We start from the raw sequence: 230,686 nt of genomic DNA, 5'->3' as shown, positions 1-230,686 counted from the left end.
TCCTGACGGCGGGAAGGCTGAGCGGCCATTTGCGTGCCTGTTGCGCTCTGCACGCGTTGGGCGCGGCCTTCGCTGTTGCGCAGCTGGAACAGATCCGCCACTTGCTGAGCCAGTGCAACGGGTTGATCGATGCGTTCAGCACCCAGCAAGGTGCCGCCTTTGGCTTGCCAGCTCTGACGGAACGCCTCCAGCACACGGTCACCCCATTCACCCTTCGGCACCATGGCAACCGCACTGCGCTTGCCATCGGCCCAGGCGCGACGTGCCACTTCACGGGCTTCGTCTTCGGCTGCCAGACCAAACTGGAACAGCTCCGCAGGCCCTTGGGCGCCGGAATCACTGTAATTCAGTGCCAGGGTAGTGATCGGCAACTGGGGGCGAGCACTCAGTTGTTTGACCAGGGGCTTCTCCAGTGGGCCGACCACCAGTTGCACGCCAGCGGCTTTGGCTTGCTCGTAGAAAGCATCCATCGACGTCACGCGGGAACTGTCGAACACCTCAATGGCCGGCGGCTTTTCGCCTGCTTGCTGGGCCTGATAGTTGGCGGCCATGAAGCCGTCTCGCAGTGCGCGCGACACCGACGCGAGAGGCCCGTCCTGCGGCAGCAGCAAGGCGATCTTGGTCAGCGGCTGGCTTTTCAGTTCACGCAGCTGGGCAAGAGCAGTCGGTAACTGACGCGCTGCCGGGTGTTGCGGGTTTTGCGCTTTCCAGTTGTCGATTGCTGCTTGCTGTTGTTCCAGTGTGCCAGCGCCTTTGACCGCGCGTGCCAGACTCAGCCAGCCACCCATGTCATCGTTTGCCGCGCTTTGCAGCTGCTCGGGCGGGAGCGCCGCCACCAGGGTCCAGACAGCATCGTTGTTGGCGGTCAGGGCGTCGCCTTGCAGCAGCGGGCCCATGAACACGCGCTCACTGGCTGCCGCGAGGGTCTGGCCGTCCGCTTCAAAGGCACGGGCCCGTACGGTGTGTGCGCGGGTTTGCAGGTCAACCGGCATCTCGCCCAGATGTTGGAGGCTTGGGTGGTTGAGGGCGGTCAGCGCGGCTTTGGGCTGGCTGCGACCCAGTGCAAGCTCGGCAGACAGGACGTTGGCGTAGATTTGTTTATCGGTTTTGAGCAGGTCCATCTGCACTTGTTCGAGAATGCTCGCGGCGCGGCTGGGGTTGTTCTGACGGGCTGCAAGATCTGCCGCCGTCAGTTTCAGCAACGCTGCCTGATCTGGCGATTTCGCCGCGGCAGCTTGTTCGAGCAGTTGTTCGATGCTGGCATCGGGGGTGCGTGGCAGTTCGCCAAGGCTGGAGGAGGGCGAACCGGCACAGGCAGCCAGAAGGGCAGCCAGGCAGAGGGCAGAGAACAGCCGCAGGCAAGCGATCATGTGTATGTTCCTGATACTCGAGCAAATTAGCGTGGAAGTGTACCCAAGCACTGGCCAGGGCGCGACGTTGAAGGCGTAAAAGCGGCGATATTGCTCGTCTCCCTGGTGCGTCAGATGACGATAGTCGAGCTGTCGCGGAGTCGCTGCCGTGGTGCTGGGCTTCGCATTGCATTTCCGGCTCACGGCGTGCGGCTTCCTGTTTTGTCGGCCGCAGCCTGTACAATGCGGGCTTTTACACAACATGAGGTGTGCGCTTTGACTGCTCCAGGTGCTTCGAATTCCACTACAGGCGCGCTTTATGTGGTGGCCACACCGATTGGCAACCTGGACGACATGAGTGCGCGCGCCTTGAAGGTGCTGCGCGACGTCTCCCTGATCGCCGCCGAAGATACCCGCCACTCGTTACGACTGATGCAGCACTTCGGCATCCCGACGCCGCTTGCCGCTTGTCACGAACATAACGAGCGCGAGGAGGGCAGCCGGTTTATCACTCGTCTGCTGGCCGGTGATGACGTGGCGCTGATTTCCGATGCCGGGACGCCGCTGATCTCCGACCCCGGTTACCACCTGGTCCGGCAGGCACGTGCTGCGGGTATACAGGTCATTCCTGTCCCGGGCGCCTGCGCGTTGATCGCGGCGCTGTCTGCAGCCGGGTTGCCCTCGGACCGTTTCATTTTTGAAGGTTTTTTGCCGGCCAAGTCGGTGGGCCGCAAGGCGCGTCTGGAGCTCGTCAAGGAAGAACCCCGCACGCTGATTTTTTACGAGGCGCCCCATCGCATCCTTGAATGCCTCCAGGACATGGAAGAAATCTTCGGGCCGGAGCGTCCCGCAGTGCTTGGGCGTGAATTGACGAAAACGTTCGAAACCCTCAAAGGGCTGCCGCTGTCGGAGCTACGTGCTTTCGTAGAAGGCGACAGTAATCAGCAGCGCGGCGAGTGCGTGGTGCTGGTGGCCGGCTGGAGCGAGCCCGAGGGCGAGGATGTAATCGGCGCAGAGGCGCGGCGGGTGCTCGACTTGCTGCTCGAAGAAATGCCGCTTAAACGCGCCGCAGCGCTGGCGGCGGAAATCACCGGCGTACGCAAAAACCTTCTCTATCAGGTCGCCCTGGATAAACAGAAAGGCATGTGACGAGATGTCGCGATCGGCTCGGTAAATGGCCTGGAGGCTGATTAATGCTTGTTCTTGCGCTGCCCTCCCATTAACCTTGGCGGCGGAGAGTCGATTGGACAGTCGCTGCCTTTCATTGTTCTGCAATGGAGGGGGGAGGAAAGTCCGGGCTCCATAGGGCGGAGTGCCAGGTAACGCCTGGGGGGCGTGAGCCTACGGAAAGTGCCACAGAAAATAACCGCCTAAGCACTTCGGTGCCGGTAAGGGTGAAAAGGTGCGGTAAGAGCGCACCGCACGTCTGGCAACAGTTCGTGGCTAGGTAAACCCCACTCGGAGCAAGACCAAATAGGGTTCCAAGGCGTGGCCCGCGCTGGAACCGGGTAGGTTGCTAAAGATGTCCAGTGATGGCCATCGTAGAGGAATGACTGTCCTCGACAGAACCCGGCTTACAGATCGACTCTCCACCTCCTTTTCTTCCCCTCGTTTGTACGATTTTTCCCTCCTTGTAATGCCAAAAAAATCTTAAACCTCACAAATCACATTAACTTGTGTACCCATCTGTCTGTTTGTCCTAGGAAATATCCGTAGGACCGTTCCGAAATCCACCATATCTCCTGCGTAAGTGCTCCTAAATATCCGTCCTGTAAGGGTTTTCCTAGTGAAGTCGCCTTGACGGTGTGGTGGGCGCATTCCTATAGTGTGCGCGAGTGGCGGAAAGTGGCGTGAAGTGGGTTTTTTTGGCCCAAAAAGATAATATTTGGAGATCGCGCCTGTGTTCCGTGGTGCAAACGCAATCAATCTCGATGCAAAGGGCCGTCTCGCTATGCCGAGCCGGTACCGCGACGAGTTGGATTCGCGTAGCGCCGGCCAGTTGATTGTCACCATCGATACCGTCGACCCGTGCTTGTGCATCTATCCGCTGCCCGAATGGGAGCTGATCGAAGCCAAGCTGCGCGAGCTCGCCACGTTCCGTGAAGAAAATCGTCGTCTGCAGCGCCTGTTGATTGGCAATGCTGTGGATCTGGAGCTGGACGGCAGCGGGCGTTTCCTGGTGCCGCCACGTTTGCGTGAATACGCCAAGCTCGACAAGCGAGTGATGCTGGTAGGCCAGCTCAACAAGTTTCAACTGTGGGATGAGGACGCCTGGAACGCACTTGCTGATGCGGACCTTGCGGCCATTCAAAAACCGGGCGCGATGCCCGATGAACTGCGTGATTTGATCCTGTGACTACGAATAGCGGCTTTACCCACATCACCGTACTGCTCGAAGAAGCCGTCGAGGCTCTCGCAGTGCGCGCCGATGGCTGCTATCTGGATGGCACCTTCGGACGTGGCGGACACAGCCGCCTTATCCTGCAGAACCTGGGCACGGAGGGTCGGCTGCTCGGATTCGATAAAGACCCCCAGGCGATTGCCACTGGGCAAACGCTGGCGGCCGAAGACGGCCGCTTTGTCATTGTGCAGCGCAGCTTTGCTGAACTCGGCGCAGAAGCTCAAGCGCGCGGGTTGGCGGGAAACGTCAGCGGCATTTTGCTCGACCTCGGCGTCTCATCGCCTCAACTCGACGACCCCGAGCGCGGCTTCAGTTTCATGAACGATGGCCCGCTGGACATGCGCATGGACCCGTCTCGCGGGGTGAGCGCTGCCGAATTCGTTAACGCCGCCTCCGCAGAAGAAATCGCCCGTGTCTTCAAGGAGTACGGCGAAGAGCGGTTTGCCCGGCGCATGGCCGGCGCGGTCGTGGCCCGTCGCGAAACCCAGCCTTTCGAGCGCACCGGCGATCTCGCCGAAGTGTTGAAGGTCGCCAACCCTGCGTGGGAAAAGGGCAAGAACCCGGCGACCCGCGCGTTCCAGGGGCTGCGCATTCACGTCAATAATGAACTGGGCGACCTGGAAGCCGGCCTGGAAGCCGCGCTGGACGTCCTCGAAGTCGGTGGTCGTCTGGTGGTCATCAGCTTTCATTCGCTGGAAGACCGCATCGTCAAGCTGTTCATGCGCAAGTTGGTCAAGGGTGAAGCCGACAACTTGCCGCGCAATCTGCCGATCCGTCATCAGGCGTTCGAACCGCGCATCAAGCTGATCGGCAAGGCGCAGTTTGCTTCTGAGGAAGAGACTCGCGGCAATCCGCGTTCGCGCAGCGCCGTCATGCGCGTTGCGGAGAAGCTTCAATGAGCCGGGGTTTCTTCAAGCCGTTGCCAGGCGGCAGCTTCTTCATGCTGATGCTGTTTATCGCCGTGCTGGTCTCGGCGATTGGCGTTGCCTACAGCGCGCACTGGAACCGGCAGTTGCTCAACTCCCTTTATGGTGAGCTCAGCGTCCGCGACAAGGCTCAGGCCGAGTGGGGCCGTCTGATTCTTGAGCAAAGCACCTGGACCGCCCATAGCCGTATCGAAGCCTTGGCCACCGATCAGCTGAAAATGCGCATCCCCAACGCCGCGGACATCCGGATGGTGTCGCCATGATGAAGCTTGAAGGCGCACTGTATCCGTGGCGGTTCCGCGTCGTGGTCGGCTTGCTGTCGGTCATGGTTATCGCGATCTGCTATCGCATTGTCGATCTGCAGGTTATTGACCATCGTTTTCTCATCGAGCAGGGCGATGCGCGCAGCCTGCGCACCGTCTCGATCCCTGCTCACCGTGGTTTGATCACTGACCGCAACGGTGAGCCGCTGGCTGTCAGTACCCCGGTGACCACCATTTGGGCAAACCCGTCCGAGATGCAGGCTGACAAAACCAAATGGACCCAGTTGGCGCAGGCACTTGGGCAAGACCCGAAAGCGCTGACAGACCGTCTCAACGAACAGGCAAGCAAAGAGTTTATCTATCTGGTCCGTGGCTTGACCCCGGAGCAGGGCCAGTCCGTACTTGATCTGAAAGTGCCAGGCGTTTACGGCAAGGAAGAGTTTCGACGTTTTTATCCTGCCGGTGACGTTACCGCGCACATGGTCGGCTTCACCGACCTCGATGATCATGGTCGCGAAGGCGTAGAGCTGGCTTATGAAGACTGGCTCGCTGGCGTGCCCGGCAAACGGCAGGTCATCAAGGACCGGCGCGGCAGGATGATCAAAGACCTGCAAGTGAAGAAAAACGCCAAGGCCGGCAAGACCTTGGCTTTGTCTATTGACCTGCGCCTGCAGTACCTCGCGACCCGCGAGCTGCGCAACGCCATTCAGGAAAACGACGCCAAGGCCGGCAGCCTGGTGATCATGGACGTGAAGACCGGCGAAGTACTGGCGATGGTCAATCAGCCGACCTACAACCCCAACAACCGCCGCACCATGGTGCCGGCCGCGATGCGTAACCGTGCGATCATTGACGTGTTCGAGCCGGGTTCGACCATGAAGCCGATTTCCATGACCGCAGCACTGGACAGCGGCCGCTGGAAGCCGAGTGACAAAGTCGAGGTTTACCCGGGCACTTTGCAGATCGGCAAATACACGATTCGCGACGTGACCAAGACAGAAGGCCCGATCCTCGACCTGACCGGAATCCTGATCAACTCCAGTAACGTCGGCATGAGTAAAGTGGCGTTCGACGTCGGCGGCGAAGCCATCTTCCGCGCCATGCAGCGTGTGGGGCTGGGCCAGTACACCGGCCTCGGCTTCCCCGGCGAGCGTGTGGGCAACCTGCCGAACTACCGCGAGTGGCGCAAAGCTGAAACTGCCACGCTGTCGTATGGCTACGGCCTGTCAGTGACGGCACTGCAGCTGGTGCATGCCTACGCGGCGCTGGCCAACAACGGCAAGATCGTGCCGCTGACCATTTTGAAGACCGACACGCCCGCCGATTCGGTGCAGGCCATTCCGGAAGCAACAGCCAAGACGTTGCAAGGCATGTTGCAGCAAGTCATCGAAGACCCGCGCGGCGTTTACCGTGCCCGTGTGCCGTCTTATCACGTGGCGGGCAAGTCCGGTACGGCGCGTAAGACCTCCGTAGGCACCAAGGGCTACGCCGAGAATTCCTACCGTTCGCTGTTTGCCGGTTTCGGGCCCATGAGCAACCCGCGTTACGCCGTGGTTGTAGTAATCGATGAACCGAGCAAGGGCGGCTACTTCGGTGGCCTGGTTTCCGCACCGGTGTTCAGCAAGGTGATGTCGGGCACGCTGCGTTTGATGAACGTGCGCCCGGACAACCTCGCGCCCGTGCCGCCAGAGCAACAAGCCAACGCGGCCCCCGCCGTCGCTCCAGTCAAGGGAGGACGCGGCTGATGTCCCTGAACCTGAGCAAGATATTCGCGCAGTGCAACCGTGATCTGTTGATTCGCGAACTGACCCTGGACAGCCGCAAGGTGCGTCCCGGCGATCTCTTTCTGGCGATCCCGGGCCTGAGGGTTGACGGTCGCGATCACATCACCGACGCCATTGCCCATGGCGCGGCGGCAATTGCCTATGAAGTCGAAGGCGCCAAGGTGCTGCCGATTACCGACATTCCGATGATTCCGGTCAAAGGGCTCGCGGCGCAGCTGTCTGACATCGCCGGACGTTTTTATGGCGATCCGAGCCGCAACCTGAACCTGATAGGCGTAACCGGCACCAACGGCAAAACCAGCGTAACCCAGTTAGTCGCGCAGGCCCTGGATAAGCTGGGGCAGCACTGCGGCATTATTGGCACGCTGGGCACCGGCTTTTATAGCGACCTTAAAAGCGGCATCCACACCACACCTGACCCGATCTCGGTGCAGTCGACGCTTTACGACCTGAAAAGGGCCGGAGCCAAGGCCATTGCCATGGAAGTGTCGTCCCACGGGCTCGACCAAGGGCGGGTCACCGCGCTGGCGTTCGACGTGGCCGTGATGACCAATCTGTCGCGTGATCATCTGGATTACCATGGCACGATGGAGGCCTACGCCGAAGCCAAGGCCAAGCTGTTCGCCTGGAGCGATCTGCGTTGCCGCGTGGTTAATCTGGATGACGATTTCGGTCGCCAGCTCGCTGCTTCGCCGCACGCGTCGCGTCTGATTACTTACAGCCAGGAAGACAGCGGCGCCTACCTGTTTTGCCGCGATGCTCGCTTCGACGACGATGGCGTGCGCGCAACATTGGTGACGCCACAGGGCAGTCATGCATTGCGCAGCAGCCTCCTCGGGCGCTTCAACCTGAGCAATGTGCTGGCCGCTGTCGGCGCATTGATGGGCCTGGATTACCCGCTGGATGACATTCTTAAAGTGCTGCCGACGCTGGAAGGTCCTGAGGGCCGGATGCAGCGTCTGGGCGGCGGCTCGCGCCCGTTGGTGGTGGTCGATTATGCGCACACGCCCGACGCACTGGATAAAGTCCTTGGCGCTTTGCGCCCGCACGCTAAAGGTCAGCTGACTTGCCTGTTCGGTTGCGGCGGAGATCGCGACAGCGGCAAGCGCCCGCTGATGGCTGAAGTGGTCGAGCGTCTGGCGGACAACGTGTGGGTGACCGACGACAATCCGCGCAGCGAAGACCCGACGCGTATTTTCGATGACATCCGCAAAGGGTTCTCATCGCCCGACGCCGTTCATTTTGTCGCCGGTCGCGGCCAGGCCATCGCCCAAGTGATCGCTCAGGCGTCGGCAGCCGACGTGATCGTGCTGGCCGGCAAGGGCCATGAGGATTACCAGGAGATCAACGGGCAGCGTCAGCCGTTTTCCGATCTGCATGAAGCCACCAAGGCGCTCGACGCCTGGGAGGCCGCACATGCTTAAGCCGCTTTCGTTCAGCGAATTGCTCGTGACGCTCGACGCGCGCCGGGTCGGTCATGACTGCAGTTTCTCCGGCGTCAGCATCGACAGCCGAGCGATCACGCCCGGCCAATTGTTCGTAGCGCTGACCGGGCCGCGTTTTGACGGCCACGATTACCTTGATCAGGTCGCTGCAAAGGGCGCGGTTGGCGCGCTCGTCGAACGCGAGATTCCCGGCAGTTCGTTGCCCCAGTTGATCGTCGGCGACACCCGCAAGGCCTTGGCCCAGCTCGGTGCGCTGAACCGTAACGCCTTTCTCGACAAGCCGGTCGCTGCAATCACCGGTTCCAGCGGCAAGACCACCGTCAAGGAGATGCTCGCGAGCATTCTTCGTACCCGTGGTCCGGTGCTGGCCACGCGGGGCAACCTCAATAATGAGCTGGGCGTCCCTTTGACGTTGCTGGAGCTCGGACCTGAAGTTGACGCGGCCGTCATTGAGCTGGGCGCTTCGCGAGTGGGCGAGATCGCATTCACCGTCAGCCTGACCAAGCCTCACGTCTCGGTGTTGACCAACGCGGGTACGGCTCACGTGGGCGAGTTCGGCGGTCCGGACAAGATCGTTGAAGCCAAAGGCGAAATCATTGAAGGCCTGGATGCGCGCGGGGTCGCCGTGTTGAACCTGGACGACACCGCTTTCGAAATCTGGAAAGCCCGTGCCGGTTCGCGCAAGGTGCTGAGTTTCGCGCGCAATAACAGCCGCGCCGATTTCTATGCCAGTGACCTGGGTATAGACGCACGCGGGTGCCCGACATTTACGCTGAACAGCCCAAGCGGATCGGCGCCTGTTCAATTGAATCTGCTGGGCGCGCACAACGTCGCCAACGCATTGGCCGCCGCCGCTGCTGCTTACGCCCTGGACGTGTCACTGCCAGGCATCGTCGCCGGGCTCGACAGCGTGCAGCCGGTCAAGGGCCGTACCGTCGCGCAACTTGCGCCAAACGGCATGCGCGTCATTGACGACACCTACAACGCCAACCCCACATCGGTGGCTGCCGCGACCGATATCCTCACTGGTTTTCCGGGCCGCAAGGTACTGGTGCTGGGTGATATCGGCGAGTTGGGCGCCTGGGCCGAGCAGGGCCATCGCGACGTTGGCGATTATGCGGTCGGCAAGGTCGACGCGCTGTATGCCGTCGGTCCGTTGATGGCCCATGCGGTCAAGGCTTTCGGGCAGGATGCCCGCCATTTTGAAACTCAGGCCGAGCTGATCGAAGCCCTCGGCGCCGAGCACGATAAAAACACCACCATTTTGATTAAAGGTTCACGCAGCGCTGCGATGGAAAACGTCGTAGCGGCCTTATGCGGAACACGCCTGGAGAAACATTAATGCTGCTGCTGCTGGCCGAGTATCTGCAACAGTTCTACAAAGGCTTTGCGGTCTTTCAGTACCTGACCCTGCGCGGGATCCTTGGCGTGCTCACCGCACTGTCGCTGTCCCTGTGCCTGGGCCCGTGGATGATCCGCGCCCTGCAGAGCAAACAGATCGGCCAATCCGTGCGTAACGACGGTCCTCAGTCACACCTGTCCAAGTCGGGCACGCCGACCATGGGCGGCGCGCTGATTCTGTCGGCGATCGGTATCGCCACACTTCTCTGGGCTGACCTGAGCAACCGCTATGTGTGGGTTGTGCTGATCGTCACGCTGCTGTTTGGCGCGATCGGCTGGGTAGACGACTACCGCAAAGTGATCGAGAAGAACTCGCGAGGTCTGCCGAGCCGCTGGAAGTATTTCTGGCAATCGGTGTTCGGTCTGGGTGCAGCCATCTTCCTTTATATGACTGCGCAATCGCCGGTGGAAACCACGCTGCTGATCCCGATGCTCAAGGACTTCAGCATCCCGCTGGGGATTGGTTTCGTCGTGCTGACCTACTTCGTGATCGTCGGCTCAAGCAATGCCGTGAACCTCACGGATGGCCTGGACGGTCTGGCGATCATGCCAACCGTGATGGTCGGCGGGGCGCTGGGGATCTTCTGCTACCTGTCGGGCAACGTGAAATTCGCCGAATACCTGCTGATTCCCTATGTGCCAGGGGCGGGCGAGCTGATTGTCTTCTGTGGCGCGTTGATTGGTGCGGGGCTGGGCTTTCTCTGGTTCAACACCTATCCGGCGCAAGTCTTCATGGGCGATGTCGGCGCGCTGGCGCTGGGCGCGGCGCTGGGCACCATCGCAGTCATCGTTCGCCAGGAAATCGTGCTGTTCATCATGGGTGGGGTCTTTGTAATGGAGACCCTGTCAGTCGTCATTCAGGTCGCATCGTTTAAGTTGACCGGCCGCCGCGTTTTTCGCATGGCACCGATCCATCACCACTTTGAACTCAAGGGCTGGCCCGAGCCGCGTGTGATCGTCCGTTTCTGGATCATCACCGTGATTCTGGTGTTGGTCGGCCTTGCTACGTTGAAACTGAGGTAAGCGCCTTGTCACTGATCGCTTCTGACCACTTCCGCATCGTTGTCGGCCTCGGCAAGAGCGGCATGTCCCTGGTTCGCTTTCTGGCGAACCGGGGCGTGTCGTTTGCTGTCGCCGATACGCGGGAGCATCCGCCAGAGCTTGAGACATTGCGCCGCGATTACCCGCAGCTCGAAGTGCGTTGTGGTGAGCTGGACGTTGAATTTCTGTGCCGTGCCGACGAGCTGTATGTCAGCCCCGGCCTGGCGCTGGCGACCCCGGCATTGCAGCAAGCCGCCATGCGCGGCGTGAAGCTTTCCGGTGATATCGAACTGTTCGCTCGCAACGCCAAGGCCCCGATTGTGGCCATTAGCGGTTCGAACGCAAAAAGCACCGTCACTACACTGGTGGGCGAGATGGCGGCAGCAGCCGGCAAGCGCGTGGCGGTCGGCGGCAATCTCGGTACCCCGGCGCTGGACCTGCTCAGCGACGATGTGGACCTGTATGTCATGGAGCTGTCGAGCTTCCAGCTGGAGACCACCGATCAACTGGGCGCCGAAGTTGCCACTGTGCTCAACATCAGCGAAGACCACATGGACCGCTATAGCGGGCTGCCGGCTTATCACCTGGCCAAGCACCGGATCTTCCGGGGTGCGCGTCAGGTGGTGGTCAACCGTCAGGACGCGCTGACCCGTCCGTTGATTGGCGAAGGCGTGCCGTGCTGGACGTTTGGTTTGAACAAGCCCGACCGTAACGGCTTCGGTTTGCGCGAAGAGAACGGCGAGAAGTATCTGGCCTTCCAGTTCGACAACCTGATGCCGGTCCGTGAATTGAAGATTCGTGGCGGCCATAACCAGGCCAATGCCCTGGCCGCTTTGGCGCTGGGCCATGCGGTGGGTCTTCCGTTTGACGCGATGCTGTCCAGCCTCAAGACATTCGCCGGTCTGGTTCATCGCTGCCAATGGCTGCGGGAGCGTAACGGCGTGAATTACTACGACGACTCGAAAGCGACCAACGTCGGTGCCGCGCTGGCAGCCATTGAAGGGCTGGGTGCGGACATCGACGGCAAGCTGGTGCTGATTGCCGGCGGCGATGGCAAGGGCGCGGATTTTACCCCGCTGAAAGCCCCGGTTGCTGCCCATTGCCGCGCGGTCGTTCTGCTGGGCCGCGATGCGGATTTGCTCGCCGCGACCTTCGGCGATTCGGTGCCATTGGTACGCGTCACTACATTGGAAGAAGCCGTGCAACGTGCTGCTGATATCGCTCGGGAAGGGGACGCTGTGTTGCTGTCGCCGGCCTGCGCAAGCCTGGACATGTTCAAGAATTTCGAAGAGCGCGGACAACTGTTCGCCCGGGCCGTGGGGGACTTGTCATGATTTTTGGCGTGATCAAGCCATACCCGTCTCCGATTATCAGCGGCCGTGGCGTTGACGTTGATTTCCCGATGCTCGCTGGGTGCCTCGCATTGCTGGGTCTGGGCCTGGTGATGATCACTTCCGCGTCGTCGGAAGTGGCCGCCGTTCAGTCGGGTAACGCGCTGTACATGATGACCCGTCACCTGATCTATCTGGTGTTGGGCCTGATCGCCTGCGTGGCGACGATGATGGTGCCGGTCGCTACCTGGCAGCGCCTGGGCTGGCTGATGCTGATAGGCGCGTTCGGCCTGCTGATCGCGGTGATCGTGCCCGGCATCGGGCGTGAGGTGAACGGTTCGATGCGCTGGATCGGCTTCGGCATGTTTAACGTACAGCCTTCGGAAATCGCGAAAGTATTCGTGGTGATTTTCCTGGCCGGTTACCTGATTCGTCGTCAGCAGGAAGTGCGTGAAAGCTGGATGGGCTTCTTCAAGCCTTTCATCGTCTTGCTGCCGATGGCCGGTCTGCTCCTGATGGAGCCGGACTTCGGTGCCACGGTCGTGATGATGGGCGCTGCTGCCGCCATGCTGTTCCTTGGCGGTGTCGGTCTGTTCCGTTTCAGCCTGATGGTCGCGCTGGCGGTTGGCGCAGTGTTCGTTCTGGTACAGGCGCAGCCTTACCGGATGGCGCGTCTGATCACCTTCACCGATCCATGGTCCGACCAGTTCGGCTCTGGCTACCAGTTGACCCAGGCACTGATCGCCTTTGGTCGTGGCGAGTGGTTCGGCGTAGGCTTGGGCAACAGCGTGCAAAAGCAGTTTTACCTGCCTGAAGCGCACACTGACTTCGTGTTCTCGGTACTGGCCGAAGAGCTGGGCGTGGTGGGTTCGCTGGCCACGGTCGGCCTGTTTGTGTTCGTCAGTATTCGCGCCATGTACATCGGCATGTGGGCCGAGCGCGCCAAGCAGTTCTTCGCCGCTTACACCGCCTACGGCCTGGCATTTTTGTGGATTGGTCAGTTTCTGATCAACATTGGCGTTAACGTCGGTCTGCTGCCGACCAAGGGCCTGACGCTGCCGTTCCTCAGCTACGGCGGCAGTTCGCTGATCATCTGCTGCGCCAGCCTGGGCCTGTTGCTGCGCATCGAGTGGGAATCGCGCAACAACATGGGCAGTGAAGAAGCCGAGTTCCAGGAAAGCGACTTTGCCGAGGAGCCCACTCATGGCCGTCGGTAACGTGCTCATCATGGCGGGCGGCACTGGCGGGCATGTGTTCCCGGCGCTGGCCTGTGCCCGTGAGTTCCAGGCGCGCGGCTACACGGTGCACTGGCTCGGGACACCGCGCGGGATCGAAAACGAACTGGTGCCTGCGGCAGGCCTCAAGCTGCACCTGATCAACGTCACCGGTTTGCGTGGCAAGGGGCGACTGTCGCTGCTGAAGGCGCCGTTCATGTTGGTCAAGGCGTTGTTGCAGGCGCGCAACGTCGTGCGCGAGCTGTCGCCTGTCTGTGCCGTCGGTTTCGGTGGCTACGTGACTGGCCCTGGCGGTCTGGCGGCAAAACTGGCGGGCGTGCCACTGATCATCCACGAACAAAATGCCGTAGCGGGCACCGCGAACCGCAGCCTGGCTTCGTTCGCCGCGCGGGTCTGCGAAGCGTTTCCGCAGACCTTCGCCGCATCGTCCAAGCGCCGTACCACGGGTAACCCGGTGCGTGCCGAACTGTTCTTCGAAACACCCCGCCAGACGCTGATCGGCCGCAGGCCTCGTTTGCTGGTACTGGGTGGCAGTCTGGGCGCTGAACCGCTGAACAAGCTGCTGCCGGAAGCGCTGGCGCAGGTGCCTGCCGAGATCCGCCCCGAGGTGTTTCATCAGGCCGGCAAGCATCACGATGAAGTGACCGCCGAGCGCTACCGCGCTGCCGGTGTCGAGGCGCAGGTCGCCCCGTTTATAAAAGACATGGCCCAGGCGTATGGCTGGGCGGATCTGGTGGTCTGCCGCGCAGGTGCGCTGACCGTCAGTGAACTGGCTGCTGCCGGGCTGCCGTCGTTGCTGGTGCCATTACCCCACGCGATCGACGATCACCAGTCGCGCAATGCCGAATATCTGGCTCGCGAAGGCGCTGCCTTCGTCATGCCGCAAGCGACAACTGGCGCCGCCGAGATGGCGGCTCGCCTGAAAGAGGTTTTGATGCAACCCGAACAATTGAACCGCATGGCCGTCACGGCTCGCCAACTGGCCAAGCCTGATGCCACCAACACCGTCGTCGACATCTGCCTGGAGGTGGCCCATGGTTGAGAACCAGCGCGCCATGCCTCAGCCGGAAATGCGCCGCATCCGTCGTATCCACTTCGTGGGCATCGGCGGCGTGGGGATGTGCGGTATCGCCGAGGTTTTGCTCAACCTGGGTTATGACGTCTCGGGTTCAGACCTGAAAGCATCGCCAGTGACCGAACGTCTCGAGTCGTTCGGCGCGCAGATCTTCATCGGCCACCGTGCGGAAAACGCCTCGGCAGCTGACGTGCTGGTGGTCTCCAGTGCTGTGAACACTTCCAACCCGGAAGTGGCGACCGCCCTTGAGCGTCGCATTCCTGTGGTGCCACGCGCCGAGATGCTGGCCGAGCTGATGCGTTATCGCCACGGCATCGCAGTTGCCGGCACCCACGGCAAAACTACGACCACCAGCCTGATCGCTTCGGTGTTCGCGGCCGGTGGTCTTGATCCGACATTCGTGATCGGCGGCCGCCTGAACGCAGCCGGCACCAACGCGCAGCTGGGCACCAGCCGTTACCTGATTGCCGAAGCCGATGAAAGCGATGCAAGCTTTCTGCACCTGCAGCCGCTGGTCGCCGTTGTCACCAACATCGACGCCGACCACATGGCGACCTACGAAGGCGACTTCAACAAACTGAAGAAGACCTTTGTCGAGTTCCTGCACAACTTGCCGTTCTACGGTCTGGCCGTGGTGTGCATCGACGATCCAGTGGTGCGCGACATCCTGCCTTCGGTCAAACGCCCGTTCATGACTTACGGCTTCGATGACGCCGCCGACGTGCGTGCGATCAATGTGCGTCAGGACGGCATGCGCACGCACTTCACCGTGCTGCGTCGCGACCGCGAGCCGCTGGACGTATCGGTCAACATGCCCGGCAGGCACAACGTGCTGAACTCGCTGGCGACCATTGCCATTGCCACGGACGAGGGCGTCTCTGACGAAGCCATCATTCAGGGCCTTTCGGGGTTCCAGGGCGTTGGCCGACGCTTCCAGGTCTACGGCGAATTGCCGGTCGAAGGCGGCAACGTGATGCTGGTCGACGACTACGGTCATCATCCGCGCGAAGTCGCCGCTGTCATCAATGCCGTACGCGGTGGCTGGCCGGACCGTCGTCTGGTCATGGTTTACCAGCCGCACCGTTACAGCCGAACACGCGATCTGTACGACGACTTCGTGCAGGTGCTCAACGAGGCCAATGTGTTGCTGTTGATGGAAGTCTATCCGGCCGGTGAAGAACCGATCCCGGGTGCCGACAGCCGCCAGCTGGCGCATAGCATTCGCCAGCGCGGTCAGCTTGATCCGATTTACATCGAGCGCGGCGTCGAGCTGGCGCCGTTGGTCAAGCCGCTGCTGCGCGCAGGGGACATCCTGCTGTGCCAGGGCGCCGGTGACATCGGTGGCCTTGCGCCGCAACTGCTGAAAAGCCCGCTGTTCACGGGCGCGATCGTGGCCCCAACCGAAGGTAAGCTGAAATGACAGCCGCCCTGCAGACCGCCCTGTTCTCGACGCTGGAGCCGCAACGCTTCGGTCGTGTCGCCGTGCTTCTCGGCGGCAAGAGTGCAGAGCGGGAGGTTTCCCTGAAATCCGGTAGCGCGGTGCTTGAAGCCCTGCTAAGCGCAGGCGTCGATGCATTCGGTATCGACGTGGGCGAGGATTTCCTGCAGCGGCTGGTCAGCGAAAAGATTGATCGTGCGTTTATCGTGCTGCACGGTCGCGGTGGCGAAGACGGCACCATGCAAGGCTTGCTGGAGTGCCTGGACATCCCCTACACCGGCAGCGGTGTATTGGCGTCGGCGCTGGCGATGGACAAGCTGCGTACCAAGCAAGTCTGGCAGAGCCTGGGCTTGCCGACGCCGCGTCACGCGGTGTTGAGCAGCGAGGCAGACTGTATTTCTGCGGCGACGGAACTGGGCTTGCCTTTAATCGTCAAACCGGCCCATGAAGGTTCCAGTATCGGTATGGCCAAGGTGACCGGCGTCGACGAATTGATCGCCGCCTGGAGCGCCGCCCGTACCTACGATTCGCAAGTGTTGGTCGAGCAATGGATCGAAGGTCCCGAGTTCACCATCGCCTCTCTGCGTGGGCAGGTATTGCCCCCTATCGGTTTGGGCACGCCCCACAGCTTTTACGATTACGACGCAAAATATCTGGCTTCCGATACCCAGTACCGGATTCCTTGCGGGCTCGATGCAGCTAAAGAACAGGAACTCAAGGCGCTTACGGCGCGGGCGTGTGAAGCGGTCGGTGTTGCCGGCTGGGCGCGCACCGATGTCATGCAGGATGCCGAGGGCAAATTCTGGCTCCTCGAAGTCAACACCGTTCCCGGCATGACCGATCACAGCCTGGTGCCCATGGCTGCTCGCGCGGCCGGGCTTGATTTTCAACAGCTGGTGCTGGCGATTCTGGCCGACAGCGTTCAGGTGCAGGGGTAGATCATGCACGGCGCATCGGTTCGTCATCAGCAATCCGCCGCCAGCCGCAAGCCGGTGCCACGTGGCGCCAGCCGGATGGTCGCCAGGGAGCCCATGTCGTCGCGCATGCCGCGGCCGAGCTTCGGTTTCCTGCGCAGCCTGATGTGGCCGGTACTGCTGGTGGTGTTTGGTTTCGGCACTTACGAAGCTGCGCAGCGGTTGCTGCCGTACGCCGATCGGCCGATTTCGCGGATCAACGTTCAGGGCGATTTGAGCTACATCAGCCAGCAAGCCGTGCAGCAGCGGATCGCGCCCTTCGTGGCGACCAGCTTCTTCAACATCGACCTGGCCGGCATGCGCACCGAGCTTGAGCAAATGCCATGGATCGCCCACGCCGAGGTCCGCCGCGTCTGGCCGGATCAGGTGGTGATCCGTCTGGAAGAACAATTACCGGTTGCGCGCTGGGGCGATCAATCCCTGCTGAACAACCAGGGTCAGGCGTTCACCCCGCGTGAGCTGGCCAATTACGAACACCTTCCGCAGTTGTTCGGGCCTCAACGGGCCCAACAGCAGGTGATGCAGCAGTACCAGGTCCTGAGCCAGATGTTGCGCCCGCTGGGGTTCTCCATCGCTCGCCTGGAACTGCGTGAGCGAGGCAGCTGGTTTCTGACCACCGGCGCAGGCAACGCAGGCCCAGGCCTGGAGCTGCTGCTGGGACGAGGCAATCTGCTTGAGAAGATGCGCCGCTTTATCGCCATCTACGACAAGACACTGAAAGACCAGATCACGAACATTGCGCGAGTCGACCTTCGTTACAACAACGGCCTGGCCGTTGGTTGGCGCGAACAGGCAGCAGCGCCAACGACGGACAAACCCGCCGTCGCGAAGAATTGATAAGAGGCAGGACCCATGGCAAACGTGCAAAGCGGCAAAATGATCGTCGGATTGGATATCGGCACCTCCAAGGTGGTGGCGCTGGTAGGCGAAGTCGCGGCTGATGGCACGCTGGAAATCGTCGGTATCGGCACTCACCCGTCCCGCGGCCTGAAGAAGGGCGTGGTGGTGAATATCGAATCCACCGTGCAGTCGATCCAGCGCGCAGTGGAAGAAGCGCAGCTAATGGCCGGTTGCCGCATCCACTCGGCGTTCGTCGGCGTCGCGGGCAATCACATTCGCAGCCTGAATTCCCACGGCATCGTGGCGATTCGTGACCGCGAAGTGAGCTCGGCCGACCTTGAACGCGTGCTTGACGCTGCCCAAGCCGTGGCGATCCCGGCTGACCAACGCGTGCTGCACACCTTGCCGCAGGACTACGTCATCGATAACCAGGAAGGCGTTCGCGAGCCACTGGGCATGTCGGGCGTGCGCCTGGAAGCCAAGGTCCACGTGGTGACCTGCGCCGTCAATGCGGCACAGAACATCGAGAAGTGCGTGCGCCGCTGCGGCCTCGAAGTCGATGACATCATTCTGGAGCAGTTGGCGTCCGCGTACTCGGTGCTGACCGATGACGAGAAAGAACTGGGCGTTTGTCTGGTGGACATCGGTGGCGGCACTACGGACATCGCCATCTTCACCGAAGGCGCGATTCGTCACACCGCGGTGATCCCGATCGCCGGTGATCAGGTCACCAATGACATCGCCATGGCGCTGCGTACGCCAACTCAGTACGCCGAAGAAATCAAGATTCGTTACGCCTGCGCACTGGCCAAGCTGGCCGGCGCCGGGGAGACCATCAAAGTGCCGAGCGTGGGCGACCGTCCACCGCGTGAACTGTCCCGTCAGGCCCTCGCCGAAGTGGTCGAGCCGCGTTATGACGAGCTGTTCACTCTGATCCAGGCCGAGCTGCGTCGCAGCGGCTACGAGGACCTTATCCCGGCCGGCATCGTGCTGACCGGTGGCACCTCGAAAATGGAAGGCGCAGTTGAACTGGCCGAAGAGATCTTCCACATGCCGGTACGCCTGGGTGTACCGCATAGCGTCAAAGGGCTCGCGGACGTCGTTCGCAACCCGATCTACTCAACCGGCGTCGGCCTGTTGCTGTACGGACTGCAAAAGCAGTCCGACGGCATCTCGCTGTCCGGCCTTTCCGGCTCCGGTAGCAGTTATAGCGATGAACCGAAGGCTCCAGTGTTAGAGCGTCTCAAGCGCTGGGTCCAGGGGAATTTCTAAGATTCAAAAAGCGGTAGGCAGGCAACAGGCGACATAAAACTAGAGAACTGAAGGAGAGGGAACATGTTCGAGCTCGTAGACAACATCCCACAAAGCCCGGTAATTAAAGTTATCGGCGTTGGTGGTGGCGGCGGCAACGCAGTCAATCACATGGTCAAGAGCAACATCGAAGGCGTCGAGTTCATCTGCGCCAACACCGATGCTCAGGCACTGAAAAACATTGGTGCACGTACCATTCTGCAACTGGGTACCGGCGTGACCAAGGGCCTGGGCGCAGGTGCAAACCCTGAAGTCGGCCGTCAAGCTGCCCTGGAAGACCGTGAGCGCATTGCTGAAGTGCTGCAAGGCACCAACATGGTTTTCATCACCACTGGCATGGGTGGCGGTACCGGCACCGGCGCGGCCCCGATCATTGCTGAAGTGGCCAAGGAAATGGGCATCCTGACCGTAGCAGTGGTCACCCGTCCGTTCCCGTTCGAAGGCCGCAAGCGTATGCAGATTGCCGATGAAGGCATTCGCGCGCTGTCGGAAAGCGTTGACTCGTTGATCACCATTCCCAACGAGAAGCTGCTGACCATCCTGGGGAAAGACGCCAGCCTGCTGTCGGCATTCGCCAAGGCTGACGATGTACTGGCCGGTGCCGTTCGCGGTATCTCCGACATCATCAAGCGTCCGGGCATGATCAACGTCGACTTCGCTGACGTACGCACTGTCATGTCCGAGATGGGCATGGCGATGATGGGCACTGGCTGCGCCAGCGGTCCGAACCGTGCGCGTGAAGCCACCGAAGCGGCCATCCGCAACCCGTTGCTGGAAGACGTGAACCTGCAAGGTGCTCGCGGCATTCTGGTCAACATCACTGCCGGTCCTGACCTGTCTCTGGGTGAGTATTCCGACGTGGGTAGCATCATCGAAGCGTTCGCCTCCGAGCACGCCATGGTCAAGGTCGGTACCGTTATCGATCCGGACATGCGCGACGAGCTGCACGTGACTGTGGTTGCAACCGGTCTTGGCGCGAAAATCGAGAAGCCTGTCAAGGTCATCGACAACACGCTGCAAACCGCCGCCCAAGCCGCACCTGCGCAGCAACATGCCGCTCGCCAGGAGTTGCCGTCGGTGAACTACCGCGACCTGGACCGTCCGACCGTGATGCGCAATCAAGCACACGCAGGCGCAACAGCCGCAGCGAAGATGAATCCGCAAGACGATCTGGATTACCTGGATATTCCAGCCTTCCTGCGTCGTCAGGCTGATTAATGGGTTCTATCAGGGGTATAAGGGTGATTGGTGTTCAGCAAAGGCGAGGTCTGCTATCATCGCCAGCCTTTGTTGATACTAATTCGCGATATGCGCTGAAGCGGCCAATGCCATGATTAAACAACGCACCCTGAAGAACATTATCCGTGCCACAGGTATCGGCCTGCACTCGGGGGAAAAGGTTTACCTGACCCTCAAACCTGCACCTGTGAACGCTGGCATTGTGTTTTTCCGTACCGACCTTGAGCCGGTAGTCCAGATCAACGCTCACGCGTTGAATGTTGGCGACACCACGCTCTCGACGACACTGTTCAACGGTGACGTGAAGGTCGATACGGTTGAGCACTTGCTGTCGGCCATGGCCGGCCTTGGCATCGATAACGCCTACGTTGAACTTTCTGCCTCCGAAGTTCCCATCATGGACGGCAGCGCAGGTCCCTTCGTATTCCTGATTCAATCGGCTGGCCTGGAGGAACAGGACGCACCGAAAAAATTCATCCGCATACTTAAAGAAGTGTGTGTTGAAGAAGACGGCAAGCACGCGAAATTTTTACCGTTTGAAGGTTTCAAGGTCGGGTTCGAGATCGATTTCGATCACCCCTATCTGAAGAACCGCACCCAAACGGCTTGTGTGGACTTTTCCAGCACTTCGTTCGTAAAAGAAGTGAGCCGTGCGCGAACATTCGGTTTCATGAAGGACATCGAATACTTGCGTAAACACAACCTTGCTCTGGGCGGCAGCGTCGAAAACGCAATCGTCGTGGACAAGGACGGCGTGTTGAACGAGGACGGTCTTCGTTACGAAGACGAATTCGTCAAACACAAGATTCTGGACGCCATCGGTGACCTGTATCTGTTGGGCAACAGCCTGATCGGCGAGTATCAGGGCTTCAAGTCGGGACACGGCCTGAACAATCGTTTGCTTCGTGCGTTGATCGCTCAGGAAGACGCTTGGGAAGTTGTGACCTTCGAAGATGCCAGCACCGCACCGATCTCCTACATGCGCCCTGTTGCGGCGGTGTAAACAGTCTCTTCTTCTCGTTCTGATGTTTTGAGGCCACCTTCGGGTGGCCTTTTTTGTGGGGCTGTGAAAAACACTGTGTCGCCGAAGCGCAGTGGCCGCTGGAAGGGTCATGTGTTGCCAAAGTCGGAATGCCGGTAACTATCTGGCCGGCGGAGGTGACGTCAGGAGTGACGCAATCTGTAGGAGCCGGCTTGCTGGCGAATCCGATTCAACATCCACTCTCGATGCGTCTGAAGGGACGCACTCGCCAGCAAGCCGGCTCCTACAGACCGGAAGGGCGCAGGGCTAGGGTCAGTCCGGCTTAATGGAGGGCGATATGAATGTTAGTCCCACTAATTGGCAGGGTCCTTCGGCGTCGCATGCGCTGCCAGCCGCTCCAATGCCGCGCGCAACTTGGGGTCGGTGATGCCCTCTGCCGTAGCGGTGATGGTTTCGGCTGCTGACACCGAGAGGTCTCGGGTCTGAGTGGCCGCGCTTCGGTGGGTTCGGGCAGGCTGCACCTTCAGTTGCAGCCGGGTGAGGTTGGCGAATTCCTTGAACGCGACCAACTGCCGCTGCAGACGCTTCTGCTGATACCGCAATCGGGTGGCCCAGTGACCGTCCGTGACGATCAGCAGCAAGGTGCCTTCGCGCCACGAGGCGACATGGCAGTGCTCGCGCGCAGCCGGTTGCAGCTGACTTTCCAGCAGTCGTTGAAGATGAGCCAGGCGTTGAGCATGGCTGAAAATGGCTTTTAGCGGCCGGGCTTCGCGAAGCAGGACGGATGGTGCGCGAGCCGGTAGAGGACGGAATGCCATAATGGTGAGCCTGATGTTGCCAGCGCGGGATGTTAGCAGAAAGTGCCAAAGCACCTTGGCCGCAGACGACTCAGGGCGAAAAAGCGACGCTCTATCATGAAAAAACATTAATCAAACTTCTGGCCTGCACGGGTTGAAGTCATGAGAAATGCCCCTATTGTACTTCTGCCCCGTAACATTGCTGTGCCAGCATCGTGGAATAACGCCACTTTCCTCACCACCATTTCCGGGTAGAATGCTCGTTCGCATGCGGCCATGAGGGCTGCTCGGGCGACTCACGGGGCCGCCCTCCATCCCTATGTGTGGAAGATCCTTTCGATATGTTTGCACCTTTGTTAAAAAAACTTTTCGGAAGCAAGAACGAGCGCGAAGTGAAGCGCATGCTCAAGACGGTCCAGGTCGTCAACAGCTTCGAAGAGCAAATGGTCGCCCTCTCGGACGAACAGCTGCGCGCCAAGACCGATGAGTTGAAGGCCCGCATAGCCAAAGGTGAGACCCTCGACCAGCTCTTGCCGGAAGCCTTCGCGGTGTGCCGCGAGGCGGGCAAGCGCGTCATGGGCATGCGTCACTTCGACGTACAGTTGATCGGCGGTATGACGCTGCACGAAGGCATGATCGCCGAGATGCGTACCGGTGAAGGTAAAACCCTCGTCGCGACCCTCGCGGTCTACCTCAACGCGCTGTCCGGCAAAGGCGTGCACGTGGTTACAGTCAACGACTACCTGGCCCGTCGTGACGCCAACTGGATGCGCCCGCTGTATGAATTCCTCGGTCTGACCGTAGGCGTCGTTACGCCTTTCCAGCCGCCGGAAGAAAAACGCGCCGCCTACGCGTCGGACATCACCTACGGCACCAACAACGAATTCGGCTTCGACTACCTGCGCGACAACATGGCGTTCAGCCTGGAAGACAAATTCCAGCGTGAACTGAACTTCGCCGTGATCGACGAAGTGGACTCGATCCTCATCGACGAAGCCCGTACGCCCCTGATCATCTCCGGTCAGGCGGAAGACAGCTCCAAGCTCTACACCGAAATCAACAAGCTGATCCCCAAGCTCGAGCAGCACATCGAGGAAGTGGAAGGCCAGGTGACCAAGCAAGGCCATTACTCCATCGACGAGAAATCCCGTCAGGTGGAGCTCAACGAATCCGGCCATCAGTTCATCGAAGAGATGCTGACCGAAGTCGGCTTGCTGGCTGAAGGCGAAAGCCTTTATTCGGCGCATAACCTGGGCCTGCTGACCCACGTTTATGCCGGTCTGCGCGCGCACAAGCTGTTCCATCGCAACGTCGAGTACATCGTCCAGGACGGTCAGATCCTGCTGGTCGACGAGCACACCGGTCGTACCATGCCGGGTCGTCGTCTGTCCGAGGGCCTGCACCAGGCCATCGAAGCGAAGGAAGGCCTGAACATTCAAGCCGAGAGCCAGACCCTGGCCTCGACCACGTTCCAGAACTACTTCCGTCTCTACAACAAGCTGTCCGGCATGACCGGTACGGCGGACACCGAAGCGTTCGAATTCCACCAGATCTACGCCCTGGCCGTAATGGTCATTCCGCCCAACAAGCCGTTGGCGCGTAAAGACTTCAACGATCTGGTGTACCTGACCGCGGAAGAGAAGTACGCAGCGATCATCACGGACATCAAGGCCTGTCTGGCCGAGCAGCGTCCTGTGCTCGTGGGTACTGCGACCATCGAGACCTCCGAGCACATGTCCCGACTGCTGGTGCAGGAAGGCATCGAGCACAAGGTTCTGAACGCCAAGTTCCACGAAAAAGAAGCCGAAATCATCGCCCAGGCCGGTCGTCCGGGTGCGTTGACCATCGCCACCAACATGGCCGGTCGCGGTACCGACATTCTGTTGGGCGGTAACTGGGAAGTCGAAGTCGCCAGCCTGGAAGACCCGACCCCTGAGCAGATCGCGCAAATCAAGGCCGATTGGCAGAAACGCCATCAGCAGGTGATCGAGGCGGGCGGCCTTCACGTGATTGCTTCCGAACGCCACGAATCCCGTCGTATCGACAACCAGCTGCGTGGTCGTGCCGGTCGTCAGGGTGACACCGGTTCGAGCCGTTTCTACCTGTCGCTGGAAGACAGCCTGATGCGCATCTTTGCCTCTGATCGGGTGAAGAATTTCATGAAGGCGCTGGGCATGCAGTCCGGCGAAGCGATCGAGCACCGCATGGTGACCAACGCCATCGAAAAAGCGCAGCGCAAGGTGGAAGGTCGCAACTTCGACATCCGCAAGCAGTTGCTCGAGTTCGACGACGTCTCCAACGAACAGCGTAAAGTGATCTACCACATGCGTAACAGCCTGCTGGCTGCGACCAACATTGGTGACACCATTGCCGAGTTCCGCGAAGAAGTCCTCGACGCCACCATCTCCGCGCACATTCCGCCGCAGTCGTTGCCTGAGCAGTGGAATGTGGCCGGTCTCGAATCCGCACTCAGCACCGATTTCGGCGTGAAGCTGCCGATCCAGCAGTGGCTCGACGAAGACGACCATCTCAACGAAGACACCCTGCGTCCGAAGTTGATGGAAGCCATTCTGGCGGCCTACAACGAGAAAGAAGACCAGGCCAGTGCCGAGGCGCTGCGCACGTTCGAGAAGCAGATTCTCCTGCGCGTGCTGGACGATTTGTGGAAAGACCACCTGTCGACCATGGACCACCTGCGTCACGGCATCCACTTGCGTGGCTACGCTCAAAAGAACCCGAAGCAGGAATACAAGCGCGAGTCGTTTGCCCTGTTCCAGGAGCTGCTCGATTCGATCAAGCGCGACGCCATTCGTGTGCTTTCCCACGTTCAGGTGCGTCGCGAAGACCCGGCCGAGGAAGAGGCGCGTCTGCGTCGCGAGGCCGAGGAGCTGGCGCAGCGCATGCAATTCCAGCATGCCGAAGCACCGGGCCTTGATCAGCCTGACTTGCTGGCCGAAAGCGGTGAAGAGGTAACGGTTGCCGCAGCCGAGGCACTCACGCCGGTTCGTAACGACCAGAAGCTGGGCCGTAACGAGCTGTGCTGGTGTGGTTCGGGCAAGAAGTACAAGCATTGCCACGGCCAGATCAACTGAGTCGCCAAGCGCGGCGGGCTGTAGCTGAACTGTAAGATCACGCCGCGACCGGCCTAGCCGTCGCGGCGTTTTTCAATCCATCGAGCCGTCCCGGCAATACCGCGCGGCATGATTGTCTTTCAAGGAGCGCATTACATGGCTGTTGGTCTTGGTCCGTTGCCGACGCTGCACCCGGTTCCCGGTTTTGAACTTGGCATCGCTTCTGCGGGCATCAAGCGCCCGGGGCGCAAGGATGTCGTGGTCATGCGTTGCGCCGAAGGCTCAAGCGTCGCCGGCGTGTTTACGTTGAACGCTTTTTGCGCTGCCCCCGTCATCCTGGCCAAACAGCGTGTACAAGGCACCGTGCGTTATCTGCTGACCAACACCGGCAACGCCAATGCCGGTACTGGCGAGCCGGGCCTGGCGGCTGCCGAGCGCACCTGCGCCAGACTCGCCGAGATCACCGGCGTGGAGGCCGGCGCCGTACTGCCATTCTCGACGGGCGTGATTGGCGAGCCGTTGCCGGTCGAGAAAATCGAAGGTGCGCTCCAGGCAGCCCTGGATGATTTGTCCGTCGACAACTGGGCCGCTGCCGCGACCGGCATCATGACCACCGACACCTTGCCCAAAGGTGCGAGCCGCCAGTTCGTGCTCGATGGCGTGACCGTGACCGTGACCGGCATCAGCAAGGGCGCGGGCATGATTCGTCCGAACATGGCGACCATGCTGGGCTACATCGCCACCGACGCTGCCGTGGCGCCGGGCGTGCTGCAGGACCTGATTCGCGACGGCGCCAACAAGTCGTTCAACCGCATCACCATCGACGGCGACACGTCGACCAACGACTGCTGCATGCTGATTGCCACCGGTCAGGCCGCGCTTCCAGCGGTGACCGAAGCCAAAGGCCCGCTGTTTGAGGCATTGAAAAAGGCGGTCTTCGAAGTGTGCATGGATGTCGCTCAGGCCATCGTCCGTGACGGCGAGGGCGCCACCAAGTTCGTGACGGTCGAAGTCAACGGCGGTGGCAATCATCAAGAGTGCCTGGACGTGGGTTACACCGTGGCCCACTCGCCGCTGATTAAAACGGCGCTCTTTGCTTCCGACCCGAACTGGGGGCGGATTCTTGCGGCCGTGGGTCGCGCGGGCGTGCCGGACCTCGACGTCAGCAAGATCGACGTGTTTCTGGGTGACGTGTGCATCGCCAGCAAAGGCGCCCGCGCCAGCACCTACACCGAAGAACAAGGCTCGCTGGTGATGGCGCAGGAAGAAATCACGATCCGCATCGAGTTGGGCCGTGGTGACTGCAGCGAAACCATCTGGACCACTGACCTGTCGCACGAGTATGTGAAGATCAATGCGGAATACCGCACCTGACAGACTTTTTTGGTCTGCGCCCAAACAACGTTTATTGCGGGGTTGAACTGTGATCTGTGGGAGCGCCACCCCGGTCGCTCCCGCAGAGACAGCCTCTGCCTCGAGAAGGGCGACTGTCATGAGCGCGGGGTAGCGCCCATGATGTTTCATGAGTCTTCAACGGAGCCAAGACATGAGCCTGCATTTGATCATCGGCGACAAGCGCTATTCCTCCTGGTCTATGCGCCCCTGGCTGGCGCTTGTGCTGACCGGCGAGGCGTTTACCGATCAGGTGATTCGCCTGAATCAGACCGACACCACCCGCCTTATTCTTGAGCATTCGCCGACGGGCAAAGTCCCTGCACTCAAATGCGACCACGGCACGATTGTCGATTCGCTGGCCATTTGTGAGTACCTTGCCGAGCGCTTTCCAGGCGCCGGCTTGTGGCCGGCAGATGTGGCAGCCCGTGCTCAGGCACGCTCGGCGTGCGCGCAGATGCACAGCGGTTTCGCCGGGTTGCGCTCGCGGCTGCCGATGGATGTGCAGCGCAACGAGGCACTGGAAGTCATCGAAGTCGAGGCTCAGGCGGACATCGACCGCATGGTGACATTGTGGCGCGAATGCCGTGCGGTGTCTGGGGCAGGAAAGGGCTTCCTGTTCGGCGCGCCGGGCATCGTCGACGCATTTTTCGCACCGGTCGCTGTGCGCTTTCGCACGTATCAGGTGCAATTGCCAGCGGACGCTGCGGCGTACGTCGAAACGCTGTATCAGTGGCCGGCGTTCAAGCGCTGGCTGCAGGCAGGATTGGAGGAAGGTCAAGCGTGAAACGAGTCCATGTAGCTGCGGCAGTCATCCGTGGCAGCGACGGCAAGGTGCTCATTGCCCGACGCGCCGACACCCAGCATCAAGGCGGCCTGTGGGAGTTTCCCGGGGGCAAGGTCGAGGCAGGTGAGTCGGTTGATGCCGCGCTTGCTCGCGAGCTGCACGAAGAACTGGGCATCAGCGTGACGTCGGCGCGTCCGTTGATCAAGATCAGCCACGACTACCCGGACAAGCAGGTGCTGCTGGATGTCTGGGAAGTGTCGTCCTTCACCGGCGAGCCCCACGGTGTTGAAGGCCAGCCGTTGGCCTGGGTTTCGCAGCGCGAGCTGGCCGAATACGATTTTCCGGCAGCGAATCGGCCGATCGTGGCGGCTGCGCGGCTGCCCGGTGAGTACCTGATAACCCCGGACGATCTGGAAACGCCGGACCTGTTGCGCGGCATTCGCACGGCGGTGGCTGCCGGCATCAAGCTGGTCCAGCTGCGTGCGCCGAACATGTACGACCCCAAATACCGTGACGTTGCCGTTGATGCGGTGGGGTTGTGTGCGGGCAAGGCGCAGTTGATGCTCAAGGGGCCGCTCGAATGGCTGGGCGACTTTCCCGCAGCAGGTTGGCACTTGACCAGCGAGCAGCTGCGCAAGTACGCCAGCAAGGGACGGCCTTTTCCCCAGGACCGCTGGCTTGCAGCTTCATGCCACAGCGCCGAGGAGCTGAGCCTCGCCGAACAGATGGGCGTGGATTTCGTCACGCTCTCGCCCGTGCTGCCGACCTTGAGCCATCCAGACGCTCAACCGCTCGGCTGGGAAAAGGCCCGTGACTTGATCGCCGGGTTTAGCAAGCCGGTGTATTTGCTCGGCGGGGTAGGGCCGACGGATCGTCCGCAGGCGTGGGATTGCGGTGCGCAAGGTGTGGCGGGGATCAGAGCGTTCTGGCCGCAGGGCTAAACGCGCCGGTGAAGTCTCGAACCGGCATGCTTGCTAGCGCTGCCGAGTTGCAGCCGGGTCGGCTGATGTACGCAATTCCCTGTAGGAGCCGGCTTGCTGGCGAACGCATTCGCTCAGTCACAACAGCGGTGCCGATGTGACGGGTTCGCCCGACCGCGGCCCGCAGCAAGCCGGCTCCTACAGAGTGAGTGACCATCCGATTATCGGGTGGCGACCGCGAGGTGACAATTCAGGGCCGTGTTGATCTTCAGCAGTTGATCCTCGCGCCGGCCTGCAACATCACTGCGGCTTCTTCGCGGGCTCCCACAAAATCTCCGCCACACCCTCGCGACGGGCAATGATTCGCGCCGCCACGAATAACAGATCCGACAGCCGATTGATGTACGCCAGCCCAACCCCGGACAGTGGCTCGACGGCGTTCAAGTGCTGGCAGCGACGCTCTGCCGTACGCGCCAGGCTTCGGCAAACGTGGGCTTGGGCAATCAATGCCGAACCGCCCGGCAAGATGAAGTTTTCCAGCGGCCCCAGCTCCTCGTTCCAGTGATCAATCGCCGCTTCCAGTCGCTCGACCTCCGCCGAGTTCAGCGCCTGATACTCCGGCATCGCCAACTCACCGCCCAAGTCAAACAGCCGATGCTGGCACGGGACCAGCACATCGATGACCTCCTGCAGTGCGGGGCGGCTCGCGACGCCGGCAGTCAGTCCCGCCAGCAGCACGCCGACGTGGCTGTTGAGCGTGTCGACCTCGCCGATCGCTTCGACCCGCGGATGATCCTTCGGCACACGACGGCCGTCGCCGAGACCTGTTTCACCGGTGTCACCCGTGCGTGTGTAGATTTTTGACAAGCGAAATCCCATGGCGCTACTCCCGGTCGTTTTGACCAATGACCTGTGGTGCAGGCATATCTACTGAATTGTCCACCAGGGGCAGGCGCAAGGTGAAGCAGGTGCCCTGGCCGGGGGTGGAGTGCACCTCCATTTGCCCCTTGTGGTTGTTGGTGATGATGAAGTACGACACGGAAAGGCCCAGCCCCGTGCCCTGTCCGATTTCCTTGGTGGTGAAAAACGGCTCGAAGGTTCGCTTGCGCACACTTTCCGGCATGCCGATGCCGTTGTCCTCGACCTGAATTTCCGCCCATGGCGGGTTCAGGCGCGTGCGCAGAATGATGCGCCCCGGCTCGCGGTCGTCCTCACGCTGATGAATCGCCTGAGCGGCATTCTTCAGCAGGTTGAGCAGCACTTGCTCCAGTTCGTTGGCCGTCGCAGGTACCGGGCCGAGCTGAGGATCAAACTGGCGAATAATGTTCTGGCCTTTGAAATCAAAGCCGATGGTCAAGTCGAAATCGTTGCTGGCAATCTCCACCGCCTGATCGATCAGCGCCGGCAAATCACATGGGGTCAGCTGGCGATTGCTGCGTCGGCTGAAACTGAGCATGTGGCTGACGATCTTTGCGGCCCGCGCGCCGGCTGACTGAATGCCATCGAGCAGCTGCGGCACTTCCCGAGCGATCAGGTATTGATTCACGGCAGCCAGCTCAATGCCTTCCTGCTCGGCCTGCTCCAGATTCTTTGGCAAATCCGGCGATAGCCTACGGCGGATGTTCTGCACGTTGTGCATGATCGCCCCGAGAGGGTTATTGATCTCATGGGCCATGCCAGCAGCCAGTCCGCCCACCGAGAGCATTTTTTCTGACTGAACCATCATTTCCTCCAGCGACAGGCGCTGGGTGATGTCGTCGATGCGGATCACCGCGCCCCGGCCAGCGTCGCCGGTTAGCGGGTAGAAGGTCAGGGCGTAGTGACGCGACTCTTCGCCCTTGACCCACGTTACGCGCTCGATCTTGGTCACGGTGTGACGTTCGACGGTCTGTTTGATCTGCGGCAAAAAAGCACGCATCGGCGGGAATGCCGAATAAATGGGTTGGTTCAGCGCTTCATCCAGCGGCGTTCCCGAAAGCGCTCCGGCCTCCTGATTCCACTGGGTAACGTACAGCTGCTCGTCGAGGGCGATCAACGCCGAAGGCATCGAATCGATGATGCTGTTGAGGTAGTTCTGGAAGCCGGTGAGCTTTTTCTCGATCTTGCTGCGCACCTGCACTTCCAGCTCCAGCTTGCGGTTGGTGTGTCGGGTTTCCTCAGCCAGCCCTTGTGCTTGATCGTAGGCTTCCTGGGATTCGTCACGCGCGCGTTTGAGCTGCTGTTCGCGCGCCTGCATGCGCGACAGCATGGTGTTGAATGCCTCGGCCAGCGATCCGATTTCGTCCTGATTGCCGGGGCTTGCCCTGAGCGCGTAGTTCTCCTCGCGGGTGACCTGACGCGAAAGGTCTTCCAACTGATAAATCGGTTCGGTGATGAAACGACGGATCTGCCGGGCCACCCCCGCCCAAAGCAGCACGCTGAAAATCAGAATGCCCAGGCTGGCGGTCAGCGTGCCGGTGTAGAACGCCGTCGGCAGCTCACTGCTGGCGACCAGCAGCAAATGCCCCGAGGCCTGCCCGGCTTTCGGAACCGGGATGACCTGGGTGTTGCGAAACTCGGTAACGCGCCAGCTTTCCAGGTCACGGTAGTGCTCGGGCATGTGCAGTTTGTCGCCCTGCTGCATCTGCGCCAGCCGCGTACCGCTGGCGTCGTACAAGGCTGCCGCCCGCAAGGGGCCGTAATTTTTCAGCTCCTTGAGCAGGTTTTGCGCGTTCGCCGTCGATGTCAGCGCCTGCTCCGACAGGCCGGGGTTGCTGATCAGCCGGCCGATGGTCTGCAAGGCCTGCGGGGCCATGGCTTCCTGGGAGATGTAATAGGCGGCGCTGATGAAGGTCAGGTTGGCCACCACCAGTACGGTGGTGAGCAACACCAACAGGGCGGCGAGCAGCTTTTGACCCACGGGCAGATTTTCGAGGCGCTGGCGCAATGGCATGGGGCAGTGTCACCGAAATGAGGAGAGGGCAGGTTAGCGCTGTTCAGCCCGCGAGCAAACCCGTCAGTCGCTGGGAAGGCCTCGCGCCTTGAGGTCTTCGATCAGGCGCAGGCGTAACCGGTTCAGACCGGGCGCAGGGCAATCAAGCGCGCGCGCCGTGGCGCAGACATGCCCGAGCAAATAGCTGATCTCGGTGCGGCGGCCTTGTGCGACGTCCTGATACATCGAGGAATAGTTGGCGGCGGTGGCGGTGATGACCTGCTGCACCTGCTCCAGCAGGCCTTCTGCAGCGCCGGCCTGGCCACAGCATCGCAATACGCTGCCAAGTTCGGCGCACAACGCTGTCACTTCCTCGGCGTGTGCCTGCAAGGCTCCGTTGCGGCACTGGTGCAGCACGGTCAACGGGTTGATGGCGCAATTGAGTGCCAGCTTGCGCCAGAGGCGTTCGAGAATGCTGGAGGTCCATTGATGTGCGATCCCGGCTTGCTCAAGCTCGTTCAGCCAGGACGGCGCCAGGCTTTGGGTCGCATCGCCGAGCCAGTTGAAACCTTGCCCGGCAAACACCACGCTCCAGTCTTGATCACGATAAGCACCCTCGGTGCTGGACACAAAGATGCAGCGCGCCTGGGGCAGCATCGCGGCGACCGCTTCCTGGCTTCCAAGGCCGTTTTGCAAAAGCAGCACGTCGGCCTTATCGGTGAGCCGATGGGCGATGGCGGCCACTGCGCGCTCTGCATCGTAGGCTTTGCAGGCCACCAGCAAACGCTCGATGGGCTGAGCCGCGCTGACCGCTTGCGCTGCTATAGCGAAGGTATGGCGCTCGCCATTTTCGCTGAGGGTCAACCCGCCCCGCGCGGTATAGGCTGCGAGTCGGGTTTCGTCGCGCAACAGCAGGCGCACCGGCAGACCTGCCCGCGCCAGCCGCGTTGCCCAGAGACTGCCCAGACTGCCCGCCCCCAGAATGTGCCAGCACACGGCGCTCAAGAGCAAAGACGCCCAGACGCGATAAAACCTGCAGGAAAGGAAAACGAAATCAACATTGCAGGCTCACATGAACGTGGGAAAAGTCTCGTTATAATGACCGGGCTTTCATACCGTCAAGTCAGGCGTGCTCCATTCACATGTCGAGCCGCGCCGCATCAATTGGAGAATCTAAATGCCCTCGTTCGACGTAGTGTCCGAACTGGATAAACACGAAGTCACGAATGCCGTCGACAACGCGATCAAGGAGCTGGACCGCCGCTACGACCTCAAAGGCAAAGGCAGCTTCGAGTTCACGGAAAAAGACCTGCTGATCAAGATGACTGCCGAGGAAGGGTTTCAGCTCGAAGCCATGATCGAGATCCTCAAGCTGGCTCTGGTCAAGCGCAAGATCGATGTGCAGTGCCTGGAACTCAAGGACCCCTATGCCTCCGGCAAGGTGATGAAGCAGGAAGCCACGCTCAAGGAAGGCATCGACAAAGAGTTGGCCAAGAAGATTGTCGCCCACATCAAAGAAGCCAAACTCAAGGTGCAGGCCGCCATCCAGGGTGAGCAAGTGCGCGTCACCGGCAAGAAGCGTGATGACCTGCAAGAGGCCATTGCCGCCCTGCGTGGTCATGAGTTCGGCATGCCGCTGCAGTTCAACAACTTCCGCGATTGATCCTGCGCTTTGGCCGGCAATTCAGATTGCGCAGGAACCCGCGAGGCTCCTGCGCGTCGGAATGCAGGTCAGGCTGAAATGACGGGCCGGCCCGGCGCCGTCAGTTCAGCATTCCACGTCGCGACCCCGAGGAGAAATTGATGGACTTGGATTTGAACAGCCAAGTGGACCATCTGGTGAAGGCGTCTCAGGCCTGGATCCCGATGGTCATGCAATACGGCAGCAAGGTGCTGCTGGCACTGATTGTGTTGGTGGTGGGTTGGTGGCTGATCAACAGGCTGACCTCCCGAGTGGGCGCGCTGCTGGCGCTGCGTCATGTCGACCTTGCGCTGCAAGGCTTCATCAGCAGCATCGCCAATATTATCCTGAAGATTCTGCTGATCGTCAGCGTCGCTTCGATGATAGGGGTTGAGACCACCTCGTTTGTGGCCGCCATTGGTGCGGCAGGTCTGGCCATCGGTCTGGCGTTGCAGGGCAGTCTGGCGAACTTCGCTGGCGGGGTTTTGATTCTGCTGTTCCGTCCGTTTCGCATCGGCGACTGGATCGAGGCGCAAGGCGTTTCGGGCACCGTCGACAGCATCCAGATTTTCCATACCGTGCTGCGTACAGGGGACAACAAGACCGTCATCCTGCCCAACGGCAATCTGTCCAACGGCATCATCACCAACACCAACCGTCAGCCGACGCGCAAAATCACCTTTGATGTAGGCATCGATTACGAAGCCGATCTCAAGCAAGCGCTGCAGGTGCTGATGGACATGGCGGATGATCCGCGTGTCCTGCAGGACCCTGCGCCGCAAGCGGTGGTGGCGGCGTTGGGCGACAGCTCGATCACGGTGTCGCTGCGCGTATGGACCAAGACCGGCGACTTCGGTGATGTCTCGAACCGCTTCAACGCGGAAATCCGCGACCGCTTGCGCGCCGCCAACATCGACATCCCGTTCCCGCAACGGGTAATTCGCGTGGTGCAGGAAGAGCAGCCCGCGAAGGCGTAACGCTGATCGTAGAAACCAAAAAGCCCCGACTTTCGAGAGTTCGGGGCTTTTTGTTGATGAGGGGCGGCAGTTTGCGCAAGCGTGAATGGCGATCCGGCTATTGGATTGGCATCTCGTTCTGTAAGACCGGCTTGCAGCGAACGTCGCGAGCGAATATCGGGGCGTAATTCACTTTGTAGGAGCCGGCTTGCTGGCGAAAGCAGTGGGTCAGGTGCCGGCAATTGTGGCGGATAAAACCGGTTCGCCAGCAAGCCGGCTCCTACGGACCTGGGTTAGCCGACGACCGTCTTATAGAACTGAATCCACAGGCTTCGCGGGCTCTTCGCCTTCTGCCGCTTCTTCGCGTGCTTCCCGGCGCGCTTCCTGGGCCCAGTGCAGGGCGATCATGAACAGCGTTGGAACGCCCATCAGAGCGGTTGCCAGGAAGAAGTTGTGATAACCCAGCTTTTCCACCATGACCCCGGAATAGCCGCCGATCAGGCGGGGCAGCAGCAACATGATCGAACTGAGCAGCGCGTATTGAGTGGCGGAGAACTTGAGGTTGGTCAGGCTCGACAGGTAAGCCACGAACGCTGATGTCGCCAGGCCCGAGCTGAAGTTGTCCAGCGAGATCGTGACGATGAGCATTTTCAGGTTCGGGCCCATGTCGGCCAGCATCAGGAACAGCAGATTGGTCGCTGCCGAAGTGATACCGCCAATGAACAGGATTGGCAGTATCCCGAAACGCACGATTGCCAGCCCGCCGAACGCCGCGCCGCCCAAGGTCATCACCAGGCCGAAAATCTTGCTGACGCTGGCGATCTGATCCTTCGTGAAGCCCTGGTCGATGTAGAACACGTTCGCCATCACGCCCATGACCGTGTCGGACATGCGATACGTGGCGATCAGCCCCAGCAACAGGAAAGCCTGCCAGCGATAACGCAGAATGAAATCGTTAATCGGCGTCAGCACGGGCGCGAGCCCGCGACGGCCCATGGACGACAGGCAGGCCACGGTCAGCAGGGTGTAGAGGATCGCGCGCAGAAAGGCGCGGTCCTCCATCAGCAGGTCTTTCCAGGTCGTGCCCTGAAACAGCACGCTGGCGAAGTCGGTGTTGTACAGCTGGGTGAACATCGCCGGTACCGACACCAACAGAATGATCAGCACGAACACCGACGCCAACTGGTGAGCAAAGCCGTAGCGGGCCGCTGACAACTGCGTACGCATGGGCACAGCAGGTTCGCGCATGATCAGACTGGTGATCAGCGCCGGAACCATGAGCAGGCCGAACAGGACGTATGTACCTGCCCACGCCGAGTGCTTGTAGGCAAAACCGGTGGAGCCAAAGCCTTCGGCAAAATACAACGCGCCGGCGGTGGCCAGCAGGGCGGCCACACGGTAGCCGGCCATGTAACTGGCAGCGAGAGTGGCCTGCTGGCTGTCGCTGGCGATTTCGAGCCGGTAGGCGTCGATGGCGATGTCTTGGGTCGCGGAGGAAAATGCTACCAGCACGGCGATCGCGATCAGCCAGGACAGATGCTGCTGTGGATCACAGAAGCCCATGCCGATCAGGCCCAGCGTCACCAGCGACTGAGAGAGCACCAGCCATGAGCGGCGTCGGCCCAGCCGGCCCAGCAAAGGCAGGCTCCATTGGTCAAGCAGCGGCGACCAGACCCACTTGAAGGCGTAGGCCAGGCCGATCAGGCTGGCGTAGCCGATGGTTTCCCGGGCAACGCCGGCTTCACGCAGCCAGACCGAGAGCGTGGAAAACACCAACATGTAGGGCATGCCCGCGGCGAAGCCGAGCAAAAGGAGCACAAGTGTAGAGGGGCTGGCATATGCGGCGAGCGCGGCGCGCCAGGTTTTGCGGGGCATGGGCTGGAATCTGCCTCAGGTTACGTAAACAAAGCGCGCACTCTAACCGTTGTGCTCCATCGGGCGCCAGCCATGGCGCACCATATCCACACGATTGTTACGGATGGTCACGCCTTCGGTTCGTAAACGCGCGCGTTGCTCCTCGCCAGACGGCGTTCCGGGCGCCAGGCTGATGCGCCCGCCCGCGCCCAGCACCCGATGCCACGGCAGGCTGCTGCCTTGGGGCAACTGACTCAACGTTCTGCCCACGTAGCGCGCCGCTCGTCCCAAACCGGCCAACTCGGCCAGCTGTCCATAACTGATCACTTTGCCTTCCGGCACTTGATGCAAGGTGAGGTAGAGCGCCGTGCGCCGCGCCTCTGCTGGAGTAAGGCCTGCAGGATCGGTGTCCGGCGGTGATTGTTCGATCAAGCATTCGTTCCTGTATAAAGGATGAACGGGAATTTTCGATAAGGAACTTGGGAAATTTCCTACTGTCAGTGATACCTGTGTCGGCGGTCCGCCGATTGCCTAGACGTTGTCCATCCGGATAATGCCCGATTTTCCCCGAACCAGAGCCTTGTCGTTGCTTATGTTGTCCAGAACCCTGTTGTGCGTTGCTATTGCCAGTGCTTCAACCCCATTGCTCGCTGACACCGTCTGGTTGAAAAACGGTGACAAGATGACGGGGACTATCAAGGTCTTCGACGGCGGCAAGCTGTTGCTCAATACCAAATATGCGGGCGACGTTCCGTTGGACTGGAAGGAAATCAAGACGCTGGAAAGTGACCAGCACCTTCTGGTCAAGCAGGACGCTACCACTGGCGAGATTTCCAAGTCGCTGCAGCCAGCCGAAGACGGCAAAGTTACACTGGCCAACGGCGATGCGCCGAAGACAGTCGAATTGGCGAGCATCCAGCAGATCATGAAGCCCAAGCCGGTGGTGACCGATCTGGTCTGGAAGGGCAACATCGATGCCGCGCTGGACTTCCAGCGCGCCGAGAACGACACCGACGATTACAACATCGCCTTCAAGACCTCCGCGACCCATGGCCAATGGCGCCATAACGCCAAGGGCGAATACAACCGCGAGTCGCAGGACAGCCTGACCACCACCAACAACTGGGACGCCGAATACTCGGTCGACCGGTTCCTGACAGAAAAATGGTTCTGGGACGGTCGCATCACCTACAAGCGCGACACCATTGAAGACCTCGCGCGTCAGCGCACGGTCGGTACCGGTCCTGGTTATCAGTTCTGGGACGACGAGTTGGGCGCATTCAAAGTCGGCGCGCTGCTTAACCGCACCGATTTCGAATATTCCAACGGCGAAAAAGACAACTTCTATTCCGTGTCCGGCACGTGGGATTACAACCGCTACTTGATCGGCAAGAAGGTGGAGTTCTTCACCAACGGTGAGGTGGGCAAACCCATCAGTGGCGTGGCCGATTACAGCCTCGAGACAGAAGTGGGTCTGCGTTACAAGGTGACCGAGTGGGCGTCGCTTAACCTCAAGGCCGAGAAAGACATCATCAGCGGTTCGGATAACGGGGACCTCGACAAGACCCGTTACACCGCTGGTTTCGGTGTGGCCTGGTAAGTTTTTTCTGCCGGGCAATCAGGCGCCTGCAGATCGAGTGATCTGCAGGGCCGGCTCGCAGCGTCTTTTACTCGAATTCCTCTGCAAATCGTCACTCTCCCTTAATCTGGCACGTTCGCGCGATAGCGATTATCGTGTGACGGGTTGGCGCGCTGTGCGCTTTGCGTTCGTCGATATTTCAAACAGATTCGTTCAGGAGCCCACATGAGCAACAGCGCCAACCGGCAGGCACGAGCCTTGCTGCTCAAGGAATACCGGGGCGTACTGTCGACCCATTCCAAGTCGATGCCCGGTTATCCGTTTGGCTCAGTGGTGCCTTACTGCCTGGACGATGAAGGCCGGCCGCTGATCCTGATCAGCCGCATCGCGCAGCACACCCACAACCTGCAGCTCGACGCTAAATGTTCGTTGCTGGTGGGCGAGCGGGGCGCTGAGGACGTCCAGGCAGTTGGGCGCGTTACGCTGATGGCCGAGGCCGAGAAAATCACCGACGGGGTTCGCATCGAGGCTGCGGCGCAGCGCTACTACCGCTATTTCCCGGAATCCGAGAGCTACCACAGCGCTCACGACTTCGACTTCTGGGTGCTCAAGCCCGTGCGCTATCGCTACATTGGCGGGTTTGGCGCCATCCACTGGCTGGACAATGTTGCCCTGTCCAATCCGTTCGCTGGCCCTGCCGAGATCGGCATGGTCGAGCACATGAACGATGATCACACCAAAGCCATCGCCCACTACGTCGAACTGGCCGGGTTGCCCGCCACGCTGCCCGCTGTCCTGGTGGGCATCGACAGCGAGGGCATGCACCTGCGCATCGGTCAAAGTTTGTACTGGCTGGCATTCGCCGAGCCCTGTAATACGCCGACACAAGTCCGCCAAGCCTTGGTCCAGCTGGCTCACGCTGAAAAATGGCCGGCTTTGGAACAGGTCGAGGCTTGAATTAACGACTTTGCGACGTCACGTTAGGTTTACTGGAAGCCTTCTTCCGTTCAGGAACTCATTTTGATGCGCGTTTTTCTTCTGCTTTTATTGCTTTTTCCGGTGCTTGAGCTGTTCGTACTGGTGAAAGTCGGGATGTCGATCGGCTTCCTGCCGACCTTCCTGCTGGTCGTGGGTGGGTCGATGCTGGGCATATTCGTGGTGCGGGTGGCCGGTTTGGCCACTGCAATGAGCGCCCGGCAAAGTCTGGCGCGTGGCGAGTTGCCTGCCCAGCAAATGCTGGATGGTCTGATGATGACCGTTGGCGGTGGTTTGCTTGTGCTGCCGGGGTTCATCAGCGACGTGCTGGGTCTGCTCTGCCTGATGCCTTTCACCCGTCGCCTGATCGTCGGCAAGGTTCGCCGCCGCGCCGAAGCCCAGGCATCGCGCCAGCGAGCGTTTACCGAGGACATGCATTCCGCAGGTTCCATGCATCCCGGTGGCGCCCGGCCCGAGGCCCGTCGTCCTGAAGTGATCGAGGGCGAGGTCATCGAAGGCGAGTACGAGCCCGTCGATAAAAAGTGACGCTCATGGCTTTAAAGCACGGCACCTGCGGGTGCCGTGCCCGTTTTCGCGTCTGTCATTTCTGCAAAAATTTTCTGTCCTCAGCCTTGTAATCGACCAGCACGCCCTTATGTATGGGTCACCGCAAGGTTTCTGGCGCATTTCGTCAGACCGTATTCTGCGGTTCGCTCGCGAACCGTAACCGGCAAGTCCGGATGTTTAACCCGCCGGTGTCTGCACCGGGCGTTTAAAAACCATAATTAGGAGATCGACAATGAAGCTTCGTCCTCTGCATGACCGCGTCGTAATCCGTCGCAGCGAAGAAGAAACAAAAACTGCTGGCGGTATCGTGCTGCCTGGTTCGGCTGCTGAAAAACCAAACCGTGGCGAAATTCTCGCCGTCGGCAACGGTCGCATCCTGGACAACGGTGAAGTACGTGCGCTGGCCGTGAAAGTGGGTGACAAAGTGGTGTTTGGCCCGTACTCCGGCAGCAACACTGTGAAAGTAGACGGCGAAGACCTGCTGGTGATGAGCGAGAACGAAATTCTCGCGGTCGTCGAAGGCTGAGTTGATTCCCCCTTTCCCGTTACTACAAAGTATTTAAGGAATAACGATCATGGCTGCTAAAGAAGTTAAGTTCGGCGACGCTGGCCGTAAAAAAATGCTGGCCGGTGTAAACGTCCTGGCCGACGCTGTAAAAGCAACTCTGGGCCCAAAAGGCCGTAACGTCATCATCGAAAAAAGCTTCGGCGCTCCGCTGATCACCAAAGACGGTGTGTCGGTTGCCAAAGAAATCGAGCTGAAAGACCGTTTCGAAAACATGGGCGCGCAGCTGGTCAAAGACGTTGCTTCCCGTGCCAACGATGACGCAGGCGACGGCACCACCACCGCTACCGTTCTGGCTCAGGCTATCGTCAACGAAGGCCTGAAAGCCGTCGCTGCCGGCATGAACCCGATGGACCTCAAGCGCGGTATCGACAAGGCAACCATCGCCATTGTTGCCGAGCTGAAGAAGCTGTCCAAGCCTTGCACCGACTCCAAGGCAATTGCCCAGGTGGGTACCATCTCGGCCAACTCCGACAACTCCATCGGCGACATCATTGCTGAAGCAATGGACCGCGTAACCAAAGACGGCGTTATCACCGTTGAAGAAGGTTCGGGTCTGGAAAACGAACTGTCGGTTGTTGAAGGCATGCAGTTCGACCGTGGTTACCTGTCTCCGTACTTCATCAACAAGCCGGACACCATGGTTGCCGAGCTGGACAGCCCGCTGCTGCTGTTGGTTGACAAGAAAATCTCCAACATCCGCGAAATGCTGCCAGTCCTGGAAGCTGTTGCAAAAGCCGGCCGTCCTCTGCTGATCGTTGCCGAAGACGTTGAAGGCGAAGCCCTGGCGACGCTGGTCGTGAACAACATGCGCGGCATCGTTAAAGTTGCAGCGGTCAAGGCCCCTGGCTTCGGCGACCGTCGCAAGGCCATGCTGCAGGACATCGCTGTCCTGACTGGCGGTACCGTTATCTCCGAAGAGATCGGCCTGAGCCTGGAAACCGCGACCCTGGAACACCTGGGTAACGCCAAGCGCGTTGTGCTGAACAAAGAAAACACCACGATCATCGACGGTGCTGGCGTTCGTGCCGACATCGACGGTCGCATCGCGCAGATCCGTCAGCAGATCGGCGACACCTCGTCGGACTACGACAAAGAGAAGCTGCAAGAGCGTCTGGCCAAGCTGTCGGGCGGCGTTGCAGTGATCAAGGTCGGCGCTGGTTCCGAAGTTGAAATGAAAGAGAAGAAAGCCCGCGTTGAAGACGCCCTGCACGCTACCCGTGCAGCCGTCGAAGAAGGCGTGGTGCCTGGCGGTGGTGTTGCTCTGGTTCGTTCGCTGCAGGCGATCTCCGAACTGCGTGGCGACAACGCTGACCAGAACGTCGGTATCGCTCTGCTGCGTCGTGCGGTTGAAGCGCCACTGCGTCAGATCGTGGCCAACTCGGGCGACGAGCCTAGTGTTGTGGTCGACAAGGTCAAGCAGGGCACCGGTAACTACGGCTACAACGCTGCGAGCGGCGAATACGGCGACATGATCGAGATGGGTATTCTGGACCCGGCGAAGGTGACCCGTTCTGCTCTGCAGGCGGCGTCTTCCATTGCCAGCTTGATGATCACCACTGAAGCGATGATTGCTGACGTGGCAGAAGACAAGCCAGCCGGTGGCGGCATGCCTGACATGGGCGGCATGGGTGGCATGGGCGGCATGATGTAAGCCAGCCGTACCCCGATGTAAAAAAACCCCGCTTCGGCGGGGTTTTTTATGAGCGCATTTTGAGTCCCTGTGCCTGCACCGAAGTAAACGATTTTATGCTGCACCTAATGCACCGATTCCAGGCTGCACGTAATGCACTGTAGGAGCCGGCTTGCTGGCGAATGCGATAGGTCAGCTACGCGGCCGTTGGCTGAAGAAACGCGTTCGCCAGCAAGCCGGCTCCTACCAACTGGCCTGTAACTCCAACGCTTCCGCCACGATCGTTCCCATGCGCTACGTGGGCGTGCATACCGTGACGCTCTGCGTCATCCTGAAATAGGCGATTACCCCGAAACCACTTCCCCACTCACCGCCAGGTCCTTCTTCTTTGCCGGTCGGTACAGCACGGCGTAATACGCCCCCAGACAAAGCAGCCAGCAAAACACTGCCGTCCAGATGTTGTGGGAGAAGAAGTGGGCGCCCTGCAGCATGCGGCCGATGGAAAACACGGTGCCCAGCCCCGCCGCGAAGATCAGTCCGGCTTTGGCGAGACGCGGCTTGCGGTCGCGGAATACGAAAAACAGAGCGAATAACGTGAAGCCGGTGGCGGCGTGACCTCCGGGCCAGCAGCGTCCGGGTTTGTCGGTTTGAGGGCGGGGGCTGAGCAATTCGCTGTAGGTTTCCTGACCGCCGAATTCTTTCAGGCTCCATGGGCACTGCACCGACGTCACGACTTTGACCGGCGTGACGAAGCTGGTCGACAACACCATGGACAGCACCATGCAGCCGAGTTCGCGTTTCCAGGGTTTCAGCACGCTGAAGAAGAACGATGCAATAAAACTGACGAAGGACAACACGCCGATGGCGATCACCGCTTCTTTAGCGCGGTCGTGCAGAACGTCTTCGAGGAAAAAGCTGTGCCTGCCGATGAACTCGCCCGCCGCCGGGTCATAGGCCAGCTTGGCAATGTCCATGTCCAGGGACGTCAATTCCAGCAGCACCAGGACGATCGCCGTCACGGCCGGGATGCCCAGGTAAATCCAGGGATTGATCGGTGGTGAGGCAGGCCGTTCGAGTGCGGATGACATGGCGAATCCCGTGTGTTGGGCGAGGGGAGAGGCTCGGGTGCATTGACCCGCAGCGGTGCGAAGTCTGAGCAGCGTGCTGTCGCGGCGTCGTGAACCCGCGGTGAAAAAAACGTTATGCACGGCGGTGCTGGCCCTTGAGCGCACATCGCCGTAAGCTGCCGCCAACTTCGACCTCGTTGAGCGGCGCCTCAAGCCGCATCCCGGGTCTCGCCACACCGCACAGGGAGACATGCGCCATGAGAATTCTGCTGGTTGAAGACAACCGCGACATCCTGGCAAACCTCGCCGATTACCTCGGCTTGAAGGGCTACACGGTTGATTGCGCGCAAGACGGTCTCTCTGGCCTGCACCTGGCGGCGACCGAGCATTACGATCTGATCGTGCTCGACATCATGCTGCCAGGCATTGACGGCTACACCCTCTGCAAACGCCTGCGTGAAGATGCGCGTCGCGACACGCCGGTGATCATGCTTACCGCCCGCGATCAGCTGGATGACCGCCTCCAGGGCTTCCGGTCCGGCGCCGACGACTACCTGCTCAAACCCTTCGCGCTGTCGGAACTCGCCGCCCGGATCGAGGCGGTATTGCGCCGTGCGCAGGGCGGTGGTCGGCGAACCTTGCAGGTCGCCGACCTGATTTACGACCTCGATACGCTGGAAGTGACCCGCGAAGGCCGGCTGCTCAAACTCAACCCGGTCGGGCTGAAGTTGCTGGCGGTGCTGATGCAGAAGAGCCCGCATGTCTTGCGTCGCGAGGTCCTCGAAGAAGCCCTGTGGGGCGATGACTGCCCCGACAGCGACAGTTTGCGCAGCCATGTCCACCAGCTGCGACAGGTCATCGACAAACCATTCGCCAAACCGCTGCTGCAGACCGTTCATGGTGTCGGCTACCGCCTCGCCGAGGGGCGTGATGGAGTTTAAGCAAAGCCTTGCCCAACGGATCATCATCGCCTTCGCGTTGATGAGCGCGCTGGTCGCCGGGTGCTTCGCGATGGGCATCGTCGCAACCGTGCACCTGGTGGAAGAGAAGTTGATTTCGGCCGGGCTGGGCGGCGATCTGACGCGTTTGCTGTTGATGGACAGCGTCAATGACTGGAGCCACCGGCCCGAGCCTGATCAGCTGTTTTACTTCAGCGGCGGGCCGGGGGACTTCGAGCTGCCGAAGGATCTGCGACATCTGGAGCCAGGCTTTCACGAGGTGTTTCGCGGCCCGCTTTCGTACCACGCCATGGTCGAAATCGTGGATGGTCGCCATTATGTTTTGCTGCAGGACCAGAGCGACTTTGAAGAGCGGGAGCGCGTACTGTTCGCGGTCGTGCTGGTGGGCTTCGTGTTGGCGCTGGCACTGGCGGTGTTCCTCGGCTGGATATTGGCGCGTCGGGTGATGGCCCCCGTCGTGCGCTTGGCGCGACAGGTCCGGCATCGCGATCAACTGCTCGGTCTTGCGCCACCGCTGGCCCCGGATTACGCGGCTGACGAGGTGGGGGAGCTGGCCGTGGCCTTCGACGCCACATTGGGCCGTCTGCGCGACGCCTTGACCCGTGAGCGGATGTTCACCAGCGACGTCAGCCACGAACTGCGCACACCGTTGATGGTGCTGGCGAGTTCCTGCGAGCTGTTGCTGGAGAACCCGGCGCTGGACCAGCGCGCCCGGGCTCAGGTCGAGCGTGTGGCGCGGGCGTGCGAAGAAATGCGCGACCTGGTGCAAACCTTCCTGATGCTTGCCCGTACTCAGCGCGATGATCTTGCCCTGCATCCGCAACTTACGTTGCAAGGCGCTGCTCAACAATTGATCAGCCTCTGGCGCGAACCTATCGAGCGCAAAGGGCTGTTGCTGGAATATCTGCCCGGCGAGCCCTCGGACACAGCCTACAACGCGACCTTCCTGTACGCAGTGATGGGCAACCTGCTGCGCAACGCTCTGCACTACACCGACACCGGCTTCATCCGGCTGACGCTGCGGGAGGGCGGATTCATGGTTGAAGATTCCGGTGTAGGCATCCCCGAAGAAAAACGCGCTGCGATGTTTCAGCCGTTCGTGCGCGGCACCGAACAGCGCGGGGAAGGACTCGGCCTCGGGTTGTCACTGGTCCAGCGAATCTGCGAAAACCAGGGCTGGACGGTTAGCCTGGACACGATGGAGCCCAATGGCTGCAGGTTCAGCGTGGACATGGGCAAACGCCCCGGCAAAGACCCGGCGCGGTTGTCACCGACAAATGTATCGTCTGTGTAAATCTGGTGAAAATCATCCGTATGTGGCCGTATGCTAGCCCTAAGTCCTTGAAAAATCTCGTAACATAACTTCACTTTTTCGAACGTTTTTTTCACATTTGACTGACCTGAGAATCACGCGCCGCTGCTTAGCGTGGTGTGTCATTTCAGGAGATGCAGTCATGAGCAAGCGGATCGAGCTGGATTTTTCACGCAAGTACGACGACGAACACGCGCAAAAATACCTGCGCAAACACAAGGACGGCCTGGCGAGACGCTTGTCTGATCGCCGTGACAAACAACTGGCGCGTCGCGCATTGGCGCTGGCGGGCGAACCGGGCCTGGTGCTGGACCTGCCATGCGGCGCGGGACGTTTCTGGCCCGTACTGGCTGAAAAGGCCAACCGGGTGATTATCGGGGCGGACAATTCGGCGGCGATGGTCAAGGTGGCGTGCGAGTCGCAGCCTGCGGAGATCGTCAAGCGGGTTCAGCCCTTACAGACCTCCGCGTTTGCCATCGAGATGCCGGACAACGCAGTGGACAGCATTTTTTGCATGCGGTTGATGCACCACATCGGCAAGGCTGAAGACCGCGCCGTACTGCTGAAAGAGTTTCACCGCGTGACGCGGGACAGTGTGATCGTGTCGCTGTGGGTAGATGGCAATTTCAAAGCCTGGAAGCGCAAGCGCGCCGAGGGTTCGCGGCCCAAGCATGATTATCAGAATCGCTTTGTGCTGCCGGTGGCCACCGTTGAGGCCGAATTTGAACAGGCAGGGTTTCGGATTCAGGAGCGCCTGGATTTCCTGCCGATGTACGCCATGTGGCGTGTGTATCTATTACGTAAGAGGTAACAGAATGGCCGTGGATTTCGCAACAGAGTTAACCGTCCCCGCCAAGGACCGCTTCGCCTACTTCTGGAACACGCGCGGTGAGTGGGTCGAAGAGCCCAACGTGCGCCGCGGTGGAGAAAGTGGCGTGCAGCGTGTCGTCTCGGAGAACGGTCGACTGTTGTATGTGAAGCGCCAGACAGGCCATATCTACCGCAGTTGGCTGCACCCGTTCGGTCGCCCGACCGTGCTGCGTGAGCGCGATGCGCTGGAGGGCCTGCGTCAGCTTGATGTGAACGTGCCGCGCATGGTGTTCTGTGGTGCCGAGCGCGACGAGAACAACGAATGGCGTGCATTGCTGGTCACGGCGTCGCTCGACGGTTTCGACGAATTCGAGAACTGGCTGCGTGCCGGCGGGCGCGAGCAGTACGGCGAAGCGGTCTACGAGCAGATGCTCAAAGAGCTGGCCAATAACCTTGCCCGCATGCACAAAGGCCGATGGCAGCACAGCTGCATCTACATCAAGCATGTATTCGTCCGGGTCGTGGGCGAGGGCTCCAACGCCAGGGCCGAGGTTGCGTTGCTGGACCTGGAGAAGTGCCGGCAGCGGCTGACGGCCTATGCCGCGGCACAGCACGATATGAAACAACTGCGTCGCCACTCGTCGTTTCAGCCTGCGGACTGGACCAAGCTGGTCTACTTTTACGAGACCGCGTTTGGCAGACCCATCAAAGGTTTACAGCGATGAAGTTAGAAATGGCACGAGGTTTGTTTTTGGTCGGGGCACTGGGCGTGACGTCCATTGCGATGGCTGCCTGGGAGCAACCCGGGCCACGGATTTTGAGTGCGGTGCATGGCGAAGGCCATTGCCCATTGCCTCGCGTGGCCAAGGTCAGTGATGCCGCCAGGCCTGACCATGATCTGCTGTTGTTGATGTTCGGGCTGGCCCAGGGAAGCGGCCCGCAAAGCTGACTTGCTTGCTGCACTGACGAAAAGGCTCCGAGGATCGGGGCCTTTTTTGTTGCAGCAGGTGGTTTCGGTGTACAGAGCGCCCAATGCAGAAACCGCACCGGGCTGGAGGCGATTTGTAGGAACCGGCTTGCTGGCGAACGCGGTTAATCAAACACATCGTGAGTGCCTGACCTGACCGGTTCGCCAGCAAGCCGGCTCCTACAGGTTCGGAGCAACGTCCGGCATTTGCGTTTGGGTTGCCATTGCCGCTGCCATTGCCACTGCCACTGCCACTGCCACTGCCATTGCCATTGCCACTGCCATTGCCATTGCCATTGCCATTGCCATTGCCATTGCCATTGCCATTGCCGCGGTCGCCATCGCCACTACCGTCGCTGGTATCGGCCACAACTGCGGTTGCCATTGGCCTGATACGGCGGTGCATCGGGGGGCTGATCACCGCAGACTCATCACATTTTCCTGAGGCTGCAGTTATCTGTAGGAGCCGGCTTGCTGGCGAACGCGGTTAATCAAACACATCGTGAGTGCCTGACCTGACCGGTTCGCCAGCAAGCCGGCTCCTACAGGTTCGGGGCAACGTCCGGCATTTGCGTTGGGGTTGCCATTGCCATTGCCCCGTCGTCGCCATCGCCATCCCCGCTGCCGCGGTCGCCATCGCCACTACCGTCGCTGGTATCGGCCACAACTGCGGTTGCCACAGGCCTGATTCGGCGGTGCCTCGGGCGGCTGATCGCCGCAAATTCATCACATTGTCCTGAGGCTGCGGTTATCTGTAGGAGCCGGCTTGCTGGCGAACGCGGTAAATCAAACACATCGTGGGTGTCTGACCTGACCGGTTCGCCAGCAAGCCGGCTCCTACAGGTTCGGGGCAACGTCCGGCATTTGCGTTGGGGTTGCCATCGCCATTGCCCCGTCGTCGCCATTGCCATTGCCATTGCCCAGTCGTCGCCGTCGCCATCGCCATCCCCGCTGCCGCGGTCGCCATCGCCACTACCGTCGCTGCTATCGGCCACCACTGCGGTTGCCGCAGGCCTGATACGGCGGTGCATCGGGCGGCTGATCGCCGCAGATACATCACATTGTCCTGACGCTGCGGTTATCTGTAGGAGCCGGCTTGCTGGCGAACGCGGTAAATCAAACACATCGTGGGTGTCTGACCTGACCGGTTCGCCAGCAAGCCGGCTCCTACAGGATTTGGGGTTGGCTTCCGGCATTTGCGTTCGTGTTGCCATCGCCGCTCTCAGTGCCAGTGCCAGTGCCAGTGCCAGTGCCGCTGCCACCGCCATCGCCGCTGCGACTTTGGTCGCGGCTGCCGTCGTCGTTGCCATCGCGGCGGTGGTTGCCATTGGCCTCAGGGGGCGGAGCATCGGGTCGCGCCAGTAGCGTGTAGAAGCATGGCAGCACGAACAGGGTGAACAACGTGCCCACCGACATGCCCGTGGCGATCACCAGCCCGATATCGAAGCGGCTGACGGCGCCCGCACCGGTCGCGAGAATCAGCGGCACCATGCCGAAGACCATTGCCGCCGTGGTCATGAGCACCGGACGCAGACGAATCGCTGCCGCTTCCTCGACCGCCTCGCGCGCTGTCAGGCCTTTCTCCCGACGCAGCTGGTTGGCGAATTCGACGATCAAAATCCCGTGCTTGCTGATCAAGCCGATCAGCGTGACCAGCCCCACCTGCGTGTAAATGTTCAGCGAGGAAATCCCGAGGAACAAAGGGATCAGCGCGCCACAGATCGACAGCGGCACGGTGACCAGAATCACCAGCGGATCGCGGAAGCTTTCGAACTGCGCCGCCAACACCAGAAAGATGATAGCGAGCGCCAGCCCGAACGTGACCCACAACGCATTGCCTTCCTGCACATACTGACGCGACGCGCCGGCATAGTCGTAGGCAAAGCCCGGCGGGGCCTCCTCGATTGTGATCTGTCTCACCAGCTCGATCGCCTCCGCCTGACTCACCAGAGGAAAGCCCGAGATGATCGCCGAGTTGAGCTGCTGAAACTGATTGAGCTGCCGAGGGCGCGCCCTGTCGCTGACGGTAATCAGCGTCGACAGCGGGAGCATCTTGCCCTCGGTGTTCTTCACGTAATAGTTCGCCAGCCATGCCGGGTTGTCGCGGTAGGCCCGCTCGACCTGAGCGATGACTTTGTAGCTGCGCCCGTCGATGGTGAACCGATTGATTTCCGCCTCGCCGAGCAAGGTTGCCAGGGTGCTGCCGAGATCCTGCATCGACACGCCCATCTGCGCGGCTTTGGCGCGGTCGATGTCGACCACCACTTCCGGCTTGTCGAACGCCAGGTCAACGTCCAGAAACGCGAACTTGCCCGAATCGGCAGCGCGCTTCTTGATGCGATCAGTCACCTCCAGCAACGCCGCATAGTCGCCAGGGGTGTTGATGACGAACTGAAACGGCAACCCTTCGCCAGTGCCCGGCAGCGACGGCAGGTTGAAACCGAAAATCTGCAAGCCGGTGATCCCGTTGAGTTTGGCCTGCACTTCGGGCAGCAGCTCCATTTGCGTGCGGCTGCGCTCATCCCAGGGTTTCAGCAAAAAGCCGCCCACCCCGGTTTGTACCCCGTTGAAACCGTTGATCTGGAACGAGGAGTAATACTCCGGGAACGCTTTGAAGATGCTGATGAACTGGTTGGTATAGCGGTTCATGTAATCGAGGTTGGTCGGCTGCGGCGATGTCGCCATCATGAAGATGATGCCCTGGTCCTCATCGGGCGCCAGCTGCGACTGGCTGAGCTTGATGAATACCGGGATCAGACACAGCACCAGCACCGCAAACACGATGACCACCGGCCGGGTGTTCAGCGTGCCATGCAAAACCCGCTGATAGCGCACCTTCAAGCGCTCGAACGCGTGGTCGAGTTTGTGCGCGAGACCGCTGGGGTTCTCGTCCCGGCGCAGGAGCAGGGCGCACATCATCGGCGAAAGCGTCAAGGCGACGATTCCGGAGATGACCACGGCGCCAGCCAGGGTCAGCGCGAACTCCTTGAACAGCGCCCCGGTCAGGCCCTCCAGGAATCCGATGGGCGCATAGACCGCCGCCAGCGTGATGGTCATGGAGACCACCGGCATGGCGATTTCGCGGGCGCCCTCGATGGCCGCATTAAAAGGCGTTTTGCCTTCTTCGATGTGGCGGTGGATGTTCTCCACCACCACGATGGCGTCGTCGACCACCAGACCGATGGCCAGCACCATCGCCAGCAGGGTCAGCAAATTGATCGAGTACCCCATCAGCTGCATGAAAAACAGTACGCCGATCATCGACAGCGGGATGGTGATCACGGGGATCAGCACAGAGCGCAGGGCGCCCAGGAACAGGAACACCACGACGATGACAATGAGCACCGCTTCAATCAGCGTCTTGACCACTTCATTGATCGACGCCTGAATGAACAGCGTGGCGTCGTAGGCGATGGAGGCTTTCAGGCTTGGCGGCAGCTGGGCTTCCAGTTCCGGCAAAATCCGTCGCACCTCCTTGATCACGTCCAGCGGGTTGGAGCTGGGTGTGCCCTTGATGCCGATGTACACCGATGGCGTGCCGTCGAACGAGCTGACCGTGTCGTAGTTCTCGGCGCCCATCTCCACACGCGCGACATCGCCCAGCAGCACACGGCTGTCGCCCATTGTCTTCAGCGGGATGGCCGCAAATGTCTCGGGCGACTTCAGGTCAGTGCTGGCATTCACACTGGTGACCACGTATTCGCCCTTGACCTCGCCCGCCGCCGACAGAAAGTTGTATTTGCGCACGGCATCGGTCACGTCGTTGGCGGTCAGGCCGAAGCCTGCGAGCTTCACCGGATCAAGCCACAGGCGCATGGCAAACACCTGATTGCCGAGAATCTCTGCCTCGGCCATGCCCGGCAGCGTCGCCAGCTTGGGCTGAATGACCCGTGATAAATAGTCGGTGATCTGTGGATTGCTGAGTTCCGCGCTGTAAAAGCTGATGTACATCAGTGCCGAGGCGTCTGCGGCTTCCTTGCTCAGAACCGGGTCTTCAGCGTCTTGCGGCAGCTTGTTCTTGACCTCGTTGGCCTTGGCGAGCAGCTCGGTGTAGAGCCGGTCGCTGTTGGAGCCGATGCGCGCATAGATGGAAATGACCGAGAAATTCTGCCGACTCACCGACGTCATGTAGTCGATGCCTTCGGCGCTGGCCAGACTTTGCTGCAACGGCTGCGTGATGTAACCCTGAATGGTTTCGGCGTTGGCGCCGGGGTAAGCCGTGGTCACAGTGATCAGCGCGTTTTCCATCTGCGGGTACTGGCGGATGGTCAGCTTGCTGAACGCCTGAAAGCCCAGCAGCACGATCAGCAGACTGATCACACTGGCGAGTACAGGACGACGGATGAACGGGTCGGTAAAGGCCATGAACGATTCCTTGATCAGTCAGCGCGCGGCTGACTGCTCTGTGCTGGCGTTACGTGTGCTGGCGCCTGATCAGCCACGATGGCAACGGCAGTACCGTTATCCAGTTTAAGCTGGCCTCCGGTGACCACTTGCTCGCCAGCCTTTACTCCCTTGCCGATAATCACCAGCCCGCCGCGCCGCTCGCCGGTTTCGACGAAGCGCCGTTCGACCTGCAGCAGGGGCTCGCCTTTGCTGTTCTGTTCGGGCTGGCCGTCGGCGTTCTTTTTCGGTACGACGACGTACACCGAGTTGCCGTAAAGCGTGTAGGTGATAGCGCTTTCCGGCAGCACCAACTGCGCGGTGTCCTGGCCGAGCAGTACCTGCAGGCTGGTGAACATGCCGGGCAGAAGTTTGCTCTCAGGGTTGGGCAGGGTCGCACGGATCAACACGTTGCGCGTGGCATCTTCCACCTTGGGATTGATCGCGCTGATACGGGCGGTGAACTCGCTGCCCGGGTAAGCCGCAACGCTCACTTGCACCTGTTGCCCGAGCGCGAGTTTGGGCAGCATCTGTTCGGGTACGAAGAAGTCGGCATACAGGCTGGTCAAGTCCTGAAGCGTGGCGATGACCGTGCCACTGGCCAAGTAATCGCCGACGTCGACCTGACGGATGCCGATGGTGCCGCTGAAGGGTGCGAGGATGCGTTTTTTGGCCAGCGAAGCGTTGAGTTGCGCGACGGTGGCGGCGGCTTTTTTCTGAGTGGCAGCAAGCTTGTCGAAATCGCCCCGGGAGATGGCCGACTCGCCCACCAGTTTGCTGCCGCGTCCGTACTCGACCTGTGCAAGCCCAAGGTCGGCTTCGGCGGTGCCGAGCAAGGCCTTTTCGACATCGCTGTCGAGCTGCACCAGCGGCTGCCCGACCTTGACCTTCTGCCCTGACTCGAACTGCACGGCTTTGACCGTACCGGCGATTTCCAGCGACAGGTCCACACCCTGCAACGCCTTAAGCGTACCGATGGCCGGCAGACGGTTCTGCCAGGGGCGTTCGGCGACAACGGCCACCGCGACATTGATCGGCGGCTTCGGCGCCGTGAACTGCTGAATCTGCTGATAGACCGAGAACGCCTTGTACCCGCCCAAAGCCAGCACCACGATCAGCACCACACCCAACATGATCAACAGGCGGCGACGCAACATATTCCACTTCCTTGGAAAAGCGATGAATCAGGCGAGCACGGTAATCTTGTCGCGGTTTAGTTGCCAGTGGCATTGAAGGCTTTCGGAGTCGCCAAGCTTGCCGAATCACACCAGATGCAAATGGTTGTCCCACAACCCCGCCGGGAGCTCCAGCGGCTTGGCGACCAGCGCGGTCTCGCGGCAATCGTAGAAACGGCAGCGTCCCTGGCCCGAAGTCACCACGAAGCCGTCCGCCACCGCGCCCACGCCAGCGCAGTCCGGCAGCGGCGCATCCAGTTTCAGCGCGCCGCTGTCCAGGTCCCAGATAAAGAAGCGGTTGCCTCTTGGCGCGGTCAGTGCCACCAGCCGCAGCGCGTCATGAATGGCAACGCTGGCGGTGTAATGCGCCATGGCCTGTAACTGGGCTTCAGCCACCGGGAACGGCTGGAACGGTTGCCCCGGCCGCTTGATGGCGAGCAGTTCGGCGGTTTCGTGGGAAGGCCCCATGAATTGCTGGCCCGCCACAATAGTCCCATCGCTGGCAATCGCCATGTGGCGCACGCTGTTCATGGGCTGCGACAGCGTCTCTTTGCTCAGCAGCGTGCCGTCGCGCTGCATCAATACCAGGCTCGGTTCCATGGCATCGAGATTCATCTCGACACGGCTTTCAGCCTCGGTGCGGATGCCGCCGTTGGCGATCGCCAGCGTCTCACCGTCCGGCATCCATGAGACCTGATGCGGGCCTACGCCGTGGGTGGTTATCTCCCCGGTGCGTTGCAAGCGCTCGTTGACGAATCGGTATACACCCAACAGGCCGCGCCCCGGGTCGGTCGTGTCGTTTTCAGTGGCGTACAGCCACTCGCCTTCCTTGTGAATAACCGCATGGCCGTAGAAATGTCGGTGCGCGGGCGACGTGATTGTCTGCAGCAAGCTGCCGTTGCGCAGGTCGATCAGATAGCTTTCAGTCCCGGGCCTGCGCGCGACAAACAAAGCGATGGGCAGGTGAGGGTGGTTGATGATGTCGTGACAGCGCTGGGCAACCGCAGTGGCGAACACTTGCGTGCCGTCGACGCGGTAGCCCACGGCGAAGTGCTGACCATTGCCGTCATCCCGGGCGGACAGCAACAGCGGGCTTTCACCTTTTTTCGAGAACAGCGTCCAGCCGCCAAACGTGACGGCGCTGAGCACAAGGCTGCCGAGACCCAGAGCCTGACGTCGCAACATATCAGTCACCATCGTTGGCGTTGAAACCCAGTTGGATGCCCAACGCCTTGGCCAGTTCGCCTTCGTGTAGGCGGTGGACCACGTTGAGGCTGTCGTAGAAAGCATTGAGCTGCTGGCGGCCTTCTTCCGTCGCCAGCAGGTCGCCCAGTGGCGGTTTCAGCGCGGCCAGCTGCCGATTGCTTTCGGCGTAGGCGGCGTCGATTTTGTCGGCCAATGGTTTTTGTCCCTTGGGCAGCAGACCGCGTAGCCCTTTGTTGTCGACACCGGCCCAGACCGTCTGCGCACTCGCCAGGCTTGCCTGCAGGCTGCCAAGGGAGGACTTGCTGCGCCAGGCTTCGGCCTGAAACGGCTGCGGCACGCCCTTGGTATTACGGCCCAGCGGCGTGCCAAGTTTTTTCTTCAGGGAGTCGAGCGCCGTCACTTGCACCCGCAGCAACTCGGCAATGGCTTCATGGGAATCGGCGTAGCGCTGATTGGGGAATTTGCTTAACTGGGCCAGCATGCCGTCGTTGCTGTTCCAGCTGCTCAGGATGTTTTCGGCCAGCGCCTTCTGATGCTCGCCGATGGCCACCAGCAACGGGCAGTAGCGCGCCTTCTGTTCAGCGCTGGCCATGTCGATGCCGGCGTCGAACAGGATGTACTCGTACGCTGACAGGCCTTGCACCACCACACTGGATTTGGCCAGGGCGTCGGCGCTGATCTGCGGCTGTGCGGTCAGCAGTTGCTCGACCTGACGACCAACGAGGTTCTTCTTGTCGGGCCAGAACTGAATCTGCCAGGCGCGATTGCCTTCAGCCAGCGGACCGATCAGCAACGGCTGCAGCTCAGCCCAGGCTTTCTGCGCGTGGAGGAAGTCGGCGCGTGCGGTGTCCAGCCCGGCGTTGCCCTGGCAGTAGGCCAGCGCGCTGACCGCCAACTGGCGGTCGGCATCAACCCAGCGGCTGTAGGTCGGCAGGATGACCTGACTGGCGATGGCGGCCGAGGTTACCGCTTGCGGGTCCGAGGGCGCACACGCGCCCAACGCCAGGGCGGCGAGACTGGTGAGCAACAGCTTGGGGCGGAACATGCCCGACTCCTTATCTTCAAAAAATGTTAGAGAGAATTCAAAAACGCCAGCAGCGCCGCACGTTGATCTGCGTCGAACGCGAGCACCTGACGCTGCGCCGGCAGCGCTTCGCCGCCATGCCACAACACGGCTTCCATCAGGTTGCGGGCGCGGCCGTCGTGGAGGAACTGCGTGTGCCCGCTGACGGTTTGCGTCAGGCCGATCCCCCATAAGGGCGGGGTACGCCACTGTTGACCGCTGGCCTGAAACTCGCTCAGGTTGTCGGCCAGTCCTTCGCCCATGTCGTGCAGCAGCAGGTCGGTATAGGGACGGATAACCTGGTTCGCCAGCTCAGGCTCCGCGGCATCGGCGGAGGTGGTGAATTGCGGTGTATGGCATTGCTGGCAACCCGCCTTGAAGAACAGGTTCTTGCCCGACAACACCTGCGGGTCGCCGACATCACGGCGCGCCGGAACACCGAGATTGCGGGTGTAGAAGGTGATCAGTCTCAGAATGTTGTCGCTGACCTCCGGCTCCCCGTTGGGGCCGTTGCCATTGGGCGCGGCGAGGCATGCACTCTGCGACGGCGTACAGTCGTCGACGGGCATCAGGCTGGAGGTGAGGCCCATGTCCCCGGCCAGCGCGTGGGCATTTTGTTGCTTTATGCCAGGCTGTGAGGCTTTCCAGCCAAAGCGCCCAAGGACAGTTTTCTGTTGAGCGTCGTCCCAGACCCAATTGGGTTTGCCGGTGATCCCGGTGCCCTGTTCATCGTTGGGGTTGGCGTTGGCCAGAATCGCCGCTTGAGGGATCGCTTCCAGAAGCCCCAGGCCGATCATCGGCGGGGCGATGCGCGCCGAAGCGCGGGTCTGGGGGTGCATGGCGCCGTATCCGGTCTGGGTGATTTGCAGGGTAGGGCGACGCAAATGCACCGGGGTGCCATCGCGAAAGTGTACGGTCATCGAGTCGTAATCGACCCGCACTTTGCCCTCGGGCGTCACCCCGGGAATCGCCATGTCCTGGAGCTGCTTGCCATACACGGGCTCCGGTGTCAGGCCCAGTCGTTTGATGTGTTCTGCAAACGCCGGCTCGTCGGGGATGGACAGACGCACCAGCATCGACACGGCATTGTCGGCCCCAGCTTCAGGCGGGTGGCCGCGGCCGTCCTTGATGTGGCAATTCTGGCAGGCATTGGTGTTGAAAAGCGGCCCCAGGCCGTCCCGGGCAGTGGTGGTGGACGGGGCAATCACCCAGGGATTACGGAAAAAGCTGTTGCCGACGCTGAAGTCCAGCCGGCGTGCTGGCGACAGGTTGGCCGAGGGCAGAGAGAACGCGTTGCGATCGCTCTTGATGACCGTGGCGGCGCCGCCCGAGCGGGATTCGCCCGGCTCGGCGGCGGTGAAACGCGGGGCGTCATCGCACCCGCTCATGGCGAGTGCCATCGGCAGGAGTAACGATGGACGGAACCGCGCAGTCATACAGATCCTGCAAAGGGCTGGAAATCGGGGCGAGCAAGCTTAACAGTCCCGAGTTTTATGAATAAGAGGGATTAGCATTTGTAGGCCCTCTCGTAACGTGTTGTTACCAATTCATCCGCCAGCCCTGACGTGCCCCTGACGTGTCGAACTAGGCGCCTGCGATCTCCAGCGCCGGGTTTTCCACGAGCAGCTGCATCAAGCGCCGCTCGCCCTGTACAACCTTGAACGAGCGGTAATCGCCGATGCCGTCGAGCTGGCGCTCGCGTTCGCGTATGGCCAGTTCCTTGGCCCGGTCGTAGCCGTAGTGCTCCACCCTGAACGATTTGGTGACGCTGCTGCCGTTGCGCAACGTGGTTCGCGCAACCCAGTAGGCGATGCCGGTGTAGCAACGGTAATGAACACCGGGATAGCCGCTGGTGTTGGTGGCGATGATGCGTTGGCGAATATCGCGGCTGAGCTTGGGCAGATGTGCCAGCAGCAACTGATCGCGGCACGCGTCCGCGGCTTGTCGCGCCGGATCGCGGCCACCGTAGCGGGAGAACGAAAACAGCCTGTTGAAGGTTTTGCCGTCGCGGTAGATCGTCACCTTCCAGGCACGGGGGCCCTTGACGCCAACCAGCAGATGAATACCGTAATCGTTGGCTTTGAGCTTACTGACGCGGCGCCTGTTGTTGTTTCTCTTGGGCACTTTCTGTCTCCTCCTGGATAGGGTGGGGTCAAGGAAGTGCGCATGATCGGCGGCAGGTCAGGCGTGTTCAATCCGACACGGAGCGAACAGGAAATGCCCTACAAATCTTACAGACCGGTCCTCGGACGCGGTTGGTAGAGCGAAGAATTCAGCCTTCGATTGACGAAAAAATGCCGACCCGTGGACGGGTCGGCATAAGGGTGGAAAACGGCCGGAGCGCCGCCGGAGACATGCGCCCCGACGGTCGCCAGCGAATCAGAACGCGTGGTCGGCGTTGTCCGGGTTCAAGTCGGTGATCCCGAGCTTGCCGGCGGCTTGCTCGATGGCACCGGTTTGCTTGACCAGCGCTGCAATGGCGTCACGCACCACCTGGTTGCCCGCCGTGTTACCGGCCGCGATGAGTTGATCGAAGTGTTCGCCCTTGTTGGCGTGGTCAACGATGACCTGCAGTTTGGCCTGGGTTGCATCGAGGTCGGCGCGTACGGTCTGGTCGGTTGCAGCGTCTGCCTTGGCCACCAGCGAGGACAGGCTTGGACCGGTCACTTTGCTGCCGTCGACGCGTGTGTATTCGCCCAGATAAACGTTGCGGATACCCAGCCCGTTGTAGAAGTGCGAGTTGTGGGTGTTATCGCTGAAGCAATCGTGTTCGTCCTCGCTGGAGTTGGCCTCCAGTGCCACCTTCATGCGCTCACCGGCCAGCTCGCCGAGTGACAGGCTGCCCATGCCGAACAGCATCTTGCGCAGGCCGCTTTCGGCGGGCTCTGCTTCCAGCGTGGCGCGGTAGTTATCGGCCACGCCCGGCTTCCAGTTGTTGACCATTTCATCCAGGTCGCTGACCAGCAGGTCGGTGGCGGCCTTCAAATACGCGCGGCGGCGGTCGTTGTGGCCACCGGTGCCACCCGGGCCTTCAACGTAGTCGCTGGCGGGCCGTTCACCGGCGCCCGGACCGGTACCGTGCACATCCTGGCCCCACAGAAGGAACTCAATGGCGTGATAACCGGTGGCCACGTTCGCTTCCGCACCGCCGAGCTCATTCAGGCTGGCGAGTTTTTCCGGAGTGATTTCAGTGACGTCGACTTTGTCTTCACCTACCTGCACCGACGTATTGGCGATGATGTTGGCAGTTGCCCCCGGGTTACCCAACGCATGCTGATAATCCTTGGCGACGTAGTCGATCAGGCCTTCGTCCAGGGGCCAGGCGTTAACCTGGCCTTCCCAGTCATCGATGATGGTATTGCCGAAACGAAACACTTCGCTCTGCATGTAAGGCACGCGCGCCGCCACCCAGGCCGCGCGCGCTGCCTTCAGGGTTTGGTCGTTGGGGGTGGCGAGAAATGCATCGACTGCCGAGCTGAGGTTTTTGGCAGTGGACTGGGCGTCGCTGAAGACGGCGAACACGACATTGGCGTAATTGGCGACCACCGCTTTGGTCGCGGCTTCGTTGGTCTGGGCTGGCGCTGCAGCGGATGCAGATGCTGCCGGTGCGGTGGCGGCGGGAGCCGGTGCAGGGGCTGTGGCGGCTGGCTTGTCCTTGCCTTGATCACAACCGGCCAAAGCGATAGCGACAGCCAGCAGACTTGCGGTTGCCAAGGGCATACGAATCATGAAGGAATCCTGCGTCTAGAAGGGTGTGAGCGGTGGCGAACGCCAAAAAAAAGCTGCGCCATAATGCGAAGGATTTGCATTCTGTGTAAAGGCCGTTTGCCCGGAGAAGGCAGGGGAGATATTTCAAGCTGTTTCAGGAATGTGAGGGAATGCCGCGGGGCGGGCAGGACCTGCAATGGCGCGGTCCTGGCACTGAATGGCAAAAACTCGTTACAACGCTTCGCTGTGCGTGCGTTCGGCCTGCTTGAGGTAAACCAGTAGCTCCCGCGCCGGCAGGGGCTTGCTATAGAAGTAACCCTGACCTTCGTGGCAGCCCTCGGAAATGATGTAAGCCTCTTGCTCGGCCGTTTCCACACCTTCGGCGATGACCTGCATGCCAAGGCTTTTGCCGAGCTGGATGATGGCGCGCACAATCGTCGCGTCGTCATCGTCGTCGAGCAAATCCTGTACGAAGCTTTTGTCGATCTTGATTTTGTCCAGCGGCAGGCTTTTGAGGTAGCTCAAGGATGAGTAACCGGTACCGAAGTCATCGATGGCGATCAGCGCCCCGGAGCGACGCAAGCTCAGCAGGTGCTGGGCGGCGGTCGTGATGTCTTCCATCAGGCCGGTTTCGGTGACTTCAAGCTCAAGGCTGCGAGAGGGCAGGCGGTAGATCTGCAGAAGGTTATTCACCACCCGCGGCAGCTCGGCATGGTGCAGTTGCACGGTAGACAGATTGACCGCCATGCGCAGGTCGCTGAAACCCTGATCGTGCCATTCCCGCAGTTGCTTGCATGCCTGGTCCAGCACCCACTCGCCGATGGCGATGATGCTGCCGTTCTGCTCTGCCAGCGGAATGAACTGGTCGGGTGGCACGAAGCCGTGTTCCGGATGAATCCAGCGAATCAACGCCTCCACGCCCACCACCCGGTGATCGCGATAGCTGATCTGCGGCTGATAGACCAGATGAAACTGGTCGCGGGCCAATGCTTCACGCAGGTCTTTTTCCAGTTCACGCCGGCGCCGCATTTCGCTGTCAACGCTGGCGATGTAGAACTGGTAGCGATTGCGCGAGCGGGTCTTGGCCAGGGTCATGGTCTGTTCGGCTTTCTGCAGCAGCTTCTCGGTGCTGTCACCGTCTTCCGGGAACAGCGTAATGCCGATGGTGGCGCGCAGACGAATCTCTTGTTGGTCGAGGGCGAAAGGCGCTTCGAGATCGTCAAGAATGTTTTGCGCCAACTCCGCTGCTTCGTACGGCTGCTCGATGTCGGCCTGGACCAGCGCGAACTGGTCACCACCCAGACGTGCCAGTGCCCCCAAACGTCCGCTGTGACTGCGCAGCCGATCGGCCAGCGCCAGCAGGAGCTGATCGCCGGCCTGATAACTGAACTGCTCGTTGATGCCTTTGAAGTCGTCCAGCCCGACACACAGCACCGCGACCCGATGCTGCACTTTGCCCGCGTCGACGAGGATCTTGTCCAGTTGCTTTTGCAATTGCAGCCGGTTGGGCAGGCCGGTGAGGAAGTCGTATTGAGCCATCCGCAACAAGCTTGATTCAGCCTCGTGTCGCAGGGTGGTATTGCGCTGGATAGACGCCAATAGCTGGTTGGCGGTGTTGACCCAGACCCCCAGCTCGTTCTTCTCATGGCCCTTGAGCAAGGGCAGTTGATGCTCGCTCGGACGGTCGGGGTTGATGCGCGTCAGGTGCTCGATAATGTTGGACAGCGGTTTGGTCAGCAGCCAGTGATAAACCAGATACAGCACCAGCCCCAGCGTCAGCGCGCGCAAGACGCCGGAGATGAAAATGATCATGGAGTTGGTGAGAAAGCCTTCACCATAAGTGGCCGTATCCAGGGTGATGCGCAGGTCACCGTAATACTCGCTGTAGGGGCTGCGACCGACCAGCTGCGTGGTGAAACTGCGTTCCTGGCCCAGGATCAGATCGGTCAGCCAGCGGGTAGGGGTAACTTCAAGGTCGCGGGATTTTTCAGCGAGCAAGGTCTCGTTCGGATGACCGATGGACGCCATGCGCACGGCCTTGTCCTGAAACAGGCCTTCAATCACCTGCATGCCCATCTCGCGGTCCAGGCTATAGACGGCCTGGGTCGAGGGGTCGCGGAACATGTCCAGAATACGTGCCGCGTCCGTGGCAACGGCCTGGCGCGTTTTGTAGGCGTCGTAGACGATCTGCGCGCAACTGAGCACGACCCCCACGATCAGCGCCGAAAGCAGCACAACGCGAAGCAGCTTCACCGACAAGCTGTGTTTGAGTTCCAGCTTCAAATGGCCATCCTTTATCCATGCTGACAGCGGGCTGACTGCGTGCAATCAATGGCAATGCAGACATTCGGGTTGAGCGCGCGGGTTGCACAAAACCCCATCAATCGGGAAAGCGGTGACAGGTCGGCCATTAAGGCTATCCGTACTGTGTCGGTCGCGTGCGGGTAAAACTTGAGCCCGGAAGGTCCAATCAGCTCGCAACTGATATTAGTCCGCTATCGCTTCCAGACAATACATAAACGACAAACAGAAGGCGAAAAAAAACCCGGACGCGCCGGGCTTTTTTATTCGAGCATTCAAGCATTCATCAGGCAGTGAAGCTTTTGCCTTCGAATTGCTCGGCGACGAACTTCCAGTTGACCAGGTTCCAGAACGCCTCGACGTACTTGGGACGCAGGTTACGGTAGTCAATGTAGTAAGCGTGCTCCCAGACATCGCAGGTCAGCAGCGGAGTGTCGCCGCTGGTGATCGGGTTGCCTGCGCCGATGGTGCTGGCCAGCGCCAGGGAGCCATCAGCTTTCTTGACCAGCCAGCCCCAGCCGGAGCCGAAGGTGCCGATGGAAGTCTTGCTGAACTCTTCCTTGAACTTGTCGAAGGAACCGAACGCAGCGTTGATGGCGTCAGCCAGAGCGCCGGTCGGTTGGCCGCCGGCGTTTGGCGCCAGGCAGTTCCAGTAGAAGGTGTGGTTCCAGACCTGAGCGGCGTTGTTGAAGATACCGCCCGAGGAAGTTTTGACGATCTCTTCCAGCGTCTTGCCTTCGAACTCGGTGCCAGGCACCAGGTTGTTCAGGTTCACGACATAGGTGTTGTGGTGCTTGTCGTGGTGGTATTCCAGAGTTTCCTTGGAGATGTGCGGTGCCAGGGCATCATGCGGATACGGCAGCGGAGGCAATTCGAAAGCCATGGTAATTCTCCTAATCAGGTCAGTTGCGGTTTGCGCAAGGCCGATCACGGGCGGCCAGACAGAACTCACGCCGGCGAGTTTGTACTCTTTGCGGCGCAGGGGCTGGATCATAGCACCGGCCCCGAACCTTAACCACGCAACAACTGTAGGGGATAGAGGTTCCAGAGCATTGCGCGGACAGGCCAAGATATCCATAGCTGATCTGCCCAGATATCCAGATTGACGCAAAATGTAGGCGCGCTTGCCCGCGATTGGGGTGTGTCCAGCAACGTTTACATCGGCTGTGACACACCATTCGCCAGCAAGCCGGCTCCTACAGATTGGAGTATGCCCAGCGGACGGGAGCGTTGAGGCTGACGCAAAATGTAGGCGCGCTTGCCCGCGATTTGGGTGTGTCAGCTAAATTTACGGCGGCTGTCAGAACGCGTTCGCCAGCAAGCCGGCTCCTGCAGATTGGAGTATGCCCAGCTGACGGGAGTGTTGGCGCCGACGCAAAATGTAGGCGCGCGCTTGCCCGCGATTGGGGTGTGTCAGCGACGTTTACATCGGCTGTGACACCCCATTCGCCAGCAAGCCGGCTCCTACAGATTGGAGTAGATGCCGAAATCTCCAGAATGACGACCATCTGTAGGAGCCGGCTTGCTGGCGAACGCGTGAGGAGATGCTACAGAGCAGGTAGCGCGCCCCGTACAGAGGCGGCACGCATGAGTTTTCACGCTGTTCTGATCAACTGCACTGCCACGCCGAACATCATCACCGCCACCATCAGGTCCAGCAGGCGCCATGTCGTCGGACGCGCGAGCCAGGGTGCCAGCCAGGCGGCTCCGATGGCCAGAGTCGAGAACCACAATACCGAAGCGCTGGCCGCACCGGCGACATAGGCGCCGGGCACCGTTTGCTGCGCGCCGAGCGAGCCGACCAGCAATACGGTATCGAGGTAGACGTGCGGGTTCAGCAGGGTCACCGCCAGCGCAGTCAGCAAGACGGCGCGACGTGAGCGCTGGCCGTCGGCGTCCCCTTGCGCAAGGCTCTGCGGCGATACTGCACGGCGCAGCGCCATGGCGCCGTACCACAGCAGAAAGATCACTCCGCCCCAGCGCGCGATAGCCAGCAGGGTAGGGCTATGGGCAAGCACATTGGCCAGCCCGAACACGCCCGCCGCGACCAGCACCACATCGCAGACGATGCACAGCAGGGCTACGGATAAATGGTGTTCCCGACGCAGGCTCTGCGCGAGCACATAAGCGTTTTGTGTTCCGATGGCCATGATCAGGCCCAGGGAAATCAACAGGCCGTTGAGGTAGCTCTGCCACATGATAAGGGACTCCGGTCGGTGCTCAGGTAAGAGGCTCGTTCAGCGATGGTGGTCATGCGCCGGCGGCCAGGGCTTTCAAGGTAGCCATGGCTTTCAGCGCATCGTCTTTTCCGACAAAAAGGTGATCGTGATAGAAGCCAGCCACCACATTGCAGCTGATACCTGCTTCACCCAGGGCGCGGGCGAACGCGGCGGTCAGCCCCACGGCCGCTAACGAGGAATGAACCGTCAAGGTGATCCAGGCCATGATGTATTCGGCGTCCAGGCCTGAGGCCTGCGCCTGACTGCGCTCCAGAATCACGGTCAGCCCTTCGCGTTCGCGGATGCTGCCCAGCACCTCAGCCCCGGCCACCCTGCTGATATCCGGGACGGTGCAGAACACGTATTCGCCGTCGTTCAGCTCCGGTGCCATGCTGCGCAGCAATGCGCCAAGTGATGTCTCGCCATTCATTAACGTTCGCCTTGAGATTCAGTGCTAGTGATTGTCAGTCCCGAACAGGTATAAGAAAAACCAATAAAGCTCATTACCCATTAGAGAAACTGATGTTCGACTACAAGTTGCTGTCAGCGTTGGCAGCGGTGATCGAGCAAGCCGGCTTTGAGCGTGCAGCCCAAGTGCTCGGTCTTTCGCAATCCGCCGTGTCGCAGCGCATCAAGCTACTGGAAGCGCGGGTCGGTCAGCCGGTGCTGATCCGCGCAACGCCGCCCAGCCCGACGGAAATCGGTCGGCGCCTGCTCAACCATGTCCAGCAGGTGCGCCTGCTGGAGCGCGACTTGCAAGCCGCGGTTCCGGCGCTGGACGAGGGCGGCATGCCGGAGCGGTTGCGTATCGCTTTGAATGCCGACAGCCTCGCCACTTGGTGGGCGCTGACCGTCGGCGACTTTTGTGCCCGGCATCGGTTGCTCACCGATCTGGTGGTTGAGGATCAGGACGTCGGGCTCAAACGGATGCGTGCCGGCGAAGTGGCCGCGTGTCTGTGCGGCAGTGAGCGGCCAGTGGCCGGGGCGCGGAGTTTACCGCTCGGCGCCATGCGCTACCGTGCGCTGGCCAGCCCGGAATTTATCGAGCGGCATTTTGCGGCCGGCGTCACAGCACAGGCAGTGGCGCAGTCGCCCGCGCTGGTGTTCGGCCCGGATGACTTCCTGCAGCATCGCTATCTGGCGTCGCTGGGTGTCGACGGCGGTTTTGAGCACCATCTGTGCCCGTCCTCCGAAGGTTTTACGCGCATGGTTGAAGCCGGCATGGGCTGGGGGCTGGTGCCTGAATTGCAAGTTGGCGCCCAGCTGGCCAGTGGCCGATTGGTCGAATTGCTGACCGATCGCTGCATCGACGTGCCCTTGTACTGGCATCATTGGCGCAATGGCGGGCAACTGCTCACCGAGCTGACTGACCATCTGGCGAAGACTGCAGGCCAATGGCTGGTGCCGTTGGACGGCCAGTGAGCGTCAGTAGGCGATGCGCCTTCGGGCACATTCGCACGATTTGAATCGCAACTTTATGCAAAAGACATCAAACGGAGCACGCAATGAAAATTCTGATCACCGGCGCAGGCGGCTTCATCGGCGGACGCTTCGCGCGTTTTGCCCTGGAGCAGGGCTTGAGCGTCCGGGTCAGCGGCCGCCGTGCGGAGGGTGTCGAGCACCTGGTCAGGCTCGGCGCCGAGTTCATACAGGGTGATCTTTGCGACCCAGAGCTGGTTCAGGCGCTGTGCGACGACGTCGAGGCCGTGGTGCATTGCGCCGGTGCGGAAGGCACATGGGGACGGCGTCAGGATTTTCATCAGGGCAATGTTCAAGTCACTGAGAACGTCGTCGAAGCGTGCCTGAAACAGCGGGTTCGGCGGCTCGTGCATTTGTCGTCGCCGTCGATCTATTTCGATGGCCAGTCGCACCTCGGTATCCGTGAGGAACAGGTGCCCAAGCGCTTCGGCAATCACTACGCCGCGACCAAATACCTGGCCGAGCAGAAAGTGTTTGGCGCCGAAGAATTTGGCCTGGAGGTGATCGCGCTGCGTCCGCGCTTCGTCACAGGCGCCGGCGATACCAGCATCTTCCCGAGGCTGCTGGAGATGCAGCGCAAAAAACGCCTGTCGATCATCGGCAACGGCCTGAACAAGGTCGATTTCACCAGCATCCAGAACCTCAATGAAGCATTGCTCAGCAGCCTGCTGGCGGCGGGTTCGGCGTTGGGGAAAGCCTATAACATCAGCAATGGCGCACCGGTGCCGCTCTGGGACGTGGTCAATTACGCCATGCGCCAACTGCAGCTGCCGCCGGTCACGCGCTATCGGTCCTACGCGCTGGCCTACAGCGCAGCCGCCATGAACGAGGCGGCATGTTTCGCCTGGCCGGGACAACCTGAACCCACGCTGTCGCGGTTAGGTGTGCAGGTGATGAACCGGGATTTCACGCTTGATATCAGCCGCGCCAGGCATTATCTGGATTACCAGCCTGAAGTCAGCGTGTGGACAGCCCTCGACGAGTTCTGCGGCTGGTGGAAAGCCCGGCACGGCGGGCCGGTGTAAAAGCCGTCAACATCCGTGGTTATACTGCGAGCCATCCAGATTCAGCGGTTTTTTCAAAGGTAAACGCATGCGCAAAGATCCGTATGACGACGTCGATAACGTCCCCAGCCTCAGCGCCAAAGATGACGACGATGACTTCCTGCCACCGCCGGGCGCGCGCGAGCGCACCACGGTTTATTCGCGTGATACGCCGGTGGTCAAAGTAAAAGCGCCGGGGACCGGTGCGCTGTGGGCGCTGATCGCGGTGCTGTTTATCGCGTTCTGCGGCCTGGGCTGGTGGAGCTTCCAGCAGGTTTCATTGATGGAGCAGCAACTGGTGGCGACGCAGGAAAGTTTCGCGCGGATCAGTGAGGAGGCCGCGGGGCGCTTGCAGGATATCTCCGGCAAGGTGGTGGCGACCGAATCCATGGCCAGCAGCAGTGAAGCGCTCAAGGCGCAGATCAAGGATTTGCAGGATCAGTTGGCCGATCAGAGCAAGCAGCAGCAAGGTGTTGCCGGTCTGCAGGGCGGGCTGGACAAGCGGCTTGAGCAGATCAGCAGCCAGAGTGTTCAGCAGCAAGCGATCAATCAGCAACTGCAGGATCAGTTGAAGGCCCTGACGACCGAGTTGGCCGCGCTGAAAGCTGCGGTGCCGGATGGCAAGTCTGCGCAAGCGGAGCAGGAGCGTCTGGATGCTCAGGTGAAATCGTTGAGCGCGGACGTGGCGACCCTCAAAAAAGCCAACGGTAGTGCGGCGATCGAGCAGCTCGAGCAGGATGTGGTGGTGTTGAAAAGCCAGCTGGATAACCGTCCGGCAGCAGCGAGTTCCGGTGCGAGTCTCGCTGAGTTCGACGCGTTTCGTGGGCAGATGACGCGGACGATCAATACGTTGCAGAGTCAGATTCAGACGTTGTCGCAGCAGATTAATGCCCGGGGGCAGTAGCACGTCTATCGCCTGCTGACGACGTGTATATCCCAATCAAAGCTTCCCGGCTGAAGCCAGTGCTACAGCGGTGGCCGCCGTCCCACTGGCTGGAAGAGATGCTTATTAGTGGGACCGGCTTTAGCCGGGAAGGGGCCGGTCTGGCCACCTTCAATCTTGCGGTCAGACGATCGATCGTATCGATCGTTCCCACGCTCTACGTGGGAACGCAGCCCTCGACGCTTCGCGTCCTCTCTACTTACAGCGTCGGATAATCCAGATACCCTTCGGCGCCCTTGCCGTAGAAGGTTTCGGGATGAGGTTCGTTGAGCGGTGCGTCTTTGGCAAGGCGCGCAGGCAAGTCCGGGTTGGCAATGAAAGGCACGCCGAATGCAACGGCGTCGGCCTTGCCGCTGGCGAGCCATTCGTTGGCGCTGGCTTTGGTGAATTTCTCGTTAGCGATGAACACGCCGCCGAACGCTTCTTTCAGGCGTGGGCCCAGGCTGTCGTCGAGTTCACGTTCGCGGGCGCAGATGAACGCGATGCCGCGCTTGCCCAGTTCACTGGCCACGTAAGTGAAAGTTTCGGCCAGGTTGGCGTCGCCCATGTCGTGGGAATCGGCACGCGGTGCCAGGTGCACGCCAACGCGGCCGGCGCCCCAGACCTCAATCGCAGCGTCGGTCACTTCCAGCAGCAGACGAGCGCGGTTTTCCAACGAACCGCCATAGGCGTCCGTACGGGTATTGGTGCTGCTTTGCAGGAACTGGTCGAGCAGATAACCGTTGGCGCCATGGATCTCCACGCCGTCAAAACCGGCGGCTTTGGCGTTCTCGGCACCGATGCGATAAGCGTCGACGACTTCCTCGATCTCGGCCAACTCCAGTGCACGCGGTGTCACGTAATCAGACAGCGGGCGCACCAGGCTCACATGGCCTTTTGGCTGAATGGCGCTCGGGGCCACCGGCGTTTCGCCGTTCAAGTAGCTCGGATGAGAAACACGGCCGACGTGCCACAGTTGCAGGACGATTTTGCCACCGGCGGCGTGTACCGCTTTGGTGACGTTCGACCAGCCGCGCACTTGATCATTGGACCAGATGCCCGGGGTGTCCGGGTAGCCAACGCCCATCGGCGTCACCGACGTGGCTTCGCTGATGATCAGGCCTGCCGAGGCGCGCTGGACGTAATACTCGGCCATCATCGCGTTGGGCACTCGGCCTTCGTCGGCGCGGCAGCGGGTCAGCGGCGCCATGATGATGCGGTTGGGCAATTCCAGGTCGCCCATTTTGATGGGGTCAAAAATCGTGGTCATCGGAATAAAGTCCTCAGTGGAATCGGTAATGGGTGGATCCGCAGTTGCAAATATCGGGTGCATCAGCTCGTCGCAGGCGCCAACTCGGCATCGCTGCGCTGACGAAAATTGATCAGGGTCACCAGCAGCGCCAGCACGGCCAACGCACCGGCGGCCAGCGGGACAGTGGTAAGGCCGAAGCCGTGGGCAATGACGCTGCCGCCGACCCATGCGCCGAGCGCGTTGCCCACGTTGAAGGCGCCGATGTTCAGGGTCGACACCAGATTGGGCGCAGCTTTGCCGAAGGTCACGACGTTGATCTGCAGGGCAGGGACGGCAGCGAACGCAGCGGTGGCCCAGAGGAACAGGGTGACTTCGGCAGGGATCAGCGCCGTGCTGGTCCAGCTCAGTACCGTGGAAATGACGGCCATGGCAATGAACACGCCGATGAGCGTCGCGGCAAGCCGCCGGTCAGCGAGTTTGCCGCCGATGATGTTGCCCAGCGTCAGGCCGAGACCGATCAGCATCAGCGTCCAGGTCACGCCCAGAGGCGAGACCCCGGTGACCTCGCCCAGCAGTGGCGCAACGTAGGTGAAGAGGGCGAACACCGACGCCGCGAACAGCGCCGTCATGCTCAACGACAACCAGATTCCCACGCCCTTAAGTGCTGCGAGTTCGGCGCGCATGTCGAGCTTCTCTTCGTCCCGCTTGCTCGGCAGAAAGCGGATCAGCCCGATGAAAGCGATGATGCCGATCACTGTTACCGCGAAGAACGTCGAGCGCCAGCCGGCTTGCTGGCCCAGCGCGGTGCCCAGTGGCACGCCCAGCACGTTGGCCAGGGTCAGGCCGGTGAACATCAATGCAACCGCTGAAGCACGACGGTTGGCCGGCACCAGACCCGCCGCCACCACCGAGCCGATGCCGAAGAATGCCCCGTGACACAGCGCCGTGACGACGCGGGCGAACATCAGAATGTTGTAGTCCGCCGCCAGTGCGCAGAGCAGGTTGCCGATGATGAAAATCCCCATCAGCGTCACCAGTGCGGCCTTGCGCGGCAGTCTTGAAGTGGCCATGGCCATGAAGGGTGCGCCAATGGCGACGCCCAGGGCGTAGCCGGTGACCAGCCAGCCTGCGCCGGGAATGCTCACGCCCAGGTCGCGAGCGACGTCCGGAAGCAAACCCATGATGACGAACTCGGTTGTCCCGATGGCAAAGGCGCTCAGGGCCAGAATGAGAAGTGAAAGGGGCACGTGCGTCTCCTGAATCGGTAGGTGGCGATGGCTCAGAGCCGCTCGGCCAGTTGTTGCAAGAAGGCCTGAATGACGGCGTCGTTGCGTTTGAAGAAATGCCACTGGCCATGCTTCTGGCTGGTGATCAGCCCGGCGCGCTGCAGGGTCGCCAGGTGCGCTGAAATCGTTGATTGCGACAGTCCGGCGCGCTGGTCGATCTGCCCGGCACAGACGCCGCCGTCGACCGTGTGATGCTGGTCGGGGAAGGTCGCCGCGGGATCTTTCAACCAGTCCAGGATTTGACGCCGCACCGGGTGCGCGAGGGCTTTGATGATTTCGTCGATGTCGATTGGCATGTCGTTCTCAGGGCAGTAGCGCTGTATCGCGAAAGAGCGAACTTTATATCTATAAATCGCGATATACAAATATGAAGTCGTGCTTAGCCGCTCGCAGATGGTTATATCGGGCTAATGAATGGGAGGTTGATCGCTCCGAAAGGTGACCGCGCGGGCGGTCGGGTGTGCGCAAAGTCACTTTACAGCCGCGCTGAATATGGCGAATGTACGGAGGCTTCACGAACCACTTCGCTCCACGAATTCAAGGCCGGCGGTGTTTCACGTCAGACGGCAATAAGGCAAGGCCCCATGAATTACCTCGCACACCTGCACCTCGGCGGCCCGGCGCCAGCGCAATTGCTGGGCAGCTTGTACGGCGACTTCGTCAAGGGGCTGCTGCCCGGTCGTTTTCCCATCGATATCGAACAGGGGATCCGGCTGCACCGGCGTATCGATGCGTTCACCGATTCGCATCCGCTGATCAAGCAGGCGCTGGGAAGATTTCCCGAAGCGCGCCGACGCTATGCCGGCATTGCACTGGACGTATTTTTCGATCACTGCCTGGCGCGGGATTGGCATCGGTACTCCGATGAGCCGCTGGATGACTTCACGGCCAGGGTTTACCGCGTGCTGGCTGACGAACCTGTACTGCCGGAGCGGCTGGCGTTGGTTGCACCGCGCATGGCTGCCCAGGACTGGCTCGGTTCGTACCGTGATTTTTCGGTGGTGGGCGCGGCCCTCGCGGGGATATCGCGACGCCTTTCACGCCCCGAAGGGCTGGCCGGCGTCTACGAAGAGCTGCAAGCGTTGTATCAACCGCTAAGCGATGACTTCAGCGCGTTTTATCCTGAAGTCCGCGCGTTTGCTCAAGCCGCTTTGGCGGCAGAGCGCAGCGGCATGGCAGGCTGAGCCGCTTCACCAAACAGCGCGACCTTCACTGCGTCCTGTGCTTCAAACGCCAGCGCTGCACGTTCCTTGCCGCGAGACGCGATGGGCGATAGCAGCTGGATATGCACTTCACTCACGTCATTGGCGAACAGCCGCCGCAAGTGCGACAGCAGATCGTCGTCGCCGATGAAGGGCGCAATGGGGTCCGGGCGGCCGTCGCGCAGGTACTGGATGGCCACGGGTTGCAGCGCCACACCGGTTTCAATCGCGCTCGAGAGTAACCGGCCATGAAAGGTGCGCAGGCTGCGGCCATCAGTGGTCGTGCCTTCCGGGAAGATCACCAGCGAATGCCTGGCGACGAGATGCTGACCCATTTGCTTCTGAATCAGCTTGCTGTCGCCCGAACCCCTGCGAATGAACAGGGTGCCGGCCTTCAGGGCCAGCCAGCCAGCCACCGGCCAGGTGCGCACCTCGGCTTTGGACAGGAACGACAGCGGTGCCAGCATCCCCAGCAGTGGAATGTCCGTCCAGGACACATGATTGCTCACCCACAGCATGGGCTCGCGCGGCAGGGTGCCGCTCACCTTCACCCGGAACGGCAGCGCCGCACTCAGGCGCCTCATGAACCAGGCAGTCCAGCGCTGCCGACGCACCATTGAGTTGCCGATGCGCAAGCGCTCCATCAACGTAAACGTGCCGGCGATGGCCAGACCCAGGCCGATCACCCAGAGCACCCGGGCCACACGCGCATGGCTGCGCAACCTGCTCATTAAACCGCTGCCTTGAAATGGCGGGCGTAGCGCGGGCACAACTCGTCGCGCTTGAGCAGAATGAACACGTCGGCAACCTGAAAGTCTTCGTCCCAGCACGGTTCGCCGCAGATCTTCGCGCCCAGGCGCATGTAGGCCTTGAGCAGGGGCGGCATTTCACAGATCACGTTGTTGGGCAGGTCCATCTTCGGCAGCGGATTCTTAGGCTCGGCGCGCAGGTGTTCAGTGCACAGATAGCGTTCGCGCAGGCGTTGCATGATCGCGTGGGCCTGCACGCCGCCGTCCTGCATCGGGATGCTCGCGCAGCCCATCAGGTAGCTGTAGCCGCCTTCGTTGAGGATTTCCGCCAGCTCGCTCCACAACACGGCGATGGTGCCGCCGTTGCGGTAGGCCGGGTCAACGCAGGTCCGGCCGAGTTCGAGGATCGGACCCTGCAAATGGCCGAGGCCATGCAGGCTGAATTCTTCTTCGCTGTAGAAGCGGCCCAGCGTATTGGCCGCCTTGTGGTCCAGCAAGCGGGTGGTGGCGACCAGGCGGCCGCTGCTCAGGTCACGCACGCCGATGTGCATGCAGTGGACGTCGTAATCATCCATGTCCAGGCCCAGTTCGGCACCCTTGAGCCTGGCGTTGAACTCGCCGCTGAACACACTGAAGCGCAACGCCTGTGCTTCCTGCAGGGCCTTCCCACCGATCAGGCGCTCAGCCTGCAGGCGACGTTCGGTTCGGGTGTCTCGAATGCTGGCGATCTGAGTCATGCGGCGTCTCCGTAATCCAGCCTTCGTCCAGGCTGGTCGACTGATTGTTCGAGCATTGCTGTACGGATTCAGGCTAGGGAGGGGCCGTGTCACGACCATTAAGCTTTGGTGATGGTTGCGTGACAGGGGTTTGCGTTCAGTTGGCGTTCAGTTTTCGTTCAAGGCGCTGTCATTATTCCCTGTTACGTTTGCTTGCATCCGCGCCCGAGAGCCTTCCATGACCCGCCTGATGTTTACCCTCGCGCTGTTGATCATCAGCTGTTCTGCCGCCGCCGAAACCTGGCCTTCCGCGCAGTGGTCCGAGCGACCGACTACTCGAAATGAAGCCGTTTCCGCCCTTGAGAGCTACGCCTTCCCGGCCCGCGACGAAGCCACCCGCAAAGGCGTGCGCACGGACGCGCTGCTGATCATTCACAACGGCGAAGTGGTGTATGAACGCTATGGCGGCGTGACCCAGGCAGACACCCCGCACCTGACCTGGTCGATCAGCAAAAGCATTCTGGCGAGCGTGCTCGGGGTTGCCTTTGGCGAAGGCCGTTTCAAGCTTGAAGACCCGGTGGCGACGTTTTATCCGCCGTTCAATGTTCATCCCGACATCAAGCTCCAGGACCTTTTGCACTGGGCTTCCGGGCTGGACTGGCAGGAAGATTATGAGTACGCGCCACTCAACTCATCCGTGGTGTCGATGCTCTACACCCGCGGACGCGGTGACATGGCGCGGTACACCGCCGAGCACGGCGTCGCCAGTGCGCCGGGCACTTCCTACCGTTACTCCAGCGGCGACAGCACCGTCCTCGCGGCCGCGCTGAAAACCATGGTCGGGGAAACCGCATACGCCGATTACCCGTGGACCGCACTCTTCGAACCGCTCGGAATCACCAGCGCGACGTGGGAGCGTGACGCCACAGGCACGTTCGTTGGTTCTTCCTACGCCTACATGACGGCGCGTGACCTGGCACGCATCGGTCTACTGATGCAACGACGCGGCCGCTGGCAAGACCGTCAGCTGCTGCCCCAAGCCTGGGTTGATTTCAATCTCAAGCCGTTCAAATCCCTGACCCCGACGGACGAAGCACCGGGCGGACACTGGTGGCTGAACACCACGGCGGACGGCAAAGCAGGACCGTGGCCCGATGCGCCGGCAGACACCTTTGCCGCGCTTGGGCATTGGGGGCAGGCGCTCTACGTCATCCCGAGTGCGGGGCTGGTGATCGTTCGATACGCCGACGATCGCGACGGCAGCTATGACCACAACCAACTGCTGAAACTGGCGCTGAAGGCTGTAGTCGGGGAGGGTGACAAATGAACGCTCGCAAATCATTTATCCGACGCCGCCCGTTCAGCAGTCTCGTCTTATTGTTGCTGGTCATCATCGCCGGCCTGATCTGGAACTGGCGCGTGCAGCTGCAGGTATTCCCCAGCATCATCAGCGCATACACCGCCAAGGAGTACTGCTCATGCCGCTTCGTCATGAATGCGCCGGCGGAGTATTGCCACAGCTACGTCAAGCAGTGGCTGCCCAGCACGATTGACGAAGACAGCCTGAGCAAGCGCATCACCGCCACAGGGCTGGGCCGCGGGAGCACTGCGCAGTGGGAGGGCCCGCGACAGGGCTGCCGGTTGTTGCCGCCAGTGCCATAGAACGTTGAAGTTTGCCAGCGGTCAGACAGGCGGATAGGGTTGCCCATCGCACCCTCTGGAGTTCGCATGCCCATTCGTCTTCCTTCTTCGCCTGCCTGCGCTTCAAGTGCCACCGATGCCTGCGAATTGATCGCCATGGCGACTCGCTCATGAGGGGTGCGATCTTCCCGTGGCGCGAAGAAAACCAGTTCGACCTGCTGATTGACGGCCCGGCTTTTTTCCCGCGAATGATCGCCGCCATCGAAGGCGCACAGCACCAAATCGAACTCGAGCTGTATCTGGTGGAAGCCGGGGCGTGTGCCGAAGCGGTGGTGCAGGCGCTGGTGGGAGCGGCGCAGCGCGGCGTGATTGTGCGCTGCCTGTTCGATGGCTTCGGCTCGGCGGCGTTCACGATCGGCCTGCGCAAACGGCTGACCGAGGCCGGAGTGATTTTGCGGATCTATAACCCTGTCCATTGGCAGCGAGGCCTGCGCAACCTTTATCGAGATCACCGCAAGCTGCTGCTGGTCGACAAAGAGCTGGCGGTGGTGGGCGGCACGGGTGTGACTGACGAATTCTGGCGCCCGGACGTGAACAGCAGTGAATGGCATGAAGTCATGGTCGAAATCCGCGGCCCCATGGTGGTGGACTGGCAAATGCTGTTCGACCGGCAGTTTCACGCCAACCCCCGGCGACGGGCATGGCGGCCAGCGGAGAAGTTTGGCTTGCCGCGCCTGCCCAGAGCGCCGTTTGGCGGAGAGGGACTGGGGCGCGTGGCGTATGCCGACTCCCGCCAGAACAAGGACATTGTGCAGTCGCTGGTACGCGCCCTGAATACCGCTGAAACGCGCATCTGGCTGGCGACGCCTTATTTCCTGCCCACCTGGAAAGTCCGCCGTGCGCTGCGTCGTGCGTCCTCGCGTGGCGTAGACGTGCGCCTGTTACTGACCGGACCGCGCACCGATCACCCATCGGTTCGCTACGCCGGCCACCGTTACTACCCGCGCTTGCTCAAGGCGCAGGTGAGGATATTCGAATACCAGCCGTGCTTCCTGCACCTGAAGATGGTGCTGATCGACGATTGGGTGAGTGTGGGTTCGTGCAACTTCGACCACTGGAATCTGCGCTTCAATCTGGAAGCCAACCTTGAGGCGATCGACCCGGCGCTTACCCTTGCGGTAGCCGACAGTTTCACCCGTGATTTTGCCGTGAGCAGCGAAGTCAGCCTGAAGGACTGGAAATCCCGGCCCTTGTGGCGGCGGGTGCAACAGCGGGTGTGGGGGTGGCTGGACCGGTTGGTGGTCAATGTGCTGGATCGGCGCGGTTAGCCCACAATCAACCGTGGCCCACAAAAAAGCCCGACACGCAGGTCGGGCTTTTTCGTTTTAACGCTCGAAACGCTTACTGCACTTCCACCGCCAGGCTCTCACTGATCTTCTTCTGCCAGATGGCAGGACCGGTGATGTGAACCGACTCGCCCTTGCTGTCGACCGCGACAGTGACCGGCATGTCCTTGACCTCAAACTCGTAGATCGCTTCCATGCCCAGTTCCGGGAAAGCCAGTACCTGGGATTTCTTGATGGCCTGCGCCACAAGATAAGCGGCGCCACCGACGGCCATCAGGTAAACGGCTTTGTTGTCCCTGATTGCTTCGATGGCGGTCGGGCCGCGCTCGGACTTGCCGATCATGCCCAACAGGCCGGTCTGCTCAAGGATCTGACGAGTGAATTTGTCCATACGCGTGGCCGTTGTAGGACCGGCAGGCCCCACCACTTCGTCACCGACCGGATCGACCGGGCCAACGTAGTAGATGAACCGGCCTTTCAAGTCCACCGGCAGGCTTTCACCCTTGTTGAGCATTTCAACCATGCGCTTGTGCGCGGCGTCGCGGCCGGTGAGCATCTTGCCGTTGAGCAGGACGGTTTCGCCCGGCTTCCAGCTCTGCACGTCTTCCGGTGTCAGGGTGTCGAGGTTGACGCGGCGAGCCGACGGGCCGGCTTCCCAGACGATCTCAGGGTAGGCATCCAGCGGCGGCGCTTCGAGGGAAGCAGGGCCGGAGCCATCGAGCACGAAATGAGCGTGACGGGTGGCGGCACAGTTGGGGATCATGCAGACCGGCAGCGAGGCGGCGTGGGTCGGGTAATCCATGATCTTGACATCGAGCACGGTGGTCAGACCGCCGAGGCCCTGGGCACCGATGCCCAACTGGTTGACCTTCTCGAACAGCTCCAGACGCATTTCTTCCAGCTTGTTTGACGGGCCGCGTGCCTTCAGCTCGTGGATGTCGATGGATTCCATCAAGACTTCCTTGGCCATGACTGCCGCTTTCTCGGCGGTGCCGCCGATGCCGATCCCCAGCATGCCCGGCGGGCACCAGCCAGCACCCATCGTCGGCACGGTTTTCAGCACCCAGTCGACGATTGAGTCGGAGGGGTTGAGCATCGCCATTTTCGATTTGTTTTCCGAGCCGCCACCTTTGGCCGCTACGTCCACTTCCACGGTATTGCCGGGGACAATGGAGTAGTGGATCACGGCAGGGGTGTTGTCCTTGGTGTTCTTGCGGGCACCGGCCGGATCGGCGAGGATCGAGGCGCGCAGGACGTTTTCCGGCAAATTGTAGGCGCGACGCACGCCTTCGTTGATCATGTCGTCCAGGCCCATGGTGGCGCCATCCCAGCGCACGTCCATGCCGACGCGGACAAAAACGGTGACGATGCCGGTGTCCTGGCAGATCGGGCGATGGCCGGTGGCGCACATGCGCGAATTGATCAGAATCTGGGCCATGGAGTCGCGTGCAGCGGGGGACTCTTCACGCAGGTAGGCCTCGTGCATGGCCTGGATGAAATCCACGGGGTGGTAGTAGGAAATGAACTGCAAGGCGTCAGCGACACTCTGGATCAGGTCATCTTGCTTGATCACGGTCATTGGGCGCGCTCCTCTGATTTGGCGGGAACATTCGATTTGCGGGTGGCGACAGTACCGCTAATATCAGACGCCTGCATCATGATCAGGTGTCGGATAGCCGGGCGACACATCGGCAGTCGGCTTGAAAAGGCGCGGCAGTATAACCCGAGGCCCAATCTGGTACATCTGCCGGCGATGAATCAATAGTCCTCATCGCTCGACACGCTGAGTGATACATGGATGAAACAGATCGTTACGGCTGTCTGGTAGACAGGAATTTGAATAGTCATTTTTTGGCGCAAGCACTACAGTGGCAAGCTGCCTGCATTACCGCGCATGGCGCAGAATTGCCTTGATCTGGTGGCTTGAAGTAGTACAGGTCATCTTGCCGGTACGGGACGGATCCTTAATACCCATGATGAGTCAACGAGTGACTGCCCAAACCATCCAGCGTTTATTGCTGAAACGCTTCGCACTTGCTACCGGCACCTACGTGCTGGGGCTGATGCTCGTATGGATGGCCTATTTTACCGGCTATTACCATGCGTCCTTCTTCGGCATCTGGTGCACCAGCGTGCTGGTGCTCTTCTGCCAGGCTGCCCTGAGCCTGGTGTTCTTTGGAGGATACAACCGGCGTTTCAAAGACCCCAGCCTGACCGAGTTCCAGGTGCTGGTGGGGCTGGGCTGGCAGACGTTTCTGATCAGCCACGTCGAGTCCGCGCGCGGCACCTTTCTGGTGGTGTACGTCTTGGTGCTGATGTTCGGTCTGTTTCATTTGCGGCCCAGTGTCTTCGCCCGGTGCGCTTTTTTTGCGCTGCTGGGATTCGCCGGCGTCAATCTCTGGGACGCCAGCCACGGACGACTCGCTGATCCGGGCCTTGCCGTGATTCAAACCTGTGCGCTGTTTATCGTTTTCTCCTGGCTGTGCCTGTTTGCGCGGTTCGTGCAGAACTCGCGCAACCGTATGCATCAGCGCCGGATTACCCTGCAGGCGCACCAGGAAACCCTTCGCGGGATGATGCTGCAGCTCGAGGAACTGGCCTCCACCGACGAACTGACCAATCTCTATAACCGCCGTCACTTCTTGCGCATTGCCACCCGCGAGCTGGAGCACATGGATGGCAATTACACCGCCGGGCTGGCCTTGATCGATCTTGACCATTTCAAGCGGGTCAACGACATTCACGGCCACGCGGCCGGTGACCGGGTGCTGCAGATGTTCGGTAAAATCGCGGCGCAATGCCTGCGATCCGACGATATCCTCGCGCGCTATGGCGGTGAGGAGTTCGTGCTGCTGATCCCGCGCTGCACGCGTGCGCAATTGGTCGATTGCTGCGAGCGCATCAGGCTGGCGTTCACCCGCGTCACGCTGCCCGAATTTCCCGAGCTGGACCTGAGCCTTTCGATCGGCATGTCCGTGATCGAGCGCGGCGACCTTATGGATCGGGCATTGCAGCGCGCCGACCAGTCGCTGTATCGCGCCAAGCATCAGGGCCGCAACCGTTGTCACGGCGCCTGGGATTACGCCGATGCCTGATGTCCGTGCAGGCGGCCGACGATGGTCGGTCGCGCCTGCCAGCAATCTGCTCGACGCCCTTAACGAGGCTGGGTTTTTGGTGCCCTACAGCTGTCGCGCCGGCAGTTGCCACGCGTGCATGGTGCGCTGCATTTCGGGCGAACCGCTGGACGCCGCGCCCGAGGCACTGAGCGCTGAAAAACGTGCCCAGGGCTGGCGACTGGCGTGTCAGTGCCGAGTCGTCGACGACCTGGCCGTCGAAGTTTTCGACCCCTTGAACGATGGCTTGCCAGCGCAGGTCACGGCGGCGGACTGGCTAAGCCCATCGGTCCTGCGCTTGCGCCTCTCCCCTGAGCGGGCGCTGCGCTATCGCGCTGGCCAGCATCTGGTGCTGTGGACCGCGAGCGGCGTCGCGCGGCCCTACTCGTTGGCGAGCGTGCCGGGGGATGATCCGTTTTTGGAGTTTCATATCGAATGCCATCGTACGGGTGCTTTCGTCGACGTCGCCCGTACGTTGCAGCCTGGCGATTCGGTTCGCCTCGGTGAGCTGCGCGGCGGCGCATTGCATTACGATCCCGACTGGCAGGACCGGCCGTTGTTGCTGCTGGCGGCGGGCACCGGGTTGGGCCCGCTGTGGGGCGTGTTGCGAGAGGCTTTGCGGCAGGGTCATCGGGGTGACATCCGCTTGCTGCACCTGGCGCGAGACACGCAGGAGCATTACTTGCACCTGGCGCTGAACGAGTTGGCGCACCGGCACCCGAATCTCTCCGTGGACTCGGTCGAGACGGCGCAGTTTGCGACGCTGCTTGGCGGGTTACGGGTGACATCCCGTCAGACGGTCGCGCTGGTGTGCGGATCGCCTGCGAGCGTCGAGGCATTTTCCAAAAGGCTGTTCATCACCGGCTTGCCGCGCGGGCAGTTGCTGGCGGATGTGTTCGTGGAGAAAGGCTGAGCTGACCCGCATTAACGAAAAAGCCCCGCGCTCTCACGAGGCGGGGCTTTTTCAGTCCTGCGGTGCTGCTTAAACCATTGGATCGCCAACGTGCAGAATCTTCATGCCGTTGGTGCCGCCGATGGTGTGGTAGCTATCGCCTTTGGTCAGAATGACCCAGTCGCCTTGCTCAACCAGGCCACGCTTGACCAACTCATCCACAGCCGACTGGCTGACTTGACCTGCCGGCAAGGCCGCCGGGTCGAACGGGATGGTGTAAACGCCGCGAAACATCGCCGCGCGAGCCTGAGTAGCGCGATGCGGGGAGAAGGCGTAGATCGGCACCGAGGAACGGATGCGCGACATGATCAGCGGCGTATAGCCACTTTCGGTCAACGCGATGATCGCTTTCACGCCAGGGAAGTGGTTGGCGGTGTACATGGCGGCCAGCGCAATGCTTTCGTCACAACGGGTGAACGAGTGACCGATGCGGTGGCTGGAGGTCTTGCCGGTCGGATGACGCTCGGCGCCGACGCAGATCCGCGCCATCGCTTCAACGGCTTCTACCGGGTAGGAGCCGGCGGCGCTTTCTGCCGACAGCATGACCGCGTCGGTGTAGTCGAGCACGGCGTTGGCCACGTCCGATACTTCAGCGCGAGTGGGCATGGGGCTGGAGATCATCGACTCCATCATCTGCGTCGCAACGATGACGGCCTTGTTATGGCGACGGGCGTGCAGGATGATTTTTTTCTGGATGCCCACCAGCTCGGCGTCGCCGATTTCCACGCCCAGGTCGCCGCGGGCAACCATGACCGCGTCACTGGCGCGAATCAGCGCGTCGAGGGTTTCGTCGTCTGCCACGGCTTCGGCGCGTTCGATCTTCGCCACCAGCCAAGCGGTACCACCGGATTCGTCACGCAGTTTGCGCGCGTATTCCATGTCGGCAGCGTCGCGCGGGAACGAAACGGCCAGGTAGTCCAGGTCCATCTCGGCGGCGAGCTTGATGTCCTGCTTGTCTTTCTCGGTCAGCGCTGGCGCCGTGAGGCCGCCGCCGCGACGGTTGATACCTTTGTGATCCGACAGCGGACCGCCGATGGTCACGGTGCAATGCAGTGCATCGGCAGTCTGGGTGTCAACGCGCATGACCACGCGCCCGTCGTCCAGCAGCAGCTCGTCGCCGACGCCGCAATCCTTGACCAGATCGGGGTAATCGATACCAACGATGTCCTGGGTGCCTTCGGTCAGAGGATGGCTGGTGGAGAAGGTGAATTTGTCACCCACCTTCAGCTCGATCTTCTTGTTGACGAATTTGGCGATGCGGATCTTCGGGCCTTGCAGGTCGCCCAGCAACGCGACGAATCGGCCGTTCTTGGCGGCGATGTCGCGGATCAGCTTCGCGCGAGCCTTGTGCTCGTCGGGCGTGCCGTGGGAGAAGTTCAGGCGGGCGACGTCCAGGCCGGCGAGAATCAACTTCTCGATGACTTCCGGCGAATTACTGGCAGGGCCCAGTGTGGCTACGATTTTGGTGCGGCGAACGGTCATGCACAAACTCCTTAAATGAAGCGCAGCGAGAGGCTACTACTGTATTGCTCTGTAGTCATTGTTCGTTTGCACTACCCGGGCGCCGAATCGCTGGTCACGGGGCGGTGTGCGGGGGCGCAAATCGGCCTTGAAGAAATTGGTCGATACGCCGATACAAGGGCTGAGCACAGGAGACTCTCATGCGAATCGTGATGATATTAGTGGCGCTGTTGGCCTTGGGTGGCTGCACCCGTTGGGCGATGAACAGCCATTTGAACAATGCCAACCGCGCCTACGCCCAAGGCGACTGTGACGCAGTGATGTACAACTTGTCCAAAGTCGACCGGGAGAGCCGTTCACGTCGCTATGTGCAGCCCGAGGTCTCGATGTTGCGCGGCCAGTGCCTGGAACGCCAGAAGTTCTACATGGACGCGGTCCAGACCTACCAGTTCATCATCACTCAATACCCCGAAAGCGAGTACGCGTTCCGGGCCAAGGCCCGCCTCGATACGCTTCATCAGCTGGGCCACGACAACCTGGCGCCGCCCGCGACGCCACGGCCTGCGTCACGCTAGTTACACCCGAGTGGATGTACGGTTACGTTTTCGGGTGGATATCCGAGAAACCTGAGCTAGGCTGCGATGGGTAGGGAGCTAAGTATTAAGCATCGGTGGCGCATGCCGTCGTTGCTCAATGCATGGCGATGTTTGCGTTTATCGGTAAATCGGATGGGCAGCAGTGACTTTTGCCTATGCCGGCTGAGTCAGAGAACGTCATCGTTTTTTCAATGATGGATTCTGGCATTACACGGGTCTGGCAGTTCCGTGCGAGCGAATCCCAAAGCACTAGCGCGGCCATGCTCAATGGTCATCTCAGGGCGAGTGTCCGAATGCTGAACGAAAGACGAATAGAGCGTCATCAACTGCCTTACTACCTGCAAGTGTTCAACCGGTACACCGACAGACCGATGGGCTGTCTGGGAAACGTGTCGGAGCAGGGTCTGATGCTGATCAGTGATCTGCCCATTCTGGTCGGGGCCGATTTTCAGTTGCGCCTCAAGGTACCGGACGGCAAGAACGGTTTGTACAACATCGATATTGATGCGAGCTGCCTCTGGTGCCAGGAAGATGAAACCCCACGGGTGTTCGATTCCGGTTTTCGCTTGCAAACAGCACCGGCTGAATACTTCGTGCTGATCCAGGCGTTGCAGCGTTATTTCAGTTTCTACTCGCTGGAAGCCTCCGCTTGAGGACTGGCGCTTTATAACGCGCCAGCTTTTTTCCAGCTCATGTAGCGGCTCACCAACTCGGGCCCCAGCTCACTGGGGCGCACGTCGAGAACCGGAATCCGGTGGGCGAGCAGTCGATCATGCAGCTCCCCTCGGGCGTTGACTGTCTCAATCGCCCCGCAATAGTCCACAGCCTGTTGCCACGTTTGCACCGGTGCCCGGCGCAGATCATCGAGCACGCCCTCGCGCAGGCTGGCGATCAGCACGCGATGGTGACAGCTCAGTTGCTTGACTGCTTGCAACAGCTGCTCGTCATCTTCGTCCCGCAGGTTGGTGATCATTACCACCAGGGCGCGGCGTTTCTGACGCGCGAGCAGCCTGTTCACCGCCGCAGCGTAGTCGGCAGGACGCTGGGTCGCGTTCACGGCGTAAAGCTGGTTTAACAGCACATTCAGTCGGCTCGCGCCTTTGACGGGCGCAAGATAGCGGTCCTTATCCCCTGCGAACGTTGAAACACCCACTGCGTCGCCTTGCCTCAACGCCACATAGGCCAACAGCAGGCAGGCGTTCAGTGCGTGGTCGAAATGCGACAGGTCTGCGTCCTGGCTGCGCATGCGTCGGCCGCAATCGAGCATGAAGAGGATCTGCTGATCGCGTTCGTCCTGATATTCCCGGGCGATGGGCGCGCGATGCCGCGCGGTGGCTTTCCAGTCAATCTGGCGCAGGCTGTCGCCTTCGCGAAACTCACGAAGTTGATGGAATTCCAGCCCCAGCCCCCGCCGTGGATGCTGACGAACACCCATCTGCCTGAGCCAGTTTTCGACGCCTGGCAGCTGCCCGTTGTGCAGCCGCGAGAAATCCGGGTACACCCGGACGGTGCTGACATCTGGCAGATAGCGCCTGGAGAACCACAGGCGTAACGGGCTGCGGATATGGATTTCGGTTTGCTCGAGCGAGAAATCACCCCGACTGGCGAAGCGCAGTCGATAGGTCAGCTGGGCTGTGCGCTGCGGACGCAAAACGACGTGCTGCGGCAGATTCACGGTTTCGTAGCGCGCGTGCGGCTCCGAAGGCCCGTGATCAAAGAGCGACAACGAAAGCGCGCGCGGGGAATCGTGCTCCAGTTCAACGCGCACTTCGCTCCAGCGTCCCATCGCCAGGCTGCTGTTCATATGGCGTTTGACCCGAGGGGACGGGAGGCGCCACAGCCAGAGCGCATCCAGCACAGCCACGACAGTCAGCAGCGAAAGCAGAACCCAGAAAAGACCATCCAGCTTTGCAACCGGGCCTCGCCCAAGCGCCTGCAACACGCCGAGCAACAGGGATACGCCGAGCAGAACGGCCAGCCACCCAAGCAGGGGTTTTGACGGCGTGAGCAGTGACTTCATCGGCGCGGCGCTGCCACCTGATCCAGCAGTTGCTTGAGCACTTGATCCACGGTCGTCCCTTCCATGTCCAGTTCAGGTGCGAGCCGCACCCGATGACGCAGCACCGCCAGCGCGCAGCCCTTGATGTCGTCGGGCAGGACAAACTCTCCACCGCGCAGCAGCGTTCGCGCACGGGCTCCCCTGACCAGAGCGATGGACGCCCGCGGGCCTGCCCCCAGCGCGAGGCCGGGCCAGGTGCGCGTCGCCCGTGCCAGCCGCACGGCGTAGTCAAGCACCTGGTCATCCGCCGGCAGCTCGCTGGCGATTCGTTGCAGCGCCTGCACATCCCGGGCTTGCAGCAGCGTGCGTAATGGCTGCACATCAAGCATGTCGGAACGCGTTGAGCGGGTGACCTGGCGCACCATTTCCAGCTCCTGCTCCGCCTGCGGGTAGTCCATGCGCACCTTGAGCATGAAACGGTCTAGTTCGGCTTCGGGCAGCGGATAAGTGCCTTCCTGCTCGATCGGGTTCTGCGTCGCCAGCACCATAAACGGTTGCGGGACGGCAAGGGCGCGGCCTTCCAGCGTGACCTGACGTTCCTGCATCGCTTCAAGCAGCGCCGCCTGGGTCTTCGCCGGTGCGCGGTTGATCTCGTCGGCAAGCAGCAGGTGGGTAAAAAGCGGCCCCTTGCGCAGCTTGAATTGCTCGCTTTGCATGTCATAAACGGCGTGGCCGGTGACATCGCTGGGCATCAGGTCGGGTGTGAACTGAATGCGCGCAAAGTCGCCGCCAAAGCACCGGGCCAGTGCCCGCACCAGCAGTGTCTTGCCCAGACCGGGTACGCCTTCGAGCAACACATGGCCACCGCCGATCAGGGCAGTCAGCACGTCATCGATGACAGCATCCTGCCCGATGAGCGCTTTTTGAAGTTCGTGTCGCACCGCCTGCGCCAGATGAATTGCCCGTTGACGCTGCTGCGCCGGATTACTGGTGGGAGCGGCTTGAGGTTCAGCGTCTCTTGTATCCCGGGTCGGCTCGCCAGGATGAAGCTCATGGCTGACGTGGCTCGGCTCGGTCGGTTGATCGCTCATAAGGCATTCCTGAGGGTTTGCAGGTAGGCAACCTGACGGGTGAATTCGCTGCTGGAAAGGCGCTGCTCGGGCCGTGGACGTAGCGCCTTGCCGACGCTGCTGGTGGACTGACCTGTCATGCGCGCCAGTGTTTGCCATTGTTCGGTCACCGCCAGCGTTTCAAAGCCTGGGTGACGTTGCCGGGCGCGAGTGAAGATGTCCTGTTGCAGGGCGCGCAGCGCAGCGTGGTGACCTTCGCGGCGAAGGATGAAATCGGCACTGGCACGCAGGTGTTCGCTGAGCTGCCGTCGCCCGCGATCATGGGTTGGCACCATCGGGCCATGGCGCGTGCCGGCACGCCAGACGATCGTGACGAGACACAGCGCCAAGACAAACAATGCCTGGGGGAAGTACTTCCCGAGCAAACCGAACAGGTTGTCGTGGTCGGTGCGCAGCAACATCGTGACGGTGCTGTCCTGGCTTAGATACCAGAGCAGCCAGGCGTTGTCGTATCCACCGATGGCGTCGGTCTTCCAAAGCTCGGCGTCGGTCACGACGGTGATCAGCCCGTTGCCGTAAACCATCTGCAGCAGATGCGTGGCGTCGGCGCTGTTGGCCCACGACCGCGCATGGTCCTCAGGGTCATCAAGATGGAATGCCGGATCGAAGCTCATGTACGCCGGGTCGTTTTCGTTCTGGACGTACAGTCGGGTCAGCTCAGGCCAGGGCATTTCCGGAGCCTGAAGTTCCGGGACGCTCAGCGGGATGACAGGTTTGATTTGGGCGCGCTGCCGCTCGCGGTCCTGTTCTTGAAGGTCTCGGGACAGGAATTGGCGAAGCTGCAGCGCATCCAGCAGGAGATCACCGCTGTTGCCACGGTCTTCATCCCATATCTGCTCGGCGACAAACAGCAGCCGGCCGCCGGAACGTGCCCACGCCAGTACGCGGTTGACCTCGGAAGGTGTCATGTTTTCCCGTGAGTCCAGGAGCATCAGTGTCTGCGGCTGCTTGCCAAGCTCCGGGAGGGTCGTCAGCGTCTGGGCATTCTTTACTTCCATGCCTTGCTTGCGCAGAAACGTCTGCGCGGCGAGGTAAGGATTGGCTCGTGCTTCGGGAGACGGACCCTGATCGACGGTTTCCTGGTAGCGCTCCAGACGCTTGAATAGGGGGACACTGGCAATGGCCACGCTCACCAACATCAGCATAACGACCAGCCCGATGATCCATCGCCGACTCATGCCGTGACCCCGGGCGTGAACAGCTTCCGCCAGCCTTCGCAGAGCAAGTGCCGCGCCTGCTCAGGCGGAGTTTGATGCCCATAGGCAAGATTCTGCCAATGCCGCGTCAGCTCGCTGCTGAATTCATTGAGGCTCGGCTGGTTGAGTTCGGCGATGCGCGCCAGTATCTGGCCTTCGGTGTCGGCAGTTTTAAGAGGCAGGCGGTAGTCGGTCACCAGGCGGCTCAGCAGCGCCCGGTACAGCAGGCCCAACGCCTCGCGGGGCGACGTAAGCCAGAGTTTCTCGGCTGCGGCTGCGACGTCTGCCGGCAGGGTCTCAGCGCGAAGTTGCAGGCCGAACAGTTGCTGAGGGGCGTTCGTGGAGCGGGCACGTCTGGTCGGAGTTCTTCCGACGAACGTCGCCAGCCATGCCCGATATCGCCAGATTACCCACGCGGACGTCAGTACGAGCAGCGACCACAACAACACCTCGAATGCCGCCGACAGGGTTTTACCTACGTTCAGCAGGCTCACCACAAGCTGCGCGATCCAGTCAGGCGTCGCCCTGGAACCAGCACGGTGCCCGGTCTGCGCGAGGCGCCAGCCGGACTCCACTTTCGGGTTCTTGAAGGGGGGGTGCTCCAGCACTGAGTGGGCAGCGCCCCGTGATGCCTCGCTGGTCAAGGGCTGGGCAAGCAGGCGCGGCGAATCCGGCGGTGCTGCGTCGAGGTCGGTCTGTGGGTTATCCAGTGGGGGCAGCGGGCAGCTGTAGCCCGACTCGGCGGGAACCGCTTCGGCCTCTGATAAGTCCGCCATTGCCGGAACGGGCAGCAAGGCCACAGTGAGAAAACTGCTCAAAAGGATCGTCAGCGCGCTGCCAAGGACACGCTGCCGGAGTTTGCGAAAACCCAGTTCAATGTCCCATGCCTCCAGCGTGGTTCGCCGATTAAGGTAAAGCGCAAACCCGCACGAGACATAAACCGGCCCCCAGACGACCAGTACCAGAGCATAAAACCCGTTGGTCAGATGCTCCAGCCAGTTCCACTCACCTTCAACGTCCAGCAGGCTGCGCCAGGACCAGTCCGCTTCGATCTGCGGCGGGATCATCGCGTAGAACAGCGCCATCAGTCCGAGCCAGAAGGTCAGTTCGATCGCGCTGCCCGCCGCAGTTAACCATCGCGCGATCATGACGTTGTTTTGGCCGAGCACGGCCAGGCGATGCGCACGCGGCAGGCCGTCGAGGCCTTCGAGTTGTTGCACCGGCTGAAAGAAGGCGCGGCTGAGGCTGAAACGGCGCCAGGTCAGGCTTGCAATCAATTGCGGCTTGAGCACCGAGGGGAAGTGTTTCAGTGCCTGCTTCAAAGAAGGTGCCGAACCAAACAGTGCCTGCGACAGGATCAGCAGCGGCAGACGCTCGTACGCAGGTTTCAGCCACCAGAATACGAGGATTGCCAGCGAGGGGTAGTCCCATAGCAGCACCGTCAGCAGCGTGAAGAGAGGCAACGTGACAATGGCCCAACTGAGCATCAACAAGGTGCGGTGCTTCTGAGCCAGCAATATTCCGAGGTCCAGGGCTTCCCAGGGCGTGCGGGGGCGAATGGCCACGCTGGCGTCAATCAGGCGCATGGGGCGTGCGTCCGGCAAGAGTCAGATAGGTGCAGACCAGCAACCACAGCGCGGCACCCACCAGATATTTAGCCCCCGCTGACGGCCAGGTCATCGACGACCAGTACGCTTCGATAAACGCCGCGATCAATAGGAACATCATTACGCCGCCGATCAGTCGCACGCTGATGATTGCAGCCCCGCGAAGAGCTTCACTTCGGCGCAGGCGGCCGGGAGAGACCAGCGCCCAGCCCAGTTTCAGCCCGGCAGCGCCCGCCAGCATGATGCCTGTCAGTTCAAAGGCGCTGTGCCCCGCCACGAACGGCCAAAACGTATTGCCAAGGCCCGCCTGCGTCAGATGGCCTGCAACCGCTCCGATCATTACGCCGTTGAAGAACAGAAAAAACAGGCTGCCGATACCGAAGAACACACCGCTGGCGAATGTCTGGAAAGCGATGCCGACGTTGTGCATGACGTAGTACCCGAACATCAACCCGTCGGTACTCGACGTGCGCTCGGCGGCCAGGCCGATGCGCCGTGCAGCGGGTTCGTACATGGCGTGCATTTCAGCGACATCGGCGGGGCTGACCAGGCTGTATATCAGGTCCGCAGAACCGTAGACCAGAAGCCCCATGAGCATAAGGCTGCCGAAGAACAACAGCCCGGCGAGCGCCACCCAGCGCCATTCGGCACGCACCGCACGCGGGAACTCCGCGAGGACAAAGCCAAGCAATTGCACGGCGAAGTGGCTTCTATGGCGATACAGCTGCTGGTGGCCGCGCGTCGCAAGCTGCTGGAGCTCCTCGACCAGATAGCTTGTGTATCCGCGGTCGAGCGCCAGCGCCAGGTGCTGGCAGATCTGTCGATACTCCCGGCTGAACCCGACGGCAGATTCGCTTTTGCGGCGGCTGCGCTCCAAGTCGTCAAGCCGTGCCGCAAAGCGTTGCCAGCTCTCCTGATGGCGCTGCTCGAACAGATTCTGCTTCATGCCGATTTCCGCGTCATGGGGCACCGACCAGGCTGTGAGCAATGCCATTCAACTGCCGGACCGGGTGATGTGGATCTGCAGTGGAGGACAGCTGCAACGGCTGTGTGACGATCGCGGCAAGTTCCTGAGCTCTGGCGGGGGACAGCGAGCCTAGCCGCTCTGCAAATGCGCTGATAACACGTTGTTCTTCCAGGGTGAGAGGTAAGGGCGGGAGACACGCAGCGGCTTCAATCAATGCCGGCCGCTGCGCAGGCAGGTCCCGGTAGATCACCAAAGTGTCTGCGGCAAGATCGCCAAGGCGTTTGAAGTTCGGATGCTGCAGGCACGCAAACCCACCCACGCAGTAGCCGAACGGCAGCATGTCGACAAAACGCAGCAGGTTGCGCAACACCGACGCAGCCCAGCCGACCGGTGTGCCGTCATCGTGAACGACGCGCAGCCCCATGATCTGTTTGCCTGGCGTGCGCCCCTGGTGCAGTACTTCGAAGAGCACCATATAGCCCCATGTTCCGAGAAACAGCGCGAGCATGAACAGCCCGGTCCCGAAGTCCCCCAGCGTACCCAGCAGAAAGAACAGCGTGCCGAGCACGACACCACGGATCATCAGGTCGATGGCAAATGCGAGCGAGCGGGAGATGACGCCGGCCGGGCGCAGTACGAGATAGATGCCTTCAGGCGTTTCGATGCGTACGCGGGTATCCAGCGCTGGCGGCGGGGCAGTCATGCTGGGCTCTGCACGCGTGGGGGACATAAATTAAGGTACGCCGGTGAAAGAGGTTTGATGCTAGCCACGCGGAGGTGGCTAAGCAACCGGATGATTCTGGCAGATGCGTGGGAAGTGTCCTGTTACAACTTGCTTGCTCTTGAGCGCCGTCACTTTCCCACAAACTGTGTCGCGATATCCTCTGCGATCCAAAGGCGGCGGTGAGGGCTGACGCATAAGGGCATCTGTTAGACTCGACCGGTCTTTGTTCAGGATCAGCCCGTGACTTCCAGCATCTTCTGGTACGACTACGAAACCACCGGGATCAATCCCCGTAATGATCGCCCGCTGCAAGTGGCGGGCATTCGCACCGATGATCAGCTCAACGAGATCGGCGAGCCGATCAATCTTTATTGCCAGCCCAGTGACGACATCCTGCCTCACCCGGCGGCCTGTCTGGTCACGGGGATCACACCGCAGCGGCTCGCGGAAAAGGGCCTGTGTGAAGCGGATTTCATGACTCGGCTCCACGCTGAAATGTCACGGCCCGGCACCTGCGGCGCAGGCTACAACACCCTGCGCTTTGACGATGAGATGACCCGCTACAGTCTTTACCGCAACTTCTTCGATCCCTATGCCCGTGAGTGGCAAGGCGGTAACAGTCGCTGGGATTTGATCGATGTGGTGCGCACGGCCTATGCGCTGCGTCCGGAGGGCATTGTCTGGCCGGAAGAAGACGGACGGGTCACGCTGAAACTGGAGCGGTTGACCGCGGCCAACGGAATCGACCATGGCCATGCCCATGATGCGTTGTCCGACGTCCGTGCAACGATTGCGCTGGCGCGTCTGGTCCGTGACAAACAACCGAAGCTCTACAGTTACCTGTTTGAGTTGCGCAACAAGCACAAGGTGCAGGATCAGATCCGATTGATGCAGCCGCTCGTACATATATCCGGTCGGTTTTCTGCCGCGCGTAGTTATGTGAGCGTGGTACTTCCGCTGGCCTGGCATCCGGTCAACCGAAACGCGTTGATCGTATGTGACCTCTTTCATGACCACAGCCCTTTGCTGGACGAAGACGGCGAGAGTTTGCGTCAGCGTTTATATACCCGCCGCGAGGATCTGCTCGACGGCCAGTTACCGATTCCGCTCAAACTTTTGCATGTGAACAAGTGCCCCGTCATCGCCCCGCTGAGCGTGCTGCGTGAAGAAGATCGGCAGCGCCTGCAGATCGATATGGATGTTTATAAAACCCGAGTGGCGGCGTTAAACGACGGGCAAGCGATCTGGCAAGACAAGTTGAAAAGTGTTTATTCGAGTGAGAACTTCGCGGCCAGCGAGGACCCGGAGCAACAGTTATACGACGGCTTCATCAATGATCGCGACCGGCGTCTCTGCGAACAGGTGAGAACGGCAGAGCCGCAGCAGCTGGCCACCGATGTCTGGCCGTTCGACGATCCACGGTTGCCCGAATTACTTTTCCGCTATCGCGCCCGCAACTTTGCCGAAACGTTGAGCGCTGTCGAACAGCAACGCTGGCAAGCGTTTTGCCGATTGCGCCTGAGTGACCCCGAAGCCGGCGCGCCCAATACACTCAAGGCGTTCAGTCGTGCACTGGTCGAGCGCTCACTGAAAGCGACCCCGGAGCAACTCAAAGTCCTCGCCCAGTGGCAGGAATACTCCCTGGATTTGAAACAGCGCTTGGGACTCTGAACCACCGGGCACTGTGACTAAAGGACAGTCATAAAAAACGCCAGCATGGGCTGGCGTTCTTCAATAGGATCGTACATCTCTACGCGATGGCGGACGCCCTACCTGGAATTAATCCAGCAGAGTTGCCCAACCTTCAACTTCGTCGCCGCCCCACTTGGCTTTCCACTCTTTCAACGTCTTGTGGTTGCCACCTTTGGTTTCGATGATCTCACCGTTGTGCGGGTTCTTGTATTGTTTGACCTTGCGAGCGCGCTTGGTGCCGACCGGTTTTGCAGCAGCGCCACGTGGTGCCTTCATTTTGGATTCTGGGTCCAGCAGCGCGATGATGTCACGCAGGGACTTTTGATATTCACCCATCAACGTGCGCAGTTTGCCTTCGAACTCAAGTTCTTTCTGCAGTTTGTCGTCTTGTTGCAGGTTCTGCAGGCGGGCTTGCAGTTCTTTGATGGCTTCTTCTGTTGCGCGGTATTCGTTGATCAGTGACATGGGGATGACCTATGTTGTGATGTGAGGGGCGTGAGCAATGGCCGCATAATAATCAGAGTGTTTACGCAAGTAAACATTTAAGAAAAGTTTTATCTGTAGCATTTTGAAATAGCCTCAGACGCGACCCCGTTTTAGATACACATGTCACGTTATAGATCGCAATGACCCTACCGTTTACAAGTGCAGTTTCTGGCGCCGTGTATCCGCCGTCAGTGCCCCGCCGGAGCAGTTGTGCATTATCGGCGGTGGGGTGCGCTTTTTTGCCGCCGCAAATGAGCGGCATCGGAATACTGCACAGTTCTCGGGTAATCGCTAGAATGGCGGCCTTTGCGAAGTTCTGGAGTTTTTCACATGCGCACTTTTCGTCTGGTGATTGCTTGCCCGGACCGTGTTGGTATCGTTGCCAAGGTCAGTAACTTTCTGGCGTCATACAATGGCTGGATCACCGAAGCGAGCCATCACTCCGACAGTCTCAGCGGCTGGTTTTTCATGCGCCATGAAATCCGCGCCGATTCGTTGCCCTTCGATCTGGAAGGTTTTCGCCAGGCCTTTGCGCCCATCGCCGATGAATTTTCGATGGACTGGCGCATTACCGACTCCGCACAAAAGAAGCGCGTTGTGCTCATGGCGAGCAGGGAGTCCCATTGTCTGGCCGACTTGCTGCACCGCTGGCACAGCGACGAACTGTATTGCGAAATCGCCTGCGTGATTTCCAACCATCAAGACTTGCGCAGCATGGTCGAGTGGCACAACATTCCTTATTACCACGTGCCGGTTGACCCTCAAGACAAACAGCCGGCGTTCGCCGAAGTCTCCCGCCTGGTCAAGCACCATGAAGCTGACGTAGTTGTACTTGCGCGCTACATGCAGATCCTGCCACCGCAGTTGTGCCGCGAATACGCGCATCAGGTGATTAATATTCACCACAGCTTCCTGCCTTCGTTTGTCGGCGCCAAGCCTTACCATCAGGCGTCACTGCGCGGCGTGAAACTCATTGGCGCCACGTGCCACTATGTCACCGAAGAACTGGACGCCGGTCCTATCATCGAGCAGGACGTGGTGCGTGTCAGCCATCGTGACAGTATCGAAAACATGGTGCGTTTCGGTCGGGACGTGGAAAAGATGGTGCTGGCTCGCGGCCTGCGCGCGCACCTGGAAGACCGTGTGCTGGTGCATGACAACAAGACAGTGGTGTTCGATTAAACCGCATTGCTGCGCCGGACTTGCGCCGGCGCTTCGGGTGGCGGGCAGGTCAGCAGGTTCTACTGAAAGGCAGGGGCATCCAATATGAGCAACCCATTCGACAAGGCCACCTCCAAAGCCCCGCCGACCGTAGGGGAGGGCTGCCTGAGTCGTTACGACGTCGATGCGATGACGGCGCAGGACGGCGCCGAATTCGAGGGGGCCGAAGCGTTGTGGAAGCAGCTGATGCCGGCAGAGCCAGACGAACAGTCAGGCGGCCTTGATCCGCAGTAGCTTGTGCAGCAACGGCCGCCCCACCATCAGCAGGAATACCGGCCCGCCCGCCACCAGATAAAAGTAATAAGTAACGATCCGCCAGATCAGGATCGCGGCAGCGGCCGTCGACTTGCCAACCATCGGCGCCAGCAGGGCGGCGGAGGTCAGTTCAGCGGCGCCGGCCCCACCCGGTGAAAGGCTGAATTGCCCGGCACTCAGCGACAGCATCTGCACCAGAAACGTCCACGCCCAATCGATATTGGCGCTTAACCCCTGCAGCGCCAGGTAAAGCACGCTGTAACGCAAACTCCAGTGAACGCAGGTCAATGCAAATACCTGAAACAGGATGCGGTGGGGCATCTTCCAGGTTTCAGCCAGTGCGTCCCGAAAATGCAGCAGCTTGCGCGCCCATCGTATGCGCGTACTGTTTTTGCGCTTCAAGCGTTTGAGTACGCGACCGTTGAACAGAATGATTCGTCGGTGATACCGCGCGAAACCGGCGCAAGCGCAGAGTCCGGCACCGATCAATAGCGCGCTCGCTATCAGCATCCATTCGAGGTTTTCGCTAAGTTTATGGAACACGGCATAAATCAGAATGCCGATCAGCGCCATCAGGAAGAACACCAGGTCCATCAGCTGATCAGTGGCGAAGGCCGCCGTGCTTTTCGCAGGCCCAATGCCGCTGCGCGAGAGCAACGCGACCAGCGTCAGTGGCGCTCCGCTGCCCCCTGGCGTGGCGCAATACGCGAACTCGGTCGCCATCACCACCGCCAGGCTTTTGCGCAAGCCGAGCCCGCTTGCGCTGTCGCCGAGCAGCAGGCGCAGGCGCATGGTGTTCATGCACCAGCCCACCAAGACCATGGCGAACATGCCGATGAGCAGCAGGATCGGAAAGTTGCGCAGGCGGTGGAACATGTCCGCCCCGCCCATGAAAAACGGAATGAGCAGGGCGAGAATCAGCGCTGCTGCGAGCCAGCCTAATCGCCTCACGCCACGGACCTGGAGACATTCAAGGCCTGCAGCCACGCAAATTTGGTCATCGGCTTGCGGCCTTTATCCAGCAGACGCTCAAGGACTTGCAGCCAGTAACGGCGAGAGAATTCATGGCGCATGTCGACGGGGTGAAGCCCCAGACGGAGCGTTGCGGCGTTTTGCAAATGAGCCTCGCGATGATCGCTGATGATTTTTGATACGCCTCGGCGCCAGGCACTGCGAGCGCTCCAGACGATACCCGGCGCATCGATCCGGGAAAAGTCCGGCAAACGATACAAGTGTTGGGCATCACTTGTGTAGTCCAAAGGCAGTTTTCGCAGCGCATTGCGTGTGCCGTCGCTCATCAGCCACGCAGGGGCGACGAATCCGTGGAGCGGCCATTCATTGCGCGTGAACACTTCGATGCCGGCTTCGAGTCGCTGCAACGCTTGTTGCTCGGTCAGGGTATAGAACTCGCCTTCCCATGTGTAAATACGCCGCATGAAGAAGCCTTGAGGGGTTCGCGGAGGAGGGCTGTCGTCGCAATGGTAATAGCCGTGCAGCGCCAACTCATCGCCTCGGGCCAGACGCCGGCGCATCAACCGCTGAAAGTCAGGATTGGCGTCGATTCGGTCCTGCTTGTGGAAATCAGGCACCACCAGCCAAGTGATAGGGATATTGCCCATCGCATCGACGGCTTCCACAAAGGGGCGGTAATCCGGCCAGGTCTGGGGTGCCACGTCATGAAGGACCAGCATCACGCTGCGCTGTGCATTTATAGAGTGTTCAACCATGAGCGTAGACCGGCTGATGGGCGCCAAGCACTGCCCGATAATGGCCAAGCAGGCCGTTGACTACGTTATCCCACGCGTAATGCGCCTCGACATGACGCCGCGCATCCGCACCTCTCGCTGCGACATCCGTGCTGAACAATTGACGAACCGCGGCGGCCATTGCAATCGGGTGGTTGGGTTCGCAGAGCAATCCGCAACGCTCGGGAATGATCTCGCGGAATGCCCCTGCCTCTACCGCTACCACCGGGATACCGCTGGCCATGGCTTCGATCACCACCAGGCCAAAGGTTTCCTGGTCGCCTGCGTGCACCAATGCGTCAGCGCTGGCCAAAAGGCGTGCGACCTCAACGGCCGGTCGGAACTCGCCCATCACGGTCACGTTGTCCGGCACGCCAGCGGGCATGTGCGAGCCCACCAGCAGGAGGTGATAGCCAGCGCCCAGAGCCTTCATGCAATCGAGCAGAACTGGCAGGTTCTTTTCCTTGGATCCGCGACCGGCGAACATCAGCAGCCGGGTTTCTTCGCTGAGGCCGAGTTCGGTTTTCAGCCCGGGGTCGCGGCGAGAAGGGTGAAAGGTCAGTAGGTCGACCCCCAATGGCTGCACATGCACGTCTTTGACGCCGAGGCGGATCAGCTTGTCCGCCATCGCAGCGCTTGGCGCCAGCACTCGGTCGAAGTTGCCGTAGAGTTTGCTGACGTAGTTCTCGACATTCGCGCCTAGCCACGCGCCGATCCGGTTGCTCACCAACAGCGGCAAATCCGAATGATAGAAACCAATGACGGGCACATCCAGCTGACGGCGGGCGTTCAGCGCCGCCCAGGCCGTCAGGTAAGGATCGCCGACCTCGATCAGGTCGGGCCTTAACGATTGCAATGCATCCCGCCACGGCCCGACGCGTATCGGAAAACGGTAACCGTTGCCAAACGGCACGGGCGGCGCGGGGACGCGGTACACACCGTCCTCATGGCTGCTTTGCGGGCCGGGAATGAGCAGGCTGTGTCGCACGTCCGGGTAGGCCGCCAGTCGACGATGTTTAGCGTCAAGATAGGTGCGCACGCCACCGCTGGCAGGGGCGTAGAACATGGTCATGTCAGCGATATGCACAGTGAACCTCCGTCCGTGTCTGGTGCTTCTGGTTGACCATCTACCGATACAGATGTTCGGTTGCAGGTCGTCGGTGGACGCGTTCGGCGAGTGTCACGCCGCTTGCGCTAAAGTGGTGAGGCGGCTCGGGTTTATGTGAAGCGCTGCCACGACGGTCGGTGTCAGCATGACGCTGCCGGAAATATCAATGGGACACTTGGGTGAACAGATGCCTGACTCACAACAGATCGTTATTGGCGCTGACCTGAAGGGTCAGGCAGTGGGGCAGGCGATGCGTCTGGCCAATCGCCACGGCTTGGTGGCCGGCGCGACCGGCACCGGCAAAACCGTGACCTTGCAGCGGTTGGCCGAAGCGTTCAGCGATGCCGGCGTCGCGGTGTTTGCTGCCGATATAAAAGGGGACCTTTGCGGACTTGGCGCGGCCGGCGAACCTCAAGGCAAAATCGCCGAAAGGATTGCAGGGATGCCCTGGCTCCATCATAAGCCCCAGGCCTATCCGGTCACTCTGTGGGATGTGCACGGTCAATCTGGTCATCCGCTGCGCACCACGCTGTCGGAAATGGGACCGTTGCTGCTGGGAAGTTTGCTGGAGTTGACGGACAGCCAACAGTCCGCGCTTTACGCGGCCTTCAAGGTCGCTGATCGGGAAGGGTTGCTATTGCTCGATCTGAAAGACCTCAAAGCGTTGCTCAATCATCTGCGCGACAACCCCGAGGTCCTCGGCGAAGACAGCGCTTTGATGACAACAGGTTCAAGTCAGGCGTTGTTGCGTCGACTGGCGATCCTTGAACAGCAAGGCGCCGAGGCATTATTTGGCGAGCCCGCGCTGCAACTGGCAGACATCCTGCAACCTGCAAGCGACGGCCGCGGGCGCATTCATCTGCTCGATGCCAGCCGGCTGGTGCACGAGGCGCCGAAGGTCTATGCCACTTTCCTGCTGTGGTTACTGGCAGAGCTCTTTGAGCAACTGCCTGAGCGAGGCGATGCTGACAAGCCGTTATTGGCGCTGTTCTTCGATGAAGCGCATCTGCTGTTTGCTGACACGCCCAAAGCGTTGCAAGACCGGTTGGAGCAGGTGGTCCGGTTGATCCGGTCCAAAGGCGTCGGGGTTTATTTCGTCACGCAGTCGCCGGGTGACCTGCCGGACGCCATTCTGGCGCAGCTCGGCTTGCGGATTCAGCACGGCCTGCGCGCCTTCACCAGCAAAGAGCAAAGGTCGCTGAAAGCGGTGGCAGAGGGTTTTCGGCCCAACCCGGAGTTCGACGCGTTATCGGTGCTGACTGAACTGGGCACTGGCGAGGCGCTGGTGGGCACGCTGCAGGACAAAGGCACGCCTGAGAGGGTCCAGCGCGTGCTGGTCGCGCCGCCTCAATCGCGCATCGGGCCGCTTACCGATGCCGAGCGAGCCGAACTGATCCGCCGCTCGCCGCTTGCCGGCCGTTATGACAAGCCCATAGATCGTGAGTCAGCCTATGAAATGCTTTTAGCGCGCAAGGGCGGGGCATCGGACGCGACGCAAAAACCCTCGTCCGAAGAAAAGTCAGAGGGCGGTTTTGCCGAAATGGCAGGGGGCTTCCTGAGCGGGCTGGCGGGGCAGGCCATGAAAACTGCAGTGCGCCAGGCCGCCAATCAGATCGGTCGTGAATTGGTGCGCGGGCTGATGGGGTCGCTGCTGGGCGGCAGCAAAAAGCGGCGTTAGGCGGGCCGCTGAAAGCCATTGTTCGACGCATAAAAAAGCCCGTTCAGTGAATGGGCCTTTTGTCGTCAGCAGTGTCAGGCCAGCGCTTTGGACGCCAACCAGAACAATCCTGCGGAGAGTGCAACCGTGGCGGGCAGGGTCAGCACCCATGCCAGCAGGATATTTCGCACGGTACCGCCTTGCAGCCCGCTCTTGTTCGCGACCATGGTACCCGCCACGCCGGACGACAGAATGTGGGTGGTTGAAACCGGCAGGCTGAACACGTTGGCAAGCGCAATGGCGCTGGCCGTGGTGATCTGCGCGGACATGCCCTGTGCATAGGTCATGCCTTGCTTGCCGATCTTCTCGCCGATGGTCAGTACCACACGTTTCCAGCCAACCATGGTGCCGATACCCAGCGCGAGCGCGACAGCGAAGATGACCCAGAACGGGGCGTATTCCGTGGTAGCGGTCAGGTCCTTGCGCAGCTTCTCGAGATCCGATTTTTCGCGGGCATCCAGTGCCGGCAGTTTGCCGACCTTGCGTGCCGTGTCGTCCAGGCACAGCAGATAGCGGCGCACTTCAATACGGTGTTCTGGCGCCAGGCTATGGTAGTCGTTGACGCCTTTGAGGTTGTTCAACAAGGCATCGATGGTTGGCTCGGTCTGCTCGGGGTTGCAGCTGAAGCGCTCGGGCAAATCACCCGTCGTGGATTTGCCCAGAGCCAGGTACTCGCCCAGTGTCGCGTTGTTGCGCTGATAGAACTGACTCAGGTGCAAAGTGGCGTCGCGGGTGCGCTCGATCTGGTACGTCGTGGTGCTCAGGTCCAGAACGAACTGCGCCGGTACGATACCAATGAGCACCAGCATGATCAGACCAATGCCTTTCTGGCCATCGTTGGAGCCGTGTACAAAACTCACCGCCATCGCGGAGATCACCAGTACCAGACGATTCCAGAACGGTGGGTGCTTTTTATCATCGAGCTTGCGGCGTTGCTCAGGCGTCTTGTGCATCTTCGACAGGGGGCGCCACGCCTTCAAGCCCAGCAGGACCAGGCCTGCAACGATGAAGCCCGCCAGGGGCGAAAACACCAGCGAGGCACCGATGTCGATCGCCTTCTGCCAGTTCACGCCTTCACCCAGCGGGATGTGGTTGATCAGCGCGTTGGCCAGTCCCACACCCAGAATGGAGCCAATCAATGTATGGGAGCTGGAAGCCGGAATACCGAAATACCAGGTGCCGAGGTTCCAGGTAATTGCAGCGGCCAATAGCGAAAAGACCATGGCCAGCCCGTGACCGGTATTGACGTTGATCAACAACTCGACCGGCAGCAGGTGGACGATGGCATAGGCCACACCGACACCACCCAGAAGCACCCCGAGGAAATTGAACACACCTGAAAAGAACACCGCTAGATGGGGCGGCATGGCTTTGGTGTAAATGACTGTCGCCACCGCGTTGGCAGTGTCATGAAAGCCGTTGATGAACTCGAAGGTGAGGACAAACGCCAGGGCAAGCAACAAGCTCACAATTACCCAAGCATCCAGTCCGCTGAATAGATCGATCATGGAAGGTTTTCTGACCCGGTCTTAAGGGGGCGGGATTATGACAGAAAAAAAACTAATCGATAGGCACGCCGCTCATTGGTAGCAGCCTGCAACGAAATTTCTGTTCAAACAGCCCGTTGACTTCCGGTCCGGAAGCCGAGCGAAGTGCGCCCCTGTAGCATAGCCGAGTCTATCGGGGCGAGCCTGCCAGGCCGCGTGGCTTGCCGCTGGACGCACCCGTGGCCCCTGGGCTCAGGCTCAAGGCTCTTCCTTGAGCTCCTCTTCCATTTTTTGCAGTTCTTGTTTGAAGGCCTGATCAAGCAGACTTGCCCGCTTGCGCCATGGCTTGCGCTCCGGCTCGGGTTGCGCTGCATAGGTGGTCACTTCGCCGCCGTACACTTCCTTGTAGCGTTGTTCCTGGCGCTCTAATTCGGCGCGCAGTTCATCTTTGGTCACGTTAATACCTGATCGGGTCGAGTTTAATTCCGTTGCCAACGCTGAAAGGGAAAGTGCCAATCCTGCCGAGGAACTTACCGGCTCGGAACTCATCATCGGGCAGGGGTTCCTGCGCGTGACGATTACACTTTCAACCAAGGGCGGCTACGTGCACCGGAACGACAAAACTGTCGTAGCAACATTTATTCATTATTGAACGCCTGCAGGATGGCCAAGTGACCTGGATGCAGGTCTGCCGGCGCTGGGCATTGCGACCGAGTCGGGCAATGCCTGCGTGAGTTTGGATCCATGCCTGGTGAGGCGAGGGATTTAAACACGCCATAGCGTTATAGGGCTCAATGACGGCCACTATCGCGAAGATGTGCAACCGAGTCAACAGCAGAGACTGCCATAGTCGGGCAACTGAGGATTTATACGTTGCCTATGTACGAAGATTCCGAAGTTACAGGTTCATCCGATGTTGAAACTTGACGATTCGTTTGTTGGATTCAGCAAGACAGTTTTCTGACGGCGTAAATAAACGGCGGATGACTACACCAATAGCCGATGTGTATTTATTCGCTTACACACTAAGTTGTCGCAGCAGAGACAAAAACGGCCTTGCGGTTAAGCAAGGCCGTGCCTGGGACTTCTCAGTGGGTACCTGACCAGTAGTTCCAAGAAGCCACATATGGCATGTGAAAGGTATAAGCAACCAGGCGACCGGTCAATTGCGATTATCGCCCAGTCGTTCGATAATCGCCCAAATCAGGCTTGCCGAGCGTGTTCAAACAGGCGAGAGTGGCGTCCTATAAGGCTTTCGCGGCCACGACGAACGGTGCCAGCATGAACGATCAATTGCGTAACTCCTTTACGTCACTCGCGCCGCCGATTGTTGCGTCTCCGGCTAAAAGGATTCAGGCGCTGACCGGCGATCCCGATTTCATGACCTCGCTGGCACGCGGGCTGGCCGTCATTCAGGCATTCCAGGAGCGCAAGCGCCACCTGACCATTGCCCAGATCAGCCACCGCACGGAAATCCCCAGGGCTGCGGTTCGTCGTTGCCTTCACACCCTGATCAAACTGGGCTACGCCACCACCGACGGTCGCACTTACTCGCTGCTGCCCAAGGTTCTGACGCTGGGCCATGCCTATCTGTCTTCCACGCCGCTCGCGGTTTCGTCGCAGCCTTATCTGGACCGCATGAGCGATCAGTTGCACGAGGCCTGCAACATGGCCACGCTGGAGGGCGACGACATCCTTTATATTGCGCGCTCGGCCACGACTCAGCGGCTGATTTCGGTAGACCTGGCCGTGGGTGGGCGTCTACCGGCGTATTGCACCTCCATGGGCAGGATTCTGCTGGCCGCGCTTGATGATGTGTCGCTGCAGGAATACCTCGATCATGTGGACCTGCAACCGAAAACCAGCCGCACGTTGCGCACCCCGGAAGCCTTGCTCGAATGCCTTCAGCAAGTTCGGCAACAGGGTTGGTGCATCGTCGATCAGGAGCTGGAGCAAGGCCTGCGTTCCATTGCCGTCCCGGTCTACGATGCTTCGGGCCAGGTACTGGCCGCGTTGAATGTCAGCACCAGCGCGGGTCGGGTCACCCGCAATGAACTGGAGCAGAAGTTTCTGCCGATCATGCTCGACGCCAGTCGCGACCTCAGCACCCAACTGTTCACCTGACGAAACGGCTCTGCTGACAAGCAGAGAGTCCAATGGCAACGGGCGATTCACTCTCTGTTCGGTGATCGAACACTTAGTCGATTATCGGATTGTCCGCTCCCGCCGCCAGGCATAACCTCGGCTTCAACCCGCACCTAAAGGCGCGCAAACCGAGTGTGAACCTGGAGCACCCCATGGCTGCAATTCTTTCCCTTCACGAGGCGGTGAAGCAGTTCGTCAACGATGGTGACATCGTTGCGCTGGAAGGTTTTACCCATTTGATCCCTACTGCGGCGGGCCACGAGCTCATCCGTCAGCGCAAAAAAGACCTGACGCTGGTCCGCATGACCCCCGACCTGATTTACGACCAATTGATCGGCGCCGGTTGTGCGAAGCGTCTGGTCTTTTCATGGGGCGGCAACCCGGGGGTCGGCTCGCTGCACCGGCTTCGCGACGCGGTCGAACGGCAATGGCCGCAGCCGATGGAAATCGAAGAACACAGTCACGCCGACCTCGCTAACGCTTATGTGGCGGGCGCCTCGGGGCTGCCGTTTGCGGTACTGCGCGCCTACGCCGGCTCCGACCTGCCCAAGGTCAACCCGTTGATTAAATCAGTAACGTGCCCGTTCACCGGAGAAGTGCTCGCGGCGGTACCGGCAGTGCGTCCCGACGTCACGGTTATCCATGCGCAAAAGGCCGACCGCAAAGGCAATGTGCTGCTGTGGGGCATCCTGGGTGTGCAGAAAGAGGCGGCACTGGCGGCCAGGCGCTGCATCGTCACGGTCGAGGAGATCGTCGATGAGCTCAAGGCGCCAATGAACGCCTGCGTGCTGCCGACCTGGGCACTCAGCGCCGTTTGCGTCGTGCCCGGCGGCGCTCATCCTTCCTACGCCCACGGCTATTACGAACGCGATAACCGCTTCTATCAAGCGTGGGACGCCATCGCCAGGGACCGTGAGGCATTTACCGCGTGGATCGAAGAATACATCCACGGCACACCCGATTTCAGTGCGTTCAGGGCCAAGCTGGCCCACGCGGCGGAGGCAAGCCAATGACCTATTCCACCAGCGAAATGATGACCGTGGCTGCAGCGCGTCGGCTGAAAAACGGCGCCGTGTGCTTCGTTGGCATTGGCCTTCCGTCGAAGGCTGCCAATCTCGCCCGGCTGACATCATCCCCTGACGTGGTGCTGATTTATGAATCAGGGCCCATCGGCGCGAAACCCGACGTGCTGCCACTGTCCATCGGCGACGGCGAACTGGCCGAGACGGCGGATACCGTTGTTTCGACCAGTGAAATCTTCCGCTACTGGTTGCAGGGCGGGCGGGTGGACGTCGGTTTCCTGGGTGCGGCGCAGGTTGACCGTTTCGGCAACATCAACACCACTGTGGTCGGCGATTATCACAACCCGAAAGTGCGCCTGCCGGGGGCTGGCGGGGCGCCGGAAATCGCCGGTTCCGCGAAAGAGGTGTTGATTATCCTCAAACAGTCACCGCGCACGTTCGTCAATACTCTGGACTTCGTCACCTCGGTCGGCCATGGCGAAGGCGGCGACTCGCGCAAGCGGCTTGGGCTGCCTGGCGCCGGGCCGGTCGGCATCATCACTGACCTGTGCATCATGGAGCCTGAGGCAGGCACGCACGAATTCGTCGTGACCACCCTGCACCCCGGCGTGACCCGCGAGCAAGTAATCGCTGCCACCGGTTGGGCGATCCGTTTCGCCGAAAACGTCGTGGTGTCCGACTCGCCCACCGAATATGAACTGACAGCGCTGCGCGACCTGGAAGCACGGACCGCAGCCGCCCATGGCCAGGCGCCGGGAGAAGCATGATGCGTGAGGTATTTATCTGCGATGCGATTCGCACGCCTATTGGCCGCTTTGGCGGCGCCTTGGCGACTGTTCGTGCGGATGATCTGGCAGCGTTGCCCATAAAAGCCCTGATGGAACGCAACCCGTCGGTCAACTGGCAGGAGCTGGACGAAGTGTTCCTCGGCTGCGCCAACCAGGCGGGTGAAGACAACCGCAACGTGGCCCGCATGGCCGCGCTATTGGCGGGTTTGCCGGCCAGCGTGCCGGGCGTAACCGTCAATCGTCTTTGTGCCTCCGGGCTTGATGCAGTCGGTTCGGCGTTCCGCGCCATCGCCTGTGGCGAGATGGATCTGGCGATTGCCGGTGGCGTCGAGTCGATGTCCCGCGCGCCCTTTGTGATGGGCAAGGCCGACAGCGCGTTCGGCCGCGGCCAGAAGCTGGAAGACACCACGCTGGGCTGGCGTTTCGTCAATCCGCTGATGCAAGAGCATTACGGCGTCGAAAGCATGCCGCAGACGGGTGACAACGTGGCTGAAGATTTCGGTGTTTCGCGGGAAGACCAGGACGCGTTCGCCGTGCGCAGCCAGCAACGGACGGCGGCGGCCCAGGCATCCGGTTTTTTCGCCGACGAGATCATTCCGGTGCGCATCGCCCATAAAAAAGGCGAGACAGTTGTCGACACCGATGAGCATCCGCGTGCCGACACCAGTCTGGATGGGTTGGCCCGATTGAAGCCAGTCAACGGGTCGGGCAAAACTGTCACTGCGGGCAATGCGGCGGGCCTGAACGACGGCGCGGCGGCAATGATTCTGGCGTCTGCCGACGCGGTAAAGAAACATGGCCTGACGGCGCGTGCCCGCGTGCTGGGCATGGCCAGCGCCGCGGTTGAGCCTCGCGTGATGGGCATCGGCCCGGTTCCGGCAGTGCGCAAGCTGGTGAAACGCCTGGGGCTGACAGTCAACGATTTAGACGTCATCGAACTCAACGAAGCCTTCGCCAGCCAGGCCCTGGCTGTGCTTCGTGAACTGAGCATCGCTGACGACTCACCGAAGGTCAACCCCAACGGTGGCTCGATTTCCCTGGGTCATCCGCTGGGCATGAGCGGTGCGCGTCTGGTGCTGACGGCCTTGCATCAATTGGAGAAGACCGGAGGCAGCACAGCGCTGGCGACCATGTGCGTGGGCGTGGGCCAAGGATTGGCGCTGATCATCGCGCGCTGAGTCGAGATTTCGTCCTTCATTGCCCGAGTCATCCGGTCGTCCCGCGAAAAGGGCAACTTGAGGACTTGGGCGGTTGTCCTTGTGATGACCAAACGTAACTGCTTAAGTCTAAATGTTGCAGGTTATGTCTTAGACTGGCTGACCTTACTAACACCTGGGGAGATAATAATGACAACGACTCACTACACCGGGGAAGAACGACGCAAGCGAATTTTCGCGATCGTCGGTGCTTCGTCCGGCAACCTTGTGGAATGGTTCGACTTTTATGTCTACGCCTTCTGCGCGATCTACTTCGCACCCGCGTTTTTTCCGTCCGATGACCCGACCGTACAACTGCTGAACACCGCAGGCGTGTTCGCGGCGGGCTTTTTGATGCGCCCCATCGGGGGCTGGCTGTTTGGCCGCGTGGCGGACAAGCACGGTCGCAAAAATTCCATGATGATCTCCGTGCTGATGATGTGCGCCGGTTCGCTGGTCATCGCCTGCCTGCCGACCTACGCCTCGATCGGTGCATGGGCGCCGTTCCTGTTGCTGATGGCTCGTTTATTCCAAGGGCTCTCTGTGGGCGGTGAATACGGCACCACGGCCACGTATATGAGCGAAGTCGCGTTGCGGGGGCAGCGTGGGTTTTTCGCCTCGTTTCAGTACGTGACGCTGATTGGCGGCCAGTTGCTGGCGGTACTGACGGTGGTCATCCTGCAGCAGTTTCTCAGTGCCGATGAGCTGAAAGCCTACGGCTGGCGGATACCTTTCGTGGTCGGTGCGGTGGCTGCGGTCATCTCCCTCGTCCTGCGCCGGTCGCTCAAGGAAACCACCACCGCCGAGGTCCGCCAGAACAAGGATGCCGGGAGCGTGTCCGCGTTGTTCCGCGATCACAAAGCGGCGTTCATTACCGTGTTGGGCTACACCGCCGGTGGCTCGCTGATTTTCTACACGTTCACCACCTACATGCAGAAGTACCTCGTCAACACGGTGCACATGGACCCCAAAGTCGCCAGCTACATCATGACCGGCGCGCTTTTCCTGTACATGTGCATGCAGCCAGTGTTCGGCATGCTGGCGGACAAAATCGGGCGTCGTGCCTCAATGCTGTGGTTCGGCGGGCTGGGCACGCTGTGCACCGTACCGTTGTTGCTGACACTCAAGACGACTACCAGCCCGGTCATCGCATTCGTGCTGATCACCCTGGCGCTGGCCATTGTCAGCTTCTACACCTCCATCAGCGGGCTGGTAAAAGCCGAGATGTTTCCGGTGCAAGTGCGTGCGCTGGGTGTTGGCCTGGCGTACGCCGTAGCCAACGCGGTGTTTGGCGGCTCGGCTGAATACGTCGCTCTGGGCCTCAAGAACATGGGCATGGAAAACACCTTTTACTGGTACGTTACAGCGATGATGGCGATTGCTTTCCTGTTCAGTCTGCGACTGCCGAAGAAACCGGCCTACCTGCACGAGGATCACTGATCCCGCCGCGCGTGCCCGCTCAAGGCACGCGCAACCCCTGATCGATTCGTTGATTCCACTTGTTTGACGGAGAGGACATTGCCATGGCGTTCGTATCACTCGAAGACGGTGAGCTGCATTATCAAATGGATGGCGAAGCAGATGCGCCGGTGCTGGTCCTGTCCAGCTCGCTGGGCACCGATCTGCACATGTGGGACGCGCAGGTGGCGGCGCTGAGCAAGTCGTTCCGCATTCTGCGTTACGACACACGAGGGCATGGCCAGTCCCTCGTCACGCAAGGGCCATACACAGTCGAGCAACTCGGGCGCGACGTGCTGGCACTGCTTGATGCGCTGAACATCGACCGCGCGCACTTTTGCGGGCTGTCCATGGGCGGCCTGATCGGTCAGTGGCTGGGCATTCACGCGAGCGATAGGCTGCACAAGCTCATCCTGTGCAATACAGCCGCTAAAATCGGCGACGCAGACATGTGGGGGCCGCGTCTGGAGCTGGTGGAGAAGGGCGGGGCGCAGGCGATGAAAGAACTTGCAGCGGGCGCCGCAGGACGCTGGTTTACTCCCGACTTTGCCCAACAACACGCCGACAAAGTTACCGCCATCACCGACGTGCTGGCCGCGACCTCGCCGTTGGGCTATGCCGCCTGCTGCGCCGCTGTGCGTGACGCCGACTTGCGCAAGGAAGTCAGCTCGATCAACGTCCCCACGCTGATCATCTGCGCCAGCCACGATTCGGTTACCACGGTCGCGGACGGGCACTTCCTGCAGAACCACATTTACGGCAGTCAGCTGTCGGATTACTACGCAGCGCACCTGTCCAGTGTTGAACTGGGTGAAGTGTTTGCCCTGCGCGTGACGGACTTCCTGCTGGGATAACTCTGTCCTGAGATAACGGCATGGTTTTGCTGCACCTGCCTGTTATGCCGGGCGCTGCGCCGGGCCAAAAAAAACCCACCGATTGGTGGGTTTTTTTGTGCGCAGTATCAGAACAAACGCGTCGAAGGCACGTCACCCGCTGTGGGCTGGCGCTCGCCGGTCGGGGTCTGTTCGTACCAGCCACCGCCCAGTGCCCGGTACAGATTGACCTCGCTGTTGAGCTGCGCCAGGCGATCGGTGATGAGCGACTGTTGCGCGCTGAACAACTGACGCTGGGCGTCAAGGAAGGTCAGGTTGCTGTCGATGCCGATGCGATACCGACGCTCGGCCAGACGGTAGTAGTCCTGGTTGGCGTTGACGAAGTCAGTCTGCGCCTTGAGCTGATCGGTGAAGGTCTTGCGCGCGGCAAGGCCGTCGGACACTTCCTGGAACGCTGTCTGAATCGCCTTCTCATAGTTGGCAACGCCGATGTCTTTCTGAATCTTCGAGTAGTCCAGGCTTGCGCGCAGACTGCCCGCGTTGAAGATTGGCAGATTGATCGTCGGCTCAAACAACCAGGTGCCCGAACCGCCCTTGAACAGACCGCTCAGGTCGCCGCTCGCCGTGCCTGCACTGGCCGTCAGGCTGATGCTGGGGAAGAACGCGGCGCGTGCTGCGCCGATGTTGGCGTTGGCCGCCTTCAGGCTGTATTCGGCCTGAAGAATGTCCGGACGACGCTGCAGCAACTCGGACGGCAGTCCCGGCGGCATCTCGTTGAGCATGTCGGCACTCAACGGTTGCGAGGCGGGCAGGTTAGCCGGCAAACCGGTGCCTAGCAGCAGCACCAGATTGTTTTCATCCTGCGCAACCAGGCGTTGATACTGCGCCAGCTTGACGCGGGCGCTTTCGACCGAGGTGCGCGACTGCGCCAGGTCCAGTGCCGAGGCCACGCCAACTTCGCTGCTGCGCGAAGTCAGGCGCAGGCTTTCTTCGAACGCGCCCAGAGTGTCCTGCGTCAGCTTGAGCAGTTCCTTGTCCGCCTGCCACGTCAGATAAGCGTTGGCGACGTTGGCCACCAGGCTGATCTGCGTGCTGCGACGACCCTCTTCACCGGCAAAGTAGGTCTGCAGCGCCTGCTCACTCAGGCTGCGTACGCGGCCGAACAGGTCCAGCTCGTACGAACTTACCCCCAGCCCTACCGAATACTGACTGGTGATGCGGGACTCGCCTGTTTGTGACAGATCGCCCGGTACACGCTGGCGAGTACCGGTAGCCGAAGCCGCTACGCCCGGAAACAGATCCGCACGTTGAATGCGGTACTGCGCGCGGTAAGCGTCGATGTTGAGCGCCGCAACGCGCAGGTCACGGTTGTTTTGCAGCGACGTCTGAATCAGCTGCTGCAGCGCCGGGTCATGGAAAAACTGACGCCAGCCTTGCTCGGCCGCTGCCTGGTTGGCCGCCTGGGCCGGCGAGTATGCCGGACCTTGAGGAAACTGCGCGGGCACTGGCGCGGCGGGTTGCTGGTACTCGGGGATCAACGAGCAGCCGCCGAGAATGAACGCGGTGACTGCCAGCGAGATCAGGGACTTGCTCATTGGCCAGCCTCATCGTGTGGAGTGTGTTTCTGTTTGCCTTTGAACAGCGAGGATACCGAAACGAAGAACAGCGGTACCCAGAAGATCGCGAGAATAACCGCGGTAATCATACCGCCGATCACGCCCGTACCGATCGAATGCTGGCTACCGGCACCGGCGCCCGACGAAATGGCCAGCGGGACCACACCGAGGATGAACGCCATGGACGTCATCACGATCGGCCGCAGACGCATCCGACACGCCTCGATGGTCGCCTCGACGATCCCTTTGCCTTGTTCGTGCAATTCCTTGGCGAACTCGACGATAAGGATGGCGTTTTTCGCCGCCAGACCCACCGTCACCAACAGGCCCACCTGGAAGAACACGTCGTTGGACAGCCCGCGCAAGCTCGTTGCCATCAGCGCACCGATGACCCCCAGCGGAATGACCAGCAAGACCGCGATCGGAATGGACCAGCTTTCGTACAACGCCGCCAGACACAGGAACACGATCAGAATGGACAGCGCGTACAACGCCGGTGCCTGCGAACCGGACAGGCGCTCCTCATAGGACAGGCCTGTCCAGGAAAGGCCAACGCCAGCTGGCAGTTTCTTCGCCAGTTGCTCGACCTCGGCCATGGCCTGACCGGTACTGTAGCCAGGTGCCGGCGTACCCAGAACTTCTTCGGCAGGGACACCGTTGTAACGCGACAGTTTTGGCGAACCGAACACCCACTCGCCGGTCGCGAACGAGGCGAACGGGACCATTTCGCCGGAGCTGTTGCGCACGTACCACTTCTTCAGGTCTTCGGGCTTCATCCGCGCACTGGCATCGCCTTGCACGTACACCTTCTTGACCCGACCGCGGTCGATGAAGTCGTTGACGTAGTTGCCACCCATCGCGATGGACAGCGTGGTGTTGATGTCCGACAGGCTCAGGCCCAATGCCTGCGCGCGCTCGTCGTCAATCACCAGCTGGTATTGCGGCTCATCGTTCAGACCGTTCGGACGTACGCCCGCCAGAACCTTGCTCTGCGCCGCCATACCCAGCAGTTGGTTACGCGCTTCCATCAGCTTGGCATGACCCACGCCGCCCTGATCCTGCAGATAAACGTCAAAACCGGTGGCGTTACCCAGCTCCAGTACCGCTGGCGGCACGACCGCAAAGGTCATCGCATCACGGAAGCCGAAGAAGTGCTGCTGCGCCCGTTTGGCCAACTCGAACACGCTGTTGGACGCATCACGATCGCCCCACGGCTTGAGCATGATGAACGCAAGGCCCGAGCTTTGACCGCGGCCGGCGAAGTTGAAGCCGTTCACGGTGAACACCGAGTTGACCGCGCCGGACTCTTCTTCAAGCAGGTACTTGCGCATGTTGTCGATGACGGTCTGCGTGCGTTCTGCCGACGAGCCTGGAGGGGTCTGCACCTGAGCGAAGATCACGCCCTGGTCTTCTTCCGGCAGGAACGCGCTCGGGATGCGGGTAAACATCCAGATGGTGCCGCAGACGATCAGCACGTAGACGATGTAGGCCGGGATCTTGTGCTTGATCATATTGCCCACGCCGCGCTCGTAGCTCAGTACGCTGCGGTCGAAGGTGCGGTTGAACCAGCCAAAGAATCCACGTTTCGGCTGCCCGTGTTTCTCATGGTCAATCGGCTTGAGCAGGGTCGAACACAACGCCGGGGTGAAGATCAATGCGACCAGCACCGACAGCGCCATTGCCGAAACGATGGTGATCGAGAACTGCCGGTAAATCACACCGGTCGAGCCGCCGAAGAAGGCCATTGGCAACAGCACCGCACACAGAACCAGTGCGATACCGACCAGCGCCCCCTGGATCTGCTCCATGGACTTGATCGTCGCGTCACGCGGCGAAAGTTTGTCTTCCGCCATTACCCGCTCGACGTTTTCCACCACGACGATGGCATCGTCCACCAGCAAGCCGATGGCCAGGATCACCCCGAACATGGTCAGCGTGTTGATGGTGAAGCCGGCTGCCGCGAGGATCCCGAAGGTACCCAGCAATACTACCGGGACGGTCATCGTGGTGATGATCGTTGCGCGGAAGTTTTGCAGGAACAGGTACATCACCAGGAACACCAGGATGATCGCCTCACCCAGGGTATGAACCACGCCGGTGATCGATTCCTGAACAACCGGTGTGGTGTCGTACGGGTAAACCACTTTCATGCCAGGCGGGAAGAAAGGTTCCAGCTGGGAGATCGTGGCGCGGATCGCCTTGGCGGTGTCCAGAGCATTCGCGCCGGTCGCCAGCTTGATCGCCAGACCGGAAGCCGGCTTGCCGTTGAACTGCGCGTCGATGCTGTAGTTCTCGCCACCCAGACCAACCTTGGCGACGTCTTTGAGGCGAACCTGCGAACCGTCCTGATTGACCTTCAGCAGAATATTGCCGAACTGTTCGGCGGTCTGCAGACGGGTTTTACCGATAATCGTAGCGTTCAGCTGCTGACCCTTGAGCGCAGGCAGGCCGCCGATCTGGCCGGAGGACACCTGAACGTTCTGGGCAGTGATCGCGGTTTTGACGTCGACTGGCGTCAGCTGGAAGTTGTTCAGCTTGGCCGGGTCGAGCCAGATACGCATCGCGTACTGCGCACCGAACACCTGAAAGTCACCCACACCGGAGGTACGGGAGATCGGATCCTGCATGTTCGACACGATGTAGTTGGACAAGTCTTCCTTGCCCATGCTGCCATCTTCGGACACCAGGCCAACCACCATCAGGAAGTTTTTCACCGCCTTGGTCACGCGGATGCCCTGTTGCTGCACTTCTTGCGGCAGCAGCGGGGTGGCGAGGTTGAGCTTGTTCTGGACCTGAACCTGCGCGATGTCCGGGTTGGTGCCCTGATTGAACGTCGCGGTGATGGTCATGCTGCCGTCGGAGTTACTTTCCGAGGACACATAACGCAGGTTGTCGATACCGTTGAGTTGCTGCTCGATCACCTGAACCACGGTGTCCTGCACGGTTTGCGCGTTGGCGCCCGGGTAGGTTACCTGGATGGCGATGGCCGGTGGCGCAATCGCCGGGTACTGGTTGATCGGTAACTTGAGGATCGACAGCGTCCCCACCAGCATGATCACGAGGGCAATTACCCACGCGAAAATTGGCCGGTCGATAAAGAATTTCGACATGAATTACTCCCCTTTACTGCCTGCGGCTTTATCAGTTGCCGGGGCAGGGGCCGGGTTCTCTGCGTTGACATTGCTGGCTTCAGCCACCTTCACTTCGGCACCTGGCTTGACGTATTGCAGGCCTTCGGTGATGACGCGATCACCAGCGTTCAGGCCTTTTTCGACCAGCCAGTCGCTGCCGATGGTGCGGTTGGCGACGAGGGTGCGCGTTTCGACCTTGTTGTCGGCGTTGACCACCAGCGCCGTCGGCGTGCCTTTCAGGTCACGGGTGATGCCTTGTTGCGGCACCAGAATCGCATTGGCTGCGACGCCTGATTGCAGACGCGCATGCACGAACATGCCCGGCAGCAGGGTGTGGTCAGGGTTCTGGAACATGGCGCGCAAGGTCACCGAGCCAGTGGTTTCGTCAACCGAGACCTCGGAGAATTCAAGCTTGCCTTCGACCGGATAAATGCTGCCGTCTTCCAGCACCAGCTTGACCTTGGCAGCGTTGTCGCCGGCTTTCTGCAGCTGGCCGCTTTCCAGCTCTCGACGCAGTTTGAGCATTTCAGCAGAAGACTGAATCACGTCGACGTAGATCGGGTCGAGTTGCTGAATGGTGGCCATGGCATCCGCCTGACCATTGCTGACCAGCGCACCTTCGGTCACCAGCGAGCGGCCAATACGGCCGGAGATCGGGGCGTAAACCTTGGTATAGCGCAGGTTGATTTCGGCAGTTTGCACCGCCGCCTTGGCTTCACGGGCCGAACCCACCGCCGTGTCGTATTCCTGACGGCTGACGGCTTGCTCGTTGATCAGTTGCTTGTAACGGCCCGCCAGCGAGTTGGAAGACTCGTACGTCGCCTTGGCGCTGTCGAGGGTGGCCTGATAGAGCGCCGGATCGATCTGGTAAAGCTGCTGGCCTGCCTTGACGTCTGCACCTTCGGTGAACAGGCGCTTGAGGATGATGCCGTTCACTTGCGGACGAACTTCTGCGATGCGAAACGCAGTGGTTCGGCCGGGCAGCTCGGATGTCAGCGTGTAAGCCTGGGTTTTCAGAGTAACGACGCCGACCTGAGGGGGCGGTGGTGCCGGGGCCGCTTCTTCCTTTTTACTGCATCCGCTAAGCAGCGATGCCAGGGCAACGGCAGTGACCAGTACGGTAACAGCTGGCTTGAATTGCATGAAGATCCTCGGGTCAGGAGCCTGAACTCATGAAAAGTGGAAAGGGGCGGGAAAGGGTTCCTGCTGGATAAGTAGCATGCTAATGAATATACTTACGTTCACGGTTGTTTGTAAACACCCACGTCTGCGACACTCCAACGCACCGAGGGCATCGATTGTAGGTCCGGGACAAGGCATTACAAAGGCCGCCCGACGTGCTGTGCAGGCCACTCGACCAGAGCGCCTGAAGCATTTTTATTGAGGTTTTTACTGCCATGGTCCGACGCACGAAAGAAGAGGCTCAGGAAACACGCAGGCAGATTCTCGAAGCTGCCGAGCAGGCTTTCTACGATCGAGGGGTCTCGCGCACAACGCTTGCAGACATTGCTGCCTTGGCGGGCGTGACCCGTGGCGCGATCTATTGGCACTTCAGCAATAAGGCCGATCTGGTTCAGGCGATGCTCGACAGTCTCCATGAACCCCTTGAAGAAATGGCACGCGCAAGCGAAAGCGAGGATGAAGTTGATCCGCTGGGGTGGACGCGCAAGCTTCTCATTCATTTGTTTCAGCAAGTTGCCAACGATCCCAAGACCCGCCGCATCAATGAAATTCTGTTTCATAAATTCGAATTTACCGACGAAATGTGTGACATGCGTCAACAGCGTCAATTTGTCTGGCTCGACGCCAACGAACGAATCGCGCTGGCGCTCAGCAATGCTTCCCGCCAAGGGCAATTGCCGGCAGACCTGAACCCGCAGCGCGCGGCCATCTGTCTGCATGCTTATATCCACGGCATTCTGGGGCAGTGGTTGCTGGTGCCGGAGAGCTTCTCCCTGCAAAACGACGCCGAACGTCTGGTTGACGGCATTCTCGACATGCTTCGCTTCAGCCCCGCACTGCGCGATGCCGGGCTGCCTCCAGCGCCTGCGAGTCAGCAGGCGGTTATTGCCAGCAAGGCGTGACTCGGCTCGCGGACGGCGCGCGGTCGTCCCCTTGGAGCCAAATGGCGCTTGGCCTGTATCTATACCTCGCCTTTGCCGGGTTGAACAGGCGGTTTACCGTGGCTTTACGTTAATCGCCCGGTGTTCAGGGCCTATTCAGCCGCGTCCCCCATTTAACTCCCGAATGCTTCCTTATTGCGATCTGCCATCTACGCTAGGTGCCATACCAACAAGAATGGGGCAAAGGCCATGGCAGTCGGTTCACAGGACATCCTCAAAAAACTTCTGGTCGGCACGCTCACCGTCTTTTTTATGGGTCAGTGCTGGGCTGCGGGTGACGAAGCGCAGGAGGCCGCAGCTGCCAAGGCTCTGCTTGAGAAAGCCGTTGCCCGATATCGCGTCCAGGGCGACAAGTCGCTGGCCGAGTTCAGCCGTCAGGGCGAGTTCGTCGACGGCGAGCGTTACGTTTTCGTCACCGACACCCAAGGCATCATGCTCGCCAGCGGCGGGCCTTCGGTGGCCTTGATCGGGCGAGATGTTTCATCAGTGCTCGATCCGGAACTGCAAAAGACCTTCAAGCACGTGCTGCAGACCCCCGAGAGCGCAGGCGTACAACAAGCTGAATATCGCTGGCAGAACTGGCGCGACGGCAAGGTCGAGCGCAAACGTGTGTACTTTCAGCGTCTCGCCAATCGGGTCTTGGCGGTGGGCTATTACCTGCCGCGCGCATCGCCAGAGCAGGCCAGGGCATTGCTCGATAAGGCATCCAAAGCAATTGAGCAGGACAGAGACGGCACGGTCCGCGCAATCAACGACCTGAAAGGCGGATTCCTCGAAGACGACCTGTATGTCTTTGTCGTGGACCTGGCATCAAAGCGCTATGTCGCCCATGGCACTAACCTGCGGCTGGTCAATACCGACTTCAGCAAGGTCAAGGACCCGGAAGGCAAACCCGTCGGCATTCCGATCCTTGAGATAGTCAGGCAGCAGGCCGAAGGCGACTACGAATACCGCTGGCGCAACCCGGTGACCGGCAAGGTCGAGCACAAGCATGCCTATGTGCGCAGAGTCGGCGGCTACCTGGTGGCGGTCGGGTATTACAGCGGCTGACCCGTCAAGACGCCGGCTATCGGTCCTTGTCGTGCCGGCCGCGCAACACATTGTTGGGCATCGCCAGGGCTGCCGCGAGGCCCAGTAATGACACGGCCGCGCTGCCCATCAGTAAATGCTGAAAGGTCATCGATAACTGGCCACGCAGTAATCCGAGCGCCGGACCGCTGGCGGCGTTCAGGCTGTCCATCAGCAAATTGCCCGAACCCTCAGCCATCGAACCGCCGACCTCAGCGATGCCTGAACCGGCAAGCATTGCCAGCAGCAGCGCAGACATCGTAGCTACACCCACCGCGCCGCCGAGCGAGCGAAATAGATTGGTAGTGCTGGTCGCTACACCCATGTCCTTGACCTCCACCGAATTCTGCGTGCCCACCAGCGAAGTCGGGAATTGCAGACCGCTGGCGATGCCGGTCAACACCATGAACAGACTCGTCAAAACTGCCGACTCCGCCGGGGTGAAAGCGATCCCCAGAATCGCCAGCGGCATCAGCGCTGCGCCCGCGAGAATGATCGGTTTGTAACGACCGGTAAGCGAAGTGCGTCGTCCTCCGAAATACGCGCCCATCGGCATGCCGATGGCCAGCGGCATCAAGTGCAGTGCGGCGCTGTCTGCACCTGCGCCCGTGACGGTCTGAAACCGCAACGGCAGCAGCACGATCAGTGAGATGGCCTGAAAACTGGTGAAGAAGATCGTGCACCAGCAGAGCACGGCGCTGCGGTTGGCAAACAAGTGCATCGGCAACAATGGCTCGCGGGCGCGCCTTTCATACAGCACGAAGATCACCAGCGCGAGCAGCGCCACCGACAGCTGCGTGAGCACCGATTCGTCGCGCCAGCTGTGCCCTTGGCCAATCTCGGTAATGCCCAGCAGCAGCGCGGTCAGCCCGATGATCATCAGCACGGTGCCCAGGTAATCAATGACCGGTTTGCGCTGAGGCACCGGCAGACCGACCAGCGTCTTTCGCGCCACCCACCACGCCGCCAGGCCCAGCGGCAGGTTGATGATGAACACCCAGCGCCAGGACAGATACTCGGTCATGAAACCGCCCAGCACCGGGCCGGCAACACTGGCCGCTGCGTACATCCCGCTGAAGTAACCCTGGTAGCGGCCACGTTCACGGGGCGGAACGATGTCGCCGATGATGGCCTGGCTGACCGAAACCATCCCGCCCGCGCCGATGCCTTGCAGCACCCGCGCCAGCACCAGTTGTTCCATGCTCTGGGCCAGGGCGCAAAACAGCGAGGCGAGGGTAAACGTGGCCAGGCCAAAGAGCATCAATCGACGGCGGCCGTACAAATCCCCCAACTTGCCGTAGATCGGTACGGCCACCGTAAGCGCGACCATATAGGCCGAGATCACCCAGGCGAGCAGGTCGAAATCGTGGAATTGTGCAGAGATGGCCGGCATCGAGACCGCGACAATGGTCTGATCCAGCGCACTGAGGAAGACGGCCATCATCAGCGCAAACAAAATGCTGCGGATGTCCGGACGGGGTTGATTGAGACTCGTCACAGAAGGGGCTCGCTTGGCAGATTAGCCTGCAATACCGGCAGGAATTTTTGCCAAGTCTAGTCCGTTAGCTTGCTAATCGATAGCAGGCTGTCGGCATTTCCACAGCGTGAAGAGCCTGTGCAGCGTCAACGAAGCGCGCTGAACGTCGCGTCGGTGGGAACGCAGTGCCCCAATGTGCAGACCACTGCCATGCGTGGCGTCTGCCGCATCTGCTCGATACGGTACGCGCCGGCGGCATACAGGCTGAGCACGGCAGTAACGGCAACAACATAAACGCACTGTCTTTTTATTGTGGTTTTCATGACCTTTGCCTCAATCCGGTAAGACATCTTTTCAAAGCGGACACAGTGAGTGTAGGTCGGTCTGGGCGAGTGGAAGGGGCCGTAGAGATTGAATGTTTTTATCAGCCGGGGCGTTGAGGAAGAGCCAGCGTTGCGCCGTTCAGCCCCTGCGTCGCTCGGCAGCCTGCTCCGATAGCCAGTCCAGCAATTTCGTGAGCGCCCCAGGCACAGCGGTGCGTTTGGGAGACACTAGGTAATACCCAGCGCCGGTTCTGACTTTCAAGTCGAAGGGCATCATCAGTCGCCCCGCATCGAGGTCTTCGCCGATCAGCGACCAGTCACCGATGGCAACGCCCTCGCTCTGTGAGGCAACAGTCATGGCCAGGTCCATCGTGTCGAAGTGCTGGCCTTGCATGACAGCATTCGGCCTGGCACCCGCGGCTTTGAGCCAGAGCGCCCAGTCCCGTTCATCGAGAGTCGGGTGCAACATCATGCGCTTCTGCAGATCATCGAGGTGCCAGCGCGGCTCCCCGGCTGCCATTGACGGCGAACAGACTGGCGTGAGCTGTTCGTCAAACAGGTGCTGCGCATGCACCGACTCACCCGGATGCGCGCCATATATCACCGCCGCGTCAAAGTCCTCACGTTGAAAGTCCACGCCATGGGCGCTGGTGGTGGTCAACTGCACCGGTGCGTCGGGCCGTTCCTTCTGCCAGTGCATCAGCCGGGGCAACAACCAGCGACTGATGCAGGTCGGGGCCTTGATCTGCAGCGCTCTGGGTCTGGCGTCCACCTCAGTCACGGCTTCTTCGATCAGACCGAACACCTGTTCAATGCGTGGCAGCAGTTCGCGGCCTTGTGGGGTGAGGGACAAACCTCGGGCCTGACGAATGAACAATCGATAGCCAAGATGACTTTCCAGCCCCGAGATCTGGCGGCTGACGGCGCCCTGGGTGAGGTGCAGTGCCTCGGCGGCCCGCGTGAAATTGCAGCACTTGGCCGTGATCAGGAACGTATGCAGCGCGGGCAGGGGCGGGAGACGTTTCATCGGCAAGCGAGCCATGAGCCAGGAACATGGCTAAGCATGACATTTTTTGCGTTGTGGTCGATACCACCCCCGGTTCCAATGACCCTTGCTTCAACACGGGATTAATCCGGGCGCGGCCGCGTGCCAATAGACAAGAGCAAAGGCGAACACATGGCGACGTGCGGGGAAGTGCTGGTCAAGTTGCTGGAGGGTTACGGCGTCGAACGCGTCTTTGGTATCCCGGGCGTACACACGGTTGAGCTGTATCGCGGTCTGGCCGGTTCGTCGATCACCCACATCACCCCGCGCCACGAGCAGGGCGCGGGTTTCATGGCCGATGGTTACGCGCGAACGCGCGGACAGCCTGGCGTGTGCTTCATCATCACCGGCCCCGGCATGACCAATATCATCACGGCGATGGGGCAGGCGTATGCGGACTCGATTCCGATGCTGGTCATCTCCAGTGTCCAGTCGCGCAATCAGCTGGGAGGCGGGCGCGGCAAGCTGCATGAGCTGCCGTCACAGAGCGCACTGGTCGCAGGCGTTGCGGCGTTCTCCCACACGCTGATGTCTGCCGCTGAGCTGCCCTCGGTGCTGGCGCGGGCCTTCGCGGTGTTTCAGGCGGCGCGGCCGCGTCCGGTGCACATCGAGATCCCGCTCGACGTACTGGTGGAGAATGCCGACGGCCTGCTGCGCAGCCAGCCGGTTTCGGTCACGCGCGCCGGAGCGGCCCCCAACGCAATCACGCAGATGGCGAAGCTCTTGGCCCATGCGCAACGGCCGCTGATTTTGGCGGGCGGTGGCGCCATCGACAGCGCCCCGGCATTGAAGCGGCTGGCCGAACGGCTCGCCGCTCCGGTCGCACTGACGATCAACGCCAAGGGCATGCTGCCAGGCAAACACCCGCTGTTGCTGGGCTCGACACAGTCACTTGACGCCACGCGTGAGGTCATCGAGAGCGCCGACGTGGTGCTGGCCATTGGGACGGAACTGGCGGAAACCGATTACGACATCACTTTTCAGGGACACTTCAACATTCCGGGCCTGTTGTTGCGCATCGACATCGACCCGGACCAGACGGTACGCCAGTTTGCGCCCGAGGTCGCGCTGGTGGCCGACGCCCGATATGCCGCCGAGGCGTTGGTGATCGCGTTGTCCGGTGAGGTCCTCGCCCCACGCAATGAAGATTGGGGGCCCGCACGAGTGGCTGCGCTGAGGGCCAGGCTGGATGCTGACTGGGACGAGGCAACACGTGCGCAGACGCTGTTCTTGCAGACGGTCCTCGAAGTGCTGCCGGAGGCCGTGATCGTTGGCGACTCCACCCAGCCCGTCTACACCGGCAACCTGACACTGGACCTCGACAAGCCTCGCCGCTGGTTCAACTCATCCACGGGCTATGGAACGCTGGGTTACGCGTTGCCTGCCGCTATGGGGGCATGGCTGGGCAGTCGCGACGCCGGTGAGCGCAATCCGGTGGTGTGCCTGATCGGTGATGGCGGCCTGCAGTTCACGCTGTCCGAGTTGGTGAGCGCGGTGGAAGCGCACGTGCCCATCATCGTGCTGCTGTGGAATAACCAGGGTTATGAAGAGATCAAAAGGTACATGGTCAAACGCGCCATTGAGCCGGTGGGTGTAGACATCTACTCGCCGGACTTCATCGGCGTAGCGAAAGCCCTGGGCTGCGCGGCCGAGGCCGTCGTTGGGGGCGCGCAGTTGGTGGAGGCGCTGGAAGCCGCTGGCCGACGCGAAGGACCGACGCTGATCGAAATTGATCAGCGCGCGTGGATGGAGGCGCGGATGGGGACGGTGTGAATCACTCCACACGGAAGAGGCGACTTGGCAACTTCACGTTCGCGGCGCGGCACCTGACGCTTTCCCGGCTAAAGCCGGTCCCACAGTCGGCTTGCGGTGCATCAGTGGGACCGGCTGAAGATGGTCCCACGGTCGGTTCGGGGTGCATCAGTGGGACGGGCTTCAGCCGGGAAGAGGTCACTTGGGCGACTTCACGCTAGCGGCGTGGCACCTGACGCTTTCCCGGCTAAAGCCGGTCCCACAGTCGGCTTGCGGTGCATCAGTGAGGCCGGCTGAAGATGGTCCCACGGTCGGTTCGGGGTGCATCAGTGGGACCGGCTTCAGCCGGGAAGAAGTCGCTTGCAGCGCCATCATCTTTGCGACGAACGCCCGGTCCGCTTCACTGCGGCATCAGACGGTATTGCGCAGGCGTGCCAGGTCCCGAAGCGGCGGTGCGCCGAACAGGCGGCTGTACTCGCGGCTGAATTGCGAGGCGCTTTCATAGCCCACCCGGTAACCGGCGGCGGATGCTTCGAGCCCGTCCGCAAGCATTAACCGGCGCGCCTCCTGCAGCCGCAGTTGTTTTTGATACTGCAACGGGCTCATGGCCGTCACGGCTTTAAAACGATGATGCAGGGTCGAGACGCTCAGGTTTACCTCTCTGGCCAGGTCCTCAATGCGCAAGGGCTCCTGAAAATGGTCGTTGAGCCATTTGATCGCCTGCGTGACGCGGTGGGTCTGGCAGTTTGAGATGGCGATTTCGTACAGCCGATGCCCCTCACTCCCGCGCAGCAAACGGTAGAGGATCTCCCGGTTGATCAGCGGCGCGAGCATGGCAATGTCCTTCGGCGTATCCAGCAGGCGGATAAGTCGAATCACTGCGTCGAGCAACTGCGTGTCGATCCGCTCGACGTACATGCCTCGCCCGCTGTGGCCGGTCGGCACGCTCATCGGACCGGCCTCTGCGATCAACGCATTGATTTCAGCGGGATCGATTTCCAGGCGCAGCGCCAGGTGTGGCTCTTCGGGCGTTGCATAGATGACCTTGCCGCTGATTGGCAACGCGACCGACAGCACGAGGTAATTGAGAGGGTCGTAGGTGTACAACTCGCCGCCGAGCATCACGTCCTTGCGTCCCTGGGCCATGATGCACAGCGCCGGTTGGACCAAGCCGGGCACCGATTGCGACGGGCGATCATGGCGAACCATGAACAGCGGCTTGATCACCGTCTGGAAACTGCCATCGGTTGGCGCATGACGGCGAATCAGCTCTGCCAGCTCGGCGCGCTGTTGCGTCATCTGGGCGCTCAACTCCTCGATACGCGGAGCATCCGGAGCATCCGGAGCAAAGGGCGCAACAGCGGATGGCGGCATGGGTAAATCCTCTAACAGGCGTCTGATGCAGCACAGCTTATTTTTGGGCAAGCGCAAGCGGTAGGCGAATCCTGCCAGATGATTGCCTGATTCTGTTAACGCACGGTTTCACGCAGCGCGGCCGACCGTGTTTGCTCGGCAAGCTTGCTCGAAAGTCCAACCCTGAGGCACGGGTTGATCCCGAACCGACATCTGACGATGAGCACCCCAGCGCAGAATCGGGCAATAACCCCGCAGTAATCGGCTACCGGGAAAACTCCGCCAGACACTAACCTTCACTTCCCCGCCGCAGGATGTTTCCTGGATCGCGGCACGGACACAGAGAGAAGGAGCGCAGACCATGCTTGACACTTCAATCGTTAGCCACCGGGTCGCCATTCGCGCCGGCGCCGGCCACAGTGAGAAAGTGGGGGTGCGATTAAGCAGCCTTATCGACTCGTGCAGTGCTGCACAGGGTTGTCTGCACTTTGCGCTGCAGCGTTCCCTGACGGACGATGATGTCTGGGTTATTACCGGTTCGTGGGCTGATCCTTCTGCGATGAATGACTGGTTCGCTGCGCCTGAACTGAATCTGTTTTCCGAACTGGTGACAGAACGGCTGGTCGCAAGCCTGGACTTCCAGACCTTCGCGACGGTGACGGCGGCTCAGGCCCGCACCGGCTATCGTGCAGAAGAAGTTCGCCTGGCAGGATGAGAGGTTCGGACGCTGAGCCTGGCGCCGACACTGCGCAGAAAGTCTTGCAAGGGCTCGTCCCCGTCCGTTTAGAATCCTGCCTTTCCTTTTCAGGCAGGGCGTTCGGACTATGGCACGCAAAGAATTCCAGCATCACGAGGCGGTATCGGCCGCAGTTCCCGGTGAAGACGGCTACAGCGCAGCGATCGCCGTCAAAGCGCGATTCAATGGCGGCGCCCCGAGCTTCCACCAGGTGCTGACCGATCAGAAATTTGTCACCGCGCTCGCCGCTGACGAAGCCGCGGTGCAGGAGCTGGAGCGACTTGCCGATGTCACCGATGAGGGTGAGCTGGTGTTCGCCCCGAGCTAATCAGGCTTTTGGCCGGTACATCGTGAACAGCGACTCAGGCGTCACCTGAAAGTAGTCGCCCGGGCCGCCGCCGCGCAGGATCGGCTCGCCCGCAGCCGTGTCGTAGATCCCTTCCTTCAGCAACCGCTTGGCAATGTGCACAGCCACCACTTCACCCATGATCAGCCAGCTCGGCACGTTCTCTTTGTCGGCGCGCTGCAGCTGGATGATCTGCGTTACTTTGCACTCGAACGCCACAGGCGTCTCTTTAACCCTCGGCACCGAAACGATGCGCGAGGGTTCTGCCGTCAGGTTGGCCAGCTCAAATTCATTCACGTCCGCAGGCACCGCGGCGCAGCTCATGTTCATTTGCTCGGCTAGGCCGCGCGTCGCCAGGTTCCACACGAACTCGCCGGTCTGTTCGACGTTGTTGAGGCTGTCCTTTCGGCCGATGCTGCAAAAGCCGATGATCGGAGGCACGTAGTTGAAGGCGTTGAAAAAGCTGTAGGGGGCCAGGTTCAACTTGCCCTGTGCGTCCTGGGACGAGATCCAGCCGATCGGGCGTGGGCCCACAATTGCGTTGAAGGGGTCATGGGGCAAGCCATGGCCTTTGGACGGTTCGTAGAAATGAATATCGTCTGACATGGTGTGTTCCTGACTGGGTGCTGGCGCACGTTGCTGCGGCGCGCGTTTGAGAATGACGGCCGTCATAGTGCAGGGCGTTGCCAAAGGATTCCAGCGGCGGCCGAATGCCAGGCAAAAAAAAGCCCGACAATTGTCGGGCTACAAAGGGAGTTCGGGAGGCGAACATGAAGCGGTTATGCATACAGCGGCAGAGCATGAAGCTGGACTGGCTTAGCTGACGCGGTTGGCGCCAACATGATCGGCACCGTCAGCGGCCAGGCGGTTGGCGCCGACATGGTCAGCACCATCGGCAGCCTGGCGGTTAGCGCCTACGTGATCAGCGCCGTCAGCGGCAAGACGATTGGCACCAACATGATCGGAGCCGTCTGACGCCTGACGGTAAGAACCGGTGTGCGACGCATTGGTGTGGGAAGAACCGCCTTCAGCCACAACAGTGCCATTGAATGCTGAGTGTTGCTCCGATACCGGCAGAGCGAATGCGCTCGATGCCAGGATCGACAAACTTAGGCCGAAAATAATATTTGAAGTTTTCATGGTGAGTTGCTCCAGTAAGTTTCAATAAGTTTTAACTTGGGAATGGAGCCAATCTTACGCGCGCAGGGATTAAGTTGAAGTTAACGCTGTTGCTAACGACCATCGTCAAAAATGATAGTTGGCTGGAACGCCCGTTTTTAAGGCGCTGCGGAGAAGATTGCTCGGGAATGGCGCATTTTTCGCTGTGTCGTGGGGTTTTTGTGGTTGACGAGTTATTGATGATTTGCTAGCGCGGGGATGGGTTGTGTGACTGGCATCTGCGCAGCGAGGGCTGAGACTCGCTGTCTGCCATTTCATCCAAACCGAGAAGCTGGACGGCAGGCCATATCAGCCGGGGGTTTGCATCATAAATAGCTAGAAAATCAAGCCCGGCGCAAGACCGGGCGGAGGAGACTTCAAGGGAATGAATCAGCTCAGGCGATTTGCACCAACATGGTCCGCACCGTCAGCAGCGAGGCGATTTGCACCTACGTGATCAGCACCGTCAGCAGCGAGGCGATTGGCGCCTACGTGGTCAGCACCATCGGCAGCGAGGCGATTGGCACCTACGTGGTCAGCACCATCGGCAGCGAGGCGGTTGGCACCTACGTGGTCAGCACCATCGGCAGCGAGGCGGTTGGCACCTACGTGGTCAGCACCGTCAGCCGCGAGGCGATTGGCACCTACGTGGTCGGCACCGTCAGCCGCGAGGTGGTTGGCGCCTACGTGGTCAGCACCGTCAGCAGCGACGCGGCCAATATTGGTATGGGAAGAACCGTTCTCTGCAACTACCGCTGCACTAACGCTGTGATGTGCCTCGACAGCAGGAAGTGCAAAGGCGCTGCTGGCGAGAAGAGAGAATGCAAGGCCGAAGATCAGTTTGTTGGTTTTCATGGTAGTTGCTCCAGATCGATTCAATGTTTGGGTAACTCGGTATGGAGTGAACTTTACTCGGCTTAAAACTATTAAGAAGTCAATCGCGTTGGTAGCGATCATCGCTGAAATTGATACTGCGAAAAGCGGCCTTCATTCATGCACTTAGTCCTGTCTGCAAGCGTAAAAAGGGCGGCTCACTTGCGTGGCCGCCCCTGTTTTGCGTCGTCAAACGGCGCTCAATCGATGAGCGTCAGCATCGCCCGGGTCAGTCAGTTTCGATCCGCGAATGCTTGCGAGTGTCTTTCATGAAGACATAGACCAGCAGCGACACCGCGATGCAGGCCGTGACGTACCAGTAGTACCCGGTCTCCATGCCGATGCTTTTGAACCACAGCGCGATGTATTCAGCGGTGCCGCCGAAGATCGATACCGTCAACGCATACGGCAAGCCCACGCCCAGCGCACGGATTTCGGTCGGGAACAGTTCCGCCTTGACCACCGCGTTGATCGACGTGTAGCCGCTGACGATGATCAGCGCAGCCATGATCAGGAAGAACGCACCCCACCAGCTTTGAATGGTGTGCAGCGTGGTGAGAATCGGTACGGTACACAAGGTCCCCAAAACGCCGAACGCGATCAGGATCGGCCGACGGCCGATCTTGTCAGACAGCGCGCCGATAACAGGCTGCAAAAGCATGAACAGGAACAGCGTGGCGGCGGAGATGGTGGTCGAATCGGTGATGCTCATGCCCACCGTGTTCACCAGGTACTTCTGCATGTACGTGGTGTACGTGTAGAAGGCCAGCGTTCCGCCCATGGTCAGCCCGACCACAGTCATCAGCTCCTTGGGATGGCGCATCAATGTGCGCATCAGGCTCTCTTTGGGCTTGTCCTTCTTGCGGGTGAACGACTCGGTCTCTTCCATGCCGCGACGCAGAAACAGCGCCACCACCGCGCACAGGGCGCCAATGCCGAACGGGATGCGCCAGCCCCACGCGTGCAGCTGTTCGGTCGTCAGCGTTTGTTGCAGCACGATCAATACCGCGAGTGCGATGAGCTGACCCGAGATCAGCGTGACGTACTGGAAGCTCGAGAAAAAGCCACGACGCTCTTTGGTCGCCATTTCGCTGAGGTAGGTTGCCGAGGTGCCGTATTCGCCACCCACCGACAGGCCCTGCAGCAAGCGGGCGAACACCAGCATGATCGGGGCGCCGACGCCGATGGTTTCATACCCGGGCGTGAGGGCGATGATCAGCGAACCAAAACACATCAGCAGGACCGACGCCATCAATGCAGCCTTGCGGCCTTTGCGGTCAGCATAAAGGCCCATGAGCCAGCCGCCGATAGGCCGCATGAGAAAGCCCACAGCGAAGATCGCGGCGGTGTTGAGCAGTTGGGCAGTGGTGTCGCCCTTGGGGAAGAAGACTTTGGCGAAGTAGAGAGAGAAAGCGGCGTAGACGTACCAGTCGTACCACTCGACCATGTTGCCGACGGATCCGCTGAAAATGGATTTCAGGCGATTTCCGGTGGTTTTTTCTGCGACTGTGGTGGCAGCCGCTCCGGGGGAAGCAGAATTGGGGATGGCCATTGGTTTTCCTGCAGATCATTGTTGTTAGAGGGATCGCGTCTAGGCGGTCTGACAACATGGATAGCAGGAGCTGTGCCAAAGGCTGAAAGCCCCGATATAGAGCGATCAGGCTGACGCAGGTGAGCGGAAATCCGCTGATTCAGAAAATAACCTGAGCGAAAATCCGCTCATTGGCCACCCTGGAACCCTCAACACTTCGGTTATCGCCACAAAGCAACTGACGTACCGCAGATCAACGTATCGCTATCAGACCGGCTATCGCGCCACCGAGCAACTGAAGTCACGCAGATCAACGGTAGGAGCGCGCTTGCCCGCGAAGACGTAGGCATGGGCGACCATCATGTGTCGGATGTACCGACCTCTTCGCGGGCAAGCGCGCTCCTACACCGGTCAGTGGGCAGACCACGAAATCTCCTGGCACACACCAACCTCTTCGCGGGCAAGCGCGCTCCTACACCGGTCAGTGGGCAGACCATGAAATCTCATGGCACTGACCAACCTTTTCGCGGGCAAGCGCTCTTACGCCGGTTAATGGGCAGACAGCCACGCCGGTAGGCACACCACAGAGCAACTGACGTAACGCGGATCAACTGTAGGAGCGCGCTTGCCCGCGAAGACGTAGGCATGGACGACCATCATGTGCCGGATGTACCAACCTCTTCGCGGGCAAGCGCGCTCCTACACCGGTCAGTGGGCAGACCACGAAATCTCCTGGCACTGACCAACCTTTTCGCGGGCAAGCGCTCTTACGCCGGTTAATGGCAGGCAGCCACGCCGGTAAGCACACCACAGAGCAACTGACGTAACGCAGTTCAACTGTAGGAGCGCGCTTGCCCGCGAAGACGTAGGCATGAACGACCATCATGTTTCGGATGTACCGACCTCTTCGCGGGCAAGCGCGCTCCTACACTGGTCAGTGGGCAGACCACGAAATCTCATGGCACTGACCAACCTTTTCGCGGGCAAGCGCTCTCACGCCGGTTAATGGGCAGACAGCCACGCCGGTAGGCACACCACAGAGCAACTGACGTAACGCGGATCAACTGTAGGAGCGCGCTTGCCCGCGAAGACGTAGGCATGGACGACCATCATGTGCCGGATGTACCAACCTCTTCGCGGGCAAGCTCGCTCCTACACCGGTTCGTGGGCGGACGAAATCTCCTGGCACACACCAACCTCTTCGCGGGCAAGCGCGCTCCTACACAGTGGGCAGACCACGAAATCTCCTGGCACACACCGACCTCTTCGCGGGCAAGCGCGCTCCTACACCGGTTCGTGTGCGGACGAAATCTCATGACACACACCGAACTCTTCACGGGCAGCGCGCTCGTGCGCCGGTTTGTGGGCGAAAGCCGCGTTCACCGAGGTCGGTTCAGCGCGGTGAATTGCCTTCCGCCAGGAAATCCTCGCGTACCAGCCCGTGCCGCTGCATCTTTTCATTCAGCGTTCGCCGTGGCACCTGCAGCTCGTTCATCACTGCCTTGATGTCGCCCCGATGCCGTTGCAATGCTGAGCGGATGCAGTGCGCTTCGAACGCCTCTTGCTGCGCCACCAGCGACTGGCCACCCGCCAGGGCTTCAGCGGCCGGGTTGTCCAGCCCCAGAACCTGACGCTCGGCGGCATTGGCAAGCTCTCGGACATTGCCCGGCCAGTCATGGCTGAGGAGATGGCTTAATTGCGCTCCGCTCAGAGCCGGCGCGCTGCGAGCCAGGCGTTGGGCTGCCTGCCTGGAAAAATGGCTAAACAGCATCGGAATGTCCTCGCGCCTGTCGCGCAGCGGCGGCAGGCGCAATTCGGCAATGTTCAATCGGTAGGCCAAATCTTCACGAAAGCGACCGGCTCGCGCTTCATCCAGCAGATCGGGTTTGGTCGCAGCAATGATGCGCACGTCGATCTCAATGCTCTGATTCGAGCCCAGCCGCTCGATACGTCGTTCCTGAATCACCCGCAGTAACTTGACCTGCTGAGCCAGCGGCATGCTTTCAATCTCGTCGAGAAACACTGTGCCGCCGTGGGCGAATTCCAGCTTGCCGACGCGCTTACCCTGGGCGCCGGTGAACGCGCCGCTCTCGTGGCCGAACAGCTCGGCCTCAAACAGCGGTTCGGGAATCGCCGCGCAATTGACCGCGACGAAAGGCTTGTCAGCCCTGGAACCGAAATCATGCAGACACCGCGCAACCATCTCCTTGCCGCTACCCGTCTCGCCACGAATCAACACGTTCACCGGCAATGGCGATAAATCCAGCACCTGTCGGCGCAGCGTCTGCATCGTCGGCGACATGCCCAACAGCGTCGCGTCCAGGCGCGAGCGGTGGTCAGCCTGTTCGTGCAGCGTGCGGTTATCCAGCACCAGCGCGCGTTTCTCCAGCGCCCTGCGCAGGCTGCCAAGCAGTCGTTCCGGGGTGAACGGCTTCTCCAGAAAGTCATACGCTCCGTCGCGCATCGCGTCCACGGCCATCGGCACATCCCCGTGACCGGTCAGCAGGATCACTGGCAAGTCGCGGTCCTTCGCCTGCAACTCTGCGAGCAACTGGAGACCGTCCATGCCAGGCATGCGCACATCGCTCAGAATCACGCCGGGGAAGGCATCGGGCAGCTGCGCCAGACATGCCTCGGCGCGACTGAACACCTGCACGGTAAAGCCGGACAATGTCAGCCATTGCTCCACGGCTTCCCGGATGGGCGCCTCGTCGTCTACCACGATCACCGAATTGAGCATGCCTTTAAGCCTCCTGAGCCTTGCCGAGGCAAAAGAAAAACCGTGCGCCAGCGCTGACATTTTCGGCGCTGAGGCGGCCGCCCAGCTCATGCACGATGGCGAACGAGACCGCGAGCCCCAGCCCCAGTCCATCGCCCACCGGTTTGGTGGTGAAAAAAGGATCGAATACGCTGGCCAGATGTTCGTCGGCAATGCCGCCGCCACTGTCGATAACCGCGATTCGCCAGTGCTCGGGCTGCTCGTCGATCCGAATTTCGAGGCGCTTGAGCGGTTTGTCCTGCATCGCGTCCAGCGCATTGCGCAGCAGGTTGATGAGCACCTGTTCAAGCCGGATGGCGTCGCCGCGCACCCATGCGGGACGCGTCAGGTCAAGCACGCAACTGACGCGCTCGCTTTTGATTCTGGCGTCGAGCAACAGCAGCGCCTGGTCAACCACGGTCGCCAGGTCAAGGCGCTCACGCAGACCGCTTGGGCTTTTGCGGGCGAATGTTTTCAGGTGCCCGGTAAGCGCCGCCATGCGGCTCAACTGCTGGTCAAGCAGGCTCAACGCTTTGTAGGCATCGTCGACCCGGCCGTGTTCCAGCAACAGGCGCAATGTCGCGAGCTGCATACGCTGGGCGGTCAACGGTTGATTGATTTCGTGGGCGAGCGCGGCTGACATCTGGCCCAGTGCCGCCAGTTTGGTGGACTGCACCAGACCCTCCTGTGCGGTTTGCAGATCCTGAGTGCGCTCTTCGACCAGGCGTTCGAGCTCTTCACGGCTGCGCTGACGCACCCGTGCAAGGCGCCAGCGCTGATACAAAAACAGCCCGAGGAACACCAGCGTCAGCCAGGTGCCTGCCGCTGCGAGGGCAGCGTTGCGCACGTCCTCTGCGGCGGGCTGGGGTTTGCGCAGCAGGTGCAATGTCCAGCCCTCGGTGGGCAAGGGCAGCGATTGCCACAGGTAATCAACCTGTTCGTCTGGCGCGCCTACGCGGCTCAGGTGACTGTTCACGTTGAACGTGCGAAGCGGCTCCTGATGCAGTGCCGTCAGGGGTTGCTTGTCGTACTGGCGGGTGCTGGCCAGCTCGGCCCTGTCCTGCGTGGTGAGCGGTTGCAGAGCCCGATACCGCCACTCTGGCTGGTTGGCAATGAAGACGATGCCTTTGGCGTCACTGACCAGCAACAGGTCGTCGTTTTGCGCCCATGTGTGTTCCAGGTCCGGAAACTCAAGCTTGACCACCATTGCCCCGATGAACTGCCCGGCTTCATCGCGCACGGCGTTGGCCAGGAAGTAGCCCGGGATGCCGCTGGTGACGCCAACGGCGTAAAAGCGCCCGACCCCAGTTGCGCGGGTCTGCGTGAAGTAGGGGCGGAAGCCATAGTTGTGGCCCACGTAGCTGCTCGGCAAGCGCCAGTTGCTGGCGCCGACCGCTAGGCCATTACGGTCCAGCAGCTCCAGAGTCGATGACTGGGCCGCACCGTTGATCTGCTCCAGCTTGAGGTTAAGCGCCTGGGTAGTCTCGGTGCTGACCGGACCGCTCAGGGCTGACCGCAATTGAGGGTCAAGCGCCAGCACGGCGGGCAGGGCTCGGTAGCGTTCAATGAGTGTTTGCAGGGTGTTGGCGTAAAGCGCCAGGCGGTCTGCAGACCGTGCCGCGTCGTCTTCAAGGGCATGGCGTTCGGCCTGATGCATCGCCAGCGTGGCCGCAGCGACGGCACCGGCAATGATCAGGGCCACATGGAAAACAAGTCGAGCTGAGCGAGGCATGAGCGTGACCTGTTTTCCGTGGGCAGTACCCGCCTTACAGCAGGTTGAACGTCGTCTCTTTCACATCTTCGGAATCCAGGCCAATCATCAGCTTGAACTCCCCGGCCTCGGCCGCGTACTTCAACGACGGGTTGAAGAACTTCAGGTCTTCCTCGGTCAGGGTGAAGCTCACGGATTTTTCTTCCCCGGGGTTCAACATGATCTTCTGGAAGTTCTTCAGTTCTTTGACCGGGCGGCTGATGGAAGCCGCGACATCGCGCAGGTACAACTGAACCACGGTTTCACCGGCCACTTTGCCGGTGTTCTTGACCATGACGCTGGCGGTCAGCTTGTCCTTGCGGGTCATCTTGTTGATCGACAAGGTGATGTCCGAAACGCTGAACTGGCTGTAGCTGAGGCCATAACCAAACGGAAACAGCGGGCTGGTCGGCTCCTCGAAGTAGTTGGAGGTGTAGTTCGAATCATTCGGGCGATACGGCCGACCGGTGTTCAGGTGGTTGTAGTACGCCGGCACCTGGCCAACGGAGCGCGGGAAGGTCATTGGCAGTTTGCCAGACGGGTTGTAATCGCCGAACAGCACGTCGGCCAGGGCATTACCGCCCTCGGTTCCGAGGAACCAGCTTTCGACCATGGCGTCGGCCAGCTCGTTTTCTTCGCCAAGCGCCAATGGGCGGCCGTTCATCAGCACCAGGACCAGCGGCTTGCCGGTGGCTTTGAGCGCGCGGATCAGCTCACGTTGACGGCCCGGAATCACCAGGTCTACGCGACTGGCGGCTTCGTGGGACATGTTGCGCGATTCGCCGACCACTGCAACCACGACATCAGCCTGCCGAGCAGCCTTGACCGCCTCATCAATCATGTCCTGTTCGGGACGCGGATCGATGGCGATCTGATCATCCATCTTGTTGAGGTAGGTGATGGCGTGCTGGTTGTCGGTGACGTTGGAGCCCAACGCGTAAATCAGCCTGGCCTTGTCGCCCACTGCCGCGGCAATGCCGTCGTAGGCGTTGACGGTCTGGCGCGGCAGACCGGCCCCGGACCAACTGCCCAGCATGTCCATCGAGCTCTTGGCCAGCGGACCGATCACGGCGATGGTGCCTTGCTTCTTCAGCGGCAGGGTGTCGTTCTGGTTTTTCAGCAGCACGATGCTCTTGCGCGCCACGTCGCGGGCTTCAGCACGGTGCAAACGGTTTTCGGCGTTGCGGTCGACCGGGTCATCCACTGCCGCGCCGATGCGCAGGTACGGATTGGCGAATAGTCCCATTTCCCATTTCGCGCCGAGCACCTCACGCACGGCATTGTCGACTTCCTTCTCCGACACTTCGCCGCTCTTCACCAGCCCGGGCAATTCTTCGCCATAGGCCTTGTCGTTCATGCTCAGGTCGACGCCGGCCTTGATCGCCAGCTTGGCGGCCTCGCGGAAATCCTTGGCCACGCCGTGGTCGATCAATTCCTTGATCGCGCCGTGGTCGCTGACGGTCACGCCCTTGAAGCCCCAATCCCGGCGCAAGACGTCTTGCAACAGCCAGGCGTTGGAGGTAGACGGCACGCCATTGATGGAGTTGAGGGCAATCATCACGCCGCCTGCGCCGGCGTCAATGGAGGCGCGATACGGCGGCAGGTAATCCTGCTGCATGCGCACCGGGCTCATGTCGACGGTGTTGTAATCGCGACCGCCCTCGACCGCCCCGTACAGCGCGAAGTGCTTGACCACCGCCATGATGCTGTTGGGTGCCTGCATGCTCGTGCCTTGAAAGGCGCGGGTCATCGTGGCCGAGATGCGCGACACCAGATAAGTGTCCTCGCCGAAGCCTTCGGAGCTGCGACCCCAGCGCGCGTCCCGGGTAATGTCGACCATCGGGGCGAAGGTCATGTCGACGCCGTCGGCCGCGGCTTCAATCGCCGACACCCGACCGGTGCGGGTGATGGCATTCATGTCCCAGGTTGAAGCCAGGCCGAGGCTGATCGGGAATATGGTGCGCTGGCCGTGTACCACGTCGAACGCGAAGAACATCGGGATCTTGTTGCGACTGTGGCCCGCGGCGTCCTGCATGGCGCGGTTGTCAGGCAACACCACCGAGTTGAACGTGCCGCCGATGCGGCCGGCAGTGATTTCCTTGAGAATTTCCGGCTTGGGCATCTCCGGGCCGATGCTGATGAGGCGCAGCTGACCGATTTTTTCATCGAGGGTCATCTGCTTCATCAGGTTGGCAATGAACGCATTCTTGGCTTGCAGGGTGGAGGCAGCGCCGACGCCGGTGGTAGCGTTTTCGGCCCAGGCGGACTGACTGGCCAGGCCGATGACGAGACTCAGTAAACACAGCTTATTCATGAATGGTTTTCTCAAGGCGTTGCCCGGCAACTCGCGCGTAATACCGGTCAGCCGTTGGTTTAGGTGTCGAACCTTTGGTTTTTATTGTCGTCAGGACGGGGGCGTCGCTGAACTCCTGCCTCATATGAGCATCAGTAGCGCAACGAGTTTTATCTGATTGTGGCCCCGCAATCCAGAGCCCTGACAACGCGATGGGCCAGGATTATGCCGGGGAACGTCCGGTTTGGCTAAAGTCCTGACTGACAGGAATATCAATTGATGAACACAAGGAACGCGTAAGCCATGCAAACAGAGCGTTTGGGCTTCGGCCAGAGCAGTCGTTACAAATTGTCACTGGCATTGATGGTGCTGCTGACCACCTTGTTGTCAGGGTGCGGGATCAACAACATCCCGACCTATGACGAGCAGGTTAAATCCGCTTGGGCCCAGGTGCAGAATCAATATCAACGTCGCGCCGACCTGATTCCCAATCTGGTAGAGACGGTGAAGGGTTATGCCAAGCAGGAGCAGGACACTCTGACCGCCGTCATCGAAGCCCGTGCCAAGGCGACGTCGATTCAAGTGGACGCCAGCACACTCAACGATCCCGCCAAACTCAAGCAGTTCCAGGACGCACAGGGCCAGTTGACCGGTGCGCTCAGCCGTTTGATGGTGGTCTCCGAGCGCTACCCGGACCTGAAATCCAACCAGAATTTCCTGGCCCTGCAATCGCAGCTTGAAGGCACTGAAAACCGCATCGCGGTGGCTCGTCGCGACTTCATCGCTGCGGTCGAAAAATACAACACCGAGATCCGGACCTTCCCGGGCCGTCTGTGGCATTCGGTGATGTACAGCGACCTGCCGGTCCGTCCGAACTTTGAGGCCACGGCCGCTGACGCTGACAAAGCGCCACAAGTGAAGTTCTGATGGCGCGCGCGCGGCGTGGCCTGATAGCCGCTTTACTGGCGGTGTCGATGGGTGTGCTTGCGCAGTGGGCGCAGGCCGACCTCACCTTTCCGCCGTTGACGGGACGCGTGGTCGACACCGCCGGGATGATTGACGCGCCAGGCAAAGAGCGTCTGGAACAGATGCTGCGCGCGCATGAAGAACTGACCACCGAGCAGGTTGTGGTGGTTACGCTGCCCGATCTTCAAGGCTCAAGCATTGAAGACTACGGTTATCAGCTCGGTCGTCACTGGGGCATCGGGCAGAAGGGCAAGGACAATGGTGCCTTTCTGGTCGTGGCTCGCGACGAGCGCAAGGTGCGTATCGAAGTGGGTTATGGCCTGGAAGACCGGCTGACGGATGCGCAGTCCTCGGTGATCATCAATCAGGTCATCACGCCGGCGTTCAAGCGCGGTGATTTTGCCGGCGGCATCAGCAAAGGCGCCGAAGCCATGGTTCAGGTGCTGGGCGGTGATCCGCTCGCCGAGCCCGCCGTTGGCGCAACCGGTAATGCCGCAGCGACTGAGGAAGAGCCCGCCGACTGGCGGATGACCCTGCTGTTTTTGGTGCTGTTTGTGGCCATCAGCTACATCAGTATTCGCTCCGGACGCGGCGGCATCATCGGTTCCGGAGGTGGCGGCGGCTTTGGCGGCTTTGGTTCCGGCGGTTCCGGCGGCTCGAGTTCGGGCGGCATGCGCGGGGGTGGTGGCGGTTTTGGCGGGGGCGGTGCCTCCGGTGGCTGGTAGTCGATCGCTCAGGAAGGGATTGCGTGCATGACATTGCTCAATAAAGACCAACAGCAGCAAGTGGCTGATGCCATCGAGGCGGTGGAGCGTCAGACCGACGCTGAATTGGTCACGGTGCTGGCCACCAGCGCAGACGATTACACCTACGTTCCGCTGATATGGGCCGGGGTCATCGCGCTACTGGTGCCAGGGCTGATCAACCTGCTGACGGGCTGGATGAATGCCAACCACTTGTTGCTCGCACAAGTGGTCACGTTCATCGTGGTGGCGTTGTTGTGCCGGTTGCCGGGCATCACCACGCGACTGGTGCCTGTGCGGGTGCGGCACTGGCGCGCGGGCAATCTGGCCCGTCGGCAGTTTCTGGAACAGAACCTTCACGCCACAGCCAATGGCACCGGCGTGCTGATATTTGTCAGCGAGGCCGAGCGCTATGTCGAGATCATCGTCGACGACGGTATTGCGCGCCGGGTGGACAACGACGTCTGGATCGCAATGGTCGAGACCTTCACGCGACAGGTGAAGAGCGGCCAGATTCTGGAGGGTTTTGTCAGCTGCATCCGCTCCTGCGGCAGTGTGCTGAGCGAGCAAGTCCCCGTGACCGAAGCGCGCAATGAATTGCCGAACCGGTTGGTGGTAATGGACTGAGATTTGTGGCGGTACGGTCCTCCGTAGATCTTTGGCGTTACAGTCCTCCGTAGGAGCCGGCTTGCTGGCGAACCCGGTTGGGCAGTCAATGCTGCGGTGTCTGTACAGACGCGTTCGCCAGCAAGCCGGCTCCTACAGGGGGTAGAGCCCGTGACCGAAGCGCGCAATGAATTGCCGAACCGTCTGGTGGTAATGGACTGAGATTTGTGGCGGTACGGTCCTCCGTAGATCTTTGGCGTTACAGTCCTCCGTAGGAGCCGGCTTGCTGGCGAACCCGGTTGGGCAGTCAATGCTGCGGTGTCTGTACAGACGCGTTCGCCAGCAAGCCGGCTCCTACAAGGGGCTGCGTGGCTGAGCGCAAGCGGTGTGCCAGCGCAGCAGAAATGCGCCGCAGGTCGGTTGATCCAATAAATTCCACCATCGCACAACGACCCGCCTAAAATAGCGCCTCGCATTTTCGCTCCCGAGGCGCTTTCCGATGTCCGCTACCGCACCTGCCGCCGTTCCTGCTCAGGATCACTGCGCTCAGTTTTTGAGCTTGCTCGATACCTGCCTGACGCAAAATTCGCTGATCAAACTGGTGCTCGCCAAATACGTGGGAAGCGAAGCGGAGCTGCAGCGGATCATCATCAAGCCCGTCACTGTGAAGGATCAGCCCTGCCTGTCCTTCGTCTATCGCTACAAGACCCGCGACATCACCAAGAATCACCCCCTCGCCGAAGCGCAGGCGCTGATCGCCAGCCTGCTGCCGGAATCCTTCAAAAATGCCCATCTGCTGTCGCTCACCGACGAAGTGCAGCTGGAGTTCAGCAAGAAGGGCAAGAGCACGCTGTTTCGCAACAAGGCTCAGCAGCAGCGCGAGGCCCCGACTGCCGAGCATGACCGGGAGAAGAAGCGCTATCTGGAGCTGAGCCGGCCGTTTCTGACTGACCTGGGGGTGACGAACAAGCAGCATGAGTTGATCCCGGCGATGTCGCGCAAGTGGAAACAGATCAACAAATTCATCGAGGTGTTCTCGCACGCACTGGCGACGTCGCCGATCAAGCTGGACACGCCGGTCACTGTCGCGGATTTCGGCTCGGGCAAGGGCTACCTCACGTTCGCCATTCACGATTACCTGCGCAACACCCTTCAGGTTGAAGGCAACGTCACCGGTGTCGAACTGCGCGAGGACATGGTCACGCTCTGCAACAACGCCGCCACACGGCTGGAGCATCCCGGGCTGGTGTTCAAATGTGGCGACGTGCGTTCGGTAGCGCCCAGCCAACTGGACGTGATGATCGCCTTGCACGCCTGCGATATCGCCACCGACTACGCGATCCACACGGGCATCCGTTCGGGCGCCTCGATCATCATGTGTTCGCCGTGCTGTCACAAGCAGATACGCCTGCAGATCCAGAGCCCAACGTTGCTCAAGCCGATGCTGCAATACGGTCTGCACATGGGGCAGCAGGCCGAGATGGTCACCGATGCCTTGCGCGCCTTGCTGCTGGAAGCGTGCGGCTACGAGACCAAGGTCTTTGAGTTCATTTCTCTGGAACACACCAACAAGAACAAAATGATTCTGGCGGTCAAACGCGCCACAGCGACTGACCCTGCCGAGCTGCTGGCGAAGATTCAGGAGCTCAAGGTGTTTTACGGGATTCAGGAGCAGTGCCTGGAGCGCTTGCTCCAGGCTGATGGCCTGCTGGGTTAGATTCTCGCAGCGGCAACGGGCTTGGGCGCAATCACAGCCGTTTTGCGCCCGATGGCCAGCGTGACCACGACACCCGCAGCGAAGATCCAGGTCGTCGGGTCTATGTGCTCTCCGAAAAACAGCGCCGAGAAGGCCATGGTAAAAAATAGCTGAACCAGCTGGATCTGGCTCACCCTGGCGATGCCGCCCATGGCAAGTCCCGCATACCAGGCGAAGAAGCCGATGAATTGCGAAAACAGCGACACGTAGCCGAAGGCCCACCATGTACCTGCGGAAATCGGCCCCTGATGCTGCCATGCCAGATAAGCGACGGGCACGATCAACACCGGGATTGAAATGACCAGTGCCCAGCAAATGACCTGCCAGCCGCCCATCTCCTTCGCGAGGCGCCCACCTTCGGCATAGCCCAGCCCGCCAATCGCCACTGCGCCCACCATCAAAAGATCGCCGGCCTGCAGGTTGCCCGCGCCGCTGATCAACGCGTAACCCAGCACCAGAACACTGCCCATGGCCGCGCACGCCCAAAAGGCTTTGGATGGGCGTTCGTGAGACAGCCATGCGGCGTAGATGGCGACCAGCAATGGCTGCAAACCGTTGACCAGTGCGCCGTGGGAGGCGGGCAGGGTTTTCATTGCCCAGGCCGAGAGCACCGGAAAGCCGACAATTACCCCGAGCGCGACGACCATCAGTGCCTTGAACTGCGCGCGGCTCGGCCACCGCTCCCGTCGCCAGAGCAGCAACGCCGCCGCTGGCACCGCAGCGAACAGGGCGCGGCCAAGGCCGTTGAGCAAAGGGTGGATTTCCTGCACCACGATGCGCGTCATGGGCAGAGTCAGGCTGAAGATCACCACACCGATCAGTCCGAGGAGCATGCCGGTATTTTCACGAGAGGACATAAGGGTAGTGCCTTGTTCTTGTTGTGCGAAACGCAGGCATATTCAGCCACAGAATCTGCGCACTGATCCTTTACAGATGCGCTCGGAATCATCCGTACACTTCGTACCAAGACTGTGCGGCGCTCAAACCGGCCTCTTCCCGGCTGAAGCCGGTCCCACATTTCGACTGTGTGCATTCAGCGGGACTGGCGGGAGCCCTCAGTCTTGACCGGCTTCAGGCGAGAAGAGGCTGCACTCAGCTGGACGGGATACAGCCGGAAGAGTCTGCACTCAGTGGGACCGGCTTTAGCCGGGAAGGGGGCAGTGGGGGAAATGCCGTTTTCGAGGATTTTCCTGCCGCGACCAAATTCCCTCTTCATGTTGGTGCAGAAGTTGAATGCAATGTTGCTGCAACAGTTTGAAGGTCAAATTGGTGCCGTCGAATTCAGCCAGGAGAAGCATCATGTCGGATATCGGAAAATGGGCCTTGCAAGGTGTCGTGGTGTTCCTTTTTGCCTGGATGGCGACCGTCGCGGCGCAATGGTCGGGCAGTGTCGTGCATACAACCAGCAGTGACCGCCTGGCCGCGCTCAGCGACATGCGCTTGACGACCGAGTCGGTGGCAGCCAGCGTCAAGCATGCGCAAGGGGGCGCCGTGGTGGTCGGGGCGTTGTCGGAAGGTAACGAGTAATCGCCGGGGCTGGGAAGATTGGAAGCGACTGGCAGGCGACCACCTCCGATGGCCAACGTGATTGACGCCGGGAAGTTTGTGCCAGGGAAATTTTTTCTCTAGTATCGCGCCATGGCTACCGTACATAACGACCGCAACTGGAAAATAAAAATCTATCCGGACGATCTTGCCCCGCCCCATTTTCATGTCCAGACGCCCGACGGTGAGTCGCTTGTGCAGATCGACGGCCTGAGGGTTTTAGGCAAAGGTGCCGAAGGGCGTGCGCTTAAGGCAGCGCTGGTATGGGCCCGGAGTCACCCAAGTGAGTTATGGCGGATTTGGTATGAGCAGAATCGGAGGACCTGAGGCATGAGCAACAAATTACGCATCGCTGCTGTGCAACCTGTTCCGAACAGTCGCTCGCTGATCGTCCACTGGAACAACGGTAAGCAGCACACGGTGGACCTGGCTGCTTCTATCGACAAATTTGAAGGGTTGGCCGCGCTGGCGGAAGAGGCACGGTTCAAGCAGATGACGGTGGGCGAGTGGGGGTTCGACGTTTCCTGGGGGGATGATATAGAACTGGCGGCGTCGACGCTCCACCGCCTGGCTCTGGAGCAGGCGGGGGAGGTGATGCCCACACAGGCGTTCAAACAGTGGATGGCGAAGAACAACCTCTCCCTGTCCGCCGCAGCGGTCGAGCTCGGTTTTACACGCCGAACCATTACCGCCTACAGCAGCGGTGCCGCGCTGATTCCCAAACATGTGGCATTGGCGTGCCGGGGATGGGAATACGAGCACACGGCTCGATAAGATTTCTAGCGTTTCAATTCCAGCGCTTCCTTCAACCTGGCCACTGGCACCGCCAGCTGCGGATCGCCCAGCGGGTGAGTGGAGGCATTGAAGAACGTCAGCTCGATGTTCTGTCCCTCGAACAATTCGCTGTAGCGGCGTTTCTGGTGCTGAATGAACGCGTCGCTGCGCGGAAGGATTGAAATGGCAACGCGTTCGGGACGGGCTTGCAGCACGGCGTTCAGGATATGTCGATCCTGCTTGCCCAGAGAGTGGCCGAACACGCACAGCGCGCCTTCATGCTGCGCAAGCTGGGTGTGGCAAAACGATAGATAATCCGAACCGCGGATGATCTTCATCTTGTCTTCGCTGCGCCCTTCACAGACGAACAGCGGCACATCCTCCAGCGCATTAATGGCGAAGCTGCCCAGCAGCGTGCTCTCCGAGGACATCAGCTTGCGCGCCGTGCCGTCAAAGTTTTTCACCAAATGCATGCCGCCGTGCAGGTACAGAATGCGCGTCGCATGGCTCTCGGTGCGGTGCAGGTTGAACACCGCATCGTCGTCGAACAAATCATCAAACGGTTGAGCGCCGTGCATGGCAGCCCAATAGGCCAGCAGATCGTAATTGGTGGAATAGACCGTCTGGTACTGGCTCAGCGCTTCGCTGATCCTCGCGATGCTGGAAGCTTCCATCAATCGCCAGGGGATGTGTGCCGAACGGATGCCGTGAATCAGCGCTTCCTTGATTGCAAAGTAGCGGTTGCGCGGAGATGAAGAGCCAATGGTCAGCGCAGCATTGACTCGCATGGCGACTTTCAACCCGCTGAGCACGGGCTCGAAGTTCTCCGTCTCCATCGACTTGAACAGCGCGAGTTCAGTTGCGCTCAGGGGTTTGTTGCGCGTGGTCTGCGCCAGCTCGAACAATGAGTCGTAGGCAAAATTCTTCCACACGGCAAGACTGGCACCGTTGCCCAGCAGCAGCCCCGGATAGGGGTTAACGGCCTGCAGGGTGTTCCAGTCCGCCAGTTCGGCATCAAAATCCGTGAATTCCATCATCTCGCTTCGCTTTCAGGTGAGCAGGTACTGACCAGACGCCAGAACGGAGGGGTCTTATAGAAACCCGGCCGGGCGTTGTCAACGCGGTATCCCGCCGTTGCAACATTCAGAGCCGCGCGCCATTGGTCTCGGTAACGTTTATAGAGTGAGTGTTGGGTGTAAGGTTTTATCGGACAACCCACAACACTCTCTTGAATGAGGGGAGGTGACCATGCACAGCGCAATGCTCAGCAAGACGCACTTCAATGGCTACGATGTGATCAACGTGAATAATGGCCCCTGGCGGGTATGCACCCACAGCGACCGGCTGGGGTCGTTCGCGACCCGTGAAGAGGCCATGGCCTACGCGGCCTCACTGCCGGCCCGTAAAGAACGAACGGCGTTGAACACCGAGCAGCCAGCTCATTAGCTGACTCCGGCCCATCCGCTCCACCGTTGCAGGGGCTTTGTGCATCACAAGGCCTCTGGAGCGGCAAGTACCTGTTGATCTGCACTATCCGTTTGCGAACATTCATGCAGTCTGCACGACACGGCTGCATTGTGCTGCTCATAACTATCTGATTTAAAACCGGTTATTTTTTCTGCCGCTTCGGCACGCTCGATGCAATTCCTATGATGAACCTGCAGGGTCGACACCTAGATCGACTCGCCTACCGTGATCAAGAGGAAACATCATGAACGCCATCGAACTTCTGAAAGCCGACCACGAGCGTGTGAAAGCCATCCTGAATCAGTTGAGCGAGTCCACCGAGCGCGGTGTGAAAAAGCGTACTGATTTGCTCGCCAAGCTGGAGATGGAAATCACCATCCATACCAAGATCGAAGAAGAGATTCTTTATCCAGCGTTCAAAGAAGCAGGCGGTAAAGAACAGGACATCATGTACTACGAAGCCAAGGAAGAGCACCGCACCGTCGACGCACTGGTCCTGCCTGACTTGAAGCAGACTGACCCAGCCACCCCGGAATTCTCCGGCCGGGTGAAGGTAGTAAAAGAGTTGCTGGAACACCACATCGAAGAAGAAGAGGAAGAGATGTTCCCGCAAGCTGAAAAACTGCTAGGCAAGGAAAAGCTGGAGGAAATCGGCGCGCAAATGGAAGCCATGAAGGCCGAGTACAAAAAGTCCATGGCGGCGCCAGGCATCGCGGCTTAAGCACGATTCCGTTAGAAATAGCCCTTCAGAAGAGCCCGGAGCATTCCGGGCTTTTTTGTGCCGTGATTTCGCGGCCGCTTCCCGTTACTTGGGCGCTGCCTGGGTGAATCACGCCACCTGCACAACGTCCGGACGCCGTATCAGCTCCAACGGCATTGGTTGAAGTTGCCCAATCATCGGCCTGGCGAACAGGTAGCCTTGCATCAACTCGACGCCCAGATCCAGCAAGGCGTCGCGCTCTTCGCAGGTCTCGATGCCCTCGGCAATTACTGTGATACCCAGTCGCTTCGACAGCAGCATGATCCCCTCAACAATCGCGCGACGCACGGCATCCTCGCCAATGTTTCGAGTGAGCGCCATGTCGATCTTCAGCACATGGGGCTGAAACATCGCGAGCATATTGAGGCCGGAATACCCTGAGCCGAAATCATCGACAGCAGTGGTAAAGCCCTGCCGCGCGTACTCCTCGAAAATGGATTTGAGATGCTGCGGGTCTTCCACACGCTCACCTTCGGTAACCTCGAACATGAGTCGGTCTACCGGGAAATTAAACGTGCGTGACGCCTCCAGCGTTGCCCGAATGCAGGTCTCGGCGCGATACACCGCTTTGGGTAGGAAGTTGATACTCAGTTTGCAGTCCGCAATTGCGGGGAGGCCAAGCTGGGCAGCCAGCTCGATGGCCCTGACCCGGCAAGCCTGGTCAAAACGGTAACGGTTGCCGTCGTTGACCTGACCCAGAATGAACCCGGCAGACTCGCCGTTGACGCCTCGCACCAGTGCCTCGTAGGCGAAGGGCGCGCCGGTGGTGACGTTGAAAATAGGCTGGAACGCCATGGTGAAGTCGAATCCCAGCGCTTCCAGATTTCGACATTCAGCGCAGCCGATGGATGTGAAGGGTACGAGGGGTATGTGTTGCATGATCGTGTGTGCCTTGAGATTTCGTCTGTCGGTGTAGAAATTGGATGGACTGGTCTCTGTATCGGCAGCTTGCGCGAAATCTTCGGCGCGAATTTCAGCAAAAAGGGGGCGGGAGCGGTGTCGTTTACGAGGGAAGGTAGGGATGATTTGACCTGAACAACATGAGGCAGGCATTGCGCGTTATACGCAGGAGGGGGCGCAGAAGCCCGGAAACACTGGGGGAGATGGAGCGGGTAGAGGGAATCGAACCCTCAACTAAAGCTTGGGAAGCTTTCGTTTTACCACTAAACTATACCCGCTTTTGGCTTGACGCCTTTAGGCGGCTGACTTTGTACCAGATGCAGCCTGTTAATTGAAGCGTTAAATGCCGCCGCAGCAAAAAGCTTCACATCTGTTCCAGGGTTCTCGCCCAAGAGAGCCATCACTGCCCCCGCCGAGCGATTATCTGCACGGTGCGCCACTCCTCCTGTACACCCAACGCCACTGCCGCTGATGCGCCTGCCGCGAACACGCAGACCTTTCGGCGCTGGCTTGCACTCAGCCGCAGCCGGCCAAGTTTCAGATCATGCCAATTTCGTCGGCGCTCAGCGTACGGGATTCGCCAGGCGCCAGCATCGGATCGAGTACGAGTGGCCCCATGCTCTCGCGATGCAGCCGAGTCACCTTGTTGTTGAAAAACCCGAACATGCGTTTGACCTGATGGTAACGCCCCTCGACGATGCTCAACCGGGCACGATGACTGTCGAGAACAGTCAGTTCAGCCGGTTGAGTGGTCAGGTCCTCAAAGGCGAAGTAAAACCCTTCAGCGAATTTATCAACGTAGCCCGCATCAATAGGCGCCTCGGTCTCGACGTAATACACCTTCGCCAGCTTGTTGGTCGGCTGGGTAAGACGCCGCGACCACTGGCCGTCATTAGTGAGGAGCATCAACCCTGAGGTATTGAAGTCCAGACGACCGGCGATGTGCAGATCGTGCTTGTCAGGCGCGTCAAGCAGGTCAAGGACGGTGGGGTGCTGCGGGTCGGTGGTGGCGCTGACGCAGCCCTCGGGTTTGTGCAGCATCCAGTACCGGGCAGGCTTACCGTGCTGAAGGATTTTGTCATCCACACGCACCTGACTGAAAATCCGTACCTCATGCATCGGCTCTTTGATCGGCGAGCCATCAACGGACACGCGGCCCGCGAGGAGCATCAAACGCACGTCGTTGCGGTTGAGGTTCGTCTGGTTGCCGAGGAAACGGTCAAGACGCATTGCGACTCGCGGCGTCCACGCCTGCACACTGGGGACAAAGGCATGCCTGACCGCGTGCCTCTTCGGGCAATGCCTCCAGGGCTGCGGGGTCGATTTCAGCTGTAAAGCACCAGCATGCCTGACCGACGGTGCGGGGGTTGGCCAGGGTACAGCGATTGCTCGCGCCGCAGACGGGGCAGGTATTCGGATCGATGGGCGAAATGTTCATAAAATAGTCATTGGGATGCATCAGGGAATGACCGCACCGCTTGGCGGCCGGCAGCGCTGTCATTTTCGGCCAGTCATGGTTCGACGCGAACATGAGCCCGCCAATGCTAGCGTGCCGCATTCACCTGCGCCACGAGCATCTGCCTTGCGAGGCCTCAGGGCGTGACAGGCGCCTGGCCCTGCGGCGCAACAAACGACGGAGAGCGACCCAGCAATGAGCCAACCGCAGGGCAGCGGCAGTGGACGAGCAGAATCCTGTCGTAATGGATGCCGTGTCGACTCAGTTCACCGAACAAGTCTTGCAGAGTCGGATTGGCAACGCCGAAGCGATTGCGAACGGTCAACACGTCCATAGGCGTCGGTGCCAGAGGCGACTGAAGTGGCGGTTGATGGCTGTTGCGTACGATCTGGCTGATGTCCCGGTAACTCTCGTAGCGTTCGCTCTGAAACTTCGCCAGCGAGTAGTTTTTGATGTGCCCTTGCAGCGTTGTCCCCGCTATCAGCGTGTCCCTGGCAAGCAGGCCGGAGAAGGGGCCCACTCCGGGGGCGGCCAGCGTCTGGGTGCCGTCGAGCATCGCGTAAGGCCGGACGGACTGGCTCGCGATCCTGTGCAGCATTGGGTCCACCAATTCATGACCATGAGGGGCGTAGGTTCGCAGTTCCGTGCCATTGGGGATCGCCGTCGTGCGTGTCCAGGGCAGGTAATAGCCGTGGCTGCTGACCACCAGCGTTCGGGCCTGGGCCCGGTCCGATGTCCACAACAGAAACTTGCGCCCCAGTTTCCACGCTTGCACCGCCGAGGTGTTGAACATCGCGTTGCCCGGTACGCTCCAGGTCTTCATCAGTCCGGTGCCATTGAAGAAAGGCTTTATTATCGTTTTGCGCTGATGCGTGGTCCGACGAAGCCAGGATCCGAAATCACGCAGCGGTACGGATGGCACGGACCGTCCCAGCGTTCGAGCGGGCGAGCGGAGCAGGTTGAAGGCTCTCAACAATCGCGGCGTGGCCGGGCCCATTTGCAACAAACCCAACGACAGAATTGCAAAGGTGAGGTTGCGACGTTCCCGCTCCCGGTCACCCGGTAAACCAGCTGCCTGGACATTCAAAGCGATGCTGGCGGCGCTGACTGTCAGCGCCGTGACCCCAGCTGCTGTATGCAGCAGCGCCAATGGCGCCAGCAGTAATTGCAGGCGGTTGGCATGCTGGGTCCAGGCACTGATGGCCAGCTCACGGTCGGTCACAATGCTGTCTTCTGCATCGGCCTGGCTGTTGCGCCACAGTGTCTGCCACATGAATGCGACAGGAGAACCAGGCACCTCCTGTTCGCAAAAAAGGTGCTGCTGCGCCGCGTGAACGTTCGGTCGGTACAGACAATCCGCCCAGGGGCGCAAAATCGAAACGGCCGAAGCCGGGGGCTGAACGCCGCCCCACACTTCGAGAATGTGACCGAGCTTTGCGCGCAGACGGTTGGGGACATAGTTGATCAGGGCTTCGCGCCAATGCGGGTCAGCGGCGGCCCGTACCAGATGACTGACCAGATGCTCGCGGTCCCTGAACGGCACGAACGGTTGCTGCTGACCGGCCTGATAGAGCACACCTCCGTCGCGTCCGGTGTCATTCAACAGCAGCAAACCTGCGCAGGCGGGGCATTGCGAACTGAAAGGCAGTCCAGTCCCCAGGTAGAAGCCCAAGGCCGTCCACCGCGCAGTGCCTGGCACGCCTACCTGCTGCACCTGCTCCATGGCGCTGACGATTCGACCGAAATCGTACTCGCAGATTTCGCGACGCTTCAAGCTGATCAGCGCCTGGCTGACGAAGGTCGACCATAGCGATCGCTCGATGGCAGCACGTTGCTGGTGCCAGAATTGGTCGAGCTTGCACTTCATGACGTCGAGAAAGTCGATGCTGGCGATGTAGGTCTCGGCGCTGACCGCGCTGACTTCCAGTTCGCCATCCACTGACGCCTGACCCTGACCGTCTGGGTCAGCGTAAACGACCCAGCGGCCGTCATCCTCGTAACCGCGAGGGTGCGTCGCCCTGAAGTTGCTCATCAACGCCTGGCTCAAGCTGGTTGGCTGGCCGTCAGGGATGTGCATCACATTGGCAGCAGCAATTCGCGGGTTGCCCCACGGCCTTGTCGCAGGGCCTGGCACGTAGCGGATGAACACGTCTTGCGCAGGCGTACGCAGACCGTTTTGCTTGAGCCACTTGCCCATGAGCCGATCAGCCACTCGCTGCGGCGTGGGTATCCGCCCGGGAAATGGCTCGTGGCCTTGCCAGTGATCCAGCATGCTGATCACCGCCATCGCCGGTTCGATGAGCAACGCGTGATCGTCATCGATGCGGCCATCAAAGCGGTCATCGAAGCGCTCATGGGTCAGCTCGAAGCCCGAATCCTCCGTGATGCGCCTGACTGAAAAATCTGCCTGCGCGAGTCGCAGTTGCGCAAACACGTCGGTGGTCGGCTCACCCAGCGCGAGGCTGCCGGGTGCAGTGCTCAGGTTCAGGTGCAGCCGATGCCAGCTGGACGCGTTGAGCGCGGTCAGGAGCTGTTCCGGCCGCCAGGGTGCGTCGTCGCTGATGTATTCATGGCATTGCGCATGGGGGCCAGGCAGGTGGAGGTAACAATGCCCGGTAATGCTGCATCTCAGATGAAAAATGCCCGGGATGATCACGCCGTCCAGCGTCAGGCAGCGCACGACTACACGCCGGGGCTGCCCGGACTGAAGCTCGGCCAGGGCTTGCGGAAAGCGTGCGAGCCCCATTGCGTCCAGTGCCAGCCTGTAACCCTCCCGGTTGAGGCGTTTGCGCGAGTGCAAACGCGCCAGCCCCTCAAGAAACGTCAGCTTGGCGAGCATTTCCCACGTCGCGCCATGACGCAGCCAAAACCTGTGCTGCATCTGCTCATATTCCTGCACCCATCGGGCCTCAATCAACAACGTGAAGAAGTGGGCGATGGTCAGCCCTGGCGCCTGTGGCGACACATCGCGGTCCGGTTCGGCGCAGCGCCGTAGTGCCAGAAATGCAGGCGGGTTCAGTATTTCCCGGCCCAGACTGCGCAGTGACAGCCGCTGCTCGAAGCACTCCCGGCCGTCCGTCTCCACCGCGGGCTCCAGGTCGGTGCTGAAATGGATGTGCGACTCATCGATGTCGATCCCATGGCCGATCCGTGCGGTAAGCGTTTCGCTCAATCTTTGGTCCAGATGGCTACCGACCGCGGGCGGAAACTCAAGATCAAGCTGCCAGGCTTTCAGCACCCACACCGAACCGTAGAGCAACCTGGCCACCGGGCTTGTCGCCTGGCGTCTCAGTGCGTTGTGATTGAGCAGGGACGGCTCGTTCACAGCCGGCTCGCCCAGCGCGTCAGCGGCGCGAGGCAAAGCGATGTGATCGTCGAAGGGCGAAACGCTTAAAGCGCGAGCCTGAAATGGATCGTCGTTGGAACGAAGTTCAAGGGCACCCGGAAGGCGCGAAGGGTTGCGGTCGTTCATCAGTATCGCGCCATGTGGAAGGTTGACCACTATGGCGCGATGCCGGGTTTCAAGGGTGGTATCTATCTATGGCGCATGCACCTGCTCAATGTGTTTAAGCGCCATCTCCTGCGAGAGCGTCAGCCGTCGTTTTCCAGCACCACCACCCGCTGGCCCGCGCGCACCGCTGAACCCGGTTGCACATGCACGTCGGTGATAATCCCGGCATGGGGGGCCAGGATCGGAATCTCCATCTTCATCGACTCCAGGATCACCAGCGTGTCTCCTGCGGCCACACGTTGACCGACGCTGACCTGCACCTGCCACAGGTTGCCGGCGATGTGGCTGTCGATACTGGTCTGACCTTCAAGCAACGGGGCTTCTTCGCTGGATTCAGCCACGCCCTCATCGCTTTCGAAAGAGGCCTGGCCGTTGGCAATCCAGCGCTCGCGTTCGGCGTTGAACGCACGCTGCTGTTGGCTACGGAAGGCCGCGATGCTCTGTTCCTCAGTTGCCAGGAACGCCTGGTATTCAGTGAGATCAAGTGTGCTGTGCTCGATCTGCAACGGGTATCGGCCCAACGGAAAATCACGGCGAATGTTCAGCAGATCGTCCGCGCTGACCGGGTAGAACCGGATCTGGTCAAAAAAGCGCAGCAACCACGGCTTGCCGTCAAACGCCGCCACCGCACGGTAGCGATTCCACATTTGCAAGGTGCGGCCAACAAACTGGTAGCCACCCGGGCCTTCCATGCCGTAGACGCACATGTAAGCGCCGCCGATGCCGACCGAATTCTCGGCGGTCCAGGTGCGTGCCGGATTGTATTTGGTGGTGACCAGGCGATGACGCGGATCGAGCGGCGTGGCAACCGGCGCGCCGAGGTACACGTCGCCCAGGCCCATGACCAGATACCGGGCTTCGAACACCGTGCGGTGTACCTCATCAAGGTTTGGCAGGTCGTTGATGCGGCGGATGAATTCAAGGTTGCTCGGGCACCATGGCGCGTCTTTGCGCACGGTGGTCATGTACTTTTCGATGGCCAGTTGGCAGGCCGGGTCATCCCAGGACAACGGCAGATGAACGATGCGCGACGGCACCTGCAGATTCTTGCTGGCACAGACCCCATCCCACTCACCGGCGACCACCTCAAGCAGCGTGTTCAACGGCAATTGCTCGGGCTGGTAATGCACTTGCAGTGAGCGGATGCCAGGGGTCAGGTCGATCACGCCTGCAAGCTGCTTGCCTTCGAGCGCCTGCATCAACGCATGGCCCCGGAAACGCAATACAAGGTCCAGCTCCGGCGCGCCGATTTCGAGCAGCAGGTGGGTGTCCCCTGAAAGGCGAGCGACGAGGCGGGTGTCGTTTTCACCTATATCAAGAACGATGGGTGATTGTAGGAGCGCGCTTGCCCGCGAATGCGATGGCTCAGGCGCTAGACCTTCATCGGATGTACCGACCTCTTCGCGGGCAAGCGCGCTCCTACAGAACGCCTCTCGCGCCTCAATGACGCTCACCGGATGAAACCGCACTTTATCGCCGGCCTTGAGCTGCCCTAGCTGCCACAGATCCGCTTCGATAATGGTCACCGGACAGACGAACCCGCCCAGGCTCGGGCCATCGGGGCCGAGGATGACCGGCATGTCCCCGGTGAAATCCACCGCGCCGATGGCATACGGGTTGTCATGGATGTTCGAGGGGTGCAGGCCCGCCTCACCGCCATCGGTTCGCACCCACTGCGGTTTTGGCCCGATCAGTCGGACGCCCGTTCGGCTGGAGTTGAAATGGACCTCCCAGTTCGTCTCGAAGAAGGTCTCGACGTAGCCCTCGGTGAAATACTCCGGGGCGCCGTGTGGCCCGTAAATCACCCGGATATCACGGACTGCACCCAGCTCGGCGATGAGCGCTGGCGCCAACCGTGCGCCTGCAGTGCGCTCCTTCAACGGCGCGACATGCAGCACATCGCCTGCGCGCAGTGCCCGCCCGCCATGTCCGCCAAACTGGCCCAGCGTGAAAGTACTTTTGCTGCCCAGGTAATCCGGCACATCAAGCCCGCCACGCACACACAGGTAACTGCGCGCGCCTGCGCCCGCGATGGTGCCCAAGTTCAGTGTCGATCCGGCAGCCACGAGCAGCGCCTGATTCATCGGTTGCGCCTGGCCGTCGAGGGTCAACGGAATGACCGCACCGGTGACGGCGATGACTGCATCGGTGTTGAACCGCAGCGTCGGACCGCTCATGGTGATTTCCAGTGCGGCGCAGCCCTCGGGATTCCCCAGCAGTTCGTTGCCCAGGCGCAGCGAGCGGCTGTCCATCGGGCCGGACGGCGGCACGCCCACGGCCCAGTAACCCAGACGCCCCGGATAATCCTGCACGGTGGTCTGGGTGCCGCCGCTCAGCACTTCGAGCGTATCGGCGCGGTAGACGAGACCCTCCAGGCAGCGCGTCCATGGCTGGCCGCTGGCGAACGGTTTGTCGGCGATGATCTGACGCAAGTAATCGCGATTGGTCTCGATGCCGTAAAGGCGCGTTTCTCCCAAGGCTTGGGCCAATCCCTGGCTTGCCGATGCCCGATCCGGCGCCCAGCTGATGACCTTGGCGATCATCGGGTCGAAGAACGCCGGGATCTCACAGCCCGCTTCGACCCAGGTATCGATGCGCAGGTTTTGGCCATCCGCGGCGGGGAAGGTCACCGAGGTCAGCAAGCCCGGGCTGGGCTGAAAATCCCGGCCCGGGTCTTCGGCGTACAGCCGCGCCTGAATGGCATGTCCTCGAGGTTTCAGGCTGGCCATGAGCGCGTTCAGCGGTGGCAGCTCCCCGGCAGCGAGTTGAATCATCCAGCTCACCAGGTCCACGCCCCACACTTGCTCGGTGACGCCGTGCTCGACCTGAAGACGGGTATTCACCTCCAGAAAATAGAAGCGCTGATCGTCACTGTCGAAGACGAACTCAACGGTCCCTGCGCTGCGGTAGTTGACCGCTTTGGCCAGTTTGATGGCTGCGCTGCACAGCTCATCGGCCATGCCGGCGGGCAGGTTCGGCGCGGGTGTTTCTTCGAGGACTTTCTGATTGCGCCGCTGCACCGAGCAGTCGCGCACGCCGAGGGCGATCACCTCGCCATGCCCATCGCCAAATACCTGCACCTCAAGATGGCGGGCGCGCTGAATGTATTTCTCGATGAACACGCCGGCGTCACTGAAGTTGTTCTGGCCCAGACGCTTGACGGCCTCGAACGATTCGTCCAGTTCACCGGCGTTGCGACACACGCGCATGCCGATGCCGCCGCCGCCCGCTGTGCTTTTCAGCATGACCGGATAACCGATGACGGCGGCAGCGCTCAGCGCGGCGTCAACATGATCCAGCAGTTCGGTGCCTTCGAGCATTGGCACGCCATGCTGTCTGGCCAGCGCGCGGGCGGTGTGCTTGAGGCCGAAGACCCGCAACTGCTCGGGCGTCGGGCCGACGAAGGCGATGCCGGCGTCTTCACAGGCTTGAGCGAAGGCTGCGTTTTCAGACAGAAAACCATAACCCGGGTGGATGGCTTTGGCGCCCGTGGCTTGGGCAACGGCGAGGATCTTGTCTACCGCGAGATAGGTCCCGGCGGCGCCGCCGTCGCCCAGGCTGTGGGCTTCATCGGCGTGAACGAGGTGCAGACTGGCGGCGTCCGCTTCGGCGTACACCGCGACACTGCCGACGTGCAAGTCACGCAGCGTGCGAAGGATGCGGCAGGCGATGGCGCCGCGGTTGGCGATCAGCAGTTTGTCGAACATGGCATTGACCCCAGGGCGCGAATCATTGAGCCCTATCGGGTAGCGGGCCGTCCCGCTGTTGTACATGTTGCGCGAAGGCCGTCCCCCGCGCCGAAGCCTTGAATATGCCGTCAGCTGTCAGTCCCAGACCAGCAGCTCGGCCGGGGTGGGGTTGTAGCCGTTGCACGGGTTATTCAGCTGCGGGCAGTTGGAAATCAGCACAATCACGTCCACCTCGGCGCGCAGTTCGACGTATTTGCCGGCGCCTGAGATCCCGTCTTCAAAGGTCAGCCCGCCGTCCGCGGTAACGGGCACGTTCATGAAGAAGTTGATGTTGGGGCTGATGTCACGCTTGCCGAGTCGGCCGTCGTGAATGCAGGCGCGCAGGTAGTTGTCGCGGCAGCTGTGCATGTGGCGCTTTTCCAGGGCGTACCGCACCGTGTTGCTCTCTTGGGCACAAGCGCCGCCGAGGGTGTCGTGGCGGCCACAGGTGTCTTCGACGATGGTCAGCATCGGTTTGCCAAGGTTGGAATAGAGAACGCTGCCCTTGCTCAGGTACACGTTGTTCTGTCGACGCAACGTGCGCTGCACGTCGTAACGTTCGCGCGGGTTGGCCAGGCTGTAAAACAGCGTGTCCACCGCCTGATTGCCCTCCAGATCCAGCAGTCGCAGGGTTTGCCCGGCTTTGAGCTCGGTCAGCGAAGGCTCGCCGGCCGCGATGTGCGTAATGGAAGCAGGGGCAGAGGTCGTGGTGTGGGTCATACAGGCCTCCTCAGGCAAACAGGCGATCGGTGTTGATGAACCCGCGAACGTTTTCTTCCCGGGAGGTGCGGCAGTGCTCGGCAACGCTGGGGTCGGCCTTCATCCAGCTCAGCTTGACCGGCTGCGGCGCGTATTCAGGGTTGGGGTCCATGGGGTGTTGCAGGGCGGTCATCACGATCAGCGTGTCCATCGGCGCGTAGAGCTCGATGGTGTCGCCGGATTTGGAGTTGCCCGGGACGAAGGCCAGTGCGCCGTGATCGTCGACGTTGACGCGGCTGAACAGGTTCAGCGTCATGAGCAGATCGGAAAGGTCCAGGCCCCACTTGCCCATCTCCACCAGCAGGTTGTCCGCACCGTTGCGAAAGAAGCCGTTGCGCAGTTCCTGATAGCGGCCCTGGCCGTATTTCTCGGTGACCTCTTCGGCGCACAGCACGCCGCCGATGCTGTCGCTCCAGCCGCAGGTGTCGGCCGTGATCGCAGCCAAGACGCGGCCCATGTCCGAATACAGGCAATGGCCCGCCGTGAGCTTGGCGGTGTGTTGGCATTTGAGGCTGTCGGGGAGGTTCAGCCGTTCGGTTTTTTCATGGGCGTTGAACATCGTCAGGCTGACGTTGGCGTTACCGTTCAGGTCGGTCAGGCGCAACAGTTCGCCGCGCTTGAGCACGAACGACAGGTGGCCGCCGCCGGGCAAAACCTCCTCGGCGAACACGGGAAACAGCAGAGATGAATCGGTCATGGGAGTTGTCCTTCAAGCCGTTTTCAGCGAATCGATGGCCACGCGTGCGGCGCGGCGATCGCTGTTCAGGGGGATGTCATACGTGATGCGTGCGCCATAGGCGCCGGGGGCGTGCGGGTCGACGCGAACCTTGTCGAACACCAGCAGCCGTGTGCCGAGGTTGAACCCTTCGGACAGGTCGTGAGTGACCATGAACACCGTCAGCTTCGTCTCGCGCCACAGCTCCAGCAGCAACGCGTGCATGTCTTTGCGGATGCCCGGATCGAGTGCGCCGAAGGGCTCATCCAGCAGCAGAATCCGGGGTTTCATGATCAATGCCTGGGCAATGGCCAGCCGTTGCTGCATGCCGCCGGACAGCTGGGAGGGGTATTTATCCAGCGCATGGCCGAGACCGACTTTGTGCAGCAACGCCGCCGCCTGCTCCCGTGCGTCCTGCTTGGCGGCGCCGAAGAGCCGCCCGAGCCACGCCGAGCGCGGCAGCTCAAGGCCCAGCGCCACGTTGTCCAGCACCGACAAATGCGGGAACACCGAATAGCGCTGAAAGACCACGCCCCGAGTGGCATCCGGCTCCTTGGCCAGCGCCTGGCCGTCCAGCAGAATCGTGCCTTTACTCGCCACTTCCTGGCCCAGCAGCAGGCGCAGGAAAGTGGATTTGCCGCAGCCCGAAGCGCCCACCAGCGTGCAGAATTCGCCTTCGGCAATGCTCAGGTTCAGCCCTTCGAGCACGACCTGATCGCCGTATTGCTGCCAGACATTCTTGACCGAAATAAAGCTCATGCGCGTGCCCCCTCGTACCACGGGAACGCTTTGCGAGTGAGCGCTTTCAGGCCCCAGTCCATCAACCAGGCGAGGAGGGTGATCCACACCACGTACGGCAGGATCATGTCCATCGCCAAATAACGTCGCACCAGGAAGATCCGGTAGCCCAGACCATCGGTGGACGCAATCGCTTCGGCTGCAATCAGAAACAGCCACGCCGAACCCAGCACCAGCCGCAGCGAGATCAACAGGCGCGGCAGCAGTTGCGGCAACACCACCCGCAGGATCAGCGTCCAGGTCGAGGCGCCCAGGGTCTGCGCCTTGATCAGCAGCTCGACCGGAATTTCCCGGGCGCGCTGCTCCAGGTCCCGGGCCAGGACCGGCGTGATGCCGATGACGATCAGCATGACCTTCGACAGCTCGCCCAGGCCGAAGACGATGAACAGGATGGGCAGAATCGCCAGCGGCGGAACCATCGACAGCACCGTCAGCAACGGCGACAGCGGCGCGCTGAACAACGGCAATACCCCAGAGGCAATGCCCAGACACAGCCCGACCGCCGCGCTTATCGCAAGGCCGATGGCCAGTCGCTTCAGGCTGGCGCCGGTGTCCTGCCAGAGGATGTACTCGCCAGTGCGTTGATCCGGCACGAACGCCACGCGCTTGATCGCATCGGTCATTTGCACGGCGCTGGGCAGCAGCTTGTCGTTGGGGTTTTCCGTCAGCCGTGTTGCCGAGCCTGTGAAGTAGGCAAACAGCAGCAGGGCAAACGGCAGGAGCACCAGAATCAATCGACTGGCGCGATCCGGGCGGCGGTTTATCAGGCGCATAACAAAGACCTTTGGTTTTACAACTTGCCGTCGGCAGCCATCTGCACGTAGCTCGGGTCGAAATGCAGCTTCAGGTTGGCTTTGTCACCTTCGGTCACGTTGTTGGCGAAGGTCATGCCGACCGCGCTGGCGTCTTTGGCTCCTTCGCCAAGCAGGCCATGGTCGAAGGAGAAGTCAGCGACCTTGCGCATGGTCATCGGCAGTTGCTTGCTGGTGGCGAACTCGAGCGCCTCTTGCGGCGTCGCGAACAGCTTGGTGGTATTCAGTTGCGACTGAAAACCGGCCAGATCGGTGCCCGACGCCTGGGCCATGTGCTCCAGCGCCGCTTTGGACTCGGCGTTTTTGGCGTTCATCAAGGCCACCACTTCGAACCACGCTCCGGTCAGGGCCTTGCCAAGCGCCGGGTTGTCTTTCAGGGTCTGGGTATTGATCACCATCATGTCCATGATTTCGCCGGGAATCTTGCTGGAATCGAAGACTTCCGTGACACCGGGTTTGGCCTTGATCTCGGACAGCATCGGGTTCCAGGTGGTGACGGCTTTGACTTCATTGGTGTTGAAAGCGGCGGCGATATCGGCATCGGAGGTGTTGACGACTTTCAAATCTTTCTCGGTCAGGTCCACCGAATCCAGCGCGCGTGCCAGCAGGTAATGCGACACCGACAGCTCAACCAGATTGACGTCCATGCCTTTGAGATCCGCGACTTTTTTGCCGTCACCCTTGAGCACGATGCCGTCGTTGCCATTGGAGAAGTCGCTGACCACCAGCGCAGTGCTTTCGACGCCGCCGGCTGCGGGGATGGTGAGGGCGTCCATGTTGGTCATGGTGCAGCCATCGAATTGGCCCGCGGTGTATTGATTGATCGATTCGACGTAATCGTTGAGCTGGGTGACCTTAATGTTGATGCCGTACTTCTTGGCCCACTTGTCGACGATGCCTTGGGTCCCTGCGTATTCCCATGGCATCCAGCCGGCATAAATGGTCCAGCAGACGTCGAAGTCTTTTTTCGGGGCAGCGGTGGCCGACAGGCTCAATGCTGCGAAGACGCCTGCGGTAAGCAAGCTGAACAGACGGGATGTTTGCATGGGTATCTCCAGTAGCGAAAAGGGCGGTCAGGAGCACGGCGACACCACTGGTGTCCTGTCTCCCGGGCTTTTATCCCGCCGTGTAACCTCTACTGGAGGTCGCCAACTCTCGGACCAGCCACTCGCTTCAGCGAGCCGGAACCCTAGTCGGCTATTGCAAATTGTGGTGCCGCGTACCTGAGATAACTCTTGCACGCGGTCTACCAAGCGAGAGTTGTGCCAAGTCATGCAAGACGCCCGTCTTGCCTGAGTCGAGAGGCGGCATAATGATCCGGGCTGAGTCGAGCATGCACTGATGCGGGGCGCCGTCTGGCGGCCGGGGGCCGCCGTGGGGCACTCGCTCCGGATTCCGGAGTCTCAGCTTACGTTCTCGGCAGTTTCGGGAACGCCGATCAGCGCCGCTGGTTCGAGCCCTACCGCGGTCCGGGAGGCCGCCATGTATCGAAGACCCTTGCTGTCCGTTTTGATGACACTGTCCCTTGCAGGTTGTTACGGAGGCTATTACGAATCTGAGACTTACACGCAGCCGATCTACAGCACTGGCTATAGCAGCAGCTACGTTTACGACAGTTACCGTCCGGTAGCGCCCGCCTATTACGGCTCTGGCGTCTACTACTCGGCGCCGCGCTACTATTCCGCGCCACGTTATTATTCGGCGCCTCGCTATTACGCGCCTCCGCCGCGTTACTACGGGCCTGGCTATGGCGGGGGACGTCCCGGCTACGGCGGTCGCCCTGGCTATGGCGGTGGCAACTGGAACGGTGGGGGCGGCGGGTATCACGGAGGCGGTGGCTACAACGGAGGCGGCAACGGCTATCGTCCGCCGCCCCAAGGTCCACGACCTGGAGGCGGCAATGGTCCCGGCCCTGGTGGCGGCTGGCATGGTAACCCCGGCGGTGGCGGAGGTGGCGGTGGACCACGTCCCGGCTTTGGACCCGGAGGCGGCGGCCACCGAGGAGATGGGGGTTTCGGTCGTGGTGGTCACGGCGGACCAGGTGGCGGCAACCGCTAAGTAACGACAAAACGGCGCTCCGAGGAACGCCGTTTTTTATGGGGTTGAAAGTATGACCTTGGCCATCAGGATGTACGCATTTCACTTGTGAGACCGGCTTCAGCCGGGAAGACGCCCGTCTGAACAATGTCCATGCAGGCATGAATTAAAGGCTCAATACTCCGACAAGTCCGCCAGCGGATGTCGTCCTTCCCATGCTTTCTCGAAATGCGCGTCCACCACGGCCAACGGAATGGCCGCGACGTCCTGCCAATGCCAGTGCGGCGTCTGATCCTTGTCTATCAGACGCGCACGTACCCCCTCGGCGAACTCGGGATGCCTGCAGCAGTTGAGGCTCATGGCGTATTCCATCTGCAGCACCTCGGCCAGCGACAGGTGCCGAGCGCGTTCGATCTGCTCCCACACGAGATGAGCGGTCAGCGGGCAGCCCTCCGTCAGCGTTTTCGCAGCCTTTGCCAATAGCGGGTCTTCTGCGTTCAAGTGATGTTTCAGCGCATTCCAGGCACTTGGCGCGTCGGCAACATCCAGCACCTCATCAATGATTTGCCGACGAGGCAGCCACTGTGCGGCAGGCAATTGATCCGCCGCCTCCAGTTGCAGGGCTCGAAACAGACTCGTCAGTTGCACCTTCGTTTGTTCCTGCCAATTGAGCTGCAGCAACCGATCAATCATTTCATCCTGTTGATCCTCCTTGAGGAAGCGGTCAGCCAAGCCCAGATCCAGCGCATCGCGTCCGTTGATGTGCGCGCCCGTCAGCCCCAGAAACAGCCCCAGCTTGCCGGGCAGTCTCGACAGGAACCAGCTGGCGCCGACGTCAGGAAACAGACCGATGCTGATCTCCGGCATCGCCAGACGGCTGCTCGGCGTAACGACGCGGATATTCGCGCCTTCCAACAGGCCCATGCCACCGCCCAGCACATAACCATGCCCCCAGCAGATGAGTGGCTTGGGGAACGTGTGCAAGGTGTAATCGAGCCGATACTCTGCCGCGAAAAACTGCGCCGCCAATGCCGGGACCGTACCTGCCTGGTTACGCCCGGCTTCCACCAGCGCGCGTACATCGCCCCCGGCGCAGAAGGCTTTCTGGCCATTGCCACGCAGTAGCACGCAGACAATCTGCGGATCACTGGCCCAGTCGTTCAAGCGCTCCTGCAGTGCCAGAATCATCGGCAACGACAAGGCGTTCAGGGATTTTTCCGCATCCAGCGTGGCGATACCCAGACGGGCGCCGTCCGTTGCGGTGAGCTCTTCAAATTGCAGATTCATCGTGACCTCTTGTCAGTGGTACGGGGATCTATCGTGAATTGTGAGTCCTTCCCGCGTCAGGAAGTTGCACGGCGGTAGCTGTGCACGAGTGTAGGGAGATGCGATGGCAACGCGCTGGAAATCTTCGGCGACAATCCCTAAAGTTGTGAATTGTTTCTGCCGGATCACACCATGACACAAGACGACCGCATCAAACTGGAGGCCAGCTGGAAACAGGCCCTGCGCGACGAGTTCGAGAAGCCTTACATGGGCGAACTACGCGAATTTCTGCGTCAGGAACATGCGGCCGGCAAGGAGATTTATCCGCCGGGTCCGCTGATTTTCAATGCGCTGAACTCAACCCCGCTCAATGACGTGAAGGTGGTCATCCTGGGTCAGGACCCTTACCACGGCCCCAATCAGGCCCACGGCTTGTGCTTCTCGGTGCAGCCCGGTGTACCGACGCCGCCTTCACTGGTCAATATCTACAAAGAACTCAAGCGCGACCTGAACATCGACATCCCCAATCACGGCTATCTGCAATCCTGGGCCGATCAAGGGGTATTGCTGCTGAACACCACGCTAACTGTCGAACGAGCCAATGCCGCCTCCCATGCCGGGAAGGGCTGGCAGCATTTCACCGACAAGGTGATCGAAACCGTCAGCGCCCATCAGCCACACCTGGTGTTCCTGCTATGGGGCTCGCATGCGCAGAGCAAAAAGAAGCTCATCGATGCGTCCAAGCACCTGATCCTGACCTCGGTTCATCCGTCGCCGCTGTCGGCATACAAGGGCTTCCTGGGCTGCGGGCATTTTGGTCTGGCGAACAAGTTTCTGGAGCAGAACGGCCTGGCGCCCATTGACTGGCGATTGCCGGCGGTTGTCTAGCGAGATGAGAGCAGGGTGGGGGCTGACACCGGGATTTGCCAAGAGGGACGCTCCCACAATCCCTATGTCAGCAGGTACATCTGCGGTGTGGTCGTATTGGGTGCGAGTGAGCGTGCGCACGACTGCGTCAACCCACCCGTCTATCCCAATACCGGAACAGCGGCTCCGCCAGGAACAGCACAAACAACAGCCTCATCACCTGCATCGCCGTCACCAGCGGCACCGACAGTTGCAGCACCTCTGCGGTCAGGCTCATCTCGGCAATTCCGCCGGGCATCATTCCCAAGGTCAATGAGCGCAAGTCCAGGTGTGTCAGGGTGCTTAACCCAAGCGCGCACAATGCCGCGATGCTCATCGTCAGCGCCGTTCCCACCAGCGTGCGGCCAATGAAAGACGGCGCCCGGCGGAAGAACGTGCGGTTGAAGTGGCAGCCCAGGCCACTGCCGATCAGCCACTGCCCCAACTGACTGCCACCCTGGGGCAAGCCGATGTGCAGATCGAACGTCACGCTGATGACCGCACTGATCAGTAACGGCCCGAATAGCCACGGGTTGGGCTGCTTAAGCTTTTGCCAGCCCCAGGCCACCAGCGCGCCGAGCGGAAACAGCAGCGTCAGCCACGTCCAATCCACCACCGCCGCGTGGGAAACCGGGCCACCGTTGCCCATCAGGTATTTGAAGATCGCCGGGATACACAGCACCACCGCCAGCACGCGCAGGCTTTGCCCGGCGGCGACGTTGCTGAGAATGGCGCCGTTGCGTGCGCCCAGGTTCACCATCTCGCCCGAGCCGCCGGGCATGCTGGAAAAGAACGCAGTGGCCCGGTCCTCGCCGGTGCGCAGCATGAGCCACACCCCGACCACGCTCGAAACGCTGGTCACCAGTGCGCCGATGAAAATCAGGCCAAAGTGGGAAAGGACTTGTTCGATGACGACAGGGGTGAAGTGCAGGCCGATCCCGATGCCGACCACCCATTGGCCGCATTTGCGGCCGCCGGGTATTTCAGCCAGCTGCCAGGGTGTGAGGCAGCGAACCAGGATGATCGCCAGCAACGAGCCGACCATCCAGGGCAGCGGCCAGCCGACCTGACTGGCGAGAAATCCCCCCAGCAGGCCGACCAGCGGTGTTCCCCACCACGTGCTGAATGGCCGATCAGACATTAGCCATGGCGCGGCGCTGTTTGGCGCGCTTGCGCCAGATGCGAATCAGCGGGAAGACGAGCATGAACGCCGTTCCGATCCACATGCCCAACGTGATCGGGCTCGACCAGAGGATGTCCAGCCCGCCGTTGGAAATGGACAACGCACGGCGCAGGTTCTGCTCCATCAGGCCGCCAAGAATGAAGCCCAGCAGGATTGGCGACAGCGGGAAGTCCAGCTTGCGAAGGATGTAGCCGAAGATGCCGATCCCGACCATCAGGAACAGGTCGAAGGTGGTGGCATGAACCGCATAGACGCCGATACCGGTGATGATCGCGATCACCGGCACCAGTGCCCAATTCGGCACGGCAAGGATGCGGGTGAAGATGCGGATCATCGGAATGTTGAGGATCACCAGCATGACGTTGGCGACGAACAGCGAAGCGATCAGACCCCAGACGATGTCAGGCTGCTGCTGGAACAACAGCGGGCCCGGCGTGATGTTGTACAGCGACAACGCGCCGATCATCACTGCCGTGGTGCCAGAACCTGGAACGCCCAGGGTCAGCATCGGCACCAATGCGCCGCAAGCCGCTGCGCCGATGGCCGTTTCCGGCGCCGCCAGACCGCGCATGTCGCCCTGGCCGAACTTGCCGCTCGCCCCTGCGATGCGTTTTTCAGTCATGTAGGTCACGGCGCTCGCCAGCGTGGCGCCTGCACCGGGCAGCACACCCATGATGAAGCCCATCAGACCGCAGCGAATGTTGACCACAAAGACTGAACTGGCCTCTTTGAAGTTGAACATCATGCGTCCGGTAGCCTTGACAGCCTCTTGACCGCGATGGGTTTTTTCCAACAGCAGCAGGATTTCGCTGATCGAGAACAGACCCAACACCAGCACGACGAATTGAATACCGTCAGCCAGGTGGATGTTGTCACCGGTGAAGCGATACACGCCGCTGTTGGCGTCGATACCGATGCTCGACAGAAACAGCCCGATCAATGCAGCGACAAAGGTCTTCAGCGGCCGATCACCCGCCATGCCGCCCAGGCAGACGATGGCGAACACCATCAGCACAAAGTACTCCGCCGGACCGAAGGCAATCGCCCATTTCGCCAGCAGCGGGGCGAACATGACCATGCCGCAGGTGGCGATCAGTGCGCCAATGAAGGAGCTCCATGCGGAGAGAGACAGCGCCACGCCGGCCAGGCCCTGGCGTGCCATGGGGTAGCCGTCCAGTGCAGTCATGACGGTGGAGGCTTCACCGGGAATGTTTAGCAGGATGGAGCTGATGCGACCGCCGTATTCACAGCCCAGATACACCGCTGCCAGGAGGATCAGCGCCGACTCCGGCGGCAAACCCAGGGCAAAGGCAATGGGGATCAACAACGCGACGCCATTGATCGGTCCCAGTCCCGGCAACAGGCCGACGACGGTGCCGATCAGGGTGCCGGAAAGGGCAGTGACCAGGTTGTAGGGGGTCAGCGCGACGCCGAAGCCCTGGCCGAGATAGCCAAGCGTGTCCATATTATTTCTCCAGAACGTCGAGCAGGCCGAGGGGCAGGGGCACATCCATCACTTTGTCGAACAGCACGTACAGCGCGATGCTCATGAACGTGATGATCACCACACTCGCCAGCCAGCGGCCGCCGTACAAACGTGCCATGGGGATGCCGACCAAAATGCTGCTGAGCACAAAACCCAGAGGTTCAAACAAGCCCGCGAATACCAACAGCAGCACGGTGCAGATACCGATTTTGATCAGCGTCGGACGGTCCAGCGCCGGTTCTTCTTCGGAATGCACGATGGGCGTTGGACGGATCGTCATGTACAGCAGCGAAATGCCCATCAACCCAAGCATCAGCAGCGGAAACGCGCGCGGGCCGACGGGCTCATAGGAAAACGGCGCCTGATAAGGCCAGGCCATCATTGCCAGGCCGATACACACCAGCAAAAGGACCAGTGAGAAAATGCGTTGCACAACCATGGAAAACTCCCGGATCACGCCGCCGCGCAGGCGGCGCAACCCTCAGTCAATCGAGAACCTGTGGATGCGGTTCAATCACTGAATCAGCCCGAATTCCTTGGCCAGGGTTTTGTATTCGGCGACGCGGGTCTTCACGTATTTGTCGAGCTCTTCACCGGTCATGGCAAACGGGAACAGCTCACGCTGATCGCGCAGCTTGGCGAAGTCTTCCGAGGCCAGCAGCTTGTCGAATGCCGCTTTCCACCAGTTGTAGTCTTCGTCCGAGACCTTTGGCCCCAGGTAGAAGCCGCGTACCACCGGCCAGACAATGTCGTAACCCTGCTCTTTGGCGGTGGGAATGTTCTTCATTTCCGGCTCGTCCAGACGCTGCTCGGAGAACACCGCGAGCAGGCGCATGTCGCCGCTGAGGATGTGTGGCATGGAGTCGGAAATATCGGTGGAGCCTACCTGGATGTGACCGCCGAGCAGGGCAGTGGCGATTTCACCGCCGCCTTCCAGAGCGACGTAACGCAGTTCACGCGGGTTGATGCCGGCCGCCTTGGCAATCAGTGCGGTTTGCATCCAGTCCTGGCTGCCGACGGTACCGCCAGAGCCGATGACGACTTTGCCCGGGTCGGCTTTCAGCGCCTTGACCAGATCGTCCAGATTCTTGTACGGCGAATCGGCCTTGACCGCGATGGCGCCGTAGCTGGTGCCCACGGCAGCGAGCCAACGCACGGCGTTTTCGTCAAAACGGCCGAACTTGCCTTGGGCAAGGTTAAGCAGCGACCCGCTGGACCACGCGACCAGAGTACCGGCATCGGCCGGCCGTTGAGCGACCACTGCGTTATACGCCACCGCACCGACGCCGCCAGGCATGTAGGTCACGCGCATGGGTTTGGAAAGGATTTTTTCGTTGATCAGCGCGCTCTGCACCAGTTTGCAGGTCAGGTCGAAGCCGCCACCGGGCGAAGCCGGCGCGATGCATTCAGGACGATTGGGCTCGGCGGCCCACAGTTGGGTGGCCATCAGCATGCAGCTGGCGGCAACGCTAAGGTGGCGCAACGATAGGGTCATGGTCGGTCTCCAGGGGAGTTGTTGTTTTAGTGGGTCAGGCAATGGATCAGGCGGCAGTGACACTTCATCGCACGCGGCTGGAATGACGCGAAGCGGACGTGACAAAGCACCGCGCGGCTGGGCGGCGGGGCGATTCAAAAACAGAACGGGATTCAGAAGGCGCAAGGGCCTGGGATTGCAGTGATGGCATCACTGGTGACTCCGATATTGTTTTTATTGTTGAAAACGCATCGAGGCGTTTTTCGTCACGATCCTGGCATCAGCGTCATGAAGCGGGGCGCAATGGTCACAAGTCGTTGCCCGATCCTAATCAGCAAAGCTTTCACCAACCTTTCAACTACCTTTCATGTAGCTTTCAGCTGATCCGTGACACACCGGGTGGCGGCTCAATTACAGCGATCCGGGCCTTCACAGACGACGGCGCGCCTGTAAACTCCGCTGTCATCATGCTCAATCCGGGAGAAATCGATGCGTGTCCTGCTCGTCGAAGATCATCTGCAACTGGCTGAAAGTGTCGCGCTGGCGCTCAAGAGCAGCGGCCTGACCGTTGACGTTCTGCACGACGGTGTTGCAGCCGATCTCGCGTTGAGCAGCGAAGACTACGCGGTGGTGGTCCTTGATGTCGGCCTGCCGCGGATGGACGGGTTCGAGGTGTTGGCGCGCCTGCGTGCTCGGGGCAAGAACATACCGGTGCTGATGCTGACCGCGCGCAGCGACGTCAAGGACAGGGTCCACGGTCTGAACCTTGGCGCCGACGATTACCTGGCCAAGCCGTTTGAACTGTCGGAGCTTGAGGCGCGAGTCAAAGCCCTTTTGCGGCGCAGCGTACTCGGCGGCGAGCGTCAGCAGCGCTGCGGCGAGCTGGTCTATGACCTCGATACCCGCCGCTTCACCCTCGGCGAAGAACTCCTCACGCTGACCTCCCGCGAGCAGTCGGTGCTGGAGGCGTTGATCGCCCGCCCGGGCCGCGTCATGAGCAAGGAGCAGTTGGCAGCGCAAGTGTTCGGCCTGGACGAGGAGGCCAGCGCCGACGCCATCGAGATCTATGTACATCGCTTGCGCAAGAAGCTCGACGGGCACCCGATCGCCATCGTCACGTTCCGCGGGTTGGGCTATCTGCTGGAAAGCCGGGATGCTTAATCCGTTTCCTGCAGCGGAAAACAGCCTGCGCTGGCGACTCCTGTGGAATCTGGGTTTGCTGCTGGTGGTGTTGATGATCGCCAGCGGCATGAGCGCCTACTGGAACGGTCGCGAAGCCGCTGACACGGCGTACGATCGCACGTTGCTCGCCTCGGCGCGGACCATTGCCGCCGGGCTCTCGGAGCACGATGGCACCCTCAGTGCGGACGTGCCCTATGTGGCCCTGGACACGTTCGCGTACGACAGCGCAGGGCGTATTTACTACCAGGTCAACGACATCAATCAGAAGCTGATCTCCGGCTACGAAAACATCCCGCCACCGCCGCCGGGTACACCACGCACCGACGCTTATCCGGCGCTCGCCAAGTTCTACAGCGCGCGCTATCAGGGGCAGGACATACGCGTGGTGAGCCTGCTCAAGGCGGTGAGTGAGCCCAACATGAACGGCATGGCAGAAATCCGCGTGGCCGAAACCGAAGAGGCGCGGGTGGACATGGCCCAGGCGCTGATGGCCGATACCCTGCTGCGCCTGGGCATGCTCGGCAGCGGCGCCTTGCTGCTGGTCTGGTTCACCGTCAGCGCAGCGCTGCGGCCGCTGGACCGCTTGCGCACCGCAGTGGAAGAACGTCAGCCCGACGACCTGCGTTCGCTGCCGCTGGTGGAAGTGCAGCATGAGCTGCGCCCACTCGTCAGCTCGTTGAACCACTTCACCGAAAGGCTGCGCATGCAGTTCGAACGCCAGGCGCAGTTCATTGCCGATGCTGCCCATGAATTACGCACGCCACTGGCCGCCTTGAAAGCACGGCTGGAGCTGGGCCTGCGTGACCAGCAGCCTGCGGCGTGGCGCACCACGCTGGAAAGCGCAGCTTCCGGCACCGATAAACTGACCCATCTGGCCAACCAGCTGTTGTCACTGGCGCGCATCGAAAACGGTGCCCGCGCGATTGCCGAAGGCGGTGCGGAATTGCTTGACCTCAGCCAGCTGGCGCGGGAATTGGGCATGGCCATGGCGCCGCTGGCCCATGCTCAGGGCGTGGCGCTGGCGCTGGAGGCCGACGAGCCGGTGTGGCTACGCGGGGAGCCGACGCTGCTCAACGAATTGTTGAGTAATCTGGTGGATAACGCCCTGGCCCACACACCGGCGGGCGGCAACGTCATTTTGCGCGTCCATGCGCCGTGCACGCTGGAGGTCGAGGATGACGGGCCCGGCATTCCGCATCATGAGCGCGAGCGAGTATTCGAACGCTTCTACCGGCGCAACCAGCAAAGCAAGGGTTCGGGTCTGGGATTGGCCATCGTCGGAGAAATCTGCAGGGCGCATCTGGCGCGGATCACGCTGCATGACGGTGCGCAGCGGGGTTTGAAGGTGCGGGTGAGTTTCGTGGTGCCGGATTCCGGCCTGGTCGGGCAACCTGCAACGGTCAGTACAGCAGGGTCATCGCCTCGTTCATCTCGTTGATGAGCCTGCCGTCAGCCATGTTCAGGCCCAACTGCGCCACCGCCGGCAACGATTGAAAGAGCATGTTTGGATAAGGTGTGCCGTTCATCTCATGGATATGGACGGTGGCGACCTGTACCAGATCCACGTAATCGGCCCTGTCCGAAACCCGGCTGAAATTCTGGAACTGGCGCGGCACGATTGCCAGCTCCTCCGGGAAATCCCACGAACGCAGCAGTCGCTCGCCGATCACCGGATGGATGCGTTCAATAACATGGTTGAGACTGATCGGGTCCGAAAGCAGCTCGAAGTTGTCCTCGGCGTAAGTCAGGATCGGCAGCACACCGATGAGATGGACAAGCCCGGCCAGCGTGGCTTTGTCGGCCTTCAGGCGCAGGCTGCGGTAGCTGAGAACATTGCTCACTCCGGCAACCTGCATGCTGAGTTTCCAGATGTCGCGCATTTTGGTTTCGATGACGTCGGATTTGGCGTGAAACATTTGCTCCACAACCAGCCCGATCGCCAGGTTGCAGCTGTAGTTCACGCCCAGCCGTCGAACCGCAGTGAGCACGTCGCTGACTTCAAAGTTGGGCCGTAGCAGCGGGCTGTTAACGACCTTGATCAGCCTTGCCGACAGTGCCGTGTCACTGCCGATGACCTTACTCAGCGCAGCGATGGAGATTTCCGAGTCCTCTGCCGCGAGGCGGATTTTCAGCGCGACTTCAGGGAGGGTTGGCAGAAACAGAGCATCCTTGTCGATCGCCTTGATCAGATCCCTCTGCACTTCGTCAGCCATGCTACTCATATTGGTTCTCTGGGAACTGCATTCCGGCCAGCAGCCGGCCACTCTGTGGCCCGGCGCTGGTAACTACGCTGACGTCTAAGGTAATGCGAACCCGCTCAACGCTGTGTTTCGAGCTTGGAGTCGAGCGTGTATGGCAAGTCGCTCATGTGCAGGGGCTCGCCGTCTGCCGCGCCAAGATGGAGATTGCCATCCTCTGCAGCATCAGCCTGCAAGACGGCGAGCAGCTCGATCCCGACATCAGACCGGGCCGCGACCACAACGTTGCCCACGGCACTCGAATGCACCGGTGAAAACAACGCGGTGCCCGGCTCCGGCAGCTCACCGGCAGCCATGGTCAGTCGATACAGCCGGCGTTTCAGTTTGCCCAGGTATTGCATGCGGGCAACGATTTCCTGCCCGGTGTAGCACCCTTTTTTGAAACTGACGCCACCCACGGCCTGAAGGTTGATCATCTGCGGGATGAATTCTTCGCGCGTCTGACCGAACACCTGGCCGATACCCGCGCGAATCTGCCCCAACAGCCAGTCATTGAGCGATGCTTCAGGCAAGTGCCCGGCCAGGCGCGTACGCACGTCATCGCCCTGTTCAACGGGAACCCACAGCTCGGCACGGGCAGGGGAAACGCGGATGGCGATGAGGTCATTGGTGCGTGTGACCGAATCAGTCGCTTGTGCGAGGTCCAGTCCCAGGCTGACCAGGGCGCTGTCAGCGTCCTGCAAGCCGAATCGCACCCAGGAAGCGCTTTCATCGGTCAGCTTCGACTTGGAGAACACCGCGTACTTCTTCAGGTCCAGCAATTGCGCGTCAATCAGCTCGCTGGCCATCGCCAGCAGCACGCCGTCGCCTTGAAGCAGGATGCGGAAGCTGGACTGCATCCGGCCTTTTTGCGTGCAGCGGGCTCCAAGGGTCGCCTTGGCTTCGCTCAGGTAATCGATGTTGCAAGTCAGTTGACCTTGCAGGAATTTGCCGGCATCCGCGCCGCGAACGGCGAGCACACCTTCATGGGACAGGGGGCAGAAAAATGCTGGAACGGCCATGAGTCATCGCAGGGGTAGAAGTCTGGGGCACCATCATAGTGCCGCCTGCCGTTATTGGGTATACGCAAAAAGCTGCGACTAACTGCAAGTACGCCCCAGGACGATGCGCCTGTATACTCGCCGGCAAATTCGAGGAGCCCTCCATGGTCGAAGATGTAGAACTCAATCGCCTCTTTTGGCACAGCCGTCGCGGCATGCTGGAGCTGGACGTATTGCTGGTGCCATTCGTCAAAGAAGTCTATCCGACGCTCAACCAGCTTGATCGCGACCTCTACGTACGCCTGCTGACCTGTGAAGACCAGGACATGTTTGGCTGGTTCATGCAGCGCGCCGAATCGGAAGATCCCGAGCTGCAACGCATGGTTCGGATGATCCTGGACCGTGTCCAGCCGAAGTAATCACTTCGAATGCCGCTGGCAGCCCTCTCGGGGGCTGCTGGCGGCCTATCTGTCGGCGCAAGTCCTTGCGCTGACCTCCATCACCCTCTTGTCGATTCCCCTGTGGGCCAAGGCCATTGGCGTGCTGTTGAGTGCATTGCACGCTTCTCGCTGTCTGCGCCCGCTGATTCTTCTGAACCAAGGCACCTCTTTTACCGGCCTGCGTCGGGACAGCGGCGGTTGGTCGCTGTGGAGCGAGGAGGGCGGGTGGGAACCGGTGCAATTACGCCCCGACAGCCTCGCGCTTGCGCACATCGTGTTGCTGCGTTTCAGGCGAGTCACCAGCCCCTGGCCAAGCCGTTTATGGACGCGCAGCCTGTGTATTCCGGCGGACGCGATGACAGCGCAAGCTCATCGGCGCCTGCGTCTTCGGCTGAAGTTCAGCCGGCGAAGGTGGGCGGCACCAGAACAGTGTCCCGCGCCTCGGGCAGCAGGTCGGGGTAATCCAGCGTGAAGTGCAGGCCGCGGCTCTCCTTGCGTGCCATTGCCGAGTCGATCATCAACTCTGCCACCTGCGCCAGGTTGCGCAATTCGATCAGGTCGCGGCTGACTTTGTAGTTGCTGTAGAACTCGTCAATTTCGTCCAATAACAGGCGCACCCGGTGCCGGGCGCGCTGGAGGCGTTTGTTGGTGCGCACGATACCCACGTAATCCCACATGAACCGGCGCAGCTCATCCCAGTTGTGCGCGATGATCACATCTTCGTCCGAATCGGTTACCTGGCTCGAATCCCACGCCGGAAGAGCGCCCGGATGAGCGACATCTTGCAGTTGCGTCACAATGTCGGCCGCTGCCGAGCGGGCATACACGAAGCACTCGAGCAGCGAGTTGCTGGCCATGCGGTTGGCGCCATGCAGCCCGGTAAAGCTGGTTTCGCCAATTGCATACAACCCCGGCACATCGGTGCTCCCGTGCTGATCGACCAGAACGCCCCCACAGGTGTAATGCGCGGCCGGGACGACGGGAATCGGCTGGCGCGTAATGTCGATACCGAAGGTCAGGCAGCGCTCATACACGGTGGGAAAGTGGCTTTTGATGAAGGCTTCGGGCTGGTGGCTAATGTCCAGGAATACGCAATCAGCCCCCAGGCGTTTCATTTCGTGATCGATGGCCCGGGCCACAATGTCACGTGGCGCCAACTCGGCCCTTGGATCAAAGCGCTGCATGAAGCGCTCGCCGTTTGGCAGCTTTAGATAAGCACCCTCGCCACGCAGGGCCTCGGTAATCAGAAAGCTTTTGGCTTGCGGGTGGTACAGGCATGTAGGGTGGAACTGGTTGAACTCCAGATTGCCTACCCGGCAGCCCGAGCGCCAGGCCATGGCGATACCGTCCCCGCAGGCGCCATCAGGGTTGCTGGTGTACAAATAAACCTTCGCCGCCCCGCCGCAGGCCAGTACTGTAAAGCGTGCGCTGTGCGTGTCGACTTCGCCGGTCGATCGATCCAGCACGTAAGCGCCTAGACAGCGAGTGCCCTCAAGGCCCAGCTTCGGCTCGGTGATCAGGTCAACAGCGACGCGCTGTTCCAGCAGTTCGATATTGGGGCGTGTCTGGGCTTGCGCCAGCAAGGTGCGGAAAATTGCCGCGCCCGTGGCGTCTGCGGCGTGAATGATCCGGCGGTGGCTGTGCCCGCCCTCTCGGGTGAGGTGGAACTCGAACCCGCCGTCTGCAATAGGCGGGTCATCCCGGGTAAACGGAACGCCGAGGTCAATCAGCCACTGGATCGCCTCGCGGCTGTGTTCGACGGTGAACCGTACCGCGTCCTCATTGCACAGGCCGCCACCGGCATTGAGGGTATCCTCCACGTGGGACGCTACGGTGTCGGCAGTGTCCAGCACCGCCGCAACGCCACCCTGAGCCCAGAACGTCGAGCCGTTGGCCAGATCGCCTTTGCTCAGAACCGCTATGCGCAGATGGTCGGGCAGCGTCAACGCGAGACTCAATCCGGCCGCGCCGGAGCCTATTACCAATACGTCATGCTGGAAATGCTGACTCATTTCTGATTCCAGAGTCTAAATGGCCACTAGTATAAGCAAGGGTGGAACGGCACAATGGCCCCGCTTTATGGCAAGCGTGATTCACAGTGGGAGCGAATTGTGCGCTACCCGCGGCATCCTGCACATCGTTTGAAGGAGGTAACCTTTCCTACTGCTCCAATATGGATTGGGTCCTACAACGAAGGAATGAGTGTCTTACGCCCGATAGTGAGCGGGGGGAACTTTTCAGAGCGCCACACGTTCAATAGTGGGTTGCCCATAAAGGAACACGTCGGCGTTGCGCGGTGGCGGTTGTCAGCCAATACGAACGCATTCGACGACAAGATTATTTACGCAGCCGACCTGGTTCGAGCGGCGTTTTCCGCGCGGGTTGCAGATGTTCGCCGGAAACTTGCTTGAAGGGGGGAGAACTTTTGCTAAAAGCCCGAGTCTATGTTTGCAAGCCTGCGAAAGAGCCGATGCGATGCTCCTTTAAGCTTTATGAGGAGTGTTCATGCTAACCCAGGAAGAAGATCAGCAGCTGGTTGAACGCGTACAGCGCGGCGACAAGCGAGCGTTTGATCTGCTAGTGGTGAAATATCAGCACAAGATTCTTGGGTTGATCGTGAGATTTGTCCACGACACCCACGAAGCCCAAGACGTTGCGCAAGAGGCGTTCATCAAAGCCTATCGCGCCCTTGGAAACTTCCGCGGCGACAGTGCGTTTTATACCTGGCTGTACCGCATCGCCATTAACACGGCGAAGAATTATCTGGTATCGCGCGGCCGGCGTCCGCCGGACAGTGATGTCAGGTCCGAAGACGCGGAGTTCTATGATGGCGATCACGGCCTCAAGGACATCGAGTCCCCGGAACGTGCATTGTTGCGGGATGAGATCGAGGGCACTGTCCACCGGACCATCCAGCTACTGCCAGAAGATTTGCGTACAGCTTTAACATTGCGTGAGTTCGACGGTCTGAGTTACGAAGACATTGCCAGTGTCATGCAATGTCCGGTTGGTACCGTGCGCTCTCGCATTTTCCGCGCTCGGGAAGCCATCGATAAAGCCTTGCAACCTCTGTTGCAGGAAACCTGAGACAGCGGCGATAGCCACAAGAGAGGAACCGCCATGAGTCGTGAAGCCCTGCAGGAATCGCTGTCCGCGGTGATGGATAACGAAGCGGACGAATTGGAACTGCGTCGCGTGCTTAGCGCTATTGAAGATGCCGAAGTCCGTGCAACCTGGTCGCGTTATCAGATCGCACGTGCAGCGATGCACAAAGAGCTGCTTATCCCTCATCTGGATATGTCCGCCGCTGTTGCGGCTACCATTGCCGACGAAGTCAGCCCACTCAAGGCGGGTCGTGGTCCCTGGCGCACATTGGGACGCCTCGCCGTCGCAGCGTCGGTGACCGTTGCCGTTCTCGCGGGCGTACGTCTTTACAATCAGGACGAGATTGCAGGCGCACAGTTGGCGCAGCAATCGCCGCAGTCGACCAACATTGCAATGCCGCAGGCCAAAGGTCCGGCGGTGCTGGCAGGCTACACCGAGGGCGAACAGTCTCCGGGTCCCATGGCCAACGGTGTGTTGCAGAACCAGGCCGGCTGGCATGACCAGCGTTTGCCAGGTTATCTGCGTCAGCACGCTCAGCAGGCTGCAATGAAAGGCGCTGAGGGTGCATTGCCTTACGCCCGTGCCGCAAGTCTGGAAGACCGTTAAGGAGGACCATGCGCGCCATCCCTCTAGTGCCGCTTCTGCTTGGATGGCTGGCTCTCCCGGCACATGCCGACGATGCGCAAGACCGGTTGAACCGTCTTGCGCAAGCCGAGCATCAGCAAAGCTACACCGGCACCTTCGTTTACGAGCGTAACGGTAGTTTTTCCACTCACCGAATCTGGCAACGGGTTGCCGATGGCAAGGTTCGTGAGCATCTTCTCCAACTCGATGGCTCACCTCAGGAAGTCCTGCGCGTCAATGGGGTCACCCAGTGCGTGAGCGGTACCCTTGAGGCCGGCGTGTCTAGTGTTCCCGATTCTCCTGCGCGTGCCTTTGACGCGGCCAGATTGTCATCATGGTATGACATCAAGGCAGCGGGCACTTCACGCGTCGCCGGACGCAACGCGAATGTGGTGACGCTGACTCCCAAAGACCATCACCGCTACGGGATCGAGTTGCATCTGGACAGCGAAACCGGCTTGCCACTGAAATCTCTCCTGCTAAGCGAAAAGGGGCAGTTGCTTGAACGCTTTCAGTTCACCGACTTCAGTGCGTCGCAGCCCCCCACCGAGCAGATGTTGACGCCCAGTGCCGATTGCAATGCGGTGCAGACAGTCACCGCAAAAATGGATAACGCGAGGCAGAAGGTCGGCTGGCGATCCGATTGGCTACCGCCGGGCTTTGACTTGAGCAGTTCTGCAAGCCGCAAGGATCCAGATACAAAGAATCAGGTGACGAGTTTGATGTACGACGATGGGCTGGCGCGCTTCTCGGTGTTCGTTGAGCCGGTCAACGGTGCGGCGGTTACTGACATCCGTACGCAGCTTGGTCCCACTGTTGCCGTGTCTCGGAAGGTCACGACCCAAAAGGGCGAGGCGATGGTGACCGTGGTCGGAGAGATTCCAATTGGCACAGCCGAGCGTATCGCGTTGTCAATGCGCGACGACGCAGCGGCGGCCACCAGCACAAACTGATGATGCCGGCCGCCGGTGCCCACTGTGAAAAAGGTTTCATTTGGGGCGTGCCCCGTCTGCGGCCTTTAGATCCGGGCTCTGCCGGCCCTTCTGAAATGTGTAGTGGGGTTTGTCAGTTGCAATCAGGCGTGTTTTTTTCTATAGGTCACAGCTTCCCAGCTGTGGCCTTTGTTGTTTTAGGGCCCAGGCAACTGGAACAGATGCAGGCGGTGCAGAGATATGCTGCACACGACTGCTTCGCGAGCCCATGGGCTCGTACCGCTTAATCATGCTCGTTGTACACGGGAGCCATATGTCGATACCACGTTTGAAACCTTATCTGGCCTGGATGGCCGCTGTGCTGATGCTGGGGCAGGCCATCACCGCCCAGGCCGAAGCCTTGCCGGACTTCACCACGCTCGTGGAGCAGGCTTCCCCTGCCGTCGTCAACATCAGTACCCGGCAGAAGTTGCCGGATCGTGCCGTCGCACAGGGTCAAATGCCTGACCTTGAAGGCCTGCCACCGATGCTGCGCGAATTCCTTGAACGCAGCACGCCACCGGGCTCTCGTGCGCCTGGCGGTGGCAAAGGCGATCGTCAGCGTGAAGCGCAGTCGCTGGGCTCGGGCTTCATCATTTCAGCCGATGGCTTCATTCTCACCAACAATCACGTTATCGATGGTGCCGACGAGATTCTCGTACGGCTTTCCGATCGCAGCGAGATGAAGGCCAAACTGATCGGTACTGACCCGCGCACTGACGTGGCCGTCCTGAAAATCGATGGCAAAGACTTGCCCACCGTCAAGCTGGGTAACTCCGACAAGCTGAAGGTGGGCGAATGGGTTCTGGCCATCGGCTCGCCATTCGGCTTCGATCACTCAGTGACCAAGGGCATTGTCAGTGCCAAGGGCCGCAGTCTGCCCAACGACACGTACGTCCCCTTCATTCAGACCGACGTAGCGATCAACCCGGGTAACTCGGGCGGGCCGCTGTTCAACATGGCGGGTGAAGTGGTGGGCATCAACTCACAGATCTTCACGCGGTCAGGCGGCTTTATGGGCCTGTCGTTCGCGATCCCTATCGACGTAGCCATGGACGTTGCCAACCAGCTTAAGGCGAGCGGCAAGGTCAATCGCGGCTGGCTTGGGGTCGTGATTCAAGAAGTGAACAAAGACCTGGCCGAATCCTTCGGTCTGGACAAGCCGGCGGGTGCTCTGGTTGCCCAGGTGCTTGACGACGGGCCGGCGGCCAAAGGCGGCTTGCAGGTGGGTGACGTGATCCTGAGCGCCAATGGCACTCCGATCATCATGTCTGCGGATCTGCCACACCTTATCGGTAATCTGAAAGACGGCAGCAAGGCCGAGCTTGAGGTGATCCGCGACGGCAAACGGCAGAAACTCACTGTGACTGTCGGCGCGTTGCCTGCAGAGGGTGAGGAGATGGGCGCGGCAGATGCCGGTGTCGAGCGCAGCAGCAATCGACTGGGCGTTTCGGTCGTGGACCTGACCGCCGAGCAGATGAAATCGCTGGACCTCAAAGGCGGCGTTGTCATCAAGGATGTCCAGGACGGTCCGGCTTCCTTGATCGGGTTGCAGGCAGGTGATGTCATCACCCACCTGAACAACCAGGCCATCACTTCGTCGAAGCAGTTCACTGAAGTGGCGAAAGGGCTGCCGAAGAATCGCTCGGTGTCCATGCGCGTTCTGCGTCAGGGCCGCGCGACATTCATCACGTTCAAGCTGGCCGAATAACAGGTCACGATGAACAAGAAGGAGCGGTTGATCCGCTCCTTTTTTTATGCTCGAAACTGCACGCCGCCTGGCCTCTGCGTGTGAACGTGACGCCTGAACGTTCCTTCAGGTACAATTCCCGGCTATTTTTGGCGGGCAGTCTGCCTGCAACCTATTTCGAGTGTTGATCCGTGAGTGATTTGAGTCATATCCGCAATTTCTCCATCATCGCCCACATTGACCATGGCAAGTCGACGCTGGCTGACCGGTTCATCCAGATGTGCGGCGGCCTGTCCGAGCGCGAGATGGAAGCCCAGGTGCTGGACTCCATGGACCTGGAGCGCGAGCGCGGAATCACGATCAAAGCCCACAGCGTCACTCTGTACTACAAGGCGAAGGACGGGATCACCTACCAGCTCAACTTCATCGACACCCCTGGTCACGTTGACTTCACGTATGAAGTCAGCCGCTCGCTGGCGGCATGTGAGGGTGCGTTGCTGGTGGTTGATGCGGGTCAGGGCGTCGAGGCCCAGTCCGTCGCCAACTGCTATACCGCCATTGAGCAGGGCCTGGAGGTGATGCCGGTCCTGAACAAGATCGACCTGCCACAGGCCGATCCCGATCGCGTCAAGGAAGAAATCGAAAAGATCATCGGCATTGACGCCACCGACGCTGTGGCCTGTAGCGCCAAGACAGGGCTGGGCGTGGACGAAGTGCTCGAACGTCTCGTTCACACCATTCCCGCGCCGACCGGCAACATCGAAGATCCGCTGCAAGCGCTGATCATCGACTCCTGGTTCGACAACTACCTGGGCGTTGTCTCGCTGGTGCGAGTACGTCATGGCCGGGTCAAGAAGGGCGACAAGATTCTGGTCAAGTCGACCGGCAAGATGCATCTGGTCGACAGCGTGGGTGTGTTCAACCCCAAGCACACGGCCACCGTTGATCTGAAAGCCGGTGAAGTAGGTTTCATCATTGCCGGCATCAAGGACATTCACGGCGCGCCTGTGGGTGACACCCTGACCCTCAGCACTACTCCGGACGTCCCGGTGTTGCCCGGCTTCAAGCGAATCCAGCCGCAGGTCTACGCCGGTCTGTTCCCGGTCAGCTCCGATGACTTCGAAGACTTCCGCGACGCGTTGCAGAAGCTGACCCTGAATGACTCGTCGCTGCAATACCTGCCGGAAAGCTCCGACGCACTGGGCTTCGGTTTTCGCTGCGGCTTCCTGGGCATGCTGCACATGGAGATCATTCAGGAGCGCCTGGAGCGCGAGTACGACCTGGACCTGATCACCACCGCACCGACCGTAATCTTCGAGCTGCTGTTGAAGACCGGTGAAACCATTTACGTCGACAACCCGTCGAAACTGCCAGACCTCTCGACCATCGAAGACATGCGCGAGCCGATCGTGCGGGCGAATATCCTTGTGCCTCAAGAGCACCTGGGCAACGTCATTACGTTGTGTATCGAGAAGCGCGGCGTTCAGCACGACATGTTGTTCCTCGGTACGCAGGTGCAAGTCACCTACGATCTGCCGATGAACGAAGTGGTACTGGATTTCTTCGACCGTCTAAAGTCCACCAGCCGTGGTTACGCGTCGCTGGACTATCATTTTGATCGCTACCAGTCGGCCAATCTGGTTCGTCTGGATGTGATGATCAACGGCGACAAGGTCGACGCCCTGGCGCTGATCGTGCACCGTGACAACGCAGCCTATAAGGGCCGCGCGCTGACCGAGAAGATGAAAGAACTGATTCCTCGTCAGATGTTCGACGTGGCAATTCAGGCCGCTATTGGCGGTCAGATTATCGCGCGCACCACTGTCAAGGCGCTCAGAAAGAACGTACTGGCCAAATGTTATGGCGGCGACGTCAGCCGTAAGCGCAAGCTGCTTGAAAAGCAGAAGGCCGGTAAGAAACGCATGAAGCAGGTCGGCAATGTGGAAATTCCACAAGAAGCTTTCCTTGCAGTGCTCAGGTTGGAATAGTCAGGCCCTATGTCACTAAATTTCCCGCTGTTGCTGGTCGTCGCCGTGTTTGTCTGCGGTTTGCTGGCCCTGTTCGATCTGATCATATTGGCGCCGCGTCGCCGCAACGCGATAGCGAACTATCAGGGCAGCGTGAGCCAGCCTGATGTCGCGGTCGTCGAGCGGTTGAACAAGGAGCCGTTTCTCGTCGAGTACGGCAAGTCGTTCTTCCCGGTGTTGTTCATCGTTCTGGTGCTGCGTTCGTTTCTGGTAGAGCCGTTCCAGATCCCTTCGGGTTCGATGAAGCCAACGCTGGACGTGGGCGACTTCATTCTGGTCAACAAGTTTTCGTATGGCATCCGCCTCCCGGTGATCGACCTCAAGGTCATCCCTGTGGGTGATCCGCAGCGCGGCGACGTGATGGTGTTCCGCTACCCGAGCGATCCCAACGTCAACTACATCAAGCGTGTAGTTGGTCTGCCGGGGGACGTGATTCGCTACACCAACGACAAACAGCTCTACGTTAATGGGCAGTTGGTGGCCAAGCAGTTGATCGGTTCGGAGCCGGGAACGCTGGGCAGCGCTGAACTGTACAACGAGAAGCTTGGCGAGGTGGAACACCAGATCCGTCAGGAGATGACCCGTTATCGCGCCCCGCCGGATCATGAATGGACGGTTCCGGCCGCTCACTACTTCATGATGGGCGACAACCGCGACAACTCCAACGACAGCCGTTACTGGGATGACCCCAATATTCCCAAGGACGAGCTGGGGATGGTCCCTGACAAGAACATCGTCGGGAAGGCCTTCGCCGTATGGATGAGCTGGCCTGAACCCAAGCTCAGCCACTTTCCGAACTTCTCGCGAGTCGGTCTGATCAAGTAATCGATGCGGCGCTACCACTGGCAGCGCCGTATGTCATTCAGGGCCATGTTGCGTGGCGGATCTTGCAGGTGACGGGGAAGGGCTACTCTTGAACGCAATCATGACGTCTGCCGATGATCAAAAAGGCCTGTCCTTCATTGGCTGGCTGGTACTGCTGGCCATTCTGGGCTTTGCTGCGAGTGCGGCCGCCAAGATCGTGCCGCATTACATGGACTACATGACGATGAAGAAAATCATCGAGAGCGCCGGCACTGACCGCACCGCAGACGTCAGCAGCAGCGGGGAGCTTTACGCATACGTGGCCAAAGGCATGCAGGTTAATAACATTCGGGATTTGGACTTGAACAAGGCGTTAACTGTGACGACGGAGAACAACAGGTTCCTCGCCCATCTGAAATACGAAAAACGTGAGCCGCTGATCCAGAACCTGGATCTGGTGGTCAAGTTCGACCACGAATTCAGCGTGGGTAAACCGTGAGCGTTTCTTTAAGTCGCCTGGAGCGTCAGCTCGGCTACACCTTCAAAGACCAGGAGTTGATGATCCTGGCATTGACCCACCGCAGTTTTGCCGGCCGCAACAATGAGCGCCTGGAATTCCTCGGTGACGCCATCCTCAATTTCGTCGCTGGCGAGGCGCTGTTCGAGCGTTTTCCGCAGGCCCGCGAAGGTCAGTTGTCCCGCTTGCGTGCGCGCCTGGTGAAGGGTGAAACCCTGGCGCTGCTGGCCCGCGGCTTCGATCTGGGCGAATACCTGCGCCTGGGCTCGGGTGAGCTGAAGAGCGGCGGTTTTCGCCGCGAATCGATCCTCGCCGATGCGCTCGAAGCGCTGATCGGAGCGATCTATCTGGATGCCGGCATGGACATGGCGAGGGATCGCGTGCTCGCCTGGCTGGCCAGCGAATTCGAAACCCTGACGCTGGTCGACACCAACAAAGACCCCAAAACACGGCTGCAGGAATTTCTGCAGTCACGCGCCTGCGATCTGCCGCGCTATGAAGTGGTGGATATCCAGGGCGAGCCGCATTGCCGAATTTTCTTCGTCGAATGCGAGATCTCTTTATTGAATGAAAAAAGCCGGGGACAAGGCGTAAGCCGTCGCATTGCCGAACAGGTAGCAGCGGCCGCAGCCCTTATCGCCCTGGGTGTGGAGAACGGCAATGACTGATTCACCTGCAACACGCTGTGGCTATGTCGCCATTGTTGGCCGGCCAAACGTGGGCAAGTCGACGCTGCTTAACCATATCCTTGGCCAGAAGCTGGCGATCACCTCGCGCAAGCCGCAGACGACCCGTCACAACATGCTGGGCATCAAGACCGAAGGCAACGTGCAGGCGGTTTACGTCGACACGCCCGGCATGCACAAGAACAGCGACAAAGCGCTTAACCGCTACATGAACAAAACGGCGTCGGCAGCGTTGAAGGACGTCGATGTGGTGATCTTCGTGGTCGATCGGACCAAGTGGACCGAAGAAGACCAGATGGTCCTTGAGCGCGTCCAATACGTGACCGGGCCCTTGATCGTTGCGCTGAACAAGACGGACCGCATCGAAGACAAAGGAACGCTGATGCCGCATCTTTCCTGGCTTCAGGAGCAGCTACCCAACGCGCAGATCATCCCGATTTCGGCGCAGCAGGGGCACAACCTTGAGGCGCTGGAGAAGGTCATCGCCGATCACCTTCCCGAGAACGAGCACTTTTTCCCGGAGGACCAGATCACCGACCGCAGCAGCCGTTTCCTGGCGGCGGAGCTGGTGCGCGAGAAGATCATGCGTCAGCTCGGTGCCGAGCTGCCGTATCAGATTACGGTCGAGATCGAGCAGTTCAAGCAGCAGGGCAAGACCCTGCACATCCACGCGCTGATTCTGGTCGAGCGTGACGGGCAGAAGAAAATCATCATTGGCGACAAGGGCGAGCGGATCAAGCGCATCGGTTCAGACGCGCGCCGCGACATGGAGGTGCTCTTCGACTCCAAAGTCATGCTCAATCTGTGGGTCAAAGTCAAAGGCGGCTGGTCCGATGACGAGCGTGCGTTGCGCTCCCTGGGCTACGGCGACCTGTAACACTGCGGCACGGCCGTTCTGGGGGAGATGCCCTGCCGGCCAGATCCCGCGCTATCGTGCAGCACATGCACCCTGTGGGAGTGAGTTTGCTTGCGAAGACGCCATTGCAACGCTGGAGATCCAGCAACTGCGCATGGGTCTTCATGGGAGGCTCGCTCCCACAGTCGCTTCTGATTGCTTGTTCAGCTGCGTTCCTCGATTGAGATAGCAATGTCACAGACCCCTCCCGTCGGCCAGCTCGCTTATGTCCTGCACAGTCGCGCTTACCGCGAAAACAGTGCGCTGGTGGATTTCATCACCCCACAGGGTCGATTGCGTGCGGTGCTGCGCAGCGCGCGGGGCAAGGCGGGGACAATGGCCCGGCCGTTCGTGCCGCTGGAAGTCGAGTTTCGCGGCCGCGGAGAGCTCAAGAACGTAGGGCGGATGGAAAGCGCGGGCATCGCAGCGTGGCTTGAAGGCGAGGCGCTGTTCAGCGGCCTTTATCTCAATGAACTCCTGATTCGCCTGTTGCCCGCCGAAGATCCGCATCCCGGCGTGTTCGAGCATTACGCAGCGACCCTCATCGCCTTGGCCGAAGGGCGTGCGCTGGAGCCGTTGCTGCGTTCGTTCGAGTGGCGGCTTCTGGATGACCTGGGTTACGGCTTCGCCCTCGACGCCGACATCAATGGGGACCCTCTGGTCAGCGACGGCATGTACCGTCTGCAGGTGGACGCAGGTCTCGAGCGGGTGTATCTGTTCCAGCCGGGATTGTTTCAAGGCGTCGAGCTGCAGGCCATGTCGGAAGCGGACTGGAGTTCGCCGGGTGCGTTGTCGGCGGCCAAACGGCTGATGCGTCAGGCGCTGGCTGTGCATCTGGGCGGGCGCCCTCTGGTCAGCCGCGAATTGTTTCGCAAACTCTAGCGCAACCCTGGCGCCCTGCTGCGCAAACCCTGAAAATCCTTGCCTGCTCGGGCAAACAGCGTTAATGGTCAGCCCAGTAATGGCCAGCCCAGTTCAGTTCCACTATCAGGAGAACCCCGTGACCCACAGCACCCGAATTCTGCTTGGCGTGAACATCGACCACGTTGCTACCCTCCGTCAGGCGCGAGGTACGCGTTATCCCGATCCGGTCAAGGCTGCACTGGACGCCGAAGAGGCAGGCGCTGACGGCATTACCGTGCACCTGCGCGAAGACCGCCGTCATATTCAGGAGCGCGATGTCCTTCTGCTCAACGACGTGCTGCAAACCCGCATGAATTTCGAGATGGGCGTCACCGAAGAGATGATGGCTTTCGCCGAGCGCATTCGTCCTGCGCATATCTGTCTGGTGCCGGAGACCCGCCAGGAGTTGACCACCGAGGGCGGGCTGGATGTAGCCGGCCAGGAAGCGCGCATCAAGGCCGCCGTCGAGCGGCTTTCTGCCATTGGCAGCGAAGTGTCGTTGTTCATCGATGCGGACGAGCGCCAGATCGCGGCGTCGGCGCGTGTCGGCGCGCCAGCCATCGAACTGCACACCGGCCGTTATGCCGATGCCGTCACGCCGCAGGCCGTCGCTGAAGAACTCAAGCGCATCGCCGACGGTGTTGCCTTCGGCGTAGCCCAGGGACTTATCGTGAACGCTGGTCATGGGCTTCACTACCACAACGTTGAAGCCGTGGCGGCCATCAAGGGCATCAACGAGCTGAACATCGGGCACGCACTGGTGGCACATGCGCTGTTTGTTGGCTTCAAAGGGGCGGTGTCGGAGATGAAAGCGCTGATTCTGGCGGCGGCAGCCAAGGCCTGAGGCGGGCCTGGAGAAGCGCGCTTGCCCGCAGCTGCATTTTGTCAGTGGATGAAACCTGACCTGATGCACCGCAATCGCGGGCAAGCGCGCTCCTACATTTAATCTCGTGGCAACTACCGCGGTTACGGCTTGCGCCCGACGATCACCGCGCGTCTCGGCGCAGGCAAGCCTTCCACGGTTTTGCTATGGTCCGCCGGATCAAGGAAGTCACTCAGCGACTGGAAGCGCATCCACTCGGTGCCGCGTTGCTCTTCAACTGTCGTCGTGCTGACATCAACGCAGCGCACATCAACGAAGCCTGCACGGCGCAGCCACAGCTCCAGCGCTGGCACCGAGGGCAGGAACCAGACGTTGCGCATCTGCGAGTAGCGGTCTTCAGGCACCAGCACCTGATTTGCATCGCCTTCCACCACCATGGTTTCCAGCACCAGCTCGCCGCCTTTGACCAGGCAGTCTTTCAGCGCAAGCAGGTGATCGATCGGTGATTTTCGGTGGTAGAGCACGCCCATCGAAAACACGGTGTCGAACCCTTCAAGCCGCGCAGGCAAGTCTTCCAGCGTGAACGGCAAGTGCCACGCCGGCAGGCCCGGCAGGTAGCGCTGCATGGCCTGAAACTGGCAAAAGAACAGCCAGTTGGGGTCCACGCCTATGACGCTGTCGGCGCCGGCCCCCAGCATTCGCCATTGGTAATAGCCATTGCCGCAGCCGACGTCCAGAACGCGCTTGCCTTTCAGATCAAGGTGGGGCGAGACCCGCGACCATTTCCAGTCTGAGCGCCACTCGGTGTCGACATGAACGCCGAACACCTCGAACGGACCTTTGCGCCACGGCGACAGGCCCATGAGGGCGGCGCGGGTCTGCGCCCGAGTGACGTCATCACAGTCGTCGGCTTCAAGCACGAAATCGTCCTTGAGCTCGACGCGGCTAGGTGTCAGGTCTGGCAGGGCATTCAGCGCACCTTGCCAGCGCTCCAGGTCGCCGTGACCCTTGTCCATTTTCGCATCGAGTTGCGCCTGCAGGCCTTGGGCCCACGCATACAGGGGAGTGCCCGCCAAACGGCGGACCAGAGGAGCGAGATCGATCATGGCAAGGCAATCAACGAGGCAAAGTTAAGGCACTGGAACCAGGGAACGACTTTAGTGAAGCCGGCGGCCAGCAGACGCTCGCGGTGTTGCTCAAGGCTGTCGGGCTTCATCACGTTTTCGATGGCGCTGCGCTTTTGCGCAATTTCCAGTTCGCTGTAGCCGTTCGCGCGTTTGAAGGCAACGTGCAGGTCAGCAAGCAGCGCGTGCTCCTGGTCGTCATCAAAGCGCAGCTTCTCCGACAGGATCAACGCGCCCCCAGGCAGCAATGACCGGTGAATTCGGGTCAGCAACGCGAGGCGTTGCTCGGGAGCGATGAATTGCAGGGTGAAGTTCAGCGCGACGACGGAGGCCGGCTGAAACTCAAGGCTCAGGATGTCCCCGTCGATGACCTCCACCGGTAACAATTCCTGATACATCGAATCTTGCGCGTTGAGGTATTCCCGGCAGCGCTCGACCATGGCCGATGAGTTGTCGATGGCAACCACCCGGCAGGCTTCGGTGCGCACATGACGGCGCAGCGCCTGAGTGACCGCGCCCAGAGAGCTGCCCAGGTCATACAGCACGCTGTTGGGCTGCGCAAACTGCGCCGCGAGCACGCCAAGGTTTTCAACGATGGTCGGGTAGCCGGGCACCGAGCGCTTGATCATGTCCGGGAATACCCGCACCACGTCTTCGTTGAAGGCGAAGTCGGGCACCTGCGGCAGCGGCTGGGCGAATAGGCGATCGGGTTCTGGGCTCACGGCAATTCCGGGGGACAGGCGAAAAGTGCGGCATTTTAGCCAATTGTCCCGCCTTGCCGAAACCTCATCTTGTCGTCAACGTCAATCCAGCCTATTTCACCGTGATGACGCAGTCGAAGGTACGCTCGGGACGCACCTCAGGTGCCCACGGCTGCTGGTACGTCATCATGAGATGCCCCTCGCCTGGATTGGCCGCCCGGTAACGCCACACCGACTGACCGCCTTCGCCCACCAGCCCGACCTCTCTGGAGGCATTGAACACTTCAGGCCCAAGGCTGTTGAGTATGGATGGAGCGGGATTCTGCATCAGCCAGCGATACCCGGTCGTTGGATTGCTGGGCAGCATGAGTATCAACGTCTGGCCGGTTTGCAGGGTGAGCGGGCAGTCTGTCTGGTTGTCCAGGGACACGATGTGTTTCGGCGTCTGCGCGCAGGCAGCGAGGAAGCAAAGGCTGAGGGGGACGAGCAGGCGGGCAGGGGTCATAAAGGCTCCGGTCGTAGGCAACGTGAGGGGAGCATAACCGAAGATGTTGAAACCCGGCAGACACTTGGGGTGGGTGGATACCAGGCTAACCGGCGACCAGGTCGAATTCCGGGCTCGCGTCTGGACCGAATTGTAGGAGCGCCCTTGCCCGCGAAGACGTCGTCACGTCCTACGAACAGGCGCCGAATGAGCCGGCCTTTTCGCGGGCAAGCGCGCTCTTACAAGTAAAACGCTCCACTGAAGGAGCTCTGCGAACGCCGCCAACGCGCCCGCCGCGGCGATACAGCCATCGCCGCGGCGGACGCTTCCCCAGAAGTCGCGCTTTAGAACAATATCTTCGCGACGTCGGCAAAGCGTTTGGCGAAATGCGCGGTGATGCCTTCCTTGAGGTAATCGGGCAACTCCTCGAAGTTGCCGCGGTTGGCTTCAGGCAGGATCAGCTCGTAAATCTTCTGCCGGCGGGCAGCGATGACTTTTTCCCGCACGCCGCCGATAGGCAGGACATGCCCGGTCAACGTCAGTTCGCCGGTCATGGCCACGCCCTTTTTCGGCGCCTGGTTGCGCGCCAGCGAGAGCAATGCGCTGGCCATGGTCACTCCCGCGCTTGGGCCGTCTTTCGGCGTCGCGCCTTCAGGCACGTGCAGGTGCACAAACGCTTCGTCGAAGAAGGTTTTGTCGCCGCCGAATTTGGACAGGTTGGAGCTGACGTAGCTGTAGGCGATTTCCGCAGACTCCTTCATCACGTCACCCAGCTGCCCGGTGAGTTTGAAGCCGCGGTTGAGCGTGTGTATGCGCGTCGCCTCGATCGGCAGTGTCGCGCCGCCCATGCTGGTCCAGGCCAGCCCGGTGATGACGCCGGTACCCGACAGCACTTGCTCGTTGCGGAATACGGCCATGCCCAGCGAAGCTTCCAGCTCTTTCGGGCCGATCTTGACCACGGTGTCCGGGTTATCCAGCAAGTTGACCACGGCCTTGCGTACGATTTTGCCCAGCTGCTTTTCCAGCTGCCGTACACCGGCTTCGCGGGCATACCCCTCAATGACCGCGCGCAGTGCGCTGTCGCTGATGGTCAGGCTGGTTTTCGAAACGCCCGCCTTGGCCAACTGCTTGGGCCACAGATGGCGCTTGGCAATGGCCAGCTTTTCTTCGGTGATGTAACCCGACAGACGAATCACTTCCATACGGTCCAGCAACGGGCCGGGGATCGAGTCCAGCGTGTTCGCGGTGCAGATGAACAGCACCTTCGACAGGTCCAGACGCAGATCAAGGTAGTGGTCGAGGAATTCGACGTTCTGCTCCGGGTCCAGCGTCTCAAGCAGCGCGGAAGCCGGGTCGCCCTGGAAGCTCTGGCCCATCTTGTCGATCTCGTCGAGCATGATGACCGGGTTCATCACTTCCATGTCCTTCAACGCCTGCACCAGTTTGCCCGGCTGAGCGCCGATGTAGGTGCGGCGATGGCCCTTGATCTCGGCCTCGTCACGCATGCCGCCGACGCTGAAACGGTAGAACGGCCGTCCGAGGGATTCGGCGATCGACTTGCCCACGCTGGTTTTACCCACGCCTGGCGGGCCGACCAGCAGCACGATGGACCCGGAGATTTCGCCCTTGTAGGCGCCGACGGCGAGGAACTCGAGAATGCGGCTCTTGATGTCGTCGAGACCCGCGTGATGCTGATCAAGGACTTTGCGCGCGTGCTTCAAATCGAGCTTGTCTTCGCCGTACACGCCCCAGGGTACCGAGCTTGCCCAGTCCAGATAGTTGCGGGTGACCGCGTATTCCGGCGAGCCGGTTTCCAGCACAGAGAGCTTGTTGATCTCTTCGTCGATGCGCTTGCGGGCCTGTGGCGGCAAGGTCTTGCCTACCAGGCGCTCCTCGAATTGTTCGATGTCGGCGCTGCGATCGTCCTTGGTAAGCCCCAGCTCTTGCTGGATGACCTTGAGCTGTTCCTTGAGGAAGAACTCGCGCTGATGCTCACCGATCTTGCGGTTCACCTCGGCGGAAATCTCTTTCTGCAGGCGCGCAACTTCCACTTCCTTGCGCAGCATCGGCAGGACTTTTTCCATGCGCTTGAGCACGGGCACGCAATCAAGCACCTGCTGCAACTCGACGCCGGTGGCGGAGGTCAGGGCGGCGGCAAAGTCGGTCAGCGGCGACGGATCGTTTGGGCTGAAGCGGTTGAGGTAGTTCTTCAGCTCCTCGCTGTACAGCGGGTTAAGCGGCAGCAGCTCCTTGATCGCGTTGATCAGCGCCATGCCGTAGGCCTTGACCTCGTCGGTCGGCTCATTGGGCTGGTGCGGGTATTCGACCTCCACCAGAAACGGCGGACGGTGGTGCTTGAGCCAGGTCTTGATACGCACGCGGCTCAGGCCCTGGGCAACGAACTGCAGCTTGCCGTTTTCACGGCTGGCGTGGTGCACCTTGACCAGCGTGCCGTATTCCGGCAACGCCTTGGTATCGAAATGACGCGGATCGTCAGGCGGGGTGTCCATGAAAAACAGGGCCAGCGAGTGATGATCAGACTTGCTCACCAGCTCCAGGGTCTCGGCCCACGGCTCTTCATTGACGATCACCGGCAGCACTTGCGCGGGGAAGAAAGGGCGGTTGTGAATCGGGATGATGTAGACCTGATCGGGCAGGTTCTGGCCGGGCAGGGCGAGGCTCTTTCTGTCCGAACCGAACACTTCGTGCTCGTGATCGTCGTCCGGATGCGGCTGGTTGTCGTCGGATTGCTGGTCGCTCATGGGGCACCTGCATAAATGGAGATGAGCCTTAGATGGGGCGAATGGACTCAGGTTTCAATAGCAACGGTCGATAGCAATGACTGAAGGGTGGATATCAAACCCTGTGGAGCGCACTGCCGCCCCGGAGATCCGATGGATTAATGGCCGTGTGCATTTCGCTGAATGCTCGTCTGAAATCGCAGACTGCCGATCCACGCGCTACGCTGAAAATCATTGCCTAAGCTGGCTCAGCCGGCCACGCCGTTCTGGAACACCCGTTATGCGCCGACTTGCTGTTTCATTGTTGCTGATTGTGACCGCTCTGCAGGGCACCTTTGCCAGTGCGGCAACCTTGACGGCCGAGTTTGTCGATGCCCAGGGTAAACCACTTGCCGACGCAGTACTGACCCTGCGTGGCGGTGCCCAACCGGCTGCCGGCGAGCTGAAGGCCGACATGGACCAACGCAATCAGCAGTTTGCACCGCGTGTGCTGGCGGTACGCAGCGGTACCCAGATCCGCTTCCCCAACAGCGACCAAATTCGCCATCAGGTGTATTCCTTCTCGACGCCCAAGCGATTCGAGCTGCGGCTCTATGGCGGCACGCCTTCGGACCCTGTGCTGTTCGACAAGCCAGGCGTGGTGGTGCTCGGCTGCAATGTCCATGACTGGATGCTCGGCTATGTGTACGTCACCGATGATGGCTGGTTCGGGGTCAGCGATGCCAAGGGCACGCTGACTCTCGACCAAGTGCCGGCCGGTCATTACGCGGTCACCCTTTGGCACCCGCAAGCGCCGGACATGCAGCCCGTTTCCGGCGGCGACATCGATATCCCGGCTGGAGGGCTCAAGCAGCGTTTCAGCATAGCCGTGCAGCCCAATGCTGACGCCGCACCTGCCGCGCCACCGTCCAGCGCGTTTGGCGATGCGTTTCATAAAGCGGCCCACGAATGAAGGTGCGCCTCAGCTTCCAGGCGCGGATTGCCAGCGTGTTGATCATGCTGCTGTTGATCGTGGTCTTCGCCGTGTTTCTGGCGGTCAAGGCTGCGACTCAGGATGCCGTGCGCAAACAGGCGCAGGCTCAGCTGGAAGTGGGCACCCGGGTATTTGAAGGCTTGCTGGAAATGCGCGGCAAGCGGCTGCGCGACGCCGTGCAATTGCTGTCGACCGATTTTGGCTTTCGCGACGCGGTGGCCTCGGCGGATTCAGCCACCATTCGCTCGGTGCTGCTTAACCACGGCGCCAGAATCAACGCCAGTGATATGTTTTTGCTGGGCATGGACGGCACGGTGATGGCCAGCACCGTGGGGCAGATTCCCGAGGGTTCTCCCTTCCCCTACATCCAGGCGTTGCGCGATCTCAAGGGCAAGCATCAATCGATGCTGATTGTGCCGTTGCAAGGCCAGCCGCATCTGCTGGTGGAAAGCACCGTGATGGCACCGCTGCCGATTGCCCGTGTGGTGATGGGGTTCAGCATGGACGGCGATCTGGCACAGGAGCTGCGTTCTTTGAGCGGTTTGCAGGTGTCTTTTCTGTCGATCGTGCACCAGCAACCCGGGCAAATGATCAGCACCCAGCCCGACCCGCTGTTTGACAGCCTGCGCAGCGTGATGATGAATCCGCCCGGCGACGAAGCGCAGATGACCGAGCATCAGAACCAGAGCTTCTTGAGCAAGACGCTGCGGCTGGGCAGTGTCAGCGACAGCGATGGCGAAGTTGTAGCCCTGTTGCAAAGCCCGCTTGACCAGGCCATGCAAGCCTTTGCGCCGCTGGACAAGACGCTGTTTTGGATCACCGTCGTGGCCTTGGCCGGTTCGCTGCTCGGCACGTTGTTGCTGGCGCGCAGCCTGTCGCGGCCAGTAAGTGCCCTCGCCAACGCCGCCCGACGTATCGGCGAAGGGGATTACACCACCCCGGTGGTGATGGAGCGCAGCGACGAACTGGGCTTGCTCGCCGGCGCGATCAACCTGATGCAAAGCGGCATCGCCGAGCGCGAGGTGCAGCTGGCGCACAACGCCTTGCACGACCCGCTGACTGGTCTGCCCAATCGAGCGCTGGTCATGGAACGCCTGGGCAGTGCGGTGAGTTCTCAGCGGCCGGTCGCTCTGCTCTATCTGGGTATCGACAACTTTCGTGGCATCAGCAGCAGCATCGGCCTGGAAGGCGTAGAGCAATTGCTGCGTCTGATCAGCGAGCAACTCAAACTACCGCTACGCCCCGGGGACACGGTGGCGCGGTTGTCCGATAACGAATTTTTGCTGCTGGTGCATAACGCTGAAACCGACAGTGCCGTCGCGGTGGCTGACCGATTGCAGCGATTGCTGGTCAAGCCCCAGCGCATTGGCGAGCAAGACATCGCGATGGATGCCTGCATTGGCATCGCCGCTTACCCGGCCGATGGCGACTCGGCGGCCGAGCTGCTCAGGCGAGCGTCCATTGCGCGTCAGGATGCGTCGCAGCTGCCGGGTCGTCTGCAGGTCTACGTAGAAGGCCGGGACGTCGCCCATCAGCGACAGATCAGCCTGATCCGCGACTTGCGCCAAGCGCCGCGCAATGGCGAACTGGCTCTGCATTACCAACCCAAGCTGGATATCCGCAACGGCCGGGTGACTCAGGCCGAAGCCTTGTTGCGCTGGCAGCACCCGCAGTTCGGTTCTGTCTCGCCGGCGGAATTCATCGTGCTCGCAGAGCGTACTGGCAGCATTCAATTGCTTACCAATTGGGTCATCGAGGAAGCGCTGCGCCAGCTGGCTGAATGGGCCCGGCGTGGCTTGGTGTTGCAACTGTCGGTAAACATCTCGGCCGACGATCTGGTTGACAGCAATCTGGCTGACCGCGTCTCGGCGCTGCTCAAGCTGCACCGTGTCCCGGCGGAACAACTGATTTTTGAAATTACCGAGAGCGCGATCATGCGCGAGCCCGAGCAATCGCTGAAGGTTTTGAACCGGTTGCGCGAATTCGGCATCAGCCTGTCGGTGGATGATTTCGGGACCGGTTATTCCTCGCTGGCGCACCTCAAGCGGCTGCCGGTACAGGAATTGAAAATCGACCAGTCATTTGTGCGCGATCTGGATGAAACCAGCGAAGACGCCGTCATTGTGCGTTCGACCATCGAGATGAGCCACAACCTGGGCCTGAAGGTGGTGGCCGAAGGCGTCGAGTACGAACACAGCCTGCGCTTGCTGGAGCACTGGCAGTGCGACACCGCACAAGGCTACCTGATCAGCCGACCGCTGAATGCGGTCGCATTCGAAGCATGGATCGCACGCTCACAGCTTCCACCTCGCATGACGATGCACTGATGCTCATGGAGTCACGATGGTTCACGGACTAAAGGCGCGTCGCCTCTCGGCGTATTTGAATCCTTTGTTGTTGGCCAGCCTGGTCGGGGGCGGCGCAACGCTGACGGCACCCGCAGCCGACGCCGATCAAGGCCGCCTGATAGCCACCGGCGGTGCCAGCAGCATCGAAGGCGGCGCGGGCGGCGGGATCATTCCGTGGGCCGTACTGGCCGGGTATGGCGAGCAGGGCGAATGGGGCGGCAGCGCGTTCGCCACCCACGTCGATTTGCCGGATTACACGCTGGACGTCGTCGGTGCTGCCGCGTCGTACGGCAATCGCGTAGAGATTTCCTACGCTCACCAGCGCTTTGACTTGGGTTCTCTGGTGAGCAAGCTGAACCTTCCCGAAGACAATCTCACCCAGGACATTTTTGGCGTGAAGGTGCGTCTGTTCGGCGACCTCATCTACGACCAGCTGCCGCAGGTGTCGGCTGGGCTGGAATACAAGCACCAGAATGACTTTCTCATCCCCAGTCTGGTAGGCGCCAAGCGCGATTCGGACGTCGAGGGTTACCTGACTGCAAGCCGTTTGTTCATGGGCGCAGCCTTCGGCTATAACGTGGTGGTCAACGCCGGTCTGCGTTACAGCCGCGCCAACGAAACCGGGCTGATGGGCTTCGGTGGCGACCGGCGTGACACCCGCAGCGTGCTGAAAGAAGGCGGCGCCGCCATCTTGTTCAATCCCCATTGGGCCGTGGGCATGGACTACCGCGAGAAGCCCGACAATCTGTCGTTCGCCGGGGAAAGCGACTGGGCGGATTTCTTCGTCGGCTGGTTCCCCAACAAGCACGTCTCCGTGGTGCTGGCGTACGCGAAACTCGGCGAAATCGCCACGCTGGACAACCAGAACGGCACGTACCTTTCGCTGCAGGGGAGCTTCTGATGGGGCGGTCTTTGTGGCTCATCCTGGCGTTCAGTCTTTCGTTGCTGGTCGGCTGTGCCCAACAGCCATCCAAGGACGACAGCATTTATCAGGACCTCGGTCAGCGTGCGGGCATCCAGAAAATCGTCGAGGGAATGCTGCTCCGTGTGGCAAAAGATGACCGTATCTACAAGTACTTCGCCAAGGTCGACATCGTCCGGGTGCGCGACAAGCTGGTGGAGAAGTTTTGCGCTGATGCGGGCGGGCCTTGCACGTACACCGGCGACAGCCTGGCTGAGGCGCACAAAGGCATGCACCTGAGCCGCAGTGATTTCAATGCGCTGGTCGAAAACCTGATCGAGTCGATGAATGAGCAGCACATTCCAGTCACGACGCAAAATCGCTTTATCGCTCGGCTGGCCCCACAGCGCGGTGAGGTAATCGAGAAGTAACCATTCGCTGCGCGGGTCCTGAATGGATTTGGCAGTCATAAAAAAGGCGGTCATCTTCCGATGACCGCCTTTCGTGTTACTGCAGCGGAGCAATCAGTCCGGCAGCTTGTAGGCGATGACGTAATCGCCCTGCTTGGTGCCCAGCGAGCCATGACCGCCGGCAACGACGAGCACGTATTGCTTGCCGTCCTTGCCGGTGTACGTCATCGGCGTGGTCTGAGCGCCTGCAGGCAGACGGCCTTCCCACAGCTGCTTGCCGTTACGTACGTCGTAGGCGCGCAGGTACTGGTCCAGCGTTGCGCTGAGGAACGACACGCCGCTGGCGGTGATGAACGTACCGCCCAGGCTTGGCACGCCCATGGTCAGCGGGATCGGAACCGGCGAGCTGTCGCGCACGGTGCCGTTTTTGTGTTTCCAGATGGTCTGGTGGGTGGTCAGATCGACCGCCGCCACGTAACCCCAGGCCGGTGCCTGGCACGGCAGGCCCATCGGCGACAGCAGCGCTTCAAGAATCACACCGTACGGTGCGCCTTTGTTCGGTTGCACGCCTTCGGTTTCGCTCTTGCGGCCCGGGCCGCCTTCGACTTCGGCTGCCGGCACCAGCTTGGAGCGGAACGCCATGTAGCTCGGGTTCACGAAAGCAATCTGACGCACCGGGTCGACAGAAATGCCGCCCCAGTCAAACACGCCGAAGTTGCCTGGATAGACCAGCGAGCCTTGCAGCGAAGGCGGTGTGAACGGGCCTTCGTAGCGCAGCGATTTGAAATCGATTCGGCACAGCATCTGGTCAAACGGCGTGACGCCCCACATGTCGCGCTCTTTCAGCGGTGGCGGCATGAAGTTCAGGTCGGATTTGGGTTGGGTCGGCGAAGTGTGATCGCCCGCCACCGCGCCCTGCGGAACAGGAATTTCGTTGATCGGCACGATGGGCTGACCGTTGCTGCGGTCCAGCACATAGATGCTGCCTTGCTTGGTCGAGGCCAGCACGGCCGGCTTCACGCCGTCAGCGGTTTTCATGTCCATGAGCGTTGGCTGACCGCCGACGTCCATGTCCCACAGGTCATGATGAGTGAACTGGAAATTCCATTTCACTTGACCAGTGGCGATGTCCAGCGCGACCAGGCCGGCACTGAATTTCTCCGACGCCTCGGTGCGGTTGCCGCCCCACTGGTCAGGCATCTGGTTGCCCATTGGCAGGTAGAGCATGCCCAGCTTCTCATCGACACTGAACATCGACCACATGTTGGGCGAGTTGCGGGTGTAAGTCTTGCCCTCGGCAAGCGGCGTGGTGTCGTCCGGGTTGCCGCTGTCCCAATTCCAGACCAGACGGCCGGTATGCACGTCAAACGCGCGGATGACGCCCGAAGGTTCGTCAACGGAGACGTTGTCGGTAACGTGCCCGCCAATGACCACGAGGTCTTTGGTCACCGCCGGTGGCGACGTGGAGTAGTAACCGCCCGGTGCGTACGTGCCGATGTTGGCGCTCAGGTCGATCGAGCCGTGGTCGCCGAAGTCTTCGCACATCTTGCCGGTGTCGGCGTTGAGCGCGATCAAACGGGTGTCGGCGGTCGGCAGGAAGATACGGCGCGGGCAGGCATTGGCTGTGCTGGCAGGCGCTGCAGCGACCGGGCTTTGCGCAGGTGCGCCAGCATCAGTGGCTGCGGCGTAGGCGGCGTCATCGTGATACGACACACCACGGCAGGTCATGTGCGCCCAACCCTTGAAGTTGGCTGCTTTACCGCTGCTGATCTTCGGATCGAAACGCCAGATTTCCTTGCCGGAGTCCGGATCCAGCGCAATCACCTGGCTGTGCGGCGTGCAGACATACAGCATGCCGTTGACTTTCAGCGGGGTGTTTTCGGCCGTGGTTTCGCCCGGATCGTTAGGGCCGGGAATGTCACCGGTGCGGTAAGTCCACGCCGGCACCAGCTTGCTGACGTTGTCCGGGGTGATCTGCGACAGCGGCGAGTAACGATCGCCAAACGCCGTGCGACCGTAGGACTGCCAGTCGCCGTCCGGCATTGCCGGGGCAGCGCTGGTGGTGCCAGCGGTTTCGCGGTCCAGCTCACCCTTTATTTCGCCGGGGTGGGTGAACTGGCTGGCCAGCGCGGCGATGCCGGCGATGATGACCGCAGCACTCAGCGCGCGGGTGCCCGCATCGCCCGTCTGGCCGCGCATGACCGGACGGCGGAACCAGGGCAGCAGCATCACGATGCCCAGTGCAAACCAGAGCGCCAGACGCGGCACCAGTTGCCACCAATCCAGGCCCACTTCCCACAGGGCCCAGACGGTGCTGGCGAACAGCACCAGTGCGTACAGACCGAACGCCGCGCGGCGCCCCATCAATAGCAGAACGCCGGTGATGGCAAAACCGACGCCCGCCAGCACGTAATAAAGCGACCCGCCGAGCGTGAGCAGTTTGACGCCCCCGACCAGCAGGATCAGGCCCATTATCAGAATCACCAGCCCGAGCAAACTCGGCAGCAGGCGACCCTTACCCAAAGCACCCTCAGTGCTCATAGTGTCTTACTCCGTAACGATGTGGTGGTTAACGCGTGTTGGCTCAGGGGCGCAGCGGTGTCGGCCGTGCCCTTGTGCCAGTGTCTTGATGGGGTGAAGCGTGATCGGCCGCCGAGCGAGGCAGGCCGATCAGAGCCTGGATGACTGAAGCCCGGCGGATCAGAAGGAAGACTGCACCTTCAGTCCGGCGACCAGTGCGTCATCGACCTGATTCACGCCACCGGGATGACGAATGAACTGCAGGTTCGGGCGCACGGTGAGCCACTTGGCAACGTGCACGCCGTAGTACACCTCGGCGTTGTATTCGGTGTCCTGAACCGGCAGGAACGCAGGATCGTTGTAGTCAGACAGGCCTTGGGCCTGATTGCGCAGGTTGAGGTTCTTGCGATACACCGGGTTGACGTGGATGCGGCTGATGCCCACGCCGATGTCATCCTCGGGGCGTGCATCGAACGGGCCCTTGTACGTCGCGCCAAGGGCAACGAAGTTGTCGATCATGTTGGTTTTCTTGTCATGCAGCGTGCCGTTGGCGAACAGGCTCAAACCGCGGCTGTCGTCGCTGGCCTGGCGGGTGACTTGCTGGCGCAGAGTCAGCCACATGCCGTGTTTGCTGGAGGAGGGCGCGTAGTCGTCACCGCTCAATGCGGCATAGCGGCCGTTGCTGTCTTTGTAGACATCGCTGCTGTCGGCGGTGCTGTAGTAATAGCCGGCACGGTACTCGCCCGGCAGGCCATTGACCTTCGGCGACCACACCACTTCGACGGGCAGTACCGCGCCTTGGGTGCCACTGCCGCTGAGCTTGAAGGCGTTGTCGTTTTCCAGGTTCGACGGGTTTTGTTCGAACGCTCCGATCTGTACGAACAGTTCCGGGTTGAGCTGGTATTTGACGCGCATCGCCCATTGGCTGATCGGCCAGTTGTACCAGATGCCGCCGCCCCAGTTGCCCACCTGAGAACCGCACAGCGCCAAGTTCTGAAAGTCGCACGGGAAGGTGTTGAAATCTTCGCCCTCGTTGAATCGGCCGACTTTGACGCTGAGGGCCTGATCGAGGAATTTCTGCTGATACCAGAGATCGGTCAGGCGCGTGACGCTGCCTCGGCCCCAGACCTCCTGAGAGGACGAAATGGTGCCGCTGCGCGGATCGCCTACTCGATCGTTGCTAATGTTGTCGCCGTTGCGGTTGGTCAGGGTCAGCTGAAACTCGGCGTCATGCCAGCCCAGAATCTTCTGCAGGTCCATGTGGGCACCCAAGGCGAACTGGTCGCTGTAACGGGTTGCCTTGTCATGGTTGTAACCGCCGTGCAGGTTGGAGCCAACCTCGACGACCGAATCGAGTTTGAAGTCGTAACCCTGTTCAGACAGCTCACCGCGCTTGCCGCCCCAATCCCCCAGCATCCATGGCGAAGCGCTGTCGAACGCAGACGCAGCGCCCGCGCTGGTCGCGATTCCGAGCATCGCAAAACCGAGGGCGCTGGCACGGCGGAGGGCACGAGAGGATGGGGAGGTCAAATGGTCAGGATGGCTGGACATAAGGCGTAAGGTCTTTTTGAGTTATTCGTGAGCAATCGGCAAGCCGCTCGCGACGCTTGCAGGAGCCTGTTGCGGGGCTTCACCAACGACGAGTTAAACGGTTCAGCGTTTAGGGCGGCGATGATAGGACGCTAACGATTTTTTAAAAAGTCGAATTTGCGACATGGATCGTTGCCATTGGCGTAACAGTACGGCCAGCGTCAGGCAGCGCTATCTCTTTGGTGAGGTATGAGGTTGCCGATTTTGCAGTGTGTTTTGAATGTGCGGATTCTTGTCTGCAGGGCATTAATCGGCGTTTAAGAGCGGAAGACGGCGGTGTAGGACGTGGACGGCCTGGAGGGCAGAAGCGGACCTTGGGTCCGCGCGATGACGCGTTAAATATCAGTGCCGTTCGGTGGGCTGGGTTTGGCCAGCCACCGAATGGCTTGTTTGCGCTGCACATGCGCGCAGAGCAAATCAGCGCAGCGATTAAAAGGTGGTGCGCAGGCCCACTTCAACGCTGCGGCCTTGTGCCGGTGCGATGTCACGCAGGATCGAGCTGGCGTAGCGCACGGTTTGATTGGTCAGGTTCTCGCCCGTGACGAATGCCAGCCACTGACTCCCGCCAACGTTGAAGGTATAACCCGCGCTGGCGCCCAGTGTGGTGTAGCCGTCAGTACCCGTTTCGTTGTCGGGCACACGCCCCTGAGAGGCAGCGTGTTCGACATCGATACGCGCCTGCCACTTGTCCAGCTTCCACAGCAATCCGCTGTTCAATCGCAGCGGGGCAATGCGTGGCAGGGCTTCTCCGGTATCGAGGTTCGTAGCGCGGGTGTAATCGCCGGACAGCTCCAACGCCAGGCTGCCGTAACGGCTTTCCCCCAGTTTCCAGTGGTCTTGTGCTTCAAACCCGGCAAACCGGGCACGCACCCCCGAGTAGGTGTATTCGGGGATGCCGTCAGCATCGTCTTCGCCGTCGTCGTTCAATGTACGACCGCTGCCCAACAAGCCGATGTAGTTGGAGAACCGGCTATAGAACACGCCAAAACTGCCTTTGTGCGTGCCGTTGTCAAAGCGCAGCGCCAGGTCACTGGAGACGGCTTTCTCTTTCGACAAGCCAGCATCACCGACTTCGTACGTGCCGGTGGCGACGTGGGCGCCATTGGCGTAGAGCTCGTAAAACGTCGGCGCGCGTTCGGTGTAGCCGAGCGTGGCTGCGAGCGACCAGACGGGCGTGAGCGTATACACCGCCCCGGACGAAACACTGCCCGCCGTGAAACTGTTCGAGCCTTTGGCGTTGGCGAAGCGATCGTTGCCTTTGTCGTCAGGATCCACCGTGGTGTGCTCGATCCGGCCGCCCAGGCTTAGCTTCAGGCGCTCTGTTGCCTGGAGTTCTTCCAGGATGAAGAGGGCGCCGCTGTCGGTGTCGGTCTGCGGCACGAAGGCTTCTTCGCCCAGCGCCGAAAACTCACTGCGCGTGACCTGGGCGCCGACGATCCCTTCAAGCGGGCCAATCGGTTGGTGCCGCGCTTCGACGCGTGCCTCGTAACCCTTGTTCTTGAACGTGGTGCCGACTTCGCCGTCTTCGATCTCCATGTGCTTGTAGTCGGTGTAGCCGGCGTCGAGCTTGACCGAGGTGAACGGCCCCGAGAGGTTGCGCATTTCGGAGGCGAACGCGTAGTGATCCTGCTGCATGCGGATGCGCACGCCCTGCTCGGCGGGCGAACCATAATTGGAGTCGTAGTTGCTGTAGGAAAGCCCTGCGTAACCATCGTCCCACGTGTACGAACCGCCGACGGCGCCGCCGTCCTGTCGCCCATCGCTGTTGCCGAGGCGGTGCTTTTTGTCGCCATCTTCCGGGTTGCGTGCACGCTCGTCAGCGGTGCGGGCGAAGCCCGGAATCTTCAGGTCATTGAACTCACGGGCATTGGCATCCAGGTGCAAGGCGAAAGTGCCGTTGCCCGCTTCCAGCTTCCCGGCGCTGCTGCGCGTGGTGTCGGCCCCGCCGTAGCGCAGTTCGCCCGCACCGTGGATGCCCTCGATGGCTTCGATGGGGATGCGATTATCGAAGGTGTTGACCACGCCGCCGATGGCGCTGCCGCCGTAAAGCAACGCGGCGGGCCCGCGAACGATCTCGATGCGCTCAACATTGACCGGGTCCAGTGGTACGGCGTGATCGTAGGAAAGCGATGAAGCGTCGAGCGCGCCAACACCGTTGCGCAACAGACGAATCCGGTCACCATCCAGCCCCCTGATAATCGGGCGGCTCGCACCCGGCCCGAAGTAAGAAGAGGAGACGCCGGGCTGCTTGTTCAACGTCTCGCCCAGGCTGCCTTTTTGCTGCAGGGTCAGCGCGTCGCCGGTCAGCACTGTGCTGGGCGAGGCCAATTGATCGCTGCCCAGCGGATTGGCGGTGATGGTTTGCTGTTCAAGTTCTATCGCGTAGGCCGGCGAGGTGAACAGCAATGCAGCCGCGAGGGGCTTCAAGCGCCACGGTCGGGGTTGGGTTTGACGGGACATGCAGCACTTCCTTGAGGATTTAAAATGCAGAGCATGTAATTGTTATAACGTAACAAAATAAAAGCAATCTTTTTGCTGCAACACGTTGACTGCCCCCCTACAGCCCTTCACACCTTTCATCGCGTCCGTTATGGTGCGCAGCTCCTCAACTGTCCCGTCAATCCGCGTCCACAGGCCTGTCATGACCACACCCGATAACAATCCCCTGCACGGCGTAACTCTGGAGCAGATTCTCATTGCGCTGGTCGAGCATTACGAGTGGACCGGCCTCGCCGAGCGGATTGACATTCGCTGCTTTAAAAGCGATCCGAGTATCAAATCCAGCCTGACGTTCTTGCGCAAGACGCCTTGGGCGCGTGAGAAGGTCGAAGCGTTGTACATCAAACTCGCGCGCACCAAGCGACCGTGAGGCCATTCGCCGGTCATCCGGGATCTGCTTGAAATGCCCAGTGCACCGTTGGATACGTTTAAAGGCCGGCGCGGCTTCGTAACCATCGCCGCTTGCCTCGGCTGGTTCGGGCTCGCGGTGCAGCTGTACCTGATTCTGTGGGGGCGATGGGTCGACGGCGCCAGCCTTCTCGGCGGGCTGGTGCGCTTTTGCAGCTTCTTCACGGTGGTGACGAACACGCTGGTGGCGGTGGCGCTGAGTTGCGCGATCAGTGAGCGAGATTCGGCCGGGTATCGGTTTTTTCGATCCCCGGCCGTATGCGCCGGGATCACCACCAGCATCGTATTGGTGAGCCTGGCGTATAACCTGCTGCTGCGCCATTTGTGGACGCCGCGAGGGTGGCAGTGGATCGCTGACGAGTTACTGCACGACATCATGCCAGCGCTGTTTGTGGCCTATTGGCTGTTCTTCTTGCCCAAAGGCACGGTAAGCCTGCGCCATGTGCTGCTGTGGATGCTGTATCCCGTCGTCTACTTTGGCTATCTGCTGCTGCGCGGGAATGCCTTCGGCGATTACATTTATCCGTTTCTGGACATCGGCACCCTGGGCTTCGTCAAAGCAATGACCAATGCGCTGGGCGTGCTGGCGGGGTTTGTGGGCATCGGGCTCATCGTCTTCCTGATCGACAGGGCATTTGGGCGCAAAGCGCATTCGTAGGCCTGATAGCTGACCCGCATCCCGGTGGAAAGTATTGCCGTCTCCAGACCACAAGACGACTAGAGGAGCCGGCTTGCGGGCGAATGCTACGGATCAGGCGCATATGCGGCATTTGTAGCGAATATGCCGGCCTCTTCGCGGGCAAGCGCGCTCCTACAGTTTGATGCGATCGCCCATGATTTTTCGGACTCTTGCCGAGATCAAACTGTAGGAGCCGGCTTGCTGGCGAAGGCTGCGGATCAGGCAAATGTGCGGCATTTGTAGCGGATATGCCGGCCTCTTCGCGGGCAAGCGCGCTCCTACAGTTTGATGCGTTTGCCCATGTTCTCGGATTATGCCTAGATCAAACTGTAGGAGCCGGCTTGCTGGCGAACCCGGCGGGTCAGGCAAAGATGCGGCAGTTTTAGCGGAAATCCCGGCCTTTTCGCAGGCAAGCGCGCTCCTACAGGCCGTCATCGTTATCCCCGGCATTTCCTCTTACCGGCGCATCATTCCTCGTCCGTACCGTCTGCGCGCCAGTAGCCAGCGGCTTTGATCGTCGCTTCGTCCAGCTTGAATTCATCGAGCAGCACGCGCCGAAGCTTGCGCGAGAGGGACGATTCAGTCGCTACCCAGGCGTAGAGATCGCCTGCCGGCAGGCTTAGCTGGCGCGTGATTTCAAGCAAGTCCTGCTCGCCGCGCACCACCCAGATCACTTCCACCGCCGCCTCGCTGTGCAGCGTCTGACGCTCGGCCGCGTTGTCTATTTCAACCACCACCAGCGCCTTGCGATTGGCCGGTAACGCTTCCAGCCGTCGACCGATGGCGGGCAGGGCGGTTTCGTCGCCGATCAGCAGATAACTGTCGAACATGTCGGGCACTATCATTGAGCCGCGAGGGCCGGCAATATTCAGCGTCTGCCCGGCTTCGGCCTGTGCCGCCCAGGTTGCCGCCGGCCCGTCGCCATGCAGGACGAAATCGATGTCCAGTTCGCCGGTTTGGGGATCGTAGCGGCGAGGCGTGTAGTCGCGCATCGCCGGACGCGGACCTTCGCCGTTTTGCAGCGGCGCTTCACTGTCCAGCGCGACTTGTTCTTCGGGCGTGGTGGCGAACAACAATTTGACGTGATCATCGGTCCCCAAGCTGATGAATCCGACCAGCTCCGGCCCATGCAGGGTGACCCGACGCATGCGCGGGGTGATGTCCGTCACCCTGAGCACTTGCAGCTTGCGGCGTTTGATTTCGTGACTGACACGATGAATTCCGTGCGGTGCATTCATTCCGGTTTCTCCGAAGCAGCTTGTTGGCCATCGACGATGGCTTTCGCCGTGTCGTTGAGCAGATCACGTACGCGCAGAATCTCTTCCGGGTTCCAACGGCCATGGTGCATTTGCAGCGCGTGACGCAGGTTGTGCACTGCCTCGTGGATTTCCGGCGGACGGTCGTGCCCCCGTAGCGAGCGCTTGCTGACCTCGATGCGCATTTTAACGCCGTCCAGCGCGACAGCTTGTTCGGTGAGGAACTGCTGACCGGCAGGGGTGATGCGGTAGCGTTTCTTGCCACCGTCGGCATCGCCCTGGATCAACTCGCTTTCTTCCAAAAAGGTCAGGGTCGGATAAATCACGCCCGGGCTGGGGCTGTAGGCGCCGTCGAACAGCGCTTCTATCTGACGAATCAAGTCGTAGCCGTGGCAGGGCTGGTCGGCGATCAATGCCAGCAGCATCAGTTTCAAATCGCCTGGCGCAAATACCCGTGGCCCTCGGCCGCCGCGTTCACGACCGGTGCGCTTTTCAAAACCGTCGCGGGCATCACCCGACTCGCCAAAATGCGGGCCCGGATGAGGACGGTGGTGGGGATGATCATGTGGATGGTCTTTCATTTTTGGTGCCTCTGGTTACTCGTTAGATATACCTTAAGATATATCTTAGGATTTCCGCAAGACGCGATAAGACGAACGGCACGGCCGGTTCCGCATACACAGAGAAGGGATTACAAGCGTGAGGCGACCTGGGAGGTGCCTGGCGCTTTGCATTGCGTGAAGGTGCCCGGCTGCAGGTAGGGATTGAGGATCGGCGCCATGCCCTTGAGGACTTGCACCGGAAGGGCGGAGGTGAACTTGAAGCTCTCGGCAGCACGTCCCGGCACGTAGGCGGTCAGCGTGCCGTAATGGTTATCGCCGATGAAAAACACGAAAGTGGCGGTCCGGTTGATGGCCTTGGATGCCAGGATCCTCCCGCCTGTGTCGACACTTTCGATGCGGTTGTCGCCGGTGCCGGTTTTGCCGCCCATTGCCACCACGCCGCCGTCCAGTGTTTTAAAGCTGCCGGAAACGCGTCTGGCGGTGCCGGCATCGACCACTTGCGAAAGCGCCTCGCGCATCGCTGCGGCGACCTCCGACGGCATAACCCGTTTGCCCATGTCGGGGTTGTTGATCAGCCGCGTCTCGTATGGCGTGTTGGCGGCGAAGTGCAGGCTGTCGATCCGCAACACCGGCAGGCGGATGCCGTCGTTCTGGATGATGCCGATGAGTTCGGCCAGTGCAGCGGGCCGATCGCCAGAGCTGCCGATCGCGGTGGCCAGCGAGGGCACCAGATGATCAAACGGATAACCCACTTGCTGCCAGCGCTGGTGGATGTCCAGAAACGCTTCGATCTCCAGCATGGTCCGGATACGACTGTCGCGCGCACGCTTGTGCTGGCTCTTGAACAGCCAGCTGTAGACTTCCTGACGCTCGAAGCGGCTGGCGGCCACGGCATCCTTGAACTTGGCGTCCGGGTTTTGCAGCAGATAACCCACCAGCCACAGATCCAGCGGGTGGACGCGTGCCACATAGCCCTGATCGGGCAGGTCGAACTTGCCGGGGCCATACGCGTAATACAGTTCGTCCAGACGCTTTTCGGTCAGCGTCGTTTTGCTTTTTTCACCTGCCATGTGCGCCCGAATAAATGCATTGAAAGCGCTTTGCGTCGCCTCAGGCAGCAAATACCGATGCACGGCGGCAAGTCGGCTCGCGGCAGGATGCACGCCGTCGAGAAACGTATCGAGCCGTTCCTGGGTGGATTTATTCTTGTAGCGTTTCCAGAAGCGCAGCAGGAACGATTTGCCCTCACGATCGGCGAACTCAGCCAGATACTCCTGACGTCTGGGATCGCTGTCGTCCTTGAGCAGCACGGCGCTGTTGTTGGGCCCCTGATACGTGGTGTAACGCACCAGATCGCGCATCAGGCGTATGAACGGCAGGTTGATCGACTCGCGCAACGCTTCCCGCAGCGTCGGATTGCGCGCGTTGTCTTCCCGGCGAAAGTTGTTGAAATGATGCAGGCCGCCCCCGGTAAAGAAGCTCTCGGCGGGACTGGCCGAATATTGGCGGTCCAGGGCGGCGGCAAGCATCTTCGAGAGATCCCGGTCGCTGTTCTGAATCAGGTACTCCAGCGCCCAGCGGCTGAGCTGGTCGGACGCCTCGACCGGCACTTTTCGCAGTGCGCTGACGGACTGATCGGCGTACCGGTCATGCAGTTCGGCAATGACCTGCAAATACGTCGTCATCACCCGCATCTTGGCGGTCGAGCCCAACTCCAGTTTACTGCCCTCGTTGATATCAAACGGCTGGTCGGTGCTGTCCGTCTGCACCCGAACCCGCGAGCCATCCGGGTCGCGCTCGAACAAGGTAAAGCTGTAGCGCACCGCCTGGGTGCTGGCGGGCGTCAACAGATGTTCGCCGATCAAACCCAACTGGCCAGCGACCGCCGGATCGGCAAGCCCTCGCAGGTATTGGCCGACGCTGACCTGCAGGTCGTTTTGCAAGGTGCTGGTCGCCGAGAGGTCGAGCCGGTCGAGGTCGTACAGTGATCGATTGAGCAGGTTGGACAAGCGCGTGCGCGCAACCGTGATGCCTTTATTGCTCTCCACAGGTTGCACGGTAGGTTGCTGCATCCAGTCGCGATAGGTCACTTTCGCCGCCAGCGCGGCGTTGGCCAGCGGCGGGTTAATCACGTTGTTTTGTGCGAGTACGCGCAGATGGCTGTCAGTCAATTCCGCCAGCTCGCTGCGCCCCTTTGCCAGAAAATGCGAAGGCCTGCGCTGTGCTATCACCAGAGACAAGACTTCGCGCAGCGCTAGTCCTTGTGCCGCAAGGGTTTTTTCGTCTGCTGCACTCGTGGCCAACAGTTGGTTGGTGCGATCAAAATCCGCGCCGTACCAGACCCGCAGGCCTTCGGCCATGCCGTGCACTTCGCCATGACCGGGCACGGCCGACAGCGGCACGCTGTTGAGATAATCGCGCACCACCCGCTGCCGTGCTTCAAGGGTCTGCTGCCCGGGTTGATAAGCGCGAACGCTGGCTGAGATCATCTGACGGATCTTTTCACTGCCCGACAACGTCAGGCCGTCCGGCGAGTGCCGGTATTTTTCCAGTTGCGTCGCCAGCGTGCTGCCGCCCGCCGATTGCCCAGGCAGCCCCACCACTTTGGCAACCTGAGACAGCGCTGCTTTTACAAACCTTGGCCAATCCACGGCCGGGTTCGCCAGCGGACGGCGGTCATCCAGCAGGTCGCGGTTCTCGATGAACAACAGGCTGTTGACCAGCACCGGCGGAATTGCGGCGAAGGTGGGGTACAGCTGCTGGGGGTAGGTGTACTGATAAAGCGGTTCGGCGCGGCAATCGTAAATCGTCAGGCCGGATTGGATTTTTTCCTCATACGGCACGAAAAGGCCGCGTTTGACGTAGGCCAGTAAATTGGGAGAAAAGCGCGCCTGGGCACTGATCAAGTAATCGCGCTTGAGCAGGCGCGGCAGAAACTCGTCCAGCGCCGAATAGCCGAGACGTTTGTCAAAAGGCCCGTCGCCGGGGTAAACGATCGCCGCACTTGGCCCAGTCTCGACGCGGTAACTCAAGCCTTCAGCAAGTTGGCTGAACCCGCGCGCCTGCAAGCGCGAGCTGCGCACCTCCGTCGACACCACAAAGCCCAGAATCACCGCCGCCCCAAGCACCGCCACCAGCAAGAACCGCCACACGTATCGGCGGGGGCGGGCATTGCCTGGCACTGATCCGTTCCCCTGACTGTCAGCCTTCACCGCAGCCTTTTTCGTATCGGAATGCCAAAAAGCGCCCATATCGTCAGCCCGGTCAAACCTGCACGTCGCACTTGGTAGAAGCGTAGACGCTGGTTAAGGGCGGGGAAGGGTTTGTGGTTGACGCTCCGTCGGTTCTTTGGGGAAAGGGATTTGAAGCATCCCGGCCGCCAAATACGTTCCTAGGTCGCGTCAGATTTAGCCTGGACCTCCCGCGCCCGGACGGTGATTGATCATCTCCCCAATAAGCCCCCTTACGGGAAAGACTCCATTGTAGGAAAGCTCTTGTTTTTGGGTTCGTCAGTTGACCTGTATCTATTGAGATAGTTACTTCCTCTTGTCACGCCTGAATGGGTGGCGCAAAAAACTTTCTATTACCTCTGTAAGAGGGCAGGATGTAATCGTGACTGGCGTGCCAGAGACGTCGGGCGCTTCCTTTTGGATTCTAGAGTACTTCGATGGTGTTAGGTGGTTGGAAAAACCTGAATCTGAAGAAAAATTCTCCAGCTTGATGCCTGGAACTGAGGTGCTTGTCAAAGTTTCTCACCGGCAAGATGTCTCTTTTTCTGGACGGCCTTACCATTTGGCAATCGGGTCTTATCCTGTATTGAAGGAATTCAAATTTAGTGACGAACTCGGCGTTAATAGAATTCCTTCGGGCCATACCGAACCTTCATGGATTGAGACTCAGGGCTATGCCCAAGGAATTTTGACTGCAAGATTCACTGACTCTGTCGGGGCGCTGCTAAAAGGTGCTGTCGGACGGTTCGTGCTTAGCCTTAAGGTATCCAGAATCCGGCCGGTGGTTGAGCACGTGACGAGTGAAGAGCACGGCGTCGCCACAAAAGTCGTCAACTTTGATCGCTGTGCTGGAGGGCACGAGGCCCAGGATTATGTCAGGTACGATCATGGCGTTAACACGTGGAGGAGTTATTACTATGTTGGGGTTTATGTATTCTCAAACTTCTTACTGGGCGCTCAAGGGAACGTAGAAGCTAATAAAGATTTTCGGCTGTTTGGTCATATCTGCAAGCAGCGGTTAATCAAAAGCGTTCCTGGTCCAGTCTGATGAGTGAGACTTGGCTGGTCACTGACCAGCCAAGCATATGTCCTTATTTCAGATGCGCTCTGAGATAAAAGGCGTCCTTTTTTCGCCTCTCTCAGAGATTTGATTTTTCCACGTTTGCTGCATGTTGTCGCTTTCCAGTATTCGTCCATAGTCAATCAGGCGGGCCAGGTCTTTAACTTCCAGCTTGTAGCCGGCGGTAAATCCCGTTTTGTCATATTTTGTCAATAGTACAGAAGTCTCGAAATGATCTGTCAGGTGACCTTTCAAGCCGCGATGATTAAGTCGCTCAGCCAGCCATGTCTTTTCTTCGCCGGACAAACTTCCGTGGGTGTCAATTATTTGAATGCTTCCAGTAACGTCCAGACCGAAGCTGAAGTCTTTCCCAGCCAGTTCGGGCCTTAGTTTGGAAAGCTCATTTTTAAATGAGGTATAGGCAACCTTGGCGAGCTCCAGCGCAAGACTGGCCTCCACCTGTTTGACAGCTAGGTAGGCGTCCATACTTTTTATCCCCTTCATATACGGCTCGGCAAGCCACGGTTGTTCTTCTTCCAGAGCAACGGCGCGTGGCGGGCTGTCCTGGCTGCCCGGTGTTTCGTCTGCCTGCTTTAGCGGTATCGAGTTTCTGGCGGGTGCCAAAGTCACGTGCTGCATCAGAGCCTGTATGTCCATTTTTTCCTCCACTGATTTATCCACTCTCTCGCGTAACGGCAGTCTGCGAAAAAGCTTTGCCTGATAAAGCAGTAGGAAATTTCCGAAGATCAATCCCCGTGAGAAGCCGTTCTCAAACCTTCGCCACCTGCACCCCTTTCGGGCTCCCCAGGCGCTTGTTCAATTCCAGCCAGTTCGATAACAGCAACATCAGTCCCACCCCGAGCAGCGCGGTGATCACACGCATTTGCCAGCCGTCATCGGCCAGGGCGTTGGCCATGTCGGCGAGCGGGGCGAGGAGCACGCCCAGGCAGAAGATCTCCAGTGAATACCGTCCCATCCGACACGCCTGCTGGACGGGCCAATTGTCCAGCCAAGTCACCGACGCGGGCAGTAATTTCGCGACTATGTAGACGAGTGCGATGAAGTGCAGCAGCCGCAGCGGTGAGAGGTCGGTCTTGCTGATCGGGTAGATCAAGTCGGTGAGCACGGCAGGCAGGAGCGCGTCATGCACGTCAGGAAACTTCCACAGGAATGTGATGAATCCAGTCACCAGCAGGTAAGCGGCTGCGACGAGAAACAGAGGCTGTTGCCAGAGCAGACGAGCAGGCACCGTCGCGGCCGTCTCACGCTGGGTGTGTACGGCGAATGCGCCGCCGAGTACGAATATGAGCTGCCACGCCACCGGGTTGAAATACCAGTAGCCCCCGCCTTCATAGGCGCGAAGATTCCAGCCGAGCAGTGGCACCATCATGTACAGCGTAACGGAGAGGCCGATCGCCAGCGCCACGCTGCGCAGCATGATCGGCAGAATCAGCGGCAGTGCCCCCATCAGCAAAATGTAAAGCGGCAGCGGGTCCGTCAGGTTGGGTTTGAAGCGCAGCAACAATTCGTCGGCCAGCGCCTGCTGCGGATTGCCCACGAAATACTCAAGGCCCATCTCGCGCACCATGTCGCGTGTCTCGACGTGGTTATTGGCGACGAAGACGATGCCCATCAGCAGGGTCAGCAAGAAGATGTGCGCCACGTACAGCATCCAGGTGCGCCGCAGAATGCGCAGGCAGGCCACGACGTAACCGTCGCGTTGCGCCACGCGACCGTAGGCGAGGACGGCGGCGTAGCCTGCGAGAAACACAAACACCTCGGCGGCGTCACTGAAGCCAAAATTGCGCAGCGTCAATTGCGCGAAGGGGTTATCCGGCACGTGATCCCAAAAAATGAAGATCAGCGCCAGCCCGCGAAAGAAATCGATCCGGTGGTCGCGTCCGTTCGTCATGACGGTTGCCTTGCAGAGGTGTTTTAAGAGGAGAGGCCAATCATGGCCGTGGTTCCACGCCGGCAGCAGGGGCTGATCGGCGGCGCGCAGGGTGGCGGGTTTGCCGGGTAAATGCAAAGGATGGATGTTGCAGAATGTCTCGACAGGACGGCGTGGTTGCGTCGGAAATCTACCCTGCCATGTGCCGCATTTTCTGCAGCACTGCGTTCAGCCCGTTGCTGCGAGAGGGCGACAGCTGGCGACTCAATCCCAGCTGGGTAAACCAGTCAGTCAGGTCTACTTCCTGCAACGCATGCGCAGGCAGGCCGTTGACGCGCGCCAGCAGCAGCGCCACCAGACCGCGGATCAAGCGTGCGTCGCTGGCGGCCCGGAACTGCCAGTGGCCGTCACTCAGCTCGCCGGCCAGCCAGACTTTACTCTCGCAACCGTCCACCCGATGCGCGTCGGTTTTCTCTTCGTCGCGCATGGCCGGTAGACGCTCGCCCCATTGCATCAGCAAGCGCGCTCTTTGCTCCCAGCTCAGCGACGCGTTGAAGGTCTCCAGCGCGGTTTGCGCGTCGCTCGGCAACGTCATCGCAAAAGCTCCAGCGCTTGATCCAGTGCGATGAAAAATCGCTCCAGGTCGTCGGAATCGTTGTACAGCGCCAGTGAAACGCGAATCGCCCCGGACAGTTCCAGCCCGCTGATCAGCGGAATGGCGCAGTGGTGCCCGGCGCGCACGGCGATGCCTTGCTCGGTCAGCAGGTGCGCAAGGTCGGCGTTGTGCACGCCCTCGACGACGAAGCTTGCCAGTGCCACTTGAGGATCACCCAGCAACCGCACGCCATCGCGGCGCATCAACCCGGCGCGAAGCCGCTCATGCAGGTGCGCTTCAAACGCCTCGACGGCTGAGGGGGTGAGGGCGTTGAGGTAATCCAGCGTCGCGCCCAGACCAATGACCGCGCCGATGGCCGGCGTACCGGCTTCAAAGCCCAACGGTGCAGGGCGAAACGTCGCCGTCTGGTAGCCGGTGTGCAGGACCATCTCGCCGCCGAACTGCCAATGCTTCAGTTGCGCCAGCGCTTCGTTGCGGCCAAACAGCACGCCGACGCCGTCCGGGCCGTAGAGCTTGTGACCTGAAAACGCATAGAAGTCGCAACCGATCTGCTGAACGTCGTGCCGTCCATGGACGACACCTTGCGCACCGTCGATCACACTCAACGCGCCGTTGGCCCTGGCCAGCGCCACGAGGGGTTCGATCGGCTGCCAGGTGCCGAGCACGTTGGACAATTGGCTCACTGCCAGCAAGCGGGTCCGTGAGGTAATCAGCCCGGCAGCGACATCAATGTCGATCACTCCGCTGTCTGTGAGGGGCAGCACCACCAGCTTGAGGCCGCGACGCAACGCCAGCTGCTGCCACGGCAACAGGTTGGCGTGATGCTCCAGAGCGCTGACGACGATTTCATCGCCCGCTTCGAAAAGATGCTCCAGCCCATACGCCAGAAGGTTGAACGCGGAGGTCGCGCCGTGGGTGAATACGATCTGACCCGCCGATCCGGCATTCAGCCATCTGGCCACCTTGCCCCGAGTGCCCTCGAAAGCCTGCGTTGCCATCGCCCCGGGCTGGTGCTGAGCGCGGTGCACATTCGCGGCACCGTGGGCGTAGTAACCCACCATGGCATCAATGAGGGCTTGGGGTTTTTGTGCGGTAGCAGCGCTGTCGAGATAAGTCTGGCCTTGACGCTGCAGGGCAGCGATAGCCGGAAAATCAGCGCGCCAGGGGGAAATGAGGGGCATATCAGTCACGCTCGTTGGGGCGGGTTCGGTCCTGCTGAGCACCGAACCCGCACGCAGCATCGGTCAGTTGTGAGCGTGCAGCGCTTCGTTCAGCTCGATGGCCGACTTGTGGGATTTGCATTCCACCGCGCCGGTTTGCGAGTTGCGACGGAACAGCAGGTCCGGTTGCCCGGCCAGGTCACGCGCCTTGAGCACTTTGACCAGCTCGTTCTTTTCATCGAGCAGCGCAACTTTGGTGCCAGCCGTGATGTACAGCCCGGCCTCCACGGTGTTGCGATCGCCCAACGGAATACCGATACCGGCGTTCGCGCCGATCAGGCAGCCTTCACCGACCTTGATCACGATGTTGCCGCCACCCGACAGGGTGCCCATGGTCGAGCAGCCGCCGCCCAGGTCAGAACCCTTGCCGACGAAAACGCCCGCAGAAACACGGCCTTCGATCATCCCCGGGCCTTCAGTGCCGCCGTTGAAATTGACGAAACCCTCGTGCATGACGGTGGTGCCTTCGCCGATGTAGGCACCCAGACGCACGCGCGCGGTATCGGCAATGCGCACGCCGGCCGGCACCACGTAGTCGGTCATCTTCGGGAATTTGTCTACCGAGAATACTTCCAGCAAATGCCCTTTGAGGCGGGCTTCCAGCTGGCGCTCGGCCAGTTCAGCCAGATCGATGGCGCCCTGGCTGGTCCAGGCGACGTTCGGCAACAGCGGGAACACGCCCGCCAGGCTCAGACCGTGGGGCTTGACCAGTCGATGCGACAGCAGATGCAGCTTGAGGTAGGCCTCGGGAGTGGACGTCAACGCGGCGTCTTCCGCCAGCAGCGTGGCAACCAGCGGCTTGTGGCTCTCGGCCAGCCGGGTCAGCAAGGCGGCCTGGGTATCGTCGATACCTTTGAGGGCATTGGCCAGACGCGAGGACAGATCGGTATTGAAAGTGATGGTCTGGTTGCCACCGGTGTAACCCAGAATCGGCGCAACGGCGGCGACGATTTCAGCCGACGGGTTAAGCAGCGGCAGGGCGTAGAAAACTTCCAGCCAGGTGCCTTGGCGGTTTTGTGTGCCAACGCCAAAGGCCAGGCTGAACAGAGAAGTGGACATGCAGATACCTCGTTATTTAGGGCTATCTCAATCAGGCGATAGCCGCAGCGTACAGTTCGGGTTTGAAGCCAATCAGGGTTTTGTCGCCAAGGTCCAGCACCGGCCGTTTGATCATCGAAGGCTGAGCGAGCATCAGCTCGATGGCCTTGTCCTGGTCGAGGTCGGCTTTCTGCGCCTCGTCCAGTTTGCGGAAGGTCGTGCCGGCGCGGTTGAGGACCGTCTGCCAGCCGTGCTCGTTGCACCAGCGGGTCAGGTGCTCGCGGTCAATGCCTTGGGTTTTGTAATCGTGGAAATCGTAGTTCACCGGTTTTTCGTCAAGCCAGGTGCGGGCCTTTTTCATCGTGTCGCACGCCTTGATCCCAAACAGGTGCAACGTGTGGGTTTCCTTGGCCATGGGCCTGCTCCTTTCGGGACGGTTGAAAAAAACGGTGGAGGATTATGCCACGTACGCGCCGGCTAAGCGTGGCCGGCCGACGCTTTGTCTGCCGAGGGGCGCCGCCAGGTGCAAAGTGCGGCGAGGAAGGCTGGGCATCTCCACACGCGTGCGCCGAGTAGGGGTGGTTCGGTAAAAAGGGGCACTTTGAGCACTGCGTCGGGTCTGTTGCCGTTGTCAGTCATGTGTCAAAAGCCTGGAGAAACCCGCAATGCAAACAGCCTATACCGTCTTGATCCTGCTGACGCTGGTAGGGCTGTCGCGATTGCTGGCGCGGTTGATACCACTGCCGTTACCGCTGGTGCAGATCGCCGCGGGCGCTTTGCTCGCCTGGCCGACGCTGGGGTTGCACGTGGCGCTGGACCCCGAATTGTTTCTCTTTCTGTTCCTGCCGCCCTTGTTGTTTTCCGATGGCTGGCGCATGCCCAAACGCGACCTGTGGCGCTACCGTGGCGCGATCCTCACCCTGGCCATCGGGCTGGTGATCTTCACCGTGGTCGGTGCCGGTTACTTCATTCACTGGCTGTTGCCGTCCATTCCCTTGCCGGTGGCGTTCGCGCTGGCTGCGGTGCTGTCGCCGACTGACGCCGTAGCGGTTTCGGCCATCGCTCAGGACCGCCTGCCCGCACCGATCATGCGCATGCTGCAGGGCGAGGCGCTGATGAATGACGCGACCGGCCTCGTCACCTTCAAATTTGCGCTGGCGGCCGCCATTACCGGCGTGTTTTCCCTGACGGATGCGAGCCTGAATTTCGTTCTGGTGGCGTGCGGCGGTCTGGCTGTGGGCGTCGCGCTCAGTTGGGTGGTGGGGCGCATGCGCAGCTGGATGATCACCCGGGGCTGGGACGATCCGGCGACCCACGTGGTGTTCATGTTGCTGCTGCCATTCGCGGCCTATGTGCTGGCTGAACGTCTTGAACTGTCCGGCATTCTGTCGGCGGTGGCCGCCGGGATGATGCAGAGTTGGGTCGATTTGCTGCCACGCCAGACCAGCACACGGTTGCTCAATCGCAGCGTGTGGACGCTCCTCGAATTTGCCTTTAACGGTTTGATCTTTTTACTGTTAGGCCTGCAGCTGCCGGACATCATCACCGCCGTCACTCAACATCAAGCCACGCTGTGGCCGACCCTGTTGTGGCGCTGCCTTGATGTGCTGGCGATCTTCATCGTGCTGGCTGTGCTGCGTTACATCTGGGTGCGGAGTGTCTGGCGTCTGATGATCCAGATTCGCCGCTGGCGGGGCAGAGGTGATGGCACGCTCGACCTGTCCACCCGCGCCTCGTTGCTGTTGACCGTGGGCGGGGTTCGGGGAGCGGTAACGCTGGCAGGTACGTTATCGGTACCGATGCTCATCAGTGCCGGGATGGCATTTCCCGAACGCGATTTACTGATTTTCATCGCGGCCGGGGTCATCCTGCTGTCGCTGGTATCGGCCAGCATTGGTCTGCCGCTGCTGCTGCGTGGAATGGCCAGCGAGCCGGACTTGCGCCTCAATCGCGAAGTACGTGATGCCTGGAAGCGGACCGCGCAGGCGGCGATTCAGACGCTGGAAAACGAGGCGATCCCGGCCGCGACGGATTCGGCCGATGCGGCGCAGGCGGTACTCGCCATGGAAGTGAAGGCGCGGATCATGTCCGAATACCGTCACCGTCTGGAGATTTTCAACGACACCGCCGAAGCGCAGGCGCTGGCGTTTCAGATGGACCTGCTGGAAAAGCGCATGCGCTTGAATGCGCTACGAGCGCAGCGTCTGGAACTCTACAGGCTGCATCGCCATCACCAGATTGGCGACGACGTCCTGCGCAGGGTTTTAGCCGAACTTGATCTCAACGAGGCCAATCTAGGCGTGGCCCATTAAGGCAAGCGCGCACCGGGCCTGACAGAAAAAGGCCCGGTGCCTGATGCTTAGCGTCTCTTGATGAAGTCCCGAATCCGCTGCGCCGCCTCGATGCATTCTGCCAGCGGTGCAACCAGTGCCATGCGTACGCGCCCCGCGCCGGGGTTGAAGCCGTCCACCTCGCGGGACAGATATGAACCGGGCACGACCGTCACGTGTTCAGTGACATAGAGATCCCGGCAGAAGGCAGCGTCGTCAGAGCCGACGCTGGGCCATAGGTAGAACCCGCCGTCCGGACGTTGCACGTCCATGACCGGGCTCAGAATCTCCAGCACGGCGTCGAACTTCTCACGGTACAGCGTACGATTCGCGCGCACGTGTTCTTCATCGCTCCAGGCGGCAATGCTCGCCAGTTGCGTCTGCACCGGCATTGCGCAGCCATGGTAGGTGCGATAGAGCAAAAACGCCTTGAGGATATCGGCGTCGCCCGCCACGAAACCGGAACGCAGCCCCGGCAGATTCGAGCGCTTGGACAGGCTGTGGAACACCACGCAGCGCTTGAAATCCTCCCGCCCCAGCTCGGCGCATGCGGTGAGCAAACCTGCCGGCGGCGTTGCTTCGTCAAAATACAGTTCGCTGTAACACTCGTCGGCGGCGATCACGAAGTCGTGCTTGTCGGCCAGAGCAATGAGCTTCTTCAAGGTTTCCAGCGGGATCAGCGCACCGGTCGGGTTGCCCGGCGAGCACAGGAACAGGATCTGACAACGGTCCCAGACATCGGCGCTGACGGCATCGAAATCCGGGTTGAAACCGTACTCGGCGAGGCACGGCAGATAGTGTGGGGTGGCACCCGCCAGAAACGCCGCGCCTTCATAGATCTGATAAAACGGGTTGGGGCTGACCACCAGGCCATTGTCGCTACGGTTAACGACGGTCTGGGTGAACGCAAACAGCGCCTCGCGGGTGCCGTTGACCGGCAGCACGTGACGGGTTGCATCCAGCCAGCCGGCAGGCACGTTGAAGCGACGTTCGCACCACTGGGCGATGGTTTCACGCAGCGCGGGGATACCCGCTGTCGTTGGGTAGACCGCCATTTGATCCAGATTATCGGCCAGCGCCTTGGCCACAAACTCCGGCGATTTATGCTTGGGTTCGCCAATCGACAGGGCGATGGGACGCTTGTCCGGATTGGGCGTGACGGCACCGAGCAGTGCGCGGAGTTTCTCGAAAGGGTAGGGCTGAAGCTGCTGCAGAGCGTTATTCATGTGCAATTCGTTCTCAAGGCTGGGCGCCCGCACTTCGTTGCTGAAGTGGCAAAGCGCCGTTGAATCAAGTCGTCAGGCCGGGCCGTGCGGGCCCGTTCAAATGCTGATGCGCAGTTCGCTTCCGGGCTCCGGGTTGACGCTGAGCTGCTCAATGATCTCGTCCTGCAGCCGTTTGCACAGCTGCGGATCGGACAGCGGCTGGTGATTCTCGTCGGTCAGGAAGAACACGTCCTCCACGCGCTCGCCCAGCGTTGCGATCTTGGCGTTCTGCAAGGACAGATCGAACTCCAGGAAAATCTTGCCCAGCCTCGCCAGCAGCCCCGGACGGTCCGGAGCACTGAGTTCAAGCACCGTGACAGGACGCTGCGCGTCATTGGAAATCGTCACCACCGGCGCAAAGGCAAAGTGCTTGAGCTGGCGCGGAACGCGGCGTTTGATGATGGTCGGGTAGTCATCAGGGTTGCGCAGTGCCTCGGCGAGGCCCTCACGAATCGCCTTGATACGCTCCGGATTTTCGCCAATCGATCCGCCTTCACTGTCCAGCACGATGTAGGTGTCAAGTGTGAACTGGCTGGTAGAGGTGATGACCCGGGCGTCGTGGATGTTCAGGTTCAACTGGTCCATCGCCGCCACCGTCACGGCGAAGAAGTCATGCTGATCCGGCGCATAGATGAAGATCTGCGTGCCGCCCTCGAATTCGCGCTGGGTGGTTTCCTTGATCAGGACCAGCGGCCCGCCATCGGCTGGCTGCTGCAAGATCGCATCACTGTGCCAGGCGACATCGCCAGCGGTATGGCGCAGAAAATAGTCATCGCCCAACTGCGACCACAGTTGCTCTACATCATCCGGATCGGTGCCGCTGCGCACCAGAATATCCAGCGCAGCGCTCTGCGTCCGACGAATCTGCTCTTCGCGGTCGACAGGGTTCTCGAGCCCGCGCTTGAGTGCGCGCTTGGTCTCGGTGTACAGCTGACGCAGCAGGCTTGCCCGCCAGGAGTTCCACAACGTCGGATTGGTCGCGTTAATGTCGGCGATGGTCAGCACATACAGGTAGTCCAGGTGCACTTCATCGCCCACAAACTGGGCGAAGTCGTGAATCACCTGCGGGTCGGACAAGTCTTTGCGCTGGGCAGTGGTCGACATGACGAGGTGGTTTTGCACCAGCCAGACGATCAACTGGGTGTCCCACTGCGGCAAACGATGGCGAACGCCAAACGCCTCGGCATCAACCGCGCCGAGTTCCGAATGATCGCCGCCGCGACCCTTGCCGATGTCGTGATACAAACCGGCCAGATAGATCAGCTCGGGCTTTGGCAGGCGGGCCATGAGCTTGCTGGCCAGCGGGAATTTTTCGGAGACTTGCGTGTACTGAAGCTTACGCAGGTGCTTGATCAGGTTCAGCGTGTGGGCATCAACGGTATAGATGTGGAACAGGTCGTGTTGCATCTGCCCGACGATGTGGCCGAACTCCGGCAGGTAAAGACCCAGGATGCCGTACCGGTTCATCCGCCGCAGATTGCGATGAATGCCGATCTCGCACTTGAACAGCTCGATGAACAGACTGGTGTTGCGGATATCGTTGCGGAATTCGTCATTGATCAGGTAGCGGTGCTCGCGCAGCAAGCGAATGGTGTCAGCCCGCACGCCTTTTATTTCCGGGCGCTGAGCCATCAGCACGAAAATCTCGAGCATCGCAAATGGCGTGCGAATGAAAACGTTCGGATGGGTTGCCTCGATGTAGCCGTCATGCAGCTGGAAACGCGAGTTGATCGTCTCGGTCACCGTGCCTTCATCGTCCGCCAGAATCACTTCTTCGAAGTGCTGAATGATCAGATCGCTAAGCTGCGCGATGCTCATGACCACCCGGTAGTACTTCTGCATGAAGCGTTCAATGGCCAGCTTGGCATCGCTGTCTTCGTAACCCAGCAAGCGCGCGATGCCGGTCTGGTAGTCGAACAAAAGACGGTCTTCCGAGCGCCTTGCCAGCATGTGCAGGGCATAGCGAACCTTCCAGAGAAACTCTTGGGATGACGCCAGCAACGCGTTTTCACTCTCCAGCAGAAAGCCTTCATCGGCCAGTGCGTGCAGGTTCAGCGTTCCGTACTGGCGACGCGCGACCCAGAGAATGGTCTGGATGTCGCGCAGGCCACCCGGCGAGCCTTTAACGTTGGGCTCAAGGTTGTATTCGGTGTCGAAATACTTGTGATGGCGGTTCTTCTGCTCGGCGCGTTTGGCCAGGAAGAACTCTTTGCTCGGCCACATCTCGCGGGTGCTGGTCACGGCAAGCATGCGCTGACGGAGTCGTTCCGGGCCTGCAATCGTGCGGCTTTCCATCAGGTTGGTAATGACCGTCAGATCGGCCCGCGCCTCGGTGACGCACTCGTCCACCGAGCGGACGCTTTGACCGACCTCCAGGCCGATATCCCACAGCAGCGTCAGAAAACGCTCGATGGAATCGCGGAAAACTTCATGATCGGCGCTGTCCAGCAGGATCAGCAGGTCGATGTCGGAGTAGGGGTGCAGTTCGCCTCGGCCGTAACCGCCCACTGCCAATAGAGCAATGTCGGCGTCTTCGCTCCAGTCGAACTGATCCCAGGCCTGTTGCAGGATGTTATCGACGAACCAGGCCCGGTCCTCGATCAGCCTGCGGATCTCGCGGCCAGACTTGAAGCGACCGTCCAGCACCTCACGCGCCTGACGGATGGCTTTTTTGAAGGCGGGTATTGGGCTGGCCTTCAGTGCCAGCTCGGCCTGAAACTGGCCGCGATCAAACAAATCCGGGTCCACCTGCGGCATCGAACTGCTTTCCTTCTATCTATACCGATCGTGCGGCTGTACCGACATTGATCGACCGTGCCTTTAATCAGGCGCGATCAGGCCGAAGTGCGGGCGATGGTGTCATCGCTGCGCAGGGTGAAGATCTCATAGCCGGTCGCAGTCACCAGAATGGTGTGCTCCCATTGCGCCGAGAGCTTGCGGTCCTTGGTGATGGCTGTCCAGCCGTCGCCCAGCAAACGCGTGTCCGCTTTACCCTGGTTGATCATCGGCTCGATGGTGAAGGTCATGCCTTCTTTGAGCTCCATGCCGTCGCCCGCCTTGCCGTAATGCAGAATCTGCGGCTCTTCATGGAAAACCTTGCCGATGCCGTGGCCACAGTATTCGCGCACCACAGAGAAACCGCTTTTTTCGGCGTGCTTCTGGATCACTTCGCCGATGTCGCCAAGGCGTGCGCCGGGTTTGACCACCTCAATGCCTTTATAAAGGCATTCCTGCGTGACGCGCGACAGGCGCTCGGCCCATTCAGGCACTTTGCCGACATGAAACATTTTGCTGGTGTCGCCGTGGTAGCCATCTTTGATGACCGTCACGTCTATGTTCAGCACGTCGCCTTCTTTCAGCGGCTTCTCGTTGGGAATGCCGTGGCAGACGACGTGATTGATCGAGGTGCAGATGGATTTCGGGAAACCCTTGTAATTGAGCGGTGCGGGAATGGCTTTTTGCTCGTTGACGATGTAGTCGTGGCAGAGGCGGTCCAGCTCGTCAGTCGTCACACCGGGCTTTACGTGGGCGCCGATCATTTCCAGCACCTCGGCAGCCAGGCGGCCGGCGATTCGCATCTTTTCGATGTCTTCAGGGGTTTTCAGTGTCACGGTCATTAAAGGAAGCTCTCTCGGCGCGGCAAGGCCACGGCTTGATACGGAAAAAACGTGATTCTACCAGACCGTCGTCAGGCGGGTTATCATCGCGTCCCCCATTGAGGCAGGCGGCGACATCCACTGCGTTCGTCGGAGGGCAAAAGCATCGGCAAAACGGCCTCTTATTTCGAGTTTCGTTATCCAGACTTTTGTGATATAAAATGCGCCGCTTTACGGGGTCTGCCCCGCGAGCACTAACCCACACACGTGTCGACACGATGACCTGGGTGCCTTCGGCTCAAGCCGCTGGTTGGTCATTGGGATACGTGGAGGCCTAACCCGACTTATCAAGGAACTATCATGTCCCAAGTCAACATGCGCGATATGCTGAAGGCCGGTGTGCACTTCGGTCACCAGACCCGTTACTGGAACCCGAAAATGGGTAAATACATTTTCGGCGCGCGTAACAAGATCCACATTATCAACCTTGAAAAAACCCTGCCTATGTTCAACGAAGCACTGACTTTCGTTGAGCGCCTGGCTCAGGGCAAAAACAAGATCCTGTTCGTCGGCACCAAGCGTTCCGCTGGCAAGATCGTTGCTGAAGAAGCAGCACGTTGCGGTTCGCCGTACGTCGATCACCGCTGGTTGGGCGGCATGCTGACCAACTTCAAGACCATCCGCGCTTCCATCAAGCGTCTGCGTGATCTTGAAATCCAGGCAGAAGACGGCACGTTCACCAAGCTGACCAAGAAAGAGGCGCTGATGCGCACTCGCGATCTGGAAAAGCTGGATCGCAGCCTGGGTGGTATCAAGGACATGGGCGGTCTGCCAGACGCTCTGTTCGTTATCGACGTTGATCACGAGCGCATCGCGATCACCGAAGCCAACAAGCTGGGTATCCCGGTCATCGGCGTTGTCGACACCAACAGCAGCCCTGAAGGCGTTGACTACATCATCCCGGGCAACGATGACGCAATCCGCGCCATCCAGCTGTACATGGGTTCGATGGCTGACGCTGTGATCCGTGGTCGCAACAACAATGCTGGCGGCACCGACGTTTACGCTGAAGAAGCTCCAGCGGCAACTGTTGAAGGCTGAGTAGCTAACGCCTGGCGTTGACTCAGTAAGCAAAAAGGGGGCTTGGCCCCCTTTTTGCCACCTCGAAAACCATCTGACGTTGCCATCGACCTTATTGTCATGCGCAGCAGTCACCATGGTTTTTCAAGAATTTGAGCGCCCGCAACGCGGGTGGAATGGTTGAAGACCCGTCCAAGAGGATTTTGAAATGGCAGAGATTACTGCAGCGTTGGTCAAAGAACTGCGCGAGCGTACCGGCGAAGGCATGATGGATTGCAAAAAGGCCTTGACCAAGGCTGGCGGCGACATCGAAAAAGCCATCGACGATATGCGTGCTTCGGGCGCAATCAAGGCAGCCAAAAAAGCAGGCAACGTTGCTGCTGAAGGCGCAATCGCCATCAAGGACGACGGCAAAGCCGCGGTCCTGATCGAAGTCAACTCCCAGACCGATTTCCTGGCTCTGCAGGACGACTTCAAGGCATTCGTCGCCAAGAGCGTCGAGAAAGCGTTTGCCGACAAGCTGACCACCGTTGAGCCTCTGGTTGAAGCGCAAGAAGCTGATCGTCTGGTTCTGGTCGGCAAGGTTGGCGAGAACGTCAACATCCGTCGTCTGGCCCGCATCGAAGGCGACGTACTGGGTTCGTACCTGCACGGCAACAAGATTGGCGTGGTTGTAGTGCTCAAGGGCGGCAACGCCGAGCTGGCGAAAGACATCGCCATGCACGTCGCGGCTACCAACCCTGAGTTCCTGCTGCCATCGGACGTTTCGCCAGAAGCGATCGAGCGCGAGAAGAACGTCTTCCTGCAACTGAACGAAGACAAGCTGAAAGGCAAGCCTGCTGAAATCGCCGAGAAGATGGTTGGCGGTCGTATCGCCAAGTTCCTCGCTGAAGCCAGCCTGGTCGAGCAGCCTTTCGTCAAGAACCCGGAAGTCAAGGTCGGTGAACTGGCGAAGAAAGCCGGCGCTGAGATCGTTTCTTTCACCTACTTCAAAGTAGGCGAAGGCATCGAGAAGCCAGTCGACAACTTCGCTGAAGAAGTCGCTGCTCAAGTAGCTGCAAGCAAGCAATAAGACGGTTCTCCAACTGTCGCCCCGAAGAGGCTGCCCGCTAACGCGCGCAGCCTCTTTGTCAAAGCGGCAGGCGGAATTGCGATTGCTGTACAGAATTTGTTTTTGCAGGGATTCGGGCCTACGAGCTGCAATTCCCTGAAGCAGTAACCTAGAGTTGACGCAGGTCGAAAGCGGCCCGCAATTCGAACGATTTTTTTTAAACGCCGCAGGAGAGATTCGCAATGGCTCAGCAGGGCAGTGGCTATCAAGCTCGCTATAAACGCATTCTACTCAAGCTCAGCGGCGAGGCCCTCATGGGGTCGGAAGAGTTCGGCATTGATCCCAAGGTGCTGGATCGCATGGCGCTGGAGGTTGGTCAGCTGGTGGGTATCGGCGTACAGGTCGGTCTGGTGATCGGCGGCGGCAACCTGTTTCGCGGCGCCGCGCTCAGCGCAGCCGGGATGGACCGGGTTACCGGTGACCACATGGGCATGCTTGCAACGGTGATGAACGCATTGGCGATGCGCGATGCCCTTGAGCGCGCCAACATCTCGGCCATCGTTATGTCTGCCATTTCCATGGTGGGCGTGACCGATCACTACGATCGTCGCAAGGCGATGCGTCACCTGAACGCAAAAGAAGTCGTGATCTTCGCCGCCGGTACCGGCAATCCGTTCTTTACCACCGATTCGGCGGCGTGCCTGCGCGCGATCGAGATCGACGCTGACGTCGTGCTGAAAGCAACCAAGGTCGATGGTGTGTACACTGCCGATCCATTCAAGGACCCGCATGCCGAGAAGTTCGATCGTCTGACGTACGACGAAGTGCTGGATCGCAAGCTGGGTGTAATGGATCTGACAGCCATCTGTCTGTGTCGTGACCACAAGATGCCACTGCGTGTCTTCAATATGAACAAGCCCGGCGCCCTGCTGAACATCGTGCATGGCGGCGCGGAAGGTACTTTGATCGAGGAAGGCGAACAATGATCAACGAAATCAAGAAAGACGCTCAAGCGCGCATGCAAAAATCCCTTGAGTCTCTGGCTCATGCATTCGGCCAGATCCGTACAGGCAAGGCGCACCCAAGCATTCTGGGCAGCGTCATGGTGCCGTACTACGGTTCCGACACGCCGTTGAGCGGCGTTGCCAACGTGACCGTCAAAGACTCCCGTACGCTGCAGGTCGTGGCGTTCGAGCGCAACATGCTCTCGGCTGTCGACAAAGCGATTCAGAGCGCGGGTCTGAACCTCAACCCGACCAACCTCGGCGAGATGCTGCTGATTTCCATGCCTGCGCTGACGGAAGAAACCCGTAAAGGTTTCACCAAGCAGGCTCGCAGCGCCGCAGAAGACGCCCGGGTTGCCGTGCGCAACATTCGTCGTGATGCGTTGGGTGAGTTGAAGAAGCTGGTCAAGGACAAGGAAATCAGCGAAGACGAGGAGCGTCGCGCTTCCGCCGATATCCAGAAGCTGACGGATAAGGCCGAGGCTGATATCGACGCCGCGACCAAGTCCAAAGAAGCGGACCTGATGGCCGTTTAAAGGCCGGGAAGCTTTCATGGATAAGACAAAGTTGGCTGCGCCGGCATCGGTGCCGCGTCATGTCGCGATCATCATGGATGGTAACAATCGCTGGGCCAAGAAGCGCCTCCTGCCCGGGGTAGCAGGGCACAAGGCTGGCGTTGACGCTGTTCGCGCGGTCATCGAAGTCTGCGCCGAGGCCAAGGTCGAGGTGCTGACGCTTTTTGCGTTTTCCAGTGAGAACTGGCAGCGACCCGCGGATGAAGTCGGTGCGCTGATGGAGCTGTTTTTCACAGCGCTGCGTCGCGAGACCAAGCGTCTGAACGAGAACGGCATCAGCCTGCGAATCATAGGCGATCGTTCGCGCTTCCATCCCGAGCTTCAGTCCGCCATCCGGGAAGCCGAGCAGCGTACGGCCGAAAACAACCGCTTTGTCCTGCAGATCGCCGCCAACTACGGCGGTCAGTGGGACATCGCCCAAGCGGCCCAGCGGCTGGCTCGCGAAGTCCAGGCGGGGCATTTGCGACCGGACGACATCACGCCGGAGTTGTTGCAGACGTGTCTGGCCACGGGCGATCTTCCGCTTCCTGATCTGTGCATCCGTACGGGCGGCGAGCACCGCATCAGCAATTTCCTGCTCTGGCAGCTGGCATACGCCGAGCTGTATTTCTCCGACCTGTTCTGGCCGGACTTCAAACACGAAGCCATGCGCACTGCGCTGGCCGATTTCGCTTCTCGCCAACGCCGCTTCGGGAAAACCAGCGAGCAGGTAGAAGCTGGAGCCCGCGCTTAATGCTAAAACAACGAATCATCACCGCGCTGATCCTCGCCCCGCTGGCCTTGTGCGGTTTCTTTTTGCTCGAAGGCGGCAGCTTTGCGTTGTTCATCGGCGCGGTCGTCATGCTTGGCGCCTGGGAATGGGCGCGGCTTTCAGGTTTTGAAGCGCAGTCGGCGCGCGTGCTGTACGCGGTAGTCGTCGGCGTCCTGTTGTTCTTGCTGTACCTGCTGCCCGATCTCGCCCCGTGGCTGCTGGTGGCTGCGCTGATCTGGTGGCTGGTAGCAACATGGCTTGTGCTGACCTACCCCGAATCCAGTGAACATTGGTCCAGTGCAGTCTGCAAGCTAGTGATCGGTCTGCTGATTCTCCTGCCGGCGTGGCAAGGGCTGGTGCTGATCAAGCAATTGCCAATGGGTAACTGGCTGATCCTGTCGGTGATGATTCTGGTGTGGGGTGCCGACATTGGCGCCTACTTTTCCGGCAAGGCGTTCGGCAAGCGCAAGCTGGCGCCGAAAGTCAGTCCGGGTAAAAGCTGGGAAGGTCTTTATGGCGGTTTGGCAGCGTGTCTGCTGATCACTGCGGTGGTCGGCTTTTCGCGTGGCTGGACCTTGGGCGAGATCGTCTTTGCGCTTGTGTGCGCAACAATCGTTGTGCTGATATCGGTGGTCGGCGACCTCACTGAAAGCATGTTCAAGCGTAAATCCGGGGTGAAGGACAGCAGCAACCTGCTGCCGGGCCACGGCGGCGTGCTTGACCGCATAGACAGTCTGACCGCTGCCATTCCAGTCTTCGCACTGCTGCTCTGGGCTGCCAAAGACTGGGGCGTGATGTGAGTACGCCCCAGCTCATAACCGTGCTGGGTGCTACCGGCTCGGTCGGATTAAGCACCCTTGATGTCATCGCCCGCCATCCGTCGCGCTACCAGGTGTTTGCGCTGACCGGTTTTACGCGGATGGCCGAGCTTTTGGCGCTGTGTGTTCGTCATACCCCGCAATTCGCTGTGGTCCCGACGACTGCTGCCGCACGGCAATTGCAGGATGATCTGAGCGCAGCCGGCCTCGACACCCGCGTGTTGGTGGGGGAGGGCGGGCTTTGCGAGGTCTCTGCACACCCTCTGGTGGACACTGTGCTGGCCGCCATCGTTGGCGCCGCCGGGCTACGTCCGACCCTCGCCGCAGTCGAGGCGGGCAAGAAGGTCCTGCTGGCGAACAAGGAAGCGCTGGTCATGTCCGGTGCTCTGTTCATGCAGGCTGTGCGACGCAGCGGCACCGTGTTGCTGCCGCTGGACAGCGAGCACAATGCGATTTTCCAGTGCCTGCCGCGTGATTACGAAACCGGGCTTGCCAAGGTCGGGGTCAGGCGCATCTTGCTGACCGCATCCGGTGGGCCTTTCCGGCAGACTCCGCTCGCCCAGCTGGAGCATGTGTCGCCGGATCAGGCGTGCGCTCACCCCAACTGGTCCATGGGTCGCAAAATATCCGTCGATTCCGCCAGCATGATGAACAAGGGGCTGGAGCTGATCGAAGCCTGTTGGCTCTTCGACACCACGCCCGCGCATATCGAAGTGGTCATTCATCCGCAAAGCGTTATCCACTCAATGGTGGATTACGTTGATGGCTCGGTGTTGGCGCAGTTGGGAAACCCCGACATGCGGACCCCGATTGCCCATGCGCTGGCATGGCCCGAGCGCATTGATTCCGGCGTCGCGCCATTGGACTTGTTCGGCATCGCGCGTCTGGACTTCGAGGCACCGGACGAAGTGCGCTTCCCATGCCTGCGTCTGGCACGGCAAGCTGCGGAGGCTGGCGACAGCGCACCCGCTGTGCTCAATGCCGCAAATGAAATCGCAGTGGCTGCGTTTCTGGATGGGCGCATTCGCTACCCCGAAATCGCGAGTATGATCGACGATGTTTTAACCCGCGAACCGGTGGTGGCAGTGTCTGAGCTGGAAACCGTCTTCGAGATCGACACACGAGCCCGAGGGCTGGCCGCGCAGTGGCTGAGTCGCAATGGCCGCTGATCAATCGAATCAGGCAGCAAAGGTGTTCTTCATTCGCACGCAATGTAGGCTTCAACGCACCGCTAGATCGGTACCCGGAGAGCAGCGATGAGCGCGCTATATATGATTGTCGGCACCCTGATTGCTTTGGGCGTGCTGGTAACGTTTCATGAATTTGGTCACTTCTGGGTGGCTCGCCGATGCGGCGTGAAGGTGCTGCGTTTTTCGGTAGGCTTCGGCATGCCCCTGTTGCGCTGGACTGACCGCAAGGGTACGGAATACGTCGTCGCGGCGATCCCGCTAGGCGGCTACGTCAAAATGCTCGACGAGCGAGAGGGTGATGTTCCGCCCGAGCTGGTCGATCAGTCCTTCAACCGCAAGTCGGTTTATCAGCGTATCGCCATTGTGATCGCCGGGCCGGTCGCCAACTTCCTGTTGGCGATTGTGTTTTTCTGGGTACTCGCCATGCTGGGTAGCCAGCAGGTCAGGCCTGTGGTCGGCGATGTCGAGCCGGGCAGCATTGCGCAAAAGGCCGGGCTGAGTGCCGGCCAGGAAATCGTGTCGGTTGACGGCGAGGCGGTAACGGGATGGGCAGGCGTAAACCTGCAACTCGTCCGTCGGCTCGGAGAGACCGGCACTATCGCGTTGAAGGTTCGCGAGCAGGGCTCCGACGTGGAAAGCCCCCGTTCGCTGGTTCTCAATGACTGGCTCAAAGGTGCGGCAGAGCCTGACCCGATTCGGTCGCTGGGCATTCGGCCGTGGCGTCCGGCATTGCCACCTGTACTGGCCGAGCTTGATCCGAAGGGCCCTGCCCAGACCGCCGGGCTAAAAACAGGCGATCGCCTGCTGGCGCTTAACGGTGAGTCTGTCGACGAATGGCAAAAGGTTGTGGATTGGGTTCGTGTCCATCCCGATACGCGAATTTCCGTGCGTGTAGAACGGGACGGGGCGCAGCTTGATGTGCCGGTTGACCTCGTGACTCATGGCGAAGGTACTGCGGCCATCGGCTACCTGGGCGCAGGGGTCAAGGGCGTGGATTGGCCGCCGGAGATGTTGCGTGAGGTCAGCTATGGCCCTGTAGCCGCCGTCGCAGAAGGCGCGCGGCGAACCTGGACCATGAGCGTGCTGACCCTCGATTCGCTGAAGAAAATGTTGTTCGGCGAGCTGTCCGTAAAAAACTTGAGCGGACCGATAACCATTGCTAAAGTGGCGGGCGCTTCGGCCCAGTCAGGCGTAGGCGACTTCCTGAATTTCCTGGCTTATCTGAGCATAAGCCTGGGCGTTCTCAATTTGCTGCCCATACCAGTGCTGGATGGGGGGCACTTGCTGTTTTATCTGATCGAGTGGGCGCGTGGTCGGCCGCTGTCGGAAAAGGTGCAGGGCTGGGGTGTCCAGATCGGTATCAGTCTGGTGGTTGGAGTGATGTTGCTCGCACTGGTCAACGATCTGGGACGACTGTAAAAGCTACGCCGAATTGTGAATCTGCCGCATTTTGCGGCAGTTTGTTTATTGCCAGTTGGAATAAGAAAGGACTTCATGAAACGTCTGCTGCTAACTGCGGTTCTTGCCGTACTGATGATCGCCGAAGTTCACGCCGAGTCCTTCACTATCTCCGATATCCGTGTCAACGGGCTGCAGCGGGTTTCCGCCGGCAGCGTGTTTGGTGCGCTGCCGTTGAACGTGGGTGAACAGGCCGATGATGCGCGTCTTGTCGACGCAACTCGTGCGCTGTTCAAAACCGGGTTCTTCCAGGACATCCAGCTGGGCCGAGACGGTAACGTCCTGGTCATTACGGTGGTGGAGCGTCCGTCGGTGTCGAGTATCGAGATCGAGGGCAACAAGGCGATCACCACTGAAGACCTGATGAAAGGTCTGAAGCAGTCCGGTCTGGCCGAAGGCGAAATCTTCCAGCGCGCAACGCTGGAAGGCGTTCGTAACGAGCTGCAGCGTCAGTATGTGGCTCAGGGCCGCTACTCCGCAGAAGTTGCCACCGAAGTCGTACCTCAGCCGCGCAACCGGGTGGGGCTGAAGATCAACATCAACGAAGGTGCGGTTGCCGCTATCCAGCACATCAACGTGGTGGGCAACTCGGTCTTCCCTGAGGACGATCTGGTCGATCTGTTCGAACTCAAGACCACCAACTGGCTTTCCTTCTTCAAGAACGACGACAAGTACGCCCGCGAGAAGCTCTCCGGCGACCTTGAGCGTCTGCGTTCGTATTACCTCGACCGCGGCTATATCAACATGGATATCGCCTCGACTCAGGTCTCGATCACGCCCGACAAGAAAAGCGTGTACATCACCGTCAATATTCATGAAGGCGAGAAGTACAGCGTCAAATCGGTCAAGCTGAGCGGCGACCTCAAGGTGCCTGAAGATCAGGTCAAGTCGCTGCTGCTGGTCAAGCCGGGCCAGGTGTTCTCCCGCAAGGTGATGACCACCACCTCGGAGCTGATCACCCGTCGTCTGGGTAACGAGGGCTACACCTTCGCCAACGTCAACGGTGTCCCAACGCCTAACGATGAAGACCATACCGTCGATATCACCTTCGTGGTCGATCCGGGCAAGCGTGCCTACGTCAACCGCATCAATTTCCGCGGCAACACCAAGACTGCCGACGAAGTGCTGCGCCGTGAAATGCGTCAGATGGAAGGCGGTTGGGCTTCTACTTACCTGATCGACCAGTCCAAGACCCGTCTTGATCGTCTGGGCTTCTTCAAGGAAGTGAACGTCGAAACCCCTGCAGTGCCTGGCACCGACGATCAGGTCGACGTGAACTATGCCGTTGAAGAACAGGCGTCCGGTTCGATTACCGCCAGTGTCGGCTTCGCGCAGAGCGCCGGTTTGATCCTGGGTGGCTCGATCAGCCAGAACAACTTCCTGGGTACAGGTAACAAGGTCAGCATCGGCCTGACCAAAAGTGAATACCAGACCCGCTACAACTTCAGCTACGTCGATCCGTACTTCACGCCGGACGGTGTGAGCCTTGGCTACAGCGCTTTCTACCGCAAGACCGACTACGACGACCTCGACGTCGACGTGGCCAGCTACTCGGTCGACAGTCTGGGTGCCGGCATCAACATGGGCTACCCGATCAGCGAAACCTCTCGTCTGAACTTCGGCCTGTCGGTACAGAAGGACGAGCTGAGCACCGGTAAGTACACCGTTGACGAAATCTTCGACTTCATCGAAAAAGAAGGCGACAGTTTCACCAACTTCAAGGCCTCGGTAGGCTGGTCCGAGTCGACGCTGAACAAAGGCACGCTGCCAACCCGCGGTAGCTCGCAGAGCCTGACCCTAGAAACCACTATCCCTGGCAGCGACCTGTCGTTCTACAAGCTTGATTATCGCGGTCAGCTGTTCCACCCGATTACCAGCAACTACACCTTGCGTCTGCACTCGGAGCTGGGCTACGGCGATGGTTACGGTTCGACGTCCGGTCTGCCGTTCTACGAGAACTACTACGCCGGTGGCTTCAACTCGGTACGTGGTTTCAAAGACAGCACGCTGGGTCCGCGCAGTACCCCTAGTAGCGGTCGCGCAGGTAGCGGCACTCTCGCTGACCCGGACCAGGATCCGCTGCCGTTCGGTGGTAACGTTCTGATCACTGGCGGTGCGGAGATTCTCTTCCCGCTGCCGTTCATCAAGGACCAGCGCTCGCTCCGTACTTCGCTGTTCTGGGATGTGGGTAACGTATTCAACACCAATTGCGGTTCGCAGAAGACCACGACCGACGGTCAGAAGGTCGAGTGTAATGGCCCAGAGCTTTCCGGCCTGGCCAGCTCCGTCGGTGTCGGCGTGACGTGGGTCACTGCGTTGGGTCCGTTGAGTTTCGCCCTGGCGATGCCGGTCAAGAAACCGGACGACAGCACCGAAACCCAAGTCTTCCAATTCTCTCTCGGTCAGACCTTCTAAGGGTCTGATCACTGCTAACGACAACGGATTCTGTAGGAGTTACATCGTGCGTAAGTTGACCCAATTGGCATTGCTGGCAACGGTTCTGATCGCAGGCCCGGCATTTGCTGACATGAAAATCGCAGTACTGAACTACCAGATGGCCCTGCTCGAATCTGACGCAGCCAAACGGTACGCAGTGGATGCGGAGAAGAAATTCGGTCCTCAGTTGACCAAGCTGAAGGCTCTGGAAAGCAGCGCCAAAGGCATTCAGGATCGTCTGGTTGCCGGTGGCGACAAAATGGCCCAGCCTGAACGTGAACGTCTGGAGCTGGACTTCAAGCAAAAGGCTCGGGACTTCCAGTTCCAGTCCAAGGAATTGAACGAAGCCAAAGCTGTTGCTGACCGCGACATGCTCAAGCAACTCAAGCCGAAGCTGGATCAGGCTGTGGAAGAAGTCATCAAGAAAGGTGGATTTGACCTGGTGTTCGAACGCGGTGCCGTGATTGACGTCAAACCGCAATACGACGTCACGCGCCAGGTTATCGAGCGCATGAATCAGCTGAAGTAACTTCATGACCGCGACCATCACACTCGGCCAGTTGGCCGAGTTCCTCGGCGCCACCCTGCGTGGCCCCGCGGACAAGCACATCACAGGACTGGCGACCTTGCAGGAAGCCGGTCCTGATCAGGTCAGCTTTTTGGCCAATCCCCAGTATCGAAAATTCCTCGCGACGACCCACGCCGCTGCCGTGCTGCTCAAGCCCGCAGATGCCGAAGGCTACACCGCCGATGCGCTACTGGTGCCTGATCCCTATCTGGCGTATGCGCGCATCTCCCATTTGTTCGATCCCAAGCCAAAAGCACCTGTGGGTGTACACCCGACTGCCGTGGTTGCCGAAGACGCCTTCGTTGATCCGGCGGCCAGCGTGGGTGCCTACGCGGTGATCGAAAGCGGTGCGCGGATCGCGGCGGGCGTGACCATCGGCGCGCACTGCTACATCGGTGCGCGCAGTGTGATTGGAGAGGGCGGCTGGCTTGCACCTCGTGTCACGCTTTACCACGATGTACGTGTCGGCCAACGTGTGGTCATTCAATCCGGGGCAGTGCTGGGTGGCGAAGGTTTTGGGTTCGCCAATGAGAAGGGCGTCTGGCAAAAGATCGCGCAGATCGGCGGCGTGACCATTGGTGACGATGTCGAGATCGGCGTCAATACCGCAATTGACCGTGGCGCGATGGACGACACCCGTATCGGCAATGGCGTGAAGCTGGATAACCAGATCCAGATCGCTCACAACGTGCAGATTGGGGATCACACGGCAATGGCTGCGTGCGTCGGCATTTCCGGCAGTGCCAAGATCGGCAAGCATTGCATGCTCGCCGGTGGGGTCGGCCTGGTCGGACACATTGAAATCTGCGACGGGGTGTTTGTCACCGGCATGACCATGGTGACGCGTTCCATCACCGAGCCCGGCGCGTATTCCTCCGGCACGGCGATGCAGCCGGCGGCAGAGTGGCGCAAAAGCGCGGCACGCATGCGTCATCTCGATGACATGGCGCGGCGCCTTCAACAGCTGGAAAAGATTGTCGAGGCAGTGACCTCAGGCGGTAAAGCTTCATCTGATGGCTGATACTTTTTCCTTATCAAGCGTGCACAGCCGATAAACTGCCTCCTTGATTTGCTAGAGGAGTGAGGCGCGTCAGTCGCGCCCTCCCAATCTTTACTACAGGCTTCCTTTCAAAATGATGGACATCAACGAAATCCGCGAATATCTGCCACACCGTTACCCGTTCCTGCTCGTGGACCGTGTGGTGGAGCTGGATGTCGAGACCAAAAGCATTCGTGCCTACAAGAATGTCAGCATCAACGAGCCTTTCTTCAACGGTCACTTTCCTCAGCACCCGATCATGCCAGGCGTGCTGATCATTGAGGCCATGGCTCAGGCAGCGGGCATCCTGGGCTTCAAGATGCTGGATGTGAAGCCTGCCGATGGCACCCTGTATTACTTCGTCGGTTCCGACAAGCTGCGCTTTCGTCAGCCAGTATTGCCGGGCGACCAGTTGATCCTCGAAGCGAAGTTCCTCAGCTGCAAGCGTCAGATCTGGAAGTTCGAATGCCAGGCATCGGTGGATGGGAAGCCGGTGTGCTCGGCCGAAATCATCTGTGCGGAACGTAAACTATGAGTTTGATTGACTCTCGCGCAATCATCGATCCGACGGCCGTACTGGCCGACGATGTAGAGGTCGGCCCGTGGTCGATCGTCGGACCTGGTGTGGAAATCGGCGAGGGTACAGTGATCGGTCCGCATGTGATCCTGCGCGGCCCGACCAAAATCGGCAAACACAACCACATCTACCAGTTTTCCTCGGTTGGTGAGGACACGCCTGATCTGAAGTACAAGGGTGAAGCGACGCGTCTGGTGATCGGTGACCACAACGTCATCCGTGAAGGTGTGACAATTCACCGTGGCACCATCCAGGACCGTGCGGAAACCACCCTCGGTGACCACAACCTGATCATGGCCTACGCGCACATCGGTCACGACAGCGTCATTGGCAATCACTGCATCCTGGTCAACAACACCGCGTTGGCCGGCCATGTGCACGTCGATGACTGGGCAATTCTGTCCGGGTTTACCCTGGTCCATCAGTATTGCCACATTGGCGCGCACAGCTTCTCGGGCATGGGCACCGCCATTGGCAAGGACGTTCCGGCATTCGTCACGGTGTTCGGCAACCCTGCGCAGGCCCGCAGCATGAACTTTGAAGGCATGCGCCGCAGGGGTTTCTCCGAAGAGTCGATCCACGCACTGCGCCGCGCCTACAAGACCGTCTACCGTCAGGGCCTCACGGTCGAGCAGGCGATCGTCGAACTGACGGAACCCGCTGCGCAATTCCCCGAGGTCGAGCTGTTCCTCAAATCCATTCAGTCCTCGACTCGCGGCATCACCCGCTGATCATGGCTCGGTTGCGTATAGCGCTGGTCGCCGGTGAAGCCTCCGGTGACATCCTCGGTTCGGGCTTGATGCGTGCGATCAAGGTGCGTCATCCCGATGTCGAATTCATGGGTGTCGGTGGTCCGCTCATGGAAGCAGAAGGCATGGCATCCTGCTTTCCGATGGAGCGCCTGTCGGTCATGGGGCTGGTGGAGGTGCTGGGCCGTCTGAAAGAGCTCCTCGCCCGACGCAAGCTGCTGGTCCAGACGCTCATCGAAGAAAAGCCCGACGTGTTCATCGGTATCGATGCCCCTGATTTCACTCTTAATATCGAACTCAAGTTGCGTCAGGCGGGTATCAAGACCGTTCATTACGTCAGCCCCTCCGTATGGGCCTGGCGACAGAAGCGTGTCCTGAAGATCCGCGAAGGCTGCGACCTGATGCTGACGCTGCTGCCGTTCGAAGCCCGCTTCTATGAGGAGAAGGGTGTTCCGGTCCGCTTTGTAGGGCACCCGCTGGCCGACACCATTCCATTGCAGGCCGATCGTCTGGCCGCGCGTACCCAACTCGGGTTGGATGATGGGCCAGTGGTCGCGCTCATGCCGGGCAGTCGCGGTGGTGAAGTCGGCCGCCTGGGCGCCCTGTTTTTTGACGCGGCCGAGCGCCTGCTGGCTGCGCGTCCCCAGATCCGTTTCGTGCTGCCCTGTGCCAGCCCTCAGCGCCGTGAACAGATCGAGCAGCTGTTGCAAGGGCGCAATCTACCGCTCACGTTGCTCGATGGGCAGTCCCACGTGGCACTGGCCGCATGTGACGCCGTGCTGATTGCATCCGGTACCGCGACCCTCGAAGCGCTGCTGTACAAACGACCAATGGTGGTTGCCTACCGACTGGCGCCGCTAACTTACTGGATACTCAAGCGGATGGTGAAAAGTCCGTACGTGTCGCTGCCTAATCTGCTGGCCCAGCGTTTGCTGGTCCCGGAGCTTTTGCAGGACGCCGCGACCGCCGAAGCCTTGGCGCAGACGCTGCTGCCGTTGCTGGACAACGGCAACGAGCAGACTGCCGGCTTTGACGAGATTCACCGAACCTTGCGTCGCGATGCTTCCAATCAGGCCGCCGATGCGGTGCTGAGCTTGATTGGCGGGACGCCTTCACGATGAGCAAGCCATCTATGCAAATGGGTCTGGATTTCAATCTGGTCGAGGACCTGGTCGCCGGTGTCGACGAGGTCGGCCGCGGCCCGCTGTGCGGTGCTGTCGTCACTGCCGCGGTGATCCTCGACCCCAAGCGCCCGATCCTTGGGCTGAACGATTCAAAAAAACTCACTGAAGCCAAACGCGAAAAACTCTTCGACGAAATTTGTGAAAAGGCCTTGTGCTGGCACATCGCGCGCGCCGAAGTCGAAGAGATCGACGAGTTGAATATCCTTCACGCCACGATGCTGGCGATGAAGCGCGCCGTCGAAGGGTTGATCATTACGCCGAAACTGGCGCTGATCGATGGCAACCGTTGCCCGCAGTTGTCAGTGCCCAGCGCGCCGGTGATACAGGGCGATGCCCATGTGCCCGCCATCGCCGCCGCCTCGATTCTGGCCAAGGTCAGCCGCGACCGGGAAATGGCGCGCATGGAATTGCTCTACCCGGGCTACGGCATTGGCGGCCACAAGGGCTATCCGACGGCGGTGCACCTCGAAGCGCTGGCGCGGCTGGGGCCCACGCCCATTCACCGGCGCTCCTTTGGACCGGTTCGCGAAGCCTGGGCCGCGCGGGACATGATCATCTCCACCGGCTTCATGTCGCTGCCGCTCGGTTGATCGCCGGCTGATGTTTTCATGAATGGCCGGTACAATCCGGCCTTCGTTTTTTCTGCACCATAGGATCACCCATGCCGGCTTCTTTCGTTCACCTACGCCTGCACACCGAATACTCCCTCGTTGATGGTCTGGTCCGTGTAAAACCGTTGGTCAAAGCGCTCGCGGCCATGAACATGCCGGCCGTCGCGGTGACCGACCAGAACAACATGTGCTCGCTGGTTAAATTTTACAAAGCCGCCATGGGCGCCGGTATCAAGCCCATTTGCGGCGCAGACATCTGGCTGGCAGGTCGCGACCGCGATGCACCGCTGAGTCGCCTCAGCCTGCTGGTGATGAATCCAAAGGGCTACCTGAACCTCACCGAGTTGATTTCCCGGGGGTTCATGCACGGTCAGCGCAACGGTCTGGTGGTGATCGAGCGCGAGTGGGTGGCCGAAGCCAGCGAGGGTTTGATTGCCCTGTCTGCAGCGAAGGAGGGCGAGATTGGCATGGCCCTGCTCGGCGGCAACCCGTCTGAAGCCGACGAGTTGCTGAAGGAATGGATGACGGTGTTCCCGGACCGTTTCTACATCGAGGTTCAGCGCACCAACCGTATCAACGATGAAGAACACGTGCACGCAGCGGTCGCATTGGCCGAGCGCCACGGCGTCCCACTGGTGGCCAGCAACGACGTGCGCTTCATCAAGCAGGAAGATTTCGAGGCCCACGAAACCCGCGTCTGCATCGGCGAAGGCCGCGCGCTGGACGATCCGCGCCGCTCGCACAACTACAGCGATCAGCAGTACCTGAAAAGCGCAGAGGAGATGGCCGAGCTGTTCAGCGACCTGCCGGACGCGCTGGCCAACACCGTCGAGATCGCCAAACGCTGCAACATCGAGGTCAAGCTGGGCACGCACTTCCTGCCCAATTTCCCGATTCCCGATGGCATGACCATCGACGAGTACTTCCGCAAAGTGTCCTTCGAAGGCCTGGAGGAGCGTCTTGCCGTGCTCTGGCCGAAGGACACCACACCAGACTACGAGGCCAAGCGGCAGGTCTACGTCGACCGATTGAATTTCGAACTGGATATCATCATCCAGATGGGCTTCCCCGGGTACTTCCTGATCGTTATGGACTTCATCCAGTGGGCCAAAAGCAACGGCGTGCCGGTGGGGCCAGGCCGTGGGTCGGGTGCCGGTTCGCTGGTGGCCTACGTACAAAAGATCACCGATCTTGACCCGCTGGAATACGACCTGCTCTTCGAACGTTTCCTTAACCCCGAGCGGGTCTCCATGCCCGACTTCGACGTCGACTTCTGCATGGACGGTCGCGACCGGGTCATTGAATACGTGGCCGAGAAGTACGGCCGCAATGCGGTCAGCCAGATCATCACCTTCGGTTCCATGGCCGCCAAGGCGGTGGTCCGTGACGTGGCGCGGGTGCAGGGCAAGTCGTACGGCCTGGCGGATCGTCTGTCCAAGATGATTCCCTTCGAAGTCGGCATGACCCTGGAAAAGGCCTACGAACAGGAAGAGATCCTGCGCGACTTCCTCAAGACCGACGAGGAAGCGGCAGAAATCTGGGAAATGGCCCGCAAGCTCGAAGGCGTTGTGCGTAACGTCGGCAAGCACGCGGGCGGTGTGGTCATCGCGCCGACCAAGCTGACGGACTTCTCTGCGGTCTACTGCGATGAAGAAGGCGGCGGTCTGGTCACTCAGTTTGACAAGGACGACGTGGAGGCGGCCGGTCTGGTGAAGTTCGACTTCCTGGGCCTGCGTACGCTGACGATCATCGACTGGGCGCTGAAGACAATCAATCGCGACCGCGCCAAGGTCGGTGAAGAACCCCTCGATATCGCATTCATCCCCCTGGATGACATGCCGACTTACGAGCTGCTGCAGAAAGCCGAGACAACGGCTGTCTTCCAGCTGGAGTCGCGAGGCATGAAAGAGCTTATCAAAAAGCTCAAGCCCGACTGCCTCGAAGACTTGATCGCACTGGTGGCCCTGTTCCGTCCCGGTCCGTTGCAGTCTGGCATGGTCGACGACTTCATCAACCGCAAGCACGGGCGCGCGGAGCTGTCCTACCCCCACGTCGATTACCAGTACGAAGGTCTCAAGCCGGTGCTTGCGCCGACTTACGGCATCATCCTGTACCAGGAACAGGTGATGCAGATTGCTCAGGTCATGGCCGGCTACACCCTCGGCGGCGCCGACATGCTGCGGCGTGCGATGGGTAAGAAAAAGCCCGAAGAAATGGCCAAGCAACGCGGCGGTTTCATTGAAGGCTGCAAGACCAACAACATTGATCCCGACCTTGCCGGTAACATTTTCGACCTGGTAGAAAAGTTCGCTGGTTATGGCTTCAACAAGTCGCACTCGGCCGCCTACGGGCTGGTGTCGTACCAGACTGCCTGGCTGAAGCGCCATTACCCGGCGCCCTTCATGGCGGCCGTGCTTTCTGCGGACATGCACAACACCGACAAGGTTGTGACCTTGATCGAAGAAGTGCGGATCATGAAGCTGCGCCTGGATGCACCGGACGTGAACAACTCGGAGTTCAAGTTCACCGTGAACGACGACGGCCGCATCGTCTACGGCCTTGGCGCCATCAAGGGGGTCGGCGAAGGTCCGGTGGAAGCGATTACGGAAGCGCGTCAGGAAGGGCCGTTCAAGGACCTGTTCGATTTCTGCGCCCGCATCGACCTCAAGCGCGTGAACAAGCGTACGCTGGACGGCCTGATTCGCAGTGGTGCGCTTGATCGCCTCGGGCCGTTCTTCTACGACGAGCCAAAACAGTATCAGGCCAACATCGACCGCAACCGCGGGGTGCTGCTGGCCGCGCTGGAAGGGGCGATTCAAGCCGCCGAACAGACCGCGCG

At 60.4% G+C, this 230,686-nt stretch carries 200 protein-coding genes, 1 tRNA gene, 1 other RNA gene, 2 pseudogenes and 1 riboswitch (2 of these 205 running past the window's edge); of the genes and pseudogenes, 111 read left to right on the top strand and 93 right to left on the bottom strand.

Features of this window, described 5'->3' with window-relative positions; all coding sequences use genetic code 11:
* Positions 1 to 1,370, bottom strand: the 5' portion of a protein-coding gene (locus LT42_RS15480; protein ID WP_037014709.1) for a penicillin-binding protein activator. It extends 445 nt beyond the left edge of the window; only the first 1,370 of its 1,815 coding nucleotides appear in the window; it begins with the start codon at positions 1,368 to 1,370; its stop codon lies off the left edge, out of view.
* Between the two features lie 222 nt (positions 1,371 to 1,592).
* Between LT42_RS15480 and rsmI the strand changes: the two genes are divergently transcribed.
* From rsmI to lpxC, 18 genes are all read left to right on the top strand, one after another.
* Positions 1,593 to 2,498 carry a 16S rRNA (cytidine(1402)-2'-O)-methyltransferase gene (gene rsmI, locus LT42_RS15475; RefSeq protein ID WP_081955399.1) on the top strand — a complete coding sequence of 302 codons (906 nt, stop codon included), beginning with the start codon at positions 1,593 to 1,595 and terminating at the stop codon, positions 2,496 to 2,498.
* An 86-nt stretch (positions 2,499 to 2,584) separates the two neighbouring features.
* Positions 2,585 to 2,942: RNase P RNA component class A (gene rnpB / locus LT42_RS24930), an RNA gene on the top strand.
* A gap of 307 nt (positions 2,943 to 3,249) precedes the next feature.
* Positions 3,250 to 3,705 (top strand): division/cell wall cluster transcriptional repressor MraZ, encoded by a 456-nt coding sequence (gene mraZ, locus LT42_RS15470; RefSeq protein ID WP_037017349.1) that lies wholly within the window; start codon positions 3,250 to 3,252, stop codon positions 3,703 to 3,705.
* A complete protein-coding gene (gene rsmH / locus LT42_RS15465) occupies positions 3,702 to 4,649 on the top strand; it encodes a 16S rRNA (cytosine(1402)-N(4))-methyltransferase RsmH (RefSeq protein WP_037014704.1) in 948 nt (315 codons plus the stop codon). Before mraZ ends, rsmH begins: the two co-directional genes overlap by 4 nt.
* Positions 4,646 to 4,939, top strand: coding sequence for a cell division protein FtsL (gene ftsL / locus LT42_RS15460; protein WP_037014701.1), 294 nt, complete (start codon positions 4,646 to 4,648; stop codon positions 4,937 to 4,939). The genes rsmH and ftsL overlap by 4 nt, the downstream gene beginning before the upstream one ends.
* Positions 4,939 to 6,684 carry a peptidoglycan D,D-transpeptidase FtsI family protein gene (locus LT42_RS15455; RefSeq protein WP_194733905.1) on the top strand — a complete coding sequence of 582 codons (1,746 nt, stop codon included), beginning with the start codon at positions 4,939 to 4,941 and terminating at the stop codon, positions 6,682 to 6,684. Before ftsL ends, LT42_RS15455 begins: the two co-directional genes overlap by 1 nt.
* Positions 6,684 to 8,147 carry a UDP-N-acetylmuramoyl-L-alanyl-D-glutamate--2,6-diaminopimelate ligase gene (locus LT42_RS15450; RefSeq protein ID WP_037014696.1) on the top strand — a complete coding sequence of 488 codons (1,464 nt, stop codon included), beginning with the start codon at positions 6,684 to 6,686 and terminating at the stop codon, positions 8,145 to 8,147. The genes LT42_RS15455 and LT42_RS15450 overlap by 1 nt, the downstream gene beginning before the upstream one ends.
* Positions 8,140 to 9,510: a UDP-N-acetylmuramoyl-tripeptide--D-alanyl-D-alanine ligase gene (locus LT42_RS15445; RefSeq protein WP_037014693.1), complete on the top strand. Its 1,371-nt coding sequence runs from the start codon at positions 8,140 to 8,142 to the stop codon at positions 9,508 to 9,510. Before LT42_RS15450 ends, LT42_RS15445 begins: the two co-directional genes overlap by 8 nt.
* Positions 9,510 to 10,592 carry a phospho-N-acetylmuramoyl-pentapeptide-transferase gene (gene mraY / locus LT42_RS15440; RefSeq protein WP_037014691.1) on the top strand — a complete coding sequence of 361 codons (1,083 nt, stop codon included), beginning with the start codon at positions 9,510 to 9,512 and terminating at the stop codon, positions 10,590 to 10,592. The genes LT42_RS15445 and mraY overlap by 1 nt, the downstream gene beginning before the upstream one ends.
* A 5-nt stretch (positions 10,593 to 10,597) precedes the next feature.
* Complete coding sequence (gene murD / locus LT42_RS15435) at positions 10,598 to 11,944, top strand: UDP-N-acetylmuramoyl-L-alanine--D-glutamate ligase (RefSeq protein WP_037014689.1); 1,347 nt, start codon at positions 10,598 to 10,600, stop codon at positions 11,942 to 11,944.
* Positions 11,941 to 13,158 (top strand): putative lipid II flippase FtsW, encoded by a 1,218-nt coding sequence (gene ftsW, locus LT42_RS15430; protein ID WP_037014687.1) that lies wholly within the window; start codon positions 11,941 to 11,943, stop codon positions 13,156 to 13,158. Before murD ends, ftsW begins: the two co-directional genes overlap by 4 nt.
* A complete protein-coding gene (murG, locus tag LT42_RS15425; protein ID WP_037014685.1) occupies positions 13,145 to 14,218 on the top strand; it encodes an undecaprenyldiphospho-muramoylpentapeptide beta-N-acetylglucosaminyltransferase in 1,074 nt (357 codons plus the stop codon). Before ftsW ends, murG begins: the two co-directional genes overlap by 14 nt.
* Positions 14,211 to 15,671 (top strand): UDP-N-acetylmuramate--L-alanine ligase, encoded by a 1,461-nt coding sequence (gene murC / locus LT42_RS15420; protein ID WP_037014683.1) that lies wholly within the window; start codon positions 14,211 to 14,213, stop codon positions 15,669 to 15,671. Before murG ends, murC begins: the two co-directional genes overlap by 8 nt.
* Positions 15,668 to 16,627 carry a D-alanine--D-alanine ligase gene (locus tag LT42_RS15415; protein WP_037014680.1) on the top strand — a complete coding sequence of 320 codons (960 nt, stop codon included), beginning with the start codon at positions 15,668 to 15,670 and terminating at the stop codon, positions 16,625 to 16,627. Before murC ends, LT42_RS15415 begins: the two co-directional genes overlap by 4 nt.
* A gap of 3 nt (positions 16,628 to 16,630) precedes the next feature.
* On the top strand, positions 16,631 to 17,500 hold the full coding sequence (locus LT42_RS15410; protein ID WP_037014679.1) for a cell division protein FtsQ/DivIB: 870 nt from the start codon (positions 16,631 to 16,633) through the stop codon (positions 17,498 to 17,500).
* A 15-nt stretch (positions 17,501 to 17,515) separates the two neighbouring features.
* On the top strand, positions 17,516 to 18,775 hold the full coding sequence (ftsA, locus tag LT42_RS15405; RefSeq protein WP_037014678.1) for a cell division protein FtsA: 1,260 nt from the start codon (positions 17,516 to 17,518) through the stop codon (positions 18,773 to 18,775).
* A 63-nt stretch (positions 18,776 to 18,838) separates the two neighbouring features.
* Positions 18,839 to 20,032, top strand: coding sequence for a cell division protein FtsZ (gene ftsZ, locus LT42_RS15400; protein WP_037014676.1), 1,194 nt, complete (start codon positions 18,839 to 18,841; stop codon positions 20,030 to 20,032).
* A 112-nt stretch (positions 20,033 to 20,144) separates the two neighbouring features.
* Positions 20,145 to 21,056, top strand: a complete 912-nt coding sequence (gene lpxC, locus LT42_RS15395) for a UDP-3-O-acyl-N-acetylglucosamine deacetylase (protein WP_037014674.1) — start codon at positions 20,145 to 20,147, stop codon at positions 21,054 to 21,056.
* A gap of 332 nt (positions 21,057 to 21,388) precedes the next feature.
* Here lpxC and LT42_RS15390 read toward each other — a convergent pair whose 3' ends face one another.
* Positions 21,389 to 21,853, bottom strand: coding sequence for a DUF721 domain-containing protein (locus tag LT42_RS15390; RefSeq protein WP_037014672.1), 465 nt, complete (start codon positions 21,851 to 21,853; stop codon positions 21,389 to 21,391).
* Positions 21,854 to 22,173: 320 nt separating this feature from the next.
* Here LT42_RS15390 and secA point away from each other — a divergent pair, with 320 nt between their 5' ends.
* The 4 genes from secA to LT42_RS15370 all read left to right on the top strand — a co-directional run bounded on the left by secA (position 22,174) and on the right by LT42_RS15370 (position 28,023).
* A complete protein-coding gene (secA, locus tag LT42_RS15385; protein WP_037014670.1) occupies positions 22,174 to 24,924 on the top strand; it encodes a preprotein translocase subunit SecA in 2,751 nt (916 codons plus the stop codon).
* 135 nt (positions 24,925 to 25,059) lie between these two features.
* Positions 25,060 to 26,277 (top strand): bifunctional glutamate N-acetyltransferase/amino-acid acetyltransferase ArgJ, encoded by a 1,218-nt coding sequence (gene argJ / locus LT42_RS15380; protein ID WP_037014668.1) that lies wholly within the window; start codon positions 25,060 to 25,062, stop codon positions 26,275 to 26,277.
* Positions 26,278 to 26,449: 172 nt separating this feature from the next.
* The gene (locus tag LT42_RS15375; RefSeq protein WP_037014666.1) at positions 26,450 to 27,082 is read left to right on the top strand and encodes a glutathione S-transferase family protein; all 633 of its coding nucleotides are present in this window, start codon (positions 26,450 to 26,452) and stop codon (positions 27,080 to 27,082) included.
* Positions 27,079 to 28,023: a Nudix family hydrolase gene (locus tag LT42_RS15370; protein WP_037014664.1), complete on the top strand. Its 945-nt coding sequence runs from the start codon at positions 27,079 to 27,081 to the stop codon at positions 28,021 to 28,023. The genes LT42_RS15375 and LT42_RS15370 overlap by 4 nt, the downstream gene beginning before the upstream one ends.
* A gap of 279 nt (positions 28,024 to 28,302) precedes the next feature.
* Here the strand turns inward: LT42_RS15370 and LT42_RS15365 are convergent, their stop codons facing one another.
* From LT42_RS15365 to LT42_RS15355, 3 genes are all read right to left on the bottom strand, one after another.
* Positions 28,303 to 28,881: a cob(I)yrinic acid a,c-diamide adenosyltransferase gene (locus LT42_RS15365; protein WP_037014662.1), complete on the bottom strand. Its 579-nt coding sequence runs from the start codon at positions 28,879 to 28,881 to the stop codon at positions 28,303 to 28,305.
* A 4-nt stretch (positions 28,882 to 28,885) separates the two neighbouring features.
* The gene (locus tag LT42_RS15360; RefSeq protein ID WP_037014650.1) at positions 28,886 to 30,934 is read right to left on the bottom strand and encodes a sensor histidine kinase; all 2,049 of its coding nucleotides are present in this window, start codon (positions 30,932 to 30,934) and stop codon (positions 28,886 to 28,888) included.
* Positions 30,935 to 30,997: 63 nt separating this feature from the next.
* On the bottom strand, positions 30,998 to 31,909 hold the full coding sequence (locus LT42_RS15355; protein ID WP_037014647.1) for a putative 2-dehydropantoate 2-reductase: 912 nt from the start codon (positions 31,907 to 31,909) through the stop codon (positions 30,998 to 31,000).
* A gap of 181 nt (positions 31,910 to 32,090) precedes the next feature.
* Here LT42_RS15355 and LT42_RS15350 point away from each other — a divergent pair, with 181 nt between their 5' ends.
* Positions 32,091 to 32,576 (top strand): YajQ family cyclic di-GMP-binding protein, encoded by a 486-nt coding sequence (locus LT42_RS15350; protein WP_037014643.1) that lies wholly within the window; start codon positions 32,091 to 32,093, stop codon positions 32,574 to 32,576.
* A gap of 146 nt (positions 32,577 to 32,722) precedes the next feature.
* The gene (locus LT42_RS15345; RefSeq protein WP_037017346.1) at positions 32,723 to 33,571 is read left to right on the top strand and encodes a mechanosensitive ion channel family protein; all 849 of its coding nucleotides are present in this window, start codon (positions 32,723 to 32,725) and stop codon (positions 33,569 to 33,571) included.
* Between the two features lie 288 nt (positions 33,572 to 33,859).
* On the opposite strand, the gene LT42_RS15340 is transcribed toward LT42_RS15345, so the two are convergent.
* Together LT42_RS15340 and LT42_RS15335 are read right to left on the bottom strand one after the other, a co-directional pair.
* Positions 33,860 to 35,425, bottom strand: coding sequence for an AmpG family muropeptide MFS transporter (locus LT42_RS15340; protein WP_037014640.1), 1,566 nt, complete (start codon positions 35,423 to 35,425; stop codon positions 33,860 to 33,862).
* Positions 35,426 to 35,467: 42 nt separating this feature from the next.
* Entirely contained in the window at positions 35,468 to 35,833 is a 366-nt protein-coding gene (locus LT42_RS15335) for an MGMT family protein (protein ID WP_037017343.1), read from the bottom strand.
* Between the two features lie 163 nt (positions 35,834 to 35,996).
* Here LT42_RS15335 and LT42_RS15330 point away from each other — a divergent pair, with 163 nt between their 5' ends.
* The 5 genes from LT42_RS15330 to groL all read left to right on the top strand — a co-directional run bounded on the left by LT42_RS15330 (position 35,997) and on the right by groL (position 40,744).
* On the top strand, positions 35,997 to 37,004 hold the full coding sequence (locus LT42_RS15330) for a DUF481 domain-containing protein (protein WP_037014637.1): 1,008 nt from the start codon (positions 35,997 to 35,999) through the stop codon (positions 37,002 to 37,004).
* Positions 37,005 to 37,208: 204 nt separating this feature from the next.
* Positions 37,209 to 37,940 carry a HugZ family pyridoxamine 5'-phosphate oxidase gene (locus LT42_RS15325; protein ID WP_037014634.1) on the top strand — a complete coding sequence of 244 codons (732 nt, stop codon included), beginning with the start codon at positions 37,209 to 37,211 and terminating at the stop codon, positions 37,938 to 37,940.
* A gap of 66 nt (positions 37,941 to 38,006) precedes the next feature.
* Entirely contained in the window at positions 38,007 to 38,504 is a 498-nt protein-coding gene (locus LT42_RS15320) for an FxsA family protein (protein ID WP_037014632.1), read from the top strand.
* Between the two features lie 253 nt (positions 38,505 to 38,757).
* Positions 38,758 to 39,051, top strand: coding sequence for a co-chaperone GroES (locus LT42_RS15315; RefSeq protein WP_037014630.1), 294 nt, complete (start codon positions 38,758 to 38,760; stop codon positions 39,049 to 39,051).
* A gap of 49 nt (positions 39,052 to 39,100) precedes the next feature.
* Positions 39,101 to 40,744 (top strand): chaperonin GroEL, encoded by a 1,644-nt coding sequence (gene groL, locus LT42_RS15310; protein WP_037014628.1) that lies wholly within the window; start codon positions 39,101 to 39,103, stop codon positions 40,742 to 40,744.
* A gap of 323 nt (positions 40,745 to 41,067) precedes the next feature.
* Here the strand turns inward: groL and LT42_RS15305 are convergent, their stop codons facing one another.
* Positions 41,068 to 41,811: a phosphatase PAP2 family protein gene (locus tag LT42_RS15305; RefSeq protein ID WP_037014626.1), complete on the bottom strand. Its 744-nt coding sequence runs from the start codon at positions 41,809 to 41,811 to the stop codon at positions 41,068 to 41,070.
* A gap of 236 nt (positions 41,812 to 42,047) precedes the next feature.
* Here LT42_RS15305 and colR point away from each other — a divergent pair, with 236 nt between their 5' ends.
* From colR to LT42_RS15280, 5 genes are all read left to right on the top strand, one after another.
* Positions 42,048 to 42,731, top strand: a complete 684-nt coding sequence (gene colR, locus LT42_RS15300) for a two-component system response regulator ColR (RefSeq protein WP_037014624.1) — start codon at positions 42,048 to 42,050, stop codon at positions 42,729 to 42,731.
* Positions 42,721 to 44,043, top strand: coding sequence for a sensor histidine kinase (locus LT42_RS15295; RefSeq protein ID WP_052075295.1), 1,323 nt, complete (start codon positions 42,721 to 42,723; stop codon positions 44,041 to 44,043). Before colR ends, LT42_RS15295 begins: the two co-directional genes overlap by 11 nt.
* A 160-nt stretch (positions 44,044 to 44,203) precedes the next feature.
* Positions 44,204 to 44,872 carry a class I SAM-dependent methyltransferase gene (locus tag LT42_RS15290; RefSeq protein ID WP_037014622.1) on the top strand — a complete coding sequence of 223 codons (669 nt, stop codon included), beginning with the start codon at positions 44,204 to 44,206 and terminating at the stop codon, positions 44,870 to 44,872.
* Positions 44,873 to 44,876: 4 nt separating this feature from the next.
* Positions 44,877 to 45,596, top strand: a complete 720-nt coding sequence (locus LT42_RS15285) for a lipopolysaccharide kinase InaA family protein (protein ID WP_037014619.1) — start codon at positions 44,877 to 44,879, stop codon at positions 45,594 to 45,596.
* Positions 45,593 to 45,820 carry a hypothetical protein gene (locus LT42_RS15280; RefSeq protein WP_037014616.1) on the top strand — a complete coding sequence of 76 codons (228 nt, stop codon included), beginning with the start codon at positions 45,593 to 45,595 and terminating at the stop codon, positions 45,818 to 45,820. Before LT42_RS15285 ends, LT42_RS15280 begins: the two co-directional genes overlap by 4 nt.
* A gap of 198 nt (positions 45,821 to 46,018) precedes the next feature.
* Here LT42_RS15280 and LT42_RS26045 read toward each other — a convergent pair whose 3' ends face one another.
* The 12 genes and pseudogenes from LT42_RS26045 to LT42_RS15215 all read right to left on the bottom strand — a co-directional run bounded on the left by LT42_RS26045 (position 46,019) and on the right by LT42_RS15215 (position 62,323).
* On the bottom strand, positions 46,019 to 46,180 hold the full coding sequence (locus LT42_RS26045) for a hypothetical protein (protein WP_162835410.1): 162 nt from the start codon (positions 46,178 to 46,180) through the stop codon (positions 46,019 to 46,021).
* A 996-nt stretch (positions 46,181 to 47,176) separates the two neighbouring features.
* Positions 47,177 to 50,203: pseudogene (locus LT42_RS15265) on the bottom strand (multidrug efflux RND transporter permease subunit); the annotation flags it as partial.
* A 14-nt stretch (positions 50,204 to 50,217) separates the two neighbouring features.
* Positions 50,218 to 51,378, bottom strand: a complete 1,161-nt coding sequence (locus tag LT42_RS15260) for an efflux RND transporter periplasmic adaptor subunit (RefSeq protein ID WP_037014609.1) — start codon at positions 51,376 to 51,378, stop codon at positions 50,218 to 50,220.
* 105 nt (positions 51,379 to 51,483) lie between these two features.
* Positions 51,484 to 52,581: a DUF1513 domain-containing protein gene (locus tag LT42_RS15255; protein ID WP_037014607.1), complete on the bottom strand. Its 1,098-nt coding sequence runs from the start codon at positions 52,579 to 52,581 to the stop codon at positions 51,484 to 51,486.
* 1 nt (position 52,582) lies between these two features.
* Complete coding sequence (locus LT42_RS15250; protein WP_037014605.1) at positions 52,583 to 53,647, bottom strand: imelysin family protein; 1,065 nt, start codon at positions 53,645 to 53,647, stop codon at positions 52,583 to 52,585.
* 26 nt (positions 53,648 to 53,673) lie between these two features.
* The gene (locus tag LT42_RS15245; RefSeq protein WP_037014603.1) at positions 53,674 to 55,101 is read right to left on the bottom strand and encodes a di-heme oxidoreductase family protein; all 1,428 of its coding nucleotides are present in this window, start codon (positions 55,099 to 55,101) and stop codon (positions 53,674 to 53,676) included.
* 148 nt (positions 55,102 to 55,249) lie between these two features.
* Positions 55,250 to 55,789, bottom strand: coding sequence for an AP2 domain-containing protein (locus tag LT42_RS24900; RefSeq protein ID WP_052075294.1), 540 nt, complete (start codon positions 55,787 to 55,789; stop codon positions 55,250 to 55,252).
* Between the two features lie 255 nt (positions 55,790 to 56,044).
* Positions 56,045 to 57,394, bottom strand: coding sequence for an imelysin family protein (locus LT42_RS15235; RefSeq protein WP_037014601.1), 1,350 nt, complete (start codon positions 57,392 to 57,394; stop codon positions 56,045 to 56,047).
* A 210-nt stretch (positions 57,395 to 57,604) separates the two neighbouring features.
* On the bottom strand, positions 57,605 to 59,656 hold the full coding sequence (locus LT42_RS15230) for a putative bifunctional diguanylate cyclase/phosphodiesterase (RefSeq protein WP_037014598.1): 2,052 nt from the start codon (positions 59,654 to 59,656) through the stop codon (positions 57,605 to 57,607).
* A gap of 304 nt (positions 59,657 to 59,960) precedes the next feature.
* Positions 59,961 to 60,557, bottom strand: coding sequence for a superoxide dismutase (locus LT42_RS15225; protein WP_037014595.1), 597 nt, complete (start codon positions 60,555 to 60,557; stop codon positions 59,961 to 59,963).
* A gap of 712 nt (positions 60,558 to 61,269) precedes the next feature.
* Positions 61,270 to 61,872 carry a LysE/ArgO family amino acid transporter gene (locus LT42_RS15220; protein WP_037014592.1) on the bottom strand — a complete coding sequence of 201 codons (603 nt, stop codon included), beginning with the start codon at positions 61,870 to 61,872 and terminating at the stop codon, positions 61,270 to 61,272.
* 52 nt (positions 61,873 to 61,924) lie between these two features.
* Positions 61,925 to 62,323 (bottom strand): ACT domain-containing protein, encoded by a 399-nt coding sequence (locus LT42_RS15215; RefSeq protein WP_037014589.1) that lies wholly within the window; start codon positions 62,321 to 62,323, stop codon positions 61,925 to 61,927.
* Positions 62,324 to 62,415: 92 nt separating this feature from the next.
* Between LT42_RS15215 and LT42_RS15210 the strand changes: the two genes are divergently transcribed.
* From LT42_RS15210 to LT42_RS15200, 3 genes are all read left to right on the top strand, one after another.
* A complete protein-coding gene (locus LT42_RS15210) occupies positions 62,416 to 63,315 on the top strand; it encodes a LysR family transcriptional regulator ArgP (protein WP_037014585.1) in 900 nt (299 codons plus the stop codon).
* An 83-nt stretch (positions 63,316 to 63,398) separates the two neighbouring features.
* A complete protein-coding gene (locus LT42_RS15205) occupies positions 63,399 to 64,397 on the top strand; it encodes an NAD-dependent epimerase/dehydratase family protein (RefSeq protein ID WP_037014582.1) in 999 nt (332 codons plus the stop codon).
* Positions 64,398 to 64,464: 67 nt separating this feature from the next.
* Positions 64,465 to 65,319, top strand: coding sequence for a hypothetical protein (locus tag LT42_RS15200; RefSeq protein ID WP_037014579.1), 855 nt, complete (start codon positions 64,465 to 64,467; stop codon positions 65,317 to 65,319).
* Between the two features lie 238 nt (positions 65,320 to 65,557).
* On the opposite strand, the gene LT42_RS15195 is transcribed toward LT42_RS15200, so the two are convergent.
* The 3 genes from LT42_RS15195 to LT42_RS15185 form a co-directional block, all read right to left on the bottom strand.
* The gene (locus tag LT42_RS15195; protein WP_037014576.1) at positions 65,558 to 66,607 is read right to left on the bottom strand and encodes an alkene reductase; all 1,050 of its coding nucleotides are present in this window, start codon (positions 66,605 to 66,607) and stop codon (positions 65,558 to 65,560) included.
* 62 nt (positions 66,608 to 66,669) lie between these two features.
* Positions 66,670 to 67,836, bottom strand: a complete 1,167-nt coding sequence (locus tag LT42_RS15190; RefSeq protein WP_037014574.1) for an MFS transporter — start codon at positions 67,834 to 67,836, stop codon at positions 66,670 to 66,672.
* A gap of 32 nt (positions 67,837 to 67,868) precedes the next feature.
* Entirely contained in the window at positions 67,869 to 68,171 is a 303-nt protein-coding gene (locus LT42_RS15185; RefSeq protein WP_037014573.1) for an ArsR/SmtB family transcription factor, read from the bottom strand.
* A 288-nt stretch (positions 68,172 to 68,459) separates the two neighbouring features.
* Between LT42_RS15185 and LT42_RS15180 the strand changes: the two genes are divergently transcribed.
* Entirely contained in the window at positions 68,460 to 69,059 is a 600-nt protein-coding gene (locus LT42_RS15180; protein WP_037014569.1) for an acyl carrier protein phosphodiesterase, read from the top strand.
* Here LT42_RS15180 and LT42_RS15175 read toward each other — a convergent pair.
* Both LT42_RS15175 and olsB read right to left on the bottom strand, forming a co-directional pair.
* Complete coding sequence (locus tag LT42_RS15175; RefSeq protein ID WP_037014566.1) at positions 69,017 to 69,808, bottom strand: lysophospholipid acyltransferase family protein; 792 nt, start codon at positions 69,806 to 69,808, stop codon at positions 69,017 to 69,019. The two genes, LT42_RS15180 and LT42_RS15175, sit on opposite strands and share 43 nt — an antisense overlap.
* The gene (gene olsB, locus LT42_RS15170; protein WP_037014563.1) at positions 69,808 to 70,563 is read right to left on the bottom strand and encodes an L-ornithine N(alpha)-acyltransferase; all 756 of its coding nucleotides are present in this window, start codon (positions 70,561 to 70,563) and stop codon (positions 69,808 to 69,810) included. Before olsB ends, LT42_RS15175 begins: the two co-directional genes overlap by 1 nt.
* A 217-nt stretch (positions 70,564 to 70,780) precedes the next feature.
* On the opposite strand from olsB, the gene LT42_RS15165 reads away from it, so the two are divergent.
* The 3 genes from LT42_RS15165 to LT42_RS15155 all read left to right on the top strand — a co-directional run bounded on the left by LT42_RS15165 (position 70,781) and on the right by LT42_RS15155 (position 73,511).
* Positions 70,781 to 71,869 carry a serine hydrolase domain-containing protein gene (locus LT42_RS15165; protein ID WP_037014560.1) on the top strand — a complete coding sequence of 363 codons (1,089 nt, stop codon included), beginning with the start codon at positions 70,781 to 70,783 and terminating at the stop codon, positions 71,867 to 71,869.
* Positions 71,866 to 72,204, top strand: coding sequence for a hypothetical protein (locus tag LT42_RS15160; protein ID WP_037014557.1), 339 nt, complete (start codon positions 71,866 to 71,868; stop codon positions 72,202 to 72,204). The genes LT42_RS15165 and LT42_RS15160 overlap by 4 nt, the downstream gene beginning before the upstream one ends.
* 149 nt (positions 72,205 to 72,353) lie before the next feature.
* Positions 72,354 to 73,511 carry a phospholipase D-like domain-containing protein gene (locus tag LT42_RS15155; RefSeq protein WP_037014554.1) on the top strand — a complete coding sequence of 386 codons (1,158 nt, stop codon included), beginning with the start codon at positions 72,354 to 72,356 and terminating at the stop codon, positions 73,509 to 73,511.
* Positions 73,512 to 73,584: 73 nt separating this feature from the next.
* Here the strand turns inward: LT42_RS15155 and LT42_RS15150 are convergent, their stop codons facing one another.
* Positions 73,585 to 75,108 (bottom strand): fumarate hydratase, encoded by a 1,524-nt coding sequence (locus tag LT42_RS15150; RefSeq protein ID WP_037014551.1) that lies wholly within the window; start codon positions 75,106 to 75,108, stop codon positions 73,585 to 73,587.
* 409 nt (positions 75,109 to 75,517) lie between these two features.
* Between LT42_RS15150 and LT42_RS15145 the strand changes: the two genes are divergently transcribed.
* The gene (locus LT42_RS15145) at positions 75,518 to 76,624 is read left to right on the top strand and encodes a GGDEF domain-containing protein (RefSeq protein ID WP_037014547.1); all 1,107 of its coding nucleotides are present in this window, start codon (positions 75,518 to 75,520) and stop codon (positions 76,622 to 76,624) included.
* The gene (locus tag LT42_RS15140; RefSeq protein WP_037014540.1) at positions 76,617 to 77,555 is read left to right on the top strand and encodes an iron-sulfur-binding ferredoxin reductase; all 939 of its coding nucleotides are present in this window, start codon (positions 76,617 to 76,619) and stop codon (positions 77,553 to 77,555) included. Before LT42_RS15145 ends, LT42_RS15140 begins: the two co-directional genes overlap by 8 nt.
* Positions 77,556 to 77,624: 69 nt before the next feature.
* On the opposite strand, the gene pyk is transcribed toward LT42_RS15140, so the two are convergent.
* Positions 77,625 to 79,076, bottom strand: a complete 1,452-nt coding sequence (pyk, locus tag LT42_RS15135; RefSeq protein ID WP_037014538.1) for a pyruvate kinase — start codon at positions 79,074 to 79,076, stop codon at positions 77,625 to 77,627.
* 179 nt (positions 79,077 to 79,255) lie between these two features.
* On the opposite strand from pyk, the gene LT42_RS15130 reads away from it, so the two are divergent.
* Positions 79,256 to 79,630: a tetratricopeptide repeat protein gene (locus LT42_RS15130; RefSeq protein ID WP_037014535.1), complete on the top strand. Its 375-nt coding sequence runs from the start codon at positions 79,256 to 79,258 to the stop codon at positions 79,628 to 79,630.
* 314 nt (positions 79,631 to 79,944) lie between these two features.
* Positions 79,945 to 80,304 (top strand): PilZ domain-containing protein, encoded by a 360-nt coding sequence (locus LT42_RS15125; protein ID WP_037014532.1) that lies wholly within the window; start codon positions 79,945 to 79,947, stop codon positions 80,302 to 80,304.
* Between the two features lie 11 nt (positions 80,305 to 80,315).
* Here LT42_RS15125 and LT42_RS15120 read toward each other — a convergent pair whose 3' ends face one another.
* Genes LT42_RS15120 through LT42_RS15095 form a run of 6 tightly spaced genes read right to left on the bottom strand, consistent with a single transcriptional unit; the run spans position 80,316 to position 87,280 of the window.
* The gene (locus tag LT42_RS15120; protein ID WP_037014529.1) at positions 80,316 to 81,671 is read right to left on the bottom strand and encodes a DUF58 domain-containing protein; all 1,356 of its coding nucleotides are present in this window, start codon (positions 81,669 to 81,671) and stop codon (positions 80,316 to 80,318) included.
* The gene (locus tag LT42_RS15115; protein ID WP_037014524.1) at positions 81,668 to 82,741 is read right to left on the bottom strand and encodes an AAA family ATPase; all 1,074 of its coding nucleotides are present in this window, start codon (positions 82,739 to 82,741) and stop codon (positions 81,668 to 81,670) included. Before LT42_RS15115 ends, LT42_RS15120 begins: the two co-directional genes overlap by 4 nt.
* Positions 82,738 to 83,958 (bottom strand): DUF4350 domain-containing protein, encoded by a 1,221-nt coding sequence (locus LT42_RS15110; protein WP_037014522.1) that lies wholly within the window; start codon positions 83,956 to 83,958, stop codon positions 82,738 to 82,740. The genes LT42_RS15115 and LT42_RS15110 overlap by 4 nt, the downstream gene beginning before the upstream one ends.
* The gene (locus LT42_RS15105) at positions 83,955 to 85,562 is read right to left on the bottom strand and encodes a DUF4129 domain-containing protein (protein ID WP_037014519.1); all 1,608 of its coding nucleotides are present in this window, start codon (positions 85,560 to 85,562) and stop codon (positions 83,955 to 83,957) included. Before LT42_RS15105 ends, LT42_RS15110 begins: the two co-directional genes overlap by 4 nt.
* Positions 85,549 to 86,529 carry a stage II sporulation protein M gene (locus LT42_RS15100; protein ID WP_037017331.1) on the bottom strand — a complete coding sequence of 327 codons (981 nt, stop codon included), beginning with the start codon at positions 86,527 to 86,529 and terminating at the stop codon, positions 85,549 to 85,551. The genes LT42_RS15105 and LT42_RS15100 overlap by 14 nt, the downstream gene beginning before the upstream one ends.
* A 13-nt stretch (positions 86,530 to 86,542) precedes the next feature.
* Positions 86,543 to 87,280 carry an RDD family protein gene (locus LT42_RS15095; protein WP_052075293.1) on the bottom strand — a complete coding sequence of 246 codons (738 nt, stop codon included), beginning with the start codon at positions 87,278 to 87,280 and terminating at the stop codon, positions 86,543 to 86,545.
* Between the two features lie 234 nt (positions 87,281 to 87,514).
* Here LT42_RS15095 and sbcB point away from each other — a divergent pair, with 234 nt between their 5' ends.
* Positions 87,515 to 88,945 carry an exodeoxyribonuclease I gene (gene sbcB, locus LT42_RS15090; protein ID WP_037014515.1) on the top strand — a complete coding sequence of 477 codons (1,431 nt, stop codon included), beginning with the start codon at positions 87,515 to 87,517 and terminating at the stop codon, positions 88,943 to 88,945.
* Positions 88,946 to 89,053: 108 nt separating this feature from the next.
* On the opposite strand, the gene mvaT is transcribed toward sbcB, so the two are convergent.
* On the bottom strand, positions 89,054 to 89,431 hold the full coding sequence (gene mvaT / locus LT42_RS15085) for a histone-like nucleoid-structuring protein MvaT (RefSeq protein ID WP_037014513.1): 378 nt from the start codon (positions 89,429 to 89,431) through the stop codon (positions 89,054 to 89,056).
* 351 nt (positions 89,432 to 89,782) lie between these two features.
* Here mvaT and purU point away from each other — a divergent pair, with 351 nt between their 5' ends.
* Both purU and LT42_RS15075 read left to right on the top strand, forming a co-directional pair.
* Positions 89,783 to 90,634 (top strand): formyltetrahydrofolate deformylase, encoded by an 852-nt coding sequence (gene purU, locus LT42_RS15080; protein ID WP_037014511.1) that lies wholly within the window; start codon positions 89,783 to 89,785, stop codon positions 90,632 to 90,634.
* A gap of 84 nt (positions 90,635 to 90,718) precedes the next feature.
* Positions 90,719 to 90,907: a hypothetical protein gene (locus LT42_RS15075; RefSeq protein ID WP_037014509.1), complete on the top strand. Its 189-nt coding sequence runs from the start codon at positions 90,719 to 90,721 to the stop codon at positions 90,905 to 90,907.
* Here the strand turns inward: LT42_RS15075 and LT42_RS15070 are convergent.
* Genes LT42_RS15070 through LT42_RS15060 form a run of 3 tightly spaced genes read right to left on the bottom strand, consistent with a single transcriptional unit; the run spans position 90,884 to position 93,760 of the window.
* A complete protein-coding gene (locus LT42_RS15070) occupies positions 90,884 to 91,879 on the bottom strand; it encodes a glucosaminyl phosphatidylglycerol flippase (RefSeq protein ID WP_037014506.1) in 996 nt (331 codons plus the stop codon). The two genes, LT42_RS15075 and LT42_RS15070, sit on opposite strands and share 24 nt — an antisense overlap.
* The gene (locus tag LT42_RS15065) at positions 91,876 to 92,655 is read right to left on the bottom strand and encodes an N-acetylglucosaminyl phosphatidylglycerol deacetylase (RefSeq protein WP_037014504.1); all 780 of its coding nucleotides are present in this window, start codon (positions 92,653 to 92,655) and stop codon (positions 91,876 to 91,878) included. The genes LT42_RS15070 and LT42_RS15065 overlap by 4 nt, the downstream gene beginning before the upstream one ends.
* On the bottom strand, positions 92,648 to 93,760 hold the full coding sequence (locus LT42_RS15060; RefSeq protein WP_420806902.1) for an N-acetylglucosaminyl phosphatidylglycerol synthase: 1,113 nt from the start codon (positions 93,758 to 93,760) through the stop codon (positions 92,648 to 92,650). Before LT42_RS15060 ends, LT42_RS15065 begins: the two co-directional genes overlap by 8 nt.
* A 208-nt stretch (positions 93,761 to 93,968) precedes the next feature.
* Between LT42_RS15060 and LT42_RS15055 the strand changes: the two genes are divergently transcribed.
* Entirely contained in the window at positions 93,969 to 95,459 is a 1,491-nt protein-coding gene (locus LT42_RS15055; protein WP_037017327.1) for a helicase HerA-like domain-containing protein, read from the top strand.
* Positions 95,460 to 95,533: 74 nt separating this feature from the next.
* Here LT42_RS15055 and LT42_RS15050 read toward each other — a convergent pair whose 3' ends face one another.
* Complete coding sequence (locus LT42_RS15050; protein WP_037014502.1) at positions 95,534 to 97,006, bottom strand: inorganic phosphate transporter; 1,473 nt, start codon at positions 97,004 to 97,006, stop codon at positions 95,534 to 95,536.
* Between the two features lie 237 nt (positions 97,007 to 97,243).
* A complete protein-coding gene (locus LT42_RS15045) occupies positions 97,244 to 97,441 on the bottom strand; it encodes a hypothetical protein (RefSeq protein ID WP_037014498.1) in 198 nt (65 codons plus the stop codon).
* Positions 97,442 to 98,266: 825 nt separating this feature from the next.
* Here LT42_RS15045 and pcaR point away from each other — a divergent pair.
* The 6 genes from pcaR to pcaD all read left to right on the top strand — a co-directional run bounded on the left by pcaR (position 98,267) and on the right by pcaD (position 104,448).
* Entirely contained in the window at positions 98,267 to 99,109 is an 843-nt protein-coding gene (gene pcaR / locus LT42_RS15040) for a pca regulon transcriptional regulator PcaR (RefSeq protein WP_037017325.1), read from the top strand.
* Positions 99,110 to 99,282: 173 nt separating this feature from the next.
* On the top strand, positions 99,283 to 100,143 hold the full coding sequence (locus tag LT42_RS15035; protein WP_037014495.1) for a CoA transferase subunit A: 861 nt from the start codon (positions 99,283 to 99,285) through the stop codon (positions 100,141 to 100,143).
* Positions 100,140 to 100,919 (top strand): CoA-transferase subunit beta, encoded by a 780-nt coding sequence (locus LT42_RS15030; protein WP_037014492.1) that lies wholly within the window; start codon positions 100,140 to 100,142, stop codon positions 100,917 to 100,919. Before LT42_RS15035 ends, LT42_RS15030 begins: the two co-directional genes overlap by 4 nt.
* Positions 100,916 to 102,118: a 3-oxoadipyl-CoA thiolase gene (pcaF, locus tag LT42_RS15025; protein ID WP_162835409.1), complete on the top strand. Its 1,203-nt coding sequence runs from the start codon at positions 100,916 to 100,918 to the stop codon at positions 102,116 to 102,118. The genes LT42_RS15030 and pcaF overlap by 4 nt, the downstream gene beginning before the upstream one ends.
* Before the next feature lie 168 nt (positions 102,119 to 102,286).
* Positions 102,287 to 103,576 carry an MFS family transporter gene (locus LT42_RS15020; protein WP_037014486.1) on the top strand — a complete coding sequence of 430 codons (1,290 nt, stop codon included), beginning with the start codon at positions 102,287 to 102,289 and terminating at the stop codon, positions 103,574 to 103,576.
* 83 nt (positions 103,577 to 103,659) lie between these two features.
* A complete protein-coding gene (pcaD, locus tag LT42_RS15015) occupies positions 103,660 to 104,448 on the top strand; it encodes a 3-oxoadipate enol-lactonase (protein ID WP_037014484.1) in 789 nt (262 codons plus the stop codon).
* A gap of 107 nt (positions 104,449 to 104,555) precedes the next feature.
* Here pcaD and adeC read toward each other — a convergent pair whose 3' ends face one another.
* The 3 genes from adeC to LT42_RS15000 are packed head-to-tail and all read right to left on the bottom strand — an operon-like array spanning position 104,556 to position 110,317.
* Entirely contained in the window at positions 104,556 to 106,022 is a 1,467-nt protein-coding gene (adeC, locus tag LT42_RS15010; protein WP_037014482.1) for an AdeC/AdeK/OprM family multidrug efflux complex outer membrane factor, read from the bottom strand.
* Entirely contained in the window at positions 106,019 to 109,153 is a 3,135-nt protein-coding gene (locus LT42_RS15005; RefSeq protein ID WP_037014477.1) for an efflux RND transporter permease subunit, read from the bottom strand. Before LT42_RS15005 ends, adeC begins: the two co-directional genes overlap by 4 nt.
* A 3-nt stretch (positions 109,154 to 109,156) precedes the next feature.
* A complete protein-coding gene (locus LT42_RS15000) occupies positions 109,157 to 110,317 on the bottom strand; it encodes an efflux RND transporter periplasmic adaptor subunit (protein WP_037014475.1) in 1,161 nt (386 codons plus the stop codon).
* 254 nt (positions 110,318 to 110,571) lie between these two features.
* Between LT42_RS15000 and LT42_RS14995 the strand changes: the two genes are divergently transcribed.
* Both LT42_RS14995 and LT42_RS14990 read left to right on the top strand, forming a co-directional pair.
* Positions 110,572 to 111,258 carry a TetR family transcriptional regulator gene (locus tag LT42_RS14995; protein WP_052075292.1) on the top strand — a complete coding sequence of 229 codons (687 nt, stop codon included), beginning with the start codon at positions 110,572 to 110,574 and terminating at the stop codon, positions 111,256 to 111,258.
* Between the two features lie 291 nt (positions 111,259 to 111,549).
* A complete protein-coding gene (locus LT42_RS14990; protein WP_152597709.1) occupies positions 111,550 to 112,347 on the top strand; it encodes a cache domain-containing protein in 798 nt (265 codons plus the stop codon).
* A gap of 16 nt (positions 112,348 to 112,363) precedes the next feature.
* Here LT42_RS14990 and LT42_RS14985 read toward each other — a convergent pair whose 3' ends face one another.
* The 3 genes from LT42_RS14985 to LT42_RS14980 form a co-directional block, all read right to left on the bottom strand.
* On the bottom strand, positions 112,364 to 113,863 hold the full coding sequence (locus tag LT42_RS14985) for an MDR family MFS transporter (RefSeq protein WP_037014471.1): 1,500 nt from the start codon (positions 113,861 to 113,863) through the stop codon (positions 112,364 to 112,366).
* A gap of 125 nt (positions 113,864 to 113,988) precedes the next feature.
* On the bottom strand, positions 113,989 to 114,165 hold the full coding sequence (locus tag LT42_RS26040) for a hypothetical protein (RefSeq protein ID WP_162835408.1): 177 nt from the start codon (positions 114,163 to 114,165) through the stop codon (positions 113,989 to 113,991).
* A gap of 139 nt (positions 114,166 to 114,304) precedes the next feature.
* A complete protein-coding gene (locus tag LT42_RS14980; protein WP_037014468.1) occupies positions 114,305 to 115,192 on the bottom strand; it encodes a LysR substrate-binding domain-containing protein in 888 nt (295 codons plus the stop codon).
* 150 nt (positions 115,193 to 115,342) lie between these two features.
* On the opposite strand from LT42_RS14980, the gene LT42_RS14975 reads away from it, so the two are divergent.
* Complete coding sequence (locus LT42_RS14975) at positions 115,343 to 116,983, top strand: 5-guanidino-2-oxopentanoate decarboxylase (protein ID WP_037014465.1); 1,641 nt, start codon at positions 115,343 to 115,345, stop codon at positions 116,981 to 116,983.
* A gap of 390 nt (positions 116,984 to 117,373) precedes the next feature.
* Here LT42_RS14975 and LT42_RS14970 read toward each other — a convergent pair whose 3' ends face one another.
* On the bottom strand, positions 117,374 to 118,261 hold the full coding sequence (locus LT42_RS14970) for an AraC family transcriptional regulator (RefSeq protein WP_052075350.1): 888 nt from the start codon (positions 118,259 to 118,261) through the stop codon (positions 117,374 to 117,376).
* Positions 118,262 to 118,676: 415 nt separating this feature from the next.
* On the opposite strand from LT42_RS14970, the gene LT42_RS14965 reads away from it, so the two are divergent.
* Together LT42_RS14965 and LT42_RS14960 are read left to right on the top strand one after the other, a co-directional pair.
* Complete coding sequence (locus LT42_RS14965; protein WP_037014463.1) at positions 118,677 to 119,030, top strand: antibiotic biosynthesis monooxygenase family protein; 354 nt, start codon at positions 118,677 to 118,679, stop codon at positions 119,028 to 119,030.
* Between the two features lie 109 nt (positions 119,031 to 119,139).
* Complete coding sequence (locus tag LT42_RS14960; protein WP_037014460.1) at positions 119,140 to 119,379, top strand: hypothetical protein; 240 nt, start codon at positions 119,140 to 119,142, stop codon at positions 119,377 to 119,379.
* Here the strand turns inward: LT42_RS14960 and LT42_RS14955 are convergent, their stop codons facing one another.
* The 7 genes from LT42_RS14955 to bglX all read right to left on the bottom strand — a co-directional run bounded on the left by LT42_RS14955 (position 119,380) and on the right by bglX (position 129,781).
* Positions 119,380 to 120,003: a flavin reductase family protein gene (locus LT42_RS14955; protein WP_037017319.1), complete on the bottom strand. Its 624-nt coding sequence runs from the start codon at positions 120,001 to 120,003 to the stop codon at positions 119,380 to 119,382. It abuts the gene before it with no gap.
* A 210-nt stretch (positions 120,004 to 120,213) separates the two neighbouring features.
* Complete coding sequence (locus tag LT42_RS26260) at positions 120,214 to 120,537, bottom strand: hypothetical protein (RefSeq protein WP_081955396.1); 324 nt, start codon at positions 120,535 to 120,537, stop codon at positions 120,214 to 120,216.
* A 408-nt stretch (positions 120,538 to 120,945) separates the two neighbouring features.
* Positions 120,946 to 121,410: a hypothetical protein gene (locus LT42_RS26345; RefSeq protein ID WP_081955395.1), complete on the bottom strand. Its 465-nt coding sequence runs from the start codon at positions 121,408 to 121,410 to the stop codon at positions 120,946 to 120,948.
* A 247-nt stretch (positions 121,411 to 121,657) separates the two neighbouring features.
* Positions 121,658 to 122,980, bottom strand: coding sequence for an MFS transporter (locus LT42_RS14945; RefSeq protein ID WP_037014454.1), 1,323 nt, complete (start codon positions 122,978 to 122,980; stop codon positions 121,658 to 121,660).
* 1,372 nt (positions 122,981 to 124,352) lie between these two features.
* A complete protein-coding gene (locus LT42_RS14940; RefSeq protein ID WP_037014452.1) occupies positions 124,353 to 125,699 on the bottom strand; it encodes a sigma-54-dependent transcriptional regulator in 1,347 nt (448 codons plus the stop codon).
* Positions 125,700 to 125,703: 4 nt separating this feature from the next.
* A complete protein-coding gene (locus LT42_RS14935; RefSeq protein ID WP_037014449.1) occupies positions 125,704 to 127,449 on the bottom strand; it encodes a sensor histidine kinase in 1,746 nt (581 codons plus the stop codon).
* A 34-nt stretch (positions 127,450 to 127,483) separates the two neighbouring features.
* A complete protein-coding gene (bglX, locus tag LT42_RS14930) occupies positions 127,484 to 129,781 on the bottom strand; it encodes a beta-glucosidase BglX (RefSeq protein WP_037014446.1) in 2,298 nt (765 codons plus the stop codon).
* 282 nt (positions 129,782 to 130,063) lie between these two features.
* Here bglX and LT42_RS14925 point away from each other — a divergent pair, with 282 nt between their 5' ends.
* The 4 genes from LT42_RS14925 to LT42_RS14910 all read left to right on the top strand — a co-directional run bounded on the left by LT42_RS14925 (position 130,064) and on the right by LT42_RS14910 (position 133,792).
* Entirely contained in the window at positions 130,064 to 130,687 is a 624-nt protein-coding gene (locus tag LT42_RS14925; RefSeq protein ID WP_037014443.1) for a LemA family protein, read from the top strand.
* Positions 130,687 to 131,451: a TPM domain-containing protein gene (locus tag LT42_RS14920; protein WP_037014440.1), complete on the top strand. Its 765-nt coding sequence runs from the start codon at positions 130,687 to 130,689 to the stop codon at positions 131,449 to 131,451. Before LT42_RS14925 ends, LT42_RS14920 begins: the two co-directional genes overlap by 1 nt.
* 27 nt (positions 131,452 to 131,478) lie before the next feature.
* Positions 131,479 to 132,096 (top strand): TPM domain-containing protein, encoded by a 618-nt coding sequence (locus LT42_RS14915; RefSeq protein ID WP_037014437.1) that lies wholly within the window; start codon positions 131,479 to 131,481, stop codon positions 132,094 to 132,096.
* A 478-nt stretch (positions 132,097 to 132,574) separates the two neighbouring features.
* Positions 132,575 to 133,792 carry a class I SAM-dependent methyltransferase gene (locus LT42_RS14910; protein WP_037014434.1) on the top strand — a complete coding sequence of 406 codons (1,218 nt, stop codon included), beginning with the start codon at positions 132,575 to 132,577 and terminating at the stop codon, positions 133,790 to 133,792.
* Here LT42_RS14910 and LT42_RS14905 read toward each other — a convergent pair.
* On the bottom strand, positions 133,789 to 134,688 hold the full coding sequence (locus LT42_RS14905; protein WP_037014432.1) for a DMT family transporter: 900 nt from the start codon (positions 134,686 to 134,688) through the stop codon (positions 133,789 to 133,791). The two genes, LT42_RS14910 and LT42_RS14905, sit on opposite strands and share 4 nt — an antisense overlap.
* Before the next feature lie 442 nt (positions 134,689 to 135,130).
* On the opposite strand from LT42_RS14905, the gene LT42_RS14900 reads away from it, so the two are divergent.
* From LT42_RS14900 to LT42_RS14890, 3 genes are all read left to right on the top strand, one after another.
* The gene (locus tag LT42_RS14900) at positions 135,131 to 135,358 is read left to right on the top strand and encodes a hypothetical protein (protein WP_052075291.1); all 228 of its coding nucleotides are present in this window, start codon (positions 135,131 to 135,133) and stop codon (positions 135,356 to 135,358) included.
* A gap of 111 nt (positions 135,359 to 135,469) precedes the next feature.
* Entirely contained in the window at positions 135,470 to 135,703 is a 234-nt protein-coding gene (locus LT42_RS26560) for a DUF4160 domain-containing protein (protein ID WP_037014430.1), read from the top strand.
* Between the two features lie 3 nt (positions 135,704 to 135,706).
* On the top strand, positions 135,707 to 136,150 hold the full coding sequence (locus LT42_RS14890; protein ID WP_037014427.1) for a DUF2442 domain-containing protein: 444 nt from the start codon (positions 135,707 to 135,709) through the stop codon (positions 136,148 to 136,150).
* 5 nt (positions 136,151 to 136,155) lie between these two features.
* Here the strand turns inward: LT42_RS14890 and LT42_RS14885 are convergent, their stop codons facing one another.
* Positions 136,156 to 137,184, bottom strand: a complete 1,029-nt coding sequence (locus tag LT42_RS14885; RefSeq protein WP_052075349.1) for a DUF4917 family protein — start codon at positions 137,182 to 137,184, stop codon at positions 136,156 to 136,158.
* 214 nt (positions 137,185 to 137,398) lie between these two features.
* Here LT42_RS14885 and LT42_RS14880 point away from each other — a divergent pair, with 214 nt between their 5' ends.
* Complete coding sequence (locus LT42_RS14880; RefSeq protein ID WP_037014423.1) at positions 137,399 to 137,596, top strand: SPOR domain-containing protein; 198 nt, start codon at positions 137,399 to 137,401, stop codon at positions 137,594 to 137,596.
* Between the two features lie 265 nt (positions 137,597 to 137,861).
* Positions 137,862 to 138,338 carry a hemerythrin domain-containing protein gene (locus tag LT42_RS14875; RefSeq protein WP_037014420.1) on the top strand — a complete coding sequence of 159 codons (477 nt, stop codon included), beginning with the start codon at positions 137,862 to 137,864 and terminating at the stop codon, positions 138,336 to 138,338.
* Positions 138,339 to 138,446: 108 nt separating this feature from the next.
* On the opposite strand, the gene LT42_RS14870 is transcribed toward LT42_RS14875, so the two are convergent.
* From LT42_RS14870 to LT42_RS14820, 11 genes are all read right to left on the bottom strand, one after another.
* Positions 138,447 to 139,256 (bottom strand): EAL domain-containing protein, encoded by an 810-nt coding sequence (locus LT42_RS14870; RefSeq protein WP_037014416.1) that lies wholly within the window; start codon positions 139,254 to 139,256, stop codon positions 138,447 to 138,449.
* A 225-nt stretch (positions 139,257 to 139,481) separates the two neighbouring features.
* Positions 139,482 to 139,555: transfer RNA gene (locus LT42_RS14865), tRNA-Gly, on the bottom strand.
* A gap of 259 nt (positions 139,556 to 139,814) precedes the next feature.
* Positions 139,815 to 140,507, bottom strand: coding sequence for a pseudouridine synthase (locus LT42_RS14860; protein WP_037014413.1), 693 nt, complete (start codon positions 140,505 to 140,507; stop codon positions 139,815 to 139,817).
* A complete protein-coding gene (locus LT42_RS14855) occupies positions 140,497 to 140,715 on the bottom strand; it encodes a cysteine-rich CWC family protein (protein ID WP_037017312.1) in 219 nt (72 codons plus the stop codon). Before LT42_RS14855 ends, LT42_RS14860 begins: the two co-directional genes overlap by 11 nt.
* 154 nt (positions 140,716 to 140,869) lie before the next feature.
* Positions 140,870 to 144,205: a dermonecrotic toxin domain-containing protein gene (locus LT42_RS14850; protein ID WP_052075290.1), complete on the bottom strand. Its 3,336-nt coding sequence runs from the start codon at positions 144,203 to 144,205 to the stop codon at positions 140,870 to 140,872.
* Between the two features lie 119 nt (positions 144,206 to 144,324).
* Complete coding sequence (gene uca / locus LT42_RS14845) at positions 144,325 to 147,951, bottom strand: urea carboxylase (protein ID WP_037017307.1); 3,627 nt, start codon at positions 147,949 to 147,951, stop codon at positions 144,325 to 144,327.
* 117 nt (positions 147,952 to 148,068) lie between these two features.
* A complete protein-coding gene (locus LT42_RS14840; RefSeq protein ID WP_037014410.1) occupies positions 148,069 to 148,692 on the bottom strand; it encodes an urea amidolyase associated protein UAAP2 in 624 nt (207 codons plus the stop codon).
* Positions 148,693 to 148,702: 10 nt separating this feature from the next.
* A complete protein-coding gene (locus LT42_RS14835) occupies positions 148,703 to 149,428 on the bottom strand; it encodes an urea amidolyase associated protein UAAP1 (protein ID WP_037014407.1) in 726 nt (241 codons plus the stop codon).
* A gap of 12 nt (positions 149,429 to 149,440) precedes the next feature.
* Positions 149,441 to 150,205, bottom strand: a complete 765-nt coding sequence (locus tag LT42_RS14830) for an ABC transporter ATP-binding protein (RefSeq protein WP_037014405.1) — start codon at positions 150,203 to 150,205, stop codon at positions 149,441 to 149,443.
* Positions 150,202 to 151,017: an ABC transporter permease gene (locus LT42_RS14825; RefSeq protein WP_037014401.1), complete on the bottom strand. Its 816-nt coding sequence runs from the start codon at positions 151,015 to 151,017 to the stop codon at positions 150,202 to 150,204. Before LT42_RS14825 ends, LT42_RS14830 begins: the two co-directional genes overlap by 4 nt.
* Positions 151,018 to 151,034: 17 nt before the next feature.
* A complete protein-coding gene (locus LT42_RS14820; RefSeq protein ID WP_037014398.1) occupies positions 151,035 to 152,102 on the bottom strand; it encodes a putative urea ABC transporter substrate-binding protein in 1,068 nt (355 codons plus the stop codon).
* A 57-nt stretch (positions 152,103 to 152,159) separates the two neighbouring features.
* Positions 152,160 to 152,260, bottom strand: a riboswitch (guanidine-I (ykkC/yxkD leader).
* 696 nt (positions 152,261 to 152,956) lie between these two features.
* Between LT42_RS14820 and LT42_RS25955 the strand changes: the two genes are divergently transcribed.
* Positions 152,957 to 153,118 (top strand): hypothetical protein, encoded by a 162-nt coding sequence (locus LT42_RS25955; protein ID WP_160176722.1) that lies wholly within the window; start codon positions 152,957 to 152,959, stop codon positions 153,116 to 153,118.
* 149 nt (positions 153,119 to 153,267) lie between these two features.
* On the opposite strand, the gene LT42_RS14810 is transcribed toward LT42_RS25955, so the two are convergent.
* On the bottom strand, positions 153,268 to 154,380 hold the full coding sequence (locus LT42_RS14810; protein ID WP_037014396.1) for an enoyl-CoA hydratase/isomerase family protein: 1,113 nt from the start codon (positions 154,378 to 154,380) through the stop codon (positions 153,268 to 153,270).
* A gap of 171 nt (positions 154,381 to 154,551) precedes the next feature.
* On the opposite strand from LT42_RS14810, the gene ung reads away from it, so the two are divergent.
* Positions 154,552 to 155,247 carry a uracil-DNA glycosylase gene (ung, locus tag LT42_RS14805; protein WP_037014393.1) on the top strand — a complete coding sequence of 232 codons (696 nt, stop codon included), beginning with the start codon at positions 154,552 to 154,554 and terminating at the stop codon, positions 155,245 to 155,247.
* A gap of 127 nt (positions 155,248 to 155,374) precedes the next feature.
* On the opposite strand, the gene LT42_RS14800 is transcribed toward ung, so the two are convergent.
* From LT42_RS14800 to LT42_RS14785, 4 genes are all read right to left on the bottom strand, one after another.
* The gene (locus LT42_RS14800) at positions 155,375 to 156,406 is read right to left on the bottom strand and encodes an AbrB family transcriptional regulator (protein ID WP_037014390.1); all 1,032 of its coding nucleotides are present in this window, start codon (positions 156,404 to 156,406) and stop codon (positions 155,375 to 155,377) included.
* Positions 156,399 to 157,913: a tripartite tricarboxylate transporter permease gene (locus LT42_RS14795; protein ID WP_037014387.1), complete on the bottom strand. Its 1,515-nt coding sequence runs from the start codon at positions 157,911 to 157,913 to the stop codon at positions 156,399 to 156,401. The genes LT42_RS14800 and LT42_RS14795 overlap by 8 nt, the downstream gene beginning before the upstream one ends.
* Before the next feature lies 1 nt (position 157,914).
* On the bottom strand, positions 157,915 to 158,373 hold the full coding sequence (locus tag LT42_RS14790; RefSeq protein ID WP_037017302.1) for a tripartite tricarboxylate transporter TctB family protein: 459 nt from the start codon (positions 158,371 to 158,373) through the stop codon (positions 157,915 to 157,917).
* Between the two features lie 75 nt (positions 158,374 to 158,448).
* Positions 158,449 to 159,429, bottom strand: a complete 981-nt coding sequence (locus LT42_RS14785; protein WP_037014384.1) for a Bug family tripartite tricarboxylate transporter substrate binding protein — start codon at positions 159,427 to 159,429, stop codon at positions 158,449 to 158,451.
* Positions 159,430 to 159,527: 98 nt separating this feature from the next.
* Between LT42_RS14785 and LT42_RS25950 the strand changes: the two genes are divergently transcribed.
* The 3 genes and pseudogenes from LT42_RS25950 to LT42_RS14775 all read left to right on the top strand — a co-directional run.
* A complete protein-coding gene (locus LT42_RS25950; RefSeq protein WP_160176721.1) occupies positions 159,528 to 159,938 on the top strand; it encodes a hypothetical protein in 411 nt (136 codons plus the stop codon).
* Complete coding sequence (locus LT42_RS14780; protein WP_037014380.1) at positions 159,898 to 160,569, top strand: response regulator; 672 nt, start codon at positions 159,898 to 159,900, stop codon at positions 160,567 to 160,569. Before LT42_RS25950 ends, LT42_RS14780 begins: the two co-directional genes overlap by 41 nt.
* Positions 160,562 to 161,956: pseudogene (locus LT42_RS14775) on the top strand (sensor histidine kinase); the annotation flags it as partial. The gene LT42_RS14780 and the pseudogene LT42_RS14775, both read left to right, overlap by 8 nt.
* Before the next feature lie 34 nt (positions 161,957 to 161,990).
* On the opposite strand, the gene LT42_RS14770 reads toward LT42_RS14775, so the two are convergent.
* Together LT42_RS14770 and ygfZ are read right to left on the bottom strand one after the other, a co-directional pair.
* A complete protein-coding gene (locus LT42_RS14770) occupies positions 161,991 to 162,812 on the bottom strand; it encodes an HDOD domain-containing protein (protein WP_037014379.1) in 822 nt (273 codons plus the stop codon).
* Between the two features lie 95 nt (positions 162,813 to 162,907).
* Complete coding sequence (gene ygfZ, locus LT42_RS14765; protein WP_037014376.1) at positions 162,908 to 163,849, bottom strand: CAF17-like 4Fe-4S cluster assembly/insertion protein YgfZ; 942 nt, start codon at positions 163,847 to 163,849, stop codon at positions 162,908 to 162,910.
* 143 nt (positions 163,850 to 163,992) lie between these two features.
* Between ygfZ and LT42_RS14760 the strand changes: the two genes are divergently transcribed.
* Both LT42_RS14760 and LT42_RS26250 read left to right on the top strand, forming a co-directional pair.
* Positions 163,993 to 164,247 carry an FAD assembly factor SdhE gene (locus tag LT42_RS14760; protein WP_037014374.1) on the top strand — a complete coding sequence of 85 codons (255 nt, stop codon included), beginning with the start codon at positions 163,993 to 163,995 and terminating at the stop codon, positions 164,245 to 164,247.
* A complete protein-coding gene (locus LT42_RS26250; RefSeq protein ID WP_081955393.1) occupies positions 164,231 to 164,740 on the top strand; it encodes a protein YgfX in 510 nt (169 codons plus the stop codon). Before LT42_RS14760 ends, LT42_RS26250 begins: the two co-directional genes overlap by 17 nt.
* On the opposite strand, the gene nadB is transcribed toward LT42_RS26250, so the two are convergent.
* A complete protein-coding gene (gene nadB, locus LT42_RS14755) occupies positions 164,667 to 166,280 on the bottom strand; it encodes an L-aspartate oxidase (RefSeq protein WP_037014371.1) in 1,614 nt (537 codons plus the stop codon). The two genes, LT42_RS26250 and nadB, sit on opposite strands and share 74 nt — an antisense overlap.
* 493 nt (positions 166,281 to 166,773) lie before the next feature.
* Here nadB and rpoE point away from each other — a divergent pair, with 493 nt between their 5' ends.
* From rpoE to pdxJ, 11 genes are all read left to right on the top strand, one after another.
* Positions 166,774 to 167,355, top strand: a complete 582-nt coding sequence (gene rpoE, locus LT42_RS14750) for an RNA polymerase sigma factor RpoE/AlgU (protein WP_037014368.1) — start codon at positions 166,774 to 166,776, stop codon at positions 167,353 to 167,355.
* A gap of 33 nt (positions 167,356 to 167,388) precedes the next feature.
* Positions 167,389 to 167,979, top strand: a complete 591-nt coding sequence (locus tag LT42_RS14745) for a sigma-E factor negative regulatory protein (protein ID WP_037014366.1) — start codon at positions 167,389 to 167,391, stop codon at positions 167,977 to 167,979.
* A gap of 8 nt (positions 167,980 to 167,987) precedes the next feature.
* Positions 167,988 to 168,950, top strand: coding sequence for a MucB/RseB C-terminal domain-containing protein (locus LT42_RS14740; RefSeq protein WP_037014363.1), 963 nt, complete (start codon positions 167,988 to 167,990; stop codon positions 168,948 to 168,950).
* Positions 168,951 to 169,242: 292 nt separating this feature from the next.
* Positions 169,243 to 170,679 carry a DegQ family serine endoprotease gene (locus tag LT42_RS14735; protein WP_037014360.1) on the top strand — a complete coding sequence of 479 codons (1,437 nt, stop codon included), beginning with the start codon at positions 169,243 to 169,245 and terminating at the stop codon, positions 170,677 to 170,679.
* A 170-nt stretch (positions 170,680 to 170,849) separates the two neighbouring features.
* On the top strand, positions 170,850 to 172,646 hold the full coding sequence (lepA, locus tag LT42_RS14730) for a translation elongation factor 4 (protein ID WP_037014357.1): 1,797 nt from the start codon (positions 170,850 to 170,852) through the stop codon (positions 172,644 to 172,646).
* A 9-nt stretch (positions 172,647 to 172,655) separates the two neighbouring features.
* The gene (lepB, locus tag LT42_RS14725) at positions 172,656 to 173,510 is read left to right on the top strand and encodes a signal peptidase I (RefSeq protein WP_037014354.1); all 855 of its coding nucleotides are present in this window, start codon (positions 172,656 to 172,658) and stop codon (positions 173,508 to 173,510) included.
* A gap of 100 nt (positions 173,511 to 173,610) precedes the next feature.
* Positions 173,611 to 173,988: a DUF4845 domain-containing protein gene (locus LT42_RS14720; protein ID WP_037014351.1), complete on the top strand. Its 378-nt coding sequence runs from the start codon at positions 173,611 to 173,613 to the stop codon at positions 173,986 to 173,988.
* A complete protein-coding gene (gene rnc / locus LT42_RS14715; RefSeq protein WP_037014347.1) occupies positions 173,985 to 174,674 on the top strand; it encodes a ribonuclease III in 690 nt (229 codons plus the stop codon). Before LT42_RS14720 ends, rnc begins: the two co-directional genes overlap by 4 nt.
* Positions 174,667 to 175,569, top strand: a complete 903-nt coding sequence (gene era, locus LT42_RS14710) for a GTPase Era (protein WP_037014344.1) — start codon at positions 174,667 to 174,669, stop codon at positions 175,567 to 175,569. Before rnc ends, era begins: the two co-directional genes overlap by 8 nt.
* Positions 175,570 to 175,779: 210 nt before the next feature.
* Entirely contained in the window at positions 175,780 to 176,469 is a 690-nt protein-coding gene (gene recO, locus LT42_RS14705) for a DNA repair protein RecO (RefSeq protein ID WP_037014341.1), read from the top strand.
* Positions 176,470 to 176,587: 118 nt separating this feature from the next.
* Complete coding sequence (gene pdxJ, locus LT42_RS14700) at positions 176,588 to 177,334, top strand: pyridoxine 5'-phosphate synthase (RefSeq protein WP_037014338.1); 747 nt, start codon at positions 176,588 to 176,590, stop codon at positions 177,332 to 177,334.
* Positions 177,335 to 177,456: 122 nt separating this feature from the next.
* On the opposite strand, the gene cmoB is transcribed toward pdxJ, so the two are convergent.
* The 4 genes from cmoB to lon all read right to left on the bottom strand — a co-directional run bounded on the left by cmoB (position 177,457) and on the right by lon (position 182,384).
* Positions 177,457 to 178,419, bottom strand: a complete 963-nt coding sequence (cmoB, locus tag LT42_RS14695) for a tRNA 5-methoxyuridine(34)/uridine 5-oxyacetic acid(34) synthase CmoB (protein WP_037014335.1) — start codon at positions 178,417 to 178,419, stop codon at positions 177,457 to 177,459.
* The gene (cmoA, locus tag LT42_RS14690) at positions 178,416 to 179,159 is read right to left on the bottom strand and encodes a carboxy-S-adenosyl-L-methionine synthase CmoA (protein WP_037014333.1); all 744 of its coding nucleotides are present in this window, start codon (positions 179,157 to 179,159) and stop codon (positions 178,416 to 178,418) included. The genes cmoB and cmoA overlap by 4 nt, the downstream gene beginning before the upstream one ends.
* A 91-nt stretch (positions 179,160 to 179,250) precedes the next feature.
* Entirely contained in the window at positions 179,251 to 179,643 is a 393-nt protein-coding gene (locus LT42_RS14685; protein WP_037014330.1) for a protease inhibitor I42 family protein, read from the bottom strand.
* A 323-nt stretch (positions 179,644 to 179,966) separates the two neighbouring features.
* Positions 179,967 to 182,384: an endopeptidase La gene (gene lon, locus LT42_RS14680; RefSeq protein ID WP_037014328.1), complete on the bottom strand. Its 2,418-nt coding sequence runs from the start codon at positions 182,382 to 182,384 to the stop codon at positions 179,967 to 179,969.
* A 259-nt stretch (positions 182,385 to 182,643) separates the two neighbouring features.
* Between lon and LT42_RS14675 the strand changes: the two genes are divergently transcribed.
* Genes LT42_RS14675 through LT42_RS14660 form a run of 4 tightly spaced genes read left to right on the top strand, consistent with a single transcriptional unit; the run spans position 182,644 to position 187,016 of the window.
* Positions 182,644 to 183,315 carry a methylamine utilization protein gene (locus tag LT42_RS14675; protein WP_037014325.1) on the top strand — a complete coding sequence of 224 codons (672 nt, stop codon included), beginning with the start codon at positions 182,644 to 182,646 and terminating at the stop codon, positions 183,313 to 183,315.
* Complete coding sequence (locus LT42_RS14670; RefSeq protein ID WP_037014323.1) at positions 183,312 to 185,663, top strand: bifunctional diguanylate cyclase/phosphodiesterase; 2,352 nt, start codon at positions 183,312 to 183,314, stop codon at positions 185,661 to 185,663. The genes LT42_RS14675 and LT42_RS14670 overlap by 4 nt, the downstream gene beginning before the upstream one ends.
* Positions 185,664 to 185,679: 16 nt before the next feature.
* The gene (locus tag LT42_RS14665; RefSeq protein WP_037014320.1) at positions 185,680 to 186,585 is read left to right on the top strand and encodes a DUF3034 family protein; all 906 of its coding nucleotides are present in this window, start codon (positions 185,680 to 185,682) and stop codon (positions 186,583 to 186,585) included.
* Entirely contained in the window at positions 186,585 to 187,016 is a 432-nt protein-coding gene (locus LT42_RS14660) for a group I truncated hemoglobin (protein ID WP_037014317.1), read from the top strand. The genes LT42_RS14665 and LT42_RS14660 overlap by 1 nt, the downstream gene beginning before the upstream one ends.
* Before the next feature lie 93 nt (positions 187,017 to 187,109).
* Here LT42_RS14660 and LT42_RS14655 read toward each other — a convergent pair whose 3' ends face one another.
* The 3 genes from LT42_RS14655 to LT42_RS14645 all read right to left on the bottom strand — a co-directional run bounded on the left by LT42_RS14655 (position 187,110) and on the right by LT42_RS14645 (position 193,565).
* Positions 187,110 to 189,536, bottom strand: coding sequence for a glucose/quinate/shikimate family membrane-bound PQQ-dependent dehydrogenase (locus LT42_RS14655; protein ID WP_037014314.1), 2,427 nt, complete (start codon positions 189,534 to 189,536; stop codon positions 187,110 to 187,112).
* A 159-nt stretch (positions 189,537 to 189,695) separates the two neighbouring features.
* Entirely contained in the window at positions 189,696 to 190,991 is a 1,296-nt protein-coding gene (locus LT42_RS14650) for a carbohydrate porin (RefSeq protein WP_276209539.1), read from the bottom strand.
* Between the two features lie 543 nt (positions 190,992 to 191,534).
* A complete protein-coding gene (locus LT42_RS14645) occupies positions 191,535 to 193,565 on the bottom strand; it encodes a TonB-dependent receptor (protein WP_037014311.1) in 2,031 nt (676 codons plus the stop codon).
* Between the two features lie 181 nt (positions 193,566 to 193,746).
* Between LT42_RS14645 and LT42_RS14640 the strand changes: the two genes are divergently transcribed.
* Both LT42_RS14640 and LT42_RS14635 read left to right on the top strand, forming a co-directional pair.
* On the top strand, positions 193,747 to 193,974 hold the full coding sequence (locus LT42_RS14640) for a VF530 family protein (RefSeq protein WP_037014308.1): 228 nt from the start codon (positions 193,747 to 193,749) through the stop codon (positions 193,972 to 193,974).
* Positions 193,975 to 194,007: 33 nt separating this feature from the next.
* On the top strand, positions 194,008 to 194,670 hold the full coding sequence (locus tag LT42_RS14635; RefSeq protein WP_037014305.1) for a Pr6Pr family membrane protein: 663 nt from the start codon (positions 194,008 to 194,010) through the stop codon (positions 194,668 to 194,670).
* A 488-nt stretch (positions 194,671 to 195,158) separates the two neighbouring features.
* On the opposite strand, the gene LT42_RS14630 is transcribed toward LT42_RS14635, so the two are convergent.
* The 3 genes from LT42_RS14630 to LT42_RS14620 all read right to left on the bottom strand — a co-directional run bounded on the left by LT42_RS14630 (position 195,159) and on the right by LT42_RS14620 (position 199,761).
* Entirely contained in the window at positions 195,159 to 195,929 is a 771-nt protein-coding gene (locus LT42_RS14630) for a siderophore-interacting protein (RefSeq protein ID WP_037014302.1), read from the bottom strand.
* Positions 195,926 to 196,528 carry a PadR family transcriptional regulator gene (locus LT42_RS14625; RefSeq protein ID WP_037014299.1) on the bottom strand — a complete coding sequence of 201 codons (603 nt, stop codon included), beginning with the start codon at positions 196,526 to 196,528 and terminating at the stop codon, positions 195,926 to 195,928. The genes LT42_RS14630 and LT42_RS14625 overlap by 4 nt, the downstream gene beginning before the upstream one ends.
* Positions 196,529 to 196,638: 110 nt before the next feature.
* Positions 196,639 to 199,761 (bottom strand): transglycosylase domain-containing protein, encoded by a 3,123-nt coding sequence (locus LT42_RS14620; RefSeq protein ID WP_052075286.1) that lies wholly within the window; start codon positions 199,759 to 199,761, stop codon positions 196,639 to 196,641.
* A 361-nt stretch (positions 199,762 to 200,122) separates the two neighbouring features.
* On the opposite strand from LT42_RS14620, the gene LT42_RS14615 reads away from it, so the two are divergent.
* Complete coding sequence (locus LT42_RS14615) at positions 200,123 to 200,788, top strand: hypothetical protein (protein WP_052075285.1); 666 nt, start codon at positions 200,123 to 200,125, stop codon at positions 200,786 to 200,788.
* 48 nt (positions 200,789 to 200,836) lie between these two features.
* On the opposite strand, the gene LT42_RS14610 is transcribed toward LT42_RS14615, so the two are convergent.
* The 6 genes from LT42_RS14610 to LT42_RS14585 form a co-directional block, all read right to left on the bottom strand.
* On the bottom strand, positions 200,837 to 201,457 hold the full coding sequence (locus LT42_RS14610) for a hypothetical protein (protein ID WP_037014297.1): 621 nt from the start codon (positions 201,455 to 201,457) through the stop codon (positions 200,837 to 200,839).
* Positions 201,458 to 201,569: 112 nt separating this feature from the next.
* The gene (locus tag LT42_RS14605) at positions 201,570 to 202,712 is read right to left on the bottom strand and encodes an OpgC domain-containing protein (RefSeq protein WP_037014295.1); all 1,143 of its coding nucleotides are present in this window, start codon (positions 202,710 to 202,712) and stop codon (positions 201,570 to 201,572) included.
* Positions 202,713 to 202,881: 169 nt separating this feature from the next.
* Positions 202,882 to 203,286 (bottom strand): SufE family protein, encoded by a 405-nt coding sequence (locus LT42_RS14600; RefSeq protein WP_037014292.1) that lies wholly within the window; start codon positions 203,284 to 203,286, stop codon positions 202,882 to 202,884.
* On the bottom strand, positions 203,283 to 204,488 hold the full coding sequence (locus LT42_RS14595) for an aminotransferase class V-fold PLP-dependent enzyme (RefSeq protein WP_037014289.1): 1,206 nt from the start codon (positions 204,486 to 204,488) through the stop codon (positions 203,283 to 203,285). Before LT42_RS14595 ends, LT42_RS14600 begins: the two co-directional genes overlap by 4 nt.
* Positions 204,489 to 204,551: 63 nt before the next feature.
* On the bottom strand, positions 204,552 to 205,586 hold the full coding sequence (gene dapD, locus LT42_RS14590; RefSeq protein ID WP_037014279.1) for a 2,3,4,5-tetrahydropyridine-2,6-dicarboxylate N-succinyltransferase: 1,035 nt from the start codon (positions 205,584 to 205,586) through the stop codon (positions 204,552 to 204,554).
* Between the two features lie 31 nt (positions 205,587 to 205,617).
* Positions 205,618 to 205,980 carry an ArsC family reductase gene (locus LT42_RS14585; RefSeq protein WP_037014277.1) on the bottom strand — a complete coding sequence of 121 codons (363 nt, stop codon included), beginning with the start codon at positions 205,978 to 205,980 and terminating at the stop codon, positions 205,618 to 205,620.
* A 250-nt stretch (positions 205,981 to 206,230) separates the two neighbouring features.
* On the opposite strand from LT42_RS14585, the gene LT42_RS14580 reads away from it, so the two are divergent.
* Positions 206,231 to 207,877, top strand: a complete 1,647-nt coding sequence (locus tag LT42_RS14580) for a Na+/H+ antiporter (protein WP_037014274.1) — start codon at positions 206,231 to 206,233, stop codon at positions 207,875 to 207,877.
* A 47-nt stretch (positions 207,878 to 207,924) separates the two neighbouring features.
* Here LT42_RS14580 and dapC read toward each other — a convergent pair whose 3' ends face one another.
* From dapC to map, 3 genes are all read right to left on the bottom strand, one after another.
* Positions 207,925 to 209,121: a succinyldiaminopimelate transaminase gene (gene dapC / locus LT42_RS14575; protein ID WP_037014271.1), complete on the bottom strand. Its 1,197-nt coding sequence runs from the start codon at positions 209,119 to 209,121 to the stop codon at positions 207,925 to 207,927.
* Positions 209,122 to 209,217: 96 nt separating this feature from the next.
* The gene (locus tag LT42_RS14570; protein ID WP_037014268.1) at positions 209,218 to 211,917 is read right to left on the bottom strand and encodes a [protein-PII] uridylyltransferase; all 2,700 of its coding nucleotides are present in this window, start codon (positions 211,915 to 211,917) and stop codon (positions 209,218 to 209,220) included.
* A 77-nt stretch (positions 211,918 to 211,994) separates the two neighbouring features.
* On the bottom strand, positions 211,995 to 212,777 hold the full coding sequence (map, locus tag LT42_RS14565; RefSeq protein ID WP_037014265.1) for a type I methionyl aminopeptidase: 783 nt from the start codon (positions 212,775 to 212,777) through the stop codon (positions 211,995 to 211,997).
* A 339-nt stretch (positions 212,778 to 213,116) separates the two neighbouring features.
* Between map and rpsB the strand changes: the two genes are divergently transcribed.
* The 16 genes from rpsB to dnaE form a co-directional block, all read left to right on the top strand.
* Positions 213,117 to 213,857, top strand: coding sequence for a 30S ribosomal protein S2 (rpsB, locus tag LT42_RS14560; protein ID WP_037014262.1), 741 nt, complete (start codon positions 213,117 to 213,119; stop codon positions 213,855 to 213,857).
* A 187-nt stretch (positions 213,858 to 214,044) separates the two neighbouring features.
* Entirely contained in the window at positions 214,045 to 214,908 is an 864-nt protein-coding gene (gene tsf, locus LT42_RS14555) for a translation elongation factor Ts (RefSeq protein ID WP_037014259.1), read from the top strand.
* Positions 214,909 to 215,129: 221 nt separating this feature from the next.
* Positions 215,130 to 215,873, top strand: coding sequence for a UMP kinase (pyrH, locus tag LT42_RS14550; RefSeq protein ID WP_037014256.1), 744 nt, complete (start codon positions 215,130 to 215,132; stop codon positions 215,871 to 215,873).
* Positions 215,870 to 216,427: a ribosome recycling factor gene (gene frr / locus LT42_RS14545; RefSeq protein WP_037014252.1), complete on the top strand. Its 558-nt coding sequence runs from the start codon at positions 215,870 to 215,872 to the stop codon at positions 216,425 to 216,427. Before pyrH ends, frr begins: the two co-directional genes overlap by 4 nt.
* A gap of 16 nt (positions 216,428 to 216,443) precedes the next feature.
* Positions 216,444 to 217,199: a polyprenyl diphosphate synthase gene (uppS, locus tag LT42_RS14540; protein WP_037014249.1), complete on the top strand. Its 756-nt coding sequence runs from the start codon at positions 216,444 to 216,446 to the stop codon at positions 217,197 to 217,199.
* Entirely contained in the window at positions 217,199 to 218,017 is an 819-nt protein-coding gene (locus tag LT42_RS14535; RefSeq protein ID WP_037014246.1) for a phosphatidate cytidylyltransferase, read from the top strand. Before uppS ends, LT42_RS14535 begins: the two co-directional genes overlap by 1 nt.
* Positions 218,014 to 219,204: a 1-deoxy-D-xylulose-5-phosphate reductoisomerase gene (ispC, locus tag LT42_RS14530; RefSeq protein ID WP_037014243.1), complete on the top strand. Its 1,191-nt coding sequence runs from the start codon at positions 218,014 to 218,016 to the stop codon at positions 219,202 to 219,204. The genes LT42_RS14535 and ispC overlap by 4 nt, the downstream gene beginning before the upstream one ends.
* 87 nt (positions 219,205 to 219,291) lie before the next feature.
* The gene (gene rseP / locus LT42_RS14525; RefSeq protein ID WP_037014241.1) at positions 219,292 to 220,644 is read left to right on the top strand and encodes a sigma E protease regulator RseP; all 1,353 of its coding nucleotides are present in this window, start codon (positions 219,292 to 219,294) and stop codon (positions 220,642 to 220,644) included.
* 75 nt (positions 220,645 to 220,719) lie between these two features.
* Complete coding sequence (bamA, locus tag LT42_RS14520; RefSeq protein ID WP_037014238.1) at positions 220,720 to 223,098, top strand: outer membrane protein assembly factor BamA; 2,379 nt, start codon at positions 220,720 to 220,722, stop codon at positions 223,096 to 223,098.
* Between the two features lie 46 nt (positions 223,099 to 223,144).
* Positions 223,145 to 223,648: an OmpH/Skp family outer membrane protein gene (locus LT42_RS14515; RefSeq protein WP_037014235.1), complete on the top strand. Its 504-nt coding sequence runs from the start codon at positions 223,145 to 223,147 to the stop codon at positions 223,646 to 223,648.
* A 4-nt stretch (positions 223,649 to 223,652) separates the two neighbouring features.
* Positions 223,653 to 224,708 (top strand): UDP-3-O-(3-hydroxymyristoyl)glucosamine N-acyltransferase, encoded by a 1,056-nt coding sequence (gene lpxD, locus LT42_RS14510; RefSeq protein ID WP_037014233.1) that lies wholly within the window; start codon positions 223,653 to 223,655, stop codon positions 224,706 to 224,708.
* A gap of 112 nt (positions 224,709 to 224,820) precedes the next feature.
* Positions 224,821 to 225,261 carry a 3-hydroxyacyl-ACP dehydratase FabZ gene (gene fabZ / locus LT42_RS14505; protein ID WP_037014232.1) on the top strand — a complete coding sequence of 147 codons (441 nt, stop codon included), beginning with the start codon at positions 224,821 to 224,823 and terminating at the stop codon, positions 225,259 to 225,261.
* On the top strand, positions 225,258 to 226,034 hold the full coding sequence (lpxA, locus tag LT42_RS14500) for an acyl-ACP--UDP-N-acetylglucosamine O-acyltransferase (RefSeq protein WP_037014230.1): 777 nt from the start codon (positions 225,258 to 225,260) through the stop codon (positions 226,032 to 226,034). Before fabZ ends, lpxA begins: the two co-directional genes overlap by 4 nt.
* Positions 226,035 to 226,036: 2 nt before the next feature.
* Positions 226,037 to 227,173: a lipid-A-disaccharide synthase gene (gene lpxB / locus LT42_RS14495; protein ID WP_037014228.1), complete on the top strand. Its 1,137-nt coding sequence runs from the start codon at positions 226,037 to 226,039 to the stop codon at positions 227,171 to 227,173.
* Between the two features lie 11 nt (positions 227,174 to 227,184).
* On the top strand, positions 227,185 to 227,826 hold the full coding sequence (rnhB, locus tag LT42_RS14490; protein ID WP_037014227.1) for a ribonuclease HII: 642 nt from the start codon (positions 227,185 to 227,187) through the stop codon (positions 227,824 to 227,826).
* A 71-nt stretch (positions 227,827 to 227,897) separates the two neighbouring features.
* Positions 227,898 to 230,686, top strand: the 5' portion of a protein-coding gene (gene dnaE, locus LT42_RS14485; RefSeq protein WP_037014226.1) for a DNA polymerase III subunit alpha. 733 nt of this gene lie beyond the right edge of the window; only the first 2,789 of its 3,522 coding nucleotides appear in the window; it begins with the start codon at positions 227,898 to 227,900; the stop codon falls past the right edge of the window.

Origin of the sequence: Pseudomonas lutea (assembly GCF_000759445.1) — a bacterium.
Lineage (GTDB): Bacteria > Pseudomonadota > Gammaproteobacteria > Pseudomonadales > Pseudomonadaceae > Aquipseudomonas > Aquipseudomonas lutea.
The sequence above is the reverse complement of the archived record's forward strand: the minus strand, read 5'-3'. Positions and strand labels throughout refer to the sequence as shown.

Bases quoted from the DNA above. Each gene is read 5' to 3' on its own strand.
- lpxA (WP_037014230.1), top strand. From the start codon at position 225,258: ATGAGTTTGATTGACTCTCGCGCAATCATCGATCCGACGGCCGTACTG.
- LT42_RS15360 (WP_037014650.1), bottom strand. From the start codon at position 30,934: ATGCCATTGCGCCAGCGCCTCGAAAATCTGCCCGTGGGTCAAAAGCTG.
- LT42_RS15155 (WP_037014554.1), top strand. From the start codon at position 72,354: ATGAGGGGTGCGATCTTCCCGTGGCGCGAAGAAAACCAGTTCGACCTG.
- LT42_RS15095 (WP_052075293.1), bottom strand. From the start codon at position 87,280: ATGTCCCCCACGCGTGCAGAGCCCAGCATGACTGCCCCGCCGCCAGCG.
- LT42_RS14820 (WP_037014398.1), bottom strand. From the start codon at position 152,102: ATGCAAACATCCCGTCTGTTCAGCTTGCTTACCGCAGGCGTCTTCGCA.
- uppS (WP_037014249.1), top strand. From the start codon at position 216,444: ATGGATAAGACAAAGTTGGCTGCGCCGGCATCGGTGCCGCGTCATGTC.
- frr (WP_037014252.1), top strand. From the start codon at position 215,870: ATGATCAACGAAATCAAGAAAGACGCTCAAGCGCGCATGCAAAAATCC.
- LT42_RS15050 (WP_037014502.1), bottom strand. From the start codon at position 97,006: ATGATCGATCTATTCAGCGGACTGGATGCTTGGGTAATTGTGAGCTTG.
- LT42_RS15315 (WP_037014630.1), top strand. From the start codon at position 38,758: ATGAAGCTTCGTCCTCTGCATGACCGCGTCGTAATCCGTCGCAGCGAA.
- LT42_RS14665 (WP_037014320.1), top strand. From the start codon at position 185,680: ATGGTTCACGGACTAAAGGCGCGTCGCCTCTCGGCGTATTTGAATCCT.
- LT42_RS15165 (WP_037014560.1), top strand. From the start codon at position 70,781: ATGACCCGCCTGATGTTTACCCTCGCGCTGTTGATCATCAGCTGTTCT.
- LT42_RS15250 (WP_037014605.1), bottom strand. From the start codon at position 53,647: ATGTTCCGCCCCAAGCTGTTGCTCACCAGTCTCGCCGCCCTGGCGTTG.
- murC (WP_037014683.1), top strand. From the start codon at position 14,211: ATGGTTGAGAACCAGCGCGCCATGCCTCAGCCGGAAATGCGCCGCATC.
- LT42_RS26045 (WP_162835410.1), bottom strand. From the start codon at position 46,180: ATGGCGACCGCGGCAATGGCAATGGCAATGGCAATGGCAATGGCAATG.
- LT42_RS15160 (WP_037014557.1), top strand. From the start codon at position 71,866: ATGAACGCTCGCAAATCATTTATCCGACGCCGCCCGTTCAGCAGTCTC.
- LT42_RS14995 (WP_052075292.1), top strand. From the start codon at position 110,572: ATGGTCCGACGCACGAAAGAAGAGGCTCAGGAAACACGCAGGCAGATT.
- LT42_RS14720 (WP_037014351.1), top strand. From the start codon at position 173,611: ATGACGTCTGCCGATGATCAAAAAGGCCTGTCCTTCATTGGCTGGCTG.
- LT42_RS14800 (WP_037014390.1), bottom strand. From the start codon at position 156,406: ATGTCTGATCGGCCATTCAGCACGTGGTGGGGAACACCGCTGGTCGGC.
- LT42_RS15020 (WP_037014486.1), top strand. From the start codon at position 102,287: ATGACAACGACTCACTACACCGGGGAAGAACGACGCAAGCGAATTTTC.
- bglX (WP_037014446.1), bottom strand. From the start codon at position 129,781: ATGAATAAGCTGTGTTTACTGAGTCTCGTCATCGGCCTGGCCAGTCAG.
- rpsB (WP_037014262.1), top strand. From the start codon at position 213,117: ATGTCCCAAGTCAACATGCGCGATATGCTGAAGGCCGGTGTGCACTTC.
- LT42_RS14580 (WP_037014274.1), top strand. From the start codon at position 206,231: ATGCAAACAGCCTATACCGTCTTGATCCTGCTGACGCTGGTAGGGCTG.
- LT42_RS15290 (WP_037014622.1), top strand. From the start codon at position 44,204: ATGAGCAAGCGGATCGAGCTGGATTTTTCACGCAAGTACGACGACGAA.
- LT42_RS14900 (WP_052075291.1), top strand. From the start codon at position 135,131: ATGTCGGATATCGGAAAATGGGCCTTGCAAGGTGTCGTGGTGTTCCTT.
- cmoB (WP_037014335.1), bottom strand. From the start codon at position 178,419: ATGATCGATCTCGCTCCTCTGGTCCGCCGTTTGGCGGGCACTCCCCTG.
- LT42_RS15220 (WP_037014592.1), bottom strand. From the start codon at position 61,872: ATGTGGCAGAGCTACCTCAACGGCCTGTTGATTTCCCTGGGCCTGATC.
- LT42_RS14600 (WP_037014292.1), bottom strand. From the start codon at position 203,286: ATGACGTTGCCGAGCGACGCGCAAACCGCGCTGGAGACCTTCAACGCG.
- LT42_RS14610 (WP_037014297.1), bottom strand. From the start codon at position 201,457: ATGGACATACAGGCTCTGATGCAGCACGTGACTTTGGCACCCGCCAGA.
- pcaR (WP_037017325.1), top strand. From the start codon at position 98,267: ATGAACGATCAATTGCGTAACTCCTTTACGTCACTCGCGCCGCCGATT.
- LT42_RS14585 (WP_037014277.1), bottom strand. From the start codon at position 205,980: ATGGCCAAGGAAACCCACACGTTGCACCTGTTTGGGATCAAGGCGTGC.
- LT42_RS14670 (WP_037014323.1), top strand. From the start codon at position 183,312: ATGAAGGTGCGCCTCAGCTTCCAGGCGCGGATTGCCAGCGTGTTGATC.
- LT42_RS15030 (WP_037014492.1), top strand. From the start codon at position 100,140: ATGACCTATTCCACCAGCGAAATGATGACCGTGGCTGCAGCGCGTCGG.
- LT42_RS14890 (WP_037014427.1), top strand. From the start codon at position 135,707: ATGAGCAACAAATTACGCATCGCTGCTGTGCAACCTGTTCCGAACAGT.
- lpxC (WP_037014674.1), top strand. From the start codon at position 20,145: ATGATTAAACAACGCACCCTGAAGAACATTATCCGTGCCACAGGTATC.
- LT42_RS15035 (WP_037014495.1), top strand. From the start codon at position 99,283: ATGGCTGCAATTCTTTCCCTTCACGAGGCGGTGAAGCAGTTCGTCAAC.
- LT42_RS15295 (WP_052075295.1), top strand. From the start codon at position 42,721: ATGGAGTTTAAGCAAAGCCTTGCCCAACGGATCATCATCGCCTTCGCG.
- tsf (WP_037014259.1), top strand. From the start codon at position 214,045: ATGGCAGAGATTACTGCAGCGTTGGTCAAAGAACTGCGCGAGCGTACC.
- LT42_RS15365 (WP_037014662.1), bottom strand. From the start codon at position 28,881: ATGGGATTTCGCTTGTCAAAAATCTACACACGCACGGGTGACACCGGT.
- LT42_RS15065 (WP_037014504.1), bottom strand. From the start codon at position 92,655: ATGGTTGAACACTCTATAAATGCACAGCGCAGCGTGATGCTGGTCCTT.
- LT42_RS15180 (WP_037014569.1), top strand. From the start codon at position 68,460: ATGAATTACCTCGCACACCTGCACCTCGGCGGCCCGGCGCCAGCGCAA.
- LT42_RS14960 (WP_037014460.1), top strand. From the start codon at position 119,140: ATGGCACGCAAAGAATTCCAGCATCACGAGGCGGTATCGGCCGCAGTT.
- LT42_RS14905 (WP_037014432.1), bottom strand. From the start codon at position 134,688: ATGTCCTCTCGTGAAAATACCGGCATGCTCCTCGGACTGATCGGTGTG.
- lepB (WP_037014354.1), top strand. From the start codon at position 172,656: ATGTCACTAAATTTCCCGCTGTTGCTGGTCGTCGCCGTGTTTGTCTGC.
- LT42_RS15000 (WP_037014475.1), bottom strand. From the start codon at position 110,317: ATGCAATTCAAGCCAGCTGTTACCGTACTGGTCACTGCCGTTGCCCTG.
- purU (WP_037014511.1), top strand. From the start codon at position 89,783: ATGCGCACTTTTCGTCTGGTGATTGCTTGCCCGGACCGTGTTGGTATC.
- LT42_RS14975 (WP_037014465.1), top strand. From the start codon at position 115,343: ATGGCGACGTGCGGGGAAGTGCTGGTCAAGTTGCTGGAGGGTTACGGC.
- adeC (WP_037014482.1), bottom strand. From the start codon at position 106,022: ATGAGCAAGTCCCTGATCTCGCTGGCAGTCACCGCGTTCATTCTCGGC.
- era (WP_037014344.1), top strand. From the start codon at position 174,667: ATGACTGATTCACCTGCAACACGCTGTGGCTATGTCGCCATTGTTGGC.
- ygfZ (WP_037014376.1), bottom strand. From the start codon at position 163,849: ATGGCCGTTCCAGCATTTTTCTGCCCCCTGTCCCATGAAGGTGTGCTC.
- recO (WP_037014341.1), top strand. From the start codon at position 175,780: ATGTCACAGACCCCTCCCGTCGGCCAGCTCGCTTATGTCCTGCACAGT.
- LT42_RS14925 (WP_037014443.1), top strand. From the start codon at position 130,064: ATGCAAACAGAGCGTTTGGGCTTCGGCCAGAGCAGTCGTTACAAATTG.
- LT42_RS15285 (WP_037014619.1), top strand. From the start codon at position 44,877: ATGGCCGTGGATTTCGCAACAGAGTTAACCGTCCCCGCCAAGGACCGC.
- LT42_RS14860 (WP_037014413.1), bottom strand. From the start codon at position 140,507: ATGCGTCTTGACCGTTTCCTCGGCAACCAGACGAACCTCAACCGCAAC.
- LT42_RS14630 (WP_037014302.1), bottom strand. From the start codon at position 195,929: ATGAATGCACCGCACGGAATTCATCGTGTCAGTCACGAAATCAAACGC.
- uca (WP_037017307.1), bottom strand. From the start codon at position 147,951: ATGTTCGACAAACTGCTGATCGCCAACCGCGGCGCCATCGCCTGCCGC.
- LT42_RS15150 (WP_037014551.1), bottom strand. From the start codon at position 75,108: ATGACCGTGATCAAGCAAGATGACCTGATCCAGAGTGTCGCTGACGCC.
- LT42_RS15175 (WP_037014566.1), bottom strand. From the start codon at position 69,808: ATGAGCAGGTTGCGCAGCCATGCGCGTGTGGCCCGGGTGCTCTGGGTG.
- LT42_RS14940 (WP_037014452.1), bottom strand. From the start codon at position 125,699: ATGCTCAATTCGGTGATCGTGGTAGACGACGAGGCGCCCATCCGGGAA.
- LT42_RS15215 (WP_037014589.1), bottom strand. From the start codon at position 62,323: ATGAATGGCGAGACATCACTTGGCGCATTGCTGCGCAGCATGGCACCG.
- LT42_RS15140 (WP_037014540.1), top strand. From the start codon at position 76,617: ATGCCTGATGTCCGTGCAGGCGGCCGACGATGGTCGGTCGCGCCTGCC.
- LT42_RS14965 (WP_037014463.1), top strand. From the start codon at position 118,677: ATGCTTGACACTTCAATCGTTAGCCACCGGGTCGCCATTCGCGCCGGC.
- LT42_RS15410 (WP_037014679.1), top strand. From the start codon at position 16,631: ATGCACGGCGCATCGGTTCGTCATCAGCAATCCGCCGCCAGCCGCAAG.
- LT42_RS25955 (WP_160176722.1), top strand. From the start codon at position 152,957: ATGGTCCCGGCCCTGGTGGCGGCTGGCATGGTAACCCCGGCGGTGGCG.
- LT42_RS14795 (WP_037014387.1), bottom strand. From the start codon at position 157,913: ATGGACACGCTTGGCTATCTCGGCCAGGGCTTCGGCGTCGCGCTGACC.
- LT42_RS14645 (WP_037014311.1), bottom strand. From the start codon at position 193,565: ATGTCCCGTCAAACCCAACCCCGACCGTGGCGCTTGAAGCCCCTCGCG.
- LT42_RS15245 (WP_037014603.1), bottom strand. From the start codon at position 55,101: ATGACTGCGCGGTTCCGTCCATCGTTACTCCTGCCGATGGCACTCGCC.
- ftsL (WP_037014701.1), top strand. From the start codon at position 4,646: ATGAGCCGGGGTTTCTTCAAGCCGTTGCCAGGCGGCAGCTTCTTCATG.
- colR (WP_037014624.1), top strand. From the start codon at position 42,048: ATGAGAATTCTGCTGGTTGAAGACAACCGCGACATCCTGGCAAACCTC.
- LT42_RS15455 (WP_194733905.1), top strand. From the start codon at position 4,939: ATGAAGCTTGAAGGCGCACTGTATCCGTGGCGGTTCCGCGTCGTGGTC.
- groL (WP_037014628.1), top strand. From the start codon at position 39,101: ATGGCTGCTAAAGAAGTTAAGTTCGGCGACGCTGGCCGTAAAAAAATG.
- LT42_RS15330 (WP_037014637.1), top strand. From the start codon at position 35,997: ATGTTGTCCAGAACCCTGTTGTGCGTTGCTATTGCCAGTGCTTCAACC.
- LT42_RS26040 (WP_162835408.1), bottom strand. From the start codon at position 114,165: ATGAAAACCACAATAAAAAGACAGTGCGTTTATGTTGTTGCCGTTACT.
- LT42_RS15415 (WP_037014680.1), top strand. From the start codon at position 15,668: ATGACAGCCGCCCTGCAGACCGCCCTGTTCTCGACGCTGGAGCCGCAA.
- bamA (WP_037014238.1), top strand. From the start codon at position 220,720: ATGAAACGTCTGCTGCTAACTGCGGTTCTTGCCGTACTGATGATCGCC.
- LT42_RS14535 (WP_037014246.1), top strand. From the start codon at position 217,199: ATGCTAAAACAACGAATCATCACCGCGCTGATCCTCGCCCCGCTGGCC.
- LT42_RS14870 (WP_037014416.1), bottom strand. From the start codon at position 139,256: ATGCAACACATACCCCTCGTACCCTTCACATCCATCGGCTGCGCTGAA.
- LT42_RS15185 (WP_037014573.1), bottom strand. From the start codon at position 68,171: ATGCCAATCGACATCGACGAAATCATCAAAGCCCTCGCGCACCCGGTG.
- LT42_RS15340 (WP_037014640.1), bottom strand. From the start codon at position 35,425: ATGCCCCGCAAAACCTGGCGCGCCGCGCTCGCCGCATATGCCAGCCCC.
- LT42_RS15280 (WP_037014616.1), top strand. From the start codon at position 45,593: ATGAAGTTAGAAATGGCACGAGGTTTGTTTTTGGTCGGGGCACTGGGC.
- LT42_RS14885 (WP_052075349.1), bottom strand. From the start codon at position 137,184: ATGGAATTCACGGATTTTGATGCCGAACTGGCGGACTGGAACACCCTG.
- LT42_RS14875 (WP_037014420.1), top strand. From the start codon at position 137,862: ATGAACGCCATCGAACTTCTGAAAGCCGACCACGAGCGTGTGAAAGCC.
- LT42_RS26260 (WP_081955396.1), bottom strand. From the start codon at position 120,537: ATGAAAACTTCAAATATTATTTTCGGCCTAAGTTTGTCGATCCTGGCA.
- rseP (WP_037014241.1), top strand. From the start codon at position 219,292: ATGAGCGCGCTATATATGATTGTCGGCACCCTGATTGCTTTGGGCGTG.
- LT42_RS14830 (WP_037014405.1), bottom strand. From the start codon at position 150,205: ATGAGCTTTATTTCGGTCAAGAATGTCTGGCAGCAATACGGCGATCAG.
- lpxD (WP_037014233.1), top strand. From the start codon at position 223,653: ATGACCGCGACCATCACACTCGGCCAGTTGGCCGAGTTCCTCGGCGCC.
- LT42_RS14810 (WP_037014396.1), bottom strand. From the start codon at position 154,380: ATGAATCTGCAATTTGAAGAGCTCACCGCAACGGACGGCGCCCGTCTG.
- dapC (WP_037014271.1), bottom strand. From the start codon at position 209,121: ATGAATAACGCTCTGCAGCAGCTTCAGCCCTACCCTTTCGAGAAACTC.
- LT42_RS14970 (WP_052075350.1), bottom strand. From the start codon at position 118,261: ATGACGCAACAGCGCGCCGAGCTGGCAGAGCTGATTCGCCGTCATGCG.
- LT42_RS14880 (WP_037014423.1), top strand. From the start codon at position 137,399: ATGCACAGCGCAATGCTCAGCAAGACGCACTTCAATGGCTACGATGTG.
- LT42_RS14780 (WP_037014380.1), top strand. From the start codon at position 159,898: ATGCGTGTCCTGCTCGTCGAAGATCATCTGCAACTGGCTGAAAGTGTC.
- LT42_RS14595 (WP_037014289.1), bottom strand. From the start codon at position 204,488: ATGCCCCTCATTTCCCCCTGGCGCGCTGATTTTCCGGCTATCGCTGCC.
- LT42_RS14790 (WP_037017302.1), bottom strand. From the start codon at position 158,373: ATGGTTGTGCAACGCATTTTCTCACTGGTCCTTTTGCTGGTGTGTATC.
- LT42_RS15005 (WP_037014477.1), bottom strand. From the start codon at position 109,153: ATGTCGAAATTCTTTATCGACCGGCCAATTTTCGCGTGGGTAATTGCC.
- LT42_RS15115 (WP_037014524.1), bottom strand. From the start codon at position 82,741: ATGAGCGATCAACCGACCGAGCCGAGCCACGTCAGCCATGAGCTTCAT.
- lon (WP_037014328.1), bottom strand. From the start codon at position 182,384: ATGAGCGACCAGCAATCCGACGACAACCAGCCGCATCCGGACGACGAT.
- ung (WP_037014393.1), top strand. From the start codon at position 154,552: ATGACACAAGACGACCGCATCAAACTGGAGGCCAGCTGGAAACAGGCC.
- LT42_RS14650 (WP_276209539.1), bottom strand. From the start codon at position 190,991: ATGCTCGGAATCGCGACCAGCGCGGGCGCTGCGTCTGCGTTCGACAGC.
- LT42_RS14825 (WP_037014401.1), bottom strand. From the start codon at position 151,017: ATGCGCCTGATAAACCGCCGCCCGGATCGCGCCAGTCGATTGATTCTG.
- LT42_RS15375 (WP_037014666.1), top strand. From the start codon at position 26,450: ATGAGCCTGCATTTGATCATCGGCGACAAGCGCTATTCCTCCTGGTCT.
- LT42_RS15195 (WP_037014576.1), bottom strand. From the start codon at position 66,607: ATGACCACGATTTTTGACCCCATCAAAATGGGCGACCTGGAATTGCCC.
- LT42_RS14785 (WP_037014384.1), bottom strand. From the start codon at position 159,429: ATGACCCTATCGTTGCGCCACCTTAGCGTTGCCGCCAGCTGCATGCTG.
- pcaD (WP_037014484.1), top strand. From the start codon at position 103,660: ATGGCGTTCGTATCACTCGAAGACGGTGAGCTGCATTATCAAATGGAT.
- LT42_RS15120 (WP_037014529.1), bottom strand. From the start codon at position 81,671: ATGAAGTCACTGCTCACGCCGTCAAAACCCCTGCTTGGGTGGCTGGCC.
- secA (WP_037014670.1), top strand. From the start codon at position 22,174: ATGTTTGCACCTTTGTTAAAAAAACTTTTCGGAAGCAAGAACGAGCGC.
- LT42_RS15325 (WP_037014634.1), top strand. From the start codon at position 37,209: ATGAGCAACAGCGCCAACCGGCAGGCACGAGCCTTGCTGCTCAAGGAA.
- lpxB (WP_037014228.1), top strand. From the start codon at position 226,037: ATGGCTCGGTTGCGTATAGCGCTGGTCGCCGGTGAAGCCTCCGGTGAC.
- LT42_RS15200 (WP_037014579.1), top strand. From the start codon at position 64,465: ATGCGCAAAGATCCGTATGACGACGTCGATAACGTCCCCAGCCTCAGC.
- pcaF (WP_162835409.1), top strand. From the start codon at position 100,916: ATGATGCGTGAGGTATTTATCTGCGATGCGATTCGCACGCCTATTGGC.
- LT42_RS14745 (WP_037014366.1), top strand. From the start codon at position 167,389: ATGAGTCGTGAAGCCCTGCAGGAATCGCTGTCCGCGGTGATGGATAAC.
- LT42_RS14850 (WP_052075290.1), bottom strand. From the start codon at position 144,205: ATGAACGACCGCAACCCTTCGCGCCTTCCGGGTGCCCTTGAACTTCGT.
- LT42_RS14935 (WP_037014449.1), bottom strand. From the start codon at position 127,449: ATGCCTCGCTCAGCTCGACTTGTTTTCCATGTGGCCCTGATCATTGCC.
- LT42_RS14915 (WP_037014437.1), top strand. From the start codon at position 131,479: ATGACATTGCTCAATAAAGACCAACAGCAGCAAGTGGCTGATGCCATC.
- LT42_RS15125 (WP_037014532.1), top strand. From the start codon at position 79,945: ATGCTGAACGAAAGACGAATAGAGCGTCATCAACTGCCTTACTACCTG.
- LT42_RS26345 (WP_081955395.1), bottom strand. From the start codon at position 121,410: ATGAAAACCAACAAACTGATCTTCGGCCTTGCATTCTCTCTTCTCGCC.
- rsmI (WP_081955399.1), top strand. From the start codon at position 1,593: ATGCGGGCTTTTACACAACATGAGGTGTGCGCTTTGACTGCTCCAGGT.
- LT42_RS14920 (WP_037014440.1), top strand. From the start codon at position 130,687: ATGGCGCGCGCGCGGCGTGGCCTGATAGCCGCTTTACTGGCGGTGTCG.
- mraY (WP_037014691.1), top strand. From the start codon at position 9,510: ATGCTGCTGCTGCTGGCCGAGTATCTGCAACAGTTCTACAAAGGCTTT.
- LT42_RS14735 (WP_037014360.1), top strand. From the start codon at position 169,243: ATGTCGATACCACGTTTGAAACCTTATCTGGCCTGGATGGCCGCTGTG.
- LT42_RS15100 (WP_037017331.1), bottom strand. From the start codon at position 86,529: ATGAAGCAGAATCTGTTCGAGCAGCGCCATCAGGAGAGCTGGCAACGC.
- LT42_RS15350 (WP_037014643.1), top strand. From the start codon at position 32,091: ATGCCCTCGTTCGACGTAGTGTCCGAACTGGATAAACACGAAGTCACG.
- LT42_RS15260 (WP_037014609.1), bottom strand. From the start codon at position 51,378: ATGTTGCGTCGCCGCCTGTTGATCATGTTGGGTGTGGTGCTGATCGTG.
- LT42_RS14655 (WP_037014314.1), bottom strand. From the start codon at position 189,536: ATGAGCACTGAGGGTGCTTTGGGTAAGGGTCGCCTGCTGCCGAGTTTG.
- LT42_RS15225 (WP_037014595.1), bottom strand. From the start codon at position 60,557: ATGGCTTTCGAATTGCCTCCGCTGCCGTATCCGCATGATGCCCTGGCA.
- LT42_RS14910 (WP_037014434.1), top strand. From the start codon at position 132,575: ATGTCCGCTACCGCACCTGCCGCCGTTCCTGCTCAGGATCACTGCGCT.
- LT42_RS14955 (WP_037017319.1), bottom strand. From the start codon at position 120,003: ATGTCAGACGATATTCATTTCTACGAACCGTCCAAAGGCCATGGCTTG.
- LT42_RS15075 (WP_037014509.1), top strand. From the start codon at position 90,719: ATGAGCAACCCATTCGACAAGGCCACCTCCAAAGCCCCGCCGACCGTA.
- LT42_RS15390 (WP_037014672.1), bottom strand. From the start codon at position 21,853: ATGGCATTCCGTCCTCTACCGGCTCGCGCACCATCCGTCCTGCTTCGC.
- LT42_RS15210 (WP_037014585.1), top strand. From the start codon at position 62,416: ATGTTCGACTACAAGTTGCTGTCAGCGTTGGCAGCGGTGATCGAGCAA.
- LT42_RS14980 (WP_037014468.1), bottom strand. From the start codon at position 115,192: ATGAAACGTCTCCCGCCCCTGCCCGCGCTGCATACGTTCCTGATCACG.
- nadB (WP_037014371.1), bottom strand. From the start codon at position 166,280: ATGAGTCAGCATTTCCAGCATGACGTATTGGTAATAGGCTCCGGCGCG.
- fabZ (WP_037014232.1), top strand. From the start codon at position 224,821: ATGATGGACATCAACGAAATCCGCGAATATCTGCCACACCGTTACCCG.
- LT42_RS15235 (WP_037014601.1), bottom strand. From the start codon at position 57,394: ATGATTCGTATGCCCTTGGCAACCGCAAGTCTGCTGGCTGTCGCTATC.
- LT42_RS14770 (WP_037014379.1), bottom strand. From the start codon at position 162,812: ATGAGTAGCATGGCTGACGAAGTGCAGAGGGATCTGATCAAGGCGATC.
- LT42_RS14990 (WP_152597709.1), top strand. From the start codon at position 111,550: ATGGGTCAGTGCTGGGCTGCGGGTGACGAAGCGCAGGAGGCCGCAGCT.
- LT42_RS15205 (WP_037014582.1), top strand. From the start codon at position 63,399: ATGAAAATTCTGATCACCGGCGCAGGCGGCTTCATCGGCGGACGCTTC.
- argJ (WP_037014668.1), top strand. From the start codon at position 25,060: ATGGCTGTTGGTCTTGGTCCGTTGCCGACGCTGCACCCGGTTCCCGGT.
- LT42_RS15305 (WP_037014626.1), bottom strand. From the start codon at position 41,811: ATGTCATCCGCACTCGAACGGCCTGCCTCACCACCGATCAATCCCTGG.
- dapD (WP_037014279.1), bottom strand. From the start codon at position 205,586: ATGTCCACTTCTCTGTTCAGCCTGGCCTTTGGCGTTGGCACACAAAAC.
- pyrH (WP_037014256.1), top strand. From the start codon at position 215,130: ATGGCTCAGCAGGGCAGTGGCTATCAAGCTCGCTATAAACGCATTCTA.
- LT42_RS15255 (WP_037014607.1), bottom strand. From the start codon at position 52,581: ATGTTGCGACGTCAGGCTCTGGGTCTCGGCAGCCTTGTGCTCAGCGCC.
- LT42_RS15110 (WP_037014522.1), bottom strand. From the start codon at position 83,958: ATGAGTCGGCGATGGATCATCGGGCTGGTCGTTATGCTGATGTTGGTG.
- mvaT (WP_037014513.1), bottom strand. From the start codon at position 89,431: ATGTCACTGATCAACGAATACCGCGCAACAGAAGAAGCCATCAAAGAA.
- LT42_RS15130 (WP_037014535.1), top strand. From the start codon at position 79,256: ATGCGAATCGTGATGATATTAGTGGCGCTGTTGGCCTTGGGTGGCTGC.
- LT42_RS14675 (WP_037014325.1), top strand. From the start codon at position 182,644: ATGCGCCGACTTGCTGTTTCATTGTTGCTGATTGTGACCGCTCTGCAG.
- LT42_RS14685 (WP_037014330.1), bottom strand. From the start codon at position 179,643: ATGACCCCTGCCCGCCTGCTCGTCCCCCTCAGCCTTTGCTTCCTCGCT.
- LT42_RS14640 (WP_037014308.1), top strand. From the start codon at position 193,747: ATGACCACACCCGATAACAATCCCCTGCACGGCGTAACTCTGGAGCAG.
- murG (WP_037014685.1), top strand. From the start codon at position 13,145: ATGGCCGTCGGTAACGTGCTCATCATGGCGGGCGGCACTGGCGGGCAT.
- LT42_RS15320 (WP_037014632.1), top strand. From the start codon at position 38,007: ATGCGCGTTTTTCTTCTGCTTTTATTGCTTTTTCCGGTGCTTGAGCTG.
- LT42_RS14625 (WP_037014299.1), bottom strand. From the start codon at position 196,528: ATGAAAGACCATCCACATGATCATCCCCACCACCGTCCTCATCCGGGC.
- map (WP_037014265.1), bottom strand. From the start codon at position 212,777: ATGACCGTGACACTGAAAACCCCTGAAGACATCGAAAAGATGCGAATC.
- LT42_RS14570 (WP_037014268.1), bottom strand. From the start codon at position 211,917: ATGCCGCAGGTGGACCCGGATTTGTTTGATCGCGGCCAGTTTCAGGCC.
- olsB (WP_037014563.1), bottom strand. From the start codon at position 70,563: ATGACTCAGATCGCCAGCATTCGAGACACCCGAACCGAACGTCGCCTG.
- ftsZ (WP_037014676.1), top strand. From the start codon at position 18,839: ATGTTCGAGCTCGTAGACAACATCCCACAAAGCCCGGTAATTAAAGTT.
- LT42_RS14660 (WP_037014317.1), top strand. From the start codon at position 186,585: ATGGGGCGGTCTTTGTGGCTCATCCTGGCGTTCAGTCTTTCGTTGCTG.
- rnhB (WP_037014227.1), top strand. From the start codon at position 227,185: ATGCAAATGGGTCTGGATTTCAATCTGGTCGAGGACCTGGTCGCCGGT.
- LT42_RS14945 (WP_037014454.1), bottom strand. From the start codon at position 122,980: ATGGCCATCCCCAATTCTGCTTCCCCCGGAGCGGCTGCCACCACAGTC.
- LT42_RS15105 (WP_037014519.1), bottom strand. From the start codon at position 85,562: ATGCGCCTGATTGACGCCAGCGTGGCCATTCGCCCCCGCACGCCCTGG.
- LT42_RS14760 (WP_037014374.1), top strand. From the start codon at position 163,993: ATGGTCGAAGATGTAGAACTCAATCGCCTCTTTTGGCACAGCCGTCGC.
- LT42_RS14855 (WP_037017312.1), bottom strand. From the start codon at position 140,715: ATGAACATTTCGCCCATCGATCCGAATACCTGCCCCGTCTGCGGCGCG.
- LT42_RS14635 (WP_037014305.1), top strand. From the start codon at position 194,008: ATGCCCAGTGCACCGTTGGATACGTTTAAAGGCCGGCGCGGCTTCGTA.
- LT42_RS14840 (WP_037014410.1), bottom strand. From the start codon at position 148,692: ATGACCCACACCACGACCTCTGCCCCTGCTTCCATTACGCACATCGCG.
- ftsA (WP_037014678.1), top strand. From the start codon at position 17,516: ATGGCAAACGTGCAAAGCGGCAAAATGATCGTCGGATTGGATATCGGC.
- ftsW (WP_037014687.1), top strand. From the start codon at position 11,941: ATGATTTTTGGCGTGATCAAGCCATACCCGTCTCCGATTATCAGCGGC.
- LT42_RS14620 (WP_052075286.1), bottom strand. From the start codon at position 199,761: ATGGGCGCTTTTTGGCATTCCGATACGAAAAAGGCTGCGGTGAAGGCT.
- LT42_RS14835 (WP_037014407.1), bottom strand. From the start codon at position 149,428: ATGACCGATTCATCTCTGCTGTTTCCCGTGTTCGCCGAGGAGGTTTTG.
- pyk (WP_037014538.1), bottom strand. From the start codon at position 79,076: ATGACCGTTCGCCGCACCAAAATCGTAGCCACACTGGGCCCTGCCAGT.
- rpoE (WP_037014368.1), top strand. From the start codon at position 166,774: ATGCTAACCCAGGAAGAAGATCAGCAGCTGGTTGAACGCGTACAGCGC.
- LT42_RS15055 (WP_037017327.1), top strand. From the start codon at position 93,969: ATGCCTGACTCACAACAGATCGTTATTGGCGCTGACCTGAAGGGTCAG.
- LT42_RS15450 (WP_037014696.1), top strand. From the start codon at position 6,684: ATGTCCCTGAACCTGAGCAAGATATTCGCGCAGTGCAACCGTGATCTG.
- LT42_RS26560 (WP_037014430.1), top strand. From the start codon at position 135,470: ATGGCTACCGTACATAACGACCGCAACTGGAAAATAAAAATCTATCCG.
- LT42_RS15445 (WP_037014693.1), top strand. From the start codon at position 8,140: ATGCTTAAGCCGCTTTCGTTCAGCGAATTGCTCGTGACGCTCGACGCG.
- LT42_RS14740 (WP_037014363.1), top strand. From the start codon at position 167,988: ATGCGCGCCATCCCTCTAGTGCCGCTTCTGCTTGGATGGCTGGCTCTC.
- LT42_RS14605 (WP_037014295.1), bottom strand. From the start codon at position 202,712: ATGACGAACGGACGCGACCACCGGATCGATTTCTTTCGCGGGCTGGCG.